Here is a 227,118-nt window from a genome sequence, read left to right on the forward strand (position 1 = left end):
GCAGGGGTGGAATCCTCATTTCCTTCGGACGTATTCGTAGGCCATCAGGGGTACATAACCCCTTCGGACCCGAACCGTCCGAGACGAGATGACGGACCGAGTTGAACGGCCCGTCGATCACGCGTTCTTCGCGTTTACACCCAACCACCCTGGGACATATAAGGGCGTCGGATCGCCCCCACGCCGGAAATCGCAGCCGGCGTGGGTGTGTGCGATCGTAACTGAACGCCCAGTCATATATAAGGACACCGGATCGTCACGATCGGAAACCGATCGTGACACAGCCGGTGAGTCCAATACAGGGGGACGACTGCCGACGTGAATCGGCGACGTCCCGTGAGTGGGGGTGCAATCCTACCTCCGTGCCGGGAACCGGCCGGAGGGAACGTGGCGTGGGCCACGTCGTTCGCATTCATACCGAGTGCCGGGTGTATATATAAGGCCGTCGGACGAGACCAGTATCGAAACCCGGTACCATGTCATGATCATTCACAAGAGTGTCACACCAGAGAGAGTATGGGTAGACCCGTCGCTCGGCGGCTCGAGCCATCTCACAGTGAAACTGTCACGCGGGCGGAGGTCGGCCGGTCATCCCACCCTCGTAGGGACGGTCGGGCCGGATGATACCCGCGTGGTCGTACTCGAGTGCGCACGCGCAAGAAGGTGTCGCGTCGAGGGCCGACGAATGGGGACGCATCGATGCCGATAAACCACACGCGTTGTAAGGGGGAGACGAATGGTCCGGGACCCGTTCGCTTCGGAGTCGACACCGTCCGCAGCGGAGATTTGCGCTGCGCTGGACGATCCCGATTGCCGGGAGATTATTCAAAAGCTCGAGGAACCTATGACGGCGTCAGAGTTAACGAAGCGATGTGAGATCCCACAATCGACGCTGTACCGGAAGCTAGAGCTGTTGACCGAGGCGACACTGCTCGAGGAGTCGACCGAAATTCGACAGGATGGCCACCACGCGAGCAAGTACTCGATCGCGTTCGACGAAATTTCGCTCGGGTTGGACGATGATCAGTCGCTGTCGGTTCAGATCGAGCGGCCGGCACGGACGGCAGACGAGCGGCTCGCGGACCTGTGGTCGGAGGTGCGAAAAGAAACATGAATCCGCTTCCTGCCGGGCCGGTAGAGATGACACTCGCACTCGCGGTCGTCAAGACGCTCCTGCTCATCGTCGGCAGCGTGATCACGTATTTTGCGTTCAAGGCGTACCGGCGAACCAGACAACGAGCACTCGGCTATCTCATGGCCGGATTCGGCCTCGTGACGCTCGGGTTCGTCCTTGCCGGGATGTTATACGAGTTGCTCGGCGTGCACCTCGTGACGGGAATTCTGCTCGAGAGCCTGCTCGTGTTGGCCGGGTTCGTGGTGATCGCGTATTCGCTGTACGTCCAGTAACGACGCGCCAGTTGGTCACCGATTCAGCGTGTGGATCGCGTGTCCGAGCGCGTTTTCGGCTGCTTCCATCACCGACTCCGAGAGCGTCGGATGGGCGTGGACCGTCGCGGCGACGTCCTCGAGGGTCGCACCGAGTTCGACCGCGAGCCCGAGTTCGGCGATCAGTTCCGACGCCTCGGGGCCGACGATCGACGCGCCCAGGACGTAGCCGTCCGCCTCGTCGGCGACGATTTTGACGAACCCGTCCGAGTCACCGGTCGTCAGTGCACGGCCACTGGCGCGGAACGGAAACGTACCAGTCACGGTCTCGAAGCCGGCTTCCGCAGCCTCGGTTTCGGTCATACCCACAGTGGCGATTTCAGGGTCGGTAAAGACGACAGCTGGGATCGCCTGGTGATCGAGGGCTGCAGGCTCGCCGGCGATAACCTCGGCGGCGACTTTACCCTCTGCACTCCCTTTGTGTGCGAGCATCGGATCGCCGGCGACATCGCCGGCGGCGAAAATGTGATCGACGGACGTTCGCCCGCGCGCATCAGTTTCGATGAAACCGCGATCGTTCGTCTCGACACCGGCGTCTTCGATGGCGAGCGTGTCCGAAACCGGCTGGCGACCGACGGCCACCAGCACGTGGTCGGTATCGAGCGTGAGGCGTTCGCCCGCAGCCTGTTCCGAACCACCATCCGTGGCGGCCTGATCGGCCGGCTCGGCGACGACTCGTATTCCGTCTCCATCGCGGTCGTGCCACTCCGAAGCGGTGTAACCGAATTCGAAATCGATCCCCAGATCGGTCGCCCGCTTTTTGACTGGGCGTTTGAGATCGTCGTCGTACCCGGGAAGAATCGACTCGAGCATTTCGATGACGGTCACGTCGGTCCCTAACTTGGCGAAGACGCCGGCCAGTTCCATCCCGATATAGCCGGCCCCGACGACGACCAGCGAGTCGGGGACCGAGTCGAGTTCGAGGGCCTGTCTCGAGTTCAAGACCGGCTCGTCAGCGTACTCGAAGTTCGGAATCTGGATCGGACGCGAACCGGTCGCGACGATCGCGTGTTCGAACTCGAGCGTTTCCGACCCTTGTCCTTCACCGCTGTGGGAAACGCGGGCGGTGTGGTCGTCGACGAAGCGGGCGGTCCCCTCGAGTAAGGTCACCTGGTTAGCTTTGCAGAGTTTCTCGACGCCGCTCGTGAGTTGCTCGACAACGCCGTCTTTCCACTCGACCATGCCGGCGAGATCGATCGCGGGGTCGGCATGGATGCCCATCTCCTCGGCGGTGGCGGCTTCGTGGGCGATGTCGGTAGCAGTAATCAGCGCCTTCGAGGGGATACAGCCGTAGTTCAGGCAGGTTCCGCCGTAGGCGTCTTTCTCGACGAGCGTGACGTCTAAGTCGAGTTGTCCGGCGCGGATCGCGGCCACGTAGCCGGCGGGGCCTGCACCGATGACCAGTACGTCTGTGCCAGTGGTAACGTCTCCAACGACCATTACTCGGATTGACGGGCCCGAGGATAGTGTAGGTATTCCTTGTCAGCGAGCAAAAACGGAACGGGATCGAACGAGCAGGTCAGTTGGGACGATATGTCGGCCCCGACCGATCGACGAGGACCGTATTCTCGCCAAGCGTCGTTTCCCCGAGCGAGAATTCCCGCGTCGTTAGTCGGCTGTTGAGCCCCAGAAAGGTATCACCGGCGAGACGGAGTCCGTCGTCGAGTTCGACGACGTCCGCGCCGACGTGGGCCGGCATCCCCGACGCAACGATCGACTCGACCATGGCTCGCTCATCGTCGGTTTCGAACGGGCCACAGAATACGCTGAACGACCGTGGTCCCGCAGGAAGGGGATACTGGCGGCGAACCTCACGGTCGAGACAGTCGAGATCGCCAGTAGTAAGAACGAACAGTCGATGGCTCGCGGGCATTTCGTTGCCGGTGCCGCCACCGTCGGCCGTCACCGTCGATGATGCCGAACCGTCGACACTCGAGGACGCGGCGTAACGAAGATAGAGCTCGAGCATCGCTCGTAGACCCGCTTTCGTGCCACGCCGTTTGTACAGCTCCGGAGCGCGGGAGAGCAGTTCTCGGCGGGCGTCTTCGGGCCACTCGTCGTCGCGCTCGAGTGCAAGCCACTGCTCGAGCCACGAGAGGGCAGCACTCGGAACGGCATCGGGGTCGAAGTAGCGGCTGATCCGGTCGATCTCCGCCTCGATATCGGTGAAAACGGACTCGAACACGGAGAGATATCGCGTCAAGAACGCAGCCGAGCGGTCGTCTTCCTGATACAGTTCCGGGAGATAGCGGAGATACGACTGGCGCGGGCAGTAGGCCGTGACGGCGTCGACGCGCGGCGACGACTGTGGGCTGCCATCGAGTTCGAGCGCGACGTACAGGTATCGGCCGACGGCATCGCGCAACAGGACGTCGTCCGGGGGCACCGAATCGACGGTCGTCCAGTCGCCGTCGGCGTGTGCCGCAAGCGTGTCGATCGCTGCAGTCTGCCATGCCTGGACGTCCGCCCGGTTGTAGTCGGACAGGGCCGACGCGAGTCGGGGGACGTCGCTGGTGGCGAGGTCCCACACGGACGTGATCTGCAGGGCACACAGCGCGTCGGCGGCAACGGCCGGAACCGCCTCGAGCCCGTCGACAGCAGTCTCACAGAGTGCAGGACGATCCGTCGCGACGTAGCGAAGTTGGACCTGCGTACTCGCGGTCGACCCGGAGAGGTCGAGTGCGAGTCGGTGCCACTCGGTTCCGTCCGTACCGGCGTCGTACCGATGGAAGGCGACGCCGATGGAGCGTTCTCGCCGTGGATGCCGTGCATATCGGCGTCGCTCACGGAGCAAACGGCTGTGACCGTTCGGACCGGCCCCTGCATAGAACGCCATCCGGCCGTCGGAGTCGAGAGATCGAGCGACGAGCGTGCGACACGGGCACTCGAGCCGATACCGTTCGTGAAACGCACCTGACTCGGGGTCACGCTCGAATAATGCTCGACTCCCATCCTCGAGACGACCGGCGACCAAGAGCGTGCCGTCGGCCAGCGACAGCGCGGTCGGCACGAACGGACCGTCGGCCGCGACGAACGCGTCGTTGGGGATCGAGACGCGGTCGTCGTGGTGGCCGTCTGCGCCACTAAACGAGCGGATGACCGGATCGCCGTCAGTGCGGTCGAGGACGTATCCACGGCCGTCAGTGTCGACGGCGAGATTGACTGGCTCCACGAGAGACATGGAACAGGTTCCGGTCGCTCCAGTGGCTTGTCCGACGGTTCGGAGCTGACCGCCATCGTCGAGCAGATAGAGGGTCCCCTCGGCGTGTGCGATCCGGATCGGATCGGTTGCATCCGTCTCGATGGTCCCGATCGTCCGCTGGAGCCGAGTTGACACGACGGTAACGGAACCGTCGGAACCGTCCGCGACGAAGATCCGGTCGCCTTCGACACAGAGTGCGCGGGGAGCAGCGACGGCAGCGTCGGCACGCCCCCACAGGCGGTGGGTGAGGTCGGCCGCCGGATCGTGACGAGAGAGCGACCCCGACGAGCGAAGCGTATAGAGGAAACCGCTCGAGTCGATCGCCACGTCGACGGCGTCGTCTTCGATCGGAGACCGTTCGATGGCAGTCGTCGTCGCCAGTTCGAGCCCGCCGTCACGGACGCCGACGTTCCGACCGGTCCACGCCTGCCAGTCGGCGGTGCTTCTCGTCGTCGCGTACGAAAAGTCCACGCGTTAGTCACCCCCAGTGGCCGTATCCGGCTGAATCGAAAGAGACGTCGTCACCTCTTCGACGGCAAACAGCGCGGTGTCGTCGATACGGACGGCACCGTCGTCGACCGTCGCATTGCCGTGGGCGGTGATCGTGACCTCGTCGATCCGATCGATCACGTCGAGTTCCGAGAGCCGCTCGACCAGGTCAGCGCGATGTAACGTCTGGCCGAAGGGCCATCCGTCACCCCCATCACCCGTCAACGGATGGAGATACTCCTCGATTGCCGTCCGAACGGCGACGTCGTGGCCATTGCCGGCGTATCGAGCCCTGGCACGGCCGGTAACGGAAATCTCGAGGTCGACGTACTGGGGTCCGGTGACGCACACGCGATCGCTCAGCAGTTTTCGCTCCGAGACGTGTTGGCGGACGGCATGCAGGAACCCCTCGCTCGGGTCCGGTGGGCTCACGTCCGGCGGTGCGAAGGGAACGACGACAACGGTGATCTCGCCGTCCTCGACGAGGACGTTCGTGCGGCCGATCCTGAGCCCGGGCGTCCGCGCGGCGATCGAGCGGTAGTCGTCGGCGGTGACCGCTCGATACGGGACCCGTCGATCACGTCTGACACGATCGAGCGCGTCATGGATCGACTCCCCGGCAGCGCCGCCAGTCGCCGCCTTCAGTGGTTCGACATCGATGTCAGTGCCATCGGCCGGTCCGTCGATCGAGACGGTCGGATCGGAAACGTGCCAGACGGCGGTCGCTGGAACGTTCCCCGCCGCACCGCCGCCGGCGACGTAGTCGGCGACGACGGTGGCATCGGCAGGTGGGACGCGACCCGTGATACCGTCGCCGAAGGTCACGGTTCCCGCCTCCCGATCGAGGACGAAATGCCGGTCGTCGGGACCGGAGGCGTCGAAGTCTGGAACCTCGTCCCACCGGTAGCCGTCGACGAACACCGTCGCGGAGCGCACCGGCGACCGCTCGAGGGCGTAGGTCTGGCCGTCGAGTGCCGGCGCTTCCTCGAGATGCCCGACCTGCGTCAGTTCCTCGTCAGTCACCGACACTTGGTGGGTAACCGAGACGACGTTCGGCTCGATGGCGTCGAACTGTGGCGGAATCTCGTAGCCGGCCGTCTCGAGCCGACATCGGAGCCACGCCCGGGCTGACGACTGGTCGTCAGACGGGAGTCCGAAGCCGGCAGTATCGCTGGCAGCCGTCGCTCCGTCGTCGGGCAGCGCCAGCGTGAGCTGTCCACTTCCATAGAAGGCGTTCGTCCCGTCGGCTTCGACCGTGAGCGGCCGCCACGCGTCGTCGGCTTCGTCGCGGTATTCCCAGACCGGTTCGACGGACGGAGTAAACGACGGCTCGATCGATCCGTGTGTTTCCGGCTCCGGAAGGTCCGCGTCGTGAAAGCGGACGGTCAGCGTCAGTGTTCGCGCGTGGGCGAACGGGTCAGCGTCGAATCCCAGATAGAACGCGTCCCCAACAGCAGGGTCGTCGCCGAACGCGCGGTAGAACATCCCCTCGGTCCGGTTTGCGTGCGTGTTATCGGTCCGTCCGGTGTCAGTTCTCGTCAGCACGCACTCGAGTGTCGCCGACGTCAGCGTGACTGCATGATCGGTTTCGAACCAGTAGCGTGCGTCGGCATCGGCGTCGTCGGTCTCAGTGGCCGAAAGCCGCGTTCCGGCCGGAACATGCGCCCACGCAGTATCGGTCGGCAGACCCAGCCGCAGCCGCGTCGAGGCTGGCGTCGGCGGTCGTCGACGCTCGCCCAGCAACGCGAGATACTTCTCGCGGTGCTCGTCCGTGACGCGATCAAGCTGATAGATGTACGTTTCCGTCAGCCAGGCTAGTACCTCGAGGATCGCGATCCCGGGATCGTGCGGATTGAGATCGGTCCACTCCTCGGCGTAGGCCGGGATCAGTTTCGTGGCCTCGGTCAGTATCTCCTCGTAGGTTCTGTCGTCGAGGTCCGGAACGTCAATGCCCACGTCGATCACCCCCGCGGCACTCGAGAGGGCGATTCGGTCCCAGCTCCGGCGTTCGTCGGCGCTGGTAGGTCACAGCTGTTTCCCTCCAGCCATCGAGACAGCCACCTCGTGAACGCCGCTACAGATGAGCGCGTCCGCCGGAAGGGACGCCGTCTCACGCACCAGGGTCAGTGACTCACCACCGTCGATGTCGATCGTCGCATCCAGTTCGAGCACATCGGCAACGGAGTCGATTCCGTCGACGAGATCGGCCAGCGCAGCCGCCGACGGCCGCTCACCGAACGACCATCCGTCGCCTCCATTTCCCTCGATCGGGTGCAGGAACTCGTCGAGACGCCGTTCGACGGCCTCTTTGAGCAGCGACACGCTCGCGCTGTCAGCCGTCGACACAGAAACCGAAATCGAGACCTCGGCGTATCTCGGCCCGCGGACGACGATCCGAGACGTCTCGGACTCGACGAGCGAGGCGGGTGCCCGTTCCCGTACCACATCGCGAACCCGCTGCTCGAGTTCCATCGACGGCACCGGTTTCTCCCGTTGCGCGTGGGGGACGATCAGCAGGACGACATCGCCGTCGTCAGGAGTCCCACCCGGATTGCACGTGACGGTCGCGAGCTCGCGACACGCCGCGGTGGCGAGCTGTTCGTAGTCCGACGGGGTGACTGCTCGCCCGCGATGTTTGAGCTGGGCCGTCGTGCGGGTCACGAGCGCGTCACTGGATTCGGCGTCGGCACCGCCGTCGGCCGGCCGTGGGTTCGAGACATCCTCGACCAGCGAGATCGAGCTTTTGAGGTCCGTGATCGTGTCGGCCGCGACGTTTCCATCTCGGCCGCCACCGGTCGTATACGTCACCGTGATATTGTTCTGTCCGGACGGCGGGATCCGTCCCCGGTTTCCATCACCGAAGCTGATGGTTCCATCGATCCTGTCGACGACGTAGTGTCGATCCGTCGGCGCTGAGTCCAGCACGTCGGGAACCTGTTGCCACTTGACCCACCATTCGGTCACGTCACCGCTCGCATCAGTGACGCGCCGAACGTCCGCCGGACGCTCAGCGAGGAGATCACGCCGCTCGCTGGTCGACAGCGTCGCGTACTCGTCGACCCACACGTCGACATCGATAACCGGTGTGTGGGCACACGCAAACGACTGGTCGTGAGACCCATCACTCGAGCCCACCACTTCATCTTCGATCGTACGGGTGTTGTAGGCCCACTGCGTGTTCGGATACAGCCCCTCGAGGATCGGTGGGGCCGTCGTCCGGTCGCGTGACCGATCGGTCTCGGGAGTCAGTTGCGCCGACCGCAGTTTCGCGTCGGACCCCGCGTTTCGGTCGAACTCGTCTTGCGTGATCCGAATCCGGATCCAGTGGCGCTGCCGGCCGAACAGTTCGAACGCAGTCGTCGGCTCGGGAAACGTCAGCCGGACCATGCCACGTTCGGTCAAGCCGCCGGTCCGGTCCTGTGTCGTGAGCTTCTCCCACTCGCTTTTGTCGGGGTTCGGACAGTACTCCCAGCGGGTTCCGGGATCGAACGAACGCGGATACGTGACGTCCGCCATCGACACGAAAAACGAGAGCGGTCCATCGCGAAGCGGCTCGTCGAAGCCGAGATACAGCGTCTGCGTCTCGTCGGGCAGATCAGTAAACGGCGTCAGTGGTCCGTCCCCCCCTGTTGGCACACCGCTGAGAGATGCGTTGTTCTTCGTCCGGATCGTCTCGAACGGCTGTCGACCGCAGTCGTAGTGGATCGAGACATCGCCAAAACGCGGCGGGGTGGGCGACTCGACGAGCGAGTTGCGCGTGCCGGCATCGGTGACGCCAACCAAGGGGTGGCTGTAGTTCCCGCTCACCAGCCGAGCGCGGATCCAGACGTTTTCGTGGCCGGAGACCGCTACTGGCTCGATATCCGGAGGAACCGAAACGCGGACGCAGCCGGCCGATCGCAAGGCGTTCGTCTCGTCCTCGAGGACGGTCAGGCGACTCCACCCGCTTCCTGTCCAGTACTCCCAGGAGAGTTCAGGTGGTCCATCGAGTATCCCGACGCCTTGCGTCGGGAACTCACTCTCGCCGTCACCGCTAACTTCACTGTCGATTTCCTCGAGAAGGCCGGTATCCGCGTCGGGATCGATCCCGTCCGCGTCGGGCTCGACGGGTGGCTCGAGCCGTACCTCGACAATGCCGTCCCGTTTGGTAAACGCCTCCTCGGACGCGATGTAGAACGTCGCCGGTGGGTGTGGCACTCGTCCGAACGGCCGGATACCACCTCCATCGTTCGTCGAGAGCGGGACGTCGTTGGACAACAGGGCGTCGGGAACGAGCCCTTCCTCGCGCGTGTCGTGACCGACGCTGGCCGTAATCGACGTCAGACACATCGAGAACGACTCGGGTGCAGAGACGTCGCCGGCGATGCGACAGCGAAGCCACCGACTCTCGATGTCGTCGACAGTGTGTTCCACCGTCTCTCCGGGGAGCCGAAATCGAAGTTCGACTCGCCCGTCGTCCGACTGCGACGGTACTCCCGACTGCAGCCGGTCCCGAAGCGCATCGGGTCCGATCTCGTCGCCGGTTGACTCGTCGTCCGTCCACCGCTCGAGTCGGTGCCAGTCTACCGTCCCGTCGTCGGCTTCGCCGTAATACTCCCAGACGAGTTCGGTCTCGAGAACGGCCCTGTCGACGGTCGTCTCAGCCGTTATCGTGATCGGTGAGCCGGCCTCGAGCGTGAGGAGGTCGTCGTGGGCCAGGTAGAGGACGTGTTCCTGGACGTTCTCGCCAGTAAACAGTTCGACGGGCTCGTCGGCCGTGCGGATGTCACCGTGGTCGACGATCCGATCGGCGGCCGGGTCGACCGCGATCACGTCCGTCAGCGATGCCCCGGTTGCCTCGAACCCGCCATCCTGTGGCACCTCGAAGAGCTGTGTCGATCCGTCGCTGGGTTCTGCGACTGCTTGTGACCCACCGGGGATCGAGACGTTCCGATCGATATCAGTCGACACCTCGAACGTCAACGGTAGCCGCGCCGCCTGTGGCGGCCGCCTGTCGAATCCGAGCGCGTCGAGAAACGCGAGCCGGTGTTTCGCTGGCACGTCGTTCAATCGCCGGATCACGTCGTCACCGAGGTGCGAGAAGATTCGCAACAGAACGGCTGCGTTGTCGTCCGTCGTCGGGTCCCACGACTCGGTATACTGGGCTGCGAGTTCCCGAAGCTCGGTCTCCAACGCGTCCCGATCCCTGTCGTCGATGACTGGCTGTCGGCTCATCCGTCACCCTCCGTGATGTAGAACGGATACACCATATTCGAGAGACTGTTGGTCGTTCGCACCCGGTACTCGATCTCGATGCGGACTACGTTCGGCTCCGCGTCGTCCGTTCGCGCGTCGACGGCCTCGACGTCGATCCTGGGTTCCCACTGGACGAGTGCCTCACGAACGCTGCTCTCGATGAGATTCAGCGTTGCCGGCGTCGCGGTCGAAAACACATGGTCGTGAATCGCACAGCCGAATTCGGGTCGCATCACCCGCTCGCCTTTGGCGGTACCGAGAACGAGCCGGATCGCATCCCGAATGTCGTCCTCGGCGTCGGCTGTCCGAACTGAGCCTCGAGCATCCGTCTCAACTGGAAACGCCCAGCCCGTTCCGAGAAAGTCGTCCGACATGGCTCAGCCGATCAAGACCGTCTGACACCCGCTCGTGATCGTGTTCGGCGGACCGTTCTCGACGATGGTGTCGCCCATCCGCGCGGCGGGCAGCCCGTTGATCAACACGCTGGTACTCCCCTTCGAGACGGTGCCGCCCACGTGGGGGACGGTCCCCGTGACGAGCGGACACGTGTGCACGTCCGCCAGTGCTCGCCACGCAGGTCGTTTCCCGATCAGGACGTTCGGACTGGCAGTCCCGGTCAGTGGCGTCCCGTGTGCCGTTCCGTCGCCGAGTCTCGCTGCAGGGTTCATCTTTTCCTTATCTAATTCAAACTAATTAGATTACCTTTAATTTTTACTATCCCAGAACCGTTAACATCGATCATCGATCCGGAGAGCGAGAGCGTCGCCTTGCTGTCGACGTCGATCGGCCCGTTCCGTGTGAGTTTGACGCCGTTCGTGCCGGAGATGGTAACCGAATCGCCATCGAGCGAAATCGTCGATGCCGACAGCGAGAGTTCCGATTTCGCGTCGATCGCGATCGTGCCGCGTTCCGAATCGAGGGTAATGCTGTTGTCTGCTGCATCGTCAGATATCGTGATCGTCTCTGTGGATCCCGAGTCGTCGATCACGAGCTCGTTCCCGCCGGCCGTCCGAATCGTGATGCTGCCGTCGTCGGCGTCGTCGAACGAGATCGCGTGATCGCTGCGAGATCGGATCTCGCGAACATCGTTTTCTCCATCGGCGTTCGTCTGGGGTGGACTCTGTGCGCCGTTCCACAGCGCACCGATGACGAAGGGCCTGTGGACGTCGCCGTTCTCAAAGGCGACGAGCACTTCATCGTCGATCTCCGGCAGAAAGTAGGTGCCGTACTCGTCGCCTGCCATCTCGGTCGCGATCCGGGCCCAGTGGCTCTCGTCGTCAGCGTCGCGCCACGGAAACCGGAGTTTCACCCGACCGAGGTCTTTCGGGTCCTCGTTGTCCGTCACGATCCCGACGGCGACGCCGCGAATACCGCCGTCGTCCGTGTGACCGCCGTCGATGAACCCGGTAGGCCTCACGAAGACACCTCCGTTGCTTCGAACGACGTTCGATAGCCAGCACTCCCCATCCGGTGGGTCGCTTCGGTTACGTAGTAGTCCGACGAGAAGCGCTCGCCCAGTTCCTCGAGCCGGACGACGGTGCCGGCCCTGAGTTCCGGCGTGCCGTCGGTCTCACCGTGGCCGGTGATGACGTCGTCGGAGAATCGATTCAGTTTCGTTTCGGCGACTCGCTCCGCTTCGTTCCGTGACATGGCTTGGACTCTGAAAACTTCCTTGTAATTTGCGTTCGGGCTACCGGCGGTGGCGACGATCTCCGATTTGTTCTGGCCGTCCCAACTCCGAACCTCGACTGCATCGACCTGCGTTCGTTGCGTGATTTCCGCATAGAAATCGTGGAGTGCCTCGCCGTACCACAGTTCGGCGACCGGCTCGTCGCCCTGGGCTTTCGCCGAGTGAGGTCGAAATCGGACGGTGTCCCGTTCGGCGTAGAACTCGAACCCGTAGGTCTCGGCCAGTTGTTGGATGAACCGGTAATCGCTTTGTCCGTTCTGGATCAGCGTTTCGCGGTTGATCGACGCATCCGAGACGTCGACCGTCGAAAACGGGTACGACGATAGCACGTCCTCGACGGCCGCTCCGATCGTCGTCTCGGTCCACGAGTCAGAGCTCGTTCCCTGCATGAGCTCCCAGAGCAGCCCGTATCCGGAGACCGTAACCGACGGCCCTCGATCGGTCGTGAACTCGGCGTTGATCGACCGGATCGACCCGGTCAACAGCGGCGTTAGCGTCCCGTCACCGCCATACCCCATCGCAATCTCGACATCAGTCCCGACCGCGAACTCGTCCCATGTCAGCCCACTGAACTCGCCGAGTTCCTCGTCGAACGGGAAGTTCAGGGTGAAGGAAAACCGATCCGCGCCGTCAAGCGTCGTCTCGACGACGAGGTCCGCGATCCGGCCGCCCGGCTCCTGAAACCTCGTGTCGCCGACATCGACTCTGAACCGCGGCGAGTAGCGTGGCTGAATAGTCGTTCCAGTCTGCATCGCTACAGTGGTGGTAACTCGAGTGTCTCACCCGTCTCGAGCGCGCGGGGGTCCTCGATATCGTTGTGGTCCGCGATGGTCCGCCAGTGGGCGGCATCGCCGTACTCTTCGGCAGCGATCAGCCAGAGGGTATCCCCGTCAGTGACCGTCCAGACCTTCGTCTTGTCAGTCGACTCCGGCGACACCTCCGACTTGAGGTAATCGGCCGTCTTGTACTCCATGAACACGACGTTCACGCGAGCGCGGACGGGAACGCCGCTCGGCAGGAACTTCGTGAACTGCTTGTTCGCCCGCTGGAGCAACGCGGTGAAATCGATGCCATCACCCCAGACGAACCGACACACCGGCGGTGCGTGTAACTCACCGTCGACCGACAGGAGCGTATCGATGTGCTTCGTGTATCGCTCGCGAACGTCCACCTGCTTCGTGTCAGGCGAGCCGTCCGAATCGAGTTCGTCGGTCGTGTCGAAAAACAACTCCATCGAGAGCGTCTCCGCATTGCCATCGACGAACTGCATGATCGACGCCCCCGAGCCGGTCGCTTTGAGATCGCCGTAGTTGACGCTCTTCTCGAGCGTGTAGGCGTTCGGGTTGAACGCACACTCGATCGTTTCGCCCTTCTGTTTCCCGTTGAGGATCATGAGCTGGGCTTTTTCGAGTTTGCCGCTCCGGGCGCTCATCTACAGTCCCCTCCGATCGCGCTCGATCCTGATTTTCCGCTCGAGTTTCCGATAGAGCTCTTGGATGGCACGGTCGACGTCGGCGTCGAAGCGCGGATCCGTCCCCGATGGCACGTCGATGCCATCGAAGCGGTGCCGGCGATGATGGGTCGAGTCAGGAGCGGAGCCGGCGCTATCCGCCGGCTGCCGATCCGGCCGTTGGATCGAGGGGTGGTACCGATCGTCCGGTCGCGGTCGCTCGTGGGTCCGAGTCCCTGCCGGGCCACGATGTGGCGGTTCCGAGGTCTGATCGGGATCTGAACGGGACGGGGTGGTCGGTGGGTCACGCTCGTCGCTGACTCGTGTCGGCGCGTCGAGTTCCGATCCGCGTCGGTTTCGATGCTGCCGTCGCTCTCGACTGGACTGCCGTGAGACGGGGCCACCAGCAGTTCTGGTCGACGTGGCTGTCGCAGCCGACGTGTCGTCGGTCAACTGCTGCGAACTGTCCCGGTCGGCGGCTTGCGTGGCCGCACCTGACGCAGTTCGGTACGTCAATGATGGGCGTCCCGCTGCTGCGTTCGGTTGCATTCCGCTTTTCATCACGTTCTCCAAATTTGATTCAATACTATTAATTATTGTTTTATGTTCTACGTTCGCGTATGCTCCCGACCGGTGCTTTCGTGCCGACGAAACGAGCGCAGTTACAGCCGTTTCCGGCCCCGCAACTCGAGGATGGAGGATAAGCGACGGAGCCGCAGGACGGTCGCGATCGTGGCCGGACTCGTCGAGCGACCGACCGACCGCAATGCCCGTCGTCGACGACCGGCGTCGCAGACGGCGGCTAGGCCGACGCCGCCGATCGCTGACCGCAGCCGTGTTCGCGACCAACGGCTGGGACGGGAACGTCGTAGCCGAGTCGGACGTATCGGTACTGACACGGCCGTCGATTGCGTCGGCGGTGGCCGCGACATGGTCACTCGAGAGAGCAGTCCCGGCGCGATCCAGCTGCGACACCACGGCTGTGAAAGCCGGCGTCGTCCGCCGAGCCGAACTCGAAGTCAATCCGGTCGTCCGAACGCGGCGGCTCGATGCGGTTCGACCACCGGATCTGGACACCGAGGGGGCGCGTGACTGTCCTTCGCGACCGTCCAGATCGGTCGTCGACTGATCTGGACGCACACGACGGCGGTCCACCGATGACCGACGTCGTCGCGGACTCGTCAGGGTCGGTCTCGAACGAGCAGTTCGAGCGCGGCCAACGGCGGCTCGAGTTGAGAGGGCGGCGAGACCCGTCGACGATACCGGTAACGCCGTTCCGACTGACAGTGAGTGACTGTAATCGTCGCCACCGGTCCAGCGAATCCGGTGCTCGCCTCGCGTTCTTCCCACGGTCGAGAGAGTAGCACTCGAGCGCAGCCCCTTCCTCGGCGGCGCGGTCGAGGCGAGATCGGAGTCGACCCTACCAGAGGCTCCGGCGCCGAGTCCGGATGGAACGTCGTTCGACGAGACTCGTCTTTCGCCGCTCTGTGTACGCCGTGTCCACGACGAAGCCCGTATCCGGGCCGCTACGGAGGTTCCCTGCGAGGGCGACCGCCCGTCTCGGGTCGGCACGACCCCGGTTCGACCATGCCCGCTCGATTCGGCCCTCGGACCCGAGGCGGACGAGTCCCACGACATCGGCGCGCTCGAGTGCAGTCTCACACCGGCTGGCCGGTCCCTCGAGACCGCTCGTTCTGTGCCGGCCGTCGGCTCCGGCGATGTGATCGCCGGAGACACCGGTGCTGTCGTCCGGTCGGGCAAGCGGGACCGGAATCGATCTTCAGTATCCGGTCGGCGCACTGTTATCCGGTGGTGCACGTCGAGTGCGTTTGCGTCCGGCTGGTAGCGGTGGTCCGGCGGCTTGCCAAACGTACTGCCAGGAGCGGGGGCTGTTTGCTCTTCGGGTTCACGGGCCCCGGACGCCGGGTCCGTCGTGTTACTGCCAGCGGTCCTGTCCCGGCTCCGGTCGGCTGTGAGTCGTGCTCGAGACGCGCTGGCAGACGTATTCACGGACGGAGCCCGCTGTGATAGTCTCCGGATTCCCCGTGGAGCACCGGCAGCGTCGTCGGTGGTCCCGATTTCGCGTCGGAATCGGCGTGACTGGCCGGGCCACTGAACGGGTGGTCGTGCCACTCGCAACCGCATCGAACTGCACGAACCCGTGAGCGTGCGGCGCGAACCGCGGCGCGGCAGTGTTCGGACGGGTCGCGGAGCGTCGAACCGCCTCGGCCTCGTTGCTGCTCGTTGCACTGGCTGTGATCCGTCTCGTCCGCTTGATGGCGGTCGTGGTTCGGCGTCGTCCGACGCCGTTCTCACAGCCGCCGGCCAGTGTCGGTCCGGCCGATCGGTATCGACGCGAGCCACGCTGACCGGAGACGGAATAGAAGCGGCGATCAGTGACTGGCCCCAAACTGACCGACCCGAACCGCCACTGGCTCGGTCAGCCGTGTCGTCCGTGCTCGGTCTACGGGCGGTCGGTCCGACAGCAGTGTCGCTCGCTGCTTGCAGCGACAGGGGGCCGCGAGGCAGGTTACCTCGATCCGATGGGGCGCTCTCGTCGACTCGTGATTGCGCCACGTCGGGTCGGGGAGGCCATATGTCGTCGGTTGGACGCCGTGTGTCGATCCCGAGACCGTGGCGGAGCCGTCGGTCGCCGAACGAACGAGACGGATCTGCGATCGGCGATGCAGTTGCCGACGGACGAACGATCCCAGTTTCAGTTGCATGCTGGAAACGGTGAGACTGCTGGCCGGCAGTAACTCCTGCTGCATCGCTGTCCCGACGTATGGCAGACGGCAACCCTACCCGACCGCTGGGTTCACGTCGGTCAAGAGTAGTGACCGACGACCGCACCGGAGCTACCGACTGAGCGACCGGTCGCTGTTGTGCCGTGAGAGGTGTGAAATCGGCGGGCGCTCGAGCCACCGGCTCGGAGACCGCACGATCACGCCGAGCAGCCGCGTGCGTGCCGTGAGACGCGACCGAGGCGAGGCGAGCCGACTCGGTCTGTGGGTCCTCGCGGCCCGCGGTCGAAGGAGGTCGCTCGAGCGGTGACTGCTGTGGACGCAAACTGTGATCCGTGGAGACCGATGGGACGAGAACGCCGGTCGTAATCGGGACACACGACGAGGGTGATCGATCCCTCCCTCCGTCTCGACTCCCGGTCGTGAACGGTCACGATACTGGCGCAGCGCCACTCGATCGCGATGACGCACCGAACGATGCCAGACAGGATCTCGTCGCTCGTCGCCCTCGTCATGGAAGCGAGCAGGTACGTCTCGGTTCGCTATTTGAACAGCCGAATCGCTCCCGGCGCGACGTCGCTGTCCCCTGTCGTATGAGCCGGCACCGACATGCTGTGTCTCTGCCCACTCGGCTCGCGTGTTCGGGATCAGCTCACCGACCTGCTGTCCGGTCTGCTGGACTGCGAGTTCGGTCGTGATATCGGAACGGGTGCCGACCTGACTCGAGGGAGAGTGAACGACCGACAAGGAGACTGTCCTGTGCGCCGATGATACTGTTCGAGCGACGGGCGCCTGTGACGAGCGTGGTGCAGCCACGTTGGACGGTACGCTCGAACGGCGACTGCCATCCGCAGTGAGCGCACCCAGCCCGGCCGTGCTGTCCCCTGTGACTGCCGATCGTCCCACGATCGTCCGAGACCGTCGCACGCGTCGTGGCCGTTTCTCATCGGACGCAACCTGTCGGCTCGCAGTCCGTGTGAGCACGGTCGTGTCTCGACGACCCTCACCGCCTGCGACGGCACGCGTGCGATCGCTGTGTATACCGTGGTGTCCAACAGCGACAGACAGCTCGAGCGATTGCTGTGGACCCGCACGCGAGGTATTCGCTATACTGGTGGTCGAGCGCGTCGCACGCATCGGATCGGTGGCAGGTGACTGGCGAGCGCTGCTGGACCGATCGGGACGGTCCAACCGGCTGGAGGGAGTGAAAGGCGAACTCGAGCCCTCACGGGTGTCCGTTCCCGGCCGTGCAAACGGGGACGGAGCCACGATCGAACCCGCCGACTTGTCGTCCAGCGTTTCGTCAGGACGAACTGCAATGGCCGGGAGAAACGACAACGCGACCGGGCTCCGCTTCCGCGCGATACGGACACCGAGGCCGCCGATCAAGCGGTCGGGCGTCAGCGTCGCGATAGTCGTGACGCTGGTGTGGAGACAAGCGACTGTTGGCAGACCGCTCGACTCGACACCCATCGACGAGTTGTCCGTCGTCGACCACTGGCGAGTTACGCTGACGTTCCGCACTGTCGACGTGCACGCGAGGCGATCACGATTCCCGATCACAGTCCATCCAGTCCCAGCACGTGGTCAGCGGTGGCTGCTTCGCCGCTGTCTCTGCTCTCGACATCCCTGTTCATTCTTTTACTAACATATTGTAATTGGTTTATTTAATAGTTTGTGCCATCATATATTCCTGCAATAAGAAGGAGGAGTGCTTCCAACGGGTGAAATCGCGACGGTGCTACTCTTGGCGTGTCGGTTCGACACCCACTGCGACCGGCTGTCGGGTCGCGTCACGGAGGCGCTCATGATCACGTGGTTCAGTCCGTTGCTGGAGGACGAACTGCTCGCCGTCCCGTGTATAGATCGTCGGGTGTTCACTCCCCTGTTTGAGTGTATACCCGAGCGGAAGCGCCATTGCAGCGTCGTTTGGCTCGAGCAAAAACGACGCTGGAACCCCGAACGAACAGCACGCACCGGGCCCAAGTGTGACGTCGACATCGAACTGATAGCGGTCACGGTTGGTGTCCCGAAGCTTCGCCCGTGCGAGGTCGACGGGGTCGGTTCCGGCGTTTTTGATCGTTAGTTCGCGGTCCCCCTGGCGTTCGGGGCTCGAGACCCCGACGATCGTGAGGGCGGTCCGGTTAGTGATCGTCGACTCGTAGCGGTTGTAGACGAGGACCGTTCCAATCAGCCACAGGAACACGGCGAGGACGGCAGTCTGAAGCGGTGTTAGCATCACGTCGGCCCATGGGAGCCACGAGAGGAGCAGACGAATGCCGATGCTTCCCAGGACGGCCCCGACGAGGCCCACGATACCAGCGAGCGTGCGTGTCTGGAGGAGTTTGAGCTGTGCGTACCCGGTCGTGATCAGTGCCGACTCGAGCGCGGATGGCGAGTCATCCGCAGTTTGAGTGCGGCGCTGGCGGCGTGTAACGACGGTCGCGGTGGGCCACGCAACCAGCACCCCCACCGGGACGAACGCCAGCGGAACCAGCCCAGCGACGGTAGCGACGCCGAGGCCGGTTGCAACGAGTGTTCCACAGACCGCACCAGCGATGAGTGCCTGTGCCCATTTCGACAGCTGTTGCCACTGAGTGGCGAGTGAGTCCGCATACCGTCGGTATAGCAGATAGCTGCCGACCGTGACGATCGCAAGAACGACGATTGTACCAATCAGGGCGAGCCACGACGTAGTTTCCCAGCCACCACCGGGACCGCTCGAGGGAACCACGGATTCGATGGCGCCTGTCACGACGGCCACAGCGAGGACCGACAGCATCAAAAGCAGCGCCACGGCAACCGGTCGAGCAACTGGGGGGAGCCGCTTTCGGACGGTCGTTGAAACCTGTGAGAGGCGACGCATCATCTCACCAACTCACCCTGGCTGTGCCACTGGCGGGCAATCCGGTGGTTCCCACACGAACTGATCGCGTGCGTTGTCCGTTGGCCATCATAGTCGTACGACGCATGCGTTAATTTATAATAACTATTCAAACTATTAAAATATAGTGGAGTGGAGTAGTATGAGAGTGTTGTGTTGGATAGAACAAGACTGATAGCCTGTCGACGAACCCGAAAACGTGATTGGGCAGGGGGAGATGGGACGCCGAATCAGGTTCAGAGACACGTGACTCAGCGATACCGAGGAGAGACGTGCAGTGGAATCGGTGGGCGACGAACTGCTCGAGAAACGGACCGCAAAGAGCAACCAGCGACGACAGCTGTCGGACCCCCTACTCGCTCACAGCACGCCGAATCCGAACTCTGCCAGTCCGAAAACGGGGCCCCAGAGCAGGTCGAGTGCGACGCCGACGACGACGGCGGGCAGGAAGTTGTAGATCGTGGCGACGACCGCGGCCCTGGCGTCGACGGCAAGCAGCGGGAACAGGGCGTCACCGTCCTGAGCGATCGCGTTGGCAGTCAGCGCCGAAAAGGGCAGTCCGCCCTCGGCGTAGACGCTGGCGAGCAGGATCTGGGGGCCACAGCCCGGGATCAGCCCGACGGCTGCACCGCCGAGCGGGGCCAGCACGCCCGCCGCCGCGGCGAAAGTGGCGACGTTCAGTCCCGTCAGGAGCACGGCGTACTCGTACACGAGGAAGGCCACGAGTACCCAGACGGTGACGAAGCTGGTTTCCATCGCGGCGTGGGTGAGCGTATCGTAGGTCGAGCGAAAGGAGTCTCGAGCCCGTGCGATCTCGCCCTCGCCGACGTAGTGGCGGCCGATCAGGTAGAGATACAGCGACAGTACCGCACCGGCGATGCCGACGACAGTAAAGAGGCCGTCGAAGCCGACGCCGACCTCGAGTGCGACCTCGGGGCCACCCCGAAGCAGGTAGAGCGTCCCGAGGACCAGTCCGGCGATGGCGGCCCCCCACCACGCAACGTGTGCGAGATGGGAGAGTGGTGTGAGAACTCGAGAGCGACGATCCGGCCCCGTCTCGTGGGCGTGGGTAGGCGCTGGCCCGCAGTAGTCGTGGGCTGGATTCGGCGTGACACCGCCGTTGACGGCAGTGCCGCCGTCGGGCCGCGCGGCCGGTGACAGTCGCGCGACGGCGGCGTCGACCCGTGAGACACCGAGGCCGACGGAGTCGACGAGATAGCCGGTCGCGACGGACGCCGCGAAGGCGATGGCATAGGCGTACAATGCGGCCTCGGGGGCGAGCGCGAGGATGACGAAGGCCGAGTCGCCGGCGGTCGCACCGAGCGTCGCGACGACGGTTCCGAAGCTGACCGTCCCACGGACGTACAGCGGCATGACGACGATCGCGCCGCCACAGCCAGGTGTCAGTCCCAGTAGGCCACCGAAGAGCACCTGCAGTCGCTCGTTGTCCTCGATCGCGCTGATGAGCGCGCCGTCGGTCCGATACTGGACGAAGCCGAACGCAAGGACCGTCACCGCGACGAACGCGCTCACCTGCACGTAGCCGTCTCGGAGCGACGCGAGCAACACGTCCAGCAACTCGTTCATGGCACCTCACTCGTGGTTTGATAGATGGTGAAGCGAATTTTAGACATCTCTAAAAGCAGGTTTAGCATCATCAGGTAAATAGCTGCTGGTGACCCGTGTCGGCGGGTCGAGGACACACTGATTCCGCTTACAGCCGGTCGACAAAATGCGAAAACGGGGACGACTCGCCGCTACTCGTGATCGTTGATGGATTCGTGGCCGTCACGCAGGTGTTCGATCGCGTGGAGTTCGACCACGGGGAAGATCTTGGCGACGGTGAGGAAGAACAGACTGACCATGCCAATCGTCCCGAGGATCGACAGGACCTCGATCAGCCCCGGCACGTAGACGCCCGGGATGGCCTCGTAGATGTCGAAGGTGGGATGTAAGAACCCCTCGACGACGAACAGGACTTTCTCGAGGATCGTCGCGGTGAGGACGGCAAGGCCAGCGATAATGGCTCGCTGCCTGGTAAATAGCGCCGGCCGAATCGCCTGGGCGAAGATGTACGACAGCGTCAGGAAGACCAGCGACATCGACGTGAGGTAGATGGGGTTGGTGGCTCTGGCGAGGGCTGCGATAGTCAGGTCGATAGGGGCCTTGAAGAGGCCAGTGATGTTCTGTTGGAGTTGCAGCCACAGGAAGAGGAGACAGAAGAACCCGAGCCACAGCAACAGTCCGCGAAAGATGTCGTCAGTGATGATGTGATCCCAGTCGTACGCGCGCCGAAACGCGAACGAGAGAATAATCACGCCGCTGATCGCCGACGTGAGCGCGATCGTGAGGAACTGCGGCCCCTGCACGCCGCCGAACCAGGTCGGATAGTTCGGCAACACCGCGAACAGCCACGGAATAACGCCACCGTGGAGCAACAGCGGTGCCATAATGATAATCGCGAGCGCGACCCACCAGACCATGCGCTCGATGATCGCGTCTTCTTTTTTCGTGTAGCCGATCGTCATGACCCGATAGATCGGATCGAGCCGATCGGGCAGCTGATCGCGCAGTCGGGCCACGTCGTATCGAAGCGTGAGCCCGAGGTAGGTCGCCGTCAATACGAAGTAGGCCGTGATGACGGTCACGTCCCACACCAGCGGCGAGCCGTGAACCGTGATGTGGTAGTGACCGATAACGCTGGTGACCATCCGGTCGGGCCGACCGAGGTGGACGATAATGTAAAAGCCCGCTGCGGAGAGCCCGCTAAGAGTCAGCAACTCGGCGAGCCGGGCGACCGGCATGTACCGGTCCATGCCCAGCAGGCGGACGGCGGCCGAGAGGATGATCCCGCCGTGGGCGATCCCGACCCACCAGATGAACGCGCCGATGTAGATGCCCCAGGTGGCGCCGCCGCCGCTGCCCCAGTCACCGAGGGCCGTGACGACCAGCCCCTGCTGAAGCTGGTAGGCCCACCCCACGAGAAAGGCGACAAACGCCAGTCCCGCAATGGCAACCATGAGGAAGTACGTTGTCGATGTCGATCCGATCGGCCGCAGGATATCGGCCTCGCTGGGCGTTTTCGTCCCCATCGTGCTACAGCCCTGCACACCGTCGCCCCACTTGCGTCCGTGCGGTGCATTTGCAAGGTCGTGATTTGATACCGATGGTAGCACCGCTACCTGTGAATGTTACTCGATTCTATGCACTGTGATACCAGCGTATCGAATCGGACCAGCAGCCGTTTCTGTTTCATAGTAACAACTGAAACGATTTCCACACCGATCGCACAGCAGTCGTGCGATCGGGCGTACATTGACGTTCAGTGGCTACTACAGTATGTAGCGAGCGGTACTACCAACGGGCGATAGACGTCTCCAATCCGACTGGGGTTCCTCGAGCAGCGGTCCACACCATTACAGCGGATAACGAACGGACACTACAGATGGCATAGCTGCTGTTCGAGTCGTCCTGTTCGAACGATGGCCGCACCGTCGGAATCGCCACCCGAGCCAGACATCCGTCGATTCGACAGCTGCCGTTACAGCTCGAGCGTGTAGACCACCTCGCGTCGCTTTTCGCCGCCGATTTCGACGTCGTCCTCGTCGGTCGGCTCGAAGCCGTGGGTCTCGTAAAACTCCCGGCCGCCCTCGTTCGAAGCGAGGTCGATGGCGCGCATCCGTTCCATGTTGAAGTCCCGCAAGTCCTCGCGCAGCCGCTCGTACAGCGCGGTACCGATACCCTCGCCCTGGTGGGCCGGGTGGACGGACATGCGCAGGACGTCTCCCTCTTTTTCGCTGACAACGCCGTGGGTGAAGCCGACGATCTCACCGTCTTGTTCCGCGACGAGGAAGGCCGTGCCGGGTTTCGTCAACGCCGTCTCGAGCGCCTCGTCGCTGTACCACTCCTCGATGGTCTCGTCGATTGTCTCAGCATCGAGTTCGTCGTAGGTATCGTGCCAGGTCTCGCGGGCGACGGCTCTGATCCGGTCGCGGTCGTCGTGGCTCGCTGGTCGTATCTCCATACCGTGGGTTACGACAGCGAGCAGCAAAGGAGTTACACCATCTCAGTTAGGTGACGGCAACTGCCCTGTCGGCTGACAGCCGAGATCAGCGGCCCGGTCGGACAGGTGAGTAATCTCGTTGGCTACGATACGTCGTGCGTGTAGACGGCTTCGGGGTAGTACTCGCCGTCGATCTCGACTTCGCCCTCGTCGGTCTGTTCGAAGCCGAGTCCTTCGTAGAACGCGCGGCTGGCGTCGTTGAACGCGAAGTCGAACGATCTGACGCGATCGACGTCGTAGGATTCGAGTTCCTCCATCAGCCGCTCGTGAAGGGTCAACCCGATCCCCTCGTTCTGGTGGTCTGGGTGGACGTACAGCCGAAGGATGTCGGCTTTGTCACCCTGGGCAACTGCGTGGGTGAAGCCAACGAGTTCGCCGTCGGCTTCGGCAACGAGAACGATCGTGCCGGGTGCCTCGAGCGGCATCGAGTCGTCGGTGTACCAGTTGTCGACGGTTCGGTCGATCATATCGGCCTCGAGTTCGTCGTAGGTATCGTGCCAGGTCTCGCGGGCGACGGCTCTGATCGCCTCGAAGTCGTCGGGTGTCGCGGATCGAATGTCCATACCTCATCATTGAATGTCGAGTATAAATAACTCCGTGCCGTCAAAAGGCGACATCCGATCAGCAGGTGCCCGATCGACCCTGTGAATCGCTCACTCGCGTATCTCGAATCCTCGATCGCGCAGGAGATCCGGTACGCGGTCGCGGTGGTCACCCTGCAGTTCGATTCGGCCTTCGTCGACCGTCCCACCGGTCCCCAGCGCGCTCTTGAGATCCGACGCGGTCGACTGAAGTTCCGACTTGGACAGGTCGAATCCCTCGATGATCGTCACCGGCTTGTCGTAGCGTCGTTTTTCGATCCGCAACGAGAGTACCTGCTCGGCAGTCTCGAGGTCTCCCTGCGTGTCCAGTTCCTCGAGCAAGTCGTCGAGGTCGTCTTCGTCTGCCATACGATGACATAGCTGTGTGGGGGGATAGTCCTGTCCCTGCTGTCGCAACCGGTCGTTTCTCGGCTGGACACGACGCCGCTACGGGGCCATCGCAGTGCCACGAACGTACGTTACTGACTCGACACAGTTACGATAGCATCCTTTCAATATCGACTGTCGAGAGAACGTGATTCTCACGACGACCCGTGATAATGTTAATGTTTGTACACCCGCAATCGCTAGAAGAGTGGGGATCCAACGATGGGTGTACTGAAAACACTACGCAGAAAAACCGACAGTACAGGGCTATACGAATGCCGAAACTGCGGCGAAAAGCTCGCGCATGACAGCGAGCGATGCCCGAACTGTGACGCACAGGAGATCGCTCACTACGAGTTCTGAGCGGTCTACCCAGCCGACCCAGCAGGTAGAACACCACCGAGCGTCGTCGAGCGGCCGCGCTGCTCACGGAATATCACAGTAAAACGTGTGTCCGCACGCGCTCAGAGTCTCGATTTGATCGTCTCGGCTGTCTTCTCGCCGATCCCCTCGACGCTCCGGAGGTCCTCGAGGCTCGCCTCGCGGACGTTCTCGACGCTGCCAAAGCGGCCCAGCAGCCGTTTCCGGGTCTCGGGGCCGACCCCCTCGACATCGTCTAACACCGTCTTCACCTCGTCGCGGACCGTCTGGTGGTACTGCACCGCAAAGCGGTGGGCCTCGTCACGAACGCGCTGGAGGAGATGCAGGTGTGGCGCATCGCTCGGCCACGCGAACTCCCGCTCCGGCGTTACGACGCGCTCCTCGGCTTTCGCCAGCGCGACCGCCGGCACGTCCCAACCCACGTCGGCGAGCGCGTCGCGGGCCGCCTCGAGTTGGCCTTTTCCGCCGTCGATCAGCAACAGATCGGGGTCAGGCCGGTCGTCACGGCCCCCGACGGCGCGACGGGCGCGCCACTCGAGCAAGGCACGCATGTTGTCGTAGTCGTCGTTCTGGTCAGTCAGCTTCTTCCGTCGGTACTCGCTTTTCTCGGCGCTGCCGTCGACGAACGTGACGTTGCTGCCGACCGCTGCCGTCCCCTGGGCGTGGCTCACGTCGAAGCCCTCGATCCGCCGGGCGGCGTCGAGTTCGAGCGCGTCCGCGAGCATGCCACACTCGTCGCGCCGACCGACGTTGCGCCGGGCGTTTTTCAACGCGAGGTCAACGAGTTTGGCCTCCCGACCGGCACCCGGGACGCGAACCGCGACGCCCTCGGTTGCGAGCCAGGACGTGACCTCGTCGTCGCCATGGCGCTCTGGCAACAGGAGGGCGTCGGGGAGCTCTCGTTCGGCGTAGTACTGGACGAGAAAGGCCGCAAGCACGCTCGCGACGCCCTCGGCCGTGCTCGCGCCGGTCGCGCCCGCGGAGCCGGGGGCCTCGAGCGTGTGGCGATCCCGGTCGACCAACTTGCCGTCCTCGGCGCGCAGGCGGGCGACGGTGGCGTCCTCGCCTTCGATGGCGACGCCGAGGACGTCGACGGCCCGTTCGTCGCCGACCGACTGGACCGCCTCACCGCCCTCGCCGTGGAAGGCCGCGACGGTCTCGAGCCGGTCCCGCAGGTTCGCCGCGCGCTCGAACTGCTGTGCTTCCGCAGCGGCTTCCATCTCCCGGCGCAGCGGGTCGGCGAGGATTCCCGTCTCGCCCTCGAGGAACCGTTCGACGGCAGTGACGTCCTCGCGGTAGCTCGCGAGATCGATTTCGCGGGTACAGGGGGCGGTGCACAGCCCCATCTCGTAGTCCAGACACGGCCGGTCGCGGCCCGCGTACTTGTGGTCCGAACAGCCCCGAATTCCGTAGGTCTCGCGCAGCGCCTTCACGACGGTCTCGACCTGGCGCTTGCTGGTATACGGGCCGAAGACGGTGGCGGACTCGTCGGGATCGCGGGTGACCTCGATCCGCGGCGCGTCGTGGTCGGTCACCTGGACCATCGGATAGGACTTGTCGTCTTTCAGCCGGACGTTGTAGCGGGGCTGGTGGCGCTTGATCAGGTTCGCCTCGAGCAACAGCGCCTGCGTCTCGGTGTCGGTGACGGCGATCTCGATGTCGTCGGCCCGGTCGACCATCCGGCCGATCCGTGCGCTGCGCGGGTCGGCGTAGGACCGCACCCGGTCACGGAGGTCGACCGCCTTCCCGACGTAGAGCGTCGTCTCACCCTCCCGAAACTGGTAGACGCCGGGCTCTCGCGGCAGCGATCCGGCGCGCTCGCGAACCCCATCGGCGTTCATCGGCGGCCCTACGGAGCGGGACGGTTTCAGCCTGACTCCTCGAGGTCAGCCCGGTCCCGGCTGCTGGCGCGTCGGCCCTTGCCTGTCTCGAGCGTCGACGGCGATCCCGACCCAGGTCGAATCGCGGCCTCGAGATCCGCGACCGGCTCGTCCGCGAGATCGGCCCCGGTGACGGGAATCACGAGGTCCTCGTCACCACTGACGCGCACGACGAGCAGTCGCGCGCGCGAGCGGACATAGTAGCCAATGAGGGCGACGGCGACGACGAATGCGGCGACGCCGACCAGGAGAACGCTCCACTCGAGGACCACGAGCGCCGTCTCGACTGCTGCGAGCGCGGCCTCGACGAGCCCGACGACGAGATCGGAGCCGGGCAGGGGGGCGATCCCCTCGAGACCGGCGGCCGGGACGAACGACGCGAATTCGACGGTCGTCGCCGTTTCCACTGCGGCGACGCCGGCGAACGCGGCAATGACGCCCGCACAGAGGACGGCCAGTCGCTGCGACGTTTCGATCGTGACGGTCCCGACGTTCGGCCGGTCGACGTGGCGAAAGTCCGGCCCGGACGTGTGGGGGACGAACGCCAGCACGCGCTGGGTCGTGACGACAACCGTCGCGCGCTCGAGGTCGATGCGGCGTTCGACGTGCTCCCCGTCGTAACACAGCTCGTCGGCGCGCTCGCGCCACTCGTCGATGCGGTCGGTCCGGCGGCTGGCCATCGGTAGTCGTCACCCCTCCACCGCCGATCACCAAGTACCTCGGGGCTCGTTCAGCCGTGTATGTGCGTCGTTCGCGCGTGTACGGTCGTCGTTCGGCCGTGTAGGCCGTCCCTTCGGGACGGCGCGAACGCGGTACATTCTCAGTGCTCGACCCCAAACCGCGGGCTATGAGCGACTCGACGGTGCAGTGCTGGCTGGTCGAACGGGAACTGGGCGACCGCGATTTCGTCACGCTGGTCTACGCGACGCCGGACGGCTTGCGCTATCAGCAGCGCCAGCGATCCTCGACGGCATTACGGACCGGCCCACAGGTCACCGCAGCGATCGACGTGCCGGAAGACGAACTCGAGGCGGTGCCCGACGAGGAAACCCGCGAGCGCTACGCCGCGGAGGCCGAGCGGACCGCAGAGCAGTACGATCCCGACGATCCGATCTGACGCTGGGTATCCGTGCACCCCTATATCTGCCGTTGGATCGGCTGACACTGATGAATTCAGCCGTAATCCGAGTGGCACAAACCTTATCGGGCACCGCTCCGACCACACAGCCATGCCCGCTATCACAGTCGACGAGCTGACCAAACGGTTCGGTCAGACCGTCGCACTCGAAGCGCTCTCCTTCCAGGTCGAGGACGGTGAAGTGTTCGGCTTCCTCGGGCCCAACGGCGCCGGGAAGTCGACGACGATCAACGTCCTCCTCGATTTCGTCCGCCCGACGTCGGGCTCGGCCAGCGTCCTCGGCATGGACGCCCAGCGACAGAGCCGGGAGATCCGCCGGCGAACCGGCGTCCTCCCCGAAGGCGTCGAGCTGTACGACCGGCTCACCGCCCGCCAGCACCTCGAGTTCGTCATCGACTCGAAAAACGCCGCCGACGACCCCGAAGCGCTGCTCGAGCGCGTCGGGCTGGTCGACGCGATCGACCGGAAGGCCGGCGGCTACTCGAAAGGGATGGCCCAGCGGCTCATGCTCGCGATGGCGCTGGTCGGCGAGCCAGACCTGCTGATCTTAGACGAGCCCTCGACCGGCCTCGACCCCAACGGGGCCCGCGAAATGCGCGAGATCGTCCGCGAGGAGAACGAGCGGGGCGCGACCGTCTTCTTCTCGAGTCACATCATGGAACAGGTCGAGGCGGTCTGTGACCGGGTTGGCATTCTGCGCGACGGCCGGATGGTCGCCGTCGACTCCGTCGAGGGGCTGCGTGACTCCCTCGGAAACGGCACGACGCTGCGGGTCACCGTCGACCGGATCGACGACGACAGCATGCAGGCGGTCCGCTCGCTGCCCGACGTGGCCGACGCTACCGTCGAGGACCGCGAGCCACCGACGATCGTCGTCACCGTCGACGGCTCGAAGACGGCTGTCCTCTCGGCGCTTGAGGACCGCGGCATCGAGGTGCAGGACTTCGAGACGACCGAAGCCTCGCTCGAGGATGTCTTCCAGACATATACGACCGATGCGGAAACGGAGGTGCACGCGCGATGAGCACCGAAACCACGACGGCGGGCTCGAGTGGCTCGCCCGCGAGTTCGATCGACCTCGAGAGTGTCCGCGCGGTCGCGAAAAAGGACTTCCAGGACGCGGTTCGCTCCTGGTTGTTCTGGGGGCTGAGCGCCTTCTTTTTCACGCTGATGGCTGCTTTAGCCGGCTTCCTCACGTGGGCGAATCCGGACGAGCTCACGACGATCGACTTCATCGCGCTCGTCAGTCAGGTGTGTAAGCTGGTCGTTCCGCTGATCGCGCTCATACTCGGCTGGAAGTCGATCGCCGGCGAACGCGAAACTGGCAGCATCAAGGTCCTGCTGTCGCTGCCCCACTCCCGCAAGGACGTCCTGCTGGGCAAACTCCTCGGCCGAACAGCCGTCCTCTCGCTGTCGCTTATCGTCGGCTTTCTCATCGCGATGGTCGCCGTCGCCTTTGCGGTCTCGGAGTTTTCCTTCCCCGCGTACGTCGCCTTCCTCGCGATGACGGTCGTCTACGGCCTGGCGTACATGAGCATCGCAGTCTCGCTGTCGTCACTGACCCGGTCGACGACGATGGCCGGCGCGGCGATGTTCGGCGTCTTCGTCCTCTTCTACATCGTCTGGAACTCGATCCAGACGGCACTCAACCTCCTGATGCAACGCGGCTACATCGAGGGCGTCTCCTATACGGTGTCTTTCGGCGGCCAGCAGATGGAGCAACAGCGCCTGCCGGACTGGGCGCAGTTCATCAACATGATCGATCCGGGCAACGCCTACCAGAACACGATCACGCTGTTCAGTGCCCTCTCCAGTGACCGGATCGGGACGTCGTTCAACGAGGCGGCCTTCCCCGATGGACTTCCGTTCTTCCTCCAGGACTGGTTCTCCCTGCTGATCCTGCTGTTCTGGATCCTCGTTCCGCTCGCCGTCGCGCTGTATCGGTTCGACCGCGTCGATATCTAACGCCTGTCGACGGCCGACCGTCGATAGGTCCGGTTCTGTTGTCGGGATGTCGTTTATATCAGCGACCGTGGTATCCGTGGTCGTGACCGACTGTATCTACTACGGCGGCAAAGGCGGCGTCGGCAAGACGACCTGTGCTGCGGCCACCGGACTCGCACTTGCTACCGCTGGGCAGCGAACCCTCGTCGTCTCGACCGATCCGGCCCACTCGCTGTCCGACTCCTTCGAGACCGACATCGGCTCGGAGCCGACCGCACTCGAGCTATCCGGGCCGCTCGAGCCCGAGACGAACCGCGAAGGCGAACTGTGGGGCGTCGAGATCGACCCGGCAACGCAACAGGAGCGCTACGAGAAACTGGCGCGTGCGCTGGCGGCGGATCTGCGCAGTGCCGGCATCAGCCTCTCGGACGCGGAGATCGAACGACTGTTCTCCGGTGGCGTGCCGGCCGGTAGCGACGAGATCGCGGCGCTCGACTTGCTGGTCGAGTACGTCGACTCCGGCGAGTGGGACGTGGTCGTCTTCGACACCGCACCGACGGGCCACACGCTTCGACTGTTCGATATGCCCGGCATCATGGGCAACGCCCTCGAGACGGCCAAATCGTTGCGGGGGCAGGCCCGCCGGATCGGCTCGGCTGCCCGCACGGCGATGTTCGGCCCGATGTCGATGCTCGGCGGGAAAGACGACGACGAGAGCCTCGAATCGTTTCAGGCCCGCCTCGAGCGCGCTCGCGAACTGCTGGTTGACCCCGATCGGACCGAGTTTCGGGTCGTCCTGATACCCGAGCAGATGGCCATCGCGGAGACCGAACGGCTCGTCGCGCGGCTTCGTGAGGCCGGGGTGCCCGTCGAGCGCCTGATCGTCAACCGGGTGCTCGAGGACCCACACGAGGGCTGTCCGCGCTGTCAGTCACGGCAGGCCCGCCACGAGGACCGGCTCGCGGAGATTCACGAGACGTTCCCCGACCTCGAGGTCGTGACGTTGCCGGATCTCGAGGGAGAGGTGCATGGGCGAGAGTCGCTGTCAATTATCGCCGAGCGAATGCCGACCTGAGTGGCCGTCTATCACGGTGGACCCGGACCCTATTATGTTGGGCAAATAACATTCTGATGTGGCACTCTCGATCGGGCGGTGCACGTCTCCGGTTATCACGGCGATCGGCATAGCCGTCGCACTCGTCGCCATCGTCGGGACACAGTACTTCGGCTGGGAGTGGGGCACGGGGCAGCTCGTGCCAACCGTCATCGGCATCGTGGCTGCCCTGATCGCGGCCTTCGTCGTATTCACCCGCCGCAGGTGAGGCCTCGCCGTTTCGGATCCCTGCGCTGAATCCCGATCGCTCGAATAGCATTTAACATTCCCTTCCGGACATTACCCACGAAGCTTATATACGATTGCTGACTGGTCAAACTCGTAGCAAAGACGCTACTGCCATCATGGGTACCCTGAAGACGCACCTGCGACGGCTGTTACGACTGCATTCGACGGAGCGGATCTACCGGTGTACGAACTGCGGTTGTACGTACGAAACCAACGAGACGAGCTGTCGAGAGTGTTGGAACGAGCGACTCGTTCGAATCCGGTAGTCGACGCTCGGTGCGTGCTGGCTCGAAGGCCGGGTTCTCGAGTGGCTACTCGAGGTCGATCCCCCGCTCCGCGAGCAGCGCCTGAAACTCGTCTTCATCGACGATCGGCACGTCGTTGTCCCGCGCGTCCTCCCGTTTCGTCGTGCCCGGATTCGAGCCGGCAACGAGGTAATCCGTGTTACCCGAGACGCTGCTCGTCGCGTTCGCGCCGTGCGCTTCGACCGTTTCCTGCGCTTCGCTGCGGGTCACCCCCTCGAGCGAGCCGGTAAAGACGAACGTGAGCCCGTCGAGTTCGTCGCCGCCGGTGTTGGTGTCAGCTTCCTGTGGCGAGACGTGCGCGAGGATGGCGTCGACGACAGCGGTGTTGGCCTCGCTCGTGAAGAAGTCGTGGATCGTCTCGGCGACGGTTGCGCCGATCTCGTCGACGCCCTCGAGCCGATCCGGGTCGGCTTCGGCGGCCTCGCGGAACGCCCCAAAGGTACCGAACTCGCGGGCCAGTTCGCGAGCCGTCGTCGGACCAACGTGGGGGATACCAAGCGCCGAGATGAACGCATCGAGTGGCGGCTCGCGACTGGCTTCGATTTCGGAAAGCAGGTTCTCGGCACTCGTCTCACCCCATCCCTCGAGGTCGGTCAGGTCGTCGCGCTCGAGGGCATAGAGGTCGGCGACGGAGTCGAGGAGGCCAGCGTCGACCAGTTGGCGGACGCTCTTCTCGCCCAGCCCCTCGAGGTCGAGGCCGTCGTCGCCGGCGTAGTACTCGATCGACCGGCGGAGCTGGGCGTCACACCCCAGGCCGCCGGTACAGAACGCGATGGGGCCGTCGCGCTCGACGGGACTGTCACAGACGGGGCAGGTGTCGGGCAGCTCGTAGTGGCCCTCGCTGTTTTTTTCGATGACCTCCTCGACGTAGGGGATCACGTCACCGGCCCGCTGGACGCGGACCGTGTCGCCGACGTTGACGTTCTTCTCGGCGATCTCCGCGGGGTTGTGCAGGCTCGCCCGCGAGACGGTGACGCCGCCGACGTCGACCGGCTCGAGCAGGGCCACGGGCGTCAGCCGGCCCGTCCGGCCGACCTGGACCGCCACGTCGGCAATCGTCGTCACCTCCGCGCGGGCGGGGAACTTGTAGGCGAACGCCCAGCGGTCGTGGCGGGCCGTCCGGCCGAGTTTCTCGCGGGCGTCGCGGTCGTCGACTTTGATCACAACACCGTCGATCTCGTAGTCTAGGTCGTCGCGGGCCTCGAGCATACGATCACGATAGTCGATCGCGCCCTCGATGTCGTCGACGACCGCCACGCGGTCGTTTACCCGGAGCCCCCAGTCGGGGAACCGCTCGAGTTCGGCCTGATGGCTATCCGCGAGCTCGCTGGCCTCGAGAACGTCGAAGAAGAAGACCGAAAGTGGGCGCTCGGCGACGACCGAGGGGTCGAGCTGGCGGATCGTGCCCGCGGTGGCGTTGCGGGGGTTCGCGAAGGGGTCCTCGCCACGTTCGATGCGCTCGCGATTGTACGCCTGGAACGCGTCTTTTGGCATGTAGACCTCGCCTCGCACCGCGAGGAAGTCGGGATAGTCGCCGTGGAGTCGCTGTGGAACCGACCCGATGGTGCGTGCGTTGGCTGTCACGTCGTCGCCTTCGTGCCCGTCCCCGCGGGTCACGGCACGCTCGAGCCGGCCGTCCTCGTAGACGAACTCCATGGAGACGCCGTCGAACTTGGGTTCGCAGACGTACCGAGCGGGACCGACCTCGCGACGGACGCGGTCGTCGAACTCACGGACGTCCTCGGCATCGCCGCTGGCGTCAATCGAAAGCATCGGCGCGACGTGCTCGACTGTCTCGAACGCCTCGAGCGGCTCGCCGCCGACGCTGCACGTGGGGCTATCGGGATGGGCGAGGTCGAACTCATCCTCGAGCTCTTGCAGGCGAGCGAACAGCGCGTCGTAGGTCCGATCGGCGATCAGCGGCTCGCTTTCGACGTAGTACCGACGGTCGTGGACGCGGATCGCCTCGCGGAGTTGCTCGACCTGATGTTTGGCTTCCGCCTCCGAAAGCGTCTCGACCGGATCGAAATCGGTCGGCGGATCCCGGAGGTAGGGGTTTTCCTCGTCGACGTTCTCGTCGGCGACTGGCATTGCTCGAGGATAGCGTCTCGCCCCCGTTAATGCTACTGACCGCGGCGCGTCCGAACCGTCAGCGGTCGCCTCGAGACGGACCGGCGCGTCACTTCCAGGGGTTGTCGACCAGTTCGGTGTGCACGCTCGGGCCAACGGCAAGTCGGCAGTCTGTCCGCGGCTCGGCGACACACAGCAGCACGTAGCCATCCGCCCGGTGTCGGTCCTTCAGGGCCCGTGGACACCGGCGATACGAGAACGCATCGTCGACAGCGGGAGTCTGATCGTCGTCCAACTCGCCGCCGGTGACCTCGAGCAGCCGCCCGGTACAGGTCCCGCAGGCACCGGTCCGACAGCCGTAGGGCAATCCGATCCCATCGCGCCCGGCCGCTTCGAGAACTGTCTCGTCCGCGCGGACCGCGAGCGTCCGCGTTCGGCCGGTGGGCCACTCGAGGCGGACCTCGTGACGTGCCATCGGTTCGGTCACTGCCAGACGTCGCTCGTACAGTCGCCGTCGGGCCAGCGGATCTCGTGGGCGCGGGCCGGGCCCGCCGGACACTCGCCCCAGTCGACGAGGAAGTCCTCGTCGAGCTCGAGAGTTCCATTCCGGGGATCGACGTCGGCTTTCAACATTACCGAGCCGCGTTCGGCCTCCTCGGGGTAGAACTGGTCGTCCCACGAGGAGAACAGCGAGGTGGTCCAGTAGAGTCGCTCGCCGTCGAGCGAGAGCTGGAGCATCTGCGGGCCAGCGCTCAGTTCGCGGCCCTGGACTTCCTGAACCTCGCCGAAGGTGCCCCCGACCGACAGCGAGTCGGCCCGTCGTGGGTTCGACGGGTCCGAGATGTCGTACATCCAGACCTCGCCGTGAAGCCAGTTCGAGCCGAACAGGTAGCGATCGTCCATCGAGATCAGGATGTCCGTCGTCAGGCCGGGAACGGGCATGTCCCAGTCCTCGTGCTCGCGGGCCTCGAAGTCGATCGCCTTCTCCGCGCGATACTCGCCGGCTTCCTCGTCGCGCCAGAAGTGGAAGATGTTCGACGAGAGCGCGGCCCCGACGAACCCGTGAGTCGATTCTGGCGTGTGGAGGAATCGCACCTCGAGCGGGATCTTCCCTTCCTCGCCGAGGTCGATCGTCTGTTCGACAGTGCCGTCTTCCCAGTCCCAGAAGTGAATTTTCTGACCGTACTTGCCCTCCCCGACATCTTCGAGGTCGAAGCCCGGATAGTACGTCTTCGGCGCGGCCCACTCGCTCGAGACCATTACGTTCTGGCGTGGCTGGTACCAATAGTCGTAGTTCATCTCGATCTCGCCTGGCGGCTCCCACCGGCCTTCGATCTCGAAGTCCTCGTTTAACTCGAGAAAGCCACCGGGGAGCTCGCCGTCGGCGTCGCCGAGCATGCTGATCAGGATCTGTCCGTCCGGAATGCAGTGGACCGTATGCGGTGCCGAGAGGTCGTACTCGAAGACCTCCTCGGGTTCGATCACCTCGACCAGTTCGGGGTTTCGCCGGTCTTTCGCGTCGATCACGTGGAGCCGCGACGACCGTTGGCCGGGAACGATCAGGTGTTGGCGCTCGAGGCCTTCGACGTGACACGACGACGAACAGGCGTTCCACCCGAAGTGATGGAGTTCATCGCCGCGGTTAGGCATCTCGATGCGGTCGACGATCTCGCAGTAGGTCTCCGAGTCGGGATCGAGGTCGACGACCGCGACGAAGTCCGGCGCGTCGATGTCAGTGCCGACGTAGAGACTCATCACGTACGCCAGCTTCTCCCGGCCGCCCTCCTCGATGGCGGCCTGTGGCGTCACGTACCCAGGGCCCTCGTGGTCGTGGTGGTGCTCGTGGTCGTGGTCCGGTTCGACGTCTCTAGGTGTGCTAGCATCACTCATGAGAACCACCACCACGAGCAAGAGGATAAGTCTAGCTGGGACCTGTGACGGCAGCGGGCGGGGGAGCTACGACCAGGGGCTGTCGCCGACTTCGGCGCGTACCCGCGGGCCGACCTCGACGCGGCAGTCGGTTCGCGGGGACGCGATACATAACAGGACGTAGCCGTCCGCCCGCTCGCGGTCGGTCAGCGCCGCCGGCGGGCGCCGATAGGTGAACGCGTCGGTGTCGCGTGGCTGCTCCGCTCCGCTCGCGTCGGATTCGGACTCGCCGTCCTCGAGCGCGAGCAACCGGCCGACGCAGGTGATGCAGGTCCCCTTCCGGCAGTCGTACGGCAGCCGGACGCCCGCCCGCTGGGCCGCCTCGAGCACCGTCTCGTCGTCGGCGACCTCGATCGTCCGGTTCGGGCCGTCGATCCGCTCGAGGGTTACGTCGTGGCCCGTCATCGCTCGGTCCCCGCGGGGCGGCGTTCGGTCGAGTTACTCACAGCCGATAGCTACCACGGACGTCGCAAAAAGTGTGCCTGGGGGTCGCCTGATACGGTCTGCTGTCACGAGTTATCGGCGGGGCCGCAGGATGACTCGCAGTCGCGCCGGTACTGACCGACAGGCGTCCGTCTGACTGTCGTCGACACCAGCAGGGTCTTCGAACGAGTCCCAGTATTTACCCACGCTCGACCCGTAGAGCCGAATAGATGGGACAGGGAACGGAATTCGGACTGGTCGACCTCGAAGAGGTCGACACCCCAGGTGACGAATGGGAAGAGATCGACGTCTCGGATACCGAAGCGGATCGGATCGCCCGCAAGCGCGACCGGGAGTTCGAGCAGTTCGAGGAGCGCATCAAAGACGCCGACCAGTTCAAAGTCGAGCAGTCGGTGTTCGACGACGCGACCTTCGCGGCGCTGTACAAACTGGTCCAGGACGGCCACGTCGAGGCCTTCGGCGGGCCGCTCTCGACGGGCAAGGAGGCCAACGTCTATCACGCACTGGGCGACGACCGCGAGGTCGCGGTCAAGATCTACCGGATCAACGCCTCGAACTTCCGGCAGATGCGCGACTACCTCGAGGGCGATCCCCGCTTCGAAGGTCTGGGCGGCCAGAAGAAAGACGTCGTCCTCGCGTGGACGAAAAAGGAACTGGCGAACCTCCGGCGAGCGAAAGCGGCCGGGGTCCGCGTACCCGAGCCGATCGCGACCGAGCGCAACGTCTTGGTCATGGAGTACATCGGCTCCGAGGACGGTCGCGCGAAGCGGCTCGGCGAGGTCCACATCGAGAACCCTCAGACCGCCTACGAGGTCATGCGCGAGTACATGCGTCGACTCTACTCGGCCGGTCTGATCCACGGCGACTTGAGCGAGTACAACGTCGTTTTCGACGAGGACGAGGGACAGCTCGTGTTCATCGACCTCGGACAGGCCGTCACCGTTCACCACCCCAACAGCCGCGAGTTCTTAGAGCGGGACTGTCGGAACGTCGCCTCGTTTTTCTCCCGACAGGGACTGGACGTGTCCGAAGACGAGTTGCTCGAGTTCGTCACGAGCCCGGAGCCGGATCCCTCTCGAGACTGATCGTCGTGCACCGCACCGGCCACCATCCGAGACAGCCGTGTGCGTGGCTGCAACACCCTCGCAGTAGTCGCGGACCAAGGTCTTAACCTCACCCAGCCAGTAACGGACTGTATGCAGCACGTGAAGATTCCGCAGGACCGCATCGGCGTTCTCATCGGCGAAGGAGGCGAGACGATGCGCGAGATCGAGGCGGAAGCCGAAGTGCGACTCGACATCGACTCGGAGAACGGCTCCGTCGCCGTCGAAGCCGTCGGCGATCCCGTGCTCGGACTCAAAGGTCCCGAGATCGTCCGCGCAATCGGTCGCGGCTTCGCCCCCGAAGACGCCCTGCGGCTGCTCGAGGACGACATGATGTTGTTCGACGTCGTCGACATCGACGCCGCCTCGCGCAACAAAAACGACATGAAACGCAAGAAAGGCCGGCTCATCGGCGAAGGTGGCCGGACCCGCGAACTGATGGAAGAACTCACTGGTGCCGACGTCGTCATCTACGGCTCGACGCTCGGCGTCATCGGCGCACCACAGGAGGTCGACGCCGTCCGCAGCGCCGCCGAAATGCTGCTGGATGGGGCCCCACACGGTGCGGTCTACTCTTTCCTCGAGGACAAGCACAACGAGATGAAACACAAGGGCATGGAGTACCACCGGTTCCCCGGTGGCCAGTCCTGACCGCAAGACGCTCGCCCCTCGAGTCGGCAGTCGTGTTCTTGAATCGATGATCGATTGGTTTTCGGCGTCGAGTTGACGGCTTCACAGCGACGCGTACGCGAAGCTACGTCGAGCACGAGCCGACCGCCGACCCACAACGACAATAGCAGACGGCGAACCGGCGGGTCGGCCGTATCGCCGGCCCGTCGCTCGAACTCAGCTTTCCATATCCCGCACGGAAGTGACTGTCCGGATATATTCTCACTCGTTTGTGGATAAAAACAATCAAGGTTTATATAGTGGTGGTGAGATCGAAAGTCATGGCATCGAGTACCACAGACGAATCGGCACTCGAACGGATGGGCGACGGAATGGCCACCTGGGTCGAGCGGTGGATGCCCAGTCCGTTCCTGTTCGCCATCATCCTCACGTACATCGTCTACATCGCTGCCGTCGTCGGGACGGATGCCGGTATATTCGAGGCCGTCGAGTTCTGGTACGACGGCTTCTGGGCGTTCCTGACGTTCGCGATGCAGATGGTGCTTATCCTGATGACTGGGTTCGTCGTCGCCTACCATCCACGGGTCAACGCTGGCCTCCGGCGGCTGAGCCAGTTGCCCTCGAGCGGGAAGCAAGCGGTCGTCCTCGTCGGCATCGTGTCGATGGGACTTGCCTGGGTCCACTGGGGCCTCGGGCTGATCATCGGTGCCATCTTCGCGCGTGAGATGGGAAAGACGGCCTACGAGAACGGCATCACCGTCCACTACCCACTGCTGTGTGTGGCAGGCTACATGGGCCTCGGGCTGACCTGGCACTGGGGCCTGTCCGGTTCCGCACCGCTGTTGCTCGCGACTGAGGGCAATGAGTTCATCGAGATGGGGCTGCTCGAGGGGACGATTCCCACCTCCGAGACGATCCTGCACCCCTACGCGCTGACGCTTACCGTTCTCTCGATCGCATTCGCTGCGGTCGTGCTCTACCTGCTGAGCCCGGCGCCCGAACGGTCCCGAGAGATCACGGAGTACATCCCCGAAGCGGACCTGTTCGAGACGAGTACCGACGGCGGCGAGTTGCAGACGGCAGCCGAAGACGAGCCCGACACAGGGTTGGGCGATTCGGTTCCCGCAGAGCGGATCAACAACAGCCGGCTCATGGGCGGCCTGATCGCCCTTGCCGGGATCGTGATGGTCGGCTACACGTTCGCGACGCTCGGCCTCGATGCGCTCAACCTCAACGTCGTCAACTTCGCGTTCCTGATGGCCGGATTGGCAATCTACACGCGCCCGCAACTCTACCGTGAGCGCTTCGGCGAGGCCTCGAGCGCCGCCGCCGGGGTCATCCTCCTCTTTCCGTTCTTCGCCGGGATTCAGGGCATCATGGCGTCTTCTGGTCTCGCGGAGATGATCGCAGAGGGGCTGCTCACGATCTCCTCGCCGGCCACGTTCCCGATCTTCGCCTGGCTTGCCGCGGCAGTCACCAACATGTTCGTTCCCTCCGGCGGCGGCGAGTGGATCGTCCTCGGGCCGTCGGTGCTCGAGGCCGCCCAGTCGTACGACATTCCGGCAGCCCACGCGACGATGGCGTACGCCGTCGGTGACGCCCACACCAACCTGCTGAACCCGTTCTGGGCGCTCCCGCTGCTCGCGATCACCAAGATCAAAGCCCGTGAGATGTTCGGCTACGCCATCGCCATGCTGGTATTGCTGATCCCGTTCCTCGCGGTCGTCCTCTACGCCGTCCCGTACTGAGACGCCTGCTCTGTGCGCCGCGTTCGAACCGGTACGATTTCGCCGCTTTCGCTCGATTCACGATGTTCGACTCACGATATCGACCGCTATCTCAATGAATCGCCCCTACTACGGCTGGATCGTCGTCCTTGCGTGTTTTCTAGGCTCGTTCGTCATTTTCGGGCTTTCGTACTCCTTCGGCGTCTTCCTCGAGCGGATGGCGACGGACTTCGCCCGCTCTCGAGGCGTGACCACGATCGCATTCGGCGTCCAGACCTTGCTGCTCTACGTCGGCGCGGTCCTCGTCGGCGTGTTCGTCGATCGACTCGGCACGCGGCGAATGCTCGCCGTCGGGACGGTCGTGCTCTGTCTCGGCTTGCTCTGGACCAGCGTGGCGACGTCGTGGCTCACGGTCGTCCTCGCCTACGGCGTCGTCACCGGGCTCGGTATGAGTATCGTCTACGTCGTGGCGTATGCGACGGTGCCGCGCTGGTTCGATCGGCGGGCAGGATTCGCTGGCGGCGTCGCCTCTGCCGGCCTCGGCGCCGGTATGCTCGTCGTCGCACCGGCGGCGACCGCGCTCATCGATCGCGTCGGCTGGCGCTCGTCGTTTTTCGTGTTGGCCGGCGTCGTCGCTGTTCTCTTGCTCGTGGCGACGCTGCTGATCAAGGATGAGCCCACGACGGAGCCGGTTCCAGCCGGGGAGTTTTCCGGGTCTCGAGGTGGTGAGGCAACGCCGAACGGCGGGCAGCGAAGCACCCGTACACAGCCGTCGCTCCGAGCCCAGTTCGGCGAGATTTACGCCGTGGCACGGTCGCCGTCGTTCGGGCTGGTCTTCGTCGGCTGGATACTGATCTACACGACGATGTACATCGTCTTCGTCCACCTCGTCGTCCACGCCTCCGATATCGGGCTCTCCCGGACCGCCGGCGCGACCGCGCTCGCGCTTATCGGCGGCGCGAACGCGATCGGTCGGGTGGGAATCGGCTACGCATCGGACTACGTCGGCCGCGTTCACGTCTTCGCCGGCTGCTCGACGGTGATGGGCGTCTCGACGCTCGCCCTGCCGGCACTCGAGACGACGACCGCACTCCTCGGGTTCGCACTCGTGTTCGGTCTCGCCTACGGCGGAAACGGCGCGTTGCTCGCACCGCTGACCAGCGATTTGTTCGGCCGGGAGAACCTGAACGCAGTGTTTGGACTGGTTTCGGGTGCCTTTGCTCTCTCCGGGCTCACCGCGCCGTTTCTCGCCGGCGTCGGATACGACGTGCTCGGAACATACACCCCTGCGTTCGTGAGCGCCGGGCTGGCCGCCGTCGTCGGCGCAGCGGCGATCATCGCTGCCAAGCGACTCGAGGGGGCGTAAGGAGGCCATCTCCGGCAGCGGCCGAAATGTCGCCTCGAGCAAGTTGCTCGCCGCCGATTTGCGTCGCGGGAGGAACGAAGAATAATATAAATACCAGGCGAAGCGCTCGGGTGGAACGACCGGAGTGGGGCCTCGTACAGTGATTTGACCCGACAATTCTCGAAGGGTTTATATAGAATCGCAAACAATCCTTCGCTTGACTATGGCACAACAGCAGATGGGCAACCAGCCCCTTATCGTACTCTCGGAGGACAGCCAGCGAACCTCCGGAGAGGACGCACAGTCCATGAACGTACAGGCCGGGAAAGCCGTCGCCGAATCGGTTCGGACGACGCTCGGCCCGAAGGGGATGGACAAGATGCTCGTCGACTCCTCGGGCAACGTCATCGTCACGAACGACGGTGTCACCCTGCTCTCGGAGATGGAGATCGACCACCCCGCGGCCGACATGATCGTCGAAGTCGCCGAGACCCAGGAAGAGGAAGTCGGTGACGGCACGACGAGTGCCGTCGTCATCGCCGGTGAACTCCTCAGCCAGGCCGAGGACCTCCTCGACCAGGACATTCACGCGACCACCCTCGCACAGGGGTATCGCGAGGCCGCCGAGGAAGCGATCGACGCGCTCGAGGAGATCGCTATCGACGTCGACGAGGACGACACCGAGGTCTTGGAGCAGATCGCCGCGACGGCGATGACCGGCAAAGGCGCCGAAAGCGCCAAAGACCTGCTCTCGGAACTCGTCGTCGAGGCCGTTCGCGCGGTCGCCGACGACGACGGCGTCGACACGGACAACATCAAAGTCGAGAAGGTCGTCGGCGGCTCCATCGAGAACTCCGAGCTCGTCGAGGGTGTGATCGTCGACAAGGAGCGCGTCTCCGAGAACATGCCCTACTTCGCCGAGGACGCCAACGTGGCGATCGTCGACGGCGACCTCGAGATCAAGGAAACCGAGATCGACGCCGAGGTCAACGTTACCGACCCCGACCAGCTCGAGCAGTTCCTCGAGCAGGAAGAACAGCAGCTCCGCGAGATGGCCGAGCAGGTCGCCGACGCCGGTGCCGACGTCGTCTTCGTCGACGGCGGTATCGACGACATGGCCCAGCACTACCTCGCCAAGGAGGGCATCATCGCCGTCCGTCGCGTCAAGTCCAGCGATCAGAGCCAGCTCGCCCGCGCGACCGGCGCGACGCCCGTCTCGAGCGTCGACGACCTGACCGAGGACGATCTCGGCTTCGCCGGCAGCGTCGCCCAGAAGGAGATCGCCGGCGACCAGCGCATCTTCGTCGAGGACGTCGACGACGCCCAGGCCGTCACCCTCATCCTCCGCGGTGGCACCGAGCACGTCATCGACGAGATCGACCGCGCCATCGAGGACTCCCTCGGTGTGGTGCGCACGACCATCGAGGACGGCAAGGTCCTCGCCGGCGGCGGCGCACCCGAGATCGACCTCTCGCTTGCCCTGCGTGACTACGCCGACTCCGTCGGTGGCCGCGAACAGCTGGCCGTCGAGGCCTTCGCCGACGCGCTCGAGGTCATCCCGCGCACGCTGGCCGAGAACGCCGGGCTGGACCCCATCGACTCGCTGGTCGAACTCCGCAGCGCCCACGACGGTGGCGACACCGGTGCTGGCCTCGACGCCTACACCGGCGACACCATCGACATGGACGCCGAGGGCGTCTACGAGCCGCTGCGCGTGAAGACCCAGGCCATCGAATCCGCCACCGAAGCGGCCGTCATGCTGCTGCGCATCGACGACGTCATCGCTGCCGGCGACCTCGCCGTCTCCCACGACGACGACGAGGACGAGGAGATGCCGCCGGGCGGCGGTGGCATGGGCGGCATGGGCGGTATGGGCGGTGGCATGGGCGGCATGATGTAAGAGCGGTTCGGAACGAACGTAGTGAGTGAGAACCGCTGAAAGCGAGCGGGGAACGGAGTGGCCCGCGAGCTAAACCTAAATTTTGCTCTGCGGGCCGCCGAAGGCGGCCCTCGGCAAAATTTAGTATAAAAGCCTCCTCACTCCCGTTGGTTGCTCGTCGGCCCGAGCGCGGAGCGCTCACGGGCTTCGCCCGTTCGCTTCCGCGGTTCTCGCCCTTCGGGCTCCGAACCGCGCTTCGCTCGCCGATGCTCAGCGTTGCGACAGCGGGACCGAGAAAGCCATTCACCTGAACCTCTCTCGAGTCGGCCCGATTTTCTGCTTTCACCGTCGCTCCCGGTTCGATCGGTTTTCTATTCGAGTGCCGTGATCCGCGTTCGCTCGAGTCGCGTCCACTGCATCGTTCACGACGACTTAAGTAGCCGCCACCAATAGTCACGAGTATGAACACGCTGCTTCTGGACAGCGACGACGTCGACGAGTACGCGCGCCTCGCCGACGTCATCGATGCCGTCGAGGGTGCCTTCGGAGCCTTCGAACGCGGCGACACGCAGATGCCCGCCAAGTCCTACATCGACCTCCCGCAGTACAACGGCGATTTCCGGTCGATGCCCGCCTACCTCGATACTGGCGAGTGGGACGCGGCCGGGCTCAAGTGGGTCAACGTCCACCCGGACAATCCCGAGGATCACGACCTGCCAACGGTCCTGGGGACGATGATCTACTCCGACCCCGAGACTGCGTTCCCACTTGCGATCATGGACGGGACGACGCTCACGATGAAACGCACCGGGGCGGCGGCGGCCGTCGCGACCGACTATCTGGCCGTCGAAGACGCCTCGAGCCTCGGGCTCGTCGGAGCCGGCGTCCAGTCGTATATGCAACTCGAGGCGATCAGCGAGGTCCGGCCGATCGAGGAGGTCGTCGTCTCGGACCCCGACGAGGAGCGCGTCGAGCGGTTCGTCGAGACGTACGACGACCAGTTCGACGTTCGCGGTGGCTCGATTTCGGAGGCCGGCCAGTGTGACGTCCTCTCGACGGTGACGCCAGTCGAGGACCCGATCGTGAGCCTCGAGGACGTCGGCGAGCACACGCACATCAACGCCATCGGCGCCGACGCCGAGGGGAAACACGAACTGGACGACGCGGTGCTCGAGGCTGCCCGGATCGTCATCGACGACCACGAGCAGTGTACCCACTCGGGCGAGATCAACGTCCCCTACGGCGAGGGTGTGCTAACGGACGGGGACATCTACGGCGAGATCGGCGAACTCGTCGTCGGTGCGAAAGACGGCCGGACTGCGGAGACGGGTCTCACGGTCTTCGACTCGACCGGGCTCGCGATCCAGGACGTGGCGGCTGCACACGTGGTCTACGAGCAGGCGTCTGCGGACGGTGCGGGGTACGGGTTCGACATGATCGGCGCCGACGAGTTGTAGGGTCTCAGCCCAGGCCGTGCGGCTGTCGACAGGCCGTATCACTTCCCACGCAATCGGCGCGGAATCGAGCCGGTCATCGAGAGGTCGTCGGCGTAGTGGACGACCGGATCGCCGGTCGGCCTCGGCAGGTCGTTCGCCTCGAACATGGTGTTCTCGTGGATCGTCACCGCGGCAGGCTGGAGCGGCCACGGATCGTGTGCGATCTCGCCGGCCAGGACACCCCTCGCGCTCGGCGCGTAGAACCGTCGGCGGGCGGTAAGCCAGTACGCGAGCGTGTCCGGTTCGGCGGTGAAGACCTCGCCGTCGGGACGATAGGTTGCGGCAAAGCGAGCGGGGCCGTCACGCGCCGTCTGCTGGCGGTCACTTGTGAACGTCACGTGTTTCTCCTCGGTGGCACCGACCCGGATGGTCGCGTCGTAGACCGGCAGCCGGGTCGCTCGGCCGACAGCCGTCGCGACCAGTGAGTTGCCGACGTCGATGCTGAAGAAAAACAAGCCCGGATCGCCCTGATACCGGACGTAGGTTCGGACGTTCAGTTCGCCGAAGGCCAGCCGTGCGATCGACGGCGTTCCGCGGATGCCCACGTTCGTGAGCACGAACGGGAGCACGCCCACCCAGGCATGGCCGTCCCTCGTCTCGAGGGTTAACTGGCCGGGAACGTGCGGTCGCAGCGCGTCCGGGTCGACCGGCCAGTGGACGAACAGCCCGTCGCGCCAGGTCATCGCGGCGACGTGTGGTGCGTTCGGTGACGACCCCCCTGCGAACGTCCATCGAAACGGATCCGTGCGTTGTTCGGTCATCCTCGGAACCAGCGAGTGTCACGCCTCTACAGCGAGCCAGCGTATAAAATAGATAGTCTGTTGTTAGATCCGATGGCGGTTCGTGTCGCAGGCCGCCGTCGGCGTCGGTCTCATACGGACTCCTCTCAGTCGTCGATCTCGATCGCCGGCCGACCGGGTTCGGCGTTTGTGAGGACGCTCTCGTCTGCCTCGTCGGCGCGGACGACGTCGACCGGAGCCTCGAACTCGCGTTCGATCAGCCACGCGGCCGCCTCGAGTGCCTCGTACTCTTCCTCGGGCGCGAGACTCATCGTCAGCGCCTCGCGTTCGGCCTGGAGGTCCTGGCCGTAGTCGGCCGCGGCGTCGCCCTGTTCGCGGATGTGCGACTGCTGCATGAGTTCGCCGATCAGGTTGTCCGCATCGCTCTCGATGGCGATCTCTAAGGCGTCGTACTTCCAACCAGGGGCGATAACGACGTCGATCGCCTGGGGATCATCGATACCGGCGACCTCGACGATGTCGCGGATGTCCTCGCGGGTGTTCTCGACCAGCCGACGCCGCTTGGCGACGCGATCGCGGTCGATCTTCGCGGTCGGCCAGTCGGCTTCGGCGACGAAGCCGTCGCCACCGAGTTCGTCGTACAGTTCTTCGGCGAGATGGGGTGCGACCGGCGCAAGCAGTCGGACGACGGCCGACAGCCCACGCTCGAAGGTCTCGGCATGGGGCTCGGTGTAGTCGGCGTACTGGCGCAGCGTCCGCGTCAGATCCTGGGTCTCCCGCAGCGCCTTGTTGAACGTCAGGTCGTCGTACTCGTCGCTGGCGATGGCGATCGTCGCGTCGATCTCCGCGTCGACGTAGCTGGCGATCGCGTCGTCGTCGCCGTCTGGCCGGTCTGCGACGTAGTCCTCGACCATCCCCTGGAGTCGGGTGAGGAAGGCATAGGTCGACTGCACACCTTCCTCGCTCCAGTCGAAGTCGCGCTCGGGCTGGGCAGCCTGCATCATGAACAGCCGCGCCGTGTCCGCGCCGTACTCCTCGACGATCCGCTGGGGCGAGACGACGTTACCCTTCGACTTGGACATCTTCTCGCCCTCGAGCTGAACCATGCCCTGTGCCAGCAGATTGGTGAAGGGCTCGCGGTGCTCTAAGCCCTCGTGGTCGGCGAGCACCTTGGTGAAGAATCGCGAGTAGAGCAGGTGCATCACGGCGTGTTCGATGCCGCCGACGTACTGGTCGACGGGCATCCAGTCGTTGGCCCGCTCCAGGTCGAAGGGGACCTCCTCGGAGCCGGGTGAAACGTACCGCAGGAAGTACCACGACGAGTCGACGAAGGTGTCCATCGTGTCGGTCTCGCGGGTCGCCGGACTGCCACAGTCCGGACACGTCGTCGCCTTCCACTCTTCGGCGGCGTCGAGCGGATTCCCGGTCGTGTTGATGAACTCCGGCAGTTCGACCGGCAGGTCCTCGTCGGGGACCATGACGGGGCCACAGTCGTCACAGTGGATGACCGGGATCGGCGTCCCCCAGTAGCGCTGGCGGGAGATCCCCCAGTCGCGCAGCTGATACTGGGTGGCCTCCTCGGCGCTCTCGATGTCCTCGGTGAGTCGCTCGCGGGCGGTCTCGCTGTCGAGGCCGCTGTACTCGCCGGAGTTGATCAGGACGCCGTCGTCCGTGAACGCCGCCTCACTGACGTCGGGTGCGTCGGGAACCGTCTCGCCGTCCCAGTCGTCGGGTTCGGGGGCGATGACGGGCTTGATCTCGATCCCCATCTTCTCGGCAAACGCGTGGTCGCGCTCGTCGTGCCCGGGCACGGCCATCAGCGCGCCCGTCCCGACGTCCGAGAGGACGAAGTCCGCCACGTAGACCGGGATCTCGTCGCCCGTGACGGGATTGGTTGCAGTCAGACCCGTCTCGACGCCGTTTGGCTCGTCGCCGTCGGGGTCGGCTTCGTGCTCGATGAAGTGGCGAACGTCGTCGTCTTCCTCGGCCAACTCCTCGCTGATCGGGTGGTCGGGCGCGAGCGCGAAGAACGTCGCGCCGTGGATCGTGTCGACGCGGGTCGTGAACGCTTCGACGGGGCCGTACCCTTCTATATTGAAGTCCAGTTCCGTCCCGTACTGGCGACCGATCCAGTTGCGCTGCATCTGGCGCACCGAGTTGGGCCACCCCTCTAAGTCGTCGATAGCCTCGAGCAGTTCGTCTGCGTACTCGGTGATCTTCAGGAACCACTGCTCGAGTTCGCGCTGTTCGACCGGCGTATCACAGCGCCAGCAGAGTTCGTCGTCGCCCTCGACCTGTTCGTCGGCCAGCACGGTCTCACACTCGGGACACCAGTTGACCTCGGCGTCGCGGCGTTCGACTAGTCCTTCCTCGTGGAACCGGGAGAAGAGCCACTGGTTCCACTGGTAGTACTCCGGCGTGCAGGTGGTGATTTCGCGCTCCCAGTCGTAGCCAAAGCCCATCGCCTCCATCTGGTCGGTCATCGTCTCGATGCAGTCGAACGTCCAGTCACGCGGGTTCGTGTCGCGTTCCTTGGCCGCGTTCTCCGCGGGGAGGCCGAAGGCGTCCCATCCCATCGGATGGAGCACGTCGTCGCCTTGCATCCGGCGATACCGGGCGTACGCGTCCGTGATCGTGTAGTTGCGGACATGGCCCATATGGAGCTTGCCGGACGGATACGGGTACATCCCCAGGACGTACGTCGGATCGTCGACGTCATCGGGCGTCCGATAGACGTCCGCGTCGTCCCACGCCTCCTGCCAGCGCCGTTCGACCGTCGCGTGGTCGTATCCCTCGTCGCTCATTTGCTTATATACGTCTCTGTGAGACATCTCCCTATACCTTTCCATACACTAGTCCGTCAGACCACTGTACGGCACTGCTCACCGTCCTCGAAAACGAGTTTCCGGGAGCCGGCTTTCAGCGTGAAGCTTACTCAATATCGATCTGCTTCGAATCCTCGCCGCCCGACTCCTTCGGGAGGCGAACCGTTAGCACACCGTTTTCGAAGCCGGCGGCCACCCCGTCCTCGTCGACCGGTTCGGGGAGCCGAATCCGGCGATTCACCGAGGTTTCCGTCCGTTCGCGACGAATGTATCGCCCTTCGTCGAACTCACCTTCGTCGAACCGGTCGGCCTCGAGATGCAGCGTCCCGTCCGAGAGCGTCAGCTCGATGTCGTCGGTCTCGTAGCCGGGGAGGTCGGCCGTGACGACGTACTCCTCGTCGCGGTCGGCGACGTCGACCGGCACCGTCCCCGGAACCTGCAGCCCGCCGGCAGCCATCCCTTCTTCGACCTGTCGGCTCACGCGGTCGAGCAGTTCCTCTACTTCGTCGAACGGATTGCGTCGCATACTCGTATGTAGGTCCCCGACCGGGATAAATTCTGCCCGCAGAACGACGACAGAACGCTCACTCGGGAAGAGTCACGAGATCGTCCTCGAGGGCGTCGAGCAGGATCTCACGTGCGTGGCCGTCGGGATCGACGCCCTCGTAGACCGCCTGCACTTCGCCGTCGGCCAGCAGGAACGTCGTCCGCGCAGTCTTGCCGTTCCGAAGCTCGACGCCGAAGGCCGCAGCGATTTCGGCGTCGGGATCTGCGAGTAGATCGAACTCGAGGCCCTCCGATTCACAAAAGGACCGGTGGGAGTCGACGCCGTCAGTCGAGACACCGTAGACGTCGACGCCGGCGTCCGCGTAGGTCTCGCGCTCGCGCTGGAACTGGTTTGCCTCGACGGTACAGCCGGGCGTGTCGTCCTTCGGGTAGAAATAGAGGACCGTCGGCTCCGCGAACGCGAGGCTGACGGTCTCACCGTCCTGATTCGGTGCGGTCACGGCCGGCGCGTCATCGCCTGGGGCGAGTGGCATACCCGTGCTAGCGTGGGGTGTGAAAAACAGTTTGTGGTCAGTTACCGCGGCAACTGACAGAACGGCGTTGTCCCGATTCGATAACGGCTAATTCTGCCTACGCCGATCGCATTCGAGACTGGATTCGTCCTGCTGACAGCACAGCCGCTGAATAATCGGTTGGCCGCCGCCCTCTTACTCGACGACGTGTTCAGTGTCGTACGAGCCGAGCCGCCGGACCCAGCCGTTCTCGGCGAGCTCTTCGAGCTCCGCGATCGCTTCCTGGGTGCGCGACTCGTAGAGGCCAGCCTCGAAGTCGACGTGGAAAACGTAATCGCCCAGCCGCTGGCCACTCGGGCGCGATTCGACACGGGTCAGGTTGATATCGCGGTCCGCGAAGGGCTCGAGCAACTCGAGCAACAGTCCGGGGTAATTCGCGTTCGGATAGACCACCAGCGAGGTCTTGCCGCCGCCGGTCGAGCGCTCGTCGGCGGGCGCGAGTGCGAAAAACCGCGTCGCGTTCGAGTCCTGGTCCTGAATGTCCTCGGCCAGGACCTCGAGATCGACGCCGTCCTCGGCGTTGGCCGGGTGGCCGATCCCCGCGACCGACGGGTCATCGCGGGCGAACTCGACACCCTGGGCCGTGCTCGCGACGGCCTCGAGGGTTACGTCGGGGTACTCGCGCTCGAGATACGAGCGACACTGCGCCAGCGCCTGGGAGTGGCTGGCGATGGTGTCGAACTCCGGGCCCTGTGCGAGCAAGGCGTGGCGGATCGGAGTGACGATCTCACGGACGACGGCGACATCGTAGTCAGCGATGGCGTCGAGACTCTCGGTCACCGAGCCTTCGATGCTGTTTTCGATCGGGATGACGCCGCGGTCGTACTCGCCGGCGGCAACGGCGTCGACGATCGCCGTGACCGACTGTCGGAAATCGATCTCGCCATCATCAGCGATTGCACTCGTCGCCCGGTGCGAATAGGTTCCTTCGGGTCCCAGCGTAACTGCGTCCATTACGGGCAGATAGTGTAGTATGGGCCAAAAGACCGTCGGGTTTCGCAATATACTCGTCAACCTGCTGCTGTCGTCCGAGAGGACTGCGTCGGCTTCGGATACACATCGCAGGCGACACCGCTGGCAGCCGACCACACGAGAGATACCGACCGAGCGGACTGCCTACTCGTCTAAGTGTTCGATTCCCTTCTTCGAGACGTTCGCTTCCGTGATTTCGTCGGGCATCCAGTCCGGTTTGTCGCTTGGTGCCGTCTCCTCCCACGCCCAGCCGTCGTAGATGTGGACCTTGTCCGTCCCCTTCTCTCGCAACTTGAGTTCGACGCGTTCGGCCTCTTCCTCGCTTGAGCCCGGCTCGAGTCGTCGGGCCGCCTTGAGCGCGGCCTGACGGGGCGTGTTCCCGGAGAAGACACTCGATTCGTCACCGCCCGATTCGCGCAGTGCAAAGTTCCGTTTACCGTCTTCGCGTACCATGATTTTCGCCTCCGTGTCAAACGAGCACACGACTCGACATAAAGATATCCCCGAAAACCGACCGACTGCGTCGGTATCTTTAAGTACAGCGCGAACGCCACTCTCTCGCAGTATCTCCAGTCAGCGGCTGGCGCCGTGTCGTACTTCCCGTCTCAGCGCGCGGTGGCCGATCATTTGCCTGGGCGTCGAAAACACTTAAGTATATCCTACGGCGAAGTTCGGAATAGAATCCCGCGATGGTACGGAAAAAGAAGCTGAGTCCAAGCGGTGCGAAAGACGACGACGGCAACTATCACAACGTCCACCTCAATCTCCACGAGGATGAACTCGCAGTCGCGGGCATGGATATCGGCGACGAGGTCTTCGTCCGAGTCCGGGACGGCAAAATCATCATCCAAAAGGCTGACGAAGACGACGTTGAACACGAGTTCTAAAGAACGAAATTTTGCTCTGCGGTCTGTCACGCTGGCGCCAGCGTAGCTGCCGTCAGCGCGATGTCCCTCGACAAAATTTCGATCAAAAGCACTCCTCCTTCCTCTCCGCTCGCTTCGTTCGCTCCGAGTCAGTCGTCGGCCCGCTCGCTCGTTTCACTCGCTCGCGGTACAATCGATTAGACCGCGACCGCAAACTGCTTCTCGAACTCGAGAAAACCGCTTTCTCTTAGCGCAGCGCCTCGAGATCGAACTCGAAGGCCGACACCGGCACCTCGAGGTCGTGTTCGACGAGCACCTTCGGGTGGACCTCGCCGATCACGCCGACCTCCTCGCCATCGATGACGACGGCGGCGGTGCGACCGGAAATGAAGGTCGGATGCTCGATCGGCAGCGTCTCGAGGCTGACGTCGAAGTTACGCGCGAGCGCCTGGAGCCGTGCCTTGGCATCCTCGTAGCCGGCGTCGTGACTGGCGAGGACGGCCCCGACGCGGCGACCCTCCGCGACACCGGTGTTTTCGTCGTCATCGATTTCAGCGGCGAAACCGATCTCGGCGAGATCCTGTGGGTACGCGCGGTGGGTGTTTCGCTCGAGGACCATCAACAGCGAGGGCATGACCCAGGTCCGGAGCATGGTGAAGTCCTCGCTGTAGGGCTCTTTGATCGTCGCGGGCTCGCCGGCCCCGTAGACGTCCGCTCCCGGCTCGACGTCGAGCCGGTCGTAGTTCTCGTCCTCGCTGATCATGTGGAAGTTCAGGAGGTCCTCGAAGCCAAGTCCGACGAGTGACTCGCGGACCGCGCGCTCGAGGCGAGAGCGTTCGTGGCGGCCGCCGACGGTCCCCACGTCGGGATAGCGGGGCTCGAGGTCGTTGAAGCCGTAGGCCCGCCCGAGGTCGTCGATGATGTCCAGCGGGTGGAGCACGTCGACGCGATAGGGCGGGATCGTCACCTCGTAGACGAGGTCGCCGTCCTCGTTCTCTTCTTTTTCCGCTTCGAGACCCGACCGTTCGGCCAAGTCGATCACGTCGGCGGGGTCGAGGCCGATGCCGAGGATCGTCTCGATGCGGTCGTGGGCGACCGTCTTCGTCTTGGTCGAGAGATCGGGACGGACGACCTCGCTGTCGGGATACTCGACCGTCACCTCCTCGAGCGTAGCCCCGCGCGCCGCGAGCGCGTAGCAGACGATATTGAGCATCTTGTCGATCGTCCACTGGTCGGTGCCGGTCATCTCGACGAACAGATCACGCGAGTCCGTCGAAACCTCGGTTCGGCGGCCGTTGATCACCGGTGGGAACGAGAACAGCCCGATGTCGTCGTAGATCGCGGGGTAGCGCTCGTACTCGCTGACGAGATCGGCGTAGGTCTGGCCCGTCTGGTGAGTCTCGAGCACCTCCGCGGGCGTCATCTCCGCGTCGGAATCGAGCGGCACGAACCGGTCCTCGTCGGGTTCGACGCCGACGTACTCGATCGTCGGGTTGCCCTCCGTCGCGGGACTGCCCTTGAGCATCGTCAGATCGTGGATCCCGATTGCGCCTTTCGCGCGCTTGCGCCCCATCGTCGCGTGGAGTTTTTCCTGCAGTTGGATGAGCGACTCGAGGGCCTCCTCGTCGAGATCCACGTCACGGACAACCGCACCCGTGACGTACGGCCGCTCGTCGGGGACCGACTCGTCGACCTCGATCGTCCAGTCCGCCGAGTTCGGCGAGGGGACGTGGATTCCTCGCGCGTCACCGTACTGGTAGCGCATCGAGCGGGCAACACCTTCGACCGAGAGTCGGTCGAGTCGGTCGGGTGCGAACTCGAGTTCGAACGCCCCCTCCTCGGTGCGGCCCTCGAACTCGAGGCCGAGGCCGAACAGGTCCTCCTTCAGTTCCTCGTCGCCTTTCTCCTCGTGGCCGGTCAGGTCACGCAGTTCGTCGGGGTCGATATCGACCGTGGGCATCAGTAGGTCACCTCCGTCTCGCGCAGCAGTTCCAGGTCACACAGCGTTCCGTGGATGTCCCGGATGTCCTCGAAGCCGTACATCAGCATGAGCAGTCGCTCGAGCGCGAGTCCCCACGCCATCACGTCACACTCCACACCGAGAGGTTCTAACATCTCCTCGCGGAAGATGCCCGAGTTGCCGATCTCGACGAGTTCGCCGGTCGTCGGATGGGTGCCGAAGAGCTCGAAGCTCGGCTCCGTGTAGGGGTTGTAGTGGGGCTTGAACTGGATGTCCGTAATCCCGAACTGGGAGTAGAACTCCTCGAAGGTGCCCATCAGGTCGCGCACCGAGAGGTCCTCGGCCATCACCCAGCCCTCGATCTGGAAGAACTCCAGCAGGTGCGTCGGGTCGAGCGTGTCGTTACGATAGACCTTTTCGACGCTGAAATAGCGCTGTGGCGGCTCGAGGTCGCCGATCTCCTCGCCCGAGAGATACCGGGTCGACAGCGAGGTGGTGTGCCCGCGCAGGGCCAGCGCCCGCGCGAAGTCCTCGTCCCACGGCGAGTGATAGCCCTCGCCGTCCGGGCCGACGCCTTCCTTGTGGGCGCGCTCGACGCGGTCGACGAGGTCTTCGGGTAGCTCGTCGATGTGGGTCGGCTGCTCCAGGGCGAACCGGTCCCAGTGAGTCCGTGCCGGGTGGTCCTGGGGCATGAACAGGCAGTCGTTGATCCAGAAGTCCGCGTCGACGTGAGGGCCTTCCATCTCCTGAAAGCCCATCCCCACGAGAACGTCCTTGACACGTTCGGCGGTCTGGCGTAGGATGTGGACCTTGCCGCCCTCGAACTGTTCGGCATCGGCTTCGACGTTGTACTCGGCGAACTCGACGTCCTCCCACTCACCACTGGTGAGCAGTTCGGGGGTGACCTGGCCGACCGTCTCGGCGGTCTCGATCCCCGCCATCAGCTCCGTGACGGCGAGTTCGGTCAGCGTCACCTCGCGAACCGTCGACTCCGTTCGCTCGAGCAGACCGCGGCGCTCGAGCTGGTCCAGCGTATCCGCGTCGACGTCGACGCTATCGACCGGCGCGTCGTCGACGTCGGCGAGTGCCGCGAGCGCGTTCGCTTCGGCGTCAGCATCGGGCTCTGCGTCGGAATCAGCGGTGATCTCGCCGCTGTCGATGACGCCGTAGCCCTTGCGCGCGTAGTTCGAGAGCGCGATGTCGACCGCGCCGCCCTCGAGCCCCGACGCACCGATGACCTGTCCCATCGAGACGGGATCGGCGTCGGCCCCGGCCTCGAGTGCGGCCTCGTAGAGCCGGATCTCGGGGAGTTTCTCGTCGGCGTACTCACGTCCTTCGTCGGTGAGCGCGACCGTTTCGTCGACGCGTTCGCTGACGGCGACCAGCCCCTCGTCCTCGAGTTCGAAGACGGCCCCAGTGACGGTCTCGGGGGGGAGATCGGTCGCCGCGGCGAGGGCATCGACGGACGTTGCCTCGTCCGCACTCGCGGTCTCAAGGACCGCGACCTGTTGTTCTGGAAGTTGCATTCGCTTGTTTGGATGGCTGCGTGTTGGTCAGTTAGCGGTTCCGATACTGCTCAGGGGTGGCCCCCGATAGCGGCGTCGGACGGTCGGTTTCGCCACGGACATCCGGTGTGGACGCTCGTGGATCCACCGGCCCGGCTCACCGGGCGAAAAAGAAGTCGAATCCCGGGTGTAGTCGCTGTGGCTGCTCGCCGACACCGGAACACGCACGCCGTTCGCGTTCCGAACCCTGTCTCGATCTCCCCGACAGGACACCGGCACACGCACGTCGGCCGCGGGATTCGAGTGCCATATCCGGGATGATTCGCGAGCGGGCTAAAAACGTTGTGATACGCGTCAGCATACCGTTCGGCATCCGTCCGCCGGCCGCGGCCGCCTGCGGGCCGTCATCCGTTTGGGACACGCGTCGTCTCGAGCGAGCCGGAATCGACCCACTCGAACCCTGCTTCTTCGGCGGCGGCCGTCGCCTCGGGGATCGCCGCGGGGTCGAACTCGTCAGTGAATTCGATGCGGACCTCCTCGGATTCGGTGGCAGGCAGTTCGGGGAGGAAATCGTCGTCCTCGAGCAATCCCCGCACTGAAACGGCCCCGCCGGCGTCGAGTGCGGCCCCAAGCGCACGATACCGGTCGTCTTCGGACCCACAGTCGACGTTGGTTCCGAACGAGTCGTTCGTGACGCGGGCGGTCTGGCTGGATCCCGAGAGCGTACCGAAGTCGTCGGTATCGGTTGACTGACTGTCCTGACGCGAGCCCCCGAATGTGCCCGCATCACCGGACGTCGTCGATGCAGGTGTCGTTTCAGCGGACCGGCTGTCAGCGCCATCGCGTTGTCGCGAGATTGCAGGGCTGCCGCGCAGTTCGAAGCCGTCGATCTCGCTCGAGTCGGCGGATACCGACGCTGCATCCGAACCAGTCGACGGCTCCGCTTCGTCGATGAGCGAGTCGACGCCCTCGTCCTCGTTTCGGGTGGCCGTCCCACGAGCGTCCCGCTCGAGCGCCCATGGCGGCCACGGCTCGCCGTCTCCCGATCCGATCGTGTCGCCAGCTTTCGCGTCGGGGACGTACGCCGCGAGGCCGTGGTCGGGACACAGCGGCCGCTCGCCGATCTCGAGTCGCGAGCCGTAGTGATCGTGGAGTCGCTCGAGTTCGGTTTCATCGATCAGCGCGGCCCGCCAGCGGTCGATACCGGTCGAGAGGAGGACGAACCGCGCGTCGGTTCCCGCGAAGACGGCGTCGTTGATCGTCCACAGGACAGCCGGGAGGTTGTCGTCCCCAAGCGGTGTGTCGGGATACGTGACGGTCGTCTCGCGGCGGCGGTCGTGGCGGTCGGCCGCAGTGAGTACCAGTCCGTCACGGGTGGGAGAGACGGACAGCGACCAGCCGATCGCCTCGAAGACGGCGACGAGTTCGGACTCGAGGTCGGCCGTCGAGTACCGGGCCGGGCAGGCGAGCCCGCGCTCGCTCCGGGTAATGGTCCGGCGAAGCACCGTCGTCCGGTCGACGCCCGCCGCGAGCGCGTCGGCGAGCGCCGTCTCGAGAGAGCCATCGCTGGCCGGTGCGTGGTCGAGGTCCGCCGGTGTGACGCCGAACGCACCGAGAACGTCAGCGGAGGCCAGTAGGTCGTCGTCCGACGGGCGGAGGGACCGACCCATCAGTACTGCGTCGTTTCACGAACAACCGTATATAGCTTCGTCAGACACCACCTCCCCGCGCCGTTCGTACTCGAAAAACGGTCGATCGCGCGTCGGTGGAGCCGCTGCCGGCAGCCGGGTCGGTCGTGCTAGCGACGCCGCGGCGACTCGAGTTCGATGTCGACGTCCTCGAGTAGCTCCTCGACTTCGTCACGTTTCTCCTGGTGCTCCTCGAGGAACTCCCGCATCAACTGCGCCGCCTGTTCCTTGCAGTCGCCACAGAGGCGTTCGCCGCCGACACACTCGTCGTAGACGCGTTTGGCGAACTCGTCGTCGTCGCCGGACAGCAGGTAGGCGTAGAGTTCGTAGACGGGACACTCGTCGGCCTTGCCGCCTTTCTCGCGCTGTTCTTCGGCGGTCTCGCGGCCGCCGGTAGTCGCCGCCTTGACCTTGTCGTAGCCGTCCTGGGGATCGTCCAGCAGCGAGATGTGGGAAGCGGGGATCGAGGAGGACATCTTGCCACCGGTCAGTCCGGTCATGAACCGGTGATAGATCGACGACGGTGGCTGGAAGCCGTAGCCGCCGGTGTCGACTTCGACCTCGCGGGCGAGTTCCTCGGCCTCGGCGAGGTCGATCTCGAAGGCGTCGACGTGGTTCTCGTAGACCCGCTTTTCGCCGTCGATGGCGTCGATCAGCGCGTCGAACGCCTCGTCGGTCGCCCGCCGGTCGAAAAAGCGCGTGCGGGGTCGGATCGGCTCCATGCCCGCCTCGTTCAGCTTCGTCAAGACCGAACTCAGCGTATCAGCGTCAACCGCAAGATCCGACAGCGGCGTCTCCTCGAGCGCCTCGGCGACGTGGACACACCGGAGCGTGTCGTCGTCGAACTCGGCAGGATCGAGTCGCTCGTAGAAGTCGGCGACCAGGTCCCGTTCGGCGGGGTCGAGTTCGAAGCTGGCGTAGGCCTCGCTCACCTTGAAAAAGCGCATCCGTTCGGCGAGGTCCCGCGCGAGTCGGACGTGGGGATCCTGGTCGGGACCGACGGGGATGACCGTGGGTTTGGGCTCCTCGAGTTGCGGATAGAGGATGTCGGCCATCTGGGTGACGACCGACTGCATGTGCGAAACGTCGGTCTCGCCGTCGAAGCCATAGATCGCCTGGAGTTCCGAGAAGTTGGCCTCCGCGCCCAGTTCGAACGCCAGGTCCTGTAGCTCGCGGTTTTCGGACTGGCGGTAGAGCGTGCCCTCCTCGAGGTCGAAACCGAGCGCGAGCAGCGAGAGTAGGTAATCACGAGCGTGCTCGTCGATTTCGTCCCAGCTCATCCCGCGGGCCGAGTTGGCCTCGAGATCGGCGATCAGGGCGTAGGCGTCGGCCCCCTGTTGCTGGTGCCAGATGATCTCGTCGAAGACCAGTTTGTGGCCGATGTGGGGGTCGCCAGTGGGCATAAAGCCCGAGAGGACGGCCGCGGGCTCGTCGTTCTGGAGTGCCCGCGCGACCGGCCGGTAGTCACGGTGTCCGAAAATGACGCCTCGGCGCATCAGATAGTGCGGGTTCGGTACCTCTTCGAGCACTTCGTCGAACTCCTCGATCCCGAACTCCTCGAAGAGTTTGCGGTAGTCGGAGACGCTCGAGGATCCCCAGGGGTCCAGCGCAACATCGTCGGCACCTGCGGCCCCTCCGTCAGTCAGCGGTTCCCCTGACTCGGACTCCTCGAGTGGGTCGTCTCCGGTCATTACCTGCGCTTTGGCGCGCCAGCGCGCAAAAGCCTTCGGCTTCGACTCGAGGGAGATGCCAGTATTACTGACCGCCGCGGGCAGCGAATGGTTCGCTTTCAGTTCCGTTATGGCGTCAGCCGCTCGAGCGACCACCACTCGATTCCGTCGGCGTCGTCCACCAGCGCGAACACCATCGTCTTCCGGACGCCGTGGGCGAGTCGGACGTCCAGCGCCAGATCGCGCGGCTCGAAGACGTAATCTGACGGATGCACCCGCACGAGCAACTCGGAGTGACCGAGGTTTTCGACGGACTCGACGTCGGCGTACGTCCGGAAGTCCGCCCCGAACTTGTAGCCCGTCTTGGGGACGACGTCACGCTCCCGGAGCTCGGTATAGACGGTCAGCCGCCGATCGAACCGCTCACCTTCGACCTCGCGGCCCCGCTCGCGGACCGTCGCGGGATCGAGGTCGATCGCTCCACGTTCGGCGAGGTAGGCCGCCTCGAGCAGCGAACACTGCAACGTCGGTTCGTCGTACTCCCGGCCCTCGAGCGGTTGGCCGTAAAACGTCCGCTCGTAGAGTTCGAGCGGCGGCTCCCAGACGACGACCCGGTCGGCGAGCAAGTCGGCCTCGCAGCTATCGGGCAACGTTACGTCGGTACCCGACGTGCCGGCCGGATCACGACGGCCGATCTTGAAGTAGGTGATCTCGCTTTCTTCGTCGACGACTGCCAGCACGCCTTCTCGGAGCTCGCTGGCGGGAACGTCGGTTCGCTCGCCGATAACCCGCAGGGCGTATTCGATCTCGCCGTCGCGAGGCCCCTTCCCACGCGGGAAGACCGCGAAGTCGGCCTCGCCACCGGGCGGGTTCGGAACCCACGGCTCGGCGGCCGGCGAGAGATAGAAGCCACGTGAGCGCAGATCCGCGTAGACCAGAAACCGCACGTCGAAGTTCTCGCCGGGCTCGCGCGCGACGAACTCCCGGAAGGAGAGGCGCTCGCCGCGTTCGTCGACCACCGCCTCGAGGTCGCCCCGATACAGCAGGTGGGCCGCCTCGACGGGTGCGAGGGCGATCTCGTTGCCCTCGAGTGGATAGCCGTACCCCCGCGAGTCGTGATACCGCTGACGTGCGTCGCCGCCGACGCGGACGACGCCGTCGTCGAACCGCCCCTCGAGTGTCATAGCGGGTGTTGGGCGGCCGCGACTAAGGGGCTGCGGATCGATTCCCGTTCGTCACTCGTGAGCCGGTTTGGGTCGGATCGCCAAATGCAACTATCTTGAAAACCCCTTTCATCCCACCCCCGCAGCGGCGGCTGGTCGGGCGACTATCGCGTGGTGACTGATCCGGTGTCGGTATCGACTGGTGATCAGTCGTCAGCGGCGGACTCGGCCGTAACCGTCCCCTCGAGCGCACGCTCACAGGTCGCGTCGAGACACCGGATGCCGCTTGCGGTTTCGAAGGTCGGGAGGCCACAGCCACACTCGCCGTCGACGACGCCCGCGGGGACGGCAAAGCCAGTGTCACAGTCCGGATAGTGCTCGCAGCCGGCGATGAGGCCACCACGTCGGAGGATCCGGAGGTCGCCGTCACAATTGGGTTCCGGACACGACCACTCGCGGTCGAAGGCCTCGCGGACCGCCGCATCGAGGGACTCACAATTTCGATCGAGACAGACGTTGAACGCCAGGCCGCGCTCGACGCGCATCTTGGGGAGACCACAGTCACAGTCACACTGGTCGTCGCGGATCGTCGCGTCGGCCGGCACGCCGTACCGGTCGCCACAGCCCACGCAGTGGACGCCGCTCGAGCGCACGAGCGCGCCACCGCAGTCCGGACACGTCCCGACGGGCGTGCCGGCCGCGGACGACGGGTAGTGGGCAAAGCCGTCCTGGTCGTGAGCGGCGAGCCGGAGCGTCTGGGTGTCCTTTTTCGCGACGAGCGTGAAGCCGTCTCGGCGATCGCTCGAGACGCTATCGGCACGGGTCAGCCACGCGACGGGCTGGTAGCCGTCGATGTCATGGACGAGAACGGTGTTGTCGGGTTTGACGATCGTCGTCACCCGACCGCGATACTCCTGGCGGTCGTCACCCTCGGCGATGACGGTACAGTCACCCGCGAGAACGCGGATCGCATCGTCGATCATGGGCGGTCTGGCCGCGGCTTCGTATGTAAACCCGCGGACGGCAGCCTCAGTCGATACAGATGTACGTTCGTGTCGTTCCGACGCCCTCGAGCGGGCGAATCGTGTCCGTGACCGTCTCGAGGAGGTCGCGGGGGTCGTCGCCCGTCAGCTCGACGATGACGTCGAAATCGCCCGCGATGGCGTATACCTCCACGATACCCTCTGCATCGTGCAGTGATTGACACACGTCATCGGTGGTTCCAGCCGCGGTATCGAGCATCGCATACGCGTCGACCATCCCACCGAACTACGGTATCAGGAACCAAAAAACAGGAGTGCGGTCACGCTCGCGAGACGAACAGCGGTATCAGTCCTCGCTCGATGGGCCGGTAGTTCCGTTCCGGCTATCCGTGCGCTCGTTGGGACCCTGCTCGGAAGGTTCACGAGCCTCTCGACCGTCGCCGATCGGCTGGCCAACGTCGTTGCCGGTAATCGAGCGAGCGACCGACGCGGTGTCGGACCCTCCGAGTTCGTCCGCCCGGTCACGCAGCGTTCGGATCGATTCGACATCGACGCCGCGTTCGTCGAGCGCCTCGGGGGGTAACTCGGCTGCCGTCGTCTCGACGGCTGCAACCTGTCGTTCGACGGTTCGCAGTTCGGCGACGGTCGTCGCGACTTCGGCGCGATAGCGGCCCTCGCTTATGTCGCCGGCCTCACGGGACTCGTTCAAGCGCTCGAGTCTGGCCTCGAGTTCTTCGAGGCGAGTCTGGCTCTCCGTGAATTGCTCGTCAACGACGGCCGCTTTCGTCTCGTTCGTCTCGGCGGCGGCGATCCTGACGCCGAACGCTCGTTCCGACACGTCGCCGTCGATCTCGGCGTTCTGAACGCCGATGGCGGCGCTGAACTGTTCGCCGGGCTTGATCGATTCGGTCCCACCGTCCGCTCCGGGATCGTCCTGTACAGTCCCACTCGAGACGACACCCGCCGCAGCGATGGGAACTGCGACCATCGCAACGGCGAGGATCGCTGTCAGTGTGATCGAGGTGGTTCGGTTCATTGCTCGTTGGTTGTGTTCATGAGGTGATATACCCTCGAGACGATGACGTGGATTCAACGACGGTTAACGCCGTTCAACGCCGTTTTCGATCCGGTGCCGTCTGTCGATTTCGTCGGATATCGCCGTGTCGTACTCGGCGGTCGGTTCGCGTGGCGTATTCGTGTCATTCTGCGCTGTCACTGTTGGGGTCCGCCATGGGGTCGTCCGCATCGGGCAACGAGAGCACGTTCTCGCGACCGAGGCGGAACGACTCGAGTTCCCCCTCCTCGCGCAGTCCGCTGACCACCTTGCTGGTCTTTGCGTCGGTCCAGCCGAGTTCCTCGACGACAGCCTGCTGTTTCATCCGGCCGCCGTTGTCCCTGACGAGTCGGAGGACCTGCTCTTCGTTGCTGAGGAGATCCATATCGGGTCTGCCGGTCGCACTCGAGCCAGCCGATTCGTCGGTCGTCTCCGCCGACGCCGCGGAGCTGGATCCGGGGTCGGATGCACGATCCGACTCCCCGTCTCCGTCGGTCGTCGGCCCCACCGCCGACGTCCGGTTCCGGTACCACCACGCGCCGACAGCGCCGAGTCCGATTGTAGCGACCACGACGCCTGCGATCGTCGTCGTACTGAGTCCGCTTCCACCAGCAGTAACGACGACGCGCGGCTCGCCAGAGACGAAGTCGGTCTCGCCGCCATACCAGATCACCGCGTGCTCGCGGGCGTCGTCGGGGTCGGGTGTCACCGACGTTCGCTCGTAGCCCTCGGGCCACTCGACCAGCAGTCGCGTTCCCTCGTCCAGGTAGATCCCCTCGATAGCATCGCCCGCTCGGAGTTCGTCGCCCTCGACGGCGGCGAACCCGTGCCAGCGGAACGTGTACCTGACGACGCCGTACTCGCGAGCGAACGACTGGCGCTCAGTCTCGACGGCGAACCCGTCGGCGGACATCTCGCGTCCCGTGGCGTCGCTCGCCGTGGTAACGGTGTCGTTCATCCGTTCAGCAAAGGTCTGGGTGTGGCTCTCCGGATCGTCTCGGATGTCGTCTCGCAACGATTCGAACGCCGTCGTGCTCTCGTTGTCGTCCAGCTGGACCCAGAACTCGAGAGTCCATTCTGCGGTGCCGTTCGGCTGGAGCGCGACGTCCATCTGGACCTCGTCTGCGTCGATCCCGTCCTGCTGGAGTGCAAACGGACTCGAGCGCGCCTGTCCGGTGTCCGTCGATCCGGCAGCGGCGGCAATCGGTCCCGTTCCGGTGAGGAGTACCGCGACGACCACGACCGTCACGCCGACGCGACCGTTCATACGAGTCGGTACTTGCCACATCGCTTAAAGCATACGAAAGTCGTAGAACCGGGTTTCTCGTCCTGTTCCGGCTCTATACGCCGGATTTTATAGGGGACTAGTCAATTTAAAATCACTATCCACCACCGCTCGATTCGACCGTGTCACCACCGGGGGCAAGGGTTCGAACGGCCTCGCCGAGTGACTCGAGCGCACCGCTAACGAAGTCGGATATCGTCTCGAGGATATCGGAGACGAACTCCGGGACCGGTTCCGGCAGGTCGTCCGGTGGGCCATCGGCTGGCTGTGCCGTCACGGTTCCCATCGTACCGACGAGGAGTGAGAGTCCGATCGCGATCGTGAGTAGCGTTCGTCGTTGCATCACGATCGGACGATAGACGGTCACCACAATCAACTGGTCAGTCCGTGAGCCCGATTTGAGTCGATTTGTGCTGAATGTCGATCGGTTTCGGCGGGCCGGGAACCGCTACACGCCGGGGACGCCGAACGCGCCGACGCCGAGCCGGAAGACGGCGTTAAGTACGAACAGGATGACGAGCGCAGCGAGCCAGGCGACGAGCCCGATGGCCGCGGCCGTCCCCCAGCCGCCGGGGTAGCGCCAGTTGATGACCCAGATCCAGGCGATCAGCGCCAGTATCGGACCGAGCAGCGGGACCCACGACGTGAGCGCCCACGCGATCGCGCCGAGGAGGGCCGTGACGAGCGCGTGTGAATAGTCGTCGACGTCGACGACGACCCTCGCACTGACGAAGATCGCCAGCCCACCGACGAGGAGGGCAACGAGGAATGCGACGAGCGGGCCGATGAGTGGTACCATCGTTACCTATTCTCCGTTAGAACGGATATAGCTCGGGTATCGCTGCCGAGTCGGTCCTGACGTGCGCTCGTCCGAAGAGACACGGTGATCACGCATCGGTCTCTGACCCGTTGGTATCGTTGCTGGTTTCGGTAGTCTCGTTGGCCTCGTCCTCCTCGTCCTCGTAGACGACTCGCGTTCCCTGGGCGACCGGCTGCAGGAGATAGCGATCCTGCTGTCCCCGGCGAACGGGCGTGAAGTCGCCGACGAACGTGGTCCGTTGATCCGGCCGAACCTCGAAGCGCTTGGTGAACTGCAGCGGTGCGTTTCCGGGCGTTGACACCTCCACGTCGCCGCCCTCTTTCAGTTCGCCCGCTACGTCGGAGACGTCGAGCTGGAGGAACTCGTACTCCTGAGCCGTCAGTTCACGCTCGTCGATCAGCTGCGTGTTGTCTCCCTGCAGGTCGACGAGGTCCGCCTCCTGTGGCTCGTCGAATTCGTGGTACTCCCTGTCCTCGCTCTCGTCGACGTCCGCGTCGTCCTCGGCGGTGTCGTTGTCGGTTTCGGTATCGTTCTCCTCGTCGCCAGTGGTATCGTCCTCGTCGCCTTCGTCCTCGTTGTACGGTTTGACCCAGATTCCCTGGATCGTCACCACACAGGAGTCGAAGTCGGCGATATCGCCGGGCTGGTCGGTGACCATCGTGCCGAGCGTCCCTGTTTCGGCGTCGCCGCCACCGTTCCCTCCGAGACAGCCACTGAGACCAACGGTACTGCCAGCGGCAACACCGCTCGTTAGCTTGAGATAGTCGCGTCGTCCGACGGTATCGATTGGATTCATTGGGACTGGAGACAACCACTGTCGACAGATATACCCCGCAGACGGTTACTCCGATTTTCCGACCGTTCATTCCGTTTGTTCCGTCGAAAATCACCTCTCTGGGAGTGCTACGGATCGACCAGCTGCCAACCAGTTGTGGCTTCGAAAACGGATCGTTCGACGGGATAATCCAGGACGGACACGCCGACAGGAATCGTGTGAGGGAGGGAAGCGTCAGCGTGAGTAGCGTCGTGAAGGACGCGTCAGCGGGCGAGGGCGTCAATGGAGGGGCGCGCCAGTGGGGACGCGAGTCATACAACTCCTGTCAGTCAGTACCGGCGCACCCGCATAACGGGTTGCGGGTGCGCCGGTAAACAGTGACAGGAGATCGTATCAGGCACCCGGCACGCCGAGTGCCGAGACCGAGCCGATACCAACCAACTCGAGGGCCGCGAGGACGACGACTGCAGCCGTCCAGGCGACGACACCGACCCCGGCGGACCGCAGCCAGCCGAGCCGGTAGCGCCACCTGACGATCGCAACCCACGCGAGCAGCGCCAACAGCCCGCCGAGCAACGGCACCTGCTCGAGGACGGCCCAGACTAACGCCCCGAGCAACGCAGTCAGCACCGCGTGGGCGTAGTCTCGAGCGTCCGCGACGACGTGGGTGCCGACGTGGAGGGCCACACCGCCGACCAGCAGACTCACGGCGAACGCCAGCAGCCGATCTTCGATGCCAAGCGACGGCGGCGCTGGTGTTGGCATGGCGTGTCAGTTAGGCATCGGACTGCGTGTCGTCCGACTCGGTCTGTTCGTCGGTCTGCTCGTCGTCAGTCTGCTCGTCGTCAGTCTGCTCGTCGGACTGCATGTCATCCGACTCGGTCTGCTCGTCATCGGATTGCTCGTCGTTAGTCTCGTCTTCGCTGGCATCGTCCGCCTCGTCGCTCTCGTCTGCGTTCTCGTCACCCGGCGTCACCGCGCTGATCGCGTCGCCGAGGGAGGTCTCGAGGTCACCGCTCAGGAACGACGAAATCCGATCGTGGACCGTGGAGACGTGGTCAGGAACCTGAGCTGGGAGGTCGACGTTCGGTCCCTGTCCGTTGCGTTCGTCGGCGGCACCGTTCCCGTTGCGTTCGTCGGCAGCGGCACCGTTCTCGTTGCGTTCGGTAGCAGCGTTTTCGCTTCGATCGTCGTGGTCGGTCGCGTGCTGTGGTTCGCTCTCCGCGTGGTCGTCGGTACTATCCGCGCCCGTGTCGACGGGTGCGTTTCCGGGTGCCGCGGCGGCGAATCCGGTCGCCATGATCAGTACTGCGAACACAGCAGCGATGAGCGTCGTTCGTTTCATAGCTTGCAACCGATACTCGGTGGCCGGACCGACTTGAAGGGGGATCGTCGTGAACACGCTTTTCGGGAGTTTGAAGCCATTTAACCGACGTTTTCGTCGGTTTGTGGCCCGTTCAACGCGGATCGGACGGGGGCGTCACCGGGACACCCAGTGAGCCAGGACGTGGCGACGCAGCCGAGCGAATCGACGCGGCACACGCTATCGCGGGCCGACTCGCGGACCCGCCTCGCATCACTATCGTACCGACCGAAACGGTTTCCACATCGATCGCGTCGCCGTCGTGCGATCGAGGTGACACTGAGGTGCAGTTGGTACTGGAGCCAGCGTGGACACAACGGCTTTGCCCAGTACCGTCGACGATGGGGTATGGTCGACCTGACCGCCGAAATCGTGCTGTTCGACGGCTTCGACGAACTCGACGCGATCGGCCCCTACGAAGTGTTTCAGAACGGTTCCCAGGCCGGCGCATCGCTCGAGACGCGACTGGTCACGCTCGCAGAGACGGATCTCGTAACGGCGAGTCACGACCTTCGGGTCGAACCGGACGGGACGCTCGGTGACCCGGATCTGTTGCTCGTCCCCGGCGGTGGCTGGACGACTGCCAATCGCGGCGTTCGCGCAGCTATCGAGGACGACGTCCTGCCGGCGGCGATCGACGACTGCGCTACCGCTGGCGCAACTGTCGCCTCGGTCTGTACCGGCGCGATGGTGCTGGCCGAAGCCGGGCTCCTCGAGGGACGGCCGGCGACGACTCATCAGGTCGCCGTCGACGACCTCGAGTCCCACGTCGCGGACGTGGTCGACGCGCGCGTCGTCGACGACGGGGATGTCCTCACCGCCGGCGGCGTTACCGCGGGGATCGATCTGGCGCTGTGGCTGCTCGAGCGCGAATTCGGCGCGGAGATCGCGACAGCGGTCGAGACGGAGATGGAACACGAACGACGCGGCGAGGTCGTCCGATAACCACACTGCTGCGTGCCAAACGGCTATACGGGCCGGTCGACTACCCCGGCGTACATGACTGCTGTGCTGTTCGATATGGATGGCGTCGTCGTCAACAGCGAAGACTTCTGGGTCGACTTCCAGCGCGAGGAGATCCTGCCGGCCGCCGTTCCCGACGCGGACGTCGCCGTCACCGAGACGAGTGGCATGAATTTCCGCGAGATCTACGACTACCTCGAGGCCGAGTACGGGACCACTATCTCTCGCGAGGAGTTCATCCAGCGCTTCAACGCGGCTGCCGAGGAGATCTACACCGAGCGCGCCACCCTCCTCGATAACCTGCCCGAGTTGCTCGCCGAGCTGGACGCTCGCGGCGTGCCGACGGCGCTCGTCTCGTCGTCACCCCACGACTGGATCGGCATGGTCCTCGAGCGATTCGCCCTCGAGGACTCGTTCGACCGTGTCGTCAGTGCCGACGATATCGACGCCGCGAGCAAGCCCGAACCGGATGTCTTCGAGTACGCCGCGGGCGAACTCGGCGTTCCCGCCGCCGACTGCGTCGCCGTCGAGGACTCGGCAAACGGGATCGAGGCGGCCGCGCGAGCAGCCATGACCGTCGTCGCCTACCGGATCGACGCCCACGGCGACATCGATCGCTCCTCTGCGGACGTGATCGTCGATTCACCCGCGGAGCTTCGCGAACGGGTGCTCGAGTTGACCACGTAGCAGTAAACGGAATCCCAGCGTTCGTTCTACAGGGGAGATTACACGGCACTCTGGACTGGATTGACTGATAAGTAGATCTCTGAATAGATCGAATCCATCGATCACAGAACATATTTATTAGTAAACAGCTAAAGAGTGATATGAAGAGACGCCGGTTTCTTGCGCTTGCCTCGAGCGGTGGCATGGGTGCCACGGCAGGCTGTCTATCTCTTGGTGGAGAGACATACGCAACGTTGCAGAGGCTGGATTTGACAAATCCACGTAGAGAGCCTGTCACGGTGGACGTTAGAATAGACCGGGAAGATACTGATGAAGTCGCATATCTGGAAACCCATGAGATTCTGACGGACCCAAACATGGTGACACTCGATTGCGTCTGGCCGGATGCACCCGTGACGGTGATGGTCCGACAGATGGATGGGAACTGGAATCGCCTCACGACCTCAGACTATGAAGACTGTCTGGGTGTTGTAGCCGAGATCCGCAACGATCGCCCGTCATTCGTGACGCATACTGCGGAGTGTCCGATTCGTACCGCTGCTTGTCACACCGACGTGGCAGAGTAACCATTCGAGAGACGATACTGACTGAGCGGGTTTTGAGAGGTGTGTATTTGACCTGAACGTACCGTTCATCAGATTGCGACACCGGAGTTATGCGAAGACTTCTACGAAGCAGTAACGGAGCCGCCGTCAGGGGTCGTCGCTACCGGACCTCGACCGTCCGGGTCGCTTCGACCGGCACCAGCGGCTCCTCGGGGAAGGCGACGCTGACGGTGAACTCGAGTTCGTCTTCGTCGGCACCGAAGACGCCCACTGGCACGGTTTCCGTGTCGCGCAAGTAGGTATTCGTGCTCGTCATTTCGACCCCATTGACGGTCACGCGGATGCCGGCACGGGCAGGTTCGCCGACGTTGCGGACCGTGACCTCGCAGACCTCGTTCTCGCCGGTCACGATGGCATCGGGGAACTGCCCCCACTCGAGGTCGATCGCGGGCAGCGACTGTGCGCCCTCGTAGACCCCCTCGGCGACGCCCTCCGTGAGACCCGCGTCGACGAGGCCCGCGACGCCCGCGTCGACCACGTCGCCGGGGGTCGACAGCCCCTCTGTCGCTAACTTGCTCGCGCGACCCGGGCCGACGCCGTCGATGGCGGTGAGTCCGACCGCGTCCTCGGCGACGCCGTTCTCGATGCGGGCCTCGACTCGCCGCGCGAGGTTGGCGGCGTGGGGACCGACGAAGCGATCGAGAAACGCCTCGAGCGCCGAGACGAGCCGCGTGGCGTTTTGACGGATGACCCAGGCGTCGCTGCGCAGTTCTGCGGGCGTCGAGCCACTGGCCGCACCCCGAAGGATCGCGAGCACCTTCCGTTGGCCCGCCTCGAGGTCGCCGGTCTCCTCGCCGACCAGCACCGCGTTGATCGCGTCGCGTTCGTCCTGGCGGGCCGAGACGGAATCGAATTCTTCGGCGGTCGCGATCGTCTCGAGAATGTCGCTGGTCGCGAGCCCGTCCGATTCAGCCCGGTCGCAGAGGGCTGCGAAGTGCGCCGCCGTATCGAGCCGGAGATAGTACTTCGACGTGAGCACGCCAAGCGGCGTCGCCTCGATCGAGAGGTCCTCGCCGGTCTCGACGAACCCTCGGTTGACCAGCCCCTCGAGACAATCTCGGACCCGCTCGCGCAGATTCGGGAAGTCGTAGTCGTCGGGTTTGGACTGCCCGCGGACGTAGTAGAAGGTCGTCTCGAGCCAGTCCATCACGTCCTCGAGGTCAGTGATGGTGCCCATCGCGATTTCGGCGTTGAGATGGGTCGCCAAGCTCTCGGCGAGGCGAGATTCGATCTCTTTCCCGTCGCGAAGCAGTCGGCGGTACTTGTCGGCCTCCGCCGTATCGCAGACTACCCAGCCGTAGCCGATGTCGTCGTACCCCGGTCGGCCCGCGCGGCCGAGCATCTGCAGCACGTCTAAGGGGCTCATGTCGATCTCGCCCTCGAGGGGGTCGTGCAGTTTCGTATCGCGGATCACGACGCACCGCGCGGGCAGGTTGACCCCCCAGGCAAGCGTCGAGGTCGAAAAGAGGAGTTCGACGTGGCCCTTCTTGAACCACTCCTCGACGAGGTCGCGGTCGTTCTTCGAGAGGCCAGCGTGGTGGAAGGCGACGCCGTCGAGCACGGAATTTCGAAGCGTGTCGTTCTCGAGGGCTTTCGATTCGGTATGGAAATCGTAGTCACCACGTGCACCCATCGGAATATCGCGTTCGGCGATCTCGTCTCTGGCCTTTTTGGCGGCCTGGACGGTGTCCTGACGGGACGACACGAACACGAGCGCCTGACCGTCTTCCCGGAGGTGCGGTTCCGCGAGATCGAGCGCTCGATACAGGCGTCGGTACTTGTCCGCGAAAGAGTTCTCGCCGTGCGTGTAGGTCTTGACGCCCGCGTTGAGGTCGACTGGGCGGTACTCCTCGCCGAACTCGAAGGTCGTCTCCTCGGGTGCGTCGAGCCACGCCGCCACGTCGTCGACGTTCGGCATCGTCGCCGACAGTGCGACGACCCGAGGGTCACAGAGCCGGCGCAGCCGGGAGATCGTCACCTCGAGGACCGAGCCCCGTCGATCCGCATCCAGCAGGTGGACTTCGTCGATCACGCAGACGTCGACGTCGGTGACGAAGTCGTACCGCCTGGAGTCGTGTTTCCGGGTCGCCGAGTCGAGCTTTTCGGGGGTCATCACGAGGATGTCCGCCCGGCGCGCGCGTCGAGGGTTCAGGTCGCGCTCGCCGGTGACGACGTACACCGAGTAATCCAGTTCCTCGAAGCGGTCCCAGTCGTCTTCCTTCTCGTTCGTCAGGGCTCGCATCGGGGCGATAAACAATGCCGTGCCGCCGTCGGCGAGCGCCTTACAGATCGCTAGCTCAGCGAGCGCCGTCTTTCCCGACGCCGTCGGCGCGCTCGCGACCACGTTCTCGTCGGACTCGAGTAATGCGGGCAGGGCTTCGCGTTGCATCCGGTTGAACTCCTCGAACGCGAACGCGTCGGCGAACTCCGGGAGAACCTCGGCGACCTCCATCACACAGAAACGAGGTGTGACAGGTCAAAGGCGTTTCCTTCGAGTCCAACCTATCGCGTGGCGACGGCAGCGGCGATCGCGGCCCCGGCAGTCGCGAACACAAGCGGATACAACACGCCGCCGAGGACGATCGCTGGCAGGAGCGCCGGTGCGATCGAACTGCTCGCTTCGATACCGAGCGCGGACGTTTCGGTGGTCGATTCAGTGGCGAGGGCTCCGAGACCCATGACCACGGCGTAGCCGATCGTCACCGGCGCGCCGACGACGACGGCCTCGCCGAGGTCCGACACGTCCCACCGGACGGCCAGCAGTGCACCGGCCGCGAACAACACGACCGGCGGCACCACGTACAGCAGGGTCGCGCTCGCAGTGTCCGATTGAGCGATCAGATCGAGCGTACTCATCCCGGCAAACGAGCCGATTTGGCCGCTGACCTCGACGCCGACCATGTGGGCCTCGTAGAAGAACCAGGCGACCGCTTTCCACTCGGCGACGTTGTCGCCGACGGCCTCGCGGACCTCACTGGCGACCAGCAGGTACGTCAGGAGATAGCCGATCGCGGCGGCGAAGACGCCGAGCCCAGCACTCGCTGCGACACTCGAGCGTTGTGAAACCGTCGACTCTTCGGAGGGAGACAGCTGTGGGGACATCGTCCCGTCCCGATGGCGGTTCGCACAATGAGCGTTGTGGTTTCTCGGATGCCCGGGGTCCCACGGGCCGCCAGTCAGATCGTCGATCCGTCAGTCATGACGGCCTCGAGCTGGTCGCTGAGCCGGCTGCTCGCCTCCTCCGGACGGGGGACACGTTCGAAGGTTAGCTCCGGCTCGCCCGAGCCGGCGGTGTAGACCGTCAGATCGCCGTAGCCGAGCAGGCGGCCGAGCCCGCTCTGACTGAGGCTGGTGTTCTGGACACGCTCGAGGCGAAACTGGGTGACGTCTCTCGAGACGATTCCGCGTTTCTTGTAGAGCTCCGAGGAGGTGATGACGTAGCGGGTGTTCGTCCAGACGAGATAGCGGGCGAACGCGACGGCCACGCCGACAGCGATCAGACCGAGACCGAGGATCGCCAGGAGGCCGACGCCGTCGATCGCGCCCCACCCCGCGACGAAGAGGCCGCCGAGCGCGAGCGCGAGTGCGATCGGCAGCCCGGAGCCCATCGTGATCGGATGAGGCCGGCTCTCCCAGACGATGTCCTCGTCCTCGCTGATGTGAAACCAGTCGGGTGTCGAGCCGAAGGCCATCGAAACCGAGTAGTCCATTGCCGTCCGTAAAGCTGTCGGCGGAATGGGGTGGTTAACGGCTCTGACGGAGGGATTCAGTCGATTTGGCGCTCCATACCGATGTCGTCATCACGGGTTGGCGGCCAGCCACGTCACCTGCCGGCACAGCCGGTCGTCGGACCGGGGCGGCGACCGACATGGTTTTTCACTGCGCGGTCCCATGACATACTATGAGCCGCGCGCGCAAACCTGACTGGCTGAAGAGCCGTCCGCCATCGGGACGGGAGTTCGCCGGCATCCGGGAGACGCTGCGGGACCACGGACTCCACACCGTCTGCGAGGAGGCCAACTGTCCGAACTTAGGCGAGTGTTGGTCCGGCCGCTCCAAAGCCGGCGACGTGGACGGCACCGGCAGTCAGGACCGCGGTGGCACGGCGACGTTCATGCTAATGGGCGATCGCTGCTCTCGAGCCTGCAATTTCTGTGACGTGCAAACGGGCGGGATGGAGCCACTCGACCCCGACGAGCCCGAAAACGTCGCGAGCGCGATCGCCGAGATCGGCCTGGATTACGTCGTGCTGACCAGCGTCGACCGCGACGACCTCCTCGATCAGGGCGCGGGCCACTTCGCGGAGACGATCCGCGAAATCAAGGCTCGCCATCCCGGTATCCTCGTCGAGGTGCTGATCCCTGACTTCCAGGGCGAGGAACACCTCGTCCGGAAGATCATCGACGCCGAACCGGACGTGATCGCCCACAACGTCGAGACCGTCGAACGGCTGCAGTTCCCCGTCCGAGACCGGCGTGCGGGCTACGAACAGAGCCTCTCGGTGCTCGAGCAGGTCGAGCGCGAATCCGACATTTATACCAAGACCTCGATCATGCTCGGGCACGGCGAGTACGACCACGAGGTCTATCAGACCTTGGCGGACCTGCGCGAGCGCGGCGTCGACATCGTCACGCTGGGCCAGTACCTGCGGCCCTCGAGAAATCACCTCGAGGTCCAGCGCTACGACCACCCGGACAAGTACGAGACGTGGCGTCGTGTCGCCGAAGAGGAACTGGGGTTCCTCTACTGTGCGAGCGGCCCGATGGTGCGGTCGTCGTACAAGGCCGGCGAACTGTTCGTCGACGCCGTCTTGCGGGAGGGCAAAAGCGTCGCGGAGGCACGAGCCGACGCGCGTCGGACACAGCCACAGCAGACCGAGACCTGAGACGGACTTCTCATACGGACTCCTGTCAGTCAGTACCGGTGCAATCGCGACCGTCCTGCGGTCGCACCTGTAAATCGGTACAGCAGACCGTATCAGTCAGTGCCAGCGCATCCGCGACCCGCCATGCAGACGGTCCGGAAAACAGACAACAGCCCGTATAAATCGCCACACCACGAAGCAATCCGCGCTCACACGGGTTTGGCAAACACCAACAATTGCGCTATTTTGCCCACTCTTGTTCGCTGATGTCGGCTATCGGCCACTGGTTCTACAGCCGCTTGGCAAGAATCTCGTAATCAGTAAACTATTTTGGGAAACTCCTTTATCCTGAGCGGTCGTGTGCTAGGCTATGTATAGGTGGGTTCTCCCGTGAGTACGATACAGCGCGATCCCCGCGAACGAGTACAAATACTCGACGAGGCGGGCCGTGTTCGAGAGGGTGCCGACGTGCCGGACCTCACCGAGGACGAATTCGTCGAGATGTACGAGCAGATGCGGCTCGTGCGCCGCTTCGACGAACGCGCCGTTAGCCTCCAGCGACAGGGGCGGATGGGGACGTACCCGCCACTGTCCGGCCAGGAGGGCGCACAGGTCGGCAGCGCTCACGCCCTGGACGCCGAGGACTGGGTCTTCCCCAGCTACCGCGAACACGGCGTCGGCCTCGTTCGGGGACTCTCCCTCGAGCGAACGCTGCTCTACTGGATGGGCCACGAGCGGGGCAACTACATGCCTGAAGACGTCAACATCTTCTCGGTCGCGGTCCCCATCGCGACCCAGATCCCCCACGCGACGGGGGCCGCCTGGGCGTCGAAACTCGACGACGAAGAGAAGGCCTTCATCTGTTACTTCGGCGACGGGGCGACCTCGGAGGGGGACTTCCACGAAGGGTTGAACTTCGCCGGCGTCTTCGATACGCCAACCGTCTTCTTCTGTAACAACAACCAGTGGGCCATCTCGGTCCCCCGCGAGCGCCAGACGGCGAGCGCGACCTTAGCGCAGAAGGCCACCGCCTACGGCTTCGACGGCGTGCAGGTCGACGGCATGGACCCGCTGGCAGTGTACAAGGTCACCCGCGAGGCCGTCGAGAAGGCGAAAGATCCCGACGAGGACGAACTGCGGCCGACGCTCATCGAAGCAGTCCAGTACCGTTTCGGGGCACACACCACTGCCGACGATCCGTCAGTCTACCGGGACGACGAGGAAGTCGAGCGCTGGCGGCAGAAAGACCCCATTCCGCGCCTCGAGACGTACCTGCGATCGAACGGGATACTCGACGACGAACGGGTCGACGCGATCGAAGCACGGATCGAAGAGAGCGTCGCGGACGCCATCGACTCGGCCGAATCGTTCGAACGACCCGAGCCCGAGGAGATCTTCGCACACGTCTACGAGGGAATGCCCCGCCGACTGCAACGGCAACTCGAGTACTTCGAATCGATCCGCGAGAAACACGGCGACGACGCCCTCCTGGAGTGATACGATGGCTACGCAATCACAAGCAGAGAATCTCACGCTAGTCGAGGCGGTCCGGGACGGACTGCACACGGAAATGGAACGCGACGACGACGTCATCGTCATGGGCGAGGACGTCGGCGAGAACGGCGGCGTCTTCCGCGCGACCGAGGGGCTCTACGAGGCGTTCGGTGAGAACCGGGTGATCGACACCCCACTGGCGGAATCAGGCATCGTCGGCACGGCGATCGGGATGGCTGCCTACGGGAAACGCCCGGTCCCCGAGATCCAGTTCATGGGCTTTATCTACCCCGCGTTCGACCAGATCGTCTCCCATGCCGCGCGCCTGCGAACGCGCTCGCGCGGCCGATATACGTGCCCCATGGTCGTCCGAGCCCCCTACGGCGGCGGCATCCGCGCACCCGAACACCACTCCGAGTCGACCGAAGCGATGTTCGTCCACCAGCCCGGGCTCAAAGTCGTTATCCCCTCGACGCCGTACGACACCAAGGGACTGCTCACCAGCGCGGTTCGGAGTCCCGATCCGGTGCTCTTCCTCGAGCCGAAACTCATCTACCGGGCCTTCCGCGAGGAGGTGCCAAGCGAGTCCTACGAGGTGCCACTCGGCGAGGCGGCGGTCCGCCGCGAGGGGTCCGATATTTCGGTCTACACGTGGGGTGCAATGGCGCGGCCGACGCTCGAGGCCGCAGAGAACCTCGCGGGCGAGATCGACGTCGAGGTGGTCGACCTGCGGACGCTCTCGCCGTTAGACGAGGAGACGATCGTCGATTCGTTCACGAAGACCGGCCGCGCCGCGGTCGTCCACGAGGCACCCAAGACGGGCGGCCTCGGAGCCGAGATCACTGCGACCCTTCAGGAGGAGGCATTGCTCTATCAGGAAGCGCCGGTCGAGCGCATCACGGGCTTCGATACGCCGTTCCCGCTGTACGCACTCGAGGACTACTACCTGCCCGAACCGGCCCGCATCGAGGACGGCATTCGAGACGCAGTGGGGTTCTAACATGGTCAGAGAGTTCGAACTCCCGGATGTCGGCGAAGGCGTCGCCGAGGGGGAGCTAGTCTCGTGGCTGGTCGACGCAGGCGACGAAGTCTCGGAGGACCAGCCGGTCGCTGAGGTCGAAACCGACAAAGCCCTCGTGGAGGTTCCCGCGCCGGTCGACGGCACCGTCCGCGAGTTACACGTCGAGGAGGGCGAGGTCGTCCCGGTTGGAACGGTGATCATCTCGTTCGACGTCGCGGGCGAGACCGAAGCCGAACCGACGGAAGCGGCCGCGGAAACCGAGGCGAGCGAACCAGTCGACGACACTGCCGGGAGCCCCGGCGCGACCGGAGCCGAAGCCGAGGACGTCACGCCGCCCGACGACCGGGTCTTCGCACCGCCACGCGTGCGTCGCATGGCCCGTGAGGAGGGTCTCGACCTCTCCCAGGTTCAGGGCAGCGGTCCTGGCGGCCGAATCACCACGGCCGACGTGCAGGCTGCCACAGGCGATAGTGCCGGCGCTGCGACCGATCAGACCCAATCACAGTCCGCCGAAGCGCCAGAGTCCGACGCTGAACCGGGCGACTCGAGGAGCACGAGCACGGGGGCCGACTCCGGTGTCGTCGAGGAACCAGCCGCCGAGGGCGAGACGCCGGCCCCGAGCCCCCAGCGAACCGAGGCGACGACACAGATCGAGTCCGCCGATCGTGAGACGACCCTGGCAGCGCCTGCGACCCGACGCATCGCCGAGGAGGAAGGCGTCGACATCGACGCCGTCCCAGCCACCGACGAGCGCGACGGCGAGGCGTTCGTCACGCCCGAGGCGGTTCGGGAGTACGCCGAGGCACAGCGCCAGGCCCAGGAGGCCGATCGCGAGGCGGTCGAAGCGGGCGAGCCAGTCGGAACGAAGGGAACAGAATTCGAACCCGGCGAGCGCGAACGCCGCGAACCGTTCCGTGGCGTTCGCAAGACGATCGCCGAGGCGATGGTCGAGTCTAAATACAGCGCGCCCCACGTCACCCACCACGACGAGGTCGACGTGACAGCCCTCGTTGACGCGCGCGAGACCCTCAAATCCCGCGCCGAGGAGAAGGGGATCCGGTTGACCTACATGCCGTTTATCATGAAGGCCGTCGTGGCGGCGCTGAAAGAGTACCCCGAGATGAACGCGGTCATCGACGAGGAGAACGACGAGATCGTCTACCGTGACTACTACAACATCGGTGTCGCAACCGCGACCGACGTCGGGCTGATGGTGCCAGTCGTTGACGATGCCGACCGGAAGGGGCTATTGCAACTGTCGTCGGAAATGAACGAACTCGTCCAGACGGCTCGCGACCGGACGATCAGTCCCGAGGACCTCCGGGGATCGACGTTTACGATCACCAACGTCGGCGGCATCGGCGGCGAATACGCTACGCCGATCATCAACTACCCCGAAGCGGGCATCCTCGCGATCGGCGAGATCAAGCGCAAGCCACGCGTCGTCACCGACGCGGACGGCACGGAATCGATCGAACCCCGCTCGGTGATGACCCTCTCGCTGTCGTTCGACCACCGGCTGGTCGACGGTGCTGTCGGTGCCCGGTTTACGAACACCGTCATGGAATACCTCGAGCAGCCGGATCTGCTCTTGCTCGAGTGACTCGACGGTCTCCCCCATCGGCCGTCGCGTCGTGATCGACAGCCAGTCGTCACTCGTCCGGGACGACGTCGACGAGGACCTCAAGTGCGTCCGCGGCCTCGCAGACGCGATCCTGTGTCTCGGCCAACGCGAGCACGGAACCGTCGTCCTCGAGCGTTTCCTGAAGGTCGGAGACCGATCTGAGATAGCGCTCGAGACTCGCTTCGGTCGTCACACCTTCGAGCCGGTCGCCGAGGTCGATCAGTTGCTCGAGTGTTTCCTGGACGTGACGTCGGTAGGCGTCCTCGCTCGTATACTGGTCACCGATGGGACGGGCGGCCGCGGCGATGTCTCGAGCGAGCCGACTTGCCACACCTTCGCTGGACCGGTGTTCTAACCGATCGGCGAGGGCGTCGAAAAAGCGCGCTCTGTCTGTGAGCGTCTTGCGCATGACGTATCGAGTCAGGGCGTCCTGGTCCCGTTCGACGCGTTCGATATCGGCCTCGAGGGCGTCGAGTCGCTCCGAAACCGCCGTGAGATCGTCCGGAATGTCGGGTGGTTCTCGCTCGGCCGGTGTCCGATGGGGGTTGTCGGTGTCCGTGATGTGATCGATGATCGTTCCAAAGAGCAGGTCGTGATCGTAGACGTACTCTCGCGGCGCTGTGTCTTCCGCTTCGGTCCAGCCAGCGTCGGGCGTACGTTCGAACGTGCCGAGGAACACGTCCGTCTTCGTCTCCGAATCGGACTGGGTCGAGGAACGGTCCCGGTCGTGGTATCGCTCGAGGAGGAGGTGAGAAAGCGACGCTGTATCGGCATCGTCAGTCTCGATGTCCGGAATGTCGACATCCGGCCACTGCGTTCGACCGTCGTTCGATCCCTCTCGATACGTTAGTTCGAAGACCTCGGCGGTACGGTTCGCCGTCGATTCGTCGTCGATCGCGTCGTCGGTGTTCGGGACTGGAACGGGTTCCAACGTGACCTCGTCGTACTGGATGTAGAGCGAGAGTTCGGTCGCCGAGGGGCGCGGAAGCGACGTCGTCGTAACTCCATCGACGACGATCGGACGGCCGTGTCCATCCAGCGCCATCCCAGGCTCGATCGTTACGTCGAGTCCATCATCGGTCTCGTCGATCGATCGGACCTCGAGCCCATGGACGATGCCACGCCCGATCACGGATCGGGCGAGCGTGTGCAATCGCTCTGCGTGGTACTCCTGTTCTGCCTCCATATCACGGGGCGTCATCAGTTTCCCGCTGAAAAAGCGGTTCTTCCGAAACTGCGATAGATCACCCTGTCCCCCGCCACTGTAGTCCGATTCCTGAGCCATGGCGTCGTAGATATTCATCTATGCTATGGTATTGTATTAATTGCGGTTGTTTCCAGAAATAGTGGATGGATAATCGACGGAGTACCGACTGGTCAGCGACAACGATCGAAGGACAGGTGTCCGTACATGAGTCGTTCTGACACCGAGTTCCGATACTCGTCCCGTCTGCCGTACCATCAGTACATTTCCGGCCAGTAATAGATGTATGTTAGATTAGAATGCAGGAAATAATATAGTATGTGTCTGCAATCCATTCTGTGCTAGCAAATCTAAAACGTTCTAAACTAATAAGTTTTATATTATTTGTCTTTGAATATAGTCTCGCTGCACTGCATATTGGAGGGACGAAACCAATGCCAGAATACCTCTCACCAGGCGTATACGTCGAAGAAGTCGACAGCGGCACCAAATCCGTCGAAGGCGTCAGCACCAGCACTGCTGGCTTCCTCGGTGAAACGGAGCGCGGTCCTGTCGAACCGACGCTCGTAACGAGCGTGTCCGAGTTCAAACGAACGTTCGGCTCGAGTCCACAGTCGTCGAATCTCGACGTGGCCGTGGATGGCTTCTTCAAAAACGGGGGAAGTCGCTGCTACGTCGGGCGCGTCGCGGCCGCCGAACCGACGGACGTCGCGACGACGACCCTCGTCGACGAGGACCGAAATGACGTTATCACCGTCAAAGCGATCGGCCCAGGCGCGTGGGGGAGTTCCATCGCCGCGATCGTCGACGACGGCGAGAACGACTATTTCGACCTGACGTTGCGATACTGGTCGTGCGATATCGAGGCGGTCAGCAAACCCGCATCCGACCAGCCCGATCCCGCGCCCGATATCGAAGAAGTCTACGAAGACATGTCGGCCGATCCCGAGTCCAGCCAGTTCTACGAGAAACAGATTCCGGGATCGGTACTCGTCGACCTCGAACAGCAAGGCGATGGTCGACCCGCCGACGGACTGTCGTGGCTCTCTCGAGAGGTTCCCGACGAGTACGCCGACGGTGGACTGATCGAGGTCGGCGGTGAGTCCGAACCCGCTGCCTACGTCCCCGACGACCTCGAGGACCGAGACTACACCGAGCTCCAGGGGATCGCCAAACCGTTCGACATCGACGCATCCCAGTCACAAGAGGAGTTGCAGGCGGATCTCGAGGCGATCCGATCGGGCGAAATGGAAGTCGAGGTCGACGTGGTCTCCGACCTCTCGGCAGCGCCCGAGACCGAGGAGGTGGCCCTCAGTGATTATGAGGGCGTCAACGAGCCCGGGATGCGAACCGGACTCGCGGCGTTCAGGGAACTCGACGACATCTCGCTCGTGTGTGTCCCCGACGAGAACGACATCGAGGGACTGACCGAGGCAGTCGTCGCTCACTGTGAAAACATGGGCGAACGGTTCGCGATTTTACAGGCACCGCAGAACGCGGGTGCAGTCTCAGAGATCGAGACGCCGGTCGACTCGTCGTATGCGGCCTACTACTATCCGTGGGTCGAGGCGGCGGATCCGTCGACCAATCGGACGAAACTCGTGCCGCCCGGCGGCCACGTCGCTGGGATCTTCGCGCGAAGCGACGTCGAGCACGGCGTCCACAAAGCCCCCGCCAACGAAGTCGTGCAGGGTATCCTCGGCGTGCAACACACCATCACCAAGGGCGAACAGGACGTCCTCAATCCGAAAGGTGTCAACTGTATTCGGAGCTTCCAGGGTCGGGGCATCCGGCTCTGGGGTGCCCGAACGACAGCCAGCGATCCGTCCTGGAAGTACGTGAACGTGCGGCGACTCTTCCTCTACATCGAGCAGTCGATCGACGAGGGAACCCAGTGGGCGGTCTTCGAACCTAACGACGAGGACCTGTGGGCCCGCGTCCGCCAGTCCGCGGAGAACTTTCTGACGACGGTCTGGCGAGACGGCGGCCTACAGGGTAGCACCGCCGACGAGGCGTTCTACGTCAAGTGCGGCGAGGAGACGATGACCCAGGACGACATCGACAACGGCCGACTCATCGTCGAGATCGGCATCGCGCCGGTCAAACCGGCGGAGTTCGTCGTCTTCAGGATCAGTCAGGATACCGGTGACACATAGCACCACCCTATCGATTCAAATAACAAACTACCAACAGGATAATGACAGATTCACACGGCCCACTCCGACAAACCGAGTTCAAGGTCGAACTCGACGGCGTCGGCATCCCCGGCTTCGTCGAGGTTGAACTGCCAGCGATGCGAACCGAACAGGTCGAATACCGCGAGGGGAACGACCCATCACACAACCGAAAGCTCTGGGGAGATACTCAGTACGACGACCTCGTTCTCGTTCGCGGTGCAAACGAGAAAAACGAGGAACTCTATAAGTGGCGAAAAGCCGTCGATCAGGGGAAGATGGACGACGGCGGCCGCAAGAACATCGCCGTGATCATCATGAACGAAGTCGGTGACTCGGTGCTTCGGTTCGAGTTCACGAAAGCGTGGATCAAAGAGTATCGACCACCGACACTCAACTCCCACGGCGGGGGTGGACAGGGGAATCTCGCAACCGAATCCTACGTCGTTACCTTCGACGAAATGGAGCGCAAGAACGTATGACAGCGCCAGCCACCCAGCTCCTGGACGCGGGTACCGTTTCGCCTGTCCGATTCGATTCGGACTGGCACGTCGACGATGAGGGTGTCCTTCACACCGGTCGGTCAGCACCGTTCGCCGAGCGCGTCGTCGTCGCCGCTGACCAGGACGGTGATCGACCATGACCGGCGGCACGCTCCAGACCGAGTTCGAATTCACCCTTCCACAGGGGTACGTCGACGACGAGGGAACACTCCACAAGGAAGGCCGTATGCGCCTCGCAACGGCAGCCGACGAGATCGAGCCGCTCCAGACACCTCGCGTCCAGTCGAACTCCTCGTACCTGACGCTCGTCTTGCTGTCGCGAGTCGTAACCGAACTCGGCGACCTCGAGACGATCGATGTCAGCGTCATCGAGGACCTGTTCGTCTCGGACCTCGAGTACCTGCAAGCGCTGTACGAGCGGATTAACAACCAGGGGGTAAACGCCGTCGAGACGGCCTGTCCCGAGTGTGGCGAGCGGTTCGAGATCGACGCCGAAAGCGGTGGCCACCTCACGACCGACGGTGCGAGCAGTCCCACGAATCAGGCTGGCATGAACGCCAGCGCAGCCGGCATCGGCGATGAGTTCGGTGGGATCGGTGCGATCGACTCGTCCGGACTCGAGGCCACCGAGATGCAAGCGGCCAGTGCCGAGTCGAACGGCAGTGAGGAATCGGCGTCGGGAAATCCAGTGGAGTAATCCGGCTGTACGAGCCGGATCGGCTCTACGAGGAGGTCGCGTTCGTGGCCTACCACTTCGGGTGGAGCCACGAGACGGTGTTGAACATGCCCCACTGGGAACGCCAGCGGTGGTGTAGGCAAATCAGTGAGATCAACGAGCGAATGACCGAGACAGCCTCCGAGCGAGGCCAGAGCCGCCGGCGCGGTGGCGCTCGGAGTCGCGGACGCGACGATGTCGGCGGTGGGATCGTCCTCCGGAATCCACCGGAATCCGACTGATCACGAACCACGGTATCTGGGGATCAGATACCACGACCGTGCAGTACTGAGACGATGGCAACAGAGACACATGAAACCGATCCCTACGCACAGTACAATTTCGAGGTCGAAGTCGACGGCGAGCCGGTCGCTGGATTCGCCGAGGTCGCCGGGATAACGATGGAACTGGAAACCGTCCCGTACCGAGAGGGCGGCGTCAACGACCACGTCCACCAGTTACCCGGCCAGTTCGCACACGCGAACCTCGTCCTCCAGCGCGGGTTGACCAAAAACACGACCTTCTGGGAGTGGACCCAGACGGTCATGAGCGGAACGCTCACCCGGAAAAACGTCGTCGTCACGGTGAAAGACGGCTTTCGCGGCGACAGTCAGTGGGGGTGGGAGTTTACCGGCGCGTATCCGACGAAGTGGTCGGGCCCGGATCTCGTGAGTACCGGCCGAGGAATGGCGATCGAGTCGATCGAGTTGGCCTACGAGCGCTTCTCGACGCTGTCGGGGATGCCGGACTAGCGGTCACGACCGACGGAGACGATACTCTATAGTTGCAGATGGCTCAGGAGACTGCGCCGCTTGTATCGGTCCGGTCAGTCATACTTTCACGCGATCTCAGTAGAATCCGAACGGCATCGTTCTATTTCACATTCGACACGTCCGGTGAACTCCGTATCCTGTTTTTCATAGTACTCGAGATTACGTCGTTCGAAAAACTGTAGCATCGCAAGTAAAGCAGTATCGTACTCTGGGCGTGCACCCCAGCGTAACTGTGTGTTGAAGTCTATCCGTGTGAACTGCTCCAGCGCTTTTTGATACTCCGTTTTGGCTTCTTCGTCGTCACCGATCATGCATCGCGAGTCACCAGCCCATTCGTAACTAAGGTCGCGAATGACTGGCTCGGAGTCGTCATCGACCATTGGTCAGATATTGTCCCGCAAGAACGACGACGTCCGTCGTGCTCGTGAAGAGTTCTGAATTCGATCGTCGAGTTCGATCGACCGAAGCAGTGTCGCTATTCCCTCCCGATAACCAGGAGTATTTTCGTACGACTCTTTCCCTAACAGATATGCTCCAAGAGCGAAGAAACCCGCTGCTGCCGAGGCATACTCCCCCTTATCTTCTGCCTCTCGAGCGCGGGTCGAAATTGCAATTTTTATATTTCATTAATATCAATATCCCCTAAAATCAATATTCGAATTACCCTATTAATATAATTATATCGATCTATTCCGTCTCCGGATCTATCGGACGGGGCCACGTTCCCTGTGCCTCCAACTCGACAAGGAGATCTGGAAGCGTTTCGCGTTTGTATTCGACCCACTCCGAGAACAGAGGGCCGTCCCAGGGTTGTTGTTCGGGAGCATCCTGAGGAATGTCGTGTCCCAATCCCCGTCTGACTCCTCTGAGGAAAGCTGCCAGTCGCATGTGCTCTTTTTCTCCGAAGACGAACTTTTCATCACCTGCAGCTCTATAGATAGCAATCGCGTCATCGTATGCGGTTTTCGCATCGTCACGCCTGGCGATCGTCCGTAAATCACCAATGAACTCAGACCAAGCGCCGCGACGAAAATCCGCAAACGAGTTCTCATCGAGATCTGTCTCTTCGATATATTTGATATACTCTTCTGCCAGTACGATCCCCAGGTCGCACCGATTTTGCGTCCGGAACGTATCGCCACCGATTCGATAGCAAGTTGTCGCACTAAGCAACGCTCCGAGCGCAGCAACGGTAGAATCGGATCCCGGGAACACGTGTTCCGTTACCGTCCCAGCGTACTCGTGCGCTGCTGCAGTATATCTATTGGCTGCCTCGAGGAGGTCGCCAGATTGGCGGCGTTGTCTAGCGTCCTTGGCGAGTTTCCGTGCGTTGTCTCTCATTTCAGAACTCCTCGGTTGGCGGCGCGATCCCTTCGTCGTCGCCACCGTCGAGGTCGAACTCCTCGCGAACCTCACGAATCCGGTCGCGAATGTCGGCCGCCAACTCGAACTCGAGGTTGTTCGCCGCCTCCTGCATCTGGGTCTCGAGTTCGTCGATATACCGCGCGGCGTCGTCTTCGTCCTCGAGTTCCCGGCCGGAGACCTCGCTGGTATCGGTCTTCGACCCGGGGAGGTTCGTCTCGCCGATTTCCTTGTCGATCGTGGTCGGCTCGAGGCCGTGGTCCTCGTTGTACTCCTGTTGAATCCGCCGGCGGCGCTGAGTCTCCTCGATTGCGGACTCCATGGCGTTCGAGGGCTCGTCGGCGTAGAGGACAACCTCGCCGTTGACGTTGCGGGCGGCCCGGCCCATCGTCTGGACGAGCGTCGTTTCCGAGCGCAGGAATCCTTCCTGATCGGCGTCTAAGATCGCCACCAGCGAGACCTCGGGGATGTCCAGACCCTCCCGCAGGAGGTTGATGCCGACGAGCACGTCGATCTCACCTAATCGTAGCGAGCGGATGATCTCGTGGCGCTCGAGGGTGTCGGTCTCGTCGTGCATGTAGGCGACGTCGACGCCGGCTTCCTCTAAGTACTCGGTCAAGTCCTCGGCCATCCGTTTGGTCAACGTCGTCACGAGGGTACGCTCGTTGCGGTCGATGCGGCCGTCGATCCGATCCATAAGATCGTCGACCTGGCCGGTCGCGTCCGCGACTTCGATCTTCGGGTCGACGAGGTGGGTCGGGCGAACGATCTGTTCGACGATCCGATCGCTCTCCTCGCGCTCGTAGTCGCCGGGCGTGGCGCTGACGTACAGCGTCTGGTCGGTCTTCTCCTCGAACTCCTCGAAGGTCAGCGGCCGGTTGTCGTAGGCCGTGGGCAGCCGAAAGCCGTTCTCGACGAGCGAGTCCTTGCGGGACTTGTCGCCGGCGTACTGGCCGCGGATCTGCGGGAGGGTGACGTGAGACTCGTCGACCACGGTCAGGAAGTCGTCGGGGAAGTAGTCAAGCAGGGTGTAAGGCGCGTCGCCGGAGTCGCGATCCGAGAGATAGACCGAGTAGTTCTCGATACCCGAACAGTAGCCGGTCTCGGCCATCATCTCGAGGTCAAAGGTCGTCCGCTCCTCGATGCGCTGGGCGGCGATCATGTCGCCCTGGCGCTCGAAATACGAGATGCGCGAGTCGAGGTCGTCGCGGATCTCGTCCATCGCCTGCTCGAGTGTCGTCTCGGGGATCGAGTAGTGCTCCGCGGGGTGGATCAGGACGGCCTGCTGGTCGCCTTTGGTCTCGCCCTCGAGGGGATCGACCTTGACCATGCGGTCGATCTCGTCGCCCCAGAGTTCGACGCGGACGGCATACCGGCCGTACATCGGGTAGATCTCGATGGTGTCGCCCCGCACGCGGAACGTGCCCTGCGTGAAGTCGACGTCGTTGCGTTCGTAGTTCAGATCGACCAGTTTCGCGAGCAGCTCGTCGCGGCCGATCTCGTCGCCGACCTCGAGGCGCAGGGACATGTCGATGTAGTTGCGCGGATCACCGAGCCCGTAGATAGCGGAGACGGAGGCGACGACGATGACGTCTTCACGCGTGAGTAGCGACCGGGTCGCGCTGTGTCGAAGGCGGTCGATCTCGTCGTTGATCGAGGCGTCCTTGTCGATGTAGGTGTCGGTCTGCTCGACGTAGGCCTCGGGCTGGTAGTAGTCGTAGTAGGAGACGAAATACTCGACGGCGTTCTCGGGGAAGAGATTGCGGAACTCCTCGTAGAGCTGGGCCGCCAGCGTCTTGTTGTGGGCGATGACCAGCGTCGGCTTTTGAATCTCCTCGATCACCCACGAGACGGTGTTGGTCTTGCCCGAACCGGTCACGCCGAGCAGGGTCTGTTTGTCCATGCCCAACCGGAAGCCCTCAGCCAGCTCCTCGATCGCCTCGGGCTGGTCGCCCGCAGGCTCGAAGGGGGCGTCGACTTCGAACGGTCGGTCGACGTCAGGACGGTCCGGCTGCAGCGGGCCTTTCGCGTCGCTCATTGTCGGGATCAGGGCCTCGAGCCACTTGACCCGCTCGCATACACCGGCAGCCGAAAGGGGAACAACGAGTCACCCCTGCTCAGCTGTCTCACCACATCGGTCGACCTGTCGGTCGTCTATTTATCGTCGTCGTCAGTCGTCGGCCCGTCGACCGTCACCTCGACCGTGAACTCGCGATCCATCGCGCCCGCCGGCGGCTCGAGGTAGCCGATCGCGTAGCCGGTGTAGGCCATCCCGCGCTCGAGCGTGACGTCGAACGAGGCGACGGTCGTCTCCGGATCGCCGGCCGGCCGAACCGAGAGGGTGTACGACCCGGCGGGAACCGGGACGTAGTCGGTCGCGTCGGTGAACGCGACGTCCTCGAAGACCAGCTCGTCGTCGGCGTAGACGTCGACCGCTGGCGCGTCGGGTGCGGCGTGGACGAGTCGAGCGAGCGCCGAGCCCGCGTCCACGAGGACCACCGGCTCGAAGGTCTCGGCCTCGAGTTCGCCGATCGCGGCGACGGTGTAGTATGCGGCACCGAAGGTCACGTCGCCCTCGAAGGCGACCGTCTCCGGGTCGCCGGCGGCCGTGATCGTCACCGTGTAAGTCCCCGGCTTGAGTTCCAGATATGGCGAAACGTCACCGTAGGCAACGTCTGCGAGCACCTGCTCGCCTTGGACGTAGACGTCGACGTTCGGCGCGTCCGGGGAGAAGTGTGCGACTCGGACAGCCGCACCCGACATGTCTTTCGACGTGTCAACCGATTTCCCGTCGCTCGAGCGTTCGTCGTCCTTGTATTCGCCGCCGGCCAACACAGTGCCACTCGCTGCAGTCAATCCACTTGCGACACCCATCGTTTTCAGGGCCGTTCGTCGTGATACTGGCATGATGCACGTGACGAGGAGGACGCCGGAAGAAAAAAGCGCCCAGTCAGTATCACAGGTAGTTTCGACGTTTCTCGCGCCGCCGCTCGAGTATGTGAATCCTGCCGTCTGAAGGCCACCCATACACCAACGAGTAAGGAAGGCCAACAGGAGTAGCGGTCGCGAACACCATGTGATCCGACCGGCTACGGCGGCACGCCACTGCTCGCCCAATCGTTATGGATCCACCCGCGATGAATCTGATCATGACGGAACAGCTCCAGCAAGCTCGCGACGACCTCGAGGAGGCAGCGAAGTCGGCCGACAGCGACGACGTCCGCGAGGACATCCGCGAGACCACGGACGCGTTCGCCGACTACGTGATGGGTGACCCCGCCCCCGATCACGTCCTCCTTGACGAGCGACTCAACGCGCTCCGACAGGTCCGCGAGCGGGCCGACGGCACCACCGAGACTAAAGTCGATTCGCCATCGAAGCGGTCGAGAACTACCGTGAAAGCGTCGAGCAGGCCTGATACGGTCTGCTGTCACTGGTTACCTGTGGGACCGCAGGACGGTCGCGGTCCCACCGGCACTGATTGACAGAAGTCCGTATGACCGTCGGCCGCAACGCTCGATGTTCGCCCGTCATCCACTCTCCGAAATCACCGGCTAGTACGACCAGCAGGATGCGAGCGAAACGTTCGTCGCAGTCGGGACGGACCAGCGGATTCGGGAAGGCGACGTTCTCACGGTCCACGGCAGCCTGCAAGCGGTCAATCGGTTCGTCGAGAACCAGGGATTGCGACAGCTCCACCGGCTCTCGGTAACCGAGGAAACGTTCGACGACGCCGCCAGCGACGACGTGCTCGCCAGGGCGATCGTCCACGGAGAGTCGCCGTACGTCGGTGAGACACTCTCGGAAACATCCCTTCGAACGGTCTATCAGTCGACCGTGCTGGCGATCCGTCGCGACGGCGAGTTACTCCGAACCGACCTCGGCGGCGTTCGACTCGAGGCCGGCGACCCCCTCTTGCTCCAGACGGTCCCCAACACGGTCGAATACTTCGCCGAGACGGGCGAACTCGTCGTCGTCGACGACGGCGTCGACCGGCTCCGCGAGGACGGGGTCGACGAACTCGCCCCGCTGTCGCCGACCGCGCTGGTCGCGCTCGCGATCATGGCCGGCGTGATCGGGACTGCCGCGCTCGGCCTCGTCTCCATCGTCATTGCGGCGCTGGCCGGTGTCTTCCTCATGATCGTGACCGGCTGTCTGTCGACGGCCGACGCCTACGATGCGGTCTCGTGGAACATCGTGTTCCTGCTCGCGGGCGTGATCCCTCTCGGCGTTGCCCTCGAGGCGACCGGGGGGTCGCAGGTCATCGCCGGTGGGCTGGTTGCGACCGCGGAGTTTCTCCCGTTGATCGCGGTCCTGCTGTTGTTCGTCATCGTGACGGGACTGCTCGCGAACGTCATCACACCGGTCGCGACGGTGGTGTTGATGGTCCCCGTCGCGGTCGACGCCGCGGGCTCGCTGGGAGCGACGCAGTTCTCGTTTCTCCTCGCGGTGACGTTCGCCTCCGCGACCTCGTTTATGACACCGGTTGGCTACCAGACGAACCTGATGGTCTACGGCCCCGGGGGATACACGTTCACCGACTTTCTGCGAGTCGGTGGCCCGCTACAGCTCCTGCTGGCGTTCGTCACGACAGGCGGGATCGCCCTGCTCTGGGGGATCTAAGAACGTGACTGTCGAGCGCTCACGCTCACTCGAGGCGTTCCAACACCGCCTCTTTCTCGTAGGACAGCGACAGCGACCGCGAGCGACCGCGGCCGTCGACGTCGGCGTAGTCGGCGTCGATCAGTCCGAGCTGGTCGAGCTTATTGACGATCTCGGAGTAGCGCGTGTAGCCGAGGTCGGTTCGCTCGTGGAAGGCCTCGTAGACCTCGCCGGCCTGCTCGCCGTCGCGTTCGGCGATCACCTCGAGTAGCGCCTGTTCGGTGTCGGTCAGTCCCGACAGCGACCGGGTGAGGTTGATGTACTTGGATTTCTCGTAGGCGTTTTCGACATCCTGGCGCTCGACGGTGCGGCTAGCTCGCATCTCGGCGTTGAGTCCCGCCCGGCGCAACAGGTCGATCCCGACCCGGAGATCGCCGCTCTCGGCGGTGAGTTCGGCGACGTACTCGAGGGTATCGCGGTCGATAACGCCGTCGTGGAAGCCGCGCGTGACGCGTTCGGCGAGGATATCGACGATCTCGGGCTGGTCGTAGACCGGGAAGTAGACGTCTTCGGGGCGGAAGACGCTCTGGACCCGCGAGTCGAGTTCGTCGATGACGTCCAACGACGGGTCCGAGGAGACGACGATGACGCCGATCTTCGCGCCGGGATACTCCTCGTGGGCTCGCAACAGCGAGTAAAGGGTGTCGCTGGCCTCGTTCTCGTAGAACAAGTAGTTGACGTCGTCGAGTGCGACGACGAGGACCCGGTCGTCCTCGACGAGTTTCTCGGCGATCTGGCCGAACAGTTTCTTGAACGAGATGCCCGACGAGGGTGGCTCGTAGTCGAACGTGCCCTCGAACAGTCGCGAAAAGACCGAGTACCGGGTCGCGTTGACCTGACAGTTGACGCGGATCGTTCGCACGTCGCTCGTCTGGGCACCCACCTCGTCGAACAGTTTCTGGACGGCCGTCGTTTTCCCCGTCCCGGGCGGCCCCCGAACCACGACGTTCAGCGGCCGCGACCCCCGCACCGCCGGGCGCAGCGCGTACGTCAGGCTCTGGGTCTGGCCCTCGCGGTGCTTGAACGTCTCGGGGACGTAGTCGATTTCGAAGACGTGCTCGTTCTTGAACACGGATTCGTCCCACGACAACATCCCCTCCTCGGGGTCGTCTGCCATCACTTTCACCCTGCTTCCGCAGCGTCTTAACCCTTCGGTGAGTCCACATTATAGACAAAATCCATGGTGTCCGTTAGTTTTTGACATGGCCACAATCCTTAATGTTCATTATATCAATAGAGGTGACAGCAATGACGGTTCCGGAACCCTCGGACGCGATCCCAGACTTCCTGCTCGAACAGTTCGACGATCTCTCTCCGGAGACGCTGCGGGGGACCGGTGACTACGCGCGGAAAGAGACGTACGTCGCACCCGACGAGATGCCCGATACGATAAAAGAAGCGTTCGCACTCCAGGATGACGAAACGCGCGCGGCGATCGGCGACTACGCCGACGAACTCGCCGCGTTCCTGGAGGAGCGCGACGCCGAATCACTGCGAGAGATTACCGGCGGCTCGAGCGACGAGGAAGAGTCGTGGGGACACAAGCGGATCCTCGAGTGGCACGAGTAGCGACGGCTGGACCACGGACCGACGAACGCGGGCGAACTGACTGCAGGCATACGGACTCCGGTCAGTCAGTGCCGGGAACCCGTGACAGCAGAGCGCCTCAGGCGACCTCGACCCGTTCAGTACAGCGCTTGATATCCGCCACAGTCAGCCGACTGTTGTGGGTCATTCGGGCGTGAGCCCGTACAAGTCGTTCCACCTCGTCGGCGCTACTCGAGCGAATCATGAACTGACAGCTCCCCGTCAAGCACTCGAACTGGTATGGCATACCAAGACAGTCGTCCGACAAGGACATAAACATCGGACCTACATGTCCCGCGCTCGCCGGTCGCCCGGCGCGTTGGGTCAGAGGCCTCGACGCCCGCGATGGCCGATCGATCGGCCGGCCAGTCGCTGGAGCAGGCCCCGAATCCGGACGAGGATCGGCTCGAGAACCGGGTTCGCAGTCACAGCGACGTACGCCGGTACGGGCTCGTATTGGCCGGTTTCGAGGGCATACAGCGCCGCCGCCGTCGCCCGGTGGTTCCCGTCAGCGACGAACCACGGGGTCGCGCCGCGTCTGGTCCGGACGATCAGCGGGTCGAACTGCGCTCCGGCGGCGAGGTCGTCGCGGTAGCTTCGGACCGCGCCGGCATCGATTCCTGTGTCCTCGAGCAGACCGAACCCCGCCTCGGTGATCCGCTCGGCCACGCCGAAGAGGGTCCCATCCGTCGAGACGGCCCGCCACAGGAGGTCATCCGGCCCGTCCACCGGCCGGAGATCGACGAACTGGTCCCACTCGAGGACGAGCCGGTACCACCGAACCGGTTGCTCGCGCCAGACGAACGCAGCTGCCCCCGGCTTGGCCGAGAGGAGCGCGTCGAGCATGGCTGCCGTGTTCGTCGAGACCGCCTCCGAATCGACGGCAGCCGCGTCGTGCTCGATCTCGTGGGCGAGCCACGCCCGAAGTACCCGCTCCTCGGGGACCTGAACAGGCGTTCGGTTCTCCGGTGGCGGCGACCGCAGGGAGCTGGTGCCGCTCGAGGCGTCTGTTCGTGACACGAGCCGATGTTTCGGACGATCCCTACGGTGGTAAACGACATATAGCTGGGGACGGGCCGCTGTCCGTCCGGGACGGACACAGGAGAGCATAGCCGTCCGCTAGCGCCCACAAATTATACCGTTGGACATGGTACGGGGAGGAGTGACTCGGACCGAAACGCAGGTGACGTTGATCCAGATCGACAACTACGGCCCGTGGACGGTGGCACCATCACCGAAACGAGAGCCGGACCTGCAAACGCTCCAGTCCCGGCTGTACGCGGACCTCTCACAACTCGTCGCGCACCACGACGGCTACGTGTTTTTCACGCGGTTCGACAACATGATCGCCGTCACAAACGGGATCGACCTGGCGGGACACCGGCGCATTCAGGACGCCGTCAGCAACCGCTATCCCGTGACGGTCAGCCTCGGTGTCGCCACGGGGGCCTCACCGCGGGAGGCAGTCGGTGAGGCGACCGCGAACCTCCAGGCAGCCGGGAGTGCCCAGGACGGTGAGCGGACCGAAATCCTGCGCGGCGATCCGTTGTGCGAAGAGGGTGCCGTCCAGATTGCCCACTTCGACGTCAACGACGCGACCAGCCAGTACACTGACGAGCTCAACGCATTCGAGGTGTTCCGGCACATCGACCGGGGATATTCGGCGCTGCTCGAGTACATGTACGACGCCCACGACTCGCTGTCGTTTTTCATCGGCGGAGACAACGTCATCTCGGTGACCGCCGGGCTCGACCGGCCGGCGTTCGATGCGGCGATCGATCACGTCGAAGAGACAGCGGGGATCGAGCTCAAAGTCGGCGTCGGCCACGACCTGAGGGCCGGCGACGCCGGAATGGCGGCCAAGGAGGCGCTCGAACGCTGCCGGGAGCGGGGGACGCGTGTCGAGGTTGGCGCCAGTGAGAGCGCGGGGAGGGCGTAACCCGATGCCGGCCCAGTCGGTGTACTTCACGGGTCCCTGTGAAGTCGAAGTCCGGGAGACGGCCGTGCCCGACCCTGGCCCGGACGAGCTCAAAGTGGCGGCGACGGTATCTGCCATCAGTTCCGGGACGGAGCTGTTACTCTACCGAGGCGAGATGAACCCCGAGATCACCGCTGACGAGACGCTGGAGACACTTTCGGGATCGTTCTCCTACCCGTTCCCGTACGGCTACGCGGTCGTCGGGACGGTGACCGCCATCGGCGCGGACGTCGACCCAGCGTGGCACGGCGAGACGGTGCTCGCGTTCCATCCGCACGCCAGCGAATTCGTCGTCGGGGTCGATGAGGTGAGCGTTGTGCCGGCCGACGTTCCGCCCGCGGTGGCAGCGTTTCTCCCGAACGTCGAGACGGCAGTCAACTTGGTCCTCGATGGGGAGCCTCGCATCGGCGAGCGGGCGATCGTGTTCGGCCAGGGCGTCGTGGGGCTGCTGACGACTGCACTGCTGGCCGAGACGCCGCTCTCGTCACTCGTGACCGTCGACCGCTACGAGAAGCGACGACAGCTTTCGACGGCGTTCGGAGCCGACCAGAGCCTCGACCCCACCGAAGCAGACCCGGTCGCGGCGGTCCACGAGCGGCTGGGGGTGCCCGACCGTCCGGAGTCACTGTCCGGACGGACCGAACGGGAGCAACTCCCGCGCCGGGCGGATCTGACCTACGAACTCTCGGGCAACCCGGCAGCACTCGACGCCGCCGTCGACGCGACCGGATACGGGGGCCGCGTCGTCGTCGGCTCGTGGTACGGGACCAAGACGGCCGAGCTATCGCTCGACGGGCGGTTCCACCGGAGCCGGATCCGCCTGATCAGCAGTCAGGTGAGCACCATCGCCCCAGCACGGCGCGGGCGCTGGACCGTGCCACGCCGGCTGGCGACCGCGTGGCGGCGCCTCGAGGACGTCGAGACCGGCCGCCTGGTCACTCACCGCGTTCCGGTCGCGGACGCCTCGGAGGCCTACGAACTGCTGGACGAGCGCCCGGACGAGACCGTTCAGGTGCTGTTGACGTACTGATCCCTGGGTCCGTTCGACTACGACCCGTCGATCCGGCGTCTGGTTGCGCCACCCCAGATTTTAGTTCGCACCCGTGGTCCGACGGGGTATGTACACGGTGACAGTCACACGCGATTTCGTTGCCCAACACTGGCTCACGGTTCCCGACCCTGGACCCGAGGGAGACCTCCACTCCCATCATCTGACGGTCGAGGTCGAGGTGGAGGGCGAGCAACTCGGGGAGTACGGCTACCTCGTCGACATCGACGACCTCAAGGCTGCCGTCGACGCGCTGGTCGACCGGTACCGGGACGCGACGCTCAACGACCTCCCGGAGTTCGAGGGGCTCAATCCGAGCGTCGAGCACTTCTCGCGATTCTTCGCCGAGCGGGTCGCGGACGGGATCGAGACTGACCGTCTCGACGCCATCGAGGTGACGATGTGGGAAGAGGACGCAGCGGCCGCCTCCTACGCCACGACCGTCTGATTCGATGCGGCTGGGGCTGGTCGTCTACGACGGGCTCGAGGGAACGTCCGGCGGCTATCGCTACGACCGACGGCTCGTGGCGGGGCTCCGCGAGCGCGGCCACGAGGTCGCGGTCGTCACAATCCCGAGGGAGGAGTATGGCCGGAACCTGCTCGATAACGTCTCCCGGGCGGTCGCGGCCGACCTGGCTGCCCTCGAGGTCGACGTGCTGTTACAAGACGAGCTCTGTCACCCGTCGCTCATCCGGCACAACCGCCGGCGCGACGACGCCACGCCGGTGGTCGCTATCGTCCACCACCTCCGGTGTCAGGAGCCGCGGGCGGCGTGGCAAAACGTGTTCTATCGGGCGATCGAGCAGCGCTATCTCGAAACCGTCGACGCCTTCGTGTACAACAGCGAGACGACCCGGGAGACCGTCGAGGCACTCGTCGGTCCGACGACTGGCATCGTCGCGCCCCCCGGCGGCGACCACATCGATCCGGGAGTTACGCGGACTCAAATATGCGCACGTGCCCACGAGCCGGGACCGCTACGAATCGTCTTCGTGGGCACGCTCATCGAACGGAAGGGGCTCCACACGCTGCTCCAGGGACTGGCCGCCCGCCCAGCCGACGAGTGGACCCTGACCGTCGTCGGCGACCCGACGGTCGATCCGGAGTACGCCCGCCGAATCGACCGGCTTATCGACATTCTGGGCGTCAGGGAGTCGGTGACGGTCGCGGGCCGGTTACCCGACGCGGCGCTGGCATCGACGCTGCGGGAGGGCCACCTCCTCGCCGTGCCGTCCGGCTACGAGGGGTTCGGCATCGTCTATCTCGAGGGGATGGGGTTCGGGCTGCCGGCGCTCGCCTCGACCGCCGGCGGCGCAAGCGAGGTCGTGACCGACGGGGAGACGGGAGTGCTGGTGCCGCCGGACGAGCCGCTGGCCATAGCCGAGGCGGTGGGCTCGCTCGCGACCGACCGCGAGCGACTTGCCGAGATGGGAGTTGCCGCCTGGGACGCCTACGACGCTCACCCGACCTGGAGCGATACCGTCGACCGCGTCGCGTCGTTTACTGCGGCTCTCCGGAAGCCCCCAGAACCGTCCCCGTGACGACCGGACTTAACCCGCCACGAGTTGACGGGCCGATAGAGGCGTGACCGAACCCGATCACTACTCGTTCCGTCGCTACCTCGATGCCAAACGGACCGTCGACCGGCGCGCCCGGAACCGGCGTGTCGTGGACGCGTTCCGCCGCGCGCTCGAAGGAGTCGACGAACCCGTCGAACTTTGCGAGGTCGGAGCTGGGACGGGCGCGATGGTCGAGACGATCCTCGAGTGGACGGCCAACACCGAGGTCCGGTACACGGCCATCGACGCCAACCCGACCCTCGTCGAGGCCGCCACGGAAGGGGTCGCGGACTACATGGTGGATCGAGGTTACGATCCGGACCGCTCGAGGGATCTCCGCATCGACCGCGACGGGACACCGTTCGAGGTCGAGTGCCGCGCCGAGGACGCGCTCGCTCACCTCGCGGCTCACGAGGAGACGTACGACATCGTCGTCGCCCAGGCCTTCCTCGATCTGACGGACGTACGGTCGGCGCTAGAGACGGTCGCGGACGGGCTTCGCCCGGGCGGCGTCGCCTACTTCCCGATCACGTTCGATGGAGTGACGTCGCTGTTACCGCCGGTCGACGCCGAACTCGAGAGTCACATCGAACGGCGATTTCACCGCCGGATGGATACGACCGAGAAAGTCGGCGGTGAGACAGGCGACAGCACCGCCGGCCGCCACCTCCTCACTGCGGTCCCGGCGACTGGCGGCCGGGTCGTCGTGGCCGGCGGCTCCGATTGGGTGGTCCGGCCGACCGACGGCGGCTACGAGGGCGACGAAGCGTACTTCCTCCATCACATCGTCGACACCATCGAGTCCGCACTCGCGGCCGACGGGACGATAGATGCCGGGCAGTTGCGCGCGTGGGCGGAGACCCGCCACGAACAGGTCGAAGCAGGAGAACTCGTCTACCTTGCCCACCAGCTAGACGTCCTCGCTCGGTGGCCGTCGTCCGCATAGCGGACGAACCGTGCCGCCAGCGACCCCGGCCCGGTTATACGTCGCTCGCCCTCGTAGCTCGAGCCATGCACTGGAAACGCCGACGCGACCTCGAGGGCGGAAAAGAACTGGGTGTCTGGCTCCTCGTTGACGACGACGACGGCACGGTCGACGAGGAACTGTACGTCGAAACCCACGAGTACCGCGGTGGGGGGTTCGACGTCTACACCGCCACTCCCGACGGGGAGTGGACACAGGAGGGCGAGTTCGAGGATGTCGAGGCCGCCTTCAAGCGGGCACTCGACGTGATCGACGAGAGTCTCCATCCGCTGGAGGACCTGTAGCCGCGAAACGCGAACGCTACTCGAACTTCTCGAGCAGCTCTCCGTAGAACGCGCTGTCGTGTTCGCCCGCGAGTTTCTCGACGATCAGCTCCGGCGTCGAGCGCGCCAGATGGTCTTTGACCGGCGAGCGATTTACCTCGAGTTCGCCGTCGACCAGTCCAACCGCCTCGATCCCGTCGACGGTCACGTCGAAGTCGGCCATCTCGCGGATCTCGCCCGCGAGGTGTGAGACGAACACCGCCGTCGCGCCGTTCTCGGCCAGCGCCTCCAAGATGCCGGCGATGATTTTCGCCGATGCCCCGGGCTCGGTGATGCTCTCGAGTTCGTCGACTAACACGAGCGAGCCCTCGCCGCCCTGTGCGAGGTCAGCGAACTCCCTGACGGTCGACTCGAACGCGCCAGCATCCAGCGTCCCCTGGGTCTTTGCGTGGTAGTGCAGATCGTCGAACCGCCGCAGGCGGACACGCTCGGCTGGAACGGGCAGCCCCATGTGGGCCAACACCACCACGCTCGCGACCAGATCCAGCGTGGAGGTCTTCCCACCGCTGTTGACCCCCGAGAGCAAGGCGACGCCCGACACGGCGTAGTCGACGGGATCGATTCGCTCGAGCGGCTCGTCGAGCAGCGGCGAGCACCCGCCCTCGATGTCGAAGCCGACAACTGCTGCCGGGTCGACGAACTCCGGCATCACGCAGTCGAAGTCGTCGGCGAAGCGGGCGATCGCGAGTTCCACGTCCAACTCGAGGGCGTCGCGGACGAGCTGGCGGGCACCCTCGCGCTGGTCGGCCAGGTCGGCCGCGAGTTCGCGTTTGAGCCGTCCTGCGCGGCGTTCCTTGGCTGCCGTGAGTTCCTCGCGCAATCGGCCGACGACGTTCTCGTCGCGCTCGACCGGAAACGTCGGCTCGTCGCCGAACGCGCGGCGGGCGATCTCGGCCTCGCCGGCCTCGAGATCGAGGGCGTCGATAAGATGCTCACGAGCCGCATCGACTGCCGCAGCGTGCTCGTCCGCCAGTTCCCGCGAGAGCAAGGAGTCGACGCCGGCCCCGCGCTCGACCAGCGAAAGCAGATCCGACCCCTCGATCGTGACGTCCTGTTCGCGGATCGCCTCCCGGAGCCGGTCGTTGGCGACGCTTTCTGCCGCACTCGCCGCTGCATCCAGATCGTCGACCGCCGTCGTCAGCCGGTCGAGTTCGTCGTCGCCCGCGACCGTGCCGTCCGCCGCCAGCCGCGAGAGGCCGTCCTCGAGCGCCGCGAGATCGCAGGGGGGCTCGAGGCCGGCGGCCCGGTGGACCGCGATGGCCGCCTGCAGCCGATCGCGATTGCGCGCGAAGAAGGCCAGCGGCCGTTCGGGGACGACCTCGGCAGGGTTCTCGAGTGCGTCAGGCCGGACCTGCACATCCCCGTCGAGGGCGACGCCGGCGAAGGACTCGTCGAGTGCGATCACTGTCGCGTAGCCCCGGGCGAGTTCCGCCAGCCCCTGCGCGTCCTCGACGACCTCGACGGAGAGTTCCGGGATCGCCTCGCGCGCCTCGCTGTAGCGCTCTGCGTCGGTCGTCGCCAGACAGCGCTCGCGGACCCGCACATCGCCGGGTTCGCGGAGCGGTTCAACCCCCTCGAGTGCGTCGAGAACATCAGGGCTGGGCTTGCGCTCGAGGGCCTCGCGGGAAAACGCCTGCACCTCGTCGATGCGCGAGCGCCGCGGACTCGGATAGATCGTCTCGAGGCGCTGGGCGGCGTAGTCGGTGACGGTCCGGTCTTTGAGCAGGCCGAGGACCTCGCGGTAGACCTCGCGGGCGCGATCGGTCGCGAGGAAGCCGCCCGGATCATCGTGTTCGAGTCGGATCGCCCCCCGCGCGATGCGGGCGGCCCGGCCCTGGGAAATTCCCGGCGCGGTCGCAAGCGTCGCCACGTCGCCCGCCCGCAGCGCGCGCTCGGGATCGTCGAGTTCGGCCAGCGCGCGGGCCGTCTTCTCGCCGACGCCCGGAATCGACTCGAGGTCCATGTCTCGAGGTGCGTATCAAACCGAAGCGAGAAAAAGTTCCCGCCCGGCTTTTTCGTGATCGGCGTGGTACTCCCTCGCATGACAGTCGGGGCGCTCGCGTATCACGAGCGGACGGCGCACTCGCCCAGAAGCGTCCGCGAGGGCGGTCACGGTCTGAATTTCGACAACAAGCCGACGCCGTACAAGGAGTATACGGCCCTGCCCGCGAGGCCGCTGGCCGACCGGATTCGACCACCACAGCAGCCGGCGCTGGCAGCGGTCGCCGAGCCGACGCCCGACGGCGACCCATCTCGAGAGCGGCGACCGACCCGCGAGACGCTCACGAGCCTCTGTTACTACGCCGCGGGGATCACGAAGGTGATCGACAGGCGGGGCCGCTCGCTGCGCTTTCGCGCCGCGTCGACGACCGGCGCACTCTACCACGTCGATCTATACGTCGTCTGCAATGACCTCGAGGGGAGCGATTCGGGTGGCCTCGACGCCGGCGTCTATCACTTCGATCCTCGGACGCTGTCGCTCGATGTCCTCCGCGAAGGGGATTACCGTGGGGTGCTCGCAAACGCCAGCGCAGACGAGGGGGTCGCCGACGCACCGCTTTCGTTCGTCGCGACCTCGACCTGGTGGCGCAACGCCTGGAAGTACGGGGATCGGACGTTCCGTCATGCCTTCTGGGACTCCGGTACGACGCTCGCGAACCTGCTGGCGGTCGCCCACGCACTGGACTACCGCGCCGACATCGTCACCGGCTTCGCGGATCGGCCCGTCGCCGACCTGCTCGGGATCGACCCCGAGCGCGAAGCGCCCCTGGAACTGGTGCCGATCGGCGCGGGCGATCTCGCCCCAGAGTCCGAACGCGCCGTCGAACCGATCGACCCCGACACCGCCCCACTCTCGCCGACCGAGAAGCGGTTCCCGCTCATCCACGAAGCCTGGTCGGCCGGCGCGCTCGAGAGCGGCTCCGACGCCGAAGCCTGGCGCACGTCGACGCCGGCCGGACCGGTCGGCACCCGCGACCCCGGCGACGGCGAGCGGGTAGCACTCGAGCCGGTCGACAGCGAGACGGCCTCGAGCCGTCCACTCCACCGGACGATCCGTCGGCGCGGTTCCTGTCGGGAGTACGACCGCGAGCCGATCAGTCTCCGGAAACTCTCGACGGTGCTCGACCGGGCCGTCCGCGGGGTGCCGATGGACGTTCGCCGCGGAGCCGAGCAGCGTGCAGACCCCGATGCAAGCGGTGGACCCGCGCGCCGCGAGGACGAACCACCACTGTCGTTCGTCGACCCCTACCTGATCGTCAACGGCGTCGACGGCCTCGAGTCCGGAACCTATCACTACCACCCGGCCGCCGGCGAACTCGAGCGGCTCCGGGCCGGCGAGTACCGCAGGGAGGCCGGCCACCTCGCCCTGGATCAGCAACTCGGCGCCGACGCCGCAGTCTGTGTCTACTTCCTGACCGACCTGGAGGCGGTCGTCGACGCGCTCGGCGATCGGGGCTACCGCGTCGCGCAACTCGAGGCCGCGCTGACGGCGGGTCGGCTCTATCTGGCGACCTACGCCCACCGCGACCTCGGGGGGACCGGGCTGACGTTCTACGACGGCGTCGTCACGGATTTTTTCGCGCCGCAGGCCGCCGGTCAGACCCCGATGTTCCTGTACACGATGGGACGACCGGCATGAGGGCGTCTCTGGTGGACGATTGCCTCGAGAGACCGATTAGCACGCGGTGTCGGCGTCGGACACTTTTATACGGGTCCGCGAGGAGGTGCCGGCTATGCAGCCGACACGGCGACTCGATCGGTCGAGCGCGAGACGACGCTGGACGGAGTCGACTTCGAACTCGAGTGCGAGACGCCAGGAGCGGACATGAAGTACGAGCAATCCGATGCCCTCGTCGATCGGCTCGAATTGCTCCGGGCGTACGGCTACGGGCTCTGTATGGGAACGGCGGACGCCCTCCCGGGCGTCTCCGGCGGGACCGTCGCGCTGTTGCTCGGCTTCTACGGCCGACTGATCGCCGCGGTCACCGCGCTGACGCCCTGGCGAGCGGCCGCCGTCCTCCGGGGTTACCGTCCCGACCGGCGGACGAAGGCGCGTGAAGCACTGCTCGAGATGGATCTCGGGTTCTTACTCCCGCTCGGCGTCGGAATCGCGACCGCGGTCGTCATCGTTGCTGACGCCGTCTCCTCGCTCGCCCAGTCCCACCCGGTCGCGATGTTCGGCTTCTTCACCGGCCTGATCGCCGCCTCGGCGATCACGCTCGGCCGAAGTCTCACGATCGCTTCGCCGGCGCACGTCGCGGCCGCAGTGACGGGGGCTGGACTCGCGTTGCTGGTCGCCGCCGACGTCGTGTCGCTGCCCGGAAGCGGCCCGATCGTGATCGTCCTCGCAGGTGCGATCGCAGTCAGCGCGATGATCCTGCCGGGGATCTCGGGCTCGCTGATCCTGATCCTGCTCGGCCAGTACGTCTTCCTCTCGTCGGAGTTGAGTGCGTTCGTCCACGCGCTGGGCGCCCTGCCCGGCGGTGGCTCGCTCGCGGCCGTCACCGCCCCGGGAACGACCGTGGTGCTGTTCATCGTCGGCGGTACCACCGGCCTCCTCACTATCGCCCGCGTCGTCCGGATCGCGCTGGATCGCCGCCGCGAGCTGACGCTCGTCTTCCTCGTGAGTCTCATCGCCGGCTCGGTGCCCGCCCCGCTGACCAACATCGCCGAGACGCACGCGTGGACGACGGAGACGATCACGCTCACGGCCGTCTGGGCTGCAATCGGTGCGATCGCACTGTTCGGCCTCGAGTACCTCGTCGGCGGGTTCGAGCCGGAGTAATCCGGTTAGTCGCCGAAATCGGCGTCCTCGAAACCCTCGTTCGCGAGCTCGTCGATCAGTTCCTCGACCGAGTCCTGTTTATCCTCGTCGATGTCGTCGACCGCGCCAACGCCGTGGCCACCGCTTTTGACCGTCTGCAAGGCGTTCCTGTTGAGATTTCCGTCGGGATCGACCACCGGGAGTTTCAGGTCCGTGAAGTTCTCCGGCGGGAACCCCGACGCCGAAAGGAGGAAGTGATCCGCCACCTCGCTCAGGTCGTCGGTGTCGAAGTCCTCGAGTCGCGGTTCGTCCCACTCTTCGGTCGTCGTCCCCGAAAATTCGGGTTCGTGCATTGCGTAGTCGGTCACGGGCGGGGGGCTAGGCGACGGCGGACAATCGGCATCCGGCTTGCGTGTTCAGCCACTGCGAGCCCGCTTCACGGACGACGATGGACTGCCATCAGTTGCCGTCACCGTACTCGTACTCGCGTTCGGGGTCTTCGACGCCCTCGGTTCGGGAGCCGACCCAGGCACCAAGCGAGAGCCCATAAACGAGGTGGCCGGCGTGGAAGAGCGCGAGTTCGTCAGCCTCGAGGCGGATGTCGAGCAGCCCCTGTAACACGACCTGGACGCCGAAGGCGGACAGGGCCAGGCCGTAGATCGACCCCCAGACGAGGCCGCGCTGTTCGGGTTCGATCGATCGGCCCGCGTCGTACAGGGAGAACAATACGCCGAAGATCGCGCCCGAACCAATCCCGTAGAGCAGGTGCAAGACGAGGGCGGCAATCGAGTGTTCGTCGGGGTCGCCACCGGCGACGTACTGCGACCAGAAGTTCGCCGACGGAGGTAGCGATCGCAGGAGCGGCAGGCGAAAGGCGGTCATGATCAGCGTCGCGACGAATCCGCCCTGAATTCCGCGAACAACGGCGTCGGCGACGTGTTCCTCGCGCGGGCGGTCGTCTGCGGCTTCGGTATGTCCCTCGGTCTCGGCGATCGATCGGAGGCGATCTACTACAATCATAGTCGTCTCGGTACCAGCCCTATGCCGGACGACGCCTTAACCGCCGGGCGCGCTGCTGACTGCACCCGCTCGCGATGCGTCGCTGGAGCGAGCGGGTTCGGACCGCCCGGCGTCGTGACAACGTCCTTTTGGCCGCGCGGCCCGAACGGCGGTCCATGACATCGGTCGAGGTGAAACGCGAGGCCGCCCGCGACGACCTCGCGGCCCGCGACGGGGTCCTCGTGGCCTTCTCCGGCGGGGTCGACTCGAGCGTGGTGGCCGCACTCGCCCACGACGCGCTCGGCGACGACGCCGTCGCCTGCACCGCGAAAAGCGAAACCCTCCCCGAGGCCGAACTCGAGGACGCCAGACGCGTCGCCGACGAGATCGGCATCCGCCACGAGATCGTCTCCTTCTCGGAACTCGACAGCGACGCGTTCGTCGAAAACGACGACGATCGCTGCTATCACTGCCGGACGATGCGCCTCGGCGAGATGCAAGCAACCGCCCGCGAACTCGGGGTCGGGACGGTCTGTGACGGGACGAACGCCGACGATCCGGGTGCGGGCCACCGGCCCGGCCTGCAGGCCGTCGACGAACTCGACGTTCACTCGCCGCTGCTGGCCCACGACATCACGAAAGCGGAGGTCCGCGAGATCGCCGCCCACTACGGCCTCTCGGTCGCCGACAAACCCTCGATGGCCTGTCTCTCCTCGCGCATCCCGACCGGGCTCGAAGTTACCGGCGACCGGCTCACGCGGATCGAGCGCGCCGAGGCCCTGTTGCGCCAATGGGGCTTCGATCAGTTCCGCGTCCGCGACCACGACGGCCTCGCGCGGATCGAGGTCACACCGGACGAACTCGAGCGCGCGCTGACCCGCGAGTTCGCGGAGACGGTTCGCGAGGAACTCTCGCAACTGGGGTTCGACCACGTCACGCTCGACCTCCACGGCTACCGGACCGGCAGCGTCAGCCCCGCGAGCGACGAGGAGGCCACGGCGGAGTCGACGAGCGACGACTGACACCGCGCCCATCAGCCTGGCGGCCACCGGATGTCGATCGGACCCGGGATCGGTGATTTGTTGATCGTCCGCCGTAACCCATGCTCGATGGACGTTTAGCCAGAATATAACCACATTCCGAAGGATAAACCTGCCAATAGTGGACATAGAAGCGTTGTGTTCGGGAATATTGCACGTTGCGATACGGACGTAGCTTTTGGGCCGGTAGGAGTGATCGATGGACGCTGACGTGCCGCTCGAGTGGACCACCGAAGAATCTCGGACCTACACCCCGACGCATACCAACCGGGAGATGGAGTATCGGACGTATCGCCACGAGTCAGGAGATCTCCGCCTCAAAGTCGCGCCGGCCTCGCTCGACGGCGAGGACCACCCCGGCTACGCACTGACCGCGACGAGCTATCCGGGGCTGGACCTTTCGGAAACGATGCGAGTGCGGCGTGTCCTGACGTTCGAACGGTGTGACCGGATCGCACGGCAGTTCATGGATCTGTTCTCGGCCAGGTACGATGGCCCCGGCTCGCTCGAGGACGCGCTCGAGTACGCCTACGAGCGAACCCGCGAACACCGGTAGTTATACTATCGGACAAAAGTCAGTGAATACTCGATCGCGTCCCGACGGCTGTCGCCGTCGGCGACAGCGTCTCGAGTGCAATCGATGTATGAACCGTTTTGTCTGGCAGTATTACTCGATCGCGAGGTCGCCACCAGTACCACCGTCGCCACCGTCCTCGTCCCACTCGAGTTCGAACTCGATGGACAGTTCGCCGGGGGCGTCGGTCGGCCCTTCGCGTTCGGCTTTGACCTCGAAGGTCGGCCGGGCCGGCGGCTCGAGCGTGACGGATTCGGAGCCGGCCGAGAGCGTGATTTGCTCGCCGGCATCCAGGTTGTCCGCGACACGACGGAGTAACGACGCGATTTCGCTCCTGCTCAGGTCGCTTTCGGATTTGAACAGCACTTCTTCTGGCATACACCCTGGTACGTTCCGACAGTTGATAAATACACGCTCGATGACAGCGGCGATCAGGGATCGTCTGGAAGGAGGCCGCCGTCCGGTTCGCGGGGCTGCTCGAGGCGGACCGCACACTGCTTGAGGTTCGGCTCCTTCGACCGCAGATCGACCGCGGCCGTCGTGAGCGCGTTGACGCTCGGCTGGTGGATCGGCAGCCAGACGACGCCGTCAGGGATCGCCGCGTCGGATTCGACACGAACGGTGACCGCGGCGCGCCGAGAGACGAGGCGTGCCAACCGACCCCCGTCGCTGGCGTTGCCGTCGGTGGGCCGCTCGAGTTCGCCTGCAAACGCAGCCGCCGTCGCCGGGCTGAGTCGCGCCGTTGGGAGGTCGTCAGTGCCGGTCCGTACCCCAGTGTTGTACGCGTCCGGACGGCGTGCGGTCGTCAGCGTGAGCGGATAGGACTCGTCGGTCGGGTCCGGCAGCGGCCGGGGCTCACCGCTCGAGAACCGCGCCCGGCCGGACTGCGTCGGGAACGCCCACGATCCGTCGGCGTCCGCGTCGTCAGCGCCGCCGTAGTACCGGTAACCGGCTGAACCGTCTGCGTTCGGTGCCGGCCAGCGGACCGCACGATCGGCCTCGAGTCGTTCGTAGCTGATTCCCGAGCAATCGGCCGGCGTGCCGGCGGTCAGCGCCGCGAACTCGTCGAAGATCGCGGCGGGCTCGAGCGCGCCGTCGAACAGATCGGGAACGAGACGGTCGGCGAGGAGGCCGACGATTTCGAGATCCGTTCGCGCCGCCGCCGGCGGCTCGGTCGCAGCCCGCACCCGCGAGACGGTTCGATCCATGCTGATCGTCGTCCCTTCGGACTCGCCCCACGTCGCCGCAGGCAGGACGACATCGGCGTGTTCGACCGTCTCGCTGCGGAAGGCATCCTGCACGACGAGGAACGCGTCCGCGAGTTGCTCGCGGACGTGGGTCGCGTCGGGCATCCCCGCGACGGGGTTGGTCGCGACCGCATAGACCGCGTCGATCTCGTCGCCGATCGCGTCGACGAGGCCGACCGGGCCCGGACCCGGCTCGTCAGGGAGCCGCGAGACGGGGACATCCCAGGCCTCGGCGACCGCCCGCCGGTGGTCGGGATCGTCGAAGGGGCGGTGTCCGGGCCAGGTCCCCTTCGCGGAACAGACGCGGGTCCCCATCGAGTTGGCCTGCCCGGTCAGCGAGAACGGCCCCGAACCCGGCCGGAGATTGCCGGTCGCGAGACACAGGTCGATCAGCGCGCCCGCGGCCGCGGTCCCGTTGACGCTCTGGTTGATTCCCATCCCCCAGTACAGGAGCGTAGAGCCCGCGAGTGCGTCGGCCAGTCGCTCGACGTCGGCCATCGAGACGCCCGCCCGCTCGGCAGCGTCGGCCGCGTCGGGGAGGTCCGCACGGAGCGTCTCGAAGCCAGTCGTCGCCGCGGCGACGAACGCCTCGTCGACCCGGTCGGTCTCGAGAACGCGAGCGAGGACTGCTCGAGCGAGTGCGAGGTCGCCACCGAACTCGAGCGGAACGTGGTGGTCGGCGGTCACGGCGGTCTCGCTGCGGACGGGATCGACGACGATGAGTCGGCTGCCGTCTTCGGCTGCAGACTGGCGAATCCAGCGAAACAGGACGGGATGGGCGACCGCGGGATTCGCTCCCCAGACGAGGTGAGTATCGGCTTCAGGGATGTCGTCGTAGGTCGGCGGTGGCGCGTCGCTGCCGAAGGCGTCGTAGTAAGCAGTGACCGCTGAGGCCATACAGAGCGTCGTGTTGGCGTCGTAGTACCGCGTGCCGACGCCACCGCGCGCGAGCTTGCCGAGCGCGTAGGCAGCCTCAGTGGTCTGCTGGCCGCTACCGAGCACCGCGACGCTGTCACTGCCGCCCTCGAGCGCAGTTCCGAGTCCATCCGCTGCACGCTCGAGTGCCCTTTCCCAGGTCGTCGCGACGAGGTCGCCGTCCTCGCGGACGAGCGGGTGGGTGAGCCGCTTGCCGTCCGGATCGGCCGTCTCACCGATTCCGCGGCGACACGCGAGCCCCTGGCTGACCGGGTGTGTGGGATCGCCGCGGACGGCCTCGAGACCGTCCTCTTGGTCGGCGGGCCGCTGACGGAGTCCACAGCCGACCGCACACCGCATACACGTGGTTGGCACGGGATCAGTCACGGTCCCTACCTCCGGACGCTCGGCGCACGCCGAGCAGGTGACGGTTCGTTCCAGCGACGATCGGAGGAGCGCATCCGCGACATCAGTCAGTTATCGTCCGACCCACTTCAGGACGAACAGCGTTCCCTCGAATAGCAGGATCATGGTGACAGCGACGAGGATGGGAGCCATCCCGGTCGGGTCGAGCGTGAACATGAACGAGAGACCCGCAAACGCCGCCCAGAAGTACAGCCGCTTCTGGGCCAGCCAGCGCCGGGTCGTTACGCCCATCATGATCGCCAGCATGATGAACAGTGGGATCTGGAAGACGATGGCGAGAAAGCCCATCAGCGTGATGATCAGGTTGAACGTCTCACCGAGCGCGTAGGCGATCTCGGCGCTGCCTTCGGCGTAGTAAGTGAAGTACTGAAAGAGGATCGGCAAGACGAGCACGTAGGAAAACAGCATCCCGATCGCGCCGAGCACGACGCTCGTCGGCACGGCTGCGAGGTAGTACTTGCGCTCGTTGGGGTACAGCCCCGGCCGCATGAAGAGGTAACACTCGTAGACAAAGGCCGGCAGCGCGACCATGATCCCGAGCAGCGACGAGATCTTGATCCGCGTCAGCCACAGCTCGAGGGGCTGGTAGACGTGCGGCGGCGGGGCATCGCCACCGGATGGGAACACGGAAAACCAGACGAACTCGATGGCCTGGGAGGCCCACAACAGCCCGATCGCCGTCCCGCCGGCGCCGAACAGTAACACGACCGCCAGCCGGAGCACCATCTCCTCGATGTGATCGGCCAGCGGCATCTCCTCGTCGTCGGGCGGCGTCGAGATTCCGCCGATATCGTCGTCGGAGTCCGGATACGTCGGCTCGGGGTTGTGATGATCGCTGACGACGCCTTCGCCATCGGTCTCGAGGCTCTGTGCGTCCGGGTCGTCGGCTGCGGGCGAGCCGTCGGACGCGGACTCAAGGTCGGGTTCAGGGTCGGGAGCGGGCTGTCGCTCGTCGGGACGGTCCCGTAGCTCGTCGGAACCTCCGCGGTCACGGTCGTCAACCGGCTCGTCCGACATCTACGGGTTAGTGATAGGCCACCGGTTATAGGCCTTTTTCTTACGGTGACCCCAGAAGAGTGAGAAGGTCGAGCGATCCGGCCTCGAGCCCGCATATCCACTCGAAAGGTTGATAACTGGATGTCAGTTACCCCAACCCAATGAGTTCTGCCCTCGACGAGGATACCGCCCGTGCCATCAACACCGGCCGGGAGACGGTCGGAACCCTCCTCTCGAGCGCCCAGCAACACCTCCAGAAGGTGTTCATCGTGTTCCTCGTGGGCTTTATCGGCTCCTTCTATGCGCTTCGCATGGTCGTCTGGGACTTCCTCGAGGCGACCGCGACGGGCCAGATGGACCAGTTCGTCGCCGATTCGACCGACATCATCACCCGGACACCGTTCGAGGTGATCCTCTTACAGGCCAAGATCGGGATGATAACGGGTATCATCGTCGCTATCCCCGCGTTGCTCTTTTTCTCCCGGGATGCGATCCGCCGTCGTGGCTACCACAGCGTCGTGCCGGTTTCAAAGGGACACGTCGCCGGACTCGTCGCCCTGTCGCTGTCGCTGTTCGTCGGCGGCATCGTCTACGCCTACAGCGTCTTCTTTCCCTACGCCTTCGAGTTCCTTGCGCGAAACGCCGTCAGCGCCGGGATCAAACCCAGCTTCGGCATCACCGAGTTCACCGAGTTCATGGCGCTGCTGACGCTGTCGTTCGGCCTCGCCGCCCAGTTGCCGCTGCTGATGGGCGCGCTGTCCTACACCGAAATCATCCCCTACGAGACGTTCCGCGACAAGTGGCGCCACGCCTTCGTCGGGATCGTCGTCTTCGGCGCCCTGTTCTCGCCGCCGGACCCGTTCACACAGATCATGTGGGCGATGCCGATGATCGTCCTCTACGTCTTCAGCCTCGGACTGGCCAAGGTCGTCTCTAACGTCCGCCGGCGCGGGGCAGCGAACTCCGAGGGGACGGGAACCGAACACGTCAAGCGGCGCATCCTCCAGTTCGGCGGCGCCTTGGCTGCCATCGCGGCCGTCGTCGCTATCGCCGTCAGCCAAGGCGCGTTCGACTACCTCCACGAGATGGTCTTCCCCGCCCTCCCAGAAGCGATTCGGCCGACGGGACCGCTCGGCCTCGAGACGATGGCGAACACACACGGTCTCGCCGGCGACGTCGCGGTCGGCGTGATCGTCGCCGCCGTCGTCGGCTTCGTCGTCCTGCTCGGCTACACGATTCGGGTCCTGCAGGGGCCGGTTTACCCGCGCGAAGACGACATCCGGCGTGCCGACACCCACGAGGACGTCGACTTCGAGACGCTCGCGGCCGAGGACATCGACGACGTGCCGACACAGGTCTTCCTGAGTATGAGCGAAGACCAGGCGCTCGAGTACTCCCGACAGGCGATGTACGACGACGACCGGGAGAAAGCCCAGGCCATCCTCGACCGGTTCGACTCGCTGGATGCAGGCAAGAACAGTGACACCGCAGCCACGGACGCCGACAGCGCCACAGCAGGCGGTGACGGTGGCGAGGGTGGCGGAGGCGGAAGCCTGCTTTCAAGTACCGCCGCCGGCATGCTCGATCCCTTCACCGAGGACGAGACGACCGAAGACGACATCGGCGGCTACGGCTACGACATCGCGTTCATCCTCAACAGTCTTGCCTCGAAGATGTTCTACATCGTCGGCCTGTTCATGCTCGTCGCGGGTGGGTCCTTCTTCTGGCTCTATTCGGGCGGACTCCGGGACGTGTTCGTCCTGTTCCTCGATCGGGTCCCCCAGGACGTCCTCGCGGAAGTCGCCGTCCGCAACGACATCGACCCCAGCGGGATGACCCTCCAGCAACTCATCAACGAGATGGACATCGTCGTCGCGTTGCACCCGGTCGAGGTGCTCATCTTCGAGGTGAAAGTGAGCACACTTGTCGCCGCCGTCGCCGTGTTGCCCCTGGTCCTATACTTCGCCTGGCCGGCCGCCAAAGAGCGCGGACTGGTCTACGGCGATCGCCGCACGTTCGTCGTCTGGGGTGGCTCCCTGATCGTCGGCTTCGCCGTTGGCACCTACCTCGGCTTCTTCTGGATCGCGCCGTCGATCATCTCGTATCTGGTCTCCGATGCGATCAGCAACGGGATGGTCATCTCCTACCGGATCAAGAACTTCTTCTGGCTCGTGATCTTCACGACCGTCGGGATCGGCTTCCTGCTGAACATCATCGTCACGATGGCGCTGTTCCACGTCGGCGGCATCGTCAGCTACCGCTCGATGCTCGATCGCTGGCGACCGATCACCGTCGCCATCTTCGCCGTTGCCGCCTTCGCTAGCCCGAAGGGCGTGCTCACGATGTTGATGGTTGCCTTCCCCATTGCGCTCACGTACCTGCTCGGTCTGGCGGTTCTCTACGTGCTGACCGGCGGCGGGCGGCTGTTCGGCGGTGGCGGCGGCTCGGCGACAGAGCCCGACACCGAGGATACCGGGGCAGCGACCGCGGAGTGACAGTGATGGCCGTGTGTTTCCGGTGGCGGACGACCAACTACCCTTAAGTTGGAACCGTGCGAACGGATTGTTAACTGATGCCCAAGATCAGCGTCGAAATCCCGCAGGAACTCCTCGACGACCTCGACGATCACGTCGGCGACGACGGAAAGTTCGTCAACCGGAGCGACGCGATTCGGTCCTCGATTCGCAAGAACCTGGACATTTTAGACGAGATCGACGAGCGCCACGACCGCCTCGAGAACGAGACCCAGGAGTGATCAGTCGCGGTCGAGTCGCTGTGCGAACCCGAAGTTCGGTTTCATGTCCTCGACGCGAACCGTGACCGTCTCGCCGACCTCAGCCCCCGGCACGAATAGCCGATAACCCTCGACCGACGCGATACCGTCGCCTTCGCTGCCGACGTCGACGATTTCGACCTCGAGTTCGTCGCTCGGCCGCACCGGCGCGGTGAGCCGCCCCTTGCCGATGAGGTAGATCTCGGAGGACTCGTCACGGCTCGCTTTGGGAGACGTCGCACGGACGTACTGGAACTCCTCCTCGACGTCGGCTCGGAAATCGTCGACGTCTGGCCCCTCGAAGACCTTCACCACGAAGTCCCCGCCGCTGTCGAGGAGTTCGAGGGCGGTCTCGAATGCCTGCCGCGCGAGGTGCAGCGAGCGAGCCTGATCGAGCGAGTACTCGCCAGACATGTTCGGTGCCATGTCCGAAATGACGGCATCGACCGAGCCGCCGGCAGCGTCGATGACGCGGTCACGCGTTTTCTCCTCGGTCATGTCCCCGCGGAGCGTCTCGACGTTGTCGTGGTCCTCGAAGTCCTTGATGCGCTGGAAGTCGACGCCGATCACGTTCCCCTCCGGCCCGACTTCCTCGGCGGCGACCTCGAGCCAGCCGCCCGGTGCGGCCCCGAGGTCGACGACCGTATCGCCGCGGTCGAAGACGTGCTCGAGCTCGTCGAGCTGTTTGAGTTTGTAGGCCGCTCGAGAGCGGTAGCCCTCCTGTTTCGCTTTGTTGTAGTAGTGGTCTTTTCCTGCCATAGATACTCTCGTCAGTTACTACGGGCGTAGGGAGTCGCCGCGGGTAAGCATGGCGGATGGCCGGGGCCTCGAGAAGGCCACTTCGAGCCACTGGTCGATTTACAAGAGTGTCATCGAAGGCTTGAATCGGTCGATATCTCCGGCAGGGAGGGCCACTATTAGCCGACGGATCGAAGGAGAGAGCGGTGTTACCATGGGTGATATCGACGTCGCGATCGGTGTCGACGCGGACTGCGTCGCCGGCTGGTTAGGCTCGTATGGCGGCGCGGACTCGCCGGCAGACCTGTCGCGCGGGCTCTCGGCAGGGAACGAGGGGATTCCGCGCCTCCTGCAGCTGTTCGAGGACGAAGACGTACAGACCTCGTGGTACGTTCCGGGCCATACGATAGAGACGTTCCGCGACGAAATCGAAGCGGTCGCGGCCGCTGGCCACGAACTCGGCGTCCACGGCTACTCCCACGAGAACCCCACGGACCTCTCGCGCGAGCAGGAAGACGCGATCCTCGAGGTCTCGATCGATCTGATCGAGGACGTCACCGGCGAGGAGCCGGTCGGGCACCGCGCGAGCTGGTGGGAGTTCAGTGAGAACACGCCCGAACTCGTCGAAGAACACGGGTTCCACTACGACAGCAGCCTGATGGAACGCGCGTTCGAACCCGGCTGGATGCGGAAAGGCGACGACTGGACGCCGATCCAGTACGATCAGGACCCGGAAACGTGGATGGAACCCTACGAGTACGGCGAGGAGACGGACGTGGTCGAGATTCCGATCAGCTGGTATCGCGACGACATTCCGCCGATGCTGTTCATCAAGCAGCCGCTCTATCACGCCGGCTACAAGGACCCGAAGATGATGTACGAACAGTACTACAAACGGCAGTTCGACTTCCTCTACGATCGACGCGGCGCGGGCGTCTACACGTTCACGATTCATCCTGATCTCCACGGGCTCCCCCACATGATCGCACACTTAGAGGAGTTCATCCAGTACGTCAAGAGCCACGAGAACGTCGAATTCCAGACGCTGGAGACGATCGCCCGGAAGTACGAGGACGATCCATCGATCTACGAGAGCGAGGGCGACTACGTCTGAACGTGATCGGACGGCAGCCGATCAGTCGGCGAACACCCGTCGAATCGCCGCCTCGTCGTCGTGTGCGGCCAGCGCCAGCGTCAGTTTGATGCGGGCCTTCTGTGCTGGCAGATCGCCCGCGAAGATCGCGCCGTACTCCCGAAGCCGTTCGCCACCACCGACCCCGCCGTAGACGGGTGCGGTTCGGCCCTCGAGACAGCGCGAGGTGACCACGACCGGCACTCCCTCACCGATCGCGTCACGGACGGCGGTTCCGAGTTCTTTCGTCGCGTTCCCGAGGCCCGTCCCCTCGACGACGAGGCCGTCCGCGCCCCGCTCGAGTGCCGCCTCGAGCAACTCGCCCGTGACGCCGCTGGCGCTTTTGATCGTGTAGACGGCCGGCGTAAGCGAGGTGGCCGGAACGTAGGTCGATTCGCTCCCCGGCGGCCGATGAATCGCGACGCCGTTCCGGTCGACGGTCGCGACCGGGACCGCCCCGACGGAACGGAAGGTCTCGAGCTTCGAGGTGTGAGTCTTCGTGACGCGTCGTGCGGCGTGGATCGTCTCGTCGAACGCCACGAAAACGCCACCGTGGCCGCGGGTGTCGAACACATCAGCAGCTCGAAACGCCGTGAGCAGGTTCGACGGCCCGTCCGGACTGTACTCGTCCGGGCGGCGTTGCGCGCCGGTTAGGAAAACCGGCGTCTCCGGCCGGATCGTGACGTCGAGATAGTACGCCGTCTCTTCGATCGTGTCCGTGCCGTGGGTGATGACGACCGCGTCGACGCTCGCGTCCCCGTCGAGTTCGCGAACCCGGTCGCCGATCGACTCGAGCGTCGCGGCGTCCATCTCGAAGCTCGGAATCTGTGCGACCTGGTCGACATCGATGTCTGCATACTCCGCGAGTTCGGGGACCGCGCTGACGAGTTCGTTCCCTCGCTTGGTCGGCGATGCACCGTCGTCGCCGCCGGTGCTCGCGATCGTGCCGCCCGTGCTGAGTACGGTCACGTGCATGGCGTTCGTACCGGTGTACCAGCAACACCATCAAAACACCGCAGGGCAGAGACCGGTCAGTATTGCTTCCGGAACGGCACACGGCGATTACCGTCCACCCACGGCGTGAGCCCCAGTCGCGCGTAAAGGGTGCCTTTTTATGGCAACCGTCCGTACGCCGAGCTATATGTTCAAGGCCATCGTGAGCGCCGAAACGCTCACCAGCGCGCTCGACTCGGTCAGCGTGCTGGTCGACGAGTGCAAGATCCACCTCGAGGAGGACGGCCTCGAAATCCGGGCCGTCGACCCCGCGAACGTCGGGATGGTCGACCTCTCGCTCGATTCGGCTGCGTTCGAGTCCTACGAAGCAGACGGCGGGCTGATCGGCGTCGACCTCTCGCGGCTCGAAGACATCGCCGGCATGGCCGACTCCGGCCAGCTCATCCAGCTCGAACTCGACGAGGAGACCCGCAAGCTCCACATCCAGATCGACGGGCTCGAGTACACGCTCGCGCTCATCGACCCCGATTCGATCCGCCAGGAGCCCGATATTCCGGACCTCGACCTGCCCGCGGAGGTCGTCCTCGAAGGGAAAGACGTCAACCGCTCCGTGAAGGCGGCCGACATGGTCTCGGACCACATCGCGCTCGGCGTCGACGAAGCCGACGAGTTCTTCTATGTGAACGCAGAGGGCGACACCGACGACGTCCACCTCGAACTCACTCAGGAGGACCTGATCGATCTGCAGGTCGGCCCGGCACACTCGCTGTTCTCGCTCGACTATCTCAAGGACATGAACAAGGCGATCCCCGCCGACACGGAGGTCACACTCGACCTCGGCGAGGAGTTCCCCGTCAAGATCTACTTCGGCTTCGCGGAGGGGCAGGGACAGGTCACCTACATGCTCGCACCGCGGATCCAGAGCGACTGAGCAGCCTCAACGACTGTTCTGCGGCCGGTTCGATCGGGCGTTCGAGCGTATGCCGGCCGGTCTCGGCATTTAAAAATTCGATATGGACAGGGGAGCGGCTACCTCTCGACACGCCCTCCGATGAGCTATGCCCTCCACGAACGATCCGACCGACAAGCCGACGGACCAGCGTGTCACGACGTTCGATCCAGCCGACAGTCGGCCGAGCGAGGCCGTCGTCACCGCGGTCGCTACGCAACTCGAGACCGACCCCGTCGAGCTGTCGCCGCTGTATGACGTCGTGGACCCGGACGCGCTCGACGACCTGGTCGACCACGCTCAGCGAACGGGTACCGACGAGACACAGCTGGTGTGGTTCACCTACGAGGGGTTCGCTGTCGGCGTCCGAAGCGACGGACAGGTCCGGATCCGAGACACCACTGCCACCGCGGCCCGATAACTGATCGACGCTCTCGGAGACCGTCGCGGCCGCGCGGCTCGCTCATTCCTGCTCGTCGAGGAACTCGAGCAGGTACTCGTTGACCAGGTCGTCGTTCTCGATGAAGAAGAGGTGCGAGCCGCCCTCGATCAGTTCTAGCTGGCTGTTCGGCAGTTTCTCCTCGAGCAGACGTGCGTTCTCGACGGGAACGACCCGGTCGTCGGTTCCATGAAGGATCAATGTCGGCACGCGGACCCGGCCCAGACGCTCGCTGACGTCGAAGCTCTGGACGGCAGCGGCCTGAGCCTCGCGAGCCGGCTCGTCGGCGTCTTGCTCGAGTCGCCACTCGATGATCTGATCCATCAGGTGTGGGTTCCGGTTGGTGAACCGTTCGGTGAACGCGGGGCGCATGCGGTGGCGGATTATCCCCCGCTCGGTTGCTCCGTCGGGTGTCTCGAACATGTGTTCCTGGGTTTCCTCGGGCACCGGTGCGGCGTCGGGGCCGCCGTGGGACGTACAACACAGCGTCAGTGACTTCGCTCGGGTGTACTCGACGGCGTAGCGCTGGGCGATCATCCCGCCCATGCTCGCACCGACGATGTGGGCGTTGTAGATCCCTGCGTCGTCGAGGACGGCTTCGAGGTCGGCCGCCAGCCCACTCATCGAGTAACCCGCCAGTTTGAGCAAGACGAGTCCACGGAGCATCCCCGGCAGCCGCGGGACGAGCGGCGGCAAGCCGACGTCCGATCGGCCAGTCCCCCGGTTATCCGGTGCGATCACGTCGTACCGATCGGCGACGGCCTCGCGTTGCCAGCGCCACATCCACCGACCGAATCCAAGCCCCTGCACGAATACGACCGGCGCCATCCCCTCGCCGTCACGCCGCTCGTATTCGTAGTAGATCGACACGCCGTCTCTCGTCGCCTGTGGCATACTCGGAGTGACGTGTCGAACACTCTTGAAATCGATCCTCGAGCGCGGCACTGTTGGCCTCGCCGACGGGCGATTATCGACCGGCAGTAAACACATATTACTGGGTTCTCAGCGGCCAGTGGCAAACTCCGGCGATCACGACAGCTGTCGGAACGGCTGCGACGAGTTCTACACTGATACAGGGTCTCGGACGGCCGGGTGTGCAGTGCCGGTCAGTGGGGTAATAAAACGTTATTACGATAATCAGCGCGCTTATCCCGCCGGAGTAATTTCGTTTTACCGATGCAGCGACTCCACGCCCGGTACCCGTTTCTCGCGGCCGCTCGCGAGTCCGTCGCGACGGAAGCGGTCGATCTCGCGACCGTCGTCGAGCAAGACCGGGGGGTCGTCGACCGCGCGCGCCAACGCGTTATTACCGCGCTCGAGGAAGGGGCCGTCGGCGAGCCACACCGCGACCCGCGCGTCGAGTTGCTCTCCTATCCCGTCGCGCGGGTGCTCGTCTCGATGGTCGGCGAGCGCGTGCTCGTCCGCAAGTACGCCCGCGGAGAGGCCGCGACGGCCTACGACCGTTTTACCGCCGACATGGCCGACACCACCGAGCTGAAAAGCGTCGCGTCGACGGGCCTCGAGCTCGCAGACCTCCTGGCCGAATTCGACCTGCAGGACGAGATCCGCGAGACGCCAGCCGGCGACGGCTACCGCATCGACGTCGGGGCCTACCTGCCGCTGGCCGAAGACCTGTGGGAAGATCGGTGGCGGCTCGTCAACCGACCGCTGGACGCGGGCGAGGTGCCCGTCGGCGAGGACGAACTTCTCGCCTTGCTCCGGGAGGCGATCCGGAGCCGGATCGAGGACGGCCTCCCGTTCGACGTGCCCGACGCGATCGCGAGCGCGCTCGAGGACGACGCCGCCGAGATCCGCGCGGTACTGGCGGACCTCGATCTCACACAGGACATCGACACCGTCGTCCCCGACCTCTTCCCGCCGTGTATGAAGGCCTTGATCGATCAGATCCAGAAAGGCGAGCACCTGCCCCATCACTCTCGCTTTGCGATCACCGCCTTCCTGACGAGCATCGGCATGACGACCGACGAGATCGTCGACCTCTACCGGGTCAACTCGTCGTTCGGCGAAGAGATGACGCGGTATCAGACCGACCACATCCGTGGCGATAGCTCGCCGACGGAGTACTCGGCCCCCTCCTGTGCGACGATGCAGTCCTACGGCGACTGCGTGAACAAAGACGATCTCTGTGAACGGATTCCGCATCCGATGGCCTACTACGAACAGCGGATCGACGAGACCGACGACGACGACCTCGAGGACTGGCGGGAAGACGAGCAGTCCGCAAGCGGGGACTGAGACGGTCTGCTGTACCGATTGACCGGTGCAACCGCAGGGCGGTCGCGGTTGCACCGGAACTGACTGGCAGGAGTCCGTATGAGACGGCTCTCGAGAGCGGTTGCCGACGAATAGTATAGTAGCCACTGAAAGTCAATGCACACCTGATCGAACGGCTGCGTTGCAACCAGTGTGGAAATCGTTTCAGTGGCTACTATCGTTCTCTCGTGTGGTAGTGCGCCGAAACGACGAGCGACAGAAATCTATCAGTACGCGTTGGCATCCGCGTCGCCGCCGTCGGGCTCGAGGCCGTCCTCGGGCTCGTTCAGCAGGTAGGCCAGGGCGATCCCGACCACGGTCATCAACACGATGAACCCGACGATCACCCAGACGAGCATCCACCCGCCTTCGAGCGAGAGCGTGCTGTTTGCGGCGCCGTAGGACGACCCGATAGCGAACATGGCCGCCAGCATCGCGAGGACGGCACCAACGGAGACGACGATTTCGATGAGCGATTCGCGTTCGACCATTGCCTGAGCGGTTTCGACGGCCCGGTGAAAAGCGCTTCGAAGGGGTCTTCGGCGGGAGAATAGGCAGTCAGTCCCGCTTTTCGGTCGCCGATCGCGTATAAACGTCGTCCATGAACACGCAGGCATGGCCGTTATGTCCCCTGGTTCCCTACGAACGTCGAATAGCCAGCCGACCAGCGATTCCCGTTCCGACGCATCCATGAAAACAACAGCGTCACCGAAAGCACCGCTGCCAGTCCCACGAACAGCCCACCTCCCGGAGCGATCGCGCCGGGCACACACCGAACCGATGTCGGTGTTACCGCTCGGCGACGGGCTCTACGAGGTCGAATCCGCGAGCGACCACACCTATCTCGTCGACCTCGAGGCGAGCCGGTGTACCTGCCCGGATCACGTCTTCCGCAAGACCCGATGCAAGCACATTCGCCGGATCGCCCTCGAGATCACGGCCGGCCGGACGCCACCGCCGGGCGAGGTCGCAGTCGACTGTCACGACTGTGGCGAGCCGGTCTTCGTCGACGAGGACGCGGCCGGACCGTTTTACTGCGACGACCACGCGATCCATCCGGGCGACACCGTCGTCGACCGGGAGACCGGCGATCGGCTCACCGTCGTCGACGTCTCGGACCTGCGGGCCGACGCCGTCGAAATCGGGGCTGCAGACTGTACCGTCGCGGAGTACGCGACCAACGAGAACTACGATCCGAACGTGCCCGTCGTGGGGGCGATCTATCCCCACGCCACCGTCGCAGCCAACGGTGTCGTTCCCGCGTCGCTGAAGGTCTACGTCTTCCCGCGAACGCGCCTCGAGAAAGTGTAACGCCTCCTGGGACCCCTTCCAGCAATGGCTACTCGAGCAGTTCCGCGGCTTCCTCGACGTCCATGACGCCCTGTTCGACGGCGTTGAGCACACGGAGAACCTCTTCGTCGGGGCCGCCGTCACGATCAGTAGCGGCGGCTTCCGCCAGCGTGACCTTCTCGGATTGGCCAGTGAACTCGGGGAAATCAGTGCCCTCCGCGAGTGCCGTCTCTTTCTTGACTCGGTAGTTACCGCCGTCGGTCACGTAGAGGTCGCCGGGGTGGAAGAAATACCAGTCCTCGCGGTCGAAGCGGACGCCGATCCGGGGTTTCGCGCCGAAGTTCTGCGCAAAGTAGATGAGCGCTTCGACCTCCTCACCCGTGAGATAGATCGGGTCGCCGGCGCTCGATTTCGCCTCGATGGCGTAGAACTGGTCGCCGTCACCGGCGAGGACGTCGGGGAGTTCGCGGTCGGTCGCAGCGCCGCTGGCGGGCGCACGCATCACCGCGAAGCCGGCCTCGTCGAGCGCGTTGACGAGTTCGCGTTCGCGGCGGTCGCCCTTCGCATGGGACATACAGGCCTCTCGTACGGACTCCTGTAAGTCAGTGACGGTGCGACTGCGGCCGTCCTGAGTTACACCGATCATTCGTTCCAGCAGACCGCCTCACCTGCGGGAAGGAATAAAAGACCGGACGATAGGGAAGCCAGACGGAGAGGTTACAGCGGGACCGTCGCCGCGAGGTCGACCAGCAGCGACGTCGACGGATCGGCGGCCTCGAGGTCGTACTCGAGGGCGATATACAGTAAGCCGAACTGAATGGCGTTGAACGCAGCGTGGGCGCCGATCGGCACGACGAGGTTGTCGGTTTTCGCATACAGCAAGCCGAAGATGATCGAGCCGCCGAAGACGACCATGACCGGAACGAGGGTCGCAAGCAGCGAGTCCGAGAGGACCGCATACGACATGATGTGGATCAGCGCGAAGATCGCGCTGGCGACGACGACCGCGGTGAGCCGATCGAACGCCGCGTAGAGGCGTTTCTGGACGACGTTCCGGAACAGGAATTCCTCGGCGGGTGCGTTGAAGAAGAAGACGATCCCGATCATGATCAGGACCATCGTCTGATCGCCCCCGATGTAGGTCGCGACCTGGTTCTCCGCGGACGGCAAGGCGAGGACCTGCACGACCAGACTGACGAGAATGTAAAAGACGAAGCTACCGAGGACGCCGGCGAGGACGTAGAGCCAGCCGCGTTTCGTCGGCCACCGGAGGTCGACGTACGACCAGCCGCGGCCGGTCACGGCCAGATACAGCGCGCCGGCGAGCACGAAGCCGAGGAAGTTCAAGATCAACAGCGCCGTTCGGCTCACGAGCGAGGCGTCCGTCGGTGACGTCGCCAGCGCCGGTTCGAGCGCGATCGCGGGGAGGGTCGTAAACTGGCTCGCGAGAATCCCGAACGCAGCCAGGCCGATCGCGACGAGCGTCGTCCGGACTGGCCCATCGCGGTATCGTGATGGCGTTTCCATAGTAGAGGATACGGCGACTGGGCCCTTGGGCGTTCCTCTCCCCGAGACGGCCCGGCCCGACGTGTCTCGGTGAGCCGATATCGTGACCGATCAGTCCGCGAGAACCGGGCCGCCCTCCTCGAACAGTCGCGTCAGCAACCGCTGCTGGCCGATCCGTAGGTGGCGGTTGACCGTCGGCTGTGTTACCTCGAGCAACTCGGCGATCTCCTCGCCGGTGCTCTCGCGAGGCCACTCGAAGAAGCCGGCGAAGTAGGCCGTCCGGAGTACCTCGAGCTGGCGGTCGGTCAGCGTGTCGAGCAGCGACGTGACGTGTTCGCTGCGCGTTCGCATCGATCGCTCGACGTGGTGGCGCGCCTGCAGTTCGACGGTCGGGTACGCCTCGCGGAGCATCTCGACGAACTCGCGGACATCGGTTCCCGTCGGGACATCGACGGTGAGCTCGGTCCTCGCCGCGTCGGCGTGCATCGAGCGCGGACTGGCGCCGTGGCGGACCAGCCGCGAGGCGATGACCTCGCCGGCGACGGTCGCCTCGAATCGGCAGCCGCTCTCGGTCTCGGTGATCAGCCGGAATTCCGTCACCGAGACGAGGTCGTCGAGCGCTGCCCGCACCTCGTCGGGCGACACGCCACTGGTCTCGAAGAACAGCAGCGTCTCGTCGCCCGAGTGCGTCCCCAGTCCCGCATAGTCGACGCTGGCACCGGTCTTCGCTGCGATTCGCGAGAGGAGTTCGTCCTCACCCTCGAGTCGGAGCGTCAGCTCGAGCACCCGTTCGGCGTGTAACGCCTCGCGCGTTTCAACGGCGTTGATCGCGTTTGCGATCCCGTCGCCGAGTTCCGTCACGACGGTCTGCTCGAGGTCGGCGAAGGCGTCCGGTTCGTCCGCGTACAGCGTGAGGACGCCGTACGAGTACTCCGCATGCGAGAGTGGGACGCTGATGACCGACTGGAACCCACGGTCGAGGGCGGGCCGGCGCCAGTCCTCGCTCTGGAGTCCCTCGACGACGTTCGAGACGACCGTCGGCGTCTCGCTCCGAGCGGTCCTGGCGGCCGGTTCGGCCGACGCGTCGTACGCGAGCGGGGCATCGTCCAGGTATTCCTGACCCGATCCGGCCCAGGCGCGGGGCTCGAGTCGCGTGCCGCTGGCGTCGAGCTGGCCGATCCACGCGAACGCGATGTCGTCGGCCTCGATCAGCCGTTCGGGAACTGTCTGTTCGATGTCCGCACGGCTGTCGGCACCGATCAGCGACTGGTCGATCCGTCTGATGAGTTCGGTGATCGAAATCTGGCGGTTGAGCCGGCGGTTTCGCTCCTCGAGTTCCGTCTCGCGCTCGCGGAGGCTGGCCTCGCTCTCGAGGCGGTCGAAGGCGGCTTCGGTCGTCGCGACCAGCGTCTCGATCAGCCGCCGGGTGTCGGCGTCGATCGAGTCGCCACCCGACGCGACCGCGAAGACGCCGTGATCGCCGATCGGGACGATGACGCCGCTCTCGACGCCCGGCCCGAAGATTCGTGACTGGTCGAACGACGCCGGATCGTCGACGACCATCCCCGTCCCCGTGACGTAGACGTTCCAGAGGGCGGCGTCGGTGTCGCCGACGGCGACCGAGGCCGTGCCGTCACAGAGGTGTGCGAACTCGTCGGTGTAGGCGATCGGCTCGAATCGGTTCACGTCGGAATCGAGGTGATACACCGCGACGCCCGCGGCCTCGAGGATGTCGGCGGCCGTCTCGACGACCATGTCCGCGACCTCGTCCTCGCTGTCGGTGCCGAGTAAGTCGCGGGCCACGCCGTGGAGCGACTCGAGAGCGAACTCGTGCTCCTTGCGGCGAGTGATGTCGTTGTTGATCCCGACCATTCGGTTCTCGTCGTCGACGACACGGCCGCGGGCCCCGACCCAGATCCAGCTGCCGTCCTCGTGTCGGAGCCGAAACTCCGTCTGAAACAGTTCGTCGTTCTCGATCGCCTGGCCGACATCGGCCTCGACGCGGTCGACGTCGTCCGGATGTAGCCGTTCTCTGAAGACGTCGAACGTCCCGCCGAACGCACCTGGCTCGAGGCCGACAAGTCGCTCGAGCGTCTCGTTCCAGGTGACCCTGTCGGTGTCCAGGTCCCACTCCCAGACGCCCGTGTTCGCCCCCTCGAGGGCGAGTTCGAGGCGGCGTTTCGTCTCGCGGAGGTCTCGTTCGCGGGCCTTTCGATCGGAGATATCGCGACTGATCGCCAAAAAGCGGTTTTCGTTCTCGAGGTCGAGACAGATCAGGTGGACCTCGACGGGAAACGTCGAGCCGTCGCGACACCGATACCGGCCTTCGAACTTCCGGCGATCGCCGACCGCCATCTCCTCGAGCAAGGACAGCGCCTCGGATTCATCGACGAGCGTGTCGTGTTCCCAGATCTTCGCGCCGAGCAACTCTGCTTCGGTGTAGCCGAGCGCGTCCGAGAGCCGTCGGTTCACGTCGACGATCGTCCCCTCGGTATCGAGCACGTTGATCATATCGGGGGAGTTCTCGAACAGCGCCTCGAGCCGGGCGCTCGTCGTTTCCAGTCGGCGTTCGCGTTCCTTGCGCTCCGAGATGTCGCGGATGACGCCCGCGGTCCCGGTGAACTCGCCGTCGGCCATCGGCAACAGCGCCATGTGCGTTTCCGCGTCGAACACCTCGCCGTCGGCGGTCTCGAAGGTCATCTCGAACGTCTGTGACGGTTCGTTGGCGTGGAGCAACTCCCGAATCAGATCCTGGGCCGTCTCGAGGTCTTCGGCGGCCATTACCGTCGAGACGTGTTCGCCGATCAGGTCGTCGGGATCGTAGCCGGTGAGCGGCGTCAGCGCGTCGTTGACGAACCGGAAGTAGCCGTCCGCGTCGATCGTATACACCAGCTCGTCGAGCGCCTGGATGATCGTCTCGGTGCGCTGGAGTTCGCGTTCGCGTTCCTTGCGTGCAGTGATATCCTGTACCCCGCCACGGAGCGCGACGATCTCGCCGTCGTCTCGAACGGGCTCGCCGATACTTCGGATCCAGCGCCGGTCTCCATCCGCTGTGATGATCTGATTTTCGATATCGTACGGCTCACCGTCCTCGATTGCGCGGTCGATCACCTCGCTGAGCCGCGACCGATCCGCTGGCGCAATATAGTCGAATACCTGATCGAGATCGAGTTCCTGATCGGGTGAGAGCCTAAAGATTCGGTAGACCTCGTCGGTCCATCGAACGTCGGCGGGATCGTCAGTCAGGTCGAGTTCCCAGGCACCGACGTTCGCCAGCCGCTGGGACTGTTCGAGCAGATGCGTCGTCCGCTCGAGGCGGGCCTCGCGTTCGCGGAGCCGGCGCTCTTTTGCCTTGCGGTCGGAGATATCCCGGCCGATCCCGACCTCGACCGGACGGCCGCTCGGATCGTCGAGGACCGACGCGATGAACTCGTAGGGAATCCGTTCGCCCGACTTCGTCTGCAGCGCCGCTTCGACGCGGGTCTCGCCCGTTTCGAATGCCTCGGTGATCGACTCCCGAACCGCGTCCTGGTCGTCCTCGTCGAAGAACTCGAGCGCGTGCATCGACTCGATCTCGGCGTCCGAATACCCCGATACATCGACCAGCGTCTCGTTCCAGCGCTGGAGTTCGCCGTCCTCGTCGACGACGTAAAACACGTCGTCCAACGCGTCGATGACGTCGGTGGTGAACCGCTCGTATCGCTCGAGCCGTCGCTGTTTCTCCAAGCGTTCACCGACGTTGCGACCGACGCCAGCGATGACCTGCTCGCCCGCCGGGTTCTCGAGGGTCGACGCGACGAACTCGTAGGGACGCTGCTCGCCATCTTTGGTCACGATCGGGACGTCGATGCGTGTCGAGCCGGTTTCGAGAACCTCGTCGATCGAGTCCATAATCCGGTCGTGGTCGGTCTCATCGAAGAACTCGAGCGCGTGCATCGACTCGATCTCGGCGTCGGTATACCCCGTTGCCTCACAGAGACTCTCGTTCCACTGTCGCACCGCGCCGTCCTCGCCGAGAAGATAGACGACGTCGGTGACCGCGTCCAGCATGTCAGTGGTAAACGCCTGTGCCCGCTCGAGACGCCGTTCCCGCTCCCGAACTCGCTGGACGTAGGTGCGGCGTTCGAACGTCTGACTCACCCATCGAGCGATCAGCTCCACGAACGACGTTTCGGCGGGGGTAAACGGTTGCTCCCGGGGCTCGCGGTCGAGAAAACAGATCGTTCCGCAGTAGTCGCCTTCGACGACGATCGTGCCACCGAGATGGCAGTTGATGCCGAGTTCGTCGGCGATCGGATGGTCCGCCCACTCGATGGGATCGGCATCGATGTTTCCCCGAACCTCGTCCGATTCGACCAGGTCGTCACAGGGACTCTCCGAGAGCTCCATGACCGTCCCCTCGAGATCGGCCTCGTGCCCGACGGCCGTCTCGATCTCGTACCGCTCGGTCGACTCGTCGAACCGGGAGACAAAGCCCGTCTCGAGATCCAGCCGCTCACAGCCCAACTCGAGCAACCGACGGATCTTCGTCTCGCCGGTCGTGTTCGGATCGGACGTGATCCGGTACAGTTCCTGGCGATATCGTTCGCTCTCGGCGCGTCGCCGTTCGCGGTCACACACCACGGACGTCAGGTCTGTGACGGTCTCGGAGAGTCGTCCGAGTTCGTCGTCGCGATCGATCGTGACGTCGAGTGGCTCGTCGATGGACGACAGTTGCGCAGGAGGGACAGACTCGAGCCGCGAGGTGAACTGTCGAAGCGCGTCGGTGAGCCGCTCAAGGTCGTTCGCCCGATCGGAGCCGCTCCGTGCAGCGAGCCCCACGACGAACAGTCCGGGGCCCGTTTGCGTTCCAACGCCTCGGGGTACACCGCCCTCGAGCAAAACGCCAGCAGTGATCCAGACTGCGACGCCGATCACGCCGAGCAAAAGCGCACGCGATCGTCTCGTGTCACCCACGAGCACTCCGCTCTGAACCGCAGTCCCGTCCATGGTGCGTCTATGGAACAGGGGGCAATGATATGAGTGGTTTATTTCACCTCGTTATTCAAATCCTCATTATCGTTCGCACAGGATACAAACGGGCGTGACCGCAACGTCGGCGGGTTTGTCGCATTCATTACCCGCCTCAACGGCTGAACGGCACGAATGCCGGTGCTGCCACGAGGATCCCGGGACACTATACATGTAGTGTGCAGCCACCGGTGGAATTACGTATATAACGAGCAAGCCGATACCGACAGGTCGTATTAGTCCAGCCAAGATGTCCGGAGCCACACTAGACTATCACAGCGATTCGATCAGTCTGCGCGTCGTCGAAGCCCTCGCGGACGCGACTGACACCACCCCGAGTGAACTCGAGCCGCTGTACAACAGCATTGACCCCGAGGCACTCGATCAGCTGTTCCAGCCCGGATTCAGCGACGAGATCCGCGTCACGTTCGAGTACGGTACCTCGCAGGTCGAGGTCCGAGGCGACGGCACCGTCATGGTCGATGGAACCGTCCATGACAGCGAATAAGCGACTCGAACTGACTACGGCAGTCGAGCCCGAGAGGAGACGACGGCCGCTGGAGACTGGGTCGCAGACGGCGTGCCGAAGCCAGCGAGCGATCCTACCCCGGAGGCGATCTCGATGCTAGTTCCACCAGCGGCAGGGATCCAGCCGGCCGTTCGGCGCCGACTCACGGCGATAACCGTCCTCGTCATCGACCAGGAAGACGACCGCGACCACGTCGAACGTGCGTTCGACGACGAGGCCGTCGTCGAGACGGCGGCCACGCTCGCTGATGCACGGCCCCGCTTCGACGAGGTCGACTGTCTCGTCGTGCCGTCGACGATGGCGATCGAAGACAGCGGCGTGACCGGTGGTAACGTGGCCGCCACCGACGGCGCCGGCGAGTGTGAGTGGCTCGAGACGATCAGGACCGAGAGAGCGGAGTTGCCGATCGTTGTCCTCGCCGACGAGGCGACAGCCACGCTCACACGCGCGGTCCGATCGTACGAGTGGACCACCGTGATCACGCGAACCGAGCCACGCGATCGGCTTGCGACTCGCGTCACCGACCTCCTCGAGCGCCACCGGCTGGCGCTCCTCTCGCGGCGATCGCTCGCGAGCGTCGAGCTCGCCGGTGACGCGATCGCGATCGTCGACTCCACCGGCGCGATTCAGTTCGCGAGCCGGTCGTTTACGATGCGATTCGGTGCCGACGGTGACGAGCTCACCGGCACCCCGTGGCGAGAGCTGTTTACCGACGACGCCGTCGCGCACCTCGAGTCGGTAGCGGTCCCGACCGTCGCGGAGGGGTGGCGATGGACCGGGACCTGCACTGGGCGCCGACGGACGGGTGCGACGTTCCCGGTCCGGATTCGCCTCGGCGGCCTCTCGGATGGCAGTCTGGTGTTCGTCGTCAGCGAGGTTACCCACAGTCGTGACGAACGCGAGGAGTAAGCGCCGGCGAGAAGAGTCCGCTTACGTTCCGTGGTCCCAGCTACCCATGTACTCGCGCTGGGTATCCGTCAGCGAGTCGAAGTCGACGCCTTCGGCCTCGAGTTTGATCTCGGCGATCTCCTTGTCTAAGTCGTCGGGCACGTCGTGGACGCCCGCGTCGTAGGCGTCGCCATTTTCGATCAGTTCGCGGACACAGACGGCCTGAATCCCGAACGACTGGTCCATGACCTCGACGGGGTGGCCAAGCGAGACGGGCGCGGCGAGGTTGACGAGCCGTCCCTCGGCGATGACGTTCAGTCGGCGGCCGTCTGCGAGTTCGTAGGCCTCGACGCCGTCGCGGGCCTCGTAGCGATCCACGGCGAGGTCGTCGAGCGCCTCGAGGTCGATCTCGATGTCGAAGTGACCCGCGTTGGCGAGTAAGACGCCATCCTGCATCTTATCGAAGTGTTCCTCGACGATGACATCGCGGTTACCCGTCGTCGTCAGGAAGACATCGCCGACTTCGGCGGCCTCGGCCATCGGCATCACGTCGTAGCCTTCCATGTGGGCCTCGAGCGCGCGCCGGGGCTCGACTTCGGTGACGATGACGTTCGCATTCTGGCCCGCGGCCTTCTTCGCGACGCCCTTGCCACAGTAGCCGTAGCCGGCGACGACGACGTTCTTGCCGGCCCACGAGAGGTTCGTGGTCATGGCGATGGAGGCCAGCGAGGATTCGCCGGTGCCGTGGACGTTGTCGAACAGCCGCTTCATCGGCGTGTCGTTCACAGCAAATACGGGGTAGTCAAGCGCCCCGTCTGCGTCCATCGCGCGCAGGCGGTGGACGCCGGTCGTGGTCTCCTCTGCGCCGCCGATGATGCCGTCGATCAACTCGGGGTAGTCCTCGTGGATCGCCGCGACGAGGTCCATCCCGTCGTCGACGGTGATCGTCGGCTCGTGGGCGATGACGGCCTCGATGGCGTCGTAGTACTCCTCGTCGTCGACGCCGCGTTTGGCGTAGCTGGTGATGTTCTCGTGGGTATCCAGCGCCGCCGAGACGTCGTCGTGGGTCGAGAGCGGGTTACAGCCGGTGACGGCGACCTCCGCGCCGCCTTCTGCGAGCGTCTCGACTAAGATCGCCGTCTTCGCCTCGACGTGCATCGCCATCGCGATGCGCTCGCCCGCGAAGGGCTGGTCGGCGACGAACTCCTCGCGGACGTGCTCGAGAATCGGCATATGCTGGGCGGCCCAGTCCATCTTCCGGCGTCCCTCCTCCCGGTGGGACTCGAGATCCGCCAGCTGTTCGCTGATCGGCGGATACGCAGTGTTGGTCATACATCGACCGAAGGACAGCGGAGGCAAAACGCTACCGAACCAGTGACGATCGAACGCTGACCTGGCCGTCGAGAAGATACTGTCTGACAACACGGTTCACGCCGGACACACTCGAGACGCGATCAGGTGTTCGGAGACTGTCGTCCGACAGCATACCGTCACGGTCCAGTTGACTCGAGCGGCAAAAAACAACAGGTTCGAACGGATCGCGATCGGTTATACGATCAATCGCGCCTGTATGGCGGCGAGCGATCGATTCGGACACTGGCGACGGGGTCGTGCCTCCGACACGAGAGAAACGTGCCGTCGACCGGCATCCGTGTCAGGTCGTTACTTCGATGGGCCAGCGTGGTCTGGCGGTCCGCCGCCGTTGCTCGGTCCGCCACTGTTGTCCTTCTTGGTGTCGTCATCGCTGTCTTCGCCGTCGGTGTCGTCAGCACTGTCGTCAGTGGTGTCCTCACCCGGCGGTCCACCAGCGTGAGCCGGTGGGCCCTGGCTGTCTTTCTTGTCGTCACCCGGCGGACCGGGGTCGCTCGGCGGGCCAGCGTGTGCCGGTGCGTTACCGGGGTTATTCGCGACGACGAAGCTCGCGACCGAAAGGCCCATCGAGTCGTTCGTGTCGTTCGATTCGTTCTGTAGACTCTCGACGTGATCGGAGACGAGCGAGCCGAAGTTCGTTTCGTTGTCCTCGGTCTCGTTATCGTCCGTCTCATTTCCGTCCAACTCATCCTCGGTCTCGTTTTCCTCAGTATCGTTGTCGAGGGTCTCGTTTTCCTCAGTATCGTTGTCGAGGGTCTCGTTTTCCTCAGTATCGTTGTCGAGGGTCTCGTTTTCCTCAGTCGTGTTATCCTCTGCGAGCGAAAACGTGGTATCGCCGTCGACGGATGCCGCATCGGCACCGCCCGTACTCGCCGCTGCGGCCATCGGTGCGAAGACGGACGCGACCATCGCGACCGCCAGTACAAGTGCAAAGAGTCGTTTCTGTCTCATTCCGAGTAGAACATTCAGCGATCCCTGAATAAACCCTTCCGGCAGTTCGATTAGTTCGAAGACCCATTTCGACCGATAAGAATAGTTTATATCGTTTATAGACTTTTTTGAGAGTTTAACTTTCGATCATCACTCGACCCTAGCGGCCAGCGACTCGGCCGCCTCGAGCGCCCGCTGCCGAACCGCCGCTTCGTCCAGCGTCAGCACCTCGCGGTCGCGCATGAGTACCTCTCCGTCACAGACGGTGTGGCGGACGTCCGACGCCGCGGCCGCGTAGGCGAGGTGACTGACGAGGTCATGGGGCGGGGTCAGGTGCGGTTGCTCGAGGTCAATCACCGCGAAATCGGCCGGTGCGCCTTCCTCGAGCCGGCCTGACTCGACGCCGATCGCGTCGGCGCTGCCTGCCGTCAACATCTCGACGACAGCTTCGGCAGGAACCGCGCTGGCATCGTCGGCGGCGAGTTTGCCAAGCATGGCCGCGTCGCGGGCCTCGTCGAGCATCGAGAGGTCGTTGTTCGAGGCCGCGCCGTCGGTGCCAAGGCCGACGGTGACGCCCGCCTCGCGCATGCGCTGGACGGGAGCCATCCCGCTTGCCAGTTTCATGTTCGAGGCCGGGCAGTGGATCACGCCGGTGCCGGCCTCCGCGAGCAGGTCGATCTCCGTCTCGTCGACGTGGACGCCGTGGGCGACGAAGTCCTCGGGCTCGAGCATTCCCTGCTCGGCGGCGTACGCGAGCGGCCGCTGTCCGTATTCGTCGACGATCGGCGCGACCTCCTCGGTGGTCTCGTTGGCGTGGTAATGGATCGGGACCCCCGCCTCGCGCGCTTCAGGGACGAACTCCTCGAGGTACTCGTCCCCGACGGTCGTCAGCGAGTGGGGCATGAACGCCGTCGAGATCCGGCCGTCGGCCGCGCCGTCGTACTCGCGGGCGATCTCGAGACTCGTCTGGGCGTCTTCGCGGGCGACATCGCCGTCCTTGCCGACGGTGACGATCCCGTGACCCAGGCGGGCTCGGAGTCCGGCTTCCTCGACCGCGGCAGCGATCTCGGGGACGTGGAAGTACATGTCCGCGAATGCCGTGGTGCCGGCCTTGATAAGCTCGAGCAGCCCCAGTTCGGTCCCGACGCGGACGTCCTCTGGGGTCAGCTCGCCCTCGGCAGGCCAGATGTCCTCCTGGAGCCACGCGTCGAGCGGCTTGTCGTCTGCGTACCCCCGCAGGAGCGTCATCGCGACGTGGCAGTGGCCGTTGACGAATCCCGGCGTCACGAGCGAACCGGCGGCGTCGAGCGTCTCGTCGGCGTCAGCTCCGAGGTCGGAACCGAGCTCGAGGATCTCACCGGCGTCCTGATCGATCAGTACGTCCGCAGTCGTCACCGTCAGATCGGACTGGAGCACCTGCCCGTCGGTGATCGCAAGCGTCGTCATTGGATTGGGGTTCTCCTCTGGCGGCCTTAGCCTGTCGATGGACCGCGACGAGCCGAGCCACGGGGTTTATGGGTCGATTCGCCAACATGAAACTATGGACGATCGAATCCAGCGCGGACGCGATCCCACCACGAGTGGCGATCCGGCCGCGAACGGGTATCCACCGCGCGACGCACTCGCCGACGCGTGGGACGAGCACAGCCGCTACGTCGGCTTCGCCGCCGGCCTGTTCGCGGTCGGCATCGTCGTCGGAATCGCGCTGATGGTCGCCGGCTACAACTTACTCGAGATCATCCAGGACGTGGTCGGTGAGCCGCTGTTTCCCGATATCAGCGACCGGAGCCGGCTCGAACTGGCACGCTTTCTGCTCGTGAACAACAGTCGTGCGTTCCTGCTGTCGATCCTCGGGGTGCTGACGCTGGGGCTCCTGACGGCCTGGGCAATGCTGTTCAACGGGGTTATCGTCGGGAACGTCGGCGCGTTCATCGCCAGCAGCGTCGGTATCGGCTACATCCTCGTCGGCCTGCTGCCCCACGGCATCTTCGAACTCCCCGCACTCTTTATCGCCGCCGGCGTCGGCTTCCGGCTGCTCTACCGGGTCGGCCAGCGGCTTCGAGGCACGCGCGATGCGATCGTCACGAAACGCTATCTGTACCGAACCGGCCTGCTCGTGCTCGCGGGCTGGCTCCTGCTAGTCGTCGCCGCCGTCGTCGAGGCGTTCGTCACGCCCGCGTTGCTCGAGGCGTTGTTTGCCGACCGGCTCGAGTCGATGGGGTCGGCCCCCTGAACAGGCGGAACCGACACCGTTTATCCAGTTTACCGGCGGCTGAACGATCGTGAACGGATCGAATCGTCAACTCCCTTTTTCTCGAGGAGGTGACTGTGGTCGGGTATGAACAGACGCGCGATCCAACTGGTACTGGTGGCCGCCCTCGTCGCCATTGCCGGCTGTGCCGGCGGGATGGGCGGCGATCCGGGGACTGACGCGACGACTGACGACTCCTCGATGATGGACTCGAGCGACGGCACGGGAACGGCCGCGTTCTACGTCAGCGACGAACCGAACGCGATCGACGACTTCGAACACCTCAACGTGACGATCACGAAGGTCGGGTTCAAGAAGACCGGCAGCGTGACCGCCGATGCGACGAACGAAAAGGATGGAGAGGCAAACGAGACCGACGGTGAGACGAACGAAACCGACGGAGAACTCGAGTCCGACAGTGAGAGCGAGTTGAACAACGAAACCGAATCTGAGTCCGAGACGGACGGCAAGGAGTCTGAAGCGGACGAGACGGATGGCGACGGAGACGGCGCGTCCGACGAGCACTGGATCGAGCGCGACGTCAACGAAACGACGGTCGATCTCACGGAGCTGAAAGGCGCGAACGCGTCCATGATCGACGAGTTCGAACTGCCTGCCGGCGAGTACGAGACGGTCTTCATCTACGTCAGCGACACCGAGGGTGTCCTGACCGACGGGACAGAGACGCGAGTGAAACTGCCGAGCGAAAAGCTCCAGTTACACACGACGTTTACCATCGGGAACAACGAGTCGGTCGACTTCGTCTACGACATCGCGCCCCACAAGACTGGCAAGAGCGGAAAGTACATCCTCAAGCCGGTGATCAGCGAGAGCGGCACCGGCGACAAGGTCGAGATTCAGGATATCGACAAGCAGAAAGACGAGAGCGAAGCAGAGCGGGAGAACGAACAGGGACAGCAGTCCGGTGAAGAACCGCCGCAGAAGAACTGAGGAAACGAACGCGCTTCTCATAGCATCACAGCGCTGAATCGTTCGCTGCCGCCCAAGAGGGTTTTCGACCGGATCGGCAGTGCAGAAGTAGTCGACTCGAGCCGGTCAGCGCCGAAGCCACCCGAACAGTCGGTAGTCGTGGTCGGGCGTGTACCGGCGGAACAGCAGGCTGTTGGAGAGGACCGACACGGACGACAGTGCCATCGCGCCGGCCGCGAGCACCGGCTGGAGCAGCCCTAGCGAGGCAAGCGGGATCATCGCAGTGTTGTAGCCCAGCGCCCAGACGAGGTTCTGTTTGATCTTGTCGAGCGTGGCCTCCGAGATCCGGATCGCCTTCACTACGTCGAGGGGGTCGTCACGCATCAGCGTCACGTCCGCCGCCTCGATGGCCACGTCCGTCCCCGAGCCGATGGCGGTGCCGACGTACGCGACCGCGAGTGCGGGTGCGTCGTTGACGCCGTCGCCGACCATCATCGCCTTCCGACTGCCGGACTGAATGTCCTCGACCGCGTCGGCCTTGTCCTCGGGAAGGACGCCCGCACGGACGTTGTTGGGGTCGATCCCGACCTGCTCGGCGACGGCCCGTGCCGTCCGCTCGTTGTCGCCGGTGATCAGCATGACATCGAGGCCGCGGTCCTGCAGGGCTGCGACCGCGTCGGCCGAACTCTCCTTGACCGTGTCGGCGTCCGCGACCACACCCGCGACCGCGCCGTCGACTGCGACCAACATCGCGGTCTTGCCCTCGCGCTCGAGTCGTTCCATCTCGTCGGCTGCAGGCGCAGGGTCGACGTCTGCCCCCTCGAGCAGCCGGCGATTCCCGACCAGCACCTCGCGACCCTCGACGATCGCCCGGACGCCCTGTCCGGGGACGTTTTCGAACTCGTCGGGGGAAGTGAGGTCGAGGCCGCGTTCCTCGGCTCCCTCGACGATCGCCTGTGCGAGCGGGTGTTCGCTGTTGCGTTCGGCGCTGGCCGCGAGCCGGAGCACCGCGTCGCCCTCGAGCGGCGCTCGAGTCGCCACTGCGCCGCCGTCGGTCACCGGATCGCCGCCGTCAGTCGCCGCCCGATCGCCCTCGAGAGCGACCACGTCGGTCAGCGTCATTTCGCCGGTCGTCAGCGTCCCGGTCTTGTCGAAGACGACGGTGTCGACGTCCTTTGCGCGCTCCAGGACGTCACCGCCCTTGAACAGGACGCCGTTCTGTGCGCCCAGGGTGGAGCCGACCATCGTCGCGGCGGGGGTCGCCAGCCCGAGCGCACAGGGACAGGCGATCAGGACGGCCGAGGCGAAGACGACGATCGCGAACTCGAACGCCGAGATGGCGGCTGGACCGCCGCCGACGAGCCCCCACAGCGGGAGCGCACCGACGAAGCCGGCCAGCGCCTCGGGGAAGAGATACCAGATCAGGCCCCAGAACGTCGCGTTGAGGATGACCGCAGGGACGAAGTACGCCGAGATGCGATCCGCGAGGTTCTGGATCTCCGGCTGGCGCGCCTGAGCTTCCTTGACCGTCTGGACGATCCCCTGCAACGCCGTGTCCTCACCGACTTTCGTCGCCTCGACGACCAGCACGCCGTTCTCGTTGATCGTCGAGCCGATCACCTCGTCGCCGTCCTCTTTCTCGACGGGGACGGACTCGCCGGTCACCATCGACTCGTCGACCGCGGACTGGCCGTCCACGACGACGCCGTCGGTCGGGATCTTCTCGCCCGGCCGGACCTTCATGCGGTCGCCGACCGCGACGTCCTCGAGTGGCACCTCACGCTCAGTTCCATCGTCGTCGACCAGCGTGGCCGTCTCGGCCTCCATCTCGAGGAGTTTCCGCAAGGCATCGCCGGCCTGGCCCTTCGAGCGGGCCTCGAGGTAGTTACCCAGCGTGATGAACACGAGGATCATCGCGGCGGTGTCGAAGTAGAGGTTCCCCGCGAGCAGACCAAGCAGGACGATCAGGCTGTAAATGTAGGCCGTCGACGAGCCCAGCGCGATCAGCACGTCCATGTTGGCGGTCCGGTTTTTTACGATCGCGGTATACGAGTTCGCGAGGAACTCGCGGCCGAGGACGATGTAGACCGGCGTTGCGAGCAGGAACTCGACCCAGCCGAAGCTCACGCCGAAGACCGTCTCGGGCAGCAGTTCCCCGCCGAGCAGGAACCGGTTCGCGAGGAAGAACAGGAACGGGGCCGAGAGGACGGCACCGAAGAGGGTCAGCCGAAGCTGCTTGCGGATCTCGGCCTGTCGCGCCGCGTCGCGGCGCTCCTGATCCGACTGCCCTTCGCTGTCGCCGCCGTCCTCCTCGCGGACGGGCATGTAGCCTGCGTTCTCGATGGCCGCGTAGAGATCCTCGAGCGAGGCGTCGACGGGGTTGTACTCGACCTGGGCCTCGTCGGTCGCGTAGTTGACCTCCACGTCGATGACGCCGGGGACGGACTCGAGTGCCGTCTCGTTGGCCTCGGCGCAGTTCGCACAGCTCATGTCGGTGATGCCGATCGACCGGCTGGCACGCTCGGCGTGGTAGCCGGCGTCGTCGATCGTCTCGTAGATGTCGGCGAGCGACACCTGTTCGGGGTCGTATTCGACGGTTCCCTCGTCGGTGGCGAAGTTGATACTCGCCTCGTGTACGCCGTCTGTGGACTCCAGGGCATTGTTGATCGATTGCGAACAGTTCGCACAACTCATGCCCCGGATGTCCAGGTGTGCGGTCCGGGTACTCATTGATAACCACTAGGGGGTGGTGACTTACCCTCTTTACTGGTCAGAACGCAAAGTTTCGGGCCGTGATTTCTTTCGAGTCGTAACTCATACTGCCGGACAGAACGACGTGACGCCGGTCGCGACTTCGGGGCCGTCACCTGGGGACGGCCGCACGCATGCGACCGGCTTCGTCGAGGGGTATTACGCGTCCGCCTCGAGCCGATCGTACCGCTCTTCGAACCGGCCTCGACAGGACGGACAACAGAAGTGATACACCTCACCGTCGATGCGGGTCGACTCGCCCTCGCTGTCGACGGTGTTGCCACACTCCGCGCAGGTGAGCGCGAACGCGGTGCCGTCCAGCGACGGCGTCCATTCGGCGTCGTCGATCAGCGTTACGTCGTAGTCGACGCCGTCGACCGGAAACAGTCCCTCGAGCCACTCGTGGACTCGCTGGAGCTGTGCGCGCGCGTAGAACCAGCAGTCGCCGTCGGCGGTGACGAACACGTGTTCGACCGCGTCGGCGTCGACGAGCGCTGCCTTGCACTCACCGACGGCACCTGGGGGAACGGTCGCCCGGATGAACACCGGGACACCCGCCCGAAGCTGTGACTGGTCGACGTCGACGGTGAAGCCGTTGATGACACCCGCCTCCTCGAGGCGCTCGACGCGGTCGGAGACGGCAGGTCCGGAGAGGCCGACCACGTCAGCGATCTCGCTGTAGGGTCGGCGCGCGTTCTCGGTCAGCAATCGCAGAATCTCCATGTCGGTTTCGTCGAGGTCACGCATACCACCGGTTGGGGCTCGAGAGCGAAGAGCGTGACGACCGCTACTTTGGGATCGAAAGTTTCGGGTAGATTCTACTACGGATCCAAATTAGTAATGTACAAAGATAGGTCAACCGTACACGAACGTATGCATCAGACGATCACCGTCGAGGGACTGTCCTGTGAACACTGCGAACAGAGCGTCGAAGAGGCCCTCGAGGACGTTCAGGGCGTGCAGTCGGTCGCCGTCGATCGGGAGGCAGCGCAGGCAACTGTCGAGGGCGACGCAGAGATCACCGCTCTCATCGACGCGGTCGAGGCGGCCGGCTACGACGCGTCGGCGTAGGCGCGGTCTCGAGGTTGGCGACCGACGTACTCGTTTTTCAGCGGTATAGGAGCTCTCGTCCCGCGCACCCGCGACCATCCAGGGTGTGCCGGCACTGGCTGACAGCCGTCCGTCTCAGTGATGCTCGTGTGACTGGTCGATATCCGAAATGCGCGGTGGGGTGTCCGCGAACTCGGCAGGTGCGTCCTCGAACGCGCGTTTACAGGTGCCCGAACAGAAGTAGTAGGTCTCGCCGTCGTGTGTGGCGCTCGGACCGTCGTCATCGGTACGCATCCCACACACCGGATCGCGGTACTGCCCGGGTGCGCCGAGCCCGCGGCGGTAGACGTACAGGAGAACGCCGGAGAGCCCGAACGCGACGAGGTTGAGATAGAAGGTGTAGTCGACCGCGAAGTACGTCTGCTCGGTCGCCGTCTCGCCGCCGGCCAGATTCGGGATGATTCCGAGCGCGTCGAAGAGCAACTCCATGAGAAACCCGGTGAAGGCCATCGTCACGAAGAAGACGCCGAGGATGTAGAGCATGACCGCCCAGCCGTAGTACTTCCGGTAGACGTTCAACACCGGAATCGTGATGAGATCGGCGTAGACGAACGCGATGACGCCGGCGAAGCTAATGCCGCCGCCCCAGAGCGCGACGGCGAACGGGACGTTTCCCATGCTCCCGACGAAACTGATGACGGCGATCGTGACGCCCATGATCGCGTTTTCGGCGGTGACCAGGAGACTATCGCCCTCGAGAAACAGCGCGTTCCAGATCCACTGGGGGACGAACACGATCACGAACCCCGAGATGAGAAAGCCAGCGACGACGTCCGTCCAGATCATCGACCACTCTTTGCGGTACTGGTTCCCGAGTTTGTACCAGCCACCCCATGAGCGGAGGTCGTCGTTCCACGTGCCGCTGCCCGCTGTCTGCTGTCGATAGGTCTCTCGGCAACCCTCAGAACAGAACTGCAGCGTCTCGCCGCCGTCAGTGATGATCGTGTGTTCGTCAGAGCCCTCCATCCCACACGTCGGGTCCACCATGGCGCTGTGGTCGTGCTCGCGCCGTGTGAGTTCCGCACGAACGTCGTCGAACAGCGTCTCCGGGAGCGTCAGCCGGACGATGAGCGCCATGACTGCGATAAGGACGAGCCCACCGAGCAGTTCCGCGACGAGGAACTCCCAGCCCAGCAGGATCAGGATCATCAGGCCGAGCTCGACGATGAGGTTCGTCGAGGCGAACATGAACGCGAGGATATTCACCGCGTGTGCGCCTTTCGCGAACAGTCCCTTGCCGATAGCGACCGCGCCGAAGCTACACCCGCTACTTGCCGTGCCGAACGCCGTCGCCATCGCGAGACTCGAGAGGTCGTCGTCCCCGAGTACCCGCGCCATTCGCTCCTTCGAGACGTACACCTGCACGAGGCTCGTAATCGTGAGCCCCATGATGATCGCCCAGGCTGCCGTCCAGAGGAACCCGAGCCCGATCCGGAGTGACTCGAAAACCCCCTCGAGGAGCGTCGGCTCCATACGTAGTCTAACGGCGAGCGTGGCTATTGCGATTGTTCTTCAGAAAACTGTGTCAGCCCCATCGCAAAGCATTAACTCGAAAGTAGACGGGCACCCAGGCATCGGATAGGAGTGGAATAACGCGACCGACGGCACAGCGCGTCGGGACGACATCGATTGTGGCGTCCGAGACGTGAGGGAACGCGGTGGCAGTTGCCGGACTGACGCCGACGAACTGGCGGTATACGGCACGCACTACCGACTGCGTAGATTCGGTCGTCGTCGCAGTTCGTGATGGACGGACCGCCACAGTGATTGTGGACGGACATTGGATTCGAAGGGAGAACTGCATTGAGTCGGGACGCCGTCAGTTTACATGGGGACGGGACGCTCCGTCGCCGGTGAATGAACATGGCAACAGACACACACGACACGCGACTCGTCACGATCGCCCTCATAGCCATCGGCGTCCTCGTCCTGCTACCAACAGTCTTCATGGGGTTCGGAATGATGGGCTTCGGGCCGATGATGGGCGGCATGTGGGGCCACGGAACATGGGGTGGCGGCACGGCACCCGGCTGGCTACCCCTCGTCGGCGTCCTGATGCAACTGCTGTTCGTCGCCGCCATCATCGGTGCCGGCTATCTCCTCTACCGGACGATCGCGGGGTCGGACGGCGACTCGGACCGGGCGCTCGAGGAACTGCGCCTCGCGTACGCCCGCGGCGAGGTAAGCGACGAGGAGTACGAGCAGCGCCGGGAGGCGCTCGAGCGGGACCGATAACAAAACGACGATGACACGCGGTCCGACTGCGGTCGCCGATCCCGATTGGCGGCCGTTTCCGCGGATTCTCGAGCAGGCGCTGGCTGTGGATCGGCTGTTTCCAGCGGTGTTTCTGGCCGGCGACCGACAATAAAAATTGTGCCGCGAGTTCAGAGTTGGACTGTGGCTCGCCGGGCGCCCGGCGTGGTGGGACCAATTAATCAGCCGGTCGCGACTCGGCCGGCGCGGTGACGCCCGGCAGGTCAGGCACCGAGAGATCGACCCGCCGGAGGAACTGCGCGTTGATCGCGACGATCACCGTACTGAGCGACATCAGCAGCGCGCCGACGGCTGGCGAGAGGAGGATTCCAATGGGTGCGAGGACCCCGGCCGCCAGCGGGAGTGCGAAGACGTTGTAGCCCGCCGCCCAGACGAGGTTCTCTTGCATCTTCCGGTAGCTTGCGCGACTCAGCGTCACGAGTCGAACCACGTCCATCGGGTTGTTCTGCACGAGGATGATGTCCGCCGACTGGACGGCGACGTCAGTTCCGCTCCCGATCGCGATGCCGATGTCGGCTCTCGTGAGTGCCGGTGCGTCGTTGACACCGTCGCCGACCATCGCGACCAACCTGCCCTGTTCCTGTAACTCGGTTATCTTCTCGTCTTTGTCCTCGGGCAATACCTCGGCGAAGACCGTATCGATCCCGAGGTCGGCCGCGACCGCGCGAGCGACGTCTTCGGAATCGCCGGTCAGCATCGCCACCTCGAGTCCCAACTCGTGAAGCGCGTCGACGACCCGGTAGCTCTCCTCGCGGATCACGTCCGCGAGCGCGAACGCGGCGACTGGTCTCTCGTCGCGGAGGAGGTAGACAACCGTCCGTGCGTTCTTACCGGCCCGCTCGGCGAACCGCTCGAGTTCGATGGGGACCTCGCCCTCGAGGTCCGAGAGGAGATTCGGGCCGCCGACGTGAATCCGCTCGCCATCGACGGTCGCGCGAACGCCCTTGCCCTTCAGCGCCTCGAAGTCGGAGGCAGTCCGTCGGTCGACGCCGCGTTCGTCGGCAGCGTTGCGGATTGCTCGAGCGATCATGTGTTCCGAGTCGCCCTCCACGGTCGCCGCGAGCTCGAGGGCGTCCGGTTCGGAGACGCCGTCGACGGTCGCGATATCGACGACGCCCTGCTCGCCCTCGGTGAGCGTGCCGGTCTTGTCGAAGACGACGGTGTCGAGGTCGCGAGCCTGCTCCATAGCGATCCGATCCCGAACGAGCATCCCGTTGCGCGCGGCCAGCGAGGTGTTGATCGCGACGACCAGCGGAATCGCCAGCCCGAGGGCGTGCGGACAGGCGATGACGAGGACGGTGACGACCCGCTCGATCACCGCCGAATCGAAGCCCGTCGCGACTGTCCACGCGATGGCCGTAACGACGGCCGCGCCGAGGGCGACGTAGAACAGCCAGCCCGCAGCGCGATCGGCGAGCGCCTGCGTTCGTGATTCGCTCTCCTGGGCCTCCTCGACGAGGCGCATGATGCCGGCCAACGTCGTCTCTTCGCCGGTCGCGCTGATCCGTACCCGAAGGCTGCCGTCGCCGTTGACCGTCCCGCCGATCACCTCGTCGCCGGGGTCCTTCGAAACCGGCGTCGACTCGCCGGTGATCATCGACTCGTCGACGTCCGAGTCGCCCTCCTCGATAACACCGTCAGCTGGCACGCTCGCGCCGGGTCTGACGAGCACGAGATCCCCCTCCGCGAGGTCGGTCGCCGGAACCTCCTCGACATCCCCATCATTGGTGATCCGCTCGGCAGTGTCGGGCATGAGCTTCGCCAGTTCGTCCAGCGCGCTCGAGGCCCGCCGGATGCTGCGCATCTCGATCCAGTGGCCCAGCAGCATGATGTCGATCAGCGTGACGAGTTCCCAGAAGAAGGCCGACTGAGTCGGCACGACGATGCTGGCGAGGCTGTAGCCGAACGCGACGGTGATCGCCATCGAAATGAGCGTCATCATCCCGGGCGCGCGCTCGCGCAGTTCCGGCACGGCCATCCGGAGGAAGGGAACACCACCGTAGGCGAAGACGATCACCGCGAAGACGGGGGAGAGCCACTCGCTGCCGGGGAACGCCGGGACCGAAAAGCCGAGCCACGCCTGCAGCGTCTCGCTGTACAGGAGGACGGGTATCGAGAGCAGCGTCGAGATGACGAACCGCCGCCGAAACATCGTTTCGTGGCCAGCGTGCATGCCGCCACCATGGTCATGGCCGCCACCGTGACCATCGTGACCGTCGCCAGCGGCGTGCCCGCTGTGGTCCGTCCTATGTTCCTGTCGGTCGCGAATCGCCTCCCGGCCCCGCTCGGGGTCGTCGGCCTCGTCCTCAAGGAGCGACCGCTCGACCTGGTCCGACTGCTCGTGGTCGCCATGACTGTCGGTATCGGCGGACTCTGGGTGCGCTTCGGTTCGGCGGTCGTGGTCGTCCATCGACGGTCTTGTTCGGCCGATACGACGTCACACGTCAAGGAAGTAGGGCAGGCTTCTTCCGGGCACGAAGCCAAGCGCGACCGTTTGCCCGGATGAAAAGACAATTCCCCACCGCGATTCAACACTGGTCATATGCGAATCGCCGTTCCCAACAAGGGCCGCCTGCACGAGCCGACGATCGACCTTCTCGAGCGGGCGGGGCTCCATCTCGAGAACGGAGCCGACCGGAAACTCTACGCCGATACGGTCGATCCCGACGTCACCGTGTTGTTCGCCCGTGCGGCCGACATCCCGGAGTACGTCGCCGACGGCGCGGCCGACCTGGGTATCACCGGCTTCGATCAGGTCTGTGAGGCCCGCGTGGACAACGTCGAAGAGTTGCTCGACCTCGAGTTCGGGCGCTGCCGGCTCGTTCTCGCAGCGCCCGAAGACGGGGACATCGAGTCCGTCGACGATCTGGCGGGTAAGATCGTCGCCACCGAGTTCCCGAACATCACCGCCGATTTCTTCGCCGACACCGGCGTCGAACCCGAGATCGTCGAGGTCTCGGGCGCGACGGAGCTTACCCCGCACGTCGAGATGGCCGACGCCATCGTCGACATTACGAGCACCGGCACCACGCTGAAAATGAATCGACTGGCCGTCGTCGACGAGGTCCTCTCGAGTTCGGTGCGGCTGTTCGGCCGCGACGACGTCCTCGATGAACCGAAAGTCGGGGAGGTCAGGACTGCGCTGTCCTCGGTCAAACACGCCGAGGGCAAGCGCTACCTGATGATGAACGTGCCGCGGGATCGACTCGACGACGTCCGTGACGTCATCCCTGGCCTTGGCGGACCGACGGTCATGGATATCGCCGACGAAACGGACGCGGACGGGAAGGTCGCGGTACACGCCGTCGTCAACGAGACGGACGTCTTCGAGACGATTACGGAGGTCAAAGCGGCCGGCGCGAGCGATATTTTGGTGACCGAGATCGAGCGGCTCGTCGAGTAATCACGGGCGAGCGCGGCGCGGATTGTTTTATGCGACCGACTGCTCGAGCGACTCGGATTCGAGCAGGGATTCGAACGCCGAGACGTTTACCGCTGGCCCGACGAGGCTTTGCGCCCGGTCGTAGCGCACGACGTCGTGTTCCTCGAGCAGCGGCAGATGCGTCCGACACAGCGAGACGTGGATCCGCTGGCGGAGCTGGTGGATCGGCGTCCCGACCGTGGGATCGTATTCGGCGTCGGCGAGTTGAGCGACGAGCCGCTGGACCGAAATCAGGTCGTCGGCCGCAAGCACGCAGCGAAGCACCCCACGCCGACGGTCGTTGTCGACGATACGGTCGATCGTCTCGCGTGGGAGCGAACGACGATCGATCACGCCGTCGTTACCGAGGTGAAATCGATCCGAAACGGCGAGCGATCGATCAGAGTGGATCGTCATGGGCACGTGAGAGTCAGCGACGAGATACCGGATAAACGGAGTCGGTCGTTTCGATGAATGTGGTCCGATTCAGGCGAGTCAGCCGTTCTCCGGCCGGAATGAACGATCGGTAATCCGACTAAAGCGACGATTATTCATATGATTAGTGCTGAATCCGACAAGAACGGTACTCGAATACGATCACGAGTAGCAGTACGTCATCACTCTCGATTGGTAGCAAAACGAGAGGTTACCGGGACGAGATCGACGACAGTCGAGTACCGGCGATCCGTCGCTGACTCTGTCGAATGCGGGCCAGAAAGGTTCGATCGCGTCCGTCGCTTCTTGGGCCGGCGACGGTGGCTCGCGTGTGACCGGGAGCAGCACCGTCGTGGCCGGCAGTATGAACGGACTGCGCTGGTGGCGTCGACTCGAGCGAACCCGATCCGGACGAGGTTGTACGGTCTGCTGTCACGAGTGACCGGCGAGACCGCGGGACTGCTCGCGGTCGCGCTGGCACTGACGAAGGGGAGTCCGTGTTACTCGAGCAGCCCCAGATCCTCGAGCCGGGAGACGATCTTGTCGACGGCGTGTTCGGCGTCTTCGGGCTTTTTCCCGCCGGTGATGACGAGTTTGCCCGATCCGAACAGCAAGGCGACGACTTCGGGTTCATCGAGGCGGTAGACGAGCCCCGGGAACTGCTCGGGTTCGTACTCGATGTTCTCGAGGCCGAGCCCGATCGCGATCGCGTTCAGGTTGAGGTTACGACCCAGGTCGGCCGAGGTAACGATGTTCTGGACGACGATTTCGGGGTCTTCGTTGACCTGAATCTGGAGTTCACGAAGCTTGTCGAAGACGATCCGCAGGCTCTCGTGGACGTCGTCGGTGCTTTTCGCGCCGGTACAGACGATCTTCCCCGACCGGAAGATCAACGCGGCGGATTTGGGATTCTGAGTTCGGTAGACGAGACCGGGGAACTGCTCGGGGTCATAATCGGCACCCTCGAGGTCCATTGCAACGCTCTGGAGGTCGAGTTCCTGTCCAATACCGGTCGACGCCACCACGTTTTCGATGTTGATGGTGTCCTTCGGATCCGTCATTAGTCGCTTAAAAAGACGTATTTAAGGTTTATAAAGGTTGGTGCCGCCACCTGATATATCCGGTATATATGATTGGCATCGAGCCGGGAAAACGGCAGCCTCATAGGTGCGGGCGGGCCACCATCGACCGTGTACCTGCTCGAGTTAGGCGGCGAGGACGATGCGTTCGCGGCCCGCGAAGCGGCGAGCGCCGCGGCAGGCGTCGACCGGATCGCACCCGGCCTCGCCGTCGCCGACGCGGTCGTCCCCGAGCGCATCCGCGGACTCGCCTACACCCATCGTGCTAGCGACCTCGTCGGCCGGGGCGACGCCGATCTCGCAAGTGCCCGCGCCGTGCTCGAGGCCGCCCCGATCGAGCGGAAGGGAACGGTCGCGGTGCGAGCGACCGACATCCACGGCTCGAGCGGTGTGAGTACCGAGCGCGCGGAACGCGAGCTGGGGCAAATCCTGGTTAATCGCGGGTTCACAGTGGATCTCGACGACCCCGACCACCTCCTGCGGGCCGTCTTTTCCGCGGGGACGCTCGAGGAGAGCGACGACGGTGGCGTCCGCGAGTCGCTCGAGGACGACGGCGACGCCTCCGCAGGCGAGACGGTCTCCGTCTGTGCACTTGGTTGGCTCACGGCCGAGAGCGTCCGCGACTTCGGGTCCCGCGCACCCACGGACAAGCCCTTCTTCCAGCCTGGCAGTATGGATCCGCTGCTCGCACGCGCCGTCGCGAACATCGCCGGTGCGCGGCCGGGGACGACGATCCTCGATCCGATGTGTGGTACCGGTGGCGTCCTCGTCGAGGCCGGACTCGTCGGCGCGGACGTGATCGGTACCGACGCACAGGCGAAGATGGCCGACGGCGCGCGGACGAACTTACGGCACTTCCTCGCACGCGACGAGCCCTCGCCGACCGGCAGCGACCGCGGAACGTGGCACGTCGGCCGCGGCGACGCGACTCGACTCCCGCTCGCCGACGACGCGGTCGACTTCGTCGTCTTCGACGCTCCCTACGGCCGCCAGTCGAAGATCGACACCCATCGGCTCGAGGACCTCGTCGCGGGTGCGCTCAGCGAGGCTCGGCGGGTAGCCTCACGGGCAGTCGTGGTCGCCGATCGGTCGTGGGCAGGCGAGGCCCGGGCGGCCGGCTGGGAGATCGAGTCGGTCTTCGACCGCCGTGTGCATCGATCGCTGACGCGGTACGTTATGGTGCTCGAAGAGGGGGAGAGCCGTCAGTAATCGGCCTCGAGCGCTCGCTGACGGAGCCGTTCCCCTTCGTCCGTTTCGACACTGAGATCGGGAACCGGAACCGGCGAGCCGTCCTCGTCGATCGCCACGAATGTAAACGACGACTCGGTCGTCTTTTCGGTCTCGCCGGTGAGCGGATTCTCGCGTCGGGCCTGCAACGCGACGTGGACGCTCGTTTTCCCCGCATCGTAGACGTAGGCCTCGACCAGCGCCGTGTCGCCGATCTGGATCGGGCGTTCGAACGCGAGGCTGTTGACCTGGGCAGTGACGCAGGTCTCGCCGGCGAATCGCATCGCTGCCATGCCGGCGACCTCGTCGAGCCACTTCATCAGGGTGCCGCCGTGGAGCGTCCCGTAGCTGTTCGCGTGGTTTGGCTGCACGGGAAAGCGGTTCTCGATATGCGTCTCACGAACCGTTGGCATACAACGTGTCCACCCACAGCGCGGAGAAAGGTGCTTCGGTCACGCTGTCCTAATCGGCATCGCGACCCAGTTCGGCCAACAGGTGTGAGACGTGAATCCGGTCGCTGGTTCCTTCGTGGAGTTCGAACTCGACATCGGCGGCGAGCCGGTGAATCCGGGCTAACTCTGCGCCCTGATAGCGCTTGCGGGCCACGCTGAGGATCGACTCGAGCACCTCGGTGCCGTCGAGCCCCTCGTCGACGAGCAGGTCGTCGAGCGTCGACCGGGCATCGGTGAACTGGCCAGCCTCGGCGTCGTCGAGCATCGACTCGATCTCGTCCTCGAGGCCGACCTCGCCGAGCGTCTCGTAGGCCGCGCTCATCGTGAGTTCGCCCGCGTCCTCGACAGTCGTCTGGGCTGCCAGGATCGCCTGCCGGAGGTTGCCGTCCGCGTAGCCGGCAACGAACTCGAGGCCGTCGGCGTCGTACTCGACGCCTTCGCGCTCGACGATCCGCTCGAGGACGGTCACGATCTCTCCGCTGGTCGGCGACGGGAACGAGACGGGGAAACACCGCGAGCGGATCGGCGGAATGAGCTTGGTGGGCTGGCGGGTCGCGATGATAAACTGGGTCGTCCGGTGGTGTTGTTCCATAATCCGGCGCAACGCCTGCTGGAAGTCTTCGCGGACGTTCTCGGCGTTGTCGAGCAAGATCGTGGTGTACCCACCTGAGACGGGTGCATAGCTCGCGGATTCTTTGAGGACGTGGTTGATCATGTCCCGTTTCGACATCGACGAGCGGCCGACGAGGAAGTGCTCGAACCGCGGGTCGTTCTTGATCTCGGTTTTGGTCCGGCCGAAGAAGTCGGCGACGTTGATCTCGACGAAGTCGTTGTCCGGATCGTCGTGGGCCTCGCGGGCCAGTGCGCGCGCTGCGGCCGTCTTCCCGCTGCCCGGCGGACCCTGCAAGAGGAGGTTGATCGGCTCTGCGACGGCCCGTTCGAGGTACTCGCGGGCGTCGTCCTGTGGCAACTCGGCCAGCTCCGGGGCGTGGGTTTCGGTCCACAGCGGCGCGTCCATCGCCAGCGGCTAGGATCGGGGCGGGTAAGAATCGGTCGGTTACTCGTCACCGTCGTCGGACTCGTCGGCGACGGCGCCGAACGTGAACAACGTCTGTATCGACTCGCCCTCGAACTCGATCGGCGACGCCGACTCGACGTCACCGGGATCGCCCGCGTAGAGGGTCGCCGTCAGTTCGTCGTCCGCGTCGAACGAGACGTCGTCGTCTACGTCGACGGTGACGTTGTCGTGCTCGCCGGGCTCGAGTCGCTCGCTCGTCCCAACGACTGACCCATCCCGCTCGAGTGCGACGAACCCCTCCTCTGGAATCGCCGTGGTGACGGTCACGCTCTCGTTGCTCGCGGCCTCGACTGCGACGCTCGGCTCGGTGTGGAACTCGAGGTCGATCCGACTGAGTTCGCCGTCGTCGTCGGTGTAGACGCCGATCGACTGGTTGCCGGGTGGCGCGCCGTTGGTCTCCGTCTCGAAGGTCACGTTCCTGACTTCGCCGGGCTCGAGTTCGAACACCTGACGGGCGAAGACCGCCCCGTCGATTCGGACCTCGACGGGCTGTTGGGACTGGAACTCGGTCGGGTTGCGGATCCGGGCGCTCACCGAGATCGTCTCGTTGGTTGTCGCTGACGACGGTACGTCGCTCGATTCGACGACGAACGAGTTGCTGCCCGCGCTGTCACCGCTCAACACCGTCGCGGTGTCGCTAACCGGGAACCCGTCCTCGAGATAGGGCTGGTCTTCTTCGCCGTCAGTGGCCTCGTAGGCGTATCCTTCCTGGTTGGACGTGTCCTGATGGACCGTCGCGGTGAGCTGCCCGACGAGTTCGCGGGACGCGTCGTCCTCGCGCTCGATGGTCACGTTCTCGTGGGTGCCGGACTCGAGTCGGTCGGAGACGGCAAGCGGCTCGTCACCGCCGTCGGTGATGACGACGTAGCCGCCGTCCGAGAGGGTCACCTCCTGGATCGTGACGCTGGTGCCGTTGCCCCGCTGGTCGTCGAACGTGATCGACGCCTCTGGTGGTTCCTCGACGCCGAAGATGGCGGGTGCCTGCCCGACGAGGATACCGGCAGCGATGACGATCGCGATCGCGATCAGGATCGCGCCGATCCGCTTGAGCGTGCCGAACGTCACTCTCGAGCTCATTGGGGGTGTCGTCGTCTCGGTGTTCGGGTTCGACGAACGTAAAACGCGCTGACTGTTCGCAAGACGGTAACACAGTTCAAGGGGTACGACACGGACGGGCCGTCGGCCGGTAAGCGCAGCCGGCAGCTTGGTTGTCACTGCCTACCACGAGAACGTATCGAACCTTTGTTATGATCGGAGTGAGGCGAGTGATTGGCGGGTTGCGTGCCGGACATCGCGTCCGAAAGAGGTGTGACTCTTGCCAGAGACCGCTATACGTCAGGTGTGTACTTTTCTCTGACAGCCTCGAGGAAAGACTCCAATACGGGGGGTCCATAGTTCGTCTTCTCCTCGGCCGAACGCGACGCAGATCGATCTGCGCCGCCGACATGTAGTGGCGTACGTGAACGAATCCACACCTCGCCGAATGTTTTTTTGTCCAAGCATTAGACGACATTGATAATGTATTCTGGACCGATCGCGACGATCATCCATCTCACTGCTGGGGTGTTTGGGATCGGATTTCTCTGGCAGGCAGGTATTTTATTCCGCCAACGGATTATGATGACTAATCCCGATGCACAACAGATTCAGGATATCACCGACGGCGATACTGTCGCTCTTGAGGGGACGGTCCAAGCAAAACAGGACGAGACCGGTGGCCTCAGGACAACCACAGCACCACTGAGTGGTGAAACGTGCGTCCTTGCGACTTGGCGCGTTGAGGAGTTCTTCGGACATGAGTTCGGTCAAAACAGTGGCTGGACCGAGCAAGCAGAGAATTATGTCACGACACCGTTCGAACTCACCGATGGGAGTGGTGCAATTACAATCGACATCCGCGGGGAACAACAATTCCTCGAGACCGAATTCAATCTCTCGGGACTCGAGTCCCCGCAGGAAACGGTTGCCGTTGAAGAAGATGTCCCACCGGAGATTCAGCAGTTCGAGGAGACTCACGATATCCCTGAGCGAACACCGGCATATCCGAAAGTACCGAGTACCGAGTCCGGACCGACGCAGGCTGATCGTCGGTACTACGAAGCCACGGTCACAACTGGTGATTCGCTATTTGTTGTTGGAACTGCAACAGACACCGACGGAGAGACTGAGTACGTTGTGAGGGACAGTACCGGTCGACGGTTCTACATTTCAGACAAAGGGCGCAACGGCGCAGCCAGAGAACGTGCCGGAGCGGCAGTGCTCTTTGTTGGTGTCGGACTTCTACTACTTTGGTATACTCTGCAGCCACTGCTCTAAATTACAACCATGTCCACGCTACCGCTACTCCTGGGAGGAACAATCCCGCCCACCCTCATCATCGGTGTGGTGTTCGTACTGACGGGTCTCGTCTTCGCCATCAAGCCCGAGTTGAGTCTCCCAGTAAATGAAGATGCAGGACCGATCGCGAACGCCGCGCCCCTTTGGGGCCGTATCGTGGCCATATTGTGCCTCCTGCTGGGCGGGTTGTTTAGTTGGATTGGCGTCTGGAACTTACTCTACGCCTACTAGTAGTTCCTCTCGCTCATACGGAGATTCAATACTTCACAAAGCTCGCAAGTTGAAGGAGTCCGCCTGCTGAGTTGAGTCTAATTGAACGGAAACGGGAAGGGGAGGGTCTACGCCGTCTCCGACTTCTGGGTTTTCCGTTCGTTTTCCGCTATCTTCTAGAATCTCGACCGCACGAAAGGCAGAACTGAAATAACCCTCCGCCGAATGGTTTTTTATCCAAGTATTAGACGGCATTGATAATGTACTCTGGACCGATTGCGACGATTATTCATCTCACTGCGGGGGCGCTTGGAATCGGGTTTCTCTGGCAGGCAGGTATCTTACTACGCCAACGAAATACGATGACCAGTCCCGATGCACAACAGATTCAGGACATCACCGATGGAGATACTGTCGCCCTTGAAGGAACGGTCCAAGCAAAACAGGACGAAACCGAGGGTCTCAGGACAACCACCGCACCACTAAGTGGAGAAACGTGCGTCCTTGCGACGTGGCGCGTTGAGGAGTACCTCGGGCATGAGTTCAGTGAATATAGCGGCTGGACCGAGCAAACAGAGAATTATGTCACGACACCGTTCGAGCTCACCGATGAGAGTGGTACAATTACAATCGACATCCGCGGGGAACAAGGATACCTCGAGACCGAATTCAATCTCTCAGGACTCGATTCCCCGCAGGAAACGGTTGCCGTTGACGCGGATGTCCCACCGGAGATTCAGCAGTTCGAGACGACTCACGATATCCCTGAGCGAACACCAGCATATGTGGACGTGCCGGATACCGAGTCCGGACCGACAGAGGGAGATCGTCGGTACTACGAAGCCACAGTCACAACTGGTGATTCGCTGTTCGTTGTTGGGACTGCAACGGACGCCGATGGCGAGACGGAGTACGTTGTGAGAGACAGTACCGGTCGACGGTTCTATCTTGCAGATACTGAACGCAACGGCGCAGCCAGAGAACGTGCCGGAGCGGCAGTGCTCTTTGTTAGTGTCGGACTTCTGCTACTTTGGTATACGCTGCAGCCACTGCTCTAATACTGTCCAAAACTAGTGCTGCTCGCACCAGAGATCGCTATACGGCAGGTGTGTAACCCGGCTCTGACACCCACCGCACAGCGACGGTACGCGAAATCAGCTTGCTCGAGCCAAGGGCATGCAGACACTGCTCAGGGACACGTACGATCGAAGCCGGTTTAGCTACGGCCCGTTGAACATCGATCAATGCCGCTTCGCGTGACGTTTCTGGGGACGGCCGGGGCGATTCCGACGACCGAACGGAATCCGAGCAGCGTCTTCGTCACCCGCGAGGGTGAGGGACTGTTGTTCGATGCCGGCGAAGGAACCCAGCGCCAGATGATGCGCTTTGGTACTGGGTTTTCAGTGTCGCACCTGTTCGTCACGCACCTGCACGGCGACCACGTCCTCGGGATTCCGGGGCTGCTCGAGACGATGGCCTTCAACGACCGCACTGAGCCGCTGGCGATCCACACCCCCCATGGCACGCGCCGCCAGCTCAAGTCGCTGGTCAACGCCCTCGGCAATCGTCCCTCGTTTCCCGTGCGGATCAACGAGGTCGGCGGCGGCGACGTCGCCTACCGCGCCGACGAGTACGAGGTGCGGGCGTTCGCGACCGATCACGACACCCGCTCGGTCGGCTACGCGCTCGTCGAGGACGACCGCAAGGGCCGGTTCGACCGCGAGCGCGCCGAGGAACTCGGCGTCCCCGTCGGCCCGAAGTTCTCGAAGCTCCACGAGGGCGAATCCGTCGAACTCGAGGACGGTACCGTCGTCGACCCCGAGCAGGTCGTCGGCGAGCCCCGGCCCGGTCGATCGATCGTCTACACCGGCGACACCCGTCCCGCAGAGGCGACGATCGAAGTCGCCGACGAGCCCGACCTGCTGATCCACGACGCGACGTTCGCCGACGACATGGCCGATCGGGCGACCGACACCGCCCACGCGACGGCCCGGCAGGCCGCCGAGATCGCCAACCGGGCCGGTGCGGACCGGCTCGCACTGATGCACATCTCGTCGCGCTACGCCGGCTACGCGGGCGACCACCTCGAGCAGGCCCGCGAGGTCTTCGCGGGCGACACCGAGAACGTCTGTGTCCCCGACGACGGGCAAAAACTCGAGATTCCCTATCCCGACGGCGAGGCGTAATCGACCGGCGACCACCTCGAAACCCGCGCCGGATTTATAGCCGACTCGTTCCTAGAGGCGCCTGTGAGTACGCGAACGAGTGCGCTCGATGCGGTCGTCTTCGGTGTCGACATTCAGAGCGGTGACGTGCGCGGTGACGCGCCATCGTACGCACTGGCTGTTTACGACGGCGACGACGTTACCCGGAACGTCGTCTCCCACCGGAAACTCAGACGGTTGATCGACGACGAGGAGCCAGCGATCGTCGCGACCGACAACATGTACGAGCTCGCCGCCGACAAGGACCAGCTGATCCACTTTCTCGGCTCGCTGCCGGCCGACACGCGGCTCGTCCAGGTGACGGGTGCCGAACAGCCCGAACCGCTGTCTCGCGTCGCGAAACGCCACGGGATTCCCTACGGGAAGGACCCGATGCAAGAGGCCGAAGCCGCGGCCCGGCTGGCCGCCCACAACGTCGGCCACGAAGTCTCGGCGTTTACCGACACGACGGAGGTCAAGGTCTCTCGCGGGCGCTCGACCGGCAGCGGCGGCTGGAGCGAAGACCGCTATACCCGCCGTATCCACGGCTCGGTCAGGAAACGGGCCCGCGAGGTCGAGTCAGCACTCGAGGAGGCAAATCTCGAGTACGAGCGGGACGTTCGCGAGGCCTACGGCGGCTTCGCCAACGCCGTCTTCACCGTCGAGGCGCGCCCGAGCGACATCCCCGTCTCGCGCAACCGGTCGGGCGACGTCCGCGTCGAGATCGAACGCGAACGCCGCGACGGGATCGAATTCCGGCCGCTGGTCAAGCGCCGCGATCACGTCATCGTCGGGATCGACCCCGGGACGACGACCGCCGTCGCCATCGTGGGTCTCGAGGGGGAGGTGCTTGACGTCTGGAGTTCCCGGACCAGCGACACCGCCGAGGTGATCGAGTGGATCGTCGAGCGCGGCCGGCCGATCATCGTCGCAGCCGACGTGACGCCGATCCCCGAGACCGTCGAGAAGTTCCGCCGAAGCTTCGACGCCGCGGCCTGGACGCCCACGCGAGACCTGCCGGTCGACGAGAAACAACATCGCACGCGCGAGCATCACTACGAGAACGACCACCAGCGCGACGCGATGGCGGCCGCACTACACGCCCTCGACGCCCACGAAGACCAGTTCGAGCGGATCGCCGCCAAGCTCCCGCCGGGCATGGATCGCGGCGAAGTCACCGCTCGCGTCGTCGCCGGCGAGGAGAGCGTCGAGGCCGTCCTGCGGGACCTGCGCGACGACGAGAGCGACAGCGACGACGACACGACCGAGCACGAGCCCCGCGAACTCACCGCCGAAGAAAAGCGGATCAACTCCCTCGAGCGGCAGGTCGAACGACTCAAATCACACGTCGACACCCTCGAAGGGCGGCTCGAGGACCGCGACGAACGGATCAACGAACTCGAGAACAGCCTCAGCGGTGCCCGACGCCAGGAGCGCAAGGAAGTCCGCAAAGACCGCGAGGTCAACCGGTTGGAGCGAAAAGCGAACCGGCTCGAGCGCGAACGCGACGAGGCTCGCGAGCAGGTCGAGCAACTCGAACAGAAGGTCGAGCGGATGAAGGCCCTCTGGAAGCTCGATCACTCGAACTTCAGCGACGTCTCCGCGAAGAAAGAGGGGCTGGTCCCGGTCAAGGTCGTCGAGAAGTTCACGAAGGGTGCGATCCGCGAGGCCGACGAACAGTACGGCATCGCCAGCGGGGACGTGGTCTACATTCGGGATGCAAGCGGCGCGGGCCGGTCGACGGCCGAACTCATGGCGGAGTTCGACCCCCGCGTGATCCTCAAGGACGGCGGCCTCTCGGAGATCGCCGACGAGATCCTCTTCGAGGCCGAGATCCCGGTCGGCCCCGCCGACGACGTCGCCATGCAGGAGGTCGACGAACTCGCCGTCGCCCGCGAGGACGACGTCGAGGCAGTCATCGACGACTGGCACGAACGCGCCGAAGCCCGGAAACGGGACCGGAAAGCCGCGATGGTCGACCAACTCATTAGTGAGCACCGCGCCGGGAACAACGAGGTCTGACGGGGTTCGAGCCGCCGTACGTTACGTCTCGGGACCGGTTTCCATCGGCGACAGTACCTGTGGCACCTCCTCGAGGGCGACCTCCTCGGTCAGATCCTCGGTGTCGTCGACCGGCCCGTTAATGAACAGCGCGTGGGTGATGAGCGCGATCGCGACGCCGCCGAAGCCGACGATCGCAGCCAAAAACGAGACGGCTGTCGCGTAGCCGATGAGCGCACCGAGCACGAGGCTCGCTCCGATAGCGCTCAAGACGAGATCGTAGTAGTGGAGCGTATATCCCATACAGGGAGTACGCGACACAGGAGGAAAACGCTTGAGCTTCGGTTCCGGATCGCTCGCTGCTCGAGCAGTCATCCCATCGGTCGTCAGTCAGTGCTGTCGTATCCGCGACCGTCGTGCGGTCGCGTCGGGAAACAGGGACAGCTGACGGTATCAGAACATCCCGAAGCTCTGGAGCAGTCCCGATATCAGGGATTTGACGACCAGTCCGAGGCCGGCGACGATGAGGGCCATCCCCGCGGCGATCAAGAGGCTCTTATATGCGACGAGTGCGATGCCGGCGAGCAAGAGCACGATCCCGACGACGCCGAGCGCACCGAGGTTGCGGAACATATCCACGCGTCGAGAGCCAAGCGAAATAAGCAGCGTGGTTCCCGCGCCGCTCGAGTCGAGTCGCCAGTGGCCGGGACGCTAGCCCGAACGGCAAGCGAGGAAGACAATAAAGGGTTAAACCGCTCGAACGCGAAGCCGCGGCCATGAGCGACGACGGAGACGGCGGTCGAAAGAACCTCCGGATGCCCGAGGACGACGAGGTCTTCGCGACCGTCACGAACATGCTCGGGGCGAATCGCGTGAAAGTACGCTGTGCCGACGGGAAAGAGCGCACCGCACGCATTCCCGGCAAGATGCAAAAGCGCATCTGGATCCGCGAAGACGACGTAGTTCTCGTCGAACCCTGGGATTGGCAGGACGAGAAGGCCGACATCACCTGGCGCTACGAAAAAAGCGAAGCCGACCAGCTCCGTCGCGAAGGTCACATTCAGTAATCGACGCTCGTTTTGCGTGGCTTCATCCGGGACGAACGCAGATTGAGAGAGTTCGAACGCGCAACCCGGTTTCAGTGCGGTATCAAAAGTACCATACCACCTCGCGACCCAGTGGAGCGTACTTAGGTGGTTTCCGTGACCAAGAAACAGGAATACAAAGACGACTATCCGGATAAAACGCTGTACATCCCGGGGCCGACCGAAGTACGCGACGACGTCATCGAGGCGATGTGCGAGCCGATGTTCGGCCACCGCATGGACCGGATGACGGACCTCTATACGACCATCGTCGAGGACACGAAGGAGTTCCTCGGGACCGACAACGAGGTCGTCATCCTCACGGGGTCGGGCACGGAGTTCTGGGAGGCGTCGACGCTCAACCTCGTCGACGAGAACATCCTCGTCCCGACCTGTGGCAGCTTCAGCGAGCGCCACGCCAACGTCGCCGAGCGACTGGGCAAAGACGTCGACCGCCTCGAGTACGAGTGGGGCCAGGCGATCAAGCCCGAGGACATCCGCGCGGAACTCGAGGAAAGCGACAAGCACTACGACGTGGTCGCGACCGTGATGAACGAGAGTTCGACGGGCGTCCGCAACCCGGTCGAGGAGATCGGCGATGTCGTCGCCGAGTATCCGGACACCTACTTCGTCGTCGACGCCGTCTCCTCGCTGGGTGGCGACTACGTCGACATCGACGAGCACAACATCGACGTGATCTTCGCCTCCTCACAGAAGGCCTTCGCCATGCCGCCAGGACTGGCGATCTGTGTCGTCAGCGACGACGCCTACGAGCGCGAACTCGAGAAAGACTCCGCCTCGTGGTACGGCGGCTTCCAGCGGACGATCGACTACTACGAGCGCAAAGGTCAGACCCACTCCACGCCCGCGATCCCGATCATGCTCGCGTATCGAAAGCAGATGAAACACATGCTCGAGGAGGGCCACGACGCGCGCGACCAGCGCCACCGCGAGATGGCCGAGTACACCCGCGAGTGGGCCCGAGAGCACTTCGACATGTTCCCCGAGGAGGGCTACGAGTCCCAGACGGTGAGCTGTATCGAGAACACGCAGGGGATCGACGTCGCGGAAACCATCGAGGCCGTCAGCGAGGAGTACGACTTCGTCTTCTCGAACGGCTACGGCTCACAGCTCGGCGAGAAGACGTTCCGCATCGGGCATATGGGCGAACACGACCTCGAGAGCATCAAGGAGCTCACCGACGCGATCGAGGACGTCGCCGACCTGTAAGCGCCGCTCGAACCGCTCGGTTTCGAATCGACGGCCGTTATTCGACCCGGATGGAACCGATCATCGTGGTCTCGTGTGGGTGACAGGCGTACTGGGTCATCTCACTGCTGGCGGTGAACTCGAGGATCTGTTGCTCGCCAGGATCCGTGACGGGATCGCCCGTCGTGAGGTCGTCGACGACCTCGTCGCTGTCGTTGCGGATCTGCAGATTGTGCATGACACCGTCGCCTTCTGTCCAGCCGATCGAGTACCGCTCGCCTTCTTGCATGACGAGCGTCGGATTTTCGACGCCCTCGAGCGCGGACGGCGCGATCCCTTCCCAGTGGGCCGTCTGGCCGCTGAATCGGATGTCTGCACCGGGCTCGAGTTCGATCGTCTTCCCGGCAGAATCCGTGGTCTCGTCGGCATCGGTGTTCTCCGATTCCATCACTGTCCCGTCGGCGTCCACGATCACGATTTCACCTTCCATCTGCGGGTGAGGATTGCAGCGATATTTCGCCAGCTCGCCGCTGGCAGTAAACTCGAGACGTTGATCGTCGCCCGGTTCGGCGACGAGCTCCGTCGTGAGGTCGTCGACGACCTCGTCGCCGTCGTTCCATATCTCCAGGTTGTGCTTGGCACCGTCGCCGTCCGACCAGCCGATCGTGTACTCTTCGCCTTTCTGAAGGATGAGCGTCGGATTCCATTCGCCTTCGAGCGCAGCGGGTGCGACTCCTTCCCAGTGGGTTGTCTGCCCGCTGAGGTCGATGTGCGTCCCGGGTGCGAGTTCGATACCCTGAATGTCAGCCGCGCCAGCGTCACCATCGCTGGCATCGGTACTGTTGTCGTCCGACTCGATGGTCCCGGCGTTGGTCGGGTCCTCGCCGTCGTCACTGACGCTGTCGTCCAGACAGCCCGCGAGTGATCCACCGGCGACCGCGACACCGGCGAGTTGCAGTACTGTTCGCCGGGTGCAGGAAGTAATATTGTTTGACATGTTCGGCCACTTCGCCGCCAGTATTGTAAGTGTACCGTATTTTAGCGCGTGAAAATATCACAGCCACACAGCGGACAGCGAACGAGAGACGAGTGCACGGGCCGACCAGTCACGGTCTAAAACCCCTTTCAGTGGAAAGGGGAAAATCGGTCAGGAGCAGCAATCGACAGTCGTTATTCGACGACGATTTCGCCTTCCATCTGCGGGTGAGGGTCGCAGCGATACACTGCCATGTCGCTGTTGGCCTCGAACGTGAGGGTCTGGTCGTCGCCGGGTTCGGCGACTGGGTCGCCCGTCGTGAGGTCGTCGACGATTTCGCCGTTGCTGTCGCGGATCTCCAGGTTGTGGTTGGCGCCGTCGCCTTCCGACCAGCCGAACGTGTACTCCTCGCCTTCCTGGAGGATGAGCGTCGGGTTCTGTTCGCCCTCGATGTCGGACGGTGCGAGACCTTCCCAGTGGGTGGTCTGGCCGCTGAAGTCGACCTCCGTACCGGATTCGATTTCGACACCGTCGCTGCCGCCGCCGTTGCCGTTTCCGTTGCCGTTTCCGTTGCCGCCACCGCTACAGCCAGCGATAAGCGCCGTCGATGCAGCCGCACCCGTCAGCTTCAGCGCTGTCCGCCGCGAAACTGGATTGTCTTGTGCCATCAGCGGACGTTTAGGCTGAGAACATAAAAATTGATACCTTCTTCTGGTAGGGTGTTATGGTAATACATACCACAATATAGCACTACCACAGACTACTGACTAGCAAGTAGAGAAATGGGTACGGTGACAGAGCGAATCCACTCCGTGGCAGGAGCCGGAGACGATACTATTCCCCATTGATGAACGCAGAGCGACATCGACGGACAACTTTTGGACCTATTCGATCCAGTACTAGTCTCTTATCGATCAGTAACACGTCCTTTGGAGTCAGTACCCTGTTGATACCAAAATAGGGTGGGAGGTATCACCACACATGGTGGTGCCGAATCACTCAGCTGTGACGCGGCGGCGACTCCTTGGTGCCGGGGCTGCCGTCTCTGCGTCGCTGATCGCAGGATGTATCGGTGGGGAAGGTCCCGCAGGTGGCGACCGATTGCACTTTACCCAGGAGCAATCGCGCGAAGAACAGTTCGATCCCGTCGTCTCGAACGACGCCTACAGTTTCCAGGTCATTCAGCTCGTCTTCGACGGGCTCTACGAGTACGGCGAGGGCCTCGAGCTCCAGCCCAAACTCGCGGCGGGCGAGCCGACCGTCGAGCGCGACGGCACACGGTACATCTTCGAACTCGAGGAGGGTGCCACGTTCCACAACGGGGACGAAGTGACCGCCGGGGACGTCGCACACTCCTTTACCGCGCCGGTCGAGGAGGAGACCGAAAACGCCTCGGAGTACGACATGATCGAGAGCACCGAGGTCATCGACGACTACCAACTTCAAGTCGATCTCGGGGAAGACCCGTACGGCCCGTTCGAACTCGCGACGATGGGCGTGACGGTCGTTCCCGAGAGCGTCCGTACCGACGACCGCGAGGCGTTCAACACGGACCCGGTCGGTTCTGGCCCGTTCGAGTTCGCCGACCTGCAGGAAAACGAGTACGTCGACCTAGAGCGCAACGACGACTACTGGGACGACCTCGAGCCGAACATCCCCGAAGTCCGCTTCGTCGCCCACGACGACGACGCGGGCCGGGTCTCGGACATCCGAGCGGAGAACACCGACGTCATCGCCGGCGTGCCGAACGAGGACTGGGACGTTCTCGAGGACGAATCGGGCGTCTCACTCTACTCGGCGGAGAGCCCGACGTTCATGTACATGGCGTTCAACTGCAACGAGGGGCCGACGACGAACCCCGAGGTGCGACGGGCCATCGCCCACTCGTTCTCGATATCGGATTTCATCGAGTCCAACGCCGCGAACGTGACTTCGCCGATGTACAGCCCGGTTCCGCCGGTCGTCAACGAAGTCTGGGGATTCCCGCAGGACGAGTACCAGGAGATGCTCCCCGACTACGATCCCGACGAGGCGCAGTCGTTGCTAGACGAACACGCGCCCGACGACTTCACGCCGACGATTATCACGCCGGAGGGGATCCGCGCGCAGTTGGCCGAGCGGATCGCGACCCGGCTGGACGAGATCGGCTACGGTGCGGACGTACAGGTGCTCGACTTCGCGACGCTGGTCGACACCTACACCAGCGGCAGCGCCGACGACTACCAGATGTACCTGCTGGGCTGGACCGGCGGGCCCGACCCGGATTACTACCTGTATCCGCTCTTTCACGAGAGTCAGGCAGGAGTCAATCAGGGTCACTACTACGCCGGCAGCGACGGCTTCCACGCGGCGATTGCCGAAGGGCGCAACTCGGCCGGGCAGGAGGAACGCTACGACATCTACGAGCCCGTCATCAGGGAGATCGTCGACCAGTTGCCGGTCCTCCCTGCGTTCACTCAGGACAATACGATGGCCGCGCGCGACTACGTCCAGGGGCTACAGGCTCACCCGGAGGTGACGCGGAACCCGACGCTGGTCGCGGACTACACGAACGTGTCGCTGGAGTGAGCCAGCGGCCGGACGGCCGGGCTCGCGCTCGATGACGGTCGCGGCTCCCCGCCGAGCCAGCAACGTCGAATCAGTGAGAGACCGACTCGCGGATCAATGAAGCTACTCAAGTACACCATATACAGGCTCTTGCAGGCGATCCCCGTCCTGATCGGGATCTCCATCATCACGTTCCTGCTCGCGAACCTGGGCCCGGGCGACCCGGTCAGCCTCATGCTGCAAGGCCAGGAACACAGCGAGGAGCTGGTCAGGACGATCGAGCGGCGCTACGGCCTCGACAAACCGTTACACGAGCGATACGTGACGTACATGGCCAACCTGCTGCAGGGAGACCTCGGTCAGAGCATCTACTACCAGCGGCCAGTCACCGATCTGATGTTGGACCGACTCGGGCCGACGCTCCTGTTGGTCCTCTCGGCATACGCGTTCGCGCTGGTGACAGCGATCCCGCTCGGCATCGTCGCCGCCGACCGGCGAAACGAGCCGACCGATCACGCCTCGCGGCTCGTCGCGCTCGTCGGCGTCAGCACCCCGTCGTTCTGGATCGGCATCGTCCTGATCCTGGTCTTCGCAGTCCAGCTCGGCTGGCTGCCCTCGAGCGGGCTCGTCTACCCGTGGCGCTCGCCCAGTTCCTACCACGGGATCGACGGCCACCTCGAGCTGTACTACCAGTCGCTGCGCCACCTGCTGTTACCGATGATCGCGCTTGGAACCTTGCAGATGGCGACGATCATGCGCGTCGAGCGCACGCAGATGCTCGAGTCGCTGCAAGGCGAGTACGTCAAGCTGGCCCGGGCCTACGGCGTGCCTGAACGGACGATCCTCCGCAAGCACGCGTTTCAGGTGGCCCAGCTGCCAATTATCACCATCGTCGGCCTCAACCTGTCGACGGCGATCGGCGGCGCAGTCCTGGTCGAGACGGTGTTTAACATCAACGGCATGGGCCAGCTGTTCGTCGAGGCGATCCAGCGCAACGACTACCAGCTCGTCATGGGCGTCACGATGGTGCTCGGCACGCTGTTCGTGATCGGCGTCATCATCACCGACATCTCGTACGCGTACGTCGATCCGCGAGTTACCTACGGAGAGGGAGAATAACGATGGCAATCGGCGACTCACAACTCGAGGGCGATACGGACACGGTGGCCGACGAGGACGACGACGTCGAGGCGCGCGTTGGCTGGCAGTACACCGTCGCGCGGATCAAGCAGGACACGACGGCCCGGTGGGGGCTGTACATCGTGGCGATCGTGTTGTTCGTCGCGGTGTACGCCCTCGTCGACAGCAATCTCTCGCGGCTCACGTTCGGCCAGGTCTCGGACTACACGTTCGCGGAGCTGTTGCCGATTTTCGACCATCCCACGCGCATCCCGCCACCGGGCGAAGGGACCCAGCACTTGCCGCCGTACTTCCCGCTGGCCGAGCAGTCGTGGAATCCGTTGCCGGCAGGTGGGACGCTCGAGCATCCCCTCGGTACCGACCACACCGGCCGGGACTACTTCACCAGAGTCGTCTACGGCACGCAGGTGTCGGTGTTCGTCGGGCTCGTCTCGACGGTCATCGGCCTCACCGGCGGGACGGCGGTCGGTGCCGTCGCGGGCTACTATGGTGGACGGGTTGACGACGTCCTGATGCGGCTCGTCGAGACGGTCTACGCCATCCCGCCGCTGATCCTCATCATCGTCTTCACCGTCTTCGTCGGCGGGGCGAACATCTGGTATGCAGTGCTCGGCGTCGGCATCGCCTTCGTCCCCGTCTTCGCCCGCATCATCCGGAGCCGGGTGCTGAGCATCCGCGAGATGGACTACATCGAGGCGGCACGTGCGGCCGGCGTGCGGGATCGAAACATCATCCTGCGACACGTCGTTCCGAACAGCTTCGCGCCGGTGCTGGTGTACGCGACGCTCCAGATCGGCGTGACGATCCTCATCGTCGCTGGGCTCTCGTTTCTCGGCTACGGCGCACAGCCGCCGACTCCCGACTGGGGACAGATGCTCAAGGTCGCACACGGCAGCTACATGCACTCGAACGTCTGGCTGTCGATCTGGCCGGGGCTGGCGATCATGATCACCATCATGGGCTTCAACCTGTTCGGGGACGGGCTGCAGGACGCTCTGGACCCGCGAATCGAGGACTAACCATGCATTCGGACCCACTCCTTCGCGTCGAGAACCTCACGACACAGTTCTTCACAGAGGCAGGCACAGTACGCGCCGTCGACGGCATCTCCTTCGAGGTTCACGAGGGCGAGATCGTCGGCCTCGTCGGCGAGAGCGGTGCCGGGAAAAGCGTCGCCTCGATGAGTCTCATGGGACTCGTCGAGAGCCCCGGCGAGATCGTCGCCGGCGAAATCAGCTACAAAGGCGAGACGATCATCGCCGTCGAGGAGGGACCGGACGGTCAGCCCCGAAGACGGGACGACGCCCTCTCGAACGAGGAACTTCGGACCCGGATCAGAGGGAACGAGATCGCGGTGATCTTCCAGGATCCGATGGAGTCGCTCAACCCCGTCTTCACCGTCGGCGGCCAGCTCCGGGAGTTCATCGAACGGAACCGTGGACTCGAGGCGGACGAGGCCCGCGAGGAGGCGATCGAGATGCTCCGGGAAGTCGGCCTCCCCGATCCCGAGCAGCGATACGAGGAGTACCCCCACCAGTTCTCCGGCGGCATGCGCCAGCGCGTCCTCATCGCGATGGCGCTCGCCTGCGAGCCTAGTCTGATCATCGCCGACGAGCCGACCACGGCCCTAGACGTCACCGTCGAGGGCCAGATCATCGATCTCGTCGACGACCTGCAGGAGAAGTACGGGACGAGCGTCATCTGGGTCACCCACGACCTGGGCGTCGTCGCCGAGATCTGCGACCGCGTGAACGTCATGTACCTCGGCGAAATCGTCGAGCAGGCACCGGTCGACGAGCTGTTCTACGACACCAACCACCCCTACACGAACGCCTTACTGAATTCGATTCCCCGACCCGACCGAACCGTCGCGCAACTCGAGACGATCGAGGGCGTAATGCCCGAGGCGATCGACCCGCCCTCGGGCTGTCGGTTCCATCCGCGCTGCCCCGACGCGCGGGCGGTCTGCGAGCGGGTCCACCCGGAGACGAGGGTCGTCGCCGACGCCGACGGCGAGCCCCACCGCGCAGCCTGCGTGAAACACGACGCGTTCGACGTCGACTACGACGGGAGCCCGCCGCTCGAGGCGGCGGATGAAGGCGGACGGAGCGAGCCAAGCGAGACGCCGGGGTCGGAGCTCGCGGCGAACCCGACCGTCGACGACAGCGGGGGTGACGGAAATGAGTAGCGGGGTCCGGCTCGACGAGGAGCGCGAGTACGACCGGGACGGCCCGCTGCTGGAACTCGAGGGCGTCTCGAAACACTTCGCACAGGAGTCGGGCCTGCTCGCGGGTTTAGAGTTCGATCCGAGCGAGTTCCCGCCGATCAGTGTCGACCGCGAGCGGGTACTGGCGGTCGACGACGTCTCCCTCGCGATCCAGCCCGGCGAGACGCTTGGACTCGTCGGCGAGAGCGGCTGTGGCAAGAGCACGCTCGGCCGGACGATCCTGCGCCTGCTCGAGCCCACCGAGGGAGACATCTACTTCAAAGGAGAGAACCTGGCCGACCTCGGCGGCGAGGCACTCAGACAGCGCCGATCGGACATGCAGATGATCTTCCAGGACCCGCAGTCCTCGCTCGATCCGCGGATGAAGGTCGGCCAGATCATCGAGGAGCCGATGCGGGCTCACGACATGTTAGACGACGAAGGTCGGCGCGCCCGAGCGAAAGAGCTCCTCGAGAAGGTGGGGCTCGATCCGCGCCACTACAACCGGTACCCTCACGCCTTTTCCGGCGGGCAGCGCCAGCGGATCAACCTCGCGCGGGCGCTGTCGGTCGACCCGGACTTCGTCGTCTGTGACGAGCCCGTCTCCGCGCTGGACGTCTCCATCCAGGCGCAAGTGTTGAACACGATGGAGCGACTGCAAGACGAGTTCGGGCTAACCTACCTCTTTATCGCCCACGACCTCTCGGTGATCCGCCACATCAGCGACCGCGTGGCGGTGATGTATCTGGGCCACATCGTCGAGCTCGCCGACAAGGAAGAACTCTTCGAGAACCCCCAACACCCCTACACGAAGGCGTTGCTCGAGTCGATTCCCGTCCCCGATCCGCGGGAAACCGGCTCGCGCGGGGTGCTCGAGGGTGAGGTGCCGAGCCCGGTTGATCCGCCCTCGGGCTGTCGGTTCCGGACGCGGTGTCCGCGCCTGATCGCGCCCGAGGGATACGACTGGACCGACGAGGAGTGGGCACAGACACGGGCGTTCATGCGAGCGATCAAACGACGGACGTTCGAACCGATGGCAGCCGCGCGGATCGAGGCCGAGTTCTTCGGCGGCAGCCTTCCGGGGGGCGAGGCAGGATCGATCGTCGACGAGGCGATCTCCCTCGTTGCCACCGATCGCGGCGCGGACGCCGACGGCGACGACGATTCCGAGCGGTGGGCGGCGGCGACCGACCTGCTGCTCGAGGCCTTCGCCGCGGAGAGCATCTGTGCCCGCGAGCGGCCGGCCTACGAACTCGCGACCGAATACGGCGACGGCGAACACGTCGCCGCCTGTCATCTCCATCGATGACCGACCCTGGTGTCGGATTTTGTATGGTTGTGAATCGATCCCGAGCCACAGGAATCTGTCTCGGTCGATTTGATGAATACGGGCTCTGGACGGCTCAAAACCTCGGTTTGATCGATAGCAAAATCGAGACCGGCGCTGTCGAACGTACACGATCTTTCATCTCGAAAATACTTAAGTGATCCGCGGACTTCTTTACTCATGTATGAGTAAGATCCTCGCCGCCGTCACGGCAAGCACGCAGCAAATCGCAAAGGCACGACGAACGATCGCACACTCCCCCGAACTCGGCGACGACCAGGCGACTGACGAGCAGGGTCGTCCCGCGACCCGCATCTCGCCGGGTGGCTTCCTCACCGGGTGAGGACGCGCGTCGATGACCGACCGTCCCGGCGCGATCCTTCTCCTTCCATCGAGTTACTCGAGTACTGACGACGGCCGCTTGAGGTAAACGTCCTGCTCGGTCACCCGCTGATAGATGTCATAGAGCGTCTCCACCGCTGCCTCGTCGGGCATGAACCGAATGTGGGGCGCAGTGTGATAGCCACGGCAACTGATCAGGAAGAAGTACAGCGTCCGGTGGTGCGCCGGCGTTGCGTCGACGACACCCATCGACCGGCCGCCGAGGTCGTCCGAGAAGTCGTTGAGCAGCGCGGCGATGTCGTCGTGGAGCTGTTCGTCCGGTCGGTACTGCGGCAGTCCGAACGTCCGTTGCATGTACGTGGTCGCCGCCTCGAGAACCGGGTTCACGTCCAGACCAGTCGGATCGACGTCCTGAAACGTCTCGTACAGTTCGAGAACCGTCGACAGTTCCGTCCGCGTGATCGCGATCGGCAACACGGGCTCGCCGCGCGGAAGCGAGTAGTCGGGAAACGTGTGCGAACCCGGGTCCGGGAGCCGGTCGAACACCTGCTCGAGCGACATGCGTGACCATATGTCACGGAGAGGCAAACTGTTACCGGTGCGAAATCAGCCACAGTGTGACGTCGGTCGTGACTCCCGAACTGTCGGTCTCGGCCGCGATACCCGTCGCGACCGAGTAGCGAAAAATCCCGTCCCACCCCCAGTTATCGCCAGGCAGGTAGCGTCGGTGCGTCCTCGGCCTGCATGGACAGCCAGGCACCGTCCGCGGAAATATCCGCAATGACGTACTCGTCGCTCGCGGCCGTCGAATCGATCGAACCGACGATGGTATCGTCGGACGACATGGCGTTGGGGGATGCTGCCATGGTAGTGAGTCACACCCACCACTATATAAAGTCATCGAAAGCGACTGTCCGATCGCGATACCGATCGGAAATCGGACCGATACTGGGTGTGAAACACTGGGTTTATACTCATTTTCGCCGTACCGTGGTGATATGAACGTAGCCGACGCGATGACGCCTCGCGAGGACGTGGTGACCGTCGATCTGCCGGGCACCCGGACCGACGTGCTCGAGTACCTCCAGGAGCAGTCGTTCTCGTCCGTGCCGGTCGTCAAAGTGACCGACGACGGCCTCGAGTACCGCGGGCTGGTCACGCGGGAGACGCTGATCGAACAGCCCGACGAGGACCAGCTCGTCATGCTGATGGAAGAGGACATGCCGACGACGACGGCCGACACGAGCCTCGAGGCCGTCGCCCGGACGATGGTCGAAGAGAGCGCACGGCGCGTGCCCGTCGTCGATGGCGAGTTCGAAGGGATCATCACGGTGACGGACGTGATCCACGCGATCGCGACGGGCGATCAGGAAACCGATACTACCGTCGAGTCCTACGTCAGCGAGAACGTGAACACGACCTACGAGGGGGCGCCGCTGCCCGTCGCCGAACGGGGACTGTCCTACGCGAACGTCCCCTACACCGTGGCGCTGGACGACGACGGCCAGATGAGCGGGATCCTCACGGAGGTCGACATCATCGACGTCGCCCGGATCGTCGAGGGCGAGGAGTCGACCGGGGACAACTTCGGCGACCAGGACGACGAGTGGTCCTGGGAAGGGATCAAAGCCGTCGGCAGCCGCTATCTCCCCACGCGGGATATCGAGATTCCGACCGGACCGGTCGAAGAGTTCATGAGCGACGACGTGGTGACGGTCTCGGTCAGTACGTCGGTACAGGAAGCCGCACAGCAGATGATCAGCAACGACATCGAACAGATCCCGCTGGTCACGGGCGAAGATCTCGTCGGCATCGTCCGTGATATCGATCTTCTGGAGGCACTTTATGAGTGAGCAACAACACACGGACGACGGCAGCGATAGTACGAGCGAGAAACTGGTCGAACTGGCCAAGCGACGCGGCTACTTCTTTCAGTCCTCAGGAGCCTACGGCGGCGTCGGCGGCTTCTACACCTTCGGCCCACAGGGTGCAGCCCTGAAAGGTAACGTCGAGGACGCCTGGCGCGACCGCTTTGCCGTCGCGGAGGGCAACATGGAGATCGACGCGCCCACGATCATGCCCGAACCCGTCTTCGAGGCCTCGGGCCACCTCGATGGCTTCGACGACATGCTCGTCGAGTGTCCCGAGTGTGGCGAGAGCCACCGCGCGGACCACATCGTCGAGGACAACACGATGTACGAGGACGCCGAGAGCCTCGAGATCCCCGAAGTCGAGGATGTCATCGCCGAGTACGAACTCGTCTGTCCCTCCTGTGGTGCCGGGCTGGCAGGCCAGGCCGTCGAAGACTTCAACCTCATGTTCGCGACGAACATCGGCCCCGGCGACTCCGATCCCGGCTACCTGCGCCCCGAGACCGCCCAAGGCATCTTCGTCGAGTTCCCCCGCCTCAAGGAGTACGCACGCAACCAGCTCCCCTTCGGCGTCACCCAGATCGGCCGTGCCTACCGCAACGAGATCAGCCCGCGGCGATCGATCATCCGCACGCGGGAGTTCACGCAGGCCGAACTCGAGTATTTCATCGATCCCGAAGTCGACGAGCCGGATCTCTCGAGCGTCGAGGACGTCGAAGTCACCCTCTACCCGGCCAGCGAGCAGAACGAGGAGGACGGCGAGGCCTTCGAGACGACGATCGGCGCGGCCGTCGACGAGAACATCATCACGGACCCGTGGGTCGCGTACTTCCTCGGCGTCGCGAAGCCGTGGTACGAGGCGGTCGGCGTCGACATGAATCGGTTCCGCTATCGCCAGCACCTCGCCGGTGAACGGGCCCACTACGCCAGCGACTGCTGGGACGCCGAAAGCGAGATCGACGGCAACTGGATCGAGATGGCCGGCTTCGCCCATCGGGGCAACTACGACCTCTCGAAACACGCCGAACACTCCGGCGACCGCTTTACGATCTTCCGTCAGTACGACGAGCCAAAGACCGTCGAGCGCGCCACCGTCGATCCCGAAATGAGCTATCTCGGGCCCGAATTCGGCGGCGACGCGCAAGCGGTCGTGAAAAAGCTCGAGGACCTCGCCGCCCGCGACCGATCGGCGTTCGAGGGCGAGACCGTCGCGTTCGAACTCGAGGGCGAGACCCACGAGGTCCCCGTCGAAAAGACCGGCTTTTCGGTCGGCGAGGAGACGATCTCCGGCGAGCACATCACGCCCCACGTCGTCGAACCCTCCTTCGGCGTCGACCGGCTGGTCTACACCGTCCTCCACCACGCCTACCGCGAGGACGAGGTCGACGGTGAGGACCGGACCTACCTCGAGCTCGAGCCGGAAGTCGCACCTACCTTCGTCGGCGTCTTCCCGCTGCAAAGCGACGACGACCTCGAGGCCCAGGCCGACGCGATCGTCGAGGACCTGCGCGAGGCGGGTCTGTCGGTCACCTACGACGACTCGGGCAACATCGGCCGGCGCTACCGCCGCCAGGACGAGGTCGGCACGCCGTTCTGTGTGACTGTCGACTACGAGACGATCGAAGACGAGGAAACCACTGTCACGGTCCGCGAGCGGGATACGACCGACCAGAAGCGACTCCCGGTCGACGAACTCGCCGAGACGCTGTCGGCGATTCGAGCCGGCGACCTCGAGTTCGAAGAGCTGTAGACGGCCGTAGCGACACCGATTTTGTTGCATCCGCGAGTGAACCCGAAGGGTGAACGAGCGGGCCGGCGACCGATGTGAAGGCCCTTCGGGGCCGAAACGGAGGGAGGAGGCTTTTGATCAACCCTAAGCAGGAGCGAAGCTCCCGCGAGGTCCGAGAGAGCTTCGCTCTCTCGAGATTTTACCGAGGGACGTCGCGAGCGAGGCGCTCGCTCGCGACATGTAGCGTAAAAGGTTGGAGGTGATCGACGGACTGAAGGTCACCTCTCTCGAGCCACGACATAATGGCCGACGAACTGAAGCGGCGACTCGTCCACGCCAGCGGCTCGGGGCTTGTCGTCCTCTATCTGCTCGCCGACGCTCTCGAGCTCGGGCTCACGTGGTTCCGGTTTCAGCTCCTGTTGGTTCTGCTCGCGACCGGGGCGCTCGTCCTCGAGTTTCTGCGACTCCAGGTCGGACTCAACTGGCGGCTCTACGACGTGCTCACTCGCGAGTACGAACAGGACAATCCCGCCGCCTACGCGCTGTACATGATCAGCATGGCCGCCGTCGTGGTGGTCTTCGAGCCGGATATCGCCCTGCCGGCAATGTTGATGCTCGCGCTAGGCGATCCGATCAGCGGGGCGGTCTCGGACAACACCCTCCAGCGAGTCAAGCCGCCAAAAGTGCTCGTCACGATGTTTCTCGTCTCGACAGTCGTCGCGATCCCGTTCCTGCCGCTCGCGGTCGCGGTGATCGCCGCGCTTGGCGCGACGCTCGCCGACGGCGTCACCCTCGAGATTCGGACCTACATCATCGACGACAACCTGACGATCCCGATCTACGCCGCCTGTCTGGCGTGGCTGGCACTCGAGGTCGTCCCGGTGTGAGCCCGGCGGCGTACTCGCAGTGAGCGGGTGATCACAGTGATGATGGGTGACAGTAACATTGTCCGCTTCCGGTATCGGCAAGCTCGTACCGTTCTGGGCCGCTCAAGACAGTCGCCGGCTAACGGATACAACAAACCGTGTCGTTACTGGAAACAAAGAATCGATTCACTCCCGTGCGAGCCTTTCTGGCGGGCGGTCGCGGCGAAATTCTGGCCGCCGTTGCCGCCGGGTGGTTTCTCTCGATCGGCGTCCGGCTGGCGTATCCGGTGTTGCTCCCGTATCTCCGGGCGAGCTATGGCCTCGATCTGACGACGGCCGGCTTCCTGCTGACCGTTCTCTGGCTCTGTTATGCGCTCGGACAGCTTCCGGGCGGACTGCTCGCCGACCGGTTCGGTGAAGGAAACGTCCTCGTCGCGAGTACGGCGATTTCGGCGGTCGCACTCGGGCTCGTCGCCGTTGCCGGCTCCGCGCCGATCGTCTACCTCGCGACGGCAGCCTTCGGCTTCGGGACGGCGCTGTACGGCGTCGCTCGGTTTACGACGCTATCGGCGATCTACCCCGACAACGACGGCACCGCGATCGGGATCACGATGGCGGCTGGCCAGGTCGGCAACACCGTCCTGCCGCTTGCGGCCGGCGGCATTGCCTCGGCGTTCGCCTGGCAGTACGGTTTCGGCCTCGTCGTCCCGGCGTTCGTCGTCGTGGCGATCGGCCTCCGGCTCGTCGTCCCCGCACGCACCTCGAGTACGACCAGTGCCGTCGACAGCGTCTCGCTCGAGACGGCACGCTACGTCGGCGCGCAGCTGCGCCGGCCGGAGATCGTCACCGTGACGGCGATCCAGATCCTCACCTACTGCGCCTGGCAGGCGTTTACGGGCTTTTACCCGACCTACCTGATCGAGATCAAGGGGTTCTCGGAGGGGGTCGCGACCGGGCTGTTCAGCACCTTTTTCGCGACCGGGGTCATCGTCCAGCCGTTGACCGGCCGGCTCTACGACCGGTTCGGCATCCGAACGGCGCTGCCACCGGTACTGGGCGTCATCGTTGCCGCGCTGGTCGCGTTGCCGTTTCTCGAGGGCTTCTGGCCGATCGCCGTCGGGACGGTCTTCCTCTCGAGCATCCTCGGCTACGGGACGATCACCCTGCCGTACATGACGACGGCGTTTCCGTCGGACATGCAGGGGACCGGGCTCGGATTCCTGCGGACCGTCTACATGACCACTGGCGCGGCGAGTCCGGTCCTGTTCGGCGCACTCGCCGACCGGGGCTACTTCGATGAGGCGTATCTCGTGCTGGCCGGCCTCGTCGCCGTCGCGGTGACCCTGACGCGGTGGCTTCCCAGCCTCTCGGAACAGTGAGCGCGGCGGGCGGACTCGAGACGGCTGTGTTCGGCGAATTCATACGGACTGCTGTCAGTCAGCGCCGGTCACTCGAGACAGCAGACCGTATCAGGCGTTCAGCCGCCAGAGTTCGAAATTGAGCACGGCCGCGAACGTTATCCACGCGAGATACGGGACCAGCAACGCCGCCCCACGGCGGTCGACCCGTCGGAACGCGAGGATCGTTCCGGCGACGAGTCCCCAGAGGACGACGATGACGCCGAGGGCAGCGAGCGGCGCCTCGAGCGTGAAAAACATCGGCGTCCAGACGACATTAAATAGCATCTGCGCGCCGAACAGCCCCAGCGCGAGCCGCCGGCCGTCGGCATCGCTGCGCCAGACGAGCCACAGCGCTACGCCCAGCAGGGTAAAGAGGAGCGTCCAGACGACGGGAAAGGCGATCGTTGGTGGGTAGAACCACGGCTTCTCGAGGGCGCGAAACCACGGCGTGTCGGGCGATCCGATCGCGCTCGGTGCCGCCCCGACGAGGTTGACCAACAGGACGAAGCCGACCGCAGTGAGGATCGACCCGAGGTCCGGCAGGCGTTGGCGGATCGTTCGGGTTTCCATGCGACAATGTAGGCAGTCTCGGTGTATATATCAGCAGCCTAATCAACCATGGGTCATCCGGCACTACTGCAGCCGCGAGACTACTTTCACTGTACTATCTCAATCCTTAACAGAGCCCGCGTCGAATCGCTGCCAATGGCAACGACGGACGAGGACGTCGCGTCGATCGAGCATCCGCTGCTCGAGCCCGACTTCTTGGAACGCCGACTCTACCAGCTGAAACTCGCGGGGACGGCCGCGAATCATCACACGCTCGTCTGTCTCCCGACGGGCCTGGGGAAGACGACGGTGAGCCTGCTGGTCACGGCCCGGCGACTCGAGGAGGTCGGCGGCAAATCCCTGATGCTCGCGCCGACGAAACCGCTCGTCCAGCAACACGCGGACTTCTACCGGGAGGCTCTGCAGATTCCCGACGAGGAGATCGTCGTCTTCACCGGCGACGTGAGCCCGGACGACCGCGCCGTAATGTGGAACGATGCAACGGTCGTGATGGCGACCCCACAGGTGATCGAAAACGACCTCGTCGGGAGTCGTATCTCGCTTGCGGACGTGACCCATCTCACCTTCGACGAGTGTCACCGCGCGACCGGCGACTACGCCTACAATTACATCGCCGAGCGCTACCACGAAGACGCTGCCCAGCCCCTCGTCACCGGGATGTCGGCCTCACCCGGCGGCGACGAGGAGGCCATCCTCGAAGTCTGTGAGAACCTCGGCATCGGGGAGGTCGAAGTGATGACCGAGGAAGACGCCGACGTCGAGGAGTTCACCCACGACACCGAGGTCGAGTGGGAACGCATCGACCTGCCCGACGAGGTCATCGAGATTCGAGACGCGTTGAACGAAGTCATCAAAGACCGCCTCGAGAAACTCAAAGAACTGGGCGTGGCGAGTTCGACCCAGCCCGATCAGTCCCAGAAGGACCTCAACCGGATGCGCGCGGAACTCCAGCAACTGATCAACAACGATCAGTCGGAGGGGTTCGAGGGGATGTCCGTCCACGCGGAGGTGATGAAACTCCGGCAGGCCGTCACGCTGGTCGAGACCCAGAGCGTCGAGGCCCTGCGCCGGTACTTCGAGCGCCAGCGCAACCAGGCTCGCTCGTCGGGCGCGTCGAAGGCGAGCCAGCGAATGGTCTCGGACCCGCGCGTCCGCGAGGCCATGCGAAAGGCCGAGAGCTTCGACGAACTCCACCCAAAATACCGCAAGACCCGGATGCTGCTGGCCGAGACGCTGGGCCTCGAGGGTGGCGAGCGCGTGATCGTCTTCACCGAGTCCCGCGACACGGCCGAAGCGCTGACGGATTTCTTGCGCGAGAGCTTCGACGCGAAGCGCTTCGTCGGGCAGGGCGACCGCGAGGGTTCCGATGGGATGACCCAGAAGCAACAACAGGAAGTCTTAGACGAGTTCCGCGCGGGCGAGTTCGAGGTGCTCGTCTCGACGTCGGTCGCGGAGGAAGGGCTCGACGTGCCGGAGGTCGATCTCGTGCTCTTCTACGAGCCCGTCCCGACCGCGATCCGCTCGATCCAGCGCAAGGGTCGAACCGGCCGCCAGTCGGAGGGCCGCGTCGTCGTCCTGATGGCCGAGGACACCCGCGACGAGGCCTATTTCTGGATCTCCCGTCGACGCGAGAAGGAGATGGAAAGCGAGTTGCGCGACCTGAAGGGGATGGCCGACGACCTCGAGGATGAACTCGACGACTCCCAGCAGTCACTGGCCGATTTCGAGGCCGGAAACGACGGTGAGCGCGGAGTGAAAGTAGACGAGGGCGACGGAAAAGTCGACGCCGTCGGCGACTCTTCCACCGGAAGCGAGGGGGTTGCGGGCCAGCCCGGCCTGCAGGACTTCGCCGACGCGTCGACGGAGTCGGACGAGCAAGACGACGTCGAAACCCACGAGCCACACGCCGAAGGCGACACCGTCGCGATCGTCGCCGACCAGCGCGAGATGGACGCCAACATCGCTCGCGACCTCTCGCGGCGCGAGGAGATCGCGGTCCGCCTCGAGACGCTCGATGTCGGTGACTACGTCCTGTCGGATCGGGTGGTCGTCGAGCGCAAGTCCGTCGCCGACTTCGTCGACTCGCTTGTCGGAGGCGACCGGTCGGTCTTCGAGCAGGTCGGCGCGATGGCGCGTCACTACTCGCGGCCGATCGTCGTCGTCGAGGGCGAAGGGCTGTACGAACAGCGCGACGTCCACCCGAACGCGGTTCGGGGCGCGCTCTCGAGTCTCGCGGTCGACTTCGGTGCGAGCGTTCTACGAACTGAAAACGAGGCCGACACGACGGAACTGCTCGCCGTGATCGCCGGCCGCGAACAGGCGACCGCCGACCGGGAAGTGTCGGTCCACGGTGAGAAAGGCACCAAGACGCTCAGCGAGCAACAGGAGTACGTCGTCGCCTCGATCGCCGAGATCGGCCCGGTCACCGCGCGCTCGCTCCTCGAGGAGTTCGGCACGGTCGAGGGCGTGATGATCGCGACCGAAGACGAACTGCAGGAAGCCGACGGCGTCGGGCAGGTGACCGCCGAGCGGATTCGAGAAGTGATCGGCAGCGACTATACAGGATAAGGAAGCTACGGCAACGGCGCTCATACGGACTCCTGTCAGTCAGTGTCGGTGCATCCGTGGACCGTCCTGCGGGCCCGCCGGAACAGCAGACCGTATCAGTCGCTCGCGTCGGACGCGATGGGATCCTCGCCGGTGTGAACGTGGCCGGTCGCTCCCTCCACGCGGGTAACGATCCGTTCGGCACCGATGACGCTCCCGAACGCAAGGAGCAGCCCCGCGAGAACGTCGATCAGCCAGTGAATACCGAGGTACATCGTCGAGAAGACGACACAGCTCGTCACGAACGACGAAATCCAGAACCACCGCGGGTACTCCCGTCGCGACCGCCAAGCGAACAGCATAACGACGACCGCCAGCGACGTGTGAAGCGAGGGAAAGACGTTCGTGTTCGCCGACACTGCCGCCGTGACCTCCTGCGTTTGCGGGTAAAACGAGTACATCAGGCCATCGACGGACGAGAGGTAGTTGCGCGGCCCGTAGACGATGAAGAGCGTATAGAAGAGCGCCCCGATGACGTAGTTCAGCAGGTACGCGATAAGCAATTCCTTCAGGTACCGCTGGGAGAGCAACAGGAAGTACAGGACCAGCGCCGTCACCAGCAGGAAGGGGAATCCGAACATGTACATCGCCGAGAAGAACTCGAGCGTCGCCACGGGGACGATATCTTGCAACACCGCGACGAACTCGCCTTCGATGGCGTAGATCTCCGCGGTGAGATCCCAGTCGAGCGCACGCGAGAGTCGCAGACTGTGGCCATGAGTTGCCCGTTTGCCGAGGAAAAACAGCGCCGTGACGCCGATATATGGCGTGAGTTCGGTGAGCCGACGATCGTAGTCGGCTGCAGTCCGACTCAGCGCGGTTCGATCGAGACAGATCGCACAGGTCCCGACGAGTCCAATGCACACGACAAGTACCGTGAGGGAGACGACGAATCCAAGTGCCATCGTTCGTATCTCGTCCGCCCAGCATTCAGTGGATGACTGCGGGCCGGTAGCACGGAGGGCGGAGCCGGTAACTACCGGAGAAAGTCGACACAGCGGCCGACCTAATCAATGTCCATCTGTGACACACCACACACTGCTGTCAAATATATATCTAACTCTGTTTTTCAATCTGATACGTTCGATGGAAGGATTCGATCACAGATCGACGGAACGACATACGCCAAATCACGGAGTGGAGAGATCCGGAACGAACGATCGGCGACCGTCTCGAGCGCCGTCAGCGAACGGTCGACAGCGCCTCGCCGGCCTCACGGGCCGCCTCGAGACACTCCCGTGCGTAGCGTGGGTCGTCCGTCGCGGCCGCCTCCGTGGCGAACTTCTCGAGCGCACGAACGAGCGCGTCGCGAGCAGCCTCGAGATCGCCGTCGGCCGGTTGTGGGGACGACACAGAGGCCCGAGACGGGGCGCTCGAGTCGCGTGTCCGGCCCTCGGCGGCCTGGGTCGAGCCGTCGGTCCGGGACGACCCGGCGTCGGAGCGGGGAGGGGACTGTCGCTCGTCCTGGGGTGGCGTTGCAGGTGCCCCACGCTGGCTGCTCGCGGCCGTCTCGGTGTCAGAGTTACTCGAGGGGGAGTCGGGTGACGACTCGGCCGATGGCGCTTCGTCGCGGGCAGCGGGAGCCTGGTCCGTGGCAGCCTCGCTCCCGGCGGACTGGTCCGTATCGGACTGTTCCTCGGCCGGCTGGGCCTCGAGGTCGGTCCCCTCGACGGCGTCGGGATTGCCGTGACAGCTAGGACAGAACGTGGTGCCGTCCATCTGGAATAGCGGGTCGCCGCAGGTTCCACAGTGGGTGTTCGTCATCGTCGCGCCCTTGAGTAACAGATCGCTCATTCGCTGAGTGGCCTTGCGCTCTTGTTTGTCGCGCTCGTACTTCTCGCGGAGTTTCTCGCGCTCGGCTTCCTTGTCGAAGTCGCTCATACCCAGCTAGAGGGGTCGGACCGTCGAAAAAGCTGCGACAGCGAACGTCCAGAGCCGTGACGGCGTCGATTATGCTTCGAGTGCGGCTTCAACGGCGTCGACAGCCGCGTCCGGCGTGTCGACGGACTCGAGGTCGACGCCGGCAGCCGAGACGTCGTGGGTCGCGAGTCCGACGACGGGCCGGTCGTAGATCCCGGCGAACCCCAGTTCCGAGAGCGTTCCGACGCCGCCGGTGAGCGCGATCACGGCGTCGCCGTTCAACGGGACGAGCGCGTTTCTGGCGTGGCTCAGCCCGGTGGCGATCGGGATGTCGACGTAGTCGTTAGCCTGTTCCCGGCACTCGCTCGGCAGGATGCCGATCGTCGTTCCACCCTCGGCTTTCGCACCACGACAGACCGCCTCCATGGTGCCACCGCGACCGCCACAGACGACCGTGTGGCCGCGCGCGGCGAGTTCGCGACCCACTGCCTCGGCCCGGGCCGTCTGTTCGTCGGTGACCTGTCCGCCGCCGATAACGCTGACACGCATAGATGAGCGACCGTGGGCATCGGGCATGATCGGTTCGGTCTCGAGGCGGGGCGCGATCGGCGCCACCTCGACGGTGAGTCAGGTGTGGGGCAGGCAAAGCGGACGACACTCGTCGAATCCGCAATCGTCACGTCAGCGTAACACTGGAATTTCCGACGGATTTAACGTGTGGGATGGGGAAGCATTACGCGATATGACGAAAGTAAGCGTGGTCGGGGCGGCCGGCACCGTCGGGGCCGCCGCAGGCTACAACATCGCGCTTCGGGACGTTGCGGACGAGCTCGTGTTCGTCGACATTCCGGACAAGGAAGACGACACGGTCGGTCAGGCCGCCGACGCCAACCACGGCGTGGCCTACGACTCGAACACGACGATCCGGCAGGGGGGCTACGAGGACACCGCGGGATCGGACGTCGTCGTCATCACAGCTGGCATCCCGCGCCAGCCCGGCCAGACCCGGATCGACCTGGCCGGCGACAACGCACCTATCATGGAGGACATCGGCTCCTCGCTGGCCGAGTACAACGACGACTTCATCACCGTCACCACGTCGAACCCCGTCGACCTCCTCAATCGGCACCTCTACGAGACGGGTGACCGCGCCCGCGAGAAAGTAATCGGGTTCGGTGGCCGCCTCGACTCCGCGCGCTTCCGGTACGTGATCTCCGAGCGCTTCGACGCGCCCGTCGGGAACGTCGAGGCGACCATCCTCGGTGAACACGGCGACGCGCAGGTTCCCGTGTTCTCCAAAGTACGGGTCAACGGGCAGGACCTCGAGTTCGACGAAAACGAAAAGGAAGAGCTACTCGAGGAGCTCCAGACCTCGGCGATGAACGTCATCGAGAAGAAAGGCGCGACGGAGTGGGGCCCGGCGACCGGCGTCGGTCACATGGTCGAGGCCATCCTCCGCGATACGGGCGAAGTGCTGCCCGGCAGCGTCAAACTCGAGGGCGAGTTCGGCCACGAGGACACCGCCTTCGGCGTCCCGGTCAAACTCGGGTCCGACGGCGTCGAAGAGATCGTCGAGTGGGAGCTGACCGAGTTCGAGCGCAATCAGCTCGGCGAGGCCGCCGAGAAGCTCTCCGAACAGTACGACAAGATCGCGTAGGCACCGCCACGCCGGTCCGATTTTTCACATTATCGGATACCAGTCAGTGAGCAGCCGCTCACGTCTTGCAGGCAAGTTGGTGAAAAGCGCATTGACCGGTAGTATCTGAAAAGCGCAGTTCGTCGAGGGCGAGGACTGGCCCGGTTCAGGGGATCAACTGCTCGCCGTCGTCGTCGTAAATGGTGATCGCGTCGACGGGACAGGCCCGGGCGGCGAACTTCGCGTCGAGTTCCGCGCCCTCGGGAACCTCGCGGACGAAGACACCGTCCTCGACCTCCTCGCTCCCCTCGAGTACGGCTTTCCCCTTCGATTTGTCCTTCTCAAAAGCATCCCACTCGGCGACGCACTGGAACATCCCGATACAGGTGTCCTCGTCGTATTCGACCTTCATAGACGGAAGTTAGGGTAGTCACGGTAAATCGATGGCGGTCGCCGATCATGCGGAACGGTACGCGGAACCATATGACAGCGCGTCTTCATTACCGACGAGCTCGTCGACTCACGCATGAGTCGGGACGGGGCAGGCTCGGACGGTTCGCCAGCGGACGGAGACCGACGACGTACTCGAGCGGACACGTTGGGGCGAGCGATGCTCGCGTTCCACCGCGACGAGCCGGGATGGCTGACGTATCGCGACGGCTCGGACGAGCGAGACGGAGCTGTCGCCGAGTTCTACTTCTCGACGGCCGAGTCGTGAGAACCGGCAACGATCGAACTACTCGAGCGTCTCACCGGTTTCGAACCAGTCCTCGACGTGGGGTGTGGTGCGGGCAAACACCTCCGCTGGTGGGCCGGTCGCAGCGTCGAAGCGGTCGGCGTCGACGTGAGTCCGAACGCCGTGCGAACGGCCCGCGAACGCGGGCTCGAGGAGGTACTCGTCGGTGACATGTTCGCACTGCCGATCGAAACGGGGACGGTTGGCGCCGTCCACGCGGTCGGCACGCAGGTGGGGCTCGGTCGCTCGCTGGCCGGGATCCGGGATCTGCTCGCCGAATTCGCTCGCGTCACCGACGACGCAGGGGTGGCCGTCGTCGACAACTACGATCCGACGCGGCTGAGCGAGGATTTCTTCGGCTATCGAGCCGATCCGCGCGAGGGGATCGCCCACCGGTGTTTTCACCCCGAGTTCGAACGCGAGACGGCTGGCGGTGAGCGACGCCGCGAGGTCGGACGGACGATGCAGTTCCTGCTGTGCTCGCCCGATCGGCTTCGCGAGGCGACGATCGGAACGGCATGGGCCGTCGGGAGCGTGCATCGATCCGACGGTGTGGCACATTACAGGACGGTGCTCGAAAAGGCAGGAGCGGGAGGCATCGTGTTCGGATAGTGGCGGAGCCACAGCCACGTAACCGGCTGCCGAGCCAACGCTTTTGCAACCAGTCACCAAACGGGATAGACGAAACGAAATGGCCGCACTATCCGTCGGCATCCTCATCGGGGCCGCGATCCTCACCTGTCTGTTCATGGCGTGGGTCCTCGGCGCGAACAGCAACTCGCCGCCGTTTGCTCCCGCGATCGGTGCGAACGCGATCTCGACGATGCAGGCGGCGTTCGTCATCGGACTGCTCGCGGCTGCAGGGGCGCTCCTGCAAGGCGGGAGCATCTCCGAGACGATCGGGGCGGACCTCATCAACGGCGTGACGATCACGCCGCTGGCGGCCACCGCTGGCTTGCTGACCGCGGCGGGATTCATGGCGATCGGCATTTACACCCGATACCCGATTCCGGCGGCGTTCGCGACGACGGGTGCGATGGTCGGCGTCGGCCTCTCGCTGGGCGGCGATCCGGCGATGGCAACCTACCGGCGGCTCGGCACCTTCTGGCTGCTGGTGCCGATCATGTCCGGCGGGCTAGCCTACGTGACGGCGACGATTCTGCGGCGCGACGACGTTCCCGAGACGATCGGGGTCCCGCTACTGGCCGGCCTCGTCGGCGCGATCGTCGCCAACGTCCGACTGGGTGTGATTCCCGATCCGGCTGCCGACCAGGGAACCCTCGCGGGGTTCGTCGCCCGGTTGATCGGCGGCGGCCCGACGCTCGCCGCGGGGATCGATCTCGGCACCGTTCTCGTGACGATCGGCTTCGGACTGCTCGCGTTCTTCTGGGTTCGCAAACGAGTGCTCGTCTCCGTCGAGAGTGGAATCCGCTCGTTCCTGCTGGTCCTCGGCGGTATCGTCGCCTTCTCCTCGGGGGGCTCGCAGGTCGGGCTCGCGACCGGCCCGCTCGAGAACCTCTTTCGCGTCCAACTCGGCCTGCCGAGACTCCTGTTGCTCGCGATCGGCGCGACCGGCATCCTCGCGGGGGCCTGGATGGGCGCCCCACGGCTGTTACAGGCCACGTCCCGGGAGTACGCCCAGCTCGGCGTGCGGCGATCGATCGCAGCGCTGGTTCCCGGCTTCGTCATCGCCCAGCTGGCGATCGCACTCGGCATCCCGATCTCGCTGAACAACATCATCCTCTCGGGCGTCATCGGCGGCGGGCTGGCTGGCGGTTCAGCCAGCGTTTCGCGGCGCAAGATCGGCATCACGATTACCTTTTGGCTGCTCACGCTCGCGAGTTCGGTCGCCGTCGGCTACGGCCTGTACCGGCTGTTCGCGACGGTTCTCGGCGGCTGAGAGATTCGCGTTCGCTCGAGCTTACTCGAGGACCGTCACCGGTTTCGCAGTGCGCTCGACCACCGTGGTGGCGATATCGCGACCGAGAAATCGCCTGATGAACCCGTTCAATCGGGTTCTATCGCCGGCCATCACGACGTGATCGATCCCCGACTCCGACGTGTACCGGGGAACGACGGTGCCGGGTCGCCCCTCGACGAGTTCGATCCGGACACGGTCCGTCGCGTCGGGATCGGCGACCGACTCGAGCAACTCCTCGGCGCTGGCTCGCGCCTGTGTCGTCCGCTGCTCGTCACGCTCTAAGACACCGCCCTCGCTGAGTGGCGCGTCGAGCGGCGTTACGACCACCAGTAGGGTGAGCTCGGCATCGGGAAACGTCTCGAGGGCGTAGGAAAGCGCCTCGTCCTCGTGGGGACGGCCAAGCGTCGGGACGAGAACGCGGTCGGGATCGATCATGGGGCAGTCTTCGGGCGCCGGTCGCATCGGTCTATCGCCGTCGAACCCGCTTGCCGTCGTGTGTCACGATCACCACCGGTCGGTCACCGTCACTGGTTCTCTCAGCGGAGGATCGTTCGCGGACGATCGAGACGCGGTCGGCGTCTCGTAGCCGGATCCCTGGCAGTCAGTGCCGGCGTATCCGCAAGGCGGGTCACGGGTACGCCGACGTCCAGTGACAGCAAACCGTCTCAAACAGCGTATCACTCACCGATCCGAGTATAAAACGAATATCTGACAAATGTTTTTCATCAGTTGGGTTGTAGTCGCAGGCATGAGCTCCGAAACAGGGATGTCGTCATCGGCACGACCACTTTCGTTCAGCGACCTCGCACGATCGGGGGCACTAGCGCTCGCAGTGTCGTTGGTCATCAACTGGCTCATCGTGTTCGTGGCGAACACCGGCGGCATCGCGCCGCAACTGGAAGCACTGAATTACGGCCCAGTAACGTTCTTTACGACCCTCGGCGTCATTGGTGCGACCGTCACCTACGGGGTGCTCACGCGACTCAGTTCCAGCCCTGATCGACTGTTTCTCACCGTGGCAGCGATCGTCCTCGTCCTCTCGCTCGTGCCGGATTTCACGGTCATCCCCAATCAGCCCGGTGGGAGCCTCTTCGCCGGCGCGATCCTCGGGCTGATGCACGTCACGACGGCGGTCGTCTGTGTAGGTGTGCTGACCGGCAGTGCCGGCCGGTGACCTGACACACCGCACGCGAGAAAGCACAGCGACCCCGCTCGAGGGAGCCCACGAGACGACAGTTTAAACCACGGGACGCGCCAAGCACGGACAATGAATATCGAGGAGCTGTCGGGGCTCCCACCCGGTGCCATCGATCACTTCCGGAGCGAGGGCATCGAGGAGCTCTACCCGCCGCAAGCCGAGGCGGTCGCGGCCGGCGCGACGGAGGGCGAAAACCTCGTTGCGGCCGTCCCGACCGCCAGCGGGAAGACGATGATCGCCGCCCTGTCGATGCTGTCGGCGATCGAACGCGGCGGGACGGCGCTGTATATCGTCCCCCTGCGAGCGCTCGCCAGCGAGAAAAAGGCCGAGTTCGAGGCCTACGAAGGGTTCGGCGTCACGGTCGGCGTCACGACCGGCAACTACGAGTCGACCAGCGACTGGCTGGCGACGAAAGACATCGTCGTCGCCACCAGTGAGAAGGTCGATTCACTGGTTCGCAACGGCGCGGAGTGGCTCTCCGATCTCACCTGCGTCGTTTCCGACGAAGTTCACCTGATCGACGACCGCAATCGGGGGCCGACTCTCGAGGTGACCTTGGCAAAACTCCGCCAGCTCAACCCCGGGCTCCAGACCGTCGCGCTCTCGGCGACGGTCGGCAACGCCGACGAGCTCGCCGACTGGCTCGACGCCGAACTGGTCGACACCGACTGGCGACCGATCGACCTGCAGATGGGAGTTCACTACGGCAACGCGCTGAATTTCGACGATGGCTCGACGCGCGAGGTGCCCGTCGAGGGCAGCGAAAAACAGGAGGCCGCGCTCGTCCGCGATATTTTGCAGGAGGACGGCTCCTCGCTCGTCTTCGTCAACTCCCGCCGGAACGCCGAAGCCGCGGCAAAACGGTTGGGAGGAGTCTCGAGATCCGAACTGACCGCCGCGGAAGAAGCCGAACTCACCGAGTTGGCCGACGAGATCCGCGACGACAGCGACACCGAGACGAGCAAAGACTTGGCCGCGTGTGTCGAACAGGGCGCGGCGTTTCACCACGCCGGCCTCTCGAGCACCCAGCGGAGCCTCGTCGAGGACGCCTTTCGCGACCGCCTGCTAAAGGTCATCTCGGCGACGCCGACGCTTGCCGCCGGCGTCAACACCCCAGCTCGCCGCGTGATCGTCCGTGACTGGCGGCGCTTCGACCCCAGCGCCGGCGGGATGGCACCCTTGGACGTCCTCGAGGTCCACCAGATGATGGGGCGGGCCGGCCGGCCGGGGCTCGACCCCTACGGCGAGGCCGTTCTGCTGGCCAAGAACCACGACGAGAGCCAAGAGCTGTTCGACCGCTATATCTGGGCCGACCCCGAGCCGGTTCGCTCGAAACTGGCGGCCGAACCCGCCCTGCGGACTCACGTGCTCGCGACGATCGCCTCCGGCTTCGCCCGCACGCGAGCGGAACTCCTCGAGTTCCTCGAGGCCACCCTCTACGCCAGCCAGTCGACTGAAGCCGGCCGGCTCGAGACGGTGACCGACACCGTCCTGGGGTACCTCGAGTCGAACGACTTCGTCGAACGCGACAGTGGCGGCGGTGACGACGACGGTGCGTTCACCGCTGCTGCCGATCTCGCCGACGACGGCGGCGAGGAGACGCTCGCGGCCACCAGCCTCGGCCACACCGTCTCGCGGCTCTACCTCGATCCGATGAGCGCCGCCGAGATCGTCCACGGACTCGAGCGCGCCGAGGAACGGCCGACTGCACTCGGCCTCTACCAGCTGATCTCGCGGACGCCGGACATGTACGAACTCTACCTGCGGTCGGGCGAGGACGAGAAATTCGGCGACCTCTACTACGAGCGCGAGGCCGAACTGCTGGGCGATACGCCGAGCGAGTTCGAGGAGGAGCGCTTCGAGGACTGGCTGGCCGCGCTCAAGACCGGCAAACTGCTCGAGGACTGGGCTGACGAGACGGACGAGGAACGGCTGACGGATCGGTACAAGATCGGGCCGGGTGACCTGCGGGGCAAAGTCGACACCGCCGAGTGGCTGCTGGGGGCGGCCGAGTCGCTGGCCGCCGAGATCGACAGCGAGTGGACCGTCGCCGTCCGCGAGGCCCGCGCCCGCGTCGAACACGGCGTCGGCGAGGAACTGCTGGAACTGGTCTCGGTCGGTGGTGTCGGCCGCAAGCGCGCCCGCCGGCTCTATGAGGCCGGAATCGAGGAGCCTGCTGACCTGCGAACAGCCGACAAAGGCGTCGTTCTCGGCGCGCTCAAAGGAGAGAAGACGGCAGAAACGATCCTCGAGAACGCCGGCCGCGAGGATCCCTCGATGGACGGCGTCGAGCCGACATCGTCGGATTCGGACGACAGCACGGCAGCGAACGCGAATCGTGACGACGAGAACACTGACGCGACAGCGACACAAACGACCGACAGCCAGTCGAGCCTGGGTGATTTCTGATGGAACTCCTCGAATGCCGACTCGCGATCGACGACATCGATTCGTTCGTCGCCGAACTCAACGAAGTCGGCGACCACCACGGCGTGACGATCCAGGCGTTCGACGCCCGCTACGTCGCCGACCGTCGCCACCTCGAGCAGGCCGTCGCGTTCGCCGACCGCGCGATCGATCGCGGGGAGAACGTCGCTCGCGATCGTGCCGTCGAGATCCTGCTGTACGCCGCCGGTCGCCGGCAGATCGATCGTGCGCTCGCGATGGGCGTCGACGAGGGAGACAATCGGGCGGTGGTGCTCGTCGACGGCGATTCCGGCGACGCCGAGACGGCCGCACTCGACGCAGTCGAAACGCTGGACGCGGTCGTCGCCCACGAACCGACGCTCGAGACACAGGACATCGAGACGTTGTGTGACTTCTTCGAGATCTCCGACGCCGAACGCGCGGCAACCGACGCGTCGCTGTCGGCGCTGGTCCGCGAGCGGGTGGCGCTGCTCGAGGTCGAGAAGTAGCCCACGGCTCGCGAGCGGCACCCCTCACCCGAGGGCTGCGGGTTGACGACCATCCAGTTGGGGCGGTCGGGGTCAACAGATCGTGGCAAGTCGAGAAGCCGGCAGTATATCTCGCTGCTATCCCTGAATGGGAGTATGCGAAGGCTACTCCGGATCATGCTCGCGGTCGGCGTCGGCCTCATGGCCGCGCTCGGCGGGCTCTTCGCCGTCGGCGTGATCGGGGTCCCCGACGCTGGCCTCGAGGACAACGCGTGGGGGAACGTCTCCGACGAGGAGATCGAGGTGCTCACGACGGTCTGGATCGATAACCCCAATCCGGGCGTCTCGCTCGGTGAGACGACCGTCGACTACACGCTGGCGATGAACGACGTCGAACTCGCGACGGGGTCGGCCGACGACGTGCGCGTTCCGTCGGGCAACACCACGACGGCGCTGCGAACACAGCTGCGGTACGACCGGCTCCCGGCATGGTGGGCCTCGCATATCCGAAACGGCGAGCGAAGCGAGTTGGCCGTCGAGACGACGGCCCACGTCGACGCCGGGCCGCTGTCGGGCTCACCGTCGGGGACCTACACGACCGAGACGGCGACCGACCTCGAGGCGATGCTCGAGGAGACGCTCGCGGAAACCGAGGGCGAACACTCGCTCTCGCCGGTCAGCACGGGTACTGGGCCCGTGAGCCGGACGGTCGAGCCGACCGTCGAGATTCGGGAGACGGACGTGGAGTGGGGGACCGTGACCGAAAATCGGACCGAACTCTTCCTGACCGTCGATGTGCACAACCCGAACGCCTATCCGCTGCCGACGCCGGCGCTCACCGGTGAAATGGTGTTCAACGACGTGCCCGTCGCGACCTGGGACGCAAACGAGCTCGAGGTTCGAAACGGGGCGTACGACGCGACGATTCCACCACAGGACACTCGAGAAATCACCTTCGTCGCCGAACTCGACAACGACGATGTCGCCGCCTGGTTCGCGACGCACGCCGACAACGAGGAAGTCACCGACGCCGAGTTGCGAGCCCAGTTGGCAATGAATATCGACGGCGAGACGCGAACGATCCCCGAAGAGGGGGACGCGATCCGCTGTTCGTACGAGCTTCGGACTGACATCTTCGTCGAGCAAAACGCGGGCATGGACCGCCGGGACTGTACGCTCGCTCCATGGGCGACACCCGACGACGCGACGTTCGAGGACCTCGGGGCGACCCTCGAGCTTACCGAAACGGAGTGGTGGACGGACGGTGCTGACGGCGATAGCTCGGACGGCGACGTACTGACGGCGCTCGCCTCGTGATCGGCCAAAAAACGCTCGAGTGGCGGTCCACGCAGCGCTCAATCGTCCGCAGTCCCCTCGAGACGACCTTCTCTGGCCTCTCGAAGGCCGTCACAGATCCCGCCCTGACTCGACATATTGACCTGTGCGAGCCGTCCGCGTCGGTGGACGAGATCGAACGAATCGGGATCGATCGGCTCGCCCTCCGGCGTTCGAAAGAGGCGGTCGGCCGGTGCCGAGACGAGGCCGGTTTCGCGGGCTTTCTCGAGATAGCGCTCGATCGGCGCTTCCGGAACGGTGATAGCAAACGAGCTATCCCGGACGTAGATGGAGATGGAGTCAGCTCCGTCGGCGTACTCGAGGTCTCGCACTTGGAGCTCGACGATCGTCTCGGCGTCGAGTCCGGCCTCGAGCAGCGCCTCGACCGCCTCGTACTGGCGAGCGACGCGAGCCTTGTCGTCGAGTTCCGCGCGGACCGCGGCGACGTTGCCGTCGGCGTCCGGAAACGCCTCGGCAAACGAGAGTCGCTCGTTGACGCCGCGGTTGATCTCCGTCTCGTGCATGTGCTCGTGGAGCGTGATCTGTGCCTCCTCGACCGTCGGCAGCGATTCGATCTCGTCGCGGGCGTCGACGGCCATCATCCAGGCGAAGGCCGGCGAACACCACGCGGTCGGGAGCGTCAGATCGACGCCGACCCGGCCGCCGTCGATCTCGATCGCGTCGACGTACTCGAGCGCGACGATCGAGCGGTCGAGTTCCGGATCGGTGACCCGGTCGAGTCGGTCGCGGACGGCCGCTCGTGTGGGAGCGGCGCCGTCGGATGTCTGGGTACTCATCAGTCGTCCGCGGGCGCGGGTTCCTCGCTCGCGTAGTGATCCTCGAGCCCGAACTGCTGGCTGATCTCGTCGTCCTGAAGCGCCTGCCGTTTCGCCTCGATGTCGATGTCGTAGAGTTCGGCAGCGTTCTCGCCCATGACCTTCTTTTTCGTCTCGAGGTCCCACTCGACGCCGTACTCCGCGCGGTGTTCCTGGGTGAGTTCGGCCTCCATGACCTCCTCGACGAGCCAGTCGGGATTCCACAGCGCGTAGTCCGAGCCAAAGAGGATGCGGTCCTCGCCGAGCCACCACAGGAGTTCGGACATGATCTCGGAGAACTTGCCCGGTCGGTTCTGGGCGAACGGTGCGGCGACGGCCAGGCCGCCGTAGACGTTGTTCTCCTGGGCAGCGATCCAGCAGAAGTCGTCCAGTCGTGGCAGGCCGACGTGTTCGACGACGAAGTTGAGTTCCGGGAACGACGAGGCTGCGTCGTCGACGTCTTTCACGTCGAACGCGTCACGATTGAGGGGTCTGATCGTCGGCCCTTTGTGAGCGTGGATGTTCTCGATCCCGAGTTCCTGGCACTTCTCTAAGAACTCGAAGGCGTCCTCGTCGTCGAGTCGCCACCCCTTCGAATCGTCGCGCCACTCGGCAGTGTAGAGTTTGACGCCTGGGATCTCGTATTTCTCGTGGAGTTCCTCGAGGTACTCGAGGCCCTCCTCGCCGTCGCGGGGGTCGAACGTGCCGTTCAGGACGAACCGTTCGGGGTGTTCGGTCGCGAGTTCGGCGTTCTGTTCGGTGGTGTTGAATCCCTCCGTATAGAAGTCGGTGAGGTACGTCGGCTGAAAGATCGCCATATCCGTGGCGGCGTTACTGAACAGGTCCTCGACCATCCGGTCGGCGCCGTACTTGCGATACTCGTCTAGATCCCACTGGCGTTCCTCGGGTGTGAACGTCGTGTGATAGTCGTAGAAACACTGGATGAACTCTACCCCTCCCTGGTGTTTGATGTTCCTCTCCGTCGCATCCCACAGGTGTACGTGACCGTCGATGACGAAGATTTCCTCTCCGTTTTGCTGATACATCGCACAGTGAAGATCGTTACCAACACACATGATTCTTTTTCACATACTCGTGAACAGTTATTCGGAGTAAAATGATCGCCAGCCGGCCGGAACACGGACATGTCGAACCCCGCACAACAATGAGGAACGTTTTCACGAACCACGGTAAAGAGAAACACGCGACTATGCAAGCAGCCAGACTCCACGAATATACCGACGACATGAACGACGCGCTCTCGATCGACGAGATCGACCGTCCCGAGATCGAACGATCCGACGGCGTCCTGATCGACGTCGAAGGCGCGGGCTGGTGTCAGACCGACAATCACATCATCGAGGGGATGTGGGCCGACTACGCACCACAGGACCTGCCGATGACGCTGGGCCACGAGAACGCGGGGATCGTCGCCGAGACCGGTGACGAAGTAACGCTGGTCGAGGAAGGCGATCCGGTAATCTGCCATCCCGTCCAGACCTGTGGTATCTGTCGCCCCTGCCGGCTCGGCGAGGACATGTACTGCGAAAACAGCGCGTTCAACGGCCTCACGACAGACGGCGGCTTCGCCGAGTACCTCCAGACCAACGAGCGTGCGGTAATTCCTCTCCCCGACGGCGTCGATCCGACCGACATCGCTCCCCACGCCGACGCGGGGATCACGGCTTACCACGCCGTCAAGAAAGCGGTCGACGAACTCAACCCTGGCGACACCAGCGTCGTCATCGGCGTCGGCGGCCTCGGGCATATCGGGCTGCAGTGTCTCGAGGCGATGAGCGCCGCCGACATCGTCGCCGTCGACATCAAAGACGGGGCGCTCGAGCTCGCCGAAGACCTGGGCGCACGTCACACCGTCAACTCCACGGAGGAAGACATCGCAGACGTGGTCGCCGACCTGACCGACGACGAGGGCGCCCAGCAGGTCATCGACTTCGTCGGGGCCGACGAGACGACCGGGCTGGCACCCGAAATCGTCGCCGCTGGCGGCGACCACCACATCGTCGGCTACGGCGGTCACATCCACGAGCCCAGTCAGGCGCTGGTTGACGGCGAGTTCGCCTACCGGGGGACGCTGGTCGGCAAATACGCCGAGCTTCAGGAACTCGTCGCGCTTGTCGACCGCGGCGCAGTCGAACTGCGTACCGAACGCCACGACTTAGGCGATATCAACACGGTCGCGGAACAGCTCGAGCACAACGAAATCGAAGGCCGTGCGGTCATCCTTCCGCCCTGAATCCGCCGGCAGTGCGACGCCGACGGCTCGTCACAGGACGGCAAACGGGTCACATCTCCGCTTGCGATCTCGATGATCGATTCTTCGGTTGGCTGTCCGATATCTAACGGCGTAACAAGTGGTTTGCGGGCGATACGCCAGACGTCAGCGTCGGGTGTCCCACATCCGTCGTGGCCGTTCACATGACCGCACGCGACCACTCGTCGTCCGGGTCGTTCCGCTCGAACCGAGCGCCCTGACCGCACTCGGGACAACCGAACTGCTGGTACTCGATCTCGCTCCCAACAACGGGGACGGTCTTCGTGGTCCCCGCGGCTCTGAGTTCCATCTCGGTTCCACAGTGGGAACACGTCGGTGGATCTGTGGCGGGTTCGGTCTCGAGGGACATCATCTCACCCCATTTGTATGTTACCACCCAACATATATTAGGAGTTCGCGTCGGCAGTGAGTCGCGATACCGAAACCTAATCGAGAAACGGACCACCAACCGGCACTACACTCTTGTCGGGCCGCGTGATACGCCCTGCATGGCCACCCTCGAGGACCCCATCGAGATCGGCGGCGTGACGGTCCCCAACCGGCTGTATCGCGCGCCGCTGCTCGAGTGTGCGGGCAATGGTCCCGACGCGGTCGACACGTTGATCGACGACCTCGAACCGGCCGCCGAATCGGGTGTCGGGCTGATCTGTCAGGGGGCGACGATCGTCCGCGGCAACGGCGGCTGTGCCGCACCGGGGATGACCCGCGTCCACGATCCCGACTTCGTCGCACGACTCTCCCGACTGACCGACCGGATTCACGGCCACGGAAGCCGGATCGTCATCCAACTCGAGCACGGCGGCCTGCGAAGCATGGAGACCTGGCACGCCGAGTACCGCGACGAGCATCCGGACCTCGAGCAACTCGCCGTCTCGGAGCCGCCGTGGCAGTTGCAGCTGCTCGACCGAGTTGGTTTTCTCGAGTGCGATCCACACGTCCTCACGACCGCGGAGGTGTACGACCTCGCCGCCGATTTCGGCCGCGCGGCGGCCCGCGCCATCGACGCGGGCTACGACGGGATTCACCTCGCCGGGGCCAACATGGGGATCGTCCAGCAGTTCCTGTCACCCTTTTACAATCGACGGGACGACGAGTTCGGCGGTTCGCCGGCGGCCCGCCTCGAATTCCTCGCGGTCGTCCACGACGAGATTCGCGAGCGAGCCGGGGACGTGCCGCTCCTGGCGAAAGTGCCGGCCGAGACGCCCGCGCCGCCCGCGCCCGTCGTCCGCCGAAAACTCTCGCTGTCGGACGGCGTCGAGATCGCGCGCCGACTCGAGAAAATCGGCTACGACGCGGTCGTCCCGGTCCAGACATCGGTCACCTGGGACATGAGCATCGTCCGCGGGGCGTACCCCGAGCGGGCGTGGAACAACGAGGCCCTGCGGGACGCATACGACGCGGCCTTCGGCGGTGCGACCCGCCGGCGGCTCGTCGCGCTGGCAAACAGGATGCAGTCGCTCCAGTACAACTTTGAGTCCGCGTGGAACGAGGACTTCTGCCGTCGCGTGCGCGAGCAGGTATCAATCCCTGTTCTCGCGGAGGGCGGCATTCGAGGACGGGAGGAGATGGATCGCCTGCTCGGCTCGAGCGCGGATGCTCCCCCAGCCTGCGACATGGTCGGACTAGCCCGACCTTTCTACGCCGAGCCGAAACTGGGGGCACGACTGCTCGACGCTGCATCGGGAGAGGATCGCCCGCGTGTCGTCTGCGAGAGTTGCAACAACTGTACCGTCCCACAGGTAACGGGTGCGCCGGGGATCTGCCGGACGCCCGACGTACTCCGAAAGCGAGGCGAACTCGAGCGAGCGGGGGCCTACGAGCGACCCGAACAGTAGTCACTCACGGCGTCACAGTTGTACTCGTCAGTTCCACGAGCGTCCCTTCGACCGTGTAATCGGGCGCCTCGACTTTGAACCGGGAGTCAGTCGATCCCGCGTAGTGGAGTTGTAACGTGTACGAGCCGTCGTCGGCGATCGGGGCTGCCTCGAGGCGGTCAGCGTCGACTTGCTCGAGCATGACCATCTCACCGGGCGCGGCGGTGGACTGGCCCTGAATGCTGTAGGTCGCCCGGTCTTCCGAGACGGACGATCCCTCGAGTGGATAGCCGGCATCGATCCACGCCTGAAAGCCATCGTCGAGGGCATACACGTCCTCGTATCCGGCGTCGATCAATGACGCGGCACGCAGTCCCGAGAGGTGGTGTGGACAGCCACAGTACGTCACGATGCGCTCGTCCGTAGTCCACTCCGCAACCGGATCGTTCGAACCGCCGTCCGGAGCGGGGCTCAACGGTGCGCCAGCGATGTGTGCCTGCTCGTACTGATCGGACCCGCGTGCGTCGGCGATCCGTGCCTCCTGTCGCTGGTACCAGTAGAAGACGTCCTCGATCGGTGCCAGCGGGACCGCGACGCCGTCGAACGTTTGCGTCGGATACGAACCCGTGTCGATCGATCGGTCGTCGGGCTCGTTCTCCGGCTCCGGACCGTATCCGTTAGCATCACTTCCACCGCCCAGACAACCGGCGACCCCGCCGAGAGCGACCGTTCCGCCAACGGCGAGGAGCGTCCGTCGATTCATACCGGCTAGCTACTAACAGCGATGAAATATGATTTCTGGTGACTCGAGTGATACCACCCGACCCCTTCGTTTCAACTGGAAATCGGCAGCGGGTGCTCAGACAGTTCTCGAGTCGAAAGAACGGAAACAGTAGTCCCCACAGGATTCGAACCTGTGTCGAAGCCCCCAGAAGGCTTCAGGATTGGCCACTACCCCAGGGGACTGCGCTGCGATAGATCGTTGGCTGCGACCCTATTTATGATTGTCGGGTTAGAGTCGAGTCGGGTCGCACTCAGGTGGGTCAGCGTGCTCGAGTCGGTGACAATTCGCACAGAGAACGATACAGCGCTCGATCTCCTCGCGAATGTTTTCCTTCGAATGCCCGTTGACGACCATGGTCGCGATACTGTGTTCTTTCTCGTTAGGATGGTGAAAGTCGAGACATGGTGGCCGCCCTTCATTACACCGAGCACACACGCAGTGTCGGTCCTTGTACGCGTAGAGCCATCGGCGAATTTCCGCCCGATGGCGATCCTTCCGCTCGATTCGCTCCTCCCGATTTTTGTAGTACCAGCGCTGTTGACTCGTGAGCTCCGCCCACTTGAGGTCGGCAGGAATATCGACCCACTCGGGTTTCGGCTGAACTGGCTGGTCGCCCGTTGCACCGCGGTCGAACGTTTCCAATCCCGCACGTTCTTTCGCCGCGTTCCAACGGCCCATCGTCTCCATAATCGTCGCAGAGGCTGGCGTCAATCCCAACTCCTCGTACTGTGCTTTCGTCGGCGACTCGCCGAGTCGGTCGGCGGCCTCCCGGAGGGCCTCGAGACACGCCTCTTCCGTCGTCACACTACCGTTGGCCGTGCCATCCAGTATAAACCCTCGCCGAGGGCGGCGAACGCGAACCGACATTCCTTTTTCCCACTCTCGCGCACCCTCGAGTATGTACGTCGGACGATTCGTCGTCGTCGGCCCCGAGGTCGGCGCCTATCGCGTCTCTTCACGCTCGTTCCCCAACCGCGAAATTACCGCTCGAGACGAGGCGCTCACCGTCGGGCCGACCGACGACGCGCCGGAAACGGACAACCCCTACGTCTCGTACAACTGCCTGCGCGTCGTCGAGACGCCGACGGGCGAGACGGCCGCGTTCGGCAACGGCTCGCACGTCGACCCGATCGCGGAGAAACTCGAGCTGGGCTACCCCGCCCGTGACGCGCTCGCGGAGAGCCTGCTGGCGCTCGATTACGAGAAAGACGACTACGATACGCCCCGAATCGCGGCGACGATCGGTGACGACGGTGAGGCGCTGATCGGCACGGTTCGCAAGGACGCCTTGCTCGTCGAGACCGTCGACGAACCGACGCTGGTCGCCACCTACGAGAAAGACACCCCCGAAGCGTTCGCCCTCGAGTCCGACGGCGCTACGGCGGCCGCGAGCGAGGTCTACGACCACGAGTTCGAGCACGCTGTCTGTGCGGCCGGCGTCGCACGGACTGACGACGGGTTCGAGACGGCGATCGAGAACGGTAACTGAGCGGCGCGCTCCGCTTTCTGCTACGTTCGCCAGACCAGCGTGAGCTATCGCTACCGAGCGGGTGTCGGCAGGGTTCGGGTCGTCGATCGCCGGCCGCGGTGACCGACTGCTGGATAACTTACAAATTACTGGCAATTGTTAGCTGTGAGCATGAAGGTCGGACTCATCTCGGACATCCACGGGAATCGGGTCGCCCTCGAGGCCGTCCTCGAGGACATGCCCGATGTCGACGAACTCTGCTGTGCGGGGGACGTGGTCGGCTACAACCCCTGGCCGGCCGACTGCGTCGACGCGCTTCGGGAACGGGACGTGCCGACGGTGATGGGCAACCACGACGCCGCCGTCGCTGCGGAGACGCCCTTCCGATTCAACGGGATGGCGCAGGCAGGCGTCGAGCACGCCGAAATACAGCTGTCGGACGACCAACTCGAGTGGCTTGCCGAACTTCCAGCCGAGCGTCGCGTCTGCGACGGGCGGGTGAAACTCGTCCACGGGCATCCGGACGATCCGGACCGCTATACGCGATACACGTACCCGCGGGAGTTCTCGCCGCGGCTGCTCGGCGATGAGGACGTACTGGTGCTCGGTCATACCCACGTGCAAGGCGTCGAGCGGTTCGCGGAGGGGATCGTCGTCAACCCCGGCAGCGTCGGCCAGCCCCGCGACGGAGATCCGCGGGCAGGGTATGCCGTCGTGGACCTCGAGGCGCTGACCGTCGACACCCACCGCGTCGAGTACGACGTCGAGGCAGTGCAGGAAGCGGTCAGCGAGGCCGGGCTGCCCGACCGCATCGGAACGCGGCTGGCTCGCGGCGAGTGAGCCGGCAAGCGATCACAGAAATGGTGCCTTTTACACTATCCCCACGGCTACGGTCTGCTATGGTATCCACCGGCTCGACTGTGTGTACAGATCGGAACCAGCCACGGCACATCGTGGGCCGGTGGTGTCGCTCGCGTTCGTCCCGGAACCGACGCCGTCTCGAGATCGGATCGGCAGGGGTGACGATCGGGACCGATGTTTAGGCGCATCTACGAGGACATACGGGCGATGCGTAAGCGTGACCCCGCAGCGAAGGGCTGGCTCGAGGTGCTGTGTTGCTATCCGGGGCTGCACGCGGTCTGGGCCCACCGGATCGCACACCGCTTGTGGACCGGCGGCGGGGCCGGCGAGCGATTCGTGGCACGGCTGCTTTCCCATCTCGTGCGGCTGTTGACCGGCGTCGAGATCCATCCGGGTGCGGACCTCGGCCGACGGGTGACGATCGATCACGGGATGGGCGTCGTCATCGGCGAAACCGCCGAGATCGGCGATGACGTCCACATGTACCACGGCGTCACGCTCGGCGGGGCCACGAACGAACCGGTCAAGCGCCATCCGACGGTCGAATCGGGGGTGCAACTGGGAGCCAACGCGACGCTACTCGGCAACATCACGATCGGCGAAGATGCGGCCGTCGGTGCCGGCTCGGTCGTCACGCAGGATGTCGAGCCCGGCGCGACCGTCGTCGGCGTCCCGGCGGAGCGAGTCGAGTAAGAAGAGAGCCAAACGGCACTCAAACCAGCGGTTCGACTAGACCTTCACCCGCCTCGAGCAACTCCCGAACTCGTTTCTCGTCCGCTGCCTCGGCGTAGACCCGCAACACCGGCTCCGTGCCACTGGGGCGAACGAGCAGCCACGAACCGTCGGCCAGCAGGAGTTTGAACCCGTCAGCAGTGTTGACGTCCTCGACGGCGGTGTCCGCGACGGTTTCGGGGATCGCCGCCTCGAGGTCGTCGAGGACTCGCGCCTTCTCGCTGTCGGGGCAGTCGACGCTGATCTTGTCCTGGACGACCGTCCCGTGTTCTGCGAGCAGCCGATCCACGCGCTCGTCGAGCGGTTCCGCCGCGTGCATCGCGGCCGCGAGCAGCGCCATCAACACACCGTCTTTCTCGCGGACGTGTCCGCGAACGGTGAAACCGCCTGACTCCTCGCCGCCGACGAGGGCGTCGCCCTCGGACATCGCCTCGGCGACCCACTTGAAGCCGACCGGGACCTCCCGGACGGTCTCGCCGTGGGCCTCGGCGACGCGGTCGATCAGGTAGGTCGTCGAGACGGTTCGGACGGACGATCCGGACGCGTCCTCGAGCAGGTAGTCGTAGAGCGCGGCGAAAAACAGGTTTTCGTCGAGATAGCCCCGCTCGGGCGTGACGATGGCGATGCGGTCGGCGTCGCCGTCGTTGGCGATCCCGAGATCGACCTCGCTGTCGTCGCTGGTGACGGTTTCGATCAGCGTCTCGAGGTTCTCAGCGGCGGGTTCGGGCGCACCGCCGCCGAAGTCGGGGTCGCGCTCGCAGCGATAGCGTTCGAGGTCGGCCCCGGCGCGCTCGAGGACGGCGTCGGTGGTCCCGCGACCGCTGCCGTGCATGGCGTCGTAGGCGACGGACAGCCCCGAGAGATCGGTGCTGCCGGTGATCGATGCGACCAGGTCGAAGACGGCGTCCGCGTGGGACGCGGCGAAGTCGACCTCGCGAACGGTGCCGTGCTCGCTCTCCGGAAGTGACTCGGGTTCGGCGAGGCGATCCGCGATGGCGTCGGTGACGGCGGGCAGCGCCGGCGCGCCGTCGTCGGGGATGAACTTCACGCCGTTGTACTCGGGCGGGTTGTGGGAGGCCGTCACGACGAGCGCACCCGCCAGCCCGCGGTCGACGATCGCGTGGGCGACCAGCGGCGTCGGCCGGTCGCGGTCGGACAGCAACACGTCGACCCCGTTCGCACACAGCACCCGCGACAGTTCCTCGGCGAACCCACGGGAGGTCTCGCGGGCGTCGTATCCCACGGCGACCGGGCCCTCGAGCCCTTCGTCGGCGAGATACGTCGCCACCGCCTGTCCGACCATCCGGACGCGGGGGGCAGTAAACTCCTCGAGCGTCGCCCGCCAGCCGTCAGTACCGAAACTGATCGTCTCCATGGTGCGGTGGTCGCGGGCCGATGCGAAAAAAGCGACGGGCAACTGCGACCACAGAAACGTAGCACGTCACACAACAGCAGATCGTCTCAGGCGTCGACGTCAGCGAGACGCTGCTCGAAGAGCCGTTCGCCCGTCTCCTCGCAGGTGACCGCGACGACCTCGTGGGAGTGACAGCAGGATTCGACGACCTCCTCTCCCATCCGGACGTCGCCACCGGAGGGACAGGTCTCGAGGAACATTCGGAGGCCGTTGAGCACCGCGCCTTTCATCTCGGGATCGTAGGCGTCCCAGTCGGGCAGCCACGACTCGAGGGCACGGCTGGCGGCGACGTCGGCGAGCAACGCAGCACGAGACGGCCAGCGGCCTGCGACACCGGAAGCAGAGCGAAGCGTGCGGGCCTCGCCGCGGTCGTCGAGGTCGAATTCACCAGGGTCGGCGTCGAACCCGAAGGCGTCGACGGCCGCCGAAGCGTCGAGTCCGGACTCCTCGACGGCGTCGATCTCGTCGAACCAGTCGGCTTCGAAGGCGTCAGTCAGACAGAGGTCGTCCCGGTCGTCACAGGGCTCGAGGACGTCGTGGTCGAGAAACAGCGTCTCGAGGTCGAGCGCCTCGGGGGCTTCGACAGCAGCCTCGGCGTCGGGTTTGGACGCCTCGTCTTCGTCAACGGTCGTTACGTCGCCGGCGCTGGCCGGATTGGCGTCGGGTTCGCCACGGCCTGCGTCGGTGGTCGCTGTGGTATCGCCGCCGAGGCCGCTCGCCACGTCGGGGGCGGGGTCCTTGCCGAACCAGCGCAGGACCTCGGGTGGGAGGTAGCGTTTGGTCAGCGTCGGCGTCCCGGGGACGAGATACCCCCGGAGGTAGATCAGTGAAATCGAAATCCCGACGGCGAGGAGGCCGCCGAGGCGGGATTTCCGCGCGATGAGGGAGCCAGCGACCGCCGCGATAACCAGATTCAGAACGGTACACGGTTCACAGCGATTCTCGCCCGTGTATTCGGGCTGTCTGAGGTCGTCGACGACATCGAGTTGCATCTCGAGCCGACTGTCATCGCCATCACACATCTATTTGATGGAGATCGGCTCGAGCTGCGAGCGGGAACACTGGGAGACGGCTGGGCCGTTCTACGAATCACTCGAGTCCAACGAGTCGTTCCTTCGCCGCTCGCGACAGTTGCTTGATCTCGTACTCGCGGGACATCGCGGCCGACTTCGAGTCGAACCGTTCGTGATAGCGGAGTTCGACCGGCGTTCGACCACGGGTGTACTTCGCACCGTCGCCGGCGTCGTGTTCGGCGACGCGTCGCTCGAGATCGGTCGTGTAGCCGGTGTAGAGGGAGCCGTCGGCACACTCGAGAACGTAGACGACGTGGTCAGCCATCGACTGTCGAATGGGACGGAGCCGCAAAAAGTCTCACGTCCGTAGGGGTCCCTGGTCGGTCGTCGCGATACGTTCAGGCGCCGCGAGCGCGTTCTTTCGCGGCTTCAGCGATTCCAGCGTTCGCCGAACAGCTGACACACGCGTGGATCTCACCGCGTTCGTTGGCGAAAACGCGTGCGAACCGTTCGGAGACGTGTGCGCCGCAGTGGTTACACTTGGGCATTGGACACACCGGCCGAAGCCGGTATTCGAATATATCGGGTGGATAGTTAAATAGGCTTCTCCAAACACTGTTTGGCTTTTCGCATACAGCAAATATTTTTCCCCATGAGCGCATGCGAGCTATTCGCGAGCAGCGGCGATCGCTCGTGCGATCAGCGTCGCCTGTGCGCCGGCAACGAACCCCGCATCGACGTTGACGACCGAGAGAACGGTACAGGACTGGAGCATCCCGGCAAGTGCCGCCTCGCCGTCGCCGCCGTAGCCGTAGCCGCTCGAGACCGGGACGCCGATGACCGGCGTGTCGACGAGGCCAGCGATCACGGTCGGCAGTGCCCCTTCCCGGCCGGCGGCGACGATCAACACGTCGGCCCCGCGGAAGCGCTCGAGCTGGTCGAGCATTCGAGAGAGCGCTGCGACGCCGACGTCGTCGAACCGGTCGACCGTCGCGCCAGCGTCCAGACAGACGGCCTCAGCCTCGTCGGCGACCGCCTCATCGACCGTCCCACCGGTGGTGATCCCCACGGTCGCCTCGAGCGACGGCGGCTCGTAGTCGGCTGCCGTCACCCGGACCGCGTCGCTGTGGCGGTGAACCGTCGCGTTCGGGGCCGTCTCGTCGACGTAGTCTTCGAGGGCAGCGAACTGCTGGTCGGAGACGCGGGTGAGCAGTGCCCGGCCCGTCGTCTCGAGGGCGGTTTCGGCTAACGCGACGACTTGCGAGACCGACTTTCCCTCCGCGAAGATCGCCTCCGGGACGCCACGGCGCTGGTCGCGGGCCGCGTCGAACCGTCCCGCCTCACCGGTGACGTATCCCTTGAGTTCGGCTTCGGCCGCCGCCGGCGAGAGCGAGCCGTCGGCGACGGCTTCGAGGAGTTCACGCATACACGTCCTCCGCCATCGAGACACTCGAATCCGTCGACCCGGGCTCGAGAACGATCGGCCGGACACCCGACTCGGAACGCGACGGAACGTGCGCGCGAGCCCCGGAGGGCCGCGCGCGAGCCGGGTTCAGCGATTCGCGGACTGTGAAATCGCGCGTGGCTACTCATCGGACATATACTTTCCGGTGATGTCGCCGGTCGAAACCGGCGAATCAACCGCTGCAACCTCCGTATTTCCGGTAGTAAGCACAACAATTATATAGGGTAACGGGAAAGGAATACACCGTATGGCTGATCTTATCGTCAAAGCCGCCGTAAAGGAAGCGCTCGATGACAAAAACGTCGCCTCGGACTTCTACGACGCCCTCGACGAAGAGGTCTCCGAGCTGCTCGACGACGCTGCCCGACGCGCAGAGGCCAACGACCGGAAGACGGTCCAGCCCCGCGACCTGTAAGGTCGACCCGTTTCGTTTTTTATCGACGCCACGCCAGATAGCTGAGCGTCTCGGTCGCGTCGCTGATTACCGATCAGTGACGGAATCGAGAGGGCAACGAAAAAACAGTGCTCAGCGGCGCTGTGTCACGTACTCGTTTGTTCGACCGAGCAGCACGTAGTCGGTTTCCCGCAGCTCCGGGATCGACGCCGACCCGGTGACGAACATCGCCGTCCGCAACTCGAGTGCGAGCGTCTCGATCAGGTCGACGACCGCGTCGGCCCCCTGGCCTGCCGGTGCGAGGAACGGCTTGGCGAGCCCGCCGGCTCGCGCGCCGAGGGCGATCGCCTTCGCGATGTCCAGCCCGGAGCGGACGCCGCCGCTGGCGATCACGCAGTCGTGAACGGAAGCCGCCTCGAGCGTACTCACCGCGGTCGGGACGCCCCAGGCCCGGAACAGCTGTCCGATCGCTTCCTGGCGGTCGGCACCGACCGCGGCCGCGCGGTGGGACTCGATCCCCGACCACGTCGTGCCGCCCTGCCCGGCGACGTCGACGGCGTCGACACCGGCGTCGGCGAGCCGTCGGGCCGTCTCCCGTGAAATTCCGTTGCCCGTCTCCTTGACGATCACCGGCACCGAAAGGTCGGCAGTGACGGCCTCGATCGCGTCGAGACAGCCGCGTGCGTCGACGTCACCTTCCGGCTGGACGGCTTCCTGCAAGAAGTTCAGGTGGACCGCCATCGCGTCGGCGTCGATCATCTCGACGGCCCGCTCGACGTCGTCGACGTCGTACTCGAGCAACTGGGCCGCGCCGACGTTGCCATAGAGGAAGGCGTCGGGCGCGACCTCGCGAACGACCGTGTAGGACTCGAGCAACGCCTCGTCGTCGATCTCGAGGCCGGCGCGCTGGCTGCCGACGCCCATGGCGACGCCGGTCTCCTGGGCGGCTTCGGCCAGCGCCCGGTTGATCTTCGTCGTGTTGGGGTGGCCGCCGGTCATGCTCTCGATGACGATGGGGGCGGCGAGTTCGTGGCCGAACAGCGTCGTGGTCGTGTCGATCTCGTCGCGGTGGACATCCGGCAGTGCCTCGTGAACGAGGTCGATATCGGTGAACCCCGCGCCGTCCGTTTCGATGTCTTCCTCTTCGATGATGCGGATGTGATCGTCTTTCCTGTCGGATGTCTCGGGCATCGAATCGTCTCCATCGGAGGGTAGTGTGACGGTATTGAAAAGGTGTTCATTCATCGCGCTCGTGAGCGGTCGCTGGCTCGCTTTTTTGCCCCTCGCCGCGGTAGAAGGGCATCGATGTTGCGCACACTCCTGCTCGGCTTCGGGCTCGTCGAGATCGTCATGCCGCGGCCGGTGATCGAGGCCTGCGAGCGGATCGGCCTGCAAAACCCCGAGACGGCCCGGCGACGGCCGCTGGCGCTGACCGGCGCGGCTCGAGGGGCTGGTCTTCGTCTGGCTGCTCGCCCGCGGCCGCGAGGGATCGACGCTCGTCAGCGCGCTGCTCGGCCTCGTCGGGCCCGTGCTCGTGCTCGTCCCGCGGCCGATCATCGCGCTCAGCCAGCATCTGGTGTATGCCAACACCGACGAGCTCGAGCTCCGACTGTGGGTGGTGCCAGCGGCACGGCTGCTGGGCGTGCTCTATCTGACCGTGCTCTTGCTATCGCGCTCGACGGACACCGAGCAGACGGCCGATACCGCCGCCGACGCGGCGGCCGCTTGAATCAGTACTCGCGGCGCTCGACGCCGTCCTCGCGACCGACGTAGGTCACGTCGGCGAGTCCGACGAACAGTCCGTGTTCGACGACGCCCGGCACCGCCGAGAGCCGCGTCGCCAGTCCGTCGGGGTCGTCGGTCCGACCGAACGCACAGTCGAGCACCAGATTTCCGTTGTCGGTCACGACCGGGCCGTCCTTTCGCTCGGCGGCACGAAGCGTCGGCTCGCCGCCTAACTCATGGATGCGATCCGCCACGACGGTGTGGGCATCGGAGAGGACTTCGACCGGGACCGGCCGCTCGAGGCACTCGGTCAGCTTCGAAGGGTCAGCAACGACGAGAAAGCGGTCGGCCGCCGAATCGACGAGTTTCTCGCGCGCGTGGGCCGCGCCGCCGCCTTTGATGAGCGCGCCGTGAGCGGGCGCGTCGGGATCGTCGACGACCTGATCCGCGCCGTCGATCGCGACGTCGACGCCGTCGACCGCATCGAGGTCGGTCAGCGGAATGCCGACTTCGAGGGCCAGTCGGCGGGACTGAAACGAGGTCGGAATCCCACGGATCTCGAGGCCGTCGTCGACGGCCCGGCCGAGCGCACGGATCGCGTGGGCGGTCGTCGAGCCGGTACCGAGCCCGACGACGTCGCCGTCTTCGACTGCCTCGGCCGCGCGTTCGCCGGCGCGTCGTTTCGCTGCGTCTGAGCCACCGTCCGTCTTCATGCGTGTGCAACCGAGCGGCGACGGGAAAAGCGTTGTAACTTGACCGCGTCGGCACCGAACGGGGCGGTCGAGCCGGCACCCGCGTTGCGCAGAACTTTTTTCAGATCATCCGTCGTCGAACGCGCATGGCGAGTTCGGGTACGGCCGTCTCCCTCTCTGATGTCCGCAAGACCTACCGCATCGGCGAACCAGTCCACGCACTCGACGGCGTCTCCCTCGAGGTGTCCCGTGGCTCCTACACCGCGATCATGGGACCGAGTGGCTCGGGGAAGTCGACGCTGATGAACCTGGTGGGCTGTCTGGACACGCCGACCGAGGGGACGGTGGTCGTCGGAGGTCGTGATGTCGGCGCATTAGGCGATCGTGAACGAACGCGGCTTCGCGGAACCGAGGTCGGGTTCGTCTTCCAGACGTTCAACCTGATGCCGCGGCTGAACGCCGTCGAAAACGTCGCGCTGCCACAGCTGTTCCAGGGCGTCGACCGCGCCGAGCGCCGCGAGCGAGCGCGGGATCTCTTAGAGCGCGTCGGCCTCGGCGACCGGACCGATCACATGCCCAACGAACTGTCGGGCGGCCAGCGCCAGCGGGTCGCGCTCGCCCGTGCGCTGGTCAACGACCCGGCGATCGTGTTGGCCGACGAGCCCTCGGGGAACCTCGACACGGACACCGAGGCCGACATCCTCGACCTCTTCGACGAGTTCCACGCGGGCGGAACGACGATGCTCGTCGTCACCCACGAGCGCCACGTCGCCGAGCGAGCCGACCGGATCGTCCACCTCCTCGATGGGAAGATCGAACGGATCGAAGAACTCGACGGTGCCGGCGAGTCACAGGCGGGTTCGCCGACAGGCCAGGAACCCGGAGGGGGCAGCGAATGAATCCACTCGAGAGCCTGCGCCTCGCCTGGCGGTCGATCCGCGGCCACCGGCTCCGGTCGGCGCTGACGACGCTTGGGATCGTGATCGGCATTGCGGCGGTGATCGCGTTCGTCACGCTGGGTGCGAGCCTGCAAGCCGGCGTGATCGGCGACATCAGCCCCGACGACCAGCGCAACGTCTACGGCTGGGCCGCCGAGCCCGACACCGAGGGCGGTCCGCTTGCCGGTGCCCAGCCCGTCTTCACACAGGACGATCTCGAGGCGGTCGAGGACTTGGAGGACGTCGAAGCGGCCTACGGCTACGCGACACTCCAGACGCAGGCGATCTCGAACGGCGAGGAGACGGTCGCACAGGGCAACGGCCTGATCGCGTCAGGGCCGTCGTATATCCGCGAGGAGCGGCTCGCCGAGGGCAGACAGTTCGAAATGGGGGCAGACGAAGCGGTGATCAATCCCGCGGCTGCGAACCAGTTCGAGGAGAACGTCAGCGTCGGCGACACCCTCACCGTGGCGCTGCTCGGCGGGCAGCAAACCGAAGTCGAGGTCGTCGGCATCACCGACGACAGCGAAGGGCTGAGCCCGTTCGAAGGGTTCGAATCCTCGCCGCGGGTCTACGTCCCGACTGACCCCTACTACACGGAGCGGGCAGCTGGGATCGGTTTCGGTGGTGAAAGCGACGGCAACGGGACTGGAAGCATTGGGGCTGGCGGGGGGACCACCAGCGACGCTCGCTTCCTGGCGATCATCGTCGAGGCCGAGTCGGCCGACCAGGCGGACATCGACGCCGCCCGCGAGAGCGCGACCGACTATCTCGAGAGCGACGCCTCCGACGCCAGCGAGTTGCTGGGTGACGACCTCGCGGTGCAGTTCCGGACGAGCACGGAACTACTCAGCCAGCTGCAGGACGTGTTGAACCTCCTGCAGAACTTCATCGTGGGGATCGCAGCCATCTCCCTGCTGGTCGGCTCGATCGGCATCGCGAACATCATGCTCGTCAGCGTCACCGAGCGGACCCGCGAGATCGGCATCATGAAAGCCGTCGGCGCGCAAAACCGCGACGTTCTCGGCCTGTTCCTGACAGAATCGGTGATCCTGGGGATCATCGGCGCGATCCTGGGGACCGGACTGGGCCTCGTCGCGGGCTATCTCGGGGTGCAGTACATCGATCTCCCGTTAGTCTATCCCCTCGAGTACGTCGCGCTCGCGATCGTCGTGGGGATCGTCGTGGGGATCCTCGCCGGACTGTATCCAGCCTGGCGGGCCGCGCGGACGGACCCGATCGACGCACTCAGATACGAGTAAACTCACAACTCGCGATCGGAATCTCGGTCGCGCTCTCGCCCCGCGTCTCGGTCGTCAGCGCGGTTGCTCGAGTCCTCGAGCCCGGTATCGAACGCGGACGCATCGCCGAACTCGTCGTCTCGGGTCGACGACGCGTCGGAACGGCGAGACGAGTCCGTCGGGTCCGTGTCGAACCCGACCGTCTCCCGGGTGCGTCGGTGGCGATCGGGATACTCCCGTGCGAGGTATGCCCCCAGATAGCCGCCGAGCAGTGAAAGGCCGACGGTATAGAGCAGCAGGAAGAAGCCGGCGCTGAAGATCACGAACGTAAACAGGAACACCCCTTCGATGGGGACGCCGCCGAGCAGTCCGAGGCTCAGCACGCCGGCGAGGAGAAACCCGATGCCCAGGAACGGGATGAACGTGATCGCCCCGGCCAGCGCACCCGCGATCGCGCCCGCCCGTTCGTCCGGGCCCTCGAGAAAGCCCGCGATAGCCCCACCGAGGACGGTCGAACCCGGAATAAACGAGAGGACGACGCTGATCACGGCGCCGATAACCGCGTTGATGAGCGTTCGCGTCCGAACCATACTGAACGAAGGAACGGCAGGGAGAAAAGTGTCGGTGGTCCAAGAGGGTTCGTGGGAGCGTCCAGTCACCGATTCAAATAGCCGTGCTCGTACGGAGCCCTGTCAGTCAGTGCCGGCGCACCCACACGACGGATTGCAGGTGCACCAAGGACCAGTGACAGCGAACCGTATCAATCGTCGGCGAGCTTCGACTCCGGTTCCTCGAACGTCGTTTCCGTCTCGTCGGCGTCGTCCGGCAGTTCCTCGGGATCGTCGACCAGTTCGGCGAACGTGGCATCGCCGTTGACCTCGTCGGCGAGCAGGTCGACGGCTTCGACGAATACGGCGACGAGTAGCGGGCCGACGACGACGCCGATCGCGCCGAGGGTAAAGAGGCCACCGGTGAAGCCAACGAAATAGAGGCTGCCAGGAAGGCCAGCCGAGCGTCTGGCCAGCCGTGGCCGCACGGCGACGTCGGGCAACCAGGCGATCAGGACGAGCCCCAGGGTAGCGAGTAGCGTCGCTGCGACGAGCTCGCCGGCGGCGACGTGGTAGAGCGCGATCGGGACGACGAGCATGCTCGGGCCGATGATCGGGACGAACTGAAGGATAGCTGCAGCGATCGCGAGCGTCAGCGCCGCCTCGTAGCCGAGCGCCCAGAACAGTGGGTAGGCGACGGCCAGCGTCGCGATCGACGTCGCGACCTGCAGGACGTAGATCGCATACAGCGTCTCGCGGGCCCGCCGAGCCAGCGCGTGGACGACATCGCGATACGCGTGGGGCACCGGTGCGATCGCGGCCCGTCCCGCCGCGTCGCCTTTGAGCAGGAGGCCGAACAGGAGGACGGCAAACAGCGCGAACTTGATCGCGAGCACCGGCAGCGCCAGTGCGAACGCGGTCGCGGCCCCCTGTACGAACTCTATGGCGGTAGCCTGCACCTGCCCGGTCTCGAGCGCGTACGTCAGCCCGAACAAAGAGACCGACAGCTCTCGAGGGAGCGCCGTGACGGCGTCGACGACCTGCTCGAGCCGGAAGTAGAACGCGACGACCAGCGGCGTGCTGGCTGCAAGCGCAGCTCCGAAACCGACGAGCGTCGCAGCCAGCGCGCCGGTCCACTCGGTGAGCCCACGCCTGACGAACCAGCGCTGGACCGGGACGAGGACGTACGCCACAGTCAGCGAGAGGAGGATCGTTCCGAGCACCTCGAGTAAGATTCCGCCGGTCACGACGCCAAGGATGACGACGATCCCCGCGAGGACGTACCGGCGCTGACGGCTCGAGCCGACGTCCTCGTTTGCGGTCCCTGTCACAACCGGGACTCTCACTGGAGGACTAAAGTCTTTGTCTGGCGAGCGAACGGGATTGCACGGGGTATCCTTTTTCGACGGTGGCGTGGTATGTATTTGCATGAGAGTAGTCCGTCGGCTCCGGATCGACGTCGACCGGCGAGAGGTGGCTGTCGGGACCGAACTCACTGTGCGCGTCCGTGACGATCGACGACAGCCGGTCGAGGGAGCGATCGTCGCAACGCAAACGAAATCGGCACGAACGGACGAGCGTGGGCTGTGCCGATTGCGGTTCGACTCGCCCGGGTTCTGGAAGCTCACCGCGGCGAAGTCACCGACCGACCGCGAGGCGTACGAACCGATATCGGCGCTCGTTCGAGTGGTGCCGAACGCGGCCGCGCTTCGCCCGCTTGGTAGGATCGGATCGCGGTAACGGCTGCGCACTGAACGGGCACAGCGTTATGCCGCTCACTGGTGTAGGCTATGGGGATGGGAGACACGAAAGAGGGACGAGACAAGCAAGCCGACGACGCGGAGGAACACCAGCGAGAACGGGAACTTTCGGAGGAACTCGAGCGCGGTGACGAAGCCGAACCGCCACGCGAGGACGACGAGGAGTCGAGCGAGGACGACGACACAGCGGACGAGTAGTCACCGCACGGAACCGAACTACAGTCCCCAGAAGAACGCGATACCCAAGACAGTCACGACGGAAAGCAACAGCTGCAGCGGTGCGCCGACCCGGACGAAGTCCATGAACTTGTAGCCGCCGGGGCCGTAGACGAAGAGGTTCGTCTGGTAGCCGACGGGCGTGAGAAACGCGGTCGAGGCCGCGAACGTCACGGCGAGTACGAACGCGAACGGGTTCGCGCCGATCTGGGACGCGGTCTCGACGGCGATGGGCAGCATCAACACGACACTCGCGTTGTTGGAGATGACGCCCGTGATCAGGCCCGTCGAGAGGTAGAACACCCACAGGACGCCGAGGGCTGGCAGATACGCGCCGGTCGCGGCGACGAGACTCCCCAGCAGGTCCGCGCCACCGGTCTGCTCCAGGGCCATTCCCAGCGGGATAATGCCGGCCAGCAGGAAGATCACGTCCCACTCGACGGCGTCGTAGATTTCGGTCGGTCTGAGCACGCCCGTCGCGACCATCGCGACGACGCCCGCGAGCGCGGTCACGAGGATCGGCAAGGACAGTGCGGACAGCGCGTCGAACGCACCGATGCCAGTCATGCCGGCGAGGGCGGAGCCGACCGTTCCCCAAGGGACGGCGACGAAGCCGACGACGCCCGCCATGATCGCCGTCGCGTGGGGGATCTTTTCGGTCCGATAGTCGGGTTCTTCGGGTTCGTGGGCGACGATGAAGTCGTCGTTTTGCGAGAGGCGATCGATGCTGTCCGGAGCCGCCTGGACCAACAGCGTGTCGCCGACGCGAATCCGGCGCTCGTCCATGTTGGTCCGGACCGTCTCACCCCGGCTACGGAAGGCCAGCACGGTCGCGTCGTAGCGCTGGCGAAACGTCGAGCTCTCGAGCGATTCACCGACGAGAAACGACCCTCGCGGGACGACGACCTCGACGAGGGTCCGATCGGGGGCTTCCTCGGGCTCGAGTTCGTCCGCAGTCTGGGGGTTGCCGGCGAGGGTCAGCGTCTCCCGGTCGACGAGTTGCTGGACGGTCGGACGGTCGGCCCGCAACCGGAGCAAGTCGCCGGCCCGGAGCGTCTTCTGACCGATCGGTTCGATGAACTCCTCACTGTCACGGACGACCTGCAGGATGTTAGCGTCGAACGCGACGCGATCGATGGCGTCGTCGACGGTCGACCCGATCAGCGGCGAGTCGTCGTCGACGACGACGTCGGTCAGGTACTCTTCGATGGCGTACTCCTGGACGTAGTCCTCGTCGACTGGGACACGCTCGGGCAACAGTCGGTGACCGACGGTCATGAGATAGATGCTGCCGACGACGAGGACGATGATTCCCAGTTGGGTGAACTCGAACATCGAGAAGGGCTGATCGAGCAGGCGTGCGGAGACGTCGCTCGCGAGGATGTTCGTCGAGGTCCCGATGAGCGTGAGCATCCCGCCGAACATCGAGGCATACGAGAGCGGAATCAGCAGTTTCGAGGGCGAGGTCTTCCCCTTGTGGGCGATGTCGGAGATGACGGGCACGAGGATGGCGACGACCGGCGTGTTGTTGATAAAGCCCGAGATCGGGCCACTGACGCCGATCGTCGCGAGCAGCTGTTTATCGAGGTCGTCGCCGGCGAATGCGGACATCTTCCGGCCGATGATCTGGACGACCCCCGTCTGGCTGATCCCGGAGCTGAGAATGAGCATCGCCAGCACGGTGATCGTCGCCGAGTTCGAGAAGCCGGATGTCCCTTCTGTCGTCGAGATCTCGGTGAGATTGACCACGCCGTCGACACCGAGAACCATCAACAGCACCATCACCAGAATGGCAGTCACGTCGATCGGGAGCCATTCGGTCACGAACAACACGAGGGCGATGAGAATGATCCCAAACACGACCAGCATCTCGGGCGTCACCGCCAGCCCACTGGATTCAACAGCGAGCGGGATCGGTCCGACGCCAAGCGGCGAAAATTCGGACACAGTTGACAGTCAGGGATCGGTGATGGTCACGCTTGAAGGACCCGGTTCGGCGTCGTCTCGAGCCGCTCGCGCTGACTGCGTAACTCGAGGCCGAGAGGCCGCGCTCACTGCGAAGAGAGCCGCGAGCGGAACCGCTCGAGGCCGACGTCGAGCATGTCGGGACTGACCGGCTGGAACTCGCTGTTCTCGGGTAAATAAGGTCGGACCGAGTCCCAGCTCTCGCGGGCGTAGCGTTCGTCTAACAGGACGCGCACGCCGACGTCGTCGGGGCTGCGGATGACGCGACCGATCGCCTGCCGGGCCTTCCGCACTGCGGGGATCGTCAGTGCGTAGGTAAAGCCATCGCCAAAGGCATCGTCGTAGGCCCGGCGGACGGCTTTCGTCCGCGGACTCGAGGTGTTGACGATCGGGACGCCACAGACGACCGCCGCGGCCAGCCGGTCGCCGCTGTAGTCGACGCCCTCGGTCAGCGTCCCTCGCAGGCTCGTGACGAGGACCTTGCCGTCGCCCGCGAAGAAGTCGTCTTTGAGCGACTGGGTCGTCTCGTCGTCGCTCGCAGCGTCGCGCAGGATCGGTTTGTCGACCCGCTCCTCGAGGACGCCGGCGGCCCACTCGGCTTCGGTGTAACTGGGCATTCCGACGAGGACGTTCCCGGGGAGGCGGGCGACCTTCGCGATGGCGTTGATGTAGGATCGGCGCGTCGGATTGTTGTCACCGGGTCGGCCGCGGTTGTCGTATGTGAACTTCGGCGCGGCGACCGCGAAGCTCTCGCGGTTTTCCGCGGGGAAGTGCAGGCCGTATCGGCGTTCGACGACCGGCCGGTCTTCTTCGCGTGCGAGATACTGAAGACCCGTCACTTCGGTGAAGGCGTCCATCGGCTCGAGGGTTGCACTCATCAAGACCCCGCCACCGAACATACCGAGCCGGTCGCCGATCGCGTCGCTGGGCACGCAGTTGTGCAACGCGAGTCGGGCGTTGTAGGCCCGCCGCCACGAATCGGCGGGTTCAGTGTCGTCCCAGGTGCGCTCGAGTTCGATCTCCCGGAAGTAGTCGGTGTGGTCCCGCCGGTACCACTCGCCGAGGACGCGGCCGACTGCGGGGGCGGCGCGGGTTCGATCTTCGTCTTCGGCTTCGTTCAGTACCCGTGCGACGACCGCGCCGACGGATTCGGCACGGACCCAGTCTGCGTCGCCGTATCCTGCTTCGCTTGCCCACTCGGAGAGTTCGTCTTCGGCCGGCTCGGCGGGATCGCGGAGAGGGATCTCCTCGTCGTCGAGGTCGGTCAGGTTCGACTGCCAACCCCGATAGTTCCGGTCGAGATAGACGGTGACCCGGCGGTCGAGTTCGGCTCGGAGGTCGCGGACGAACTCGAGAGTTCGGTTGAGTTCCTCGAAGGAGACGTCGCTGTCTTTGAGTTCCCCGCGCACGAGGTCGGCGTCAGCAGTCTTGGAGCCGCCTTCGGCCTGCCGACCCTCGCGTTCGAATTTGATCGGCTGGATGACCCGCGAGAGTTCCGTTTCGGCATCTCGAAGCGTGGAGTCAGCAACCCCCTCGCTGACCAGATCGCGCACGCGTGGCTCTAACATGTGGGCCTCGTCGCAAACGACGAAGGTGGAGTCGTCGAGTAACGCGCCGGTAAAGGAGCCGACCGTCCGGGGATCGAAGGCGTGGTAGTAGTTCCCGATGACGACCTCGACCTCGCCGAGGGCCGCCCCCATCACGGAGTGCGGACAGGTGCCGTGTGTCACCGAGCGGGCGACCAGGTCCTCGGGCGTGACCATGCCAGCGTCGGTAAGATCGTAGGGGACCGCTTCGGCGGCCGCACCGTCCTCGTCGTCGGGCAGATCTTCCAGATACTGCGCGTAGAACGGGCAGTACTCGGTTTCGGCACCAACGGGGCCGCCCTCGCCGTACTCGGGTAGGTCGGGCGGGTAGGGTGTCGGTTCGCCCGCGGTCTCGAGGAACGTGCTCTTGGCCCGACTGCCGCTGTCGGCTAAGCCGATCTGCTGGCTGCGGGCGCGGGCGGCCAGATTCGCTGCGGTCGTGTCGCCGCCTTCGCCAGTCAGATCGCGGGTGCGGTCCCGGAGCGTCTCACAGCGGTCGTAGACGTTCCCGTCGTCGATCCCCGCCGCCCCCTCGCGGTTGTACGGACAGACATCGGCCTTCCCGACGAGGGTGAGTCCCGAAACCGGCACCCAGTCGGTGGGCAGGTTCGCATTGATCGTCTCGAGGTCGGCCTCGAACTGGCGCAGTTGCTGTTTGACGCTCGTAAGCACCAGCACGCGCTCGTAGTCGGTGTCGGGATCGCGCACGAGGTCGATCCCCGCAGTGAGCGCGATCATCGTCTTCCCGGTGCCACAGGCCCCTTCGATGACGGTGTAGCCGCCTTGCCGTCCAGTGTCGATGGCGGCCTCGATGCCGTCGACCTGCGGGTCGTAGGGGCTGTCGTGGCCGAAGATCGCGCGCCAGTTCGTCATTCCTGCCGTACTCATCGTCGGTCGGTCATAGGGTTGACGAACACGACTGGCCGCCTGACAGTATATAAATGTCAGCTCGAGCGGGGAGCCGTCGCGACCGTCAGAACGTAACGCCTTCCACTCTCGCTGCCGTACCTCGGCTATGAGCGATACCAGTTCTATCGACGCCGACCAGTATCGGGACGAACTCAAATCCAAACGCGCCGAGAAAGACGACTTCTTCGCGACCCATCCACAGTCGCCGATCCCGCCCGAGGAACGCGACGACTTCGACGGGCTTGACTACTTCGACCCTGATCCGACCTACCGCGTGACCGCGACCGCGACGGTCCACGACGACCCCGAGGTCGTCCTGATGGAGACCACCGCAGGGAGAGAGGTGCGCTATCTTCGCGTGGCGACCCTCGAGTTCGAACTGGATCGCGAAGACGAGGACTTAGAAGACGGCACGTTCGAACTCGCAGCCTACCAGCAGGAGAGTCCGAACGAGGAACCGCTGTTCGTCCCGTTCCGCGACAAGACCACGGGACAACAGACCTACCAGGGCGGGCGCTACATGGAACTCGAGGCAGAGCGCGACCTCGAAGACGGCGACGAGCTCGTCGTCGACTTCAATCTCGCGTACTCGCCGTTCTGTGCCTACAGCGAAACGTTCGACTGCCCGCTACCGCCCGAGGAGAACTGGCTCGAGATCGCGATTCCAGCGGGCGAACGATACGAATAGCACGCTCGCAACTTGCGGCTCGACGCGCCGCGAAGTCACAGGCTGTCGCTCCGTCCACTCGCGAGCGATACGGATGTGAGTGGTTCTCTCAAGAGGGGCGTTTCGACTCGAGCCACCGGCCGCGTTGCGGGCTGTAGGACGGGAATCGGGGGCTCGAGTGGAAATGAGGGGGTTCGGAGCGGTCAGGGAGCGACGCCGACGGTCAACAGCGTGCCGAACTCGCGGTAGCGCTCGACCATCGCCTCGCGGGTGTCCCAGTCCTCGAGCGGGAACTCGTCGTCGTCGGGAATCGTCACCTCGCGGTCGGGGATGTTATTCTGTTCGGCGACGTACAGGCCCGCCTCGCGGAAGGCATCGCGATACTGTTCGCGGTCCCAGCGGGTCATCTCGACGGAGATAGAGTCCTGCCACTCGTGGGAGTGGACGTTCTCCTCGTAGTAGTTGACGGCACAGTAGAAGGTACCGCCGGGTCGGAGGATGCGGGCGATCTCCTCGAGGGTATGGTGTGGGTCCGCGGCGTAGTAGAAGGCCTCCATTGACCAGACGTGATCGATCGAGTCGTCGGCGAAGGGCAGCGCATCGAAGTCACCGACGAGGAAGCCAACGCTCGCGTCGTCAGTGTAGCTGGCCGCATTGCGGGCCATTTCGGGTGCGCCGTCGAGTCCATAGACGCGGCCAGCGCCCGCGGTATCGCGGAGTGCGCGGCCGGCGTAGCCGCTCCCGCAGCCGAGATCGAGCACGGTTTCACCCGGTTCGACGGGCATCCGCGCGAGCGCATGCTTTGCGGTGTGCCAGTGTCTGTCTTCCATCCCTTTGTCACGGCCGCTCGTTGCCCAGTCGTCGAACTCCTCGCGTACGCTCATATCGGGGCGATGGGTGACGCAGGGATAAACGCGTTCGCATGACGCCCCGGAACGCTGGGCGTCGCTCGCTGTCGTGTTCGGAGTCGGTGCGCCAGCCGGACAACGCCACCACGAGAGTCTTTCTCACTGTTATGAGAACCATCGACAGATACTTTAGGCTGGCCTAAAAGCTAGAGCGTGAAGGGTCGTCGGTGATCGAACTCCGTGGGCATCTGGAGTTCGCGATCCTCGGTGAGTCACACTGTCCCACCCCTCGCCAGTTTTGGACCCTTCCTCCGGGTTTCCGGAGTCCAGTTTCGTCGCACGATATATCCGCACGCTTAAGGGAGTGCCGAAAGTTGTTGCTTCCAATATGGACTACAGCCTCGAGATAGACGGCACACCGGAGACGATTCCGGGCGGGACCGGCGTCCTCCTCTTGCATCCAAGCACTGGCGAAACCGACCGCATCGACACTGATTTCCTCAAGATCGATACCGATAGCTTCCTCGTCGTCTCGACGCGAACCACAGCTCGCGAAGTCAGACAGAAACTCGAGTACTACGACGTCGACGAGGAGTGTGCCGAAATCCTCGATACGCTCAGTATCGAACGCGGCTACTCCCGACGGTCGTCCGATACCGTCCACTACGTGGCTGCCCCGGACGACATCGACGGCATCGTCGAACACATCGACGGCTTCCTCGACGCACACGACGGCAAACTCCGCATCAGCTTCGACTCCGTTACCGAACTCGCCTACTACGCCGGCGACGAGCAAGCCATCGAGGCCGTCGAACGGATCCTCGCACTGCTCGAAAACCACGACGCCGTCGGTCTCTTTCATCTCGCGGAGGAACCTCACGACGACGCGCTCGTCGAGGAGTTCCGCGGACTGTTCGACGGTATCATCGACCTCGACGAAGACGGCAGCATCGACGCCGAGTTCTAACCACGAGGTGCAGTCGCGTCCGATATCGAGCACGCTCGAGCGACGGCGTGGTATCGCGACACCCGAACCAAGAGGAAAAGCTACTCGTCTGCGAGCGACGTGAACGTCTTCTCGGCCCACCGGATCGCGTACGCTGGGCCGTGCTCCCGGTAGGCGTCCGTATCGAGCGCGGCGAACGGCGCCGGCAGTTCGATCGCGTGTTTGATCGCGGCACACGCCAGTTCGGTCGCGTCCGCGAAGTCGGTCTCGCCGCGGGCGACCGCCTGGGGCAGCCCCGCGACTCGATCCTCGAGTCGCGTCCCTGCATCCTGCCAGGCGTCGGCGAGGGTCGGCCGGTCGTCGTGCCAGTCGGCGAAGACCGCACGCGTCTGGAGGCCGATCCAGCCGTCGTACAGCGCGGCGGCGACCTGATACGTACCGTTCGGGTCGAGCGGAACCGCTCGGTCGAGGTCGCGATACGAGTCTTCGAAGAACCCGATGAAGTGTTCGGGCACATCGAGCCCGAGCTCGACGAATGCCTCGGCGAGTAAGAACTCGACGAACGATTCCGGCGAGCCCTCGACTCTGGGTTTGACCAACACGAGCGGCGGGTCCGTCTGGCGGGTCCAGGCGACGCTGCCGTCGCCCGGCATTCCGATCGTGAGATCAGAACTCGCGTAGCGAGCGAGCAGCGTCGGCGCGTCCTCGGGCAGCCATGCAGCCGGATAGCTGGCCGGCTCGAGGCTGTCGACGAGGAGGCCGAGATCCTCAGCGAGCGCTGGCGGCAACGTCTCGAAGTCACGCTCGCAGTCGAGAACTCGAACGCCCGGCGCGTGAGCGTCGCGGACCGACGCGAGCCGATCCGGGAGCGCACGAGCCTCGAACATCAGGCGAACGCCGTCTGGAAAACGAGCAGGATCGACAGCAGTGCCGATGCGGCGACCGTGGAAAGAACAACCTTGGTTGCAGTGCTCATATGTGCCGTCTCGTATCGGTATCGCTTAAATCCATCTGTCTCCGTCCGCCGTCTCGACCGGACTCGTCCCCGTGTGCCGGTCGAATTACGGTGGCTCGAGCGGGCACGCTGCACGACCACCAGCGGCTCGCAACGATTATTTCAGGTGGAGTTCGATCTGCCATCGTAACGGGAGCTGCAGGGAAGATTCTCAGGGTTGCAGTCGAAACGGTCCGGTGTATTCTCGCGGACAGCATGGGACGAACCGAGCAGAAAGACGGCGGGATGGCATCCGAGAGCGATCGGAACGGGAACGAGAGCGGTGAAAGGGCTCGAGCGTGAGAACGACCAGTCGGCTGTGCCGACTACCGATATCGAGACCCGTGTCGCTTACTCGTCGTCGCCGTCGCGCCAGGAATCGGGGACGTCGATGACGTATCGACCGTCTTCCTGCAGGGAGATGATGTACTCGTCGCGGTTGTAGAGTTCCATCAGATTGAGTTCGTACTGGCCCGGTCGGACGATCTTGATGCTCTCGAACTGTTCGTTGAGCTCTTTCCGAAGGTCTTCGATCGAGGGCTGGTCCCCGCTCGGTTCGCTGACGACGCGACCGTGTTCCGGCGGCTGATCGTCGCCGGGAGTCGAGCCAGCGGTCGTGTCACCTGTATCGCCGCCGTCGCGGGGGTCGGAACCGGAGGGGACATCGCTGTGAGCCGGCAGGTCGTCCGCAGGAACGACTTCGCTGCGGGCGTCGGCCTGTGCCGAATTCTCATCGTCCGCAAACGTCGTGGTTGACCTGTCTGGTCGCTGGGACGGCGGCTCGCTCTCGTCGGACTCGTCGCTCGTCTCGGTCACCGTGCCGGTTCGGTCCTCGGGTCGCCGCGCCGTGTCCGGCCACTCGGTCACCGTCTCGTCGGCTGCGGCGTCGGACTCGGTGGCGGTCGGCTCGTCAGTTGTGGGCCAAGACCGATCCGACGCCGGTGCCATGCCCGAGTCACGGGAATCGGAACTGGCGGCGAGCTCGGCGTCCCCCCGGCCCGCATCCGCCGACGTGTCCGATGTGTCGCTCGAGACCCACTCGCGAACCGTTTCGGTGGCACGCGTCGTGATCCCTCCCGAGTCGGACCCCGACGTGGGCTCGACCGATTCCGAGCCGTCGTCCTCGCCGACCGATTCAGCGGCGCTCGCGGGGGCAAACTGGAACTTGTTCCCGCCGCAGTCGGGACAGCCCGACAGCATCTCCTTGGAGCCATCGGCGAACGTCCGGCCGCAGTTCGTACACTGATGTGGCATTAGTTACGGGACACGAGCGCGCTGATGAGCGTTTCGTCCTTGTGGAGCGTCTCGATCTGGTTGGCCGGCCCGATCACCGTCAGTTTCGTCTCCGCTTTATCGCTGCCCATGATACGACCGAGCAGCGACGAGTCGCGGGTCTCGGATTTGGGATAGGTCTCGATCTCGATCCCGTTGAACTCGTCGGGGCTGATTTCGGCCATCGTCACTTCGATGAGTCGGCTCTCCTCATCCGGGGTCAGCCCCTCCTCTAAGACGACGATGTTGCCGTCGTGGACGCCGTCCAAGATCATCCTGATCTTTTCCATCGTAGCCATCCCGTCCATGCGCTCACCGCTGATCAGGTCGATCTGTACACCGTCGGACGGCTCCGAGTCGTCTGCGTTGGTTGCCTTCGGCATCGATATCACCCGAAGTACTCCGCGATCTTGTCGTACACTTCGTCCATGTTGTCGCCTTCCTTCGCGGAGAGCGGCACGGTCGTGTGCTGTGGGAAGGCGTCCTCGATCCGCTTGACGCTCGAGTCCTCGAGGTCGGTCTTGTTCGCGAAGATGAGAACGGGAAGGTCGCGGGATTCGATGATGCCGATCAACATCGTGTTGACCTGCGTGATCGGGTCTTCGGCGCTATCCAGCACGTAGATGACGCCGTCGACGTCTTCGCGCAGCCAGTGCATCGCCTCGGCGACGCCTTCGGTCGCTTCACGGGAGCGACGAATCGCATCCTCTTCGTCGAGTTCGTCGGTGAACTCCTCGTAGTCGACCTTCGTCGTCACACCGGGCGTGTCGACGATGTCGATCGTCACCGTCTTGCCGTTGCGTTCGATTTCGACGTTTTCTTTTCGGCGTGCGCGACGCGTCTCGTGGGGGATGTGACTCTCCGCACCGACGGCGTCACCCGTCCAGTCGCGTGCGATGCGGTTTGCGAGCGTGGTCTTGCCGGCGTTCGGTGGACCGTAGATACCGATTCGTTTGGGCTCCTGTTCCGAAAACAGGCGATCCGTCACCCGAGAGATACTATCTTTGAGTTCTGTGAACAGTCCCATCTGTTGGGCCCTCCAGCACCGCGGGGTGCATCTGCGCGTACTACTAAGCGAACTCACTTAAGCCTACGTCAGACATGTTGACACTCCGGACAGGAACAGTTGTCAACGTATGGGACGGAGCCGTCGGACGCGCTGGGGTACATTGAGTGAGATAGTCATACATGATAGTCGTTAGGCCGGGTGGGAGAAACGAGCACGATGAGAGCCCCCCACCCCTTCGTTTCAATTGGAGAGCAACGAGAGCGTGGGTCGATGAGTGGCCGAACTGAAGCAGTAGCCCCCTCATTTCCACTCGAGACAGGTTCTACGGCAGAAAAATGGCCAAATTGGATGCTAAGAATGATTCTAGTAACAAATTCGTCTATCTACTAGTATCAGTATTGCTGAGAAAAGATTCTAGTGAAGTCTAGTAATAAAGAACAACTCTCTAGTACTATTTTCTGTTCTGCTAGTTCTACGGTTCCTGTTTCTGGCCGACCGTCATAAAACTTCCTCTTATAGAAACCTCTCTCACCCCCTCCCCTCCTCTGAGCCGTTCCACCTGAAACGAAGGGGTGGGGGGGTGGTGTATGGTGGCTGCTAACTACACCCTCTCCAGTCTGACCGTCACAAAGTCACCACAATTCCATCAACATCATCAGATAGTACTCCCGAACCATCGGCCCTCCAATCACATACTCCCCCAAACTATCGGGCGACTCAATACATCTCCAATCAATTGCTGTCCTCATCAGTACACGCTCGTCCGTCACCCTACACGCTCGTCCGCGCGTAACACATTCTGGTAATACGGTTTCTTTATTCAGAGTAACTCGTGGAACTCGCGTTCAGTATAGGGAATGCATGTATCAGTTAATGAAGTCGTACCGCACCCCAAATTGTTTAATACCTCGTAAATGAATAAAAACATGAAAAGACGTTCCGTTCTTGCTGCGATAGGGACTGCTCTTACAGTTTTCTCTGCGGGCTGTTCAAGTAGGATAGCCAGTGACCGGGAGCGGAACTACGAGTTTGGAATACATAATGGCTCACGGGACCCTTATTCGTTCAGAATTCGAATTGGAAATGACTTGGATGGGTATTTCCAAGAAGAGACGTTTGAGATGGAGGGCGAGACAGCCAACGAAAACGTTCCAGTAGAAGATACACCGTCCCGTATATATCTCAAAATAGATTCAGCCGAGGAACGAAGGTTTCCATGGCCAGCTTCAACCAGTGAGTTAGGGAAGATTGCGTTAAAAGCAGATATTTGGTATGAGCCGACACTTCAACAAGATATTTTGATTCAAGAGGGGTAAAGAATTCCCCTTTCCTGACAAGTAGACATGTGTAGTGATCGAACCGAACTGCCCGGTTCAGTTTCAGGCAGGATTCTGAATAAAGAAATCATGCTACTATCTACTGCTATAGTTCACTTCTCGAACTGACTTTGGACGACACAGCTCTCCGGTCGTCGTTCCAGCACGAGATGAAGGGAACGGAAGAATTTATTACCGTGGTTTTCCTCTGTTTCGTTTGCATCAACTGGACTCGAATCGGGTATCTGAAATCGTGGATCTTCCGACGGAGACCATCATACCATGATATTCCTGATTCCCGGCTCGACACTCCACACGAAATAAGGGGGCCTGTGTACGACGGATGTCAGACGACTCAGAAACCGCGGATTCGGACGAGGTTGAAATCGACAGAACGAGTGGGTTCTCGACGAACTTCGAGAACACTGATCTCGGCACCGATGAGTCGAATCAGGGATTGTTCGACGATCTCCTCAGCGGTGAGCCCATCTTCGAGAACAAGGAAGTTCTCCGTCCATCCTATACGCCACACGAACTTCCCCATCGGAGCGACCAGATCAACAAGATGGCGACCATCCTCGTGGCCGCCCTTCGGGGTGAAACGCCGTCGAACATCCTTATCTACGGCAAAACCGGCACCGGCAAAACCGCGAGCGCGAAATTCGTCAGCAAGGAACTCGAGAGCACGTCCCAGAAGTACAGCGTCCCGTGTGACGTCGAGTACATCAACTGCGAGGTGACCGATACCCAGTATCGCGTGCTCGCACAGTTGGCGAACAAGTTCATCGAGAAGAACGAAGAACGAATCGATGAGCAACTCGCAACCCTCGAGTCGCTGCTCGAGGCCGTCGACGAGTACGACGCGACCGTCGACGTACACGAGCCGGAGGCCTCCAAACGGGCCGACGAGCAAACGGCATCGAACCCGTTCGAGTTCGCGGCCGAGGACGCGACGGAACGCGACACCGACAGTTCGTCTGGAGACAGTATCGCGCCCGAATCGGGCGATTCTCCACCTGAAGCAGGGGGGTCCCCGGACGCTACTGCGCCAGCATCCGCTACCGAGGCCGAGCAGGCCGCGCTCCCGCCGGACCATCCCCTCGCGTCGACGCCGTTCGAGAGCCGCGAGGCGGTCGAAGCGCGCATCGACGACCTCGAGACCGACAGGGAGTCCTTCGAGGAGGTCCCGATGACCGGGTGGCCGACCGATCGCGTCTACAGCGTCTTCTTCGACGCCGTCGACTACGACGAGCGGGTCGTCGTCATCATGTTAGACGAGATCGACAAACTCGTCGAGAAAAGCGGCGACGATACGCTCTATAACCTCTCGCGGATGAACTCCGAACTCGAGAACTCGCGGGTCTCGATCATCGGCATCAGTAACGACCTCAAGTTCACCGATTTCCTCGACCCGCGCGTCAAATCCTCGCTCGGTGAAGAGGAGATCGTCTTCCCGCCGTACGACGCGAACCAGTTGCGGGACATCCTCGAGCACCGGTCGAACGTCGCGTTTAAGGATGGCGCGCTCTCGGAGGACGTGATCCCGCTGTGTGCAGCGTTCGCCGCACAGGAACACGGCGACGCACGGCGCGCACTGGATCTGCTTCGGACCGCCGGCGAGCTGGCCGAGCGATCCCAGGCCGAGACGATCGTCGAGGAACACGTTCGACAAGCGCAGGACAAGATCGAACTCGACCGCGTCGTCGAGGTCGTCCGCACCCTCCCGACCCAGAGCAAACTCGTCCTCTTCGCGATTATTCTGCTCGAGAAAAACGGCGTCCACAGCATCAACACGGGCGAGGTATTCAACATCTACAAGCGACTCTGTGAGGAGATCGACGCCGACGTTCTGACCCAGCGCCGGGTGACAGATCTCATCAGTGAACTCGACATGCTCGGCATCGTCAACGCCGTCGTCGTCTCGAAGGGGCGATACGGCCGGACCAAAGAGATCAGCCTCTCCGTACCACTCGAAGAGACGGAGGCCGTGTTACTGAGCGATTCTCGGTTGAGTGACATCGACGACGTCCAGCCGTTCATCCAGGCCCGATTCGAGAACTGACGAGTCAATCGTCTCCCGAAGAACTGACGAGTCGATCGTCTCCCGACATTGCGGTCGTGTTTGTTCTCGGCACCGACCGCCGGACTACTTCGGTCTCGAGGACGCAGGAACGTTTCGACCTGGCTTCCGCCAGCACGACTTGTGCTATGCCGTTCCCCTCAATTTCGACTCGAGAATCAGTGAACGATGGGAATGGGATGGCGATGTGCCACCATCCGGCGTCGCAACTCAGGACCGATACCGACCCGCGGCCAGTGCGATGCCGCCGCCGGCGAGCCCGGCGACACCAGCGAGTTCTTCGCTCGACTCGAGTCCGGCGGCTGGACCGGCCGGTGTCGCCGTCGTCGGGTCGGGGTGTGCGAGCTGTGTGTCCAGCGTGCTCGCGGGTGACGACGGCACGACCATGCCCCCGAAGAGTCTGTCGACGGTCAGTCGAACGTGGCCGAGCCACGGGATCCGGTACTGTGCTTTGCCGGTGACCCACTCGGGTTTGACGACGGTGGTATCGGCACCGCCACCGGTTTGATCGTAGCCGGGATTGTTGTCTCCTTTCGTGACGAAGCCGGCGTGTGGTGCGGGACAGTTCGGGACTTCGCGACAGGTCGCGTCGCCGACGATCGCCTCGCTGCCTTTCGTCTCGACCCAGCGTTCGCCGTCGTCGACCCAGAAGTGGGCGCGATGGATCACCGGTGTCTTCGCCGGGTTGCCGTTCGGTCTGAAGACGATGACGTCGCCGGGATTGCCGAACTTGGTGTAGTCGTTCGCCTGACCGCGCTCGAGTGTGACGACGCCGGTATCCGCGGCCGTGTCGTCACCGGCGAACCGCCCCTCGTCGACGACGAAGATGAGATCGCCGCGGTGCATGTTCGGCTCCATACTCCCGCTTTCGACGGCGACCAGGGGCGGCCAGATTCCGCTGACCCCGAACAACAGGATGGCGACGACGGCGACGATAGCGACGCTGCTCAAGACGTCCCGTGCCACCGTCACGTTCTCGTCGTTGGATTTGAGAAACCAGCGGACAAGTCCGTCGTCTTCGATCGTCACGCCGTCGGAATCGGACGCGGTCCGTGACGGGTCCGGGGATGGCGTCTGGGGGGCGCCGGTGTCTTCTTCTGACCCCGCGCGGTCGTCGTTGCCGGAATCGCCAGGAGGCGTTCCGGGACTAGAGCCGCTCATCGTCACCCGTTTCACCGGGCGCGAAAATCAACCTTCTGTTCGCACAGGCTATCGATCGTGTGTATCCGCGGCCGACCCGTACCAGATGAGCGCGATCACGCTACCGACAGTGGCAACGACGATCGGCCCGGTTCCGACAACCGAGCGGACCGAATCGATCGCCAGTCGGACCTGTCCGATCCACGGAACCCGCACCAGCGCCTTGCCGATGATCCACTCGTCACTGACGACGGTCGTCTCCGCACCCGACTGCGGTACCTGATCGTAGGCCGGATTGGCGTCGCCTTTCGTGATAAATCCGTCATGGGGCGCTGGACACGACGCGATCTCGGCACAGGTCACACCGTGCATATACGCTGGATCGGCCTTCGTTTCGACCCAGCGTTCGCCCTCGTCGACCCAGAACTGGGCGCGGTGGATGGTCGGCGTCTTCGTCGGATCGCCGTTCGGCAGGAAGATGACGACGTCGCCGGGATTGTCGAACTTGGCGTAGCCGCGTGCGTGGCCGCGCTGGGCGGTGACGACGTCCGTTCCGGCGACGGCGCCGTCGCCGACGAACCGTCCCGAATCGACGACGAAGACGAGGTCGCCTTGCTCGATGTGCGGGTCCATACTGCCGCTCTCGACGGCGACCAGGGGCGGCCAGGTCCCGCTAACCCCGAACAGGAGGCTTCCCGCGATCGCGATGATCGCGATAATCGTCGCGAGATCTCGTATCGTGGTGCCCATTCGATCGTCGGTCTCGAGGAGCCAGCGGACGAGCCCGTCGTCGATCGTCACCCCGTCGCCGCGACTCGTCGTCGCTCGCGAAGCGGCCGTCCGCTGATGGCGACTGCGATCCGACGCCGGATCCATCTCCGATTCGGCGTCGTCTCGAGGGCCGGATCGGTTGCGGCTCCGTTCGCTGACGTCGGGACCGTCCATTGTCGTTCGATTTCGCCGACCCCGGTATCAACCTTCCGGCACTCTCGGTTTCAGTTGGCTCCCGTCGTTTCTCGGTGCTTCCGCCGTACCTGCCCGTCTCTGCGAGTCGATGGCACGTGGCGATGCGATCGCTGATCCGCTATCCTTTTTGGGCCCCTCACGAATGCGAAGTGTGTGCCACTCGAGGCCGCCGCCCGACTCGTCAGTGAACTCACGAGCCGCGGCTACAACGCCGAGCGCGAGGCGGTAACGCGGCTTACGGCGGCCGAGAACCCGAACGCGGCTCTCGAGCGCGTTCTCGAGGAAGTCCCAGACGATGCGCTGGTCGTCCGGGTGGATCACGTGGAAGCGGCGCTTGCGACGACCGACGCTGGCGGGACGACTCGATCCGATAGCCCGGCCAGTGAACCGGCCGAACCGACCCCCTCTGTTTCAACTGGAACGTCCGAGACTGTGGACTCTGATCCGACCGATCAGTCTCCAGTCGAAACGGAGGGGTCTTCTTCGATCGGTCGATCCACGGGCCCCGCGACAGCCGAGCGATCCGCCGATCCCGCGCTCCGTTCGCTCGAGATCACTGGTGATATGACTGGCGAGAGCACGGGGACCGGCGAGTACGAGGACTTCGTCTCCGTCTTCCGGGACCGGCTCGATCGGCTCGGCGGGAAACTGCGAAGCCGCGTGAATCACCGGCCGGCGACAGCCATTCAGGAGATGCCCGGCGGCAGCGAGGCCGCGATGGTCGGGCTCGTCAACGATATCCGCTCGACCGCCAGCGGTCACTGGCTGATCGAACTCGAGGACGCGACCGGGACCTTTCCCTGGCTCGTGATGAAAGACCGCGAGTACGTCGACCTCGTCGACGAGTTGCTCTGTGATGAGGTGCTGGCGATGGAGGGAACGCTGGCGGACGACTCGGGGATCGCGTTTGTCGACTCGATGTATTTCCCCGACGTCCCCCGCACGTACGAGCCCTCGACGGCCGATCGCCACGTCCAGGCGGCGCTGATCAGTGACGTCCACGTCGGCAGCCAGGAGTTCATGGAAGACGCCTGGAACGCCTTCGCCGACTGGCTTCACACCGACCAGGCCCAGCACGTCGAGTACATGCTGTTAGCTGGCGATATGGTCGAAGGCGTCGGCGTCTACCCCGATCAGGACGAGGAACTCGACATCGTCGACATCTACGAGCAGTACGAGGCCTTCAGCGAACACCTGAAGAAAGTGCCGGGCGACATCGAGATCGTCATGATCCCCGGCAACCACGATGCCGTGCGACTCGCCGAACCCCAGCCGGGATTCGACGAAGAACTTCGGGAGATCATGTCCGCCCACGACCCCCAGATCGTGAGCAATCCATCGACAGTGACCCTCGAGGGTGTCTCCGTGCTGATGTACCACGGCGTCTCGCTGGACGAAGTCATCGCGGAACTCCCCGAGGAAAAGGCCAGCTACGACGACCCGCACAAGGCGATGTACCACCTCCTCAAGAAGCGCCACGTCGCGCCCCAGTTCGGTGGCCACACGCGGCTGGCTCCGGAGGAGAGAGACTACCTCGTGATGGAGGAGGTTCCCGACATCTTCCACACCGGTCACGTCCACAAACTCGGCTTCGGGAAGTACCACAACGTCCTGGCGATCAACTCCGGCTGCTGGCAGGCCCAGACGGACTTCCAGAAGAGCGTCAACATCGATCCCGATGCCGGCTTCGCGCCGATCGTCGATCTCGATACGTTAGACGTGACCGTCCAGAAGTTCAGCTAAGACGATACGAATCGCCGCCAGCGGTACACCTATTCATGGCGACCGCGTTAGCGACTGCCACCCCAACCGATATGTCTCCTTCCAACGACCGGGCCGCCGCCGAGGCCCCCGAAACCGCGTTTCGTCCCGCGATCGATGCCCATACGCATCTGTTTCCCGAACGGCTCGCCGCCGCGATCCGCCGCTCGCTCAGTGCCGAGGCTGACTGGGAGTTTTCCCATCCCGTGACTCGGCCGGCGATCGAAGACGTCCTTCACGCTGCAGGCGTCGCTGCTTACGTCGCGCTTCCCTACGCCCACGAGGCCGGCCTCGCGCGAGAACTCAATACGTGGCTCTGCGAGCAGGCCGCCTCGTCGGATATGCTGATCCCGTTTGCAACGGTCCACCCCGACGATGAAGACGTCGCGGCCGTCGTCCGAGACGCGTTCGAGGCGGGCGCTCGCGGTCTGAAAATTCACTGCCCGGTCCAGGAGTGTCGACCTGCGGATTCACGCCTCGAGCCGGCCCTCGAGGTCGTCGCGGCGTACGACCGCCCGATCACCTACCACGGAGGGACGGCACCGATGTTCGAGGACAACTCCTACGTCGGCTTCGACGCCTTCGCCGAGTTAGTGGATTCCTATCCGGCGCTTCGCGTCTGCTGTGCGCACATGGGGACCTACGAGGTTGAGGCGTTTCTCGACCTCGCGCGTGATCACGACTCCGTGTATCTCGATACGACGTTCGCGATGTCGACGTCGGCCCCGGAGACGATGGGGTTCGATCCGTCCTCGATCGCCGACGAGACGTTCGTCGAGCTCTCGGAGTCGATCATGTACGGGTCTGACTTCCCGAACATTCCGTACCCCTATCGCAACGAGCGGGCCGGCCTCCTCGCTCGTGACCTGCCACAGGAGACGATGCGAGATCTCTTCTATCGGACGGCGATCGACTATCTCGGGCTCGAGTCCGAACCGGATCTCGAAACGGCGGCGGAGACTGACTCGGGTCAGTTGGGACTGTAGCTCGCTGGCTCGAGTCGAAACCGCACCGTCGGCGCGCCGTCGAATCGCGGGCCGCGGCCACGTCGTTCGAAGCCGAGTTCGTCGGCGGCGCGCTCGATCGCGGTGGCGTCCTGTGCGGCGAGTACTTCGACGGCCATCGACTCGCGTTCGGCAAAGCGCACTGGTTCGGCCAGCAGGCGCTTGCAGGCGTCGTTCGTTCCGTCGAGTTGGGTGACATGAACGGTGTCTTCGCGCGCGTCGAAGCTAATGAAGCCGAGGAGATCCTCCGGATCCGAGCCGTCGTACTGTGTGTCACCGAGATCCGCGTTCGGATCGTGAGTGCCGTCCTCGGCGACGCGAACCGTCCGATCGTGGACGAGGTTTCGCATCACGTCCGTCGGGGAGTCGGCGATCGACGCGAGCGCGTCGGCGTCGGCCTCGAGTGCGTCACGTACGTTCATCGACGTATGGTAATGCTGCGCACAACAGTGAATGTTGCCCCGCCCCGTTGACACAGCGCTGTGAGCGTTCGGTGCAAATTCCGACAGCGGACGAGCCATCGACGGGGGAGCAATCGGTGGTTTCGAGACGTGACCGTCGACAATTGGACGGATGGTAAAAACGGGAACGATGGGACACAGTTATCTGCCCGCTCTGGTAACGTCTCGAGTATGAGTCACAGCATCGCAATGTGGGCCGTCTGTGAGGTGGCAGCATGCGCGTCGTAGCCAAGTTCGGCGGAACGAGTCTCGGCAGCGGGGATCGGATCAACCGTGCCGCGGACTCGGTCGCCGCCGCCGTCGAGGACGGCCACGAGATCGCCGTCGTCGCTAGCGCGATGGGGTCGACCACCGACGACCTGCTCGACGAGATCACCTTCGAGACTGACGAAGCCGACCGTGCTCAGATCGTCAGTATGGGCGAGCGGACGTCGGTCCGGATGCTCAAGGCCGCGCTGTCGGCCCGCGGGATCGACGCGACCTTCTTAGAGCCGGGCAGTGACGAGTGGCCTATCGTCACCGACGAGTACGGCGAGGTCGACGTCGAGGAGACCCAGCGTCGTGCCCAGGAGGTCGCAGCGGAGATGGACGGGACCGTGCCGGTCATCACTGGCTTCCTCGCGGAGGGACCTGACGGCTCGATCACGACGCTCGGTCGCGGTGGCTCCGACACCACGGCAGTCATGATGGGCAAGTACATGGACGCCGACGAGGTCGTCATCGTCACCGACGTCGAGGGCGTCATGACCGGCGACCCGAACGTCGTCGAAGGGGCCCGCAACGTCGGCGAGATTTCCGTCGACGAACTCCGGAACCTTTCGTTCCGCGGAGCCGAAGTCGTCGCACCCTCTGCGCTGTCGTACAAAGATGGCGGCCTCGATGTCCGCGTCGTCCACTACCAGCACGGTGACCTGCTGTCGGGCGGTACCAGCATCGAGGGCGAGTTCAAGAACCTCGTCGACCTGCGCGAGCGACCGCTGGCCTGTCTGACCGTCGCCGGCCGCGCGATCCGCAATCAGCCTGGGATCTTCAACCACCTCTCCGAGTCACTCGCCGAGAGCGAGATCAACATCGACGCCGTCGCCAGCGGGATGGACACCGTCACGTTCTACATCGACGAAGAGGAGGCCGAACGCGCCGAGAACATCCTCCACCGCGAGGTCATCGCCCGTGACGAACTCTCGAGTGTCACCGTCGACTCGCCGGTCGCCGTCGTCCGCGTCACCGGCGGCGAACTCCCCAACCAGCCGGGGATCATCAGCGAGATCGTCAATCCCCTCGCCGAGGCTCGGATCCAGCTCAACGACATCATCACCAGCGCGACCAGCGTCGCGCTGTTCGTCGACTGGGACGACCGCGAGGAGACCCTCGAGCTAACCCAGGACCTGTTCTAACCGGGCCGTTCGGCCCGCAGTTCCATCGATTACAGACTGATTTCTCGACGTGACAGTCATAGAGACGAACGTATTCACCCCGTAATCCAGCGGTAGCGCGTTCGTAACGAAGGGTGGGCGTGGTGACACTGTAGCCATGAGTACCGAACCGACAGTAACGGAGGTCTTCGCGGAGATCGACCCCGATCCGGACGCGATCCTCGCAGCCCACGACGCGGACGATCCGGACGCGCTCCTCGCGAGTGGCGGTGAGCACGACCCGAGTACCGACGAGGCGGTCGACGCCGACGACGTGACGGCAGCCGACGTATTCGCGGACCTTCAGGCGGCCGCACGCGAGGTTACGGCCGCGACCGACCGGCGTGACGACCGCGACTGCGACGACGGATCCGACGCCGGGTCCAACCTCGAACTCGTCGGCCCGGGGCCGACCGAGACGAGAATTCCATCCGATGCGTTCGGGGTCGGGTCCGACGCCGGAACCGAGACGGCCGACTTCTGCTGGGTTGGTGCGGGGACCGCCGGCGTACGACGCTGACCCGGTCGGCTCGCGCTTCCTCGAGCCGTCCGACCGACGAACCCGTCCACTAGCGGACGGAGTTGCACCCCGGTTGTCGAGTCGGTCCGACGGCACCCGGTTTTTCTCACTCGATTTGAACTGGTCGGCCGTCGAGGGGATCGATATGGTCGCGTACAAATCGAAGATGGTCGAGCGGATCACCCTCCCGTCGCGAGACCAGCGAGAGCGGGCCCTCGAGGCGGCCGGCTACAACGTCTTCAACCTCGACGCCGAAGCGGTGTTCGTCGATCTGCTCACCGACAGTGGCACGGGCGCGATGAGCGACGCCCAGTGGGCCGCGCTGATCAGGGGTGACGAGGCCTACGCGGGGTCGCGCAGTTTCGACCGGCTCGAGTCAGCCGTCGCGGACGTGATGGGGTTCGACCACGTCGTGCCGGCCCACCAGGGACGCGGCGCGGAGAACGTCCTCTACGGTACCGTGCTCTCGGCAGGCGACGTCGCGCTCAACAACACGCACTTCGATACGACCCGCGCCCACGTCGCGAACCAGGATGCCGACCCGGTCGACTGCCCGGTCCCGGAGGCACACGACCCCGACGCGGACGCGCCGTTCAAGGGGAACCTCTCGCTCGAGCGGGCCCGATCGGTCGTCGACGAGGTCGGCGCCGAGCGGGTGCCACTCGTAATCCAGACGATCACGAACAACTCCGCGGCGGGCCAGCCGGTCAGCGTCGCGAACACCCGTCGCGTTCGCGAGTTCGCCGACGAGATCGACGCGACGTTCGTGATCGACGCCTGCCGATTCGCGGAGAACGCCTACTTCGTCACACAGCGGGAAGCCGAGTTCGCGTCGGCGACGGTCGCCGAGGTGGCTCGCGAGCAACTCGGCTACGCCGACGCGGTCGTCATGAGCGGCAAGAAAGACGGGCTGGCGAACGTCGGTGGCTTCGTCGCGACCGACGACGAGTCGCTGTTCGAGCAGTGCAAACAGCGCGCGATCCTCTACGAGGGCTTCCCCACCTACGGTGGGATGGCCGGCCGCGACGTCGCCGCGCTGGCCGTTGGCCTGCGCGAGGCCGTCGAGGAGTCGTATCTCGAGGACCGGATCGCAAGTGTCCGCGACCTCGGCTCACGGCTCGCAGAGGTCGGCATCCCGGTCTACACCCCGACGAGTGGCCATGCGGTCTATCTCGACGCCGGGGCCGCGTTCCCGCACGTGCCTGCCAACGAGTTCCCGGGGCAGGCGCTGGTCTGTGAACTCTACCGCGAAGGCGGGGTTCGGGGGGTCGAACTCGGAAGCTTCGCCTTCCCCGAGACCGACCGGCCTGAACTCGTCCGGCTCGCGGTGCCGCGTCGCACCTATCACCGCGAGCACTTCGATCACGTCGTCGAGACCGCCGCAGCCGTTCTCGAGGACCGCCGCGACGTGGCCGGATTCGAGATCGTCTCCAATCCCTCGATGCCGGAACTTCGTCATTTCACGGCGCGTCTCGAGCCGTGCCCGACCTAAGTCGAACCCGAACGCGGCCCCGCTACAGGCTCGCGAGAACGCCGCGGGCGCGATCCCGCAGTGTCGGTTCCGGTTCTGGTTCCGACCGACCGAGTTGTTGCTTCGCGACCGAACGCAGTCCCGACCGCGCGGCCTCCGAGCGCATCGCGTCGGCCACCCAGTCGGGAACCTGTGACTCGAGTTCCTGTCGCTTCTGGGCTTTCATCTTGCTGAACCGGCGCAGCGCCAGGCCGGCGCCGAGAAACAGGCCGGCATCGAGCAACTCGCGTCGGAACCGATCCCGGTCGTTGCGAACCGCGATCGCTTTCACCAGTGAGAGGGCACCGATCGCCAGATAGACCTTCGAACTCTTCGACGGATCGCCGCTGAGCATCCCTTGGAGCGCCATGCGGCAGTGGCTACCACGTTCTCGCTGATAAAGTTCCGCCGGCAGGAGACGGCCCCCGGCGGCAGTCGCGCTCAGACGGGCTGCCGTCACGAGTTGCCGGTGCACCCGCAGGACGGTCGCGGGTGCGCCGATACTGACTGACAGCGGTCCGGATGACAGGAGTCCGTATCAGACGCGGTCGACCGTGATGATGCCCCGGTAGCGCTGCTCGTCGATCGGCTCGATCGAAAACCCCAGCCGCTCGTAGAACGGGCGGACGCCGTCGTCGAACCGCACAGTGAGTCGGCCTTCGCGCTCGAGCGCCGTTTCGATCAGTGCCGAGCCGATTCCGCGTCCCCGATGGCGACGCCGGACGCCGACTGCGCCGACGTGGGCTCCGGACTTGCGCTCGAGGGGCTCGAGGACGACCGTTCCGAGGATTCGGTCGGTGGCGTCGCCATCACGCGCCGATCCACCGCGTCGATCGCCGCCCACAAAGACGTCGCCAGCGTCGATTCGCCCCTCGACGTCGCCGGGTTCGAGCAACGCGGCGTCGAGGATGCGCCGGACCTCGAGGGCGTCGTCGGTGGTGGCTGTGCGGACGAACATTCGTTCGGAGCATCGACGGCGTGCGTCAACAACGCGTCGGTTGCGGGTCGGTGTCGGAGGACTGCAGAGCTGCTGGCGACGCGTGACCGCGCTCGCGTTCGTGGCAAGCATCGCGGGCCTGGCCGACGGCGCTGTCCAGCACGGTGGTCGCGAACGGAGACGGGACGGCGGCTACCGCAGTTCGACCAGTGTCGATTCGATAACTGAATGTCGTCTTCGGATCGAATTTCGCGTGCGTGGTAACGGTTAAGTGGTGCTCTGTGGTATCTGTTATCAAGGACCGACATATCACGGTTTCCCACTGACGGTCGGTCGAATCACGATCGATCGGAACGCGATTTCCGAAGTGAGACACCAAACACCGATGTGAACGCCCGTGAGCCTGATTGCAATACTCGACGTCGCACACCCGGATCTCGCCTTGACGCCGACGATCCGCGACTGCCCGAACGTCTCTATCGAGGTCGTCCCTCACTCCACCACGGATCCAGAGACCGGACTGTTCTTCTATCTCGTCGAGGGTGCGAACGACACGTTCGAGGACGTCCTCGATCGCGATCACACGGTTGCAGACTGGATGCTCGTCGACGATCTCGGCTCGACGCGCATCTATCGGCTCCAGCATACCGAGGAGACCGTCCTCATCTCGCCGATGACGACCGAACTCGGTGGACTGTTGTTGCAAGCGGAGAGCACTGATCGGGGCTGGACCAACCGTCTCCACCTCCCCGATCGCGAAGCGCTCGCGGCGCTGTGGGAGTGCTGTGAGGAGTCGAACATCTCGTTCGAACTCCACCGGATGTTCCGCCACGAGGCGTGGACCAGCGAGACCGTCCCGGAGTTGACCGACGAGCAACGCGTCGCGCTGGTGACCGCCCACGAGGAAGGGTACTTCGAAGAGCCCCGCGACACCTCCCTCGAGGAACTCGCCGATCACCTCGATATCTCGCCGACGGCCGTCGGCGGACGCATCCGTCGCGGAACCGGCCAACTCGTCGAGACGCTTCTCGAGGACTGACGACCGTGACGAACGACCGGTCGCCTCAGACGGCGGCGAGGTGATCGTCGCGAGGCTCGTAGAGTGCCCCGGTCATCCGTACGTCGTAGATCGCCGCGAGCGTGTCGCCGACGGAGAGCCCTTGTTCGCGCATCGCCGTGGCGACGATGCCGATCGGAATGCCGTCTTCGTAGCGCGTCTCGAGGTCGGCGACGACGGTCTCAAGGTCGCCGTCGGCTGGGGGGTCGAACGCGAGCTCGGCACGCGTGATAGTCACGTCGTGGCCCGTCTGCCGATGATGGCGGCGGTAGAAGTCGACGATCTCGTTCGCCGAGTCGAGCTCCGTCTCGACGCCGCAGTCCTCACACGCGACCGTGAACGCGGATCGTTGTCGTTGGGTCATGGCGAAGGCTGTGGCTCGATTACGCCTCGTAGGCCTCCTGTGCGAGGCGGTGCAATTTGTGGACGGTGTGTTCGTTCGGTCCGAGCCTGGCCTGGGCGATCGCGCCCGACTCGAGACCGCGTTGCTGACGCTCGACGAGTTCGAAGTCCTCCTCCTGGATCTGTCTGCTCGTCCGGATGAACTCCGCTTCCTCCTCGCTCAAGTCGGAGTCCTTGAAGTAGTAGTCCGCGACGAGCTGGAACCGTCCCTCGTCGATGGGATCGATGATGTAGGTGCCGTAGCCGTCGGCGGTCCCGTACATGTTGAACGTGAAGTTCGGCCAGAAGTAGTAGAACTTCGCCTCGTGCTCTTCGTGGATGCGCATCTCGTCGTCGACGTCCTCCTTATGCTGGTAGTGAAGGATCCAGTGGTAGTCGTTGACCTCGAGTTCGGATTCGAGCAGTTCGAGGTCCTGGACCCAGTCTTGATGGTTGGCCTGGCAGTGGTCGCACTCGGAGTAGTTGCCGCCGAAGACCTTCCAGTTGCACTCGACCTCCGAGACGATGCGCCGGGCGAGCTGGTACTCCTCGATCGGGAGCGCCTCGAGTTCGTCTTTCAT

Annotated in this window: 217 protein-coding genes and 4 pseudogenes (1 of these 221 only partly in view); 102 read left to right on the top strand and 119 right to left on the bottom strand. The window is 64.4% G+C overall.

Features of this window, described 5'->3' with window-relative positions:
• Nucleotides 1–736: 736 nt before the first annotated feature.
• Both ACFR99_RS16105 and ACFR99_RS16110 read left to right on the top strand, forming a co-directional pair.
• Complete coding sequence (locus tag ACFR99_RS16105; RefSeq protein ID WP_138783113.1) at nt 737–1,114, top strand: winged helix-turn-helix domain-containing protein; 378 nt, start codon at nt 737–739, stop codon at nt 1,112–1,114.
• The gene (locus ACFR99_RS16110) at nt 1,111–1,407 is read left to right on the top strand and encodes a DUF7521 family protein (RefSeq protein ID WP_390289376.1); all 297 of its coding nucleotides are present in this window, start codon (nt 1,111–1,113) and stop codon (nt 1,405–1,407) included. The genes ACFR99_RS16105 and ACFR99_RS16110 overlap by 4 nt, the downstream gene beginning before the upstream one ends.
• 15 nt (nt 1,408–1,422) lie before the next feature.
• Here ACFR99_RS16110 and lpdA read toward each other — a convergent pair whose 3' ends face one another.
• From lpdA to ACFR99_RS16200, 18 genes are all read right to left on the bottom strand, one after another.
• Complete coding sequence (gene lpdA, locus ACFR99_RS16115) at nt 1,423–2,886, bottom strand: dihydrolipoyl dehydrogenase (protein ID WP_390289379.1); 1,464 nt, start codon at nt 2,884–2,886, stop codon at nt 1,423–1,425.
• Nucleotides 2,887–2,965: 79 nt separating this feature from the next.
• Nucleotides 2,966–5,119, bottom strand: a complete 2,154-nt coding sequence (locus ACFR99_RS16120; RefSeq protein ID WP_390289382.1) for a phage tail protein — start codon at nt 5,117–5,119, stop codon at nt 2,966–2,968.
• A 3-nt stretch (nt 5,120–5,122) separates the two neighbouring features.
• Nucleotides 5,123–7,093 (bottom strand): putative baseplate assembly protein, encoded by a 1,971-nt coding sequence (locus tag ACFR99_RS16125; RefSeq protein ID WP_390289384.1) that lies wholly within the window; start codon nt 7,091–7,093, stop codon nt 5,123–5,125.
• 69 nt (nt 7,094–7,162) lie between these two features.
• Nucleotides 7,163–10,351: a putative baseplate assembly protein gene (locus ACFR99_RS16130; protein WP_390289386.1), complete on the bottom strand. Its 3,189-nt coding sequence runs from the start codon at nt 10,349–10,351 to the stop codon at nt 7,163–7,165.
• Entirely contained in the window at nt 10,348–10,746 is a 399-nt protein-coding gene (locus ACFR99_RS16135) for a GPW/gp25 family protein (RefSeq protein WP_390289388.1), read from the bottom strand. The genes ACFR99_RS16130 and ACFR99_RS16135 overlap by 4 nt, the downstream gene beginning before the upstream one ends.
• A gap of 3 nt (nt 10,747–10,749) precedes the next feature.
• The gene (locus ACFR99_RS16140; RefSeq protein WP_390289390.1) at nt 10,750–11,040 is read right to left on the bottom strand and encodes a PAAR domain-containing protein; all 291 of its coding nucleotides are present in this window, start codon (nt 11,038–11,040) and stop codon (nt 10,750–10,752) included.
• 11 nt (nt 11,041–11,051) lie between these two features.
• A complete protein-coding gene (locus tag ACFR99_RS16145) occupies nt 11,052–11,789 on the bottom strand; it encodes a phage baseplate assembly protein V (RefSeq protein ID WP_390289392.1) in 738 nt (245 codons plus the stop codon).
• Entirely contained in the window at nt 11,786–12,814 is a 1,029-nt protein-coding gene (locus tag ACFR99_RS16150) for a phage late control D family protein (protein ID WP_390289394.1), read from the bottom strand. The genes ACFR99_RS16145 and ACFR99_RS16150 overlap by 4 nt, the downstream gene beginning before the upstream one ends.
• A gap of 2 nt (nt 12,815–12,816) precedes the next feature.
• Complete coding sequence (locus tag ACFR99_RS16155; protein WP_390289396.1) at nt 12,817–13,494, bottom strand: CIS tube protein; 678 nt, start codon at nt 13,492–13,494, stop codon at nt 12,817–12,819.
• Entirely contained in the window at nt 13,495–14,028 is a 534-nt protein-coding gene (locus ACFR99_RS16160; RefSeq protein WP_390289399.1) for a hypothetical protein, read from the bottom strand.
• 3,969 nt (nt 14,029–17,997) lie between these two features.
• Nucleotides 17,998–19,125 (bottom strand): hypothetical protein, encoded by a 1,128-nt coding sequence (locus ACFR99_RS16165; RefSeq protein ID WP_390289402.1) that lies wholly within the window; start codon nt 19,123–19,125, stop codon nt 17,998–18,000.
• Between the two features lie 375 nt (nt 19,126–19,500).
• Nucleotides 19,501–20,727, bottom strand: coding sequence for a putative manganese transporter (locus ACFR99_RS16170; protein ID WP_390289405.1), 1,227 nt, complete (start codon nt 20,725–20,727; stop codon nt 19,501–19,503).
• 170 nt (nt 20,728–20,897) lie between these two features.
• Nucleotides 20,898–22,232, bottom strand: coding sequence for an NrfD/PsrC family molybdoenzyme membrane anchor subunit (gene nrfD / locus ACFR99_RS16175; protein WP_390289407.1), 1,335 nt, complete (start codon nt 22,230–22,232; stop codon nt 20,898–20,900).
• Nucleotides 22,233–22,681: 449 nt separating this feature from the next.
• Complete coding sequence (locus ACFR99_RS16180) at nt 22,682–23,164, bottom strand: GNAT family N-acetyltransferase (protein ID WP_390289410.1); 483 nt, start codon at nt 23,162–23,164, stop codon at nt 22,682–22,684.
• Between the two features lie 122 nt (nt 23,165–23,286).
• A complete protein-coding gene (locus ACFR99_RS16185; protein ID WP_390289413.1) occupies nt 23,287–23,766 on the bottom strand; it encodes a GNAT family N-acetyltransferase in 480 nt (159 codons plus the stop codon).
• A 90-nt stretch (nt 23,767–23,856) separates the two neighbouring features.
• Nucleotides 23,857–24,153, bottom strand: a complete 297-nt coding sequence (locus tag ACFR99_RS16190) for an SUI1 family translation initiation factor (protein ID WP_390289416.1) — start codon at nt 24,151–24,153, stop codon at nt 23,857–23,859.
• Nucleotides 24,154–24,635: 482 nt separating this feature from the next.
• Nucleotides 24,636–26,393 carry an excinuclease ABC subunit C gene (locus ACFR99_RS16195; protein ID WP_390289419.1) on the bottom strand — a complete coding sequence of 586 codons (1,758 nt, stop codon included), beginning with the start codon at nt 26,391–26,393 and terminating at the stop codon, nt 24,636–24,638.
• A gap of 26 nt (nt 26,394–26,419) precedes the next feature.
• Complete coding sequence (locus ACFR99_RS16200; protein ID WP_390289422.1) at nt 26,420–27,112, bottom strand: hypothetical protein; 693 nt, start codon at nt 27,110–27,112, stop codon at nt 26,420–26,422.
• Between the two features lie 167 nt (nt 27,113–27,279).
• Here ACFR99_RS16200 and ACFR99_RS16205 point away from each other — a divergent pair, with 167 nt between their 5' ends.
• The 5 genes from ACFR99_RS16205 to ACFR99_RS16225 all read left to right on the top strand — a co-directional run bounded on the left by ACFR99_RS16205 (nt 27,280) and on the right by ACFR99_RS16225 (nt 30,836).
• The gene (locus ACFR99_RS16205) at nt 27,280–27,549 is read left to right on the top strand and encodes a DUF7967 family protein (protein WP_390289425.1); all 270 of its coding nucleotides are present in this window, start codon (nt 27,280–27,282) and stop codon (nt 27,547–27,549) included.
• 112 nt (nt 27,550–27,661) lie between these two features.
• Nucleotides 27,662–28,594 (top strand): ABC transporter ATP-binding protein, encoded by a 933-nt coding sequence (locus tag ACFR99_RS16210; protein WP_390289428.1) that lies wholly within the window; start codon nt 27,662–27,664, stop codon nt 28,592–28,594.
• On the top strand, nt 28,591–29,535 hold the full coding sequence (locus ACFR99_RS16215; RefSeq protein ID WP_390289431.1) for an ABC transporter permease: 945 nt from the start codon (nt 28,591–28,593) through the stop codon (nt 29,533–29,535). Before ACFR99_RS16210 ends, ACFR99_RS16215 begins: the two co-directional genes overlap by 4 nt.
• A gap of 82 nt (nt 29,536–29,617) precedes the next feature.
• Complete coding sequence (locus ACFR99_RS16220) at nt 29,618–30,589, top strand: ArsA family ATPase (RefSeq protein ID WP_390289433.1); 972 nt, start codon at nt 29,618–29,620, stop codon at nt 30,587–30,589.
• Nucleotides 30,590–30,647: 58 nt separating this feature from the next.
• Nucleotides 30,648–30,836: a multidrug transporter gene (locus ACFR99_RS16225; protein ID WP_390289436.1), complete on the top strand. Its 189-nt coding sequence runs from the start codon at nt 30,648–30,650 to the stop codon at nt 30,834–30,836.
• 331 nt (nt 30,837–31,167) lie between these two features.
• Here ACFR99_RS16225 and ligA read toward each other — a convergent pair whose 3' ends face one another.
• The 4 genes from ligA to ACFR99_RS16245 form a co-directional block, all read right to left on the bottom strand.
• Nucleotides 31,168–33,252 (bottom strand): NAD-dependent DNA ligase LigA, encoded by a 2,085-nt coding sequence (ligA, locus tag ACFR99_RS16230; protein ID WP_390289439.1) that lies wholly within the window; start codon nt 33,250–33,252, stop codon nt 31,168–31,170.
• Between the two features lie 88 nt (nt 33,253–33,340).
• Nucleotides 33,341–33,706, bottom strand: coding sequence for a 2Fe-2S iron-sulfur cluster-binding protein (locus tag ACFR99_RS16235; protein ID WP_390291272.1), 366 nt, complete (start codon nt 33,704–33,706; stop codon nt 33,341–33,343).
• Nucleotides 33,707–33,714: 8 nt separating this feature from the next.
• Nucleotides 33,715–35,121 carry a selenium-binding protein SBP56-related protein gene (locus ACFR99_RS16240; protein WP_390289442.1) on the bottom strand — a complete coding sequence of 469 codons (1,407 nt, stop codon included), beginning with the start codon at nt 35,119–35,121 and terminating at the stop codon, nt 33,715–33,717.
• Nucleotides 35,122–35,187: 66 nt separating this feature from the next.
• Nucleotides 35,188–35,565 (bottom strand): 2Fe-2S iron-sulfur cluster-binding protein, encoded by a 378-nt coding sequence (locus tag ACFR99_RS16245; RefSeq protein ID WP_390289445.1) that lies wholly within the window; start codon nt 35,563–35,565, stop codon nt 35,188–35,190.
• Nucleotides 35,566–35,813: 248 nt separating this feature from the next.
• Here ACFR99_RS16245 and rio1 point away from each other — a divergent pair, with 248 nt between their 5' ends.
• From rio1 to ACFR99_RS16275, 6 genes are all read left to right on the top strand, one after another.
• Nucleotides 35,814–36,689: a serine/threonine-protein kinase Rio1 gene (rio1, locus tag ACFR99_RS16250; RefSeq protein ID WP_390289448.1), complete on the top strand. Its 876-nt coding sequence runs from the start codon at nt 35,814–35,816 to the stop codon at nt 36,687–36,689.
• Nucleotides 36,690–36,800: 111 nt separating this feature from the next.
• Entirely contained in the window at nt 36,801–37,358 is a 558-nt protein-coding gene (locus ACFR99_RS16255; RefSeq protein WP_390289451.1) for a KH domain-containing protein, read from the top strand.
• 299 nt (nt 37,359–37,657) lie between these two features.
• Nucleotides 37,658–39,085 (top strand): short-chain fatty acid transporter, encoded by a 1,428-nt coding sequence (locus ACFR99_RS16260; protein ID WP_390289454.1) that lies wholly within the window; start codon nt 37,658–37,660, stop codon nt 39,083–39,085.
• Between the two features lie 94 nt (nt 39,086–39,179).
• Nucleotides 39,180–40,430, top strand: a complete 1,251-nt coding sequence (locus tag ACFR99_RS16265) for an MFS transporter (RefSeq protein WP_390289456.1) — start codon at nt 39,180–39,182, stop codon at nt 40,428–40,430.
• Nucleotides 40,431–40,647: 217 nt separating this feature from the next.
• Nucleotides 40,648–42,309, top strand: coding sequence for a thermosome subunit alpha (thsA, locus tag ACFR99_RS16270; protein WP_390291275.1), 1,662 nt, complete (start codon nt 40,648–40,650; stop codon nt 42,307–42,309).
• A 440-nt stretch (nt 42,310–42,749) separates the two neighbouring features.
• A complete protein-coding gene (locus tag ACFR99_RS16275; protein ID WP_390289459.1) occupies nt 42,750–43,745 on the top strand; it encodes an ornithine cyclodeaminase family protein in 996 nt (331 codons plus the stop codon).
• A 38-nt stretch (nt 43,746–43,783) separates the two neighbouring features.
• Here the strand turns inward: ACFR99_RS16275 and ACFR99_RS16280 are convergent, their stop codons facing one another.
• The 6 genes from ACFR99_RS16280 to ACFR99_RS16305 all read right to left on the bottom strand — a co-directional run bounded on the left by ACFR99_RS16280 (nt 43,784) and on the right by ACFR99_RS16305 (nt 49,853).
• Nucleotides 43,784–44,545, bottom strand: a complete 762-nt coding sequence (locus tag ACFR99_RS16280; protein ID WP_390289462.1) for a YqjF family protein — start codon at nt 44,543–44,545, stop codon at nt 43,784–43,786.
• Nucleotides 44,546–44,670: 125 nt separating this feature from the next.
• Entirely contained in the window at nt 44,671–47,328 is a 2,658-nt protein-coding gene (leuS, locus tag ACFR99_RS16285; protein WP_390289464.1) for a leucine--tRNA ligase, read from the bottom strand.
• A gap of 127 nt (nt 47,329–47,455) precedes the next feature.
• Nucleotides 47,456–47,875 (bottom strand): Hsp20/alpha crystallin family protein, encoded by a 420-nt coding sequence (locus tag ACFR99_RS16290; protein WP_390289467.1) that lies wholly within the window; start codon nt 47,873–47,875, stop codon nt 47,456–47,458.
• Between the two features lie 58 nt (nt 47,876–47,933).
• Complete coding sequence (locus ACFR99_RS16295; protein ID WP_390289470.1) at nt 47,934–48,389, bottom strand: peroxiredoxin; 456 nt, start codon at nt 48,387–48,389, stop codon at nt 47,934–47,936.
• A gap of 174 nt (nt 48,390–48,563) precedes the next feature.
• On the bottom strand, nt 48,564–49,382 hold the full coding sequence (gene pheA, locus ACFR99_RS16300) for a prephenate dehydratase (RefSeq protein ID WP_390289473.1): 819 nt from the start codon (nt 49,380–49,382) through the stop codon (nt 48,564–48,566).
• A 162-nt stretch (nt 49,383–49,544) separates the two neighbouring features.
• Nucleotides 49,545–49,853 carry a non-histone chromosomal MC1 family protein gene (locus ACFR99_RS16305; protein WP_138783141.1) on the bottom strand — a complete coding sequence of 103 codons (309 nt, stop codon included), beginning with the start codon at nt 49,851–49,853 and terminating at the stop codon, nt 49,545–49,547.
• A gap of 236 nt (nt 49,854–50,089) precedes the next feature.
• On the opposite strand from ACFR99_RS16305, the gene ACFR99_RS16310 reads away from it, so the two are divergent.
• Complete coding sequence (locus ACFR99_RS16310) at nt 50,090–50,287, top strand: hypothetical protein (RefSeq protein ID WP_008013187.1); 198 nt, start codon at nt 50,090–50,092, stop codon at nt 50,285–50,287.
• A gap of 226 nt (nt 50,288–50,513) precedes the next feature.
• Here ACFR99_RS16310 and pheT read toward each other — a convergent pair whose 3' ends face one another.
• From pheT to ACFR99_RS16385, 15 genes are all read right to left on the bottom strand, one after another.
• The gene (gene pheT / locus ACFR99_RS16315) at nt 50,514–52,226 is read right to left on the bottom strand and encodes a phenylalanine--tRNA ligase subunit beta (protein WP_390289478.1); all 1,713 of its coding nucleotides are present in this window, start codon (nt 52,224–52,226) and stop codon (nt 50,514–50,516) included.
• Nucleotides 52,226–53,752, bottom strand: coding sequence for a phenylalanine--tRNA ligase subunit alpha (pheS, locus tag ACFR99_RS16320; protein ID WP_390289481.1), 1,527 nt, complete (start codon nt 53,750–53,752; stop codon nt 52,226–52,228). Before pheS ends, pheT begins: the two co-directional genes overlap by 1 nt.
• A 136-nt stretch (nt 53,753–53,888) precedes the next feature.
• Nucleotides 53,889–54,041: a hypothetical protein gene (locus ACFR99_RS16325; protein WP_390289484.1), complete on the bottom strand. Its 153-nt coding sequence runs from the start codon at nt 54,039–54,041 to the stop codon at nt 53,889–53,891.
• A gap of 94 nt (nt 54,042–54,135) precedes the next feature.
• Nucleotides 54,136–55,401, bottom strand: a complete 1,266-nt coding sequence (locus ACFR99_RS16330) for a hypothetical protein (RefSeq protein WP_390289487.1) — start codon at nt 55,399–55,401, stop codon at nt 54,136–54,138.
• Between the two features lie 128 nt (nt 55,402–55,529).
• Nucleotides 55,530–57,110, bottom strand: a complete 1,581-nt coding sequence (locus ACFR99_RS16335) for a tryptophan--tRNA ligase (RefSeq protein WP_390289490.1) — start codon at nt 57,108–57,110, stop codon at nt 55,530–55,532.
• Nucleotides 57,111–57,217: 107 nt separating this feature from the next.
• The gene (gene endA, locus ACFR99_RS16340; RefSeq protein ID WP_390289493.1) at nt 57,218–58,273 is read right to left on the bottom strand and encodes a tRNA-intron lyase; all 1,056 of its coding nucleotides are present in this window, start codon (nt 58,271–58,273) and stop codon (nt 57,218–57,220) included.
• 185 nt (nt 58,274–58,458) lie between these two features.
• A complete protein-coding gene (locus ACFR99_RS16345) occupies nt 58,459–59,235 on the bottom strand; it encodes a DUF91 domain-containing protein (protein WP_390289496.1) in 777 nt (258 codons plus the stop codon).
• Between the two features lie 46 nt (nt 59,236–59,281).
• A complete protein-coding gene (locus tag ACFR99_RS16350) occupies nt 59,282–59,512 on the bottom strand; it encodes an Lrp/AsnC family transcriptional regulator (protein ID WP_390289499.1) in 231 nt (76 codons plus the stop codon).
• 69 nt (nt 59,513–59,581) lie between these two features.
• Nucleotides 59,582–60,271, bottom strand: coding sequence for a hypothetical protein (locus ACFR99_RS16355; protein ID WP_390289501.1), 690 nt, complete (start codon nt 60,269–60,271; stop codon nt 59,582–59,584).
• A 163-nt stretch (nt 60,272–60,434) separates the two neighbouring features.
• On the bottom strand, nt 60,435–61,556 hold the full coding sequence (locus ACFR99_RS16360) for a helix-turn-helix transcriptional regulator (RefSeq protein ID WP_390289504.1): 1,122 nt from the start codon (nt 61,554–61,556) through the stop codon (nt 60,435–60,437).
• Between the two features lie 115 nt (nt 61,557–61,671).
• The gene (locus tag ACFR99_RS16365; protein WP_390289507.1) at nt 61,672–61,917 is read right to left on the bottom strand and encodes a hypothetical protein; all 246 of its coding nucleotides are present in this window, start codon (nt 61,915–61,917) and stop codon (nt 61,672–61,674) included.
• A gap of 105 nt (nt 61,918–62,022) precedes the next feature.
• Complete coding sequence (locus ACFR99_RS16370) at nt 62,023–62,373, bottom strand: hypothetical protein (RefSeq protein ID WP_390289510.1); 351 nt, start codon at nt 62,371–62,373, stop codon at nt 62,023–62,025.
• A gap of 88 nt (nt 62,374–62,461) precedes the next feature.
• Complete coding sequence (locus tag ACFR99_RS16375) at nt 62,462–63,190, bottom strand: DUF4382 domain-containing protein (protein WP_390289513.1); 729 nt, start codon at nt 63,188–63,190, stop codon at nt 62,462–62,464.
• 372 nt (nt 63,191–63,562) lie between these two features.
• A complete protein-coding gene (locus ACFR99_RS16380) occupies nt 63,563–63,934 on the bottom strand; it encodes a hypothetical protein (RefSeq protein ID WP_390289516.1) in 372 nt (123 codons plus the stop codon).
• Nucleotides 63,935–63,944: 10 nt separating this feature from the next.
• On the bottom strand, nt 63,945–64,514 hold the full coding sequence (locus tag ACFR99_RS16385; RefSeq protein WP_390289520.1) for a hypothetical protein: 570 nt from the start codon (nt 64,512–64,514) through the stop codon (nt 63,945–63,947).
• 366 nt (nt 64,515–64,880) lie between these two features.
• Here ACFR99_RS16385 and ACFR99_RS16390 point away from each other — a divergent pair, with 366 nt between their 5' ends.
• The 3 genes from ACFR99_RS16390 to ACFR99_RS16400 all read left to right on the top strand — a co-directional run bounded on the left by ACFR99_RS16390 (nt 64,881) and on the right by ACFR99_RS16400 (nt 66,748).
• Nucleotides 64,881–65,477 carry a DJ-1/PfpI family protein gene (locus ACFR99_RS16390; RefSeq protein ID WP_390289523.1) on the top strand — a complete coding sequence of 199 codons (597 nt, stop codon included), beginning with the start codon at nt 64,881–64,883 and terminating at the stop codon, nt 65,475–65,477.
• A 54-nt stretch (nt 65,478–65,531) separates the two neighbouring features.
• Nucleotides 65,532–66,182 carry an HAD family hydrolase gene (locus ACFR99_RS16395; protein ID WP_390289526.1) on the top strand — a complete coding sequence of 217 codons (651 nt, stop codon included), beginning with the start codon at nt 65,532–65,534 and terminating at the stop codon, nt 66,180–66,182.
• A 140-nt stretch (nt 66,183–66,322) separates the two neighbouring features.
• On the top strand, nt 66,323–66,748 hold the full coding sequence (locus ACFR99_RS16400; protein WP_390289529.1) for a hypothetical protein: 426 nt from the start codon (nt 66,323–66,325) through the stop codon (nt 66,746–66,748).
• Nucleotides 66,749–66,887: 139 nt separating this feature from the next.
• Here ACFR99_RS16400 and ACFR99_RS16405 read toward each other — a convergent pair whose 3' ends face one another.
• The 3 genes from ACFR99_RS16405 to ACFR99_RS16415 form a co-directional block, all read right to left on the bottom strand.
• On the bottom strand, nt 66,888–69,239 hold the full coding sequence (locus ACFR99_RS16405) for a DEAD/DEAH box helicase (protein WP_390289531.1): 2,352 nt from the start codon (nt 69,237–69,239) through the stop codon (nt 66,888–66,890).
• Nucleotides 69,240–69,289: 50 nt separating this feature from the next.
• Nucleotides 69,290–69,889, bottom strand: a complete 600-nt coding sequence (locus ACFR99_RS16410; RefSeq protein WP_390289534.1) for a DUF7978 family protein — start codon at nt 69,887–69,889, stop codon at nt 69,290–69,292.
• A gap of 74 nt (nt 69,890–69,963) precedes the next feature.
• Complete coding sequence (locus ACFR99_RS16415; protein WP_390291278.1) at nt 69,964–70,479, bottom strand: PH domain-containing protein; 516 nt, start codon at nt 70,477–70,479, stop codon at nt 69,964–69,966.
• A 209-nt stretch (nt 70,480–70,688) separates the two neighbouring features.
• Between ACFR99_RS16415 and lipA the strand changes: the two genes are divergently transcribed.
• From lipA to ACFR99_RS16435, 4 genes are all read left to right on the top strand, one after another.
• Entirely contained in the window at nt 70,689–71,672 is a 984-nt protein-coding gene (gene lipA / locus ACFR99_RS16420; RefSeq protein ID WP_390289537.1) for a lipoyl synthase, read from the top strand.
• Nucleotides 71,673–72,041: 369 nt separating this feature from the next.
• Nucleotides 72,042–73,148, top strand: coding sequence for a pyruvate dehydrogenase (acetyl-transferring) E1 component subunit alpha (gene pdhA / locus ACFR99_RS16425; RefSeq protein ID WP_390289541.1), 1,107 nt, complete (start codon nt 72,042–72,044; stop codon nt 73,146–73,148).
• A gap of 4 nt (nt 73,149–73,152) precedes the next feature.
• A complete protein-coding gene (locus tag ACFR99_RS16430) occupies nt 73,153–74,145 on the top strand; it encodes an alpha-ketoacid dehydrogenase subunit beta (RefSeq protein WP_390289545.1) in 993 nt (330 codons plus the stop codon).
• Between the two features lies 1 nt (nt 74,146).
• Nucleotides 74,147–75,769 carry a 2-oxo acid dehydrogenase subunit E2 gene (locus ACFR99_RS16435; RefSeq protein ID WP_390289548.1) on the top strand — a complete coding sequence of 541 codons (1,623 nt, stop codon included), beginning with the start codon at nt 74,147–74,149 and terminating at the stop codon, nt 75,767–75,769.
• A 49-nt stretch (nt 75,770–75,818) separates the two neighbouring features.
• Here ACFR99_RS16435 and ACFR99_RS16440 read toward each other — a convergent pair whose 3' ends face one another.
• Nucleotides 75,819–77,075 (bottom strand): hypothetical protein, encoded by a 1,257-nt coding sequence (locus ACFR99_RS16440; RefSeq protein WP_390289550.1) that lies wholly within the window; start codon nt 77,073–77,075, stop codon nt 75,819–75,821.
• A gap of 353 nt (nt 77,076–77,428) precedes the next feature.
• On the opposite strand from ACFR99_RS16440, the gene ACFR99_RS16445 reads away from it, so the two are divergent.
• From ACFR99_RS16445 to ACFR99_RS16470, 6 genes are read left to right on the top strand one after another with little or no spacing between them, the layout of a single operon-like run.
• On the top strand, nt 77,429–79,150 hold the full coding sequence (locus ACFR99_RS16445; protein ID WP_390289553.1) for a phage tail sheath family protein: 1,722 nt from the start codon (nt 77,429–77,431) through the stop codon (nt 79,148–79,150).
• A gap of 41 nt (nt 79,151–79,191) precedes the next feature.
• Entirely contained in the window at nt 79,192–79,650 is a 459-nt protein-coding gene (locus tag ACFR99_RS16450) for a phage tail protein (protein WP_390289556.1), read from the top strand.
• Nucleotides 79,647–79,811, top strand: a complete 165-nt coding sequence (locus ACFR99_RS16455) for a hypothetical protein (protein ID WP_390289559.1) — start codon at nt 79,647–79,649, stop codon at nt 79,809–79,811. The genes ACFR99_RS16450 and ACFR99_RS16455 overlap by 4 nt, the downstream gene beginning before the upstream one ends.
• Nucleotides 79,808–80,368, top strand: coding sequence for a hypothetical protein (locus ACFR99_RS16460; RefSeq protein WP_390289562.1), 561 nt, complete (start codon nt 79,808–79,810; stop codon nt 80,366–80,368). Before ACFR99_RS16455 ends, ACFR99_RS16460 begins: the two co-directional genes overlap by 4 nt.
• A 44-nt stretch (nt 80,369–80,412) precedes the next feature.
• Complete coding sequence (locus tag ACFR99_RS16465; protein WP_390289565.1) at nt 80,413–80,628, top strand: DUF6760 family protein; 216 nt, start codon at nt 80,413–80,415, stop codon at nt 80,626–80,628.
• A 54-nt stretch (nt 80,629–80,682) separates the two neighbouring features.
• On the top strand, nt 80,683–81,138 hold the full coding sequence (locus ACFR99_RS16470) for a phage tail protein (RefSeq protein ID WP_390289568.1): 456 nt from the start codon (nt 80,683–80,685) through the stop codon (nt 81,136–81,138).
• 86 nt (nt 81,139–81,224) lie between these two features.
• Here ACFR99_RS16470 and ACFR99_RS16475 read toward each other — a convergent pair whose 3' ends face one another.
• The 4 genes from ACFR99_RS16475 to ACFR99_RS16490 form a co-directional block, all read right to left on the bottom strand.
• On the bottom strand, nt 81,225–81,539 hold the full coding sequence (locus tag ACFR99_RS16475; RefSeq protein WP_390289570.1) for a hypothetical protein: 315 nt from the start codon (nt 81,537–81,539) through the stop codon (nt 81,225–81,227).
• A gap of 307 nt (nt 81,540–81,846) precedes the next feature.
• Nucleotides 81,847–82,500 carry a hypothetical protein gene (locus tag ACFR99_RS16480; RefSeq protein ID WP_390289573.1) on the bottom strand — a complete coding sequence of 218 codons (654 nt, stop codon included), beginning with the start codon at nt 82,498–82,500 and terminating at the stop codon, nt 81,847–81,849.
• A gap of 1 nt (nt 82,501) precedes the next feature.
• Nucleotides 82,502–84,559 carry an excinuclease ABC subunit UvrB gene (gene uvrB, locus ACFR99_RS16485; protein WP_390289576.1) on the bottom strand — a complete coding sequence of 686 codons (2,058 nt, stop codon included), beginning with the start codon at nt 84,557–84,559 and terminating at the stop codon, nt 82,502–82,504.
• Between the two features lie 116 nt (nt 84,560–84,675).
• Entirely contained in the window at nt 84,676–85,395 is a 720-nt protein-coding gene (locus ACFR99_RS16490; RefSeq protein ID WP_390291280.1) for a DUF4397 domain-containing protein, read from the bottom strand.
• A 275-nt stretch (nt 85,396–85,670) separates the two neighbouring features.
• On the opposite strand from ACFR99_RS16490, the pseudogene ACFR99_RS16495 reads away from it, so the two are divergent.
• Together ACFR99_RS16495 and ACFR99_RS16500 are read left to right on the top strand one after the other, a co-directional pair.
• Nucleotides 85,671–85,939 (top strand): annotated as a pseudogene (locus ACFR99_RS16495) (DUF7553 family protein).
• Nucleotides 85,940–86,094: 155 nt separating this feature from the next.
• Nucleotides 86,095–87,144, top strand: a pseudogene (locus ACFR99_RS16500) (SLC13 family permease); the annotation flags it as partial.
• A gap of 25 nt (nt 87,145–87,169) precedes the next feature.
• Here the strand turns inward: ACFR99_RS16500 and ACFR99_RS16505 are convergent.
• On the bottom strand, nt 87,170–88,300 hold the full coding sequence (locus ACFR99_RS16505) for an ORC1-type DNA replication protein (RefSeq protein ID WP_390289579.1): 1,131 nt from the start codon (nt 88,298–88,300) through the stop codon (nt 87,170–87,172).
• A gap of 131 nt (nt 88,301–88,431) precedes the next feature.
• Here ACFR99_RS16505 and ACFR99_RS16510 point away from each other — a divergent pair, with 131 nt between their 5' ends.
• Entirely contained in the window at nt 88,432–88,752 is a 321-nt protein-coding gene (locus ACFR99_RS16510; RefSeq protein WP_390289582.1) for a hypothetical protein, read from the top strand.
• Nucleotides 88,753–88,849: 97 nt separating this feature from the next.
• Here the strand turns inward: ACFR99_RS16510 and ACFR99_RS16515 are convergent, their stop codons facing one another.
• Nucleotides 88,850–89,017: a DUF1059 domain-containing protein gene (locus tag ACFR99_RS16515; RefSeq protein ID WP_390289584.1), complete on the bottom strand. Its 168-nt coding sequence runs from the start codon at nt 89,015–89,017 to the stop codon at nt 88,850–88,852.
• Between the two features lie 77 nt (nt 89,018–89,094).
• Nucleotides 89,095–89,790 (bottom strand): hypothetical protein, encoded by a 696-nt coding sequence (locus ACFR99_RS16520; protein ID WP_390289586.1) that lies wholly within the window; start codon nt 89,788–89,790, stop codon nt 89,095–89,097.
• A gap of 142 nt (nt 89,791–89,932) precedes the next feature.
• On the opposite strand from ACFR99_RS16520, the gene ACFR99_RS16525 reads away from it, so the two are divergent.
• The 6 genes from ACFR99_RS16525 (at nt 89,933) to ACFR99_RS16550 (ending at nt 94,624) form a co-directional block, all read left to right on the top strand.
• The gene (locus ACFR99_RS16525; RefSeq protein WP_390289589.1) at nt 89,933–90,709 is read left to right on the top strand and encodes a GTP cyclohydrolase IIa; all 777 of its coding nucleotides are present in this window, start codon (nt 89,933–89,935) and stop codon (nt 90,707–90,709) included.
• Between the two features lie 4 nt (nt 90,710–90,713).
• Entirely contained in the window at nt 90,714–91,778 is a 1,065-nt protein-coding gene (locus ACFR99_RS16530) for a zinc-binding dehydrogenase (RefSeq protein ID WP_390289592.1), read from the top strand.
• 88 nt (nt 91,779–91,866) lie between these two features.
• Nucleotides 91,867–92,244: a 6-pyruvoyl trahydropterin synthase family protein gene (locus ACFR99_RS16535; protein ID WP_390289595.1), complete on the top strand. Its 378-nt coding sequence runs from the start codon at nt 91,867–91,869 to the stop codon at nt 92,242–92,244.
• 4 nt (nt 92,245–92,248) lie between these two features.
• On the top strand, nt 92,249–93,337 hold the full coding sequence (locus ACFR99_RS16540; RefSeq protein ID WP_390289598.1) for a glycosyltransferase family 4 protein: 1,089 nt from the start codon (nt 92,249–92,251) through the stop codon (nt 93,335–93,337).
• A 43-nt stretch (nt 93,338–93,380) separates the two neighbouring features.
• On the top strand, nt 93,381–94,301 hold the full coding sequence (locus ACFR99_RS16545) for a class I SAM-dependent methyltransferase (protein ID WP_390289601.1): 921 nt from the start codon (nt 93,381–93,383) through the stop codon (nt 94,299–94,301).
• 65 nt (nt 94,302–94,366) lie between these two features.
• Entirely contained in the window at nt 94,367–94,624 is a 258-nt protein-coding gene (locus ACFR99_RS16550; RefSeq protein WP_390289604.1) for a hypothetical protein, read from the top strand.
• Nucleotides 94,625–94,640: 16 nt separating this feature from the next.
• On the opposite strand, the gene ACFR99_RS16555 is transcribed toward ACFR99_RS16550, so the two are convergent.
• Nucleotides 94,641–96,626: a MutS-related protein gene (locus ACFR99_RS16555; protein ID WP_390289607.1), complete on the bottom strand. Its 1,986-nt coding sequence runs from the start codon at nt 96,624–96,626 to the stop codon at nt 94,641–94,643.
• A gap of 78 nt (nt 96,627–96,704) precedes the next feature.
• Here ACFR99_RS16555 and ACFR99_RS16560 point away from each other — a divergent pair, with 78 nt between their 5' ends.
• Together ACFR99_RS16560 and ACFR99_RS16565 are read left to right on the top strand one after the other, a co-directional pair.
• Complete coding sequence (locus tag ACFR99_RS16560) at nt 96,705–98,303, top strand: SagB/ThcOx family dehydrogenase (protein ID WP_390289610.1); 1,599 nt, start codon at nt 96,705–96,707, stop codon at nt 98,301–98,303.
• Nucleotides 98,304–98,489: 186 nt separating this feature from the next.
• Nucleotides 98,490–99,449 carry a DUF368 domain-containing protein gene (locus ACFR99_RS16565; protein WP_390289612.1) on the top strand — a complete coding sequence of 320 codons (960 nt, stop codon included), beginning with the start codon at nt 98,490–98,492 and terminating at the stop codon, nt 99,447–99,449.
• Between the two features lie 5 nt (nt 99,450–99,454).
• Here the strand turns inward: ACFR99_RS16565 and ACFR99_RS16570 are convergent, their stop codons facing one another.
• On the bottom strand, nt 99,455–99,796 hold the full coding sequence (locus ACFR99_RS16570) for a hypothetical protein (protein WP_390289615.1): 342 nt from the start codon (nt 99,794–99,796) through the stop codon (nt 99,455–99,457).
• 91 nt (nt 99,797–99,887) lie between these two features.
• Nucleotides 99,888–100,448: a hypothetical protein gene (locus ACFR99_RS16575; RefSeq protein WP_390289617.1), complete on the bottom strand. Its 561-nt coding sequence runs from the start codon at nt 100,446–100,448 to the stop codon at nt 99,888–99,890.
• A 155-nt stretch (nt 100,449–100,603) separates the two neighbouring features.
• On the opposite strand from ACFR99_RS16575, the gene larE reads away from it, so the two are divergent.
• Together larE and ACFR99_RS16585 are read left to right on the top strand one after the other, a co-directional pair.
• Nucleotides 100,604–101,449, top strand: a complete 846-nt coding sequence (gene larE, locus ACFR99_RS16580; protein WP_390289620.1) for an ATP-dependent sacrificial sulfur transferase LarE — start codon at nt 100,604–100,606, stop codon at nt 101,447–101,449.
• Between the two features lie 217 nt (nt 101,450–101,666).
• On the top strand, nt 101,667–102,023 hold the full coding sequence (locus ACFR99_RS16585; protein ID WP_390289623.1) for a hypothetical protein: 357 nt from the start codon (nt 101,667–101,669) through the stop codon (nt 102,021–102,023).
• 111 nt (nt 102,024–102,134) lie between these two features.
• Here ACFR99_RS16585 and ACFR99_RS16590 read toward each other — a convergent pair whose 3' ends face one another.
• The 3 genes from ACFR99_RS16590 to tatC form a co-directional block, all read right to left on the bottom strand.
• The gene (locus tag ACFR99_RS16590) at nt 102,135–102,419 is read right to left on the bottom strand and encodes an amphi-Trp domain-containing protein (RefSeq protein ID WP_390289626.1); all 285 of its coding nucleotides are present in this window, start codon (nt 102,417–102,419) and stop codon (nt 102,135–102,137) included.
• 53 nt (nt 102,420–102,472) lie between these two features.
• Nucleotides 102,473–104,590, bottom strand: coding sequence for an assimilatory nitrate reductase NasA (nasA, locus tag ACFR99_RS16595; RefSeq protein ID WP_390289629.1), 2,118 nt, complete (start codon nt 104,588–104,590; stop codon nt 102,473–102,475).
• A 90-nt stretch (nt 104,591–104,680) separates the two neighbouring features.
• Entirely contained in the window at nt 104,681–105,646 is a 966-nt protein-coding gene (gene tatC / locus ACFR99_RS16600) for a twin-arginine translocase subunit TatC (RefSeq protein ID WP_390289632.1), read from the bottom strand.
• A 140-nt stretch (nt 105,647–105,786) separates the two neighbouring features.
• On the opposite strand from tatC, the gene ACFR99_RS16605 reads away from it, so the two are divergent.
• Both ACFR99_RS16605 and ACFR99_RS16610 read left to right on the top strand, forming a co-directional pair.
• Nucleotides 105,787–108,120: a twin-arginine translocase subunit TatC gene (locus ACFR99_RS16605; protein ID WP_390289635.1), complete on the top strand. Its 2,334-nt coding sequence runs from the start codon at nt 105,787–105,789 to the stop codon at nt 108,118–108,120.
• 77 nt (nt 108,121–108,197) lie between these two features.
• Nucleotides 108,198–108,380 carry a CopG family transcriptional regulator gene (locus ACFR99_RS16610; protein WP_390289638.1) on the top strand — a complete coding sequence of 61 codons (183 nt, stop codon included), beginning with the start codon at nt 108,198–108,200 and terminating at the stop codon, nt 108,378–108,380.
• Here the strand turns inward: ACFR99_RS16610 and ACFR99_RS16615 are convergent, their stop codons facing one another.
• Nucleotides 108,381–109,157 carry a 23S rRNA (uridine(2552)-2'-O)-methyltransferase gene (locus tag ACFR99_RS16615; protein ID WP_390289641.1) on the bottom strand — a complete coding sequence of 259 codons (777 nt, stop codon included), beginning with the start codon at nt 109,155–109,157 and terminating at the stop codon, nt 108,381–108,383.
• A 193-nt stretch (nt 109,158–109,350) separates the two neighbouring features.
• On the opposite strand from ACFR99_RS16615, the gene ACFR99_RS16620 reads away from it, so the two are divergent.
• Complete coding sequence (locus tag ACFR99_RS16620) at nt 109,351–110,250, top strand: polysaccharide deacetylase family protein (protein ID WP_390289644.1); 900 nt, start codon at nt 109,351–109,353, stop codon at nt 110,248–110,250.
• Between the two features lie 21 nt (nt 110,251–110,271).
• Here ACFR99_RS16620 and ACFR99_RS16625 read toward each other — a convergent pair whose 3' ends face one another.
• Nucleotides 110,272–111,243, bottom strand: a complete 972-nt coding sequence (locus tag ACFR99_RS16625; protein ID WP_390289646.1) for an asparaginase — start codon at nt 111,241–111,243, stop codon at nt 110,272–110,274.
• A 166-nt stretch (nt 111,244–111,409) separates the two neighbouring features.
• Here ACFR99_RS16625 and ACFR99_RS16630 point away from each other — a divergent pair, with 166 nt between their 5' ends.
• On the top strand, nt 111,410–112,153 hold the full coding sequence (locus tag ACFR99_RS16630) for a DNA polymerase sliding clamp (RefSeq protein ID WP_390289649.1): 744 nt from the start codon (nt 111,410–111,412) through the stop codon (nt 112,151–112,153).
• A 127-nt stretch (nt 112,154–112,280) separates the two neighbouring features.
• Nucleotides 112,281–112,592, top strand: coding sequence for a HalOD1 output domain-containing protein (locus tag ACFR99_RS16635; RefSeq protein ID WP_390289652.1), 312 nt, complete (start codon nt 112,281–112,283; stop codon nt 112,590–112,592).
• 42 nt (nt 112,593–112,634) lie between these two features.
• Here ACFR99_RS16635 and ACFR99_RS16640 read toward each other — a convergent pair whose 3' ends face one another.
• Complete coding sequence (locus tag ACFR99_RS16640) at nt 112,635–113,504, bottom strand: alpha/beta fold hydrolase (RefSeq protein WP_390289655.1); 870 nt, start codon at nt 113,502–113,504, stop codon at nt 112,635–112,637.
• 282 nt (nt 113,505–113,786) lie between these two features.
• On the opposite strand from ACFR99_RS16640, the gene priL reads away from it, so the two are divergent.
• A complete protein-coding gene (gene priL, locus ACFR99_RS16645; protein ID WP_390289658.1) occupies nt 113,787–114,866 on the top strand; it encodes a DNA primase regulatory subunit PriL in 1,080 nt (359 codons plus the stop codon).
• 245 nt (nt 114,867–115,111) lie between these two features.
• Here the strand turns inward: priL and ACFR99_RS16650 are convergent, their stop codons facing one another.
• Nucleotides 115,112–115,375, bottom strand: a complete 264-nt coding sequence (locus ACFR99_RS16650) for a DUF7472 family protein (protein ID WP_390289661.1) — start codon at nt 115,373–115,375, stop codon at nt 115,112–115,114.
• A gap of 199 nt (nt 115,376–115,574) precedes the next feature.
• Here ACFR99_RS16650 and ACFR99_RS16655 point away from each other — a divergent pair, with 199 nt between their 5' ends.
• On the top strand, nt 115,575–116,195 hold the full coding sequence (locus tag ACFR99_RS16655) for an SWIM zinc finger family protein (protein ID WP_390289664.1): 621 nt from the start codon (nt 115,575–115,577) through the stop codon (nt 116,193–116,195).
• A 28-nt stretch (nt 116,196–116,223) separates the two neighbouring features.
• Here the strand turns inward: ACFR99_RS16655 and hjc are convergent, their stop codons facing one another.
• The 3 genes from hjc to ACFR99_RS16670 all read right to left on the bottom strand — a co-directional run bounded on the left by hjc (nt 116,224) and on the right by ACFR99_RS16670 (nt 122,669).
• Nucleotides 116,224–116,748: a Holliday junction resolvase Hjc gene (hjc, locus tag ACFR99_RS16660; protein ID WP_390289667.1), complete on the bottom strand. Its 525-nt coding sequence runs from the start codon at nt 116,746–116,748 to the stop codon at nt 116,224–116,226.
• A gap of 143 nt (nt 116,749–116,891) precedes the next feature.
• On the bottom strand, nt 116,892–117,701 hold the full coding sequence (locus tag ACFR99_RS16665) for a CPBP family intramembrane glutamic endopeptidase (RefSeq protein WP_390289670.1): 810 nt from the start codon (nt 117,699–117,701) through the stop codon (nt 116,892–116,894).
• 90 nt (nt 117,702–117,791) lie between these two features.
• Nucleotides 117,792–122,669, bottom strand: coding sequence for a PAS domain S-box protein (locus ACFR99_RS16670; RefSeq protein WP_390289672.1), 4,878 nt, complete (start codon nt 122,667–122,669; stop codon nt 117,792–117,794).
• A 271-nt stretch (nt 122,670–122,940) separates the two neighbouring features.
• Between ACFR99_RS16670 and ACFR99_RS16675 the strand changes: the two genes are divergently transcribed.
• Nucleotides 122,941–123,198: a HalOD1 output domain-containing protein gene (locus ACFR99_RS16675; protein WP_390289675.1), complete on the top strand. Its 258-nt coding sequence runs from the start codon at nt 122,941–122,943 to the stop codon at nt 123,196–123,198.
• Nucleotides 123,199–123,312: 114 nt separating this feature from the next.
• The gene (locus tag ACFR99_RS16680) at nt 123,313–124,128 is read left to right on the top strand and encodes a PAS domain S-box protein (RefSeq protein ID WP_390289678.1); all 816 of its coding nucleotides are present in this window, start codon (nt 123,313–123,315) and stop codon (nt 124,126–124,128) included.
• A gap of 21 nt (nt 124,129–124,149) precedes the next feature.
• Here ACFR99_RS16680 and ACFR99_RS16685 read toward each other — a convergent pair whose 3' ends face one another.
• Nucleotides 124,150–125,439, bottom strand: a complete 1,290-nt coding sequence (locus tag ACFR99_RS16685; RefSeq protein ID WP_390289680.1) for an adenosylhomocysteinase — start codon at nt 125,437–125,439, stop codon at nt 124,150–124,152.
• Nucleotides 125,440–125,769: 330 nt separating this feature from the next.
• Nucleotides 125,770–126,162 (bottom strand): hypothetical protein, encoded by a 393-nt coding sequence (locus ACFR99_RS16690; RefSeq protein ID WP_390289683.1) that lies wholly within the window; start codon nt 126,160–126,162, stop codon nt 125,770–125,772.
• A gap of 61 nt (nt 126,163–126,223) precedes the next feature.
• Here ACFR99_RS16690 and ACFR99_RS16695 point away from each other — a divergent pair, with 61 nt between their 5' ends.
• Nucleotides 126,224–126,457 (top strand): hypothetical protein, encoded by a 234-nt coding sequence (locus tag ACFR99_RS16695; RefSeq protein WP_390289686.1) that lies wholly within the window; start codon nt 126,224–126,226, stop codon nt 126,455–126,457.
• Between the two features lie 101 nt (nt 126,458–126,558).
• Here ACFR99_RS16695 and ACFR99_RS16700 read toward each other — a convergent pair whose 3' ends face one another.
• Nucleotides 126,559–127,854: an amidohydrolase gene (locus tag ACFR99_RS16700; protein ID WP_390289689.1), complete on the bottom strand. Its 1,296-nt coding sequence runs from the start codon at nt 127,852–127,854 to the stop codon at nt 126,559–126,561.
• A gap of 94 nt (nt 127,855–127,948) precedes the next feature.
• Here ACFR99_RS16700 and ACFR99_RS16705 point away from each other — a divergent pair, with 94 nt between their 5' ends.
• Nucleotides 127,949–128,641 carry a stage II sporulation protein M gene (locus ACFR99_RS16705; protein WP_390289692.1) on the top strand — a complete coding sequence of 231 codons (693 nt, stop codon included), beginning with the start codon at nt 127,949–127,951 and terminating at the stop codon, nt 128,639–128,641.
• 105 nt (nt 128,642–128,746) lie between these two features.
• Complete coding sequence (locus ACFR99_RS16710; protein ID WP_390289694.1) at nt 128,747–129,610, top strand: DUF4382 domain-containing protein; 864 nt, start codon at nt 128,747–128,749, stop codon at nt 129,608–129,610.
• 105 nt (nt 129,611–129,715) lie between these two features.
• On the opposite strand, the gene ACFR99_RS16715 is transcribed toward ACFR99_RS16710, so the two are convergent.
• Complete coding sequence (locus ACFR99_RS16715) at nt 129,716–132,319, bottom strand: heavy metal translocating P-type ATPase (protein WP_390289697.1); 2,604 nt, start codon at nt 132,317–132,319, stop codon at nt 129,716–129,718.
• Nucleotides 132,320–132,499: 180 nt separating this feature from the next.
• Nucleotides 132,500–133,087 carry an AsnC family transcriptional regulator gene (locus tag ACFR99_RS16720; RefSeq protein ID WP_390289700.1) on the bottom strand — a complete coding sequence of 196 codons (588 nt, stop codon included), beginning with the start codon at nt 133,085–133,087 and terminating at the stop codon, nt 132,500–132,502.
• A 126-nt stretch (nt 133,088–133,213) separates the two neighbouring features.
• On the opposite strand from ACFR99_RS16720, the gene ACFR99_RS16725 reads away from it, so the two are divergent.
• Nucleotides 133,214–133,411: a heavy-metal-associated domain-containing protein gene (locus tag ACFR99_RS16725; RefSeq protein WP_390289703.1), complete on the top strand. Its 198-nt coding sequence runs from the start codon at nt 133,214–133,216 to the stop codon at nt 133,409–133,411.
• Nucleotides 133,412–133,525: 114 nt separating this feature from the next.
• Here the strand turns inward: ACFR99_RS16725 and ACFR99_RS16730 are convergent, their stop codons facing one another.
• Entirely contained in the window at nt 133,526–134,923 is a 1,398-nt protein-coding gene (locus ACFR99_RS16730; protein ID WP_390289706.1) for a permease, read from the bottom strand.
• Nucleotides 134,924–135,313: 390 nt separating this feature from the next.
• Between ACFR99_RS16730 and ACFR99_RS16735 the strand changes: the two genes are divergently transcribed.
• Together ACFR99_RS16735 and ACFR99_RS16740 are read left to right on the top strand one after the other, a co-directional pair.
• Entirely contained in the window at nt 135,314–135,685 is a 372-nt protein-coding gene (locus tag ACFR99_RS16735) for an SHOCT domain-containing protein (protein ID WP_390289709.1), read from the top strand.
• 10 nt (nt 135,686–135,695) lie between these two features.
• Nucleotides 135,696–135,818 carry a hypothetical protein gene (locus ACFR99_RS16740; RefSeq protein ID WP_390289712.1) on the top strand — a complete coding sequence of 41 codons (123 nt, stop codon included), beginning with the start codon at nt 135,696–135,698 and terminating at the stop codon, nt 135,816–135,818.
• 63 nt (nt 135,819–135,881) lie between these two features.
• Here the strand turns inward: ACFR99_RS16740 and ACFR99_RS16745 are convergent, their stop codons facing one another.
• Nucleotides 135,882–138,134, bottom strand: coding sequence for a copper-translocating P-type ATPase (locus ACFR99_RS16745; RefSeq protein ID WP_390289715.1), 2,253 nt, complete (start codon nt 138,132–138,134; stop codon nt 135,882–135,884).
• Nucleotides 138,135–138,266: 132 nt separating this feature from the next.
• Between ACFR99_RS16745 and hisG the strand changes: the two genes are divergently transcribed.
• Complete coding sequence (hisG, locus tag ACFR99_RS16750) at nt 138,267–139,127, top strand: ATP phosphoribosyltransferase (RefSeq protein WP_390289718.1); 861 nt, start codon at nt 138,267–138,269, stop codon at nt 139,125–139,127.
• Nucleotides 139,128–139,154: 27 nt separating this feature from the next.
• On the opposite strand, the gene ACFR99_RS16755 is transcribed toward hisG, so the two are convergent.
• On the bottom strand, nt 139,155–139,562 hold the full coding sequence (locus tag ACFR99_RS16755) for a DUF7344 domain-containing protein (protein WP_390289721.1): 408 nt from the start codon (nt 139,560–139,562) through the stop codon (nt 139,155–139,157).
• A 518-nt stretch (nt 139,563–140,080) separates the two neighbouring features.
• Nucleotides 140,081–140,641, bottom strand: coding sequence for a TATA-box-binding protein (locus tag ACFR99_RS16760; protein ID WP_006671604.1), 561 nt, complete (start codon nt 140,639–140,641; stop codon nt 140,081–140,083).
• Nucleotides 140,642–140,770: 129 nt separating this feature from the next.
• Here ACFR99_RS16760 and ACFR99_RS16765 point away from each other — a divergent pair, with 129 nt between their 5' ends.
• Complete coding sequence (locus ACFR99_RS16765) at nt 140,771–141,868, top strand: methyltransferase domain-containing protein (protein ID WP_390289726.1); 1,098 nt, start codon at nt 140,771–140,773, stop codon at nt 141,866–141,868.
• Here ACFR99_RS16765 and ACFR99_RS16770 read toward each other — a convergent pair.
• The 3 genes from ACFR99_RS16770 to ACFR99_RS16780 are packed head-to-tail and all read right to left on the bottom strand — an operon-like array spanning nt 141,862 to nt 144,493.
• Nucleotides 141,862–142,299, bottom strand: a complete 438-nt coding sequence (locus tag ACFR99_RS16770; RefSeq protein WP_390289729.1) for an acyl-CoA thioesterase — start codon at nt 142,297–142,299, stop codon at nt 141,862–141,864. The genes ACFR99_RS16765 and ACFR99_RS16770 overlap by 7 nt on opposite strands.
• Nucleotides 142,300–142,348: 49 nt before the next feature.
• Complete coding sequence (locus tag ACFR99_RS16775; RefSeq protein ID WP_390289731.1) at nt 142,349–143,356, bottom strand: AAA family ATPase; 1,008 nt, start codon at nt 143,354–143,356, stop codon at nt 142,349–142,351.
• A gap of 39 nt (nt 143,357–143,395) precedes the next feature.
• The gene (locus ACFR99_RS16780; RefSeq protein WP_390289734.1) at nt 143,396–144,493 is read right to left on the bottom strand and encodes a DUF7282 domain-containing protein; all 1,098 of its coding nucleotides are present in this window, start codon (nt 144,491–144,493) and stop codon (nt 143,396–143,398) included.
• A gap of 441 nt (nt 144,494–144,934) precedes the next feature.
• On the opposite strand from ACFR99_RS16780, the gene ACFR99_RS16785 reads away from it, so the two are divergent.
• From ACFR99_RS16785 to ACFR99_RS16800, 4 genes are all read left to right on the top strand, one after another.
• Nucleotides 144,935–145,732, top strand: a complete 798-nt coding sequence (locus ACFR99_RS16785; protein ID WP_390289736.1) for a GIDE domain-containing protein — start codon at nt 144,935–144,937, stop codon at nt 145,730–145,732.
• A gap of 491 nt (nt 145,733–146,223) precedes the next feature.
• Nucleotides 146,224–147,021 (top strand): hypothetical protein, encoded by a 798-nt coding sequence (locus ACFR99_RS16790; protein ID WP_390289739.1) that lies wholly within the window; start codon nt 146,224–146,226, stop codon nt 147,019–147,021.
• A 186-nt stretch (nt 147,022–147,207) separates the two neighbouring features.
• Complete coding sequence (gene rnz, locus ACFR99_RS16795) at nt 147,208–148,149, top strand: ribonuclease Z (protein WP_390289742.1); 942 nt, start codon at nt 147,208–147,210, stop codon at nt 148,147–148,149.
• Nucleotides 148,150–148,212: 63 nt separating this feature from the next.
• Nucleotides 148,213–150,189, top strand: coding sequence for a DUF460 domain-containing protein (locus tag ACFR99_RS16800; RefSeq protein WP_390289744.1), 1,977 nt, complete (start codon nt 148,213–148,215; stop codon nt 150,187–150,189).
• Between the two features lie 21 nt (nt 150,190–150,210).
• Here the strand turns inward: ACFR99_RS16800 and ACFR99_RS16805 are convergent, their stop codons facing one another.
• Nucleotides 150,211–150,471 carry a DUF8015 family protein gene (locus ACFR99_RS16805; protein WP_390289747.1) on the bottom strand — a complete coding sequence of 87 codons (261 nt, stop codon included), beginning with the start codon at nt 150,469–150,471 and terminating at the stop codon, nt 150,211–150,213.
• A 150-nt stretch (nt 150,472–150,621) separates the two neighbouring features.
• Nucleotides 150,622–150,801, bottom strand: a complete 180-nt coding sequence (locus ACFR99_RS16810) for a DUF7470 family protein (protein ID WP_390289750.1) — start codon at nt 150,799–150,801, stop codon at nt 150,622–150,624.
• A gap of 143 nt (nt 150,802–150,944) precedes the next feature.
• On the opposite strand from ACFR99_RS16810, the gene eif1A reads away from it, so the two are divergent.
• Nucleotides 150,945–151,235 (top strand): translation initiation factor eIF-1A, encoded by a 291-nt coding sequence (gene eif1A, locus ACFR99_RS16815; protein WP_008013381.1) that lies wholly within the window; start codon nt 150,945–150,947, stop codon nt 151,233–151,235.
• 135 nt (nt 151,236–151,370) lie between these two features.
• Nucleotides 151,371–152,483, top strand: a complete 1,113-nt coding sequence (locus tag ACFR99_RS16820) for a pyridoxal-phosphate-dependent aminotransferase family protein (protein WP_390291283.1) — start codon at nt 151,371–151,373, stop codon at nt 152,481–152,483.
• 37 nt (nt 152,484–152,520) lie between these two features.
• On the opposite strand, the gene ACFR99_RS16825 is transcribed toward ACFR99_RS16820, so the two are convergent.
• Together ACFR99_RS16825 and ACFR99_RS16830 are read right to left on the bottom strand one after the other, a co-directional pair.
• Nucleotides 152,521–153,459, bottom strand: coding sequence for a cupredoxin domain-containing protein (locus ACFR99_RS16825; RefSeq protein WP_390289753.1), 939 nt, complete (start codon nt 153,457–153,459; stop codon nt 152,521–152,523).
• Between the two features lie 173 nt (nt 153,460–153,632).
• A complete protein-coding gene (locus ACFR99_RS16830; protein ID WP_390289755.1) occupies nt 153,633–154,106 on the bottom strand; it encodes a plastocyanin/azurin family copper-binding protein in 474 nt (157 codons plus the stop codon).
• 313 nt (nt 154,107–154,419) lie between these two features.
• On the opposite strand from ACFR99_RS16830, the gene ACFR99_RS16835 reads away from it, so the two are divergent.
• The 6 genes from ACFR99_RS16835 (at nt 154,420) to ACFR99_RS16860 (ending at nt 161,001) form a co-directional block, all read left to right on the top strand.
• Nucleotides 154,420–156,006 (top strand): ABC transporter substrate-binding protein, encoded by a 1,587-nt coding sequence (locus ACFR99_RS16835; protein ID WP_390289758.1) that lies wholly within the window; start codon nt 154,420–154,422, stop codon nt 156,004–156,006.
• 96 nt (nt 156,007–156,102) lie between these two features.
• The gene (locus ACFR99_RS16840) at nt 156,103–157,104 is read left to right on the top strand and encodes an ABC transporter permease (protein WP_390289761.1); all 1,002 of its coding nucleotides are present in this window, start codon (nt 156,103–156,105) and stop codon (nt 157,102–157,104) included.
• Between the two features lie 2 nt (nt 157,105–157,106).
• Complete coding sequence (locus tag ACFR99_RS16845) at nt 157,107–158,144, top strand: ABC transporter permease (protein WP_390289763.1); 1,038 nt, start codon at nt 157,107–157,109, stop codon at nt 158,142–158,144.
• A gap of 2 nt (nt 158,145–158,146) precedes the next feature.
• Complete coding sequence (locus ACFR99_RS16850) at nt 158,147–159,313, top strand: ABC transporter ATP-binding protein (RefSeq protein WP_390289766.1); 1,167 nt, start codon at nt 158,147–158,149, stop codon at nt 159,311–159,313.
• Nucleotides 159,306–160,640, top strand: a complete 1,335-nt coding sequence (locus ACFR99_RS16855; protein WP_390289769.1) for an ABC transporter ATP-binding protein — start codon at nt 159,306–159,308, stop codon at nt 160,638–160,640. The genes ACFR99_RS16850 and ACFR99_RS16855 overlap by 8 nt, the downstream gene beginning before the upstream one ends.
• 202 nt (nt 160,641–160,842) lie before the next feature.
• Nucleotides 160,843–161,001, top strand: a complete 159-nt coding sequence (locus tag ACFR99_RS16860; RefSeq protein ID WP_390289772.1) for a hypothetical protein — start codon at nt 160,843–160,845, stop codon at nt 160,999–161,001.
• 53 nt (nt 161,002–161,054) lie between these two features.
• On the opposite strand, the gene ACFR99_RS16865 is transcribed toward ACFR99_RS16860, so the two are convergent.
• Both ACFR99_RS16865 and ACFR99_RS16870 read right to left on the bottom strand, forming a co-directional pair.
• Nucleotides 161,055–161,561, bottom strand: coding sequence for a hypothetical protein (locus ACFR99_RS16865; RefSeq protein ID WP_390289775.1), 507 nt, complete (start codon nt 161,559–161,561; stop codon nt 161,055–161,057).
• 143 nt (nt 161,562–161,704) lie between these two features.
• Nucleotides 161,705–161,866, bottom strand: coding sequence for a DUF7556 family protein (locus tag ACFR99_RS16870; protein WP_390291315.1), 162 nt, complete (start codon nt 161,864–161,866; stop codon nt 161,705–161,707).
• A gap of 132 nt (nt 161,867–161,998) precedes the next feature.
• Between ACFR99_RS16870 and ACFR99_RS16875 the strand changes: the two genes are divergently transcribed.
• The 4 genes from ACFR99_RS16875 (at nt 161,999) to ACFR99_RS16890 (ending at nt 166,845) form a co-directional block, all read left to right on the top strand.
• Nucleotides 161,999–162,853, top strand: coding sequence for a CBS domain-containing protein (locus ACFR99_RS16875; RefSeq protein WP_390289778.1), 855 nt, complete (start codon nt 161,999–162,001; stop codon nt 162,851–162,853).
• Entirely contained in the window at nt 162,846–164,621 is a 1,776-nt protein-coding gene (gene glyS / locus ACFR99_RS16880) for a glycine--tRNA ligase (RefSeq protein WP_390289781.1), read from the top strand. The genes ACFR99_RS16875 and glyS overlap by 8 nt, the downstream gene beginning before the upstream one ends.
• Nucleotides 164,622–164,902: 281 nt before the next feature.
• Nucleotides 164,903–165,487, top strand: a complete 585-nt coding sequence (locus tag ACFR99_RS16885; RefSeq protein WP_390289784.1) for a dolichol kinase — start codon at nt 164,903–164,905, stop codon at nt 165,485–165,487.
• Nucleotides 165,488–165,660: 173 nt separating this feature from the next.
• The gene (locus ACFR99_RS16890) at nt 165,661–166,845 is read left to right on the top strand and encodes an MFS transporter (RefSeq protein ID WP_390289786.1); all 1,185 of its coding nucleotides are present in this window, start codon (nt 165,661–165,663) and stop codon (nt 166,843–166,845) included.
• Nucleotides 166,846–166,935: 90 nt separating this feature from the next.
• Here the strand turns inward: ACFR99_RS16890 and ACFR99_RS16895 are convergent, their stop codons facing one another.
• A complete protein-coding gene (locus ACFR99_RS16895; RefSeq protein WP_390289789.1) occupies nt 166,936–167,436 on the bottom strand; it encodes a TspO/MBR family protein in 501 nt (166 codons plus the stop codon).
• A gap of 135 nt (nt 167,437–167,571) precedes the next feature.
• On the opposite strand from ACFR99_RS16895, the gene ACFR99_RS16900 reads away from it, so the two are divergent.
• Nucleotides 167,572–170,004, top strand: a complete 2,433-nt coding sequence (locus ACFR99_RS16900; RefSeq protein ID WP_390289792.1) for a DEAD/DEAH box helicase — start codon at nt 167,572–167,574, stop codon at nt 170,002–170,004.
• A gap of 95 nt (nt 170,005–170,099) precedes the next feature.
• On the opposite strand, the gene ACFR99_RS16905 is transcribed toward ACFR99_RS16900, so the two are convergent.
• The 3 genes from ACFR99_RS16905 to ACFR99_RS16915 form a co-directional block, all read right to left on the bottom strand.
• Nucleotides 170,100–170,948, bottom strand: coding sequence for a phosphatase PAP2 family protein (locus tag ACFR99_RS16905; protein WP_390289795.1), 849 nt, complete (start codon nt 170,946–170,948; stop codon nt 170,100–170,102).
• Between the two features lie 277 nt (nt 170,949–171,225).
• Nucleotides 171,226–171,924, bottom strand: a complete 699-nt coding sequence (locus tag ACFR99_RS16910; RefSeq protein WP_390289798.1) for an Sjogren's syndrome/scleroderma autoantigen 1 family protein — start codon at nt 171,922–171,924, stop codon at nt 171,226–171,228.
• Between the two features lie 69 nt (nt 171,925–171,993).
• Nucleotides 171,994–172,452: a TIGR00725 family protein gene (locus ACFR99_RS16915; RefSeq protein ID WP_390289801.1), complete on the bottom strand. Its 459-nt coding sequence runs from the start codon at nt 172,450–172,452 to the stop codon at nt 171,994–171,996.
• A gap of 193 nt (nt 172,453–172,645) precedes the next feature.
• Between ACFR99_RS16915 and mdh the strand changes: the two genes are divergently transcribed.
• Nucleotides 172,646–173,560, top strand: coding sequence for a malate dehydrogenase (gene mdh, locus ACFR99_RS16920; protein ID WP_390289804.1), 915 nt, complete (start codon nt 172,646–172,648; stop codon nt 173,558–173,560).
• A gap of 145 nt (nt 173,561–173,705) precedes the next feature.
• Here the strand turns inward: mdh and ACFR99_RS16925 are convergent, their stop codons facing one another.
• Nucleotides 173,706–173,951, bottom strand: a complete 246-nt coding sequence (locus tag ACFR99_RS16925) for a ferredoxin (protein ID WP_390289806.1) — start codon at nt 173,949–173,951, stop codon at nt 173,706–173,708.
• Nucleotides 173,952–174,065: 114 nt separating this feature from the next.
• Here ACFR99_RS16925 and ACFR99_RS16930 point away from each other — a divergent pair.
• A pseudogene (locus ACFR99_RS16930) lies at nt 174,066–174,887 on the top strand (class I SAM-dependent methyltransferase).
• 79 nt (nt 174,888–174,966) lie between these two features.
• Nucleotides 174,967–176,175 (top strand): inorganic phosphate transporter, encoded by a 1,209-nt coding sequence (locus ACFR99_RS16935; RefSeq protein ID WP_390289809.1) that lies wholly within the window; start codon nt 174,967–174,969, stop codon nt 176,173–176,175.
• A gap of 21 nt (nt 176,176–176,196) precedes the next feature.
• Here ACFR99_RS16935 and ACFR99_RS16940 read toward each other — a convergent pair whose 3' ends face one another.
• Nucleotides 176,197–176,631, bottom strand: coding sequence for a universal stress protein (locus tag ACFR99_RS16940; protein WP_390289812.1), 435 nt, complete (start codon nt 176,629–176,631; stop codon nt 176,197–176,199).
• Between the two features lie 313 nt (nt 176,632–176,944).
• On the opposite strand from ACFR99_RS16940, the gene ACFR99_RS16945 reads away from it, so the two are divergent.
• The 4 genes from ACFR99_RS16945 to ACFR99_RS16960 all read left to right on the top strand — a co-directional run bounded on the left by ACFR99_RS16945 (nt 176,945) and on the right by ACFR99_RS16960 (nt 181,605).
• Nucleotides 176,945–177,370: a DUF6069 family protein gene (locus tag ACFR99_RS16945; RefSeq protein ID WP_390289815.1), complete on the top strand. Its 426-nt coding sequence runs from the start codon at nt 176,945–176,947 to the stop codon at nt 177,368–177,370.
• Nucleotides 177,371–177,463: 93 nt separating this feature from the next.
• Nucleotides 177,464–179,803, top strand: coding sequence for an ATP-dependent DNA helicase (locus ACFR99_RS16950; protein ID WP_390289818.1), 2,340 nt, complete (start codon nt 177,464–177,466; stop codon nt 179,801–179,803).
• Complete coding sequence (gene cgi121, locus ACFR99_RS16955; protein WP_390289820.1) at nt 179,803–180,309, top strand: KEOPS complex subunit Cgi121; 507 nt, start codon at nt 179,803–179,805, stop codon at nt 180,307–180,309. The genes ACFR99_RS16950 and cgi121 overlap by 1 nt, the downstream gene beginning before the upstream one ends.
• A 135-nt stretch (nt 180,310–180,444) precedes the next feature.
• Nucleotides 180,445–181,605, top strand: a complete 1,161-nt coding sequence (locus ACFR99_RS16960; RefSeq protein ID WP_390289823.1) for an LEA/WHy family protein — start codon at nt 180,445–180,447, stop codon at nt 181,603–181,605.
• Between the two features lie 38 nt (nt 181,606–181,643).
• Here ACFR99_RS16960 and ACFR99_RS16965 read toward each other — a convergent pair whose 3' ends face one another.
• Nucleotides 181,644–182,420, bottom strand: coding sequence for an iron-sulfur cluster assembly protein (locus ACFR99_RS16965; protein WP_390289826.1), 777 nt, complete (start codon nt 182,418–182,420; stop codon nt 181,644–181,646).
• On the bottom strand, nt 182,420–183,484 hold the full coding sequence (locus ACFR99_RS16970; RefSeq protein WP_390289829.1) for an amidohydrolase family protein: 1,065 nt from the start codon (nt 183,482–183,484) through the stop codon (nt 182,420–182,422). The genes ACFR99_RS16965 and ACFR99_RS16970 overlap by 1 nt, the downstream gene beginning before the upstream one ends.
• Before the next feature lie 164 nt (nt 183,485–183,648).
• On the opposite strand from ACFR99_RS16970, the gene ACFR99_RS16975 reads away from it, so the two are divergent.
• Nucleotides 183,649–184,692, top strand: coding sequence for an NAD(P)-dependent alcohol dehydrogenase (locus ACFR99_RS16975; RefSeq protein WP_390289832.1), 1,044 nt, complete (start codon nt 183,649–183,651; stop codon nt 184,690–184,692).
• Between the two features lie 178 nt (nt 184,693–184,870).
• On the opposite strand, the gene ACFR99_RS16980 is transcribed toward ACFR99_RS16975, so the two are convergent.
• Nucleotides 184,871–185,080, bottom strand: a complete 210-nt coding sequence (locus ACFR99_RS16980; protein ID WP_390289835.1) for a hypothetical protein — start codon at nt 185,078–185,080, stop codon at nt 184,871–184,873.
• A 139-nt stretch (nt 185,081–185,219) separates the two neighbouring features.
• On the opposite strand from ACFR99_RS16980, the gene ACFR99_RS16985 reads away from it, so the two are divergent.
• Nucleotides 185,220–186,566: an oxidoreductase gene (locus tag ACFR99_RS16985; RefSeq protein ID WP_390289838.1), complete on the top strand. Its 1,347-nt coding sequence runs from the start codon at nt 185,220–185,222 to the stop codon at nt 186,564–186,566.
• A 4-nt stretch (nt 186,567–186,570) separates the two neighbouring features.
• Here ACFR99_RS16985 and ACFR99_RS16990 read toward each other — a convergent pair whose 3' ends face one another.
• Together ACFR99_RS16990 and ACFR99_RS16995 are read right to left on the bottom strand one after the other, a co-directional pair.
• On the bottom strand, nt 186,571–187,308 hold the full coding sequence (locus ACFR99_RS16990; protein ID WP_390289841.1) for a rhodanese-like domain-containing protein: 738 nt from the start codon (nt 187,306–187,308) through the stop codon (nt 186,571–186,573).
• Nucleotides 187,309–187,557: 249 nt separating this feature from the next.
• The gene (locus tag ACFR99_RS16995; RefSeq protein ID WP_390289844.1) at nt 187,558–188,133 is read right to left on the bottom strand and encodes a homing endonuclease associated repeat-containing protein; all 576 of its coding nucleotides are present in this window, start codon (nt 188,131–188,133) and stop codon (nt 187,558–187,560) included.
• A gap of 94 nt (nt 188,134–188,227) precedes the next feature.
• Here ACFR99_RS16995 and ACFR99_RS17000 point away from each other — a divergent pair, with 94 nt between their 5' ends.
• From ACFR99_RS17000 to cysE, 3 genes are all read left to right on the top strand, one after another.
• Nucleotides 188,228–188,818: an IMP cyclohydrolase gene (locus tag ACFR99_RS17000; RefSeq protein WP_390289847.1), complete on the top strand. Its 591-nt coding sequence runs from the start codon at nt 188,228–188,230 to the stop codon at nt 188,816–188,818.
• Nucleotides 188,819–188,968: 150 nt separating this feature from the next.
• Nucleotides 188,969–189,637 (top strand): metallophosphoesterase family protein, encoded by a 669-nt coding sequence (locus tag ACFR99_RS17005; protein WP_390289849.1) that lies wholly within the window; start codon nt 188,969–188,971, stop codon nt 189,635–189,637.
• Between the two features lie 195 nt (nt 189,638–189,832).
• A complete protein-coding gene (cysE, locus tag ACFR99_RS17010; protein ID WP_390289852.1) occupies nt 189,833–190,351 on the top strand; it encodes a serine O-acetyltransferase in 519 nt (172 codons plus the stop codon).
• Nucleotides 190,352–190,370: 19 nt separating this feature from the next.
• Here the strand turns inward: cysE and ACFR99_RS17015 are convergent, their stop codons facing one another.
• The 5 genes from ACFR99_RS17015 to larB form a co-directional block, all read right to left on the bottom strand.
• The gene (locus ACFR99_RS17015; protein WP_390289855.1) at nt 190,371–191,765 is read right to left on the bottom strand and encodes a phosphoglucomutase/phosphomannomutase family protein; all 1,395 of its coding nucleotides are present in this window, start codon (nt 191,763–191,765) and stop codon (nt 190,371–190,373) included.
• 86 nt (nt 191,766–191,851) lie between these two features.
• Nucleotides 191,852–192,796, bottom strand: coding sequence for a DUF8054 domain-containing protein (locus ACFR99_RS17020; protein ID WP_390289858.1), 945 nt, complete (start codon nt 192,794–192,796; stop codon nt 191,852–191,854).
• 97 nt (nt 192,797–192,893) lie between these two features.
• On the bottom strand, nt 192,894–193,142 hold the full coding sequence (locus ACFR99_RS17025) for a GIY-YIG nuclease family protein (protein ID WP_390289861.1): 249 nt from the start codon (nt 193,140–193,142) through the stop codon (nt 192,894–192,896).
• 73 nt (nt 193,143–193,215) lie between these two features.
• The gene (locus ACFR99_RS17030; RefSeq protein WP_373617322.1) at nt 193,216–193,365 is read right to left on the bottom strand and encodes a DUF7563 family protein; all 150 of its coding nucleotides are present in this window, start codon (nt 193,363–193,365) and stop codon (nt 193,216–193,218) included.
• A gap of 119 nt (nt 193,366–193,484) precedes the next feature.
• Nucleotides 193,485–194,243, bottom strand: coding sequence for a nickel pincer cofactor biosynthesis protein LarB (larB, locus tag ACFR99_RS17035; protein WP_390289865.1), 759 nt, complete (start codon nt 194,241–194,243; stop codon nt 193,485–193,487).
• 286 nt (nt 194,244–194,529) lie between these two features.
• On the opposite strand from larB, the gene ACFR99_RS17040 reads away from it, so the two are divergent.
• Nucleotides 194,530–194,697 carry a DUF1931 family protein gene (locus tag ACFR99_RS17040; RefSeq protein WP_008013450.1) on the top strand — a complete coding sequence of 56 codons (168 nt, stop codon included), beginning with the start codon at nt 194,530–194,532 and terminating at the stop codon, nt 194,695–194,697.
• 111 nt (nt 194,698–194,808) lie between these two features.
• Here the strand turns inward: ACFR99_RS17040 and fni are convergent, their stop codons facing one another.
• Nucleotides 194,809–195,867 carry a type 2 isopentenyl-diphosphate Delta-isomerase gene (gene fni, locus ACFR99_RS17045; RefSeq protein ID WP_390289869.1) on the bottom strand — a complete coding sequence of 353 codons (1,059 nt, stop codon included), beginning with the start codon at nt 195,865–195,867 and terminating at the stop codon, nt 194,809–194,811.
• Between the two features lie 114 nt (nt 195,868–195,981).
• Here fni and ACFR99_RS17050 point away from each other — a divergent pair.
• Nucleotides 195,982–196,405, top strand: a pseudogene (locus tag ACFR99_RS17050) (hypothetical protein).
• A 1-nt stretch (nt 196,406) separates the two neighbouring features.
• Here ACFR99_RS17050 and rpiA read toward each other — a convergent pair.
• Nucleotides 196,407–197,114, bottom strand: coding sequence for a ribose-5-phosphate isomerase RpiA (gene rpiA / locus ACFR99_RS17055; RefSeq protein ID WP_390289871.1), 708 nt, complete (start codon nt 197,112–197,114; stop codon nt 196,407–196,409).
• A 125-nt stretch (nt 197,115–197,239) separates the two neighbouring features.
• Between rpiA and ACFR99_RS17060 the strand changes: the two genes are divergently transcribed.
• A complete protein-coding gene (locus ACFR99_RS17060; RefSeq protein WP_390289874.1) occupies nt 197,240–197,992 on the top strand; it encodes an ABC transporter ATP-binding protein in 753 nt (250 codons plus the stop codon).
• A complete protein-coding gene (locus ACFR99_RS17065; protein WP_390289877.1) occupies nt 197,989–199,293 on the top strand; it encodes an ABC transporter permease in 1,305 nt (434 codons plus the stop codon). The genes ACFR99_RS17060 and ACFR99_RS17065 overlap by 4 nt, the downstream gene beginning before the upstream one ends.
• 2 nt (nt 199,294–199,295) lie before the next feature.
• Here ACFR99_RS17065 and ACFR99_RS17070 read toward each other — a convergent pair whose 3' ends face one another.
• Nucleotides 199,296–199,862, bottom strand: coding sequence for a DUF5518 domain-containing protein (locus ACFR99_RS17070; protein WP_390289879.1), 567 nt, complete (start codon nt 199,860–199,862; stop codon nt 199,296–199,298).
• A 170-nt stretch (nt 199,863–200,032) separates the two neighbouring features.
• Entirely contained in the window at nt 200,033–201,151 is a 1,119-nt protein-coding gene (locus ACFR99_RS17075; RefSeq protein ID WP_390289882.1) for an AI-2E family transporter, read from the bottom strand.
• A 97-nt stretch (nt 201,152–201,248) separates the two neighbouring features.
• Between ACFR99_RS17075 and ACFR99_RS17080 the strand changes: the two genes are divergently transcribed.
• Nucleotides 201,249–201,560, top strand: coding sequence for a carboxypeptidase regulatory-like domain-containing protein (locus tag ACFR99_RS17080; protein WP_390289884.1), 312 nt, complete (start codon nt 201,249–201,251; stop codon nt 201,558–201,560).
• A 56-nt stretch (nt 201,561–201,616) separates the two neighbouring features.
• On the top strand, nt 201,617–201,778 hold the full coding sequence (locus ACFR99_RS17085; RefSeq protein ID WP_390289887.1) for a hypothetical protein: 162 nt from the start codon (nt 201,617–201,619) through the stop codon (nt 201,776–201,778).
• A gap of 18 nt (nt 201,779–201,796) precedes the next feature.
• Here ACFR99_RS17085 and ACFR99_RS17090 read toward each other — a convergent pair whose 3' ends face one another.
• Both ACFR99_RS17090 and ACFR99_RS17095 read right to left on the bottom strand, forming a co-directional pair.
• Complete coding sequence (locus tag ACFR99_RS17090) at nt 201,797–203,665, bottom strand: SLC13 family permease (protein ID WP_390291286.1); 1,869 nt, start codon at nt 203,663–203,665, stop codon at nt 201,797–201,799.
• A gap of 182 nt (nt 203,666–203,847) precedes the next feature.
• On the bottom strand, nt 203,848–206,220 hold the full coding sequence (locus tag ACFR99_RS17095; protein WP_390291289.1) for an ATP-dependent DNA helicase: 2,373 nt from the start codon (nt 206,218–206,220) through the stop codon (nt 203,848–203,850).
• 142 nt (nt 206,221–206,362) lie between these two features.
• Between ACFR99_RS17095 and ACFR99_RS17100 the strand changes: the two genes are divergently transcribed.
• The gene (locus ACFR99_RS17100; RefSeq protein ID WP_390289890.1) at nt 206,363–206,944 is read left to right on the top strand and encodes a DUF1684 domain-containing protein; all 582 of its coding nucleotides are present in this window, start codon (nt 206,363–206,365) and stop codon (nt 206,942–206,944) included.
• Between the two features lie 182 nt (nt 206,945–207,126).
• On the opposite strand, the gene ACFR99_RS17105 is transcribed toward ACFR99_RS17100, so the two are convergent.
• Entirely contained in the window at nt 207,127–207,807 is a 681-nt protein-coding gene (locus tag ACFR99_RS17105) for a class I SAM-dependent methyltransferase (RefSeq protein ID WP_390289893.1), read from the bottom strand.
• A gap of 352 nt (nt 207,808–208,159) precedes the next feature.
• Here ACFR99_RS17105 and ACFR99_RS17110 point away from each other — a divergent pair, with 352 nt between their 5' ends.
• A complete protein-coding gene (locus ACFR99_RS17110) occupies nt 208,160–208,738 on the top strand; it encodes a DUF7090 family protein (protein WP_390289896.1) in 579 nt (192 codons plus the stop codon).
• 80 nt (nt 208,739–208,818) lie between these two features.
• On the opposite strand, the gene ACFR99_RS17115 is transcribed toward ACFR99_RS17110, so the two are convergent.
• From ACFR99_RS17115 to ACFR99_RS17130, 4 genes are all read right to left on the bottom strand, one after another.
• Nucleotides 208,819–209,604, bottom strand: coding sequence for a DUF7089 family protein (locus ACFR99_RS17115; protein ID WP_390289899.1), 786 nt, complete (start codon nt 209,602–209,604; stop codon nt 208,819–208,821).
• 458 nt (nt 209,605–210,062) lie between these two features.
• A complete protein-coding gene (locus tag ACFR99_RS17120) occupies nt 210,063–210,965 on the bottom strand; it encodes an OapC/ArvC family zinc-ribbon domain-containing protein (RefSeq protein ID WP_390289902.1) in 903 nt (300 codons plus the stop codon).
• On the bottom strand, nt 210,965–211,366 hold the full coding sequence (locus ACFR99_RS17125; protein ID WP_390289905.1) for a DUF2073 domain-containing protein: 402 nt from the start codon (nt 211,364–211,366) through the stop codon (nt 210,965–210,967). Before ACFR99_RS17125 ends, ACFR99_RS17120 begins: the two co-directional genes overlap by 1 nt.
• Before the next feature lie 5 nt (nt 211,367–211,371).
• Entirely contained in the window at nt 211,372–212,010 is a 639-nt protein-coding gene (locus tag ACFR99_RS17130) for an Era-like GTP-binding protein (RefSeq protein WP_390289908.1), read from the bottom strand.
• A gap of 908 nt (nt 212,011–212,918) precedes the next feature.
• On the opposite strand from ACFR99_RS17130, the gene ACFR99_RS17135 reads away from it, so the two are divergent.
• Nucleotides 212,919–213,308, top strand: coding sequence for a hypothetical protein (locus ACFR99_RS17135; RefSeq protein WP_390289911.1), 390 nt, complete (start codon nt 212,919–212,921; stop codon nt 213,306–213,308).
• A 343-nt stretch (nt 213,309–213,651) separates the two neighbouring features.
• Nucleotides 213,652–215,370: an AAA family ATPase gene (locus tag ACFR99_RS17140; protein ID WP_390289913.1), complete on the top strand. Its 1,719-nt coding sequence runs from the start codon at nt 213,652–213,654 to the stop codon at nt 215,368–215,370.
• 228 nt (nt 215,371–215,598) lie between these two features.
• Here ACFR99_RS17140 and ACFR99_RS17145 read toward each other — a convergent pair whose 3' ends face one another.
• Together ACFR99_RS17145 and ACFR99_RS17150 are read right to left on the bottom strand one after the other, a co-directional pair.
• Nucleotides 215,599–216,549, bottom strand: a complete 951-nt coding sequence (locus ACFR99_RS17145) for a S24/S26 family peptidase (RefSeq protein ID WP_390289915.1) — start codon at nt 216,547–216,549, stop codon at nt 215,599–215,601.
• Between the two features lie 48 nt (nt 216,550–216,597).
• Nucleotides 216,598–217,473, bottom strand: a complete 876-nt coding sequence (locus ACFR99_RS17150; RefSeq protein WP_390289918.1) for a S24/S26 family peptidase — start codon at nt 217,471–217,473, stop codon at nt 216,598–216,600.
• A gap of 174 nt (nt 217,474–217,647) precedes the next feature.
• Here ACFR99_RS17150 and ACFR99_RS17155 point away from each other — a divergent pair, with 174 nt between their 5' ends.
• Both ACFR99_RS17155 and ACFR99_RS17160 read left to right on the top strand, forming a co-directional pair.
• Nucleotides 217,648–219,237 carry a DNA-directed DNA polymerase II small subunit gene (locus tag ACFR99_RS17155; RefSeq protein WP_390289920.1) on the top strand — a complete coding sequence of 530 codons (1,590 nt, stop codon included), beginning with the start codon at nt 217,648–217,650 and terminating at the stop codon, nt 219,235–219,237.
• 71 nt (nt 219,238–219,308) lie between these two features.
• Nucleotides 219,309–220,241, top strand: a complete 933-nt coding sequence (locus ACFR99_RS17160; protein ID WP_390289923.1) for an amidohydrolase family protein — start codon at nt 219,309–219,311, stop codon at nt 220,239–220,241.
• Here ACFR99_RS17160 and ACFR99_RS17165 read toward each other — a convergent pair.
• A complete protein-coding gene (locus ACFR99_RS17165; protein WP_390289926.1) occupies nt 220,226–220,681 on the bottom strand; it encodes a hypothetical protein in 456 nt (151 codons plus the stop codon). The genes ACFR99_RS17160 and ACFR99_RS17165 overlap by 16 nt on opposite strands.
• 254 nt (nt 220,682–220,935) lie before the next feature.
• Between ACFR99_RS17165 and ACFR99_RS17170 the strand changes: the two genes are divergently transcribed.
• The 3 genes from ACFR99_RS17170 (at nt 220,936) to ACFR99_RS17180 (ending at nt 224,144) form a co-directional block, all read left to right on the top strand.
• Nucleotides 220,936–222,114 (top strand): aspartate kinase, encoded by a 1,179-nt coding sequence (locus ACFR99_RS17170; protein WP_390289929.1) that lies wholly within the window; start codon nt 220,936–220,938, stop codon nt 222,112–222,114.
• Nucleotides 222,115–222,250: 136 nt separating this feature from the next.
• Nucleotides 222,251–222,652 carry a hypothetical protein gene (locus tag ACFR99_RS17175; protein WP_390289932.1) on the top strand — a complete coding sequence of 134 codons (402 nt, stop codon included), beginning with the start codon at nt 222,251–222,253 and terminating at the stop codon, nt 222,650–222,652.
• A gap of 145 nt (nt 222,653–222,797) precedes the next feature.
• Nucleotides 222,798–224,144, top strand: a complete 1,347-nt coding sequence (locus ACFR99_RS17180) for a tryptophanase (RefSeq protein ID WP_390289935.1) — start codon at nt 222,798–222,800, stop codon at nt 224,142–224,144.
• A gap of 22 nt (nt 224,145–224,166) precedes the next feature.
• Here the strand turns inward: ACFR99_RS17180 and ACFR99_RS17185 are convergent, their stop codons facing one another.
• Both ACFR99_RS17185 and ACFR99_RS17190 read right to left on the bottom strand, forming a co-directional pair.
• Entirely contained in the window at nt 224,167–224,532 is a 366-nt protein-coding gene (locus ACFR99_RS17185; RefSeq protein WP_390289938.1) for a hypothetical protein, read from the bottom strand.
• Between the two features lie 168 nt (nt 224,533–224,700).
• On the bottom strand, nt 224,701–225,120 hold the full coding sequence (locus ACFR99_RS17190; protein WP_390289941.1) for a GNAT family N-acetyltransferase: 420 nt from the start codon (nt 225,118–225,120) through the stop codon (nt 224,701–224,703).
• 376 nt (nt 225,121–225,496) lie between these two features.
• Between ACFR99_RS17190 and ACFR99_RS17195 the strand changes: the two genes are divergently transcribed.
• Nucleotides 225,497–226,138, top strand: a complete 642-nt coding sequence (locus tag ACFR99_RS17195) for a helix-turn-helix domain-containing protein (RefSeq protein WP_390289944.1) — start codon at nt 225,497–225,499, stop codon at nt 226,136–226,138.
• 25 nt (nt 226,139–226,163) lie between these two features.
• Here the strand turns inward: ACFR99_RS17195 and ACFR99_RS17200 are convergent, their stop codons facing one another.
• Together ACFR99_RS17200 and ACFR99_RS17205 are read right to left on the bottom strand one after the other, a co-directional pair.
• Complete coding sequence (locus ACFR99_RS17200) at nt 226,164–226,520, bottom strand: hypothetical protein (RefSeq protein ID WP_390289946.1); 357 nt, start codon at nt 226,518–226,520, stop codon at nt 226,164–226,166.
• 19 nt (nt 226,521–226,539) lie between these two features.
• A protein-coding gene (locus ACFR99_RS17205; RefSeq protein WP_390289949.1) for an aromatic ring-hydroxylating oxygenase subunit alpha crosses the window boundary here: on the bottom strand, nt 226,540–227,118 show its 3' portion. 561 nt of this gene lie beyond the right edge of the window; the window shows 579 of its 1,140 coding nt (coding positions 562–1,140); its start codon lies beyond the right edge, outside the window — the gene reads right to left on this strand; its stop codon occupies nt 226,540–226,542.

The sequence above is a fragment of the Haloarchaeobius amylolyticus genome (assembly GCF_042678045.1).
Lineage (GTDB): Archaea > Halobacteriota > Halobacteria > Halobacteriales > Natrialbaceae > Natrinema > Natrinema amylolyticus_A.

Bases quoted from the DNA above. Each gene is read 5' to 3' on its own strand.
- ACFR99_RS17040 (WP_008013450.1), top strand. From the start codon at position 194,530: ATGGCTGATCTTATCGTCAAAGCCGCCGTAAAGGAAGCGCTCGATGAC.
- ACFR99_RS16195 (WP_390289419.1), bottom strand. From the start codon at position 26,393: ATGAACGCCGATGGGGTTCGCGAGCGCGCCGGATCGCTGCCGCGAGAG.
- ACFR99_RS16445 (WP_390289553.1), top strand. From the start codon at position 77,429: ATGCCAGAATACCTCTCACCAGGCGTATACGTCGAAGAAGTCGACAGC.
- ACFR99_RS17185 (WP_390289938.1), bottom strand. From the start codon at position 224,532: ATGGCGCTCCAAGGGATGCTCAGCGGCGATCCGTCGAAGAGTTCGAAG.
- ACFR99_RS16745 (WP_390289715.1), bottom strand. From the start codon at position 138,134: ATGGACGACCACGACCGCCGAACCGAAGCGCACCCAGAGTCCGCCGAT.
- ACFR99_RS16310 (WP_008013187.1), top strand. From the start codon at position 50,090: ATGGTACGGAAAAAGAAGCTGAGTCCAAGCGGTGCGAAAGACGACGAC.
- ACFR99_RS17165 (WP_390289926.1), bottom strand. From the start codon at position 220,681: ATGAACGTACGTGACGCACTCGAGGCCGACGCCGACGCGCTCGCGTCG.
- ACFR99_RS16280 (WP_390289462.1), bottom strand. From the start codon at position 44,545: ATGACCGAACAACGCACGGATCCGTTTCGATGGACGTTCGCAGGGGGG.
- ACFR99_RS16390 (WP_390289523.1), top strand. From the start codon at position 64,881: ATGGTCGACCTGACCGCCGAAATCGTGCTGTTCGACGGCTTCGACGAA.
- ACFR99_RS17065 (WP_390289877.1), top strand. From the start codon at position 197,989: ATGAATCCACTCGAGAGCCTGCGCCTCGCCTGGCGGTCGATCCGCGGC.
- ACFR99_RS16990 (WP_390289841.1), bottom strand. From the start codon at position 187,308: ATGAATCGACGGACGCTCCTCGCCGTTGGCGGAACGGTCGCTCTCGGC.
- ACFR99_RS16855 (WP_390289769.1), top strand. From the start codon at position 159,306: ATGAGTAGCGGGGTCCGGCTCGACGAGGAGCGCGAGTACGACCGGGAC.
- ACFR99_RS16210 (WP_390289428.1), top strand. From the start codon at position 27,662: ATGCCCGCTATCACAGTCGACGAGCTGACCAAACGGTTCGGTCAGACC.
- ACFR99_RS17015 (WP_390289855.1), bottom strand. From the start codon at position 191,765: ATGGAGACGATCAGTTTCGGTACTGACGGCTGGCGGGCGACGCTCGAG.
- ACFR99_RS16925 (WP_390289806.1), bottom strand. From the start codon at position 173,951: ATGAAGGTCGAATACGACGAGGACACCTGTATCGGGATGTTCCAGTGC.
- ACFR99_RS16950 (WP_390289818.1), top strand. From the start codon at position 177,464: ATGAATATCGAGGAGCTGTCGGGGCTCCCACCCGGTGCCATCGATCAC.
- ACFR99_RS16535 (WP_390289595.1), top strand. From the start codon at position 91,867: ATGTACACGGTGACAGTCACACGCGATTTCGTTGCCCAACACTGGCTC.
- endA (WP_390289493.1), bottom strand. From the start codon at position 58,273: ATGACACTCGAGGGGCGGTTCGACGACGGCGTCGTCCGCGTCGGCGGC.
- ACFR99_RS16140 (WP_390289390.1), bottom strand. From the start codon at position 11,040: ATGAACCCTGCAGCGAGACTCGGCGACGGAACGGCACACGGGACGCCA.
- fni (WP_390289869.1), bottom strand. From the start codon at position 195,867: ATGCCCGAGACATCCGACAGGAAAGACGATCACATCCGCATCATCGAA.
- ACFR99_RS16585 (WP_390289623.1), top strand. From the start codon at position 101,667: ATGGACGCTGACGTGCCGCTCGAGTGGACCACCGAAGAATCTCGGACC.
- ACFR99_RS16205 (WP_390289425.1), top strand. From the start codon at position 27,280: ATGAGCGACTCGACGGTGCAGTGCTGGCTGGTCGAACGGGAACTGGGC.
- ACFR99_RS16965 (WP_390289826.1), bottom strand. From the start codon at position 182,420: ATGAGTACCCAGACATCCGACGGCGCCGCTCCCACACGAGCGGCCGTC.
- ACFR99_RS16915 (WP_390289801.1), bottom strand. From the start codon at position 172,452: ATGCGTGTCAGCGTTATCGGCGGCGGACAGGTCACCGACGAACAGACG.
- ACFR99_RS16780 (WP_390289734.1), bottom strand. From the start codon at position 144,493: ATGAGCTCGAGAGTGACGTTCGGCACGCTCAAGCGGATCGGCGCGATC.
- ACFR99_RS16450 (WP_390289556.1), top strand. From the start codon at position 79,192: ATGACAGATTCACACGGCCCACTCCGACAAACCGAGTTCAAGGTCGAA.
- ACFR99_RS16680 (WP_390289678.1), top strand. From the start codon at position 123,313: ATGCTAGTTCCACCAGCGGCAGGGATCCAGCCGGCCGTTCGGCGCCGA.
- ACFR99_RS16150 (WP_390289394.1), bottom strand. From the start codon at position 12,814: ATGCAGACTGGAACGACTATTCAGCCACGCTACTCGCCGCGGTTCAGA.
- mdh (WP_390289804.1), top strand. From the start codon at position 172,646: ATGACGAAAGTAAGCGTGGTCGGGGCGGCCGGCACCGTCGGGGCCGCC.
- ACFR99_RS16825 (WP_390289753.1), bottom strand. From the start codon at position 153,459: ATGTCAAACAATATTACTTCCTGCACCCGGCGAACAGTACTGCAACTC.
- ACFR99_RS16610 (WP_390289638.1), top strand. From the start codon at position 108,198: ATGCCCAAGATCAGCGTCGAAATCCCGCAGGAACTCCTCGACGACCTC.
- ACFR99_RS16755 (WP_390289721.1), bottom strand. From the start codon at position 139,562: ATGACGATCCACTCTGATCGATCGCTCGCCGTTTCGGATCGATTTCAC.
- ACFR99_RS16325 (WP_390289484.1), bottom strand. From the start codon at position 54,041: ATGGCACTCGAATCCCGCGGCCGACGTGCGTGTGCCGGTGTCCTGTCG.
- ACFR99_RS16635 (WP_390289652.1), top strand. From the start codon at position 112,281: ATGCCCTCCACGAACGATCCGACCGACAAGCCGACGGACCAGCGTGTC.
- rio1 (WP_390289448.1), top strand. From the start codon at position 35,814: ATGGGACAGGGAACGGAATTCGGACTGGTCGACCTCGAAGAGGTCGAC.
- ACFR99_RS16290 (WP_390289467.1), bottom strand. From the start codon at position 47,875: ATGCGACGCAATCCGTTCGACGAAGTAGAGGAACTGCTCGACCGCGTG.
- glyS (WP_390289781.1), top strand. From the start codon at position 162,846: ATGAGTGAGCAACAACACACGGACGACGGCAGCGATAGTACGAGCGAG.
- ACFR99_RS16790 (WP_390289739.1), top strand. From the start codon at position 146,224: ATGTACTCTGGACCGATTGCGACGATTATTCATCTCACTGCGGGGGCG.
- ACFR99_RS16110 (WP_390289376.1), top strand. From the start codon at position 1,111: ATGAATCCGCTTCCTGCCGGGCCGGTAGAGATGACACTCGCACTCGCG.
- ACFR99_RS16650 (WP_390289661.1), bottom strand. From the start codon at position 115,375: ATGGTCGAACGCGAATCGCTCATCGAAATCGTCGTCTCCGTTGGTGCC.
- ACFR99_RS16905 (WP_390289795.1), bottom strand. From the start codon at position 170,948: ATGGCACTTGGATTCGTCGTCTCCCTCACGGTACTTGTCGTGTGCATT.
- ACFR99_RS16565 (WP_390289612.1), top strand. From the start codon at position 98,490: ATGAAGTACGAGCAATCCGATGCCCTCGTCGATCGGCTCGAATTGCTC.
- ACFR99_RS16350 (WP_390289499.1), bottom strand. From the start codon at position 59,512: ATGGTCGACGCGTATGCGATGCTCGATACCGCGGCTGGAACCACCGAT.
- ACFR99_RS16505 (WP_390289579.1), bottom strand. From the start codon at position 88,300: ATGGCAGACGACCCCGAGGAGGGGATGTTGTCGTGGGACGAATCCGTG.
- ACFR99_RS16640 (WP_390289655.1), bottom strand. From the start codon at position 113,504: ATGCCACAGGCGACGAGAGACGGCGTGTCGATCTACTACGAATACGAG.
- ACFR99_RS16105 (WP_138783113.1), top strand. From the start codon at position 737: ATGGTCCGGGACCCGTTCGCTTCGGAGTCGACACCGTCCGCAGCGGAG.
- ACFR99_RS16530 (WP_390289592.1), top strand. From the start codon at position 90,714: ATGCCGGCCCAGTCGGTGTACTTCACGGGTCCCTGTGAAGTCGAAGTC.
- ACFR99_RS16360 (WP_390289504.1), bottom strand. From the start codon at position 61,556: ATGAACGGTCGCGTCGGCGTGACGGTCGTGGTCGTCGCGGTACTCCTC.
- ACFR99_RS16155 (WP_390289396.1), bottom strand. From the start codon at position 13,494: ATGAGCGCCCGGAGCGGCAAACTCGAAAAAGCCCAGCTCATGATCCTC.
- lpdA (WP_390289379.1), bottom strand. From the start codon at position 2,886: ATGGTCGTTGGAGACGTTACCACTGGCACAGACGTACTGGTCATCGGT.
- tatC (WP_390289632.1), bottom strand. From the start codon at position 105,646: ATGTCGGACGAGCCGGTTGACGACCGTGACCGCGGAGGTTCCGACGAG.
- ACFR99_RS16515 (WP_390289584.1), bottom strand. From the start codon at position 89,017: ATGCCATACCAGTTCGAGTGCTTGACGGGGAGCTGTCAGTTCATGATT.
- ACFR99_RS17100 (WP_390289890.1), top strand. From the start codon at position 206,363: ATGAGCGATACCAGTTCTATCGACGCCGACCAGTATCGGGACGAACTC.
- ACFR99_RS17140 (WP_390289913.1), top strand. From the start codon at position 213,652: ATGTCAGACGACTCAGAAACCGCGGATTCGGACGAGGTTGAAATCGAC.
- ACFR99_RS16400 (WP_390289529.1), top strand. From the start codon at position 66,323: ATGAAGAGACGCCGGTTTCTTGCGCTTGCCTCGAGCGGTGGCATGGGT.
- larE (WP_390289620.1), top strand. From the start codon at position 100,604: ATGACATCGGTCGAGGTGAAACGCGAGGCCGCCCGCGACGACCTCGCG.
- ACFR99_RS17085 (WP_390289887.1), top strand. From the start codon at position 201,617: ATGGGAGACACGAAAGAGGGACGAGACAAGCAAGCCGACGACGCGGAG.
- cysE (WP_390289852.1), top strand. From the start codon at position 189,833: ATGTTTAGGCGCATCTACGAGGACATACGGGCGATGCGTAAGCGTGAC.
- ACFR99_RS16375 (WP_390289513.1), bottom strand. From the start codon at position 63,190: ATGAATCCAATCGATACCGTCGGACGACGCGACTATCTCAAGCTAACG.
- ACFR99_RS16960 (WP_390289823.1), top strand. From the start codon at position 180,445: ATGCGAAGGCTACTCCGGATCATGCTCGCGGTCGGCGTCGGCCTCATG.
- ACFR99_RS16385 (WP_390289520.1), bottom strand. From the start codon at position 64,514: ATGAAACGAACGACGCTCATCGCTGCTGTGTTCGCAGTACTGATCATG.
- ACFR99_RS17020 (WP_390289858.1), bottom strand. From the start codon at position 192,796: ATGCAACTCGATGTCGTCGACGACCTCAGACAGCCCGAATACACGGGC.
- pheT (WP_390289478.1), bottom strand. From the start codon at position 52,226: ATGCCCACGGTCGATATCGACCCCGACGAACTGCGTGACCTGACCGGC.
- ACFR99_RS17115 (WP_390289899.1), bottom strand. From the start codon at position 209,604: ATGTTCGAGGCTCGTGCGCTCCCGGATCGGCTCGCGTCGGTCCGCGAC.
- hisG (WP_390289718.1), top strand. From the start codon at position 138,267: ATGCGAATCGCCGTTCCCAACAAGGGCCGCCTGCACGAGCCGACGATC.
- rnz (WP_390289742.1), top strand. From the start codon at position 147,208: ATGCCGCTTCGCGTGACGTTTCTGGGGACGGCCGGGGCGATTCCGACG.
- ACFR99_RS16490 (WP_390291280.1), bottom strand. From the start codon at position 85,395: ATGGGTGTCGCAAGTGGATTGACTGCAGCGAGTGGCACTGTGTTGGCC.
- ACFR99_RS16170 (WP_390289405.1), bottom strand. From the start codon at position 20,727: ATGAACGAGTTGCTGGACGTGTTGCTCGCGTCGCTCCGAGACGGCTAC.
- rpiA (WP_390289871.1), bottom strand. From the start codon at position 197,114: ATGAAGACGGACGGTGGCTCAGACGCAGCGAAACGACGCGCCGGCGAA.
- ACFR99_RS17070 (WP_390289879.1), bottom strand. From the start codon at position 199,862: ATGGTTCGGACGCGAACGCTCATCAACGCGGTTATCGGCGCCGTGATC.
- ACFR99_RS16455 (WP_390289559.1), top strand. From the start codon at position 79,647: ATGACAGCGCCAGCCACCCAGCTCCTGGACGCGGGTACCGTTTCGCCT.
- ACFR99_RS16850 (WP_390289766.1), top strand. From the start codon at position 158,147: ATGCATTCGGACCCACTCCTTCGCGTCGAGAACCTCACGACACAGTTC.
- ACFR99_RS16430 (WP_390289545.1), top strand. From the start codon at position 73,153: ATGGCTACGCAATCACAAGCAGAGAATCTCACGCTAGTCGAGGCGGTC.
- ACFR99_RS16735 (WP_390289709.1), top strand. From the start codon at position 135,314: ATGGCAACAGACACACACGACACGCGACTCGTCACGATCGCCCTCATA.
- ACFR99_RS16760 (WP_006671604.1), bottom strand. From the start codon at position 140,641: ATGACGGATCCGAAGGACACCATCAACATCGAAAACGTGGTGGCGTCG.
- cgi121 (WP_390289820.1), top strand. From the start codon at position 179,803: ATGGAACTCCTCGAATGCCGACTCGCGATCGACGACATCGATTCGTTC.
- ACFR99_RS16185 (WP_390289413.1), bottom strand. From the start codon at position 23,766: ATGGACATTCGATCCGCGACACCCGACGACTTCGAGGCGATCAGAGCC.
- ACFR99_RS16770 (WP_390289729.1), bottom strand. From the start codon at position 142,299: ATGCCAACGGTTCGTGAGACGCATATCGAGAACCGCTTTCCCGTGCAG.
- ACFR99_RS16945 (WP_390289815.1), top strand. From the start codon at position 176,945: ATGAGCTCCGAAACAGGGATGTCGTCATCGGCACGACCACTTTCGTTC.
- ACFR99_RS16720 (WP_390289700.1), bottom strand. From the start codon at position 133,087: ATGCGTGACCTCGACGAAACCGACATGGAGATTCTGCGATTGCTGACC.
- ACFR99_RS16910 (WP_390289798.1), bottom strand. From the start codon at position 171,924: ATGAGCGACTTCGACAAGGAAGCCGAGCGCGAGAAACTCCGCGAGAAG.
- ACFR99_RS16625 (WP_390289646.1), bottom strand. From the start codon at position 111,243: ATGCACGTGACCGTACTCAGCACGGGCGGCACGATCGCGAGCACCGGC.
- ACFR99_RS17135 (WP_390289911.1), top strand. From the start codon at position 212,919: ATGAAAAGACGTTCCGTTCTTGCTGCGATAGGGACTGCTCTTACAGTT.
- ACFR99_RS16345 (WP_390289496.1), bottom strand. From the start codon at position 59,235: ATGATCGACGATGCGATCCGCGTTCTCGCGGGTGACTGTACCGTCATC.
- ACFR99_RS16840 (WP_390289761.1), top strand. From the start codon at position 156,103: ATGAAGCTACTCAAGTACACCATATACAGGCTCTTGCAGGCGATCCCC.
- ACFR99_RS16395 (WP_390289526.1), top strand. From the start codon at position 65,532: ATGACTGCTGTGCTGTTCGATATGGATGGCGTCGTCGTCAACAGCGAA.
- ACFR99_RS16560 (WP_390289610.1), top strand. From the start codon at position 96,705: ATGACAGTCGGGGCGCTCGCGTATCACGAGCGGACGGCGCACTCGCCC.
- ACFR99_RS17180 (WP_390289935.1), top strand. From the start codon at position 222,798: ATGGTCGCGTACAAATCGAAGATGGTCGAGCGGATCACCCTCCCGTCG.
- ACFR99_RS16860 (WP_390289772.1), top strand. From the start codon at position 160,843: ATGAGTAAGATCCTCGCCGCCGTCACGGCAAGCACGCAGCAAATCGCA.
- ACFR99_RS16670 (WP_390289672.1), bottom strand. From the start codon at position 122,669: ATGGACGGGACTGCGGTTCAGAGCGGAGTGCTCGTGGGTGACACGAGA.
- ACFR99_RS16830 (WP_390289755.1), bottom strand. From the start codon at position 154,106: ATGGCACAAGACAATCCAGTTTCGCGGCGGACAGCGCTGAAGCTGACG.
- ACFR99_RS16970 (WP_390289829.1), bottom strand. From the start codon at position 183,484: ATGTATCAGCAAAACGGAGAGGAAATCTTCGTCATCGACGGTCACGTA.
- hjc (WP_390289667.1), bottom strand. From the start codon at position 116,748: ATGTCCCATGCGAAGGGCGACCGCCGCGAACGCGAACTCGTCAACGCG.
- ACFR99_RS17130 (WP_390289908.1), bottom strand. From the start codon at position 212,010: ATGGGACTGTTCACAGAACTCAAAGATAGTATCTCTCGGGTGACGGAT.
- ACFR99_RS17025 (WP_390289861.1), bottom strand. From the start codon at position 193,142: ATGGCTGACCACGTCGTCTACGTTCTCGAGTGTGCCGACGGCTCCCTC.
- ACFR99_RS16190 (WP_390289416.1), bottom strand. From the start codon at position 24,153: ATGGCAGACGAAGACGACCTCGACGACTTGCTCGAGGAACTGGACACG.
- ACFR99_RS16550 (WP_390289604.1), top strand. From the start codon at position 94,367: ATGCACTGGAAACGCCGACGCGACCTCGAGGGCGGAAAAGAACTGGGT.
- ACFR99_RS16245 (WP_390289445.1), bottom strand. From the start codon at position 35,565: ATGACGGGCCACGACGTAACCCTCGAGCGGATCGACGGCCCGAACCGG.
- ACFR99_RS16130 (WP_390289386.1), bottom strand. From the start codon at position 10,351: ATGAGCCGACAGCCAGTCATCGACGACAGGGATCGGGACGCGTTGGAG.
- eif1A (WP_008013381.1), top strand. From the start codon at position 150,945: ATGAGCGACGACGGAGACGGCGGTCGAAAGAACCTCCGGATGCCCGAG.
- ACFR99_RS16510 (WP_390289582.1), top strand. From the start codon at position 88,432: ATGACGGTTCCGGAACCCTCGGACGCGATCCCAGACTTCCTGCTCGAA.
- ACFR99_RS16410 (WP_390289534.1), bottom strand. From the start codon at position 69,889: ATGTCCCCACAGCTGTCTCCCTCCGAAGAGTCGACGGTTTCACAACGC.
- ACFR99_RS17105 (WP_390289893.1), bottom strand. From the start codon at position 207,807: ATGAGCGTACGCGAGGAGTTCGACGACTGGGCAACGAGCGGCCGTGAC.
- ACFR99_RS16335 (WP_390289490.1), bottom strand. From the start codon at position 57,110: ATGACCGGAGACGACCCACTCGAGGAGTCCGAGTCAGGGGAACCGCTG.
- ACFR99_RS16200 (WP_390289422.1), bottom strand. From the start codon at position 27,112: ATGGCCAGCCGCCGGACCGACCGCATCGACGAGTGGCGCGAGCGCGCC.
- ACFR99_RS17060 (WP_390289874.1), top strand. From the start codon at position 197,240: ATGGCGAGTTCGGGTACGGCCGTCTCCCTCTCTGATGTCCGCAAGACC.
- ACFR99_RS16365 (WP_390289507.1), bottom strand. From the start codon at position 61,917: ATGCAACGACGAACGCTACTCACGATCGCGATCGGACTCTCACTCCTC.
- ACFR99_RS16935 (WP_390289809.1), top strand. From the start codon at position 174,967: ATGGCCGCACTATCCGTCGGCATCCTCATCGGGGCCGCGATCCTCACC.
- ACFR99_RS16685 (WP_390289680.1), bottom strand. From the start codon at position 125,439: ATGACCAACACTGCGTATCCGCCGATCAGCGAACAGCTGGCGGATCTC.
- ACFR99_RS17080 (WP_390289884.1), top strand. From the start codon at position 201,249: ATGAGAGTAGTCCGTCGGCTCCGGATCGACGTCGACCGGCGAGAGGTG.
- ACFR99_RS16215 (WP_390289431.1), top strand. From the start codon at position 28,591: ATGAGCACCGAAACCACGACGGCGGGCTCGAGTGGCTCGCCCGCGAGT.
- ligA (WP_390289439.1), bottom strand. From the start codon at position 33,252: ATGCCAGTCGCCGACGAGAACGTCGACGAGGAAAACCCCTACCTCCGG.
- ACFR99_RS16540 (WP_390289598.1), top strand. From the start codon at position 92,249: ATGCGGCTGGGGCTGGTCGTCTACGACGGGCTCGAGGGAACGTCCGGC.
- ACFR99_RS17160 (WP_390289923.1), top strand. From the start codon at position 219,309: ATGTCTCCTTCCAACGACCGGGCCGCCGCCGAGGCCCCCGAAACCGCG.
- ACFR99_RS17095 (WP_390291289.1), bottom strand. From the start codon at position 206,220: ATGACGAACTGGCGCGCGATCTTCGGCCACGACAGCCCCTACGACCCG.
- ACFR99_RS16900 (WP_390289792.1), top strand. From the start codon at position 167,572: ATGGCAACGACGGACGAGGACGTCGCGTCGATCGAGCATCCGCTGCTC.
- ACFR99_RS16575 (WP_390289617.1), bottom strand. From the start codon at position 100,448: ATGATTGTAGTAGATCGCCTCCGATCGATCGCCGAGACCGAGGGACAT.
- ACFR99_RS16730 (WP_390289706.1), bottom strand. From the start codon at position 134,923: ATGGAGCCGACGCTCCTCGAGGGGGTTTTCGAGTCACTCCGGATCGGG.
- ACFR99_RS16845 (WP_390289763.1), top strand. From the start codon at position 157,107: ATGGCAATCGGCGACTCACAACTCGAGGGCGATACGGACACGGTGGCC.
- ACFR99_RS16380 (WP_390289516.1), bottom strand. From the start codon at position 63,934: ATGCCAACACCAGCGCCGCCGTCGCTTGGCATCGAAGATCGGCTGCTG.
- ACFR99_RS16810 (WP_390289750.1), bottom strand. From the start codon at position 150,801: ATGTTCCGCAACCTCGGTGCGCTCGGCGTCGTCGGGATCGTGCTCTTG.
- ACFR99_RS16435 (WP_390289548.1), top strand. From the start codon at position 74,147: ATGGTCAGAGAGTTCGAACTCCCGGATGTCGGCGAAGGCGTCGCCGAG.
- ACFR99_RS16835 (WP_390289758.1), top strand. From the start codon at position 154,420: ATGGTGGTGCCGAATCACTCAGCTGTGACGCGGCGGCGACTCCTTGGT.
- ACFR99_RS16590 (WP_390289626.1), bottom strand. From the start codon at position 102,419: ATGCCAGAAGAAGTGCTGTTCAAATCCGAAAGCGACCTGAGCAGGAGC.
- ACFR99_RS16665 (WP_390289670.1), bottom strand. From the start codon at position 117,701: ATGGAAACGCCATCACGATACCGCGATGGGCCAGTCCGGACGACGCTC.
- ACFR99_RS16415 (WP_390291278.1), bottom strand. From the start codon at position 70,479: ATGGCCTTCGGCTCGACACCCGACTGGTTTCACATCAGCGAGGACGAG.
- ACFR99_RS16785 (WP_390289736.1), top strand. From the start codon at position 144,935: ATGTATTCTGGACCGATCGCGACGATCATCCATCTCACTGCTGGGGTG.
- ACFR99_RS16265 (WP_390289456.1), top strand. From the start codon at position 39,180: ATGAATCGCCCCTACTACGGCTGGATCGTCGTCCTTGCGTGTTTTCTA.
- ACFR99_RS16975 (WP_390289832.1), top strand. From the start codon at position 183,649: ATGCAAGCAGCCAGACTCCACGAATATACCGACGACATGAACGACGCG.
- ACFR99_RS16275 (WP_390289459.1), top strand. From the start codon at position 42,750: ATGAACACGCTGCTTCTGGACAGCGACGACGTCGACGAGTACGCGCGC.
- ACFR99_RS16440 (WP_390289550.1), bottom strand. From the start codon at position 77,075: ATGGCTCAGGAATCGGACTACAGTGGCGGGGGACAGGGTGATCTATCG.
- pheS (WP_390289481.1), bottom strand. From the start codon at position 53,752: ATGCAACTTCCAGAACAACAGGTCGCGGTCCTTGAGACCGCGAGTGCG.
- ACFR99_RS16295 (WP_390289470.1), bottom strand. From the start codon at position 48,389: ATGCCACTCGCCCCAGGCGATGACGCGCCGGCCGTGACCGCACCGAAT.
- ACFR99_RS16630 (WP_390289649.1), top strand. From the start codon at position 111,410: ATGTTCAAGGCCATCGTGAGCGCCGAAACGCTCACCAGCGCGCTCGAC.
- ACFR99_RS16235 (WP_390291272.1), bottom strand. From the start codon at position 33,706: ATGGCACGTCACGAGGTCCGCCTCGAGTGGCCCACCGGCCGAACGCGG.
- ACFR99_RS17030 (WP_373617322.1), bottom strand. From the start codon at position 193,365: ATGCCCAAGTGTAACCACTGCGGCGCACACGTCTCCGAACGGTTCGCA.
- ACFR99_RS16405 (WP_390289531.1), bottom strand. From the start codon at position 69,239: ATGGAGGTCGCCGAGGTTCTCCCGGAGTTCGCCGACGCGTTCGCGTTC.
- ACFR99_RS17150 (WP_390289918.1), bottom strand. From the start codon at position 217,473: ATGGACGGTCCCGACGTCAGCGAACGGAGCCGCAACCGATCCGGCCCT.
- ACFR99_RS17170 (WP_390289929.1), top strand. From the start codon at position 220,936: ATGCGCGTCGTAGCCAAGTTCGGCGGAACGAGTCTCGGCAGCGGGGAT.
- ACFR99_RS17005 (WP_390289849.1), top strand. From the start codon at position 188,969: ATGAAGGTCGGACTCATCTCGGACATCCACGGGAATCGGGTCGCCCTC.
- ACFR99_RS16165 (WP_390289402.1), bottom strand. From the start codon at position 19,125: ATGATGCGTCGCCTCTCACAGGTTTCAACGACCGTCCGAAAGCGGCTC.
- ACFR99_RS16370 (WP_390289510.1), bottom strand. From the start codon at position 62,373: ATGGTACCACTCATCGGCCCGCTCGTCGCATTCCTCGTTGCCCTCCTC.
- ACFR99_RS16725 (WP_390289703.1), top strand. From the start codon at position 133,214: ATGCATCAGACGATCACCGTCGAGGGACTGTCCTGTGAACACTGCGAA.
- ACFR99_RS16180 (WP_390289410.1), bottom strand. From the start codon at position 23,164: ATGGAGATACGACCAGCGAGCCACGACGACCGCGACCGGATCAGAGCC.
- thsA (WP_390291275.1), top strand. From the start codon at position 40,648: ATGGGCAACCAGCCCCTTATCGTACTCTCGGAGGACAGCCAGCGAACC.
- ACFR99_RS16805 (WP_390289747.1), bottom strand. From the start codon at position 150,471: ATGGGATATACGCTCCACTACTACGATCTCGTCTTGAGCGCTATCGGA.
- uvrB (WP_390289576.1), bottom strand. From the start codon at position 84,559: ATGAGCGACGCGAAAGGCCCGCTGCAGCCGGACCGTCCTGACGTCGAC.
- ACFR99_RS16865 (WP_390289775.1), bottom strand. From the start codon at position 161,561: ATGTCGCTCGAGCAGGTGTTCGACCGGCTCCCGGACCCGGGTTCGCAC.
- ACFR99_RS17190 (WP_390289941.1), bottom strand. From the start codon at position 225,120: ATGTTCGTCCGCACAGCCACCACCGACGACGCCCTCGAGGTCCGGCGC.
- ACFR99_RS16305 (WP_138783141.1), bottom strand. From the start codon at position 49,853: ATGGTACGCGAAGACGGTAAACGGAACTTTGCACTGCGCGAATCGGGC.
- ACFR99_RS17120 (WP_390289902.1), bottom strand. From the start codon at position 210,965: ATGCCACATCAGTGTACGAACTGCGGCCGGACGTTCGCCGATGGCTCC.
- leuS (WP_390289464.1), bottom strand. From the start codon at position 47,328: ATGAGCGACGAGGGATACGACCACGCGACGGTCGAACGGCGCTGGCAG.
- ACFR99_RS16605 (WP_390289635.1), top strand. From the start codon at position 105,787: ATGAGTTCTGCCCTCGACGAGGATACCGCCCGTGCCATCAACACCGGC.
- ACFR99_RS16700 (WP_390289689.1), bottom strand. From the start codon at position 127,854: ATGACGACGCTTGCGATCACCGACGGGCAGGTGCTCCAGTCCGATCTG.
- ACFR99_RS16895 (WP_390289789.1), bottom strand. From the start codon at position 167,436: ATGGAAACCCGAACGATCCGCCAACGCCTGCCGGACCTCGGGTCGATC.
- ACFR99_RS16255 (WP_390289451.1), top strand. From the start codon at position 36,801: ATGCAGCACGTGAAGATTCCGCAGGACCGCATCGGCGTTCTCATCGGC.
- ACFR99_RS16475 (WP_390289570.1), bottom strand. From the start codon at position 81,539: ATGGTCGATGACGACTCCGAGCCAGTCATTCGCGACCTTAGTTACGAA.
- ACFR99_RS17125 (WP_390289905.1), bottom strand. From the start codon at position 211,366: ATGCCGAAGGCAACCAACGCAGACGACTCGGAGCCGTCCGACGGTGTA.
- ACFR99_RS16330 (WP_390289487.1), bottom strand. From the start codon at position 55,401: ATGGGTCGGTCCCTCCGCCCGTCGGACGACGACCTACTGGCCTCCGCT.
- ACFR99_RS16655 (WP_390289664.1), top strand. From the start codon at position 115,575: ATGAAAACAACAGCGTCACCGAAAGCACCGCTGCCAGTCCCACGAACA.
- ACFR99_RS16615 (WP_390289641.1), bottom strand. From the start codon at position 109,157: ATGGCAGGAAAAGACCACTACTACAACAAAGCGAAACAGGAGGGCTAC.
- ACFR99_RS16980 (WP_390289835.1), bottom strand. From the start codon at position 185,080: ATGTCCCTCGAGACCGAACCCGCCACAGATCCACCGACGTGTTCCCAC.
- nrfD (WP_390289407.1), bottom strand. From the start codon at position 22,232: ATGGGGACGAAAACGCCCAGCGAGGCCGATATCCTGCGGCCGATCGGA.
- ACFR99_RS16480 (WP_390289573.1), bottom strand. From the start codon at position 82,500: ATGAGAGACAACGCACGGAAACTCGCCAAGGACGCTAGACAACGCCGC.
- pheA (WP_390289473.1), bottom strand. From the start codon at position 49,382: ATGGACGCAGTTACGCTGGGACCCGAAGGAACCTATTCGCACCGGGCG.
- ACFR99_RS16470 (WP_390289568.1), top strand. From the start codon at position 80,683: ATGGCAACAGAGACACATGAAACCGATCCCTACGCACAGTACAATTTC.
- ACFR99_RS16740 (WP_390289712.1), top strand. From the start codon at position 135,696: ATGACACGCGGTCCGACTGCGGTCGCCGATCCCGATTGGCGGCCGTTT.
- ACFR99_RS16355 (WP_390289501.1), bottom strand. From the start codon at position 60,271: ATGAACCGAACCACCTCGATCACACTGACAGCGATCCTCGCCGTTGCG.
- ACFR99_RS16620 (WP_390289644.1), top strand. From the start codon at position 109,351: ATGGGTGATATCGACGTCGCGATCGGTGTCGACGCGGACTGCGTCGCC.
- ACFR99_RS16460 (WP_390289562.1), top strand. From the start codon at position 79,808: ATGACCGGCGGCACGCTCCAGACCGAGTTCGAATTCACCCTTCCACAG.
- ACFR99_RS16940 (WP_390289812.1), bottom strand. From the start codon at position 176,631: ATGATCGATCCCGACCGCGTTCTCGTCCCGACGCTTGGCCGTCCCCAC.
- ACFR99_RS16985 (WP_390289838.1), top strand. From the start codon at position 185,220: ATGGCCACCCTCGAGGACCCCATCGAGATCGGCGGCGTGACGGTCCCC.
- ACFR99_RS16715 (WP_390289697.1), bottom strand. From the start codon at position 132,319: ATGAGTACCCGGACCGCACACCTGGACATCCGGGGCATGAGTTGTGCG.
- ACFR99_RS17145 (WP_390289915.1), bottom strand. From the start codon at position 216,549: ATGAGCGGCTCTAGTCCCGGAACGCCTCCTGGCGATTCCGGCAACGAC.
- ACFR99_RS16135 (WP_390289388.1), bottom strand. From the start codon at position 10,746: ATGTCGGACGACTTTCTCGGAACGGGCTGGGCGTTTCCAGTTGAGACG.
- ACFR99_RS16870 (WP_390291315.1), bottom strand. From the start codon at position 161,866: ATGGCAGCATCCCCCAACGCCATGTCGTCCGACGATACCATCGTCGGT.
- ACFR99_RS17110 (WP_390289896.1), top strand. From the start codon at position 208,160: ATGGACTACAGCCTCGAGATAGACGGCACACCGGAGACGATTCCGGGC.
- ACFR99_RS16775 (WP_390289731.1), bottom strand. From the start codon at position 143,356: ATGGACGCGCCGCTGTGGACCGAAACCCACGCCCCGGAGCTGGCCGAG.
- ACFR99_RS17175 (WP_390289932.1), top strand. From the start codon at position 222,251: ATGAGTACCGAACCGACAGTAACGGAGGTCTTCGCGGAGATCGACCCC.
- ACFR99_RS16240 (WP_390289442.1), bottom strand. From the start codon at position 35,121: ATGAGTGATGCTAGCACACCTAGAGACGTCGAACCGGACCACGACCAC.
- ACFR99_RS16675 (WP_390289675.1), top strand. From the start codon at position 122,941: ATGTCCGGAGCCACACTAGACTATCACAGCGATTCGATCAGTCTGCGC.
- ACFR99_RS16555 (WP_390289607.1), bottom strand. From the start codon at position 96,626: ATGGACCTCGAGTCGATTCCGGGCGTCGGCGAGAAGACGGCCCGCGCG.
- ACFR99_RS16260 (WP_390289454.1), top strand. From the start codon at position 37,658: ATGGCATCGAGTACCACAGACGAATCGGCACTCGAACGGATGGGCGAC.
- ACFR99_RS17000 (WP_390289847.1), top strand. From the start codon at position 188,228: ATGTACGTCGGACGATTCGTCGTCGTCGGCCCCGAGGTCGGCGCCTAT.
- larB (WP_390289865.1), bottom strand. From the start codon at position 194,243: ATGCGTGAACTCCTCGAAGCCGTCGCCGACGGCTCGCTCTCGCCGGCG.
- priL (WP_390289658.1), top strand. From the start codon at position 113,787: ATGCAGCGACTCCACGCCCGGTACCCGTTTCTCGCGGCCGCTCGCGAG.
- ACFR99_RS16710 (WP_390289694.1), top strand. From the start codon at position 128,747: ATGAACAGACGCGCGATCCAACTGGTACTGGTGGCCGCCCTCGTCGCC.
- ACFR99_RS17090 (WP_390291286.1), bottom strand. From the start codon at position 203,665: ATGCTGGTCGTGTTTGGGATCATTCTCATCGCCCTCGTGTTGTTCGTG.
- lipA (WP_390289537.1), top strand. From the start codon at position 70,689: ATGAGCCGCGCGCGCAAACCTGACTGGCTGAAGAGCCGTCCGCCATCG.
- ACFR99_RS16885 (WP_390289784.1), top strand. From the start codon at position 164,903: ATGGCCGACGAACTGAAGCGGCGACTCGTCCACGCCAGCGGCTCGGGG.
- ACFR99_RS16875 (WP_390289778.1), top strand. From the start codon at position 161,999: ATGAACGTAGCCGACGCGATGACGCCTCGCGAGGACGTGGTGACCGTC.
- ACFR99_RS17200 (WP_390289946.1), bottom strand. From the start codon at position 226,520: ATGACCCAACGACAACGATCCGCGTTCACGGTCGCGTGTGAGGACTGC.
- ACFR99_RS16705 (WP_390289692.1), top strand. From the start codon at position 127,949: ATGGACGATCGAATCCAGCGCGGACGCGATCCCACCACGAGTGGCGAT.